Origin of the sequence: Cupriavidus taiwanensis, from assembly GCF_900250075.1 — a bacterium.
GTDB classification, from domain to species: Bacteria; Pseudomonadota; Gammaproteobacteria; order Burkholderiales; family Burkholderiaceae; genus Cupriavidus; species Cupriavidus taiwanensis_C.
In genome coordinates, this window is sequence record NZ_LT977070.1 from 2,388,787 (window position 1) to 2,584,793 (window position 196,007).

General features: G+C 67.3%; 182 protein-coding genes and 8 tRNA genes (1 of these 190 running past the window's edge). 47 read left to right on the top strand and 143 right to left on the bottom strand.

Annotated elements, in window-relative coordinates; all coding sequences use genetic code 11:
* Positions 1-470, bottom strand: partial view of a microcin C ABC transporter permease YejB gene (locus CBM2588_RS11040; protein ID WP_115680555.1) — the 5' portion only. The gene continues 580 nt to the left of window position 1, outside the view; 470 of the gene's 1,050 nt are visible here — the first part of the coding sequence; the start codon lies at positions 468-470; its stop codon lies beyond the left edge, outside the window.
* Between the two features lie 51 nt (positions 471-521).
* Entirely contained in the window at positions 522-2,423 is a 1,902-nt protein-coding gene (locus CBM2588_RS11045) for an extracellular solute-binding protein (RefSeq protein ID WP_115680556.1), read from the bottom strand.
* Positions 2,424-2,633: 210 nt separating this feature from the next.
* Between CBM2588_RS11045 and fabI the strand changes: the two genes are divergently transcribed.
* Complete coding sequence (gene fabI / locus CBM2588_RS11050; RefSeq protein ID WP_115680557.1) at positions 2,634-3,422, top strand: enoyl-ACP reductase FabI; 789 nt, start codon at positions 2,634-2,636, stop codon at positions 3,420-3,422.
* Positions 3,423-3,517: 95 nt separating this feature from the next.
* Here fabI and CBM2588_RS11055 read toward each other — a convergent pair whose 3' ends face one another.
* The 8 genes from CBM2588_RS11055 to CBM2588_RS11090 all read right to left on the bottom strand — a co-directional run bounded on the left by CBM2588_RS11055 (position 3,518) and on the right by CBM2588_RS11090 (position 11,960).
* Positions 3,518-4,759: an MFS transporter gene (locus CBM2588_RS11055; RefSeq protein ID WP_115680558.1), complete on the bottom strand. Its 1,242-nt coding sequence runs from the start codon at positions 4,757-4,759 to the stop codon at positions 3,518-3,520.
* A 189-nt stretch (positions 4,760-4,948) separates the two neighbouring features.
* On the bottom strand, positions 4,949-5,398 hold the full coding sequence (locus CBM2588_RS11060; RefSeq protein ID WP_115680559.1) for an ion channel: 450 nt from the start codon (positions 5,396-5,398) through the stop codon (positions 4,949-4,951).
* An 11-nt stretch (positions 5,399-5,409) separates the two neighbouring features.
* Positions 5,410-6,459, bottom strand: a complete 1,050-nt coding sequence (locus CBM2588_RS11065; RefSeq protein WP_115680560.1) for a DUF2955 domain-containing protein — start codon at positions 6,457-6,459, stop codon at positions 5,410-5,412.
* Positions 6,449-7,594, bottom strand: coding sequence for an HlyD family secretion protein (locus CBM2588_RS11070; protein WP_115680561.1), 1,146 nt, complete (start codon positions 7,592-7,594; stop codon positions 6,449-6,451). The genes CBM2588_RS11065 and CBM2588_RS11070 overlap by 11 nt, the downstream gene beginning before the upstream one ends.
* Positions 7,595-7,604: 10 nt before the next feature.
* Complete coding sequence (locus CBM2588_RS11075; RefSeq protein ID WP_115680562.1) at positions 7,605-9,146, bottom strand: efflux transporter outer membrane subunit; 1,542 nt, start codon at positions 9,144-9,146, stop codon at positions 7,605-7,607.
* A gap of 17 nt (positions 9,147-9,163) precedes the next feature.
* Complete coding sequence (locus tag CBM2588_RS11080; RefSeq protein ID WP_115680563.1) at positions 9,164-10,267, bottom strand: AI-2E family transporter; 1,104 nt, start codon at positions 10,265-10,267, stop codon at positions 9,164-9,166.
* Between the two features lie 299 nt (positions 10,268-10,566).
* Positions 10,567-10,643: transfer RNA gene (locus CBM2588_RS11085), tRNA-Arg, on the bottom strand.
* A gap of 51 nt (positions 10,644-10,694) precedes the next feature.
* Positions 10,695-11,960 carry a GGDEF domain-containing protein gene (locus tag CBM2588_RS11090; protein WP_115680564.1) on the bottom strand — a complete coding sequence of 422 codons (1,266 nt, stop codon included), beginning with the start codon at positions 11,958-11,960 and terminating at the stop codon, positions 10,695-10,697.
* Between the two features lie 413 nt (positions 11,961-12,373).
* Here CBM2588_RS11090 and CBM2588_RS11095 point away from each other — a divergent pair.
* Positions 12,374-12,450: transfer RNA gene (locus CBM2588_RS11095), tRNA-Pro, on the top strand.
* A gap of 103 nt (positions 12,451-12,553) precedes the next feature.
* Here CBM2588_RS11095 and CBM2588_RS11100 read toward each other — a convergent pair.
* Positions 12,554-13,294: a DNA polymerase III subunit epsilon gene (locus tag CBM2588_RS11100; RefSeq protein ID WP_115680565.1), complete on the bottom strand. Its 741-nt coding sequence runs from the start codon at positions 13,292-13,294 to the stop codon at positions 12,554-12,556.
* A 114-nt stretch (positions 13,295-13,408) separates the two neighbouring features.
* Positions 13,409-13,930: a hypothetical protein gene (locus CBM2588_RS11105; protein ID WP_115680566.1), complete on the bottom strand. Its 522-nt coding sequence runs from the start codon at positions 13,928-13,930 to the stop codon at positions 13,409-13,411.
* A gap of 595 nt (positions 13,931-14,525) precedes the next feature.
* Between CBM2588_RS11105 and infA the strand changes: the two genes are divergently transcribed.
* The 3 genes from infA to CBM2588_RS11120 all read left to right on the top strand — a co-directional run bounded on the left by infA (position 14,526) and on the right by CBM2588_RS11120 (position 16,423).
* Complete coding sequence (gene infA, locus CBM2588_RS11110; protein WP_008641674.1) at positions 14,526-14,747, top strand: translation initiation factor IF-1; 222 nt, start codon at positions 14,526-14,528, stop codon at positions 14,745-14,747.
* Between the two features lie 198 nt (positions 14,748-14,945).
* Positions 14,946-15,422 (top strand): SixA phosphatase family protein, encoded by a 477-nt coding sequence (locus CBM2588_RS11115; RefSeq protein ID WP_115680567.1) that lies wholly within the window; start codon positions 14,946-14,948, stop codon positions 15,420-15,422.
* Positions 15,423-15,580: 158 nt separating this feature from the next.
* The gene (locus CBM2588_RS11120) at positions 15,581-16,423 is read left to right on the top strand and encodes a GNAT family N-acetyltransferase (protein ID WP_112774029.1); all 843 of its coding nucleotides are present in this window, start codon (positions 15,581-15,583) and stop codon (positions 16,421-16,423) included.
* 56 nt (positions 16,424-16,479) lie between these two features.
* Here CBM2588_RS11120 and ppx read toward each other — a convergent pair whose 3' ends face one another.
* On the bottom strand, positions 16,480-18,012 hold the full coding sequence (gene ppx, locus CBM2588_RS11125) for an exopolyphosphatase (RefSeq protein ID WP_115680568.1): 1,533 nt from the start codon (positions 18,010-18,012) through the stop codon (positions 16,480-16,482).
* 154 nt (positions 18,013-18,166) lie between these two features.
* Between ppx and ppk1 the strand changes: the two genes are divergently transcribed.
* Entirely contained in the window at positions 18,167-20,293 is a 2,127-nt protein-coding gene (ppk1, locus tag CBM2588_RS11130) for a polyphosphate kinase 1 (RefSeq protein WP_115680569.1), read from the top strand.
* A 54-nt stretch (positions 20,294-20,347) separates the two neighbouring features.
* On the opposite strand, the gene phoR is transcribed toward ppk1, so the two are convergent.
* The 11 genes from phoR to CBM2588_RS11185 form a co-directional block, all read right to left on the bottom strand.
* Entirely contained in the window at positions 20,348-21,730 is a 1,383-nt protein-coding gene (phoR, locus tag CBM2588_RS11135; protein WP_115680570.1) for a phosphate regulon sensor histidine kinase PhoR, read from the bottom strand.
* 112 nt (positions 21,731-21,842) lie between these two features.
* A complete protein-coding gene (gene phoB / locus CBM2588_RS11140) occupies positions 21,843-22,550 on the bottom strand; it encodes a phosphate regulon transcriptional regulator PhoB (RefSeq protein ID WP_012353221.1) in 708 nt (235 codons plus the stop codon).
* A 28-nt stretch (positions 22,551-22,578) separates the two neighbouring features.
* On the bottom strand, positions 22,579-23,283 hold the full coding sequence (gene phoU, locus CBM2588_RS11145) for a phosphate signaling complex protein PhoU (RefSeq protein ID WP_018007821.1): 705 nt from the start codon (positions 23,281-23,283) through the stop codon (positions 22,579-22,581).
* 47 nt (positions 23,284-23,330) lie between these two features.
* The gene (pstB, locus tag CBM2588_RS11150) at positions 23,331-24,119 is read right to left on the bottom strand and encodes a phosphate ABC transporter ATP-binding protein PstB (protein WP_012353223.1); all 789 of its coding nucleotides are present in this window, start codon (positions 24,117-24,119) and stop codon (positions 23,331-23,333) included.
* Positions 24,120-24,170: 51 nt separating this feature from the next.
* Positions 24,171-25,052: a phosphate ABC transporter permease PstA gene (pstA, locus tag CBM2588_RS11155; protein ID WP_373429508.1), complete on the bottom strand. Its 882-nt coding sequence runs from the start codon at positions 25,050-25,052 to the stop codon at positions 24,171-24,173.
* 17 nt (positions 25,053-25,069) lie between these two features.
* On the bottom strand, positions 25,070-26,038 hold the full coding sequence (gene pstC, locus CBM2588_RS11160) for a phosphate ABC transporter permease PstC (protein ID WP_115680572.1): 969 nt from the start codon (positions 26,036-26,038) through the stop codon (positions 25,070-25,072).
* A gap of 117 nt (positions 26,039-26,155) precedes the next feature.
* Positions 26,156-27,187: a phosphate ABC transporter substrate-binding protein PstS gene (pstS, locus tag CBM2588_RS11165; RefSeq protein WP_092309400.1), complete on the bottom strand. Its 1,032-nt coding sequence runs from the start codon at positions 27,185-27,187 to the stop codon at positions 26,156-26,158.
* A 231-nt stretch (positions 27,188-27,418) separates the two neighbouring features.
* Complete coding sequence (gene glmM, locus CBM2588_RS11170; protein ID WP_012353227.1) at positions 27,419-28,762, bottom strand: phosphoglucosamine mutase; 1,344 nt, start codon at positions 28,760-28,762, stop codon at positions 27,419-27,421.
* Positions 28,763-28,825: 63 nt separating this feature from the next.
* A complete protein-coding gene (gene folP / locus CBM2588_RS11175; RefSeq protein ID WP_231942174.1) occupies positions 28,826-29,617 on the bottom strand; it encodes a dihydropteroate synthase in 792 nt (263 codons plus the stop codon).
* 206 nt (positions 29,618-29,823) lie between these two features.
* Positions 29,824-31,707, bottom strand: a complete 1,884-nt coding sequence (ftsH, locus tag CBM2588_RS11180) for an ATP-dependent zinc metalloprotease FtsH (protein ID WP_012353229.1) — start codon at positions 31,705-31,707, stop codon at positions 29,824-29,826.
* 157 nt (positions 31,708-31,864) lie between these two features.
* On the bottom strand, positions 31,865-32,530 hold the full coding sequence (locus CBM2588_RS11185) for an RlmE family RNA methyltransferase (protein WP_115680574.1): 666 nt from the start codon (positions 32,528-32,530) through the stop codon (positions 31,865-31,867).
* A gap of 261 nt (positions 32,531-32,791) precedes the next feature.
* Between CBM2588_RS11185 and CBM2588_RS11190 the strand changes: the two genes are divergently transcribed.
* Positions 32,792-33,295, top strand: a complete 504-nt coding sequence (locus tag CBM2588_RS11190; RefSeq protein ID WP_018007828.1) for a YhbY family RNA-binding protein — start codon at positions 32,792-32,794, stop codon at positions 33,293-33,295.
* A 149-nt stretch (positions 33,296-33,444) separates the two neighbouring features.
* Here the strand turns inward: CBM2588_RS11190 and CBM2588_RS11195 are convergent, their stop codons facing one another.
* The 15 genes from CBM2588_RS11195 to gloB all read right to left on the bottom strand — a co-directional run bounded on the left by CBM2588_RS11195 (position 33,445) and on the right by gloB (position 52,950).
* Entirely contained in the window at positions 33,445-33,948 is a 504-nt protein-coding gene (locus CBM2588_RS11195; RefSeq protein WP_115680575.1) for a DUF4149 domain-containing protein, read from the bottom strand.
* A gap of 54 nt (positions 33,949-34,002) precedes the next feature.
* Positions 34,003-34,479 (bottom strand): transcription elongation factor GreA, encoded by a 477-nt coding sequence (gene greA, locus CBM2588_RS11200; RefSeq protein WP_092309418.1) that lies wholly within the window; start codon positions 34,477-34,479, stop codon positions 34,003-34,005.
* Between the two features lie 248 nt (positions 34,480-34,727).
* Positions 34,728-37,976, bottom strand: coding sequence for a carbamoyl-phosphate synthase large subunit (gene carB / locus CBM2588_RS11205; RefSeq protein ID WP_115680576.1), 3,249 nt, complete (start codon positions 37,974-37,976; stop codon positions 34,728-34,730).
* A gap of 89 nt (positions 37,977-38,065) precedes the next feature.
* Positions 38,066-38,743: a leucine efflux protein LeuE gene (gene leuE, locus CBM2588_RS11210; protein WP_115680577.1), complete on the bottom strand. Its 678-nt coding sequence runs from the start codon at positions 38,741-38,743 to the stop codon at positions 38,066-38,068.
* A 35-nt stretch (positions 38,744-38,778) separates the two neighbouring features.
* A complete protein-coding gene (carA, locus tag CBM2588_RS11215) occupies positions 38,779-39,915 on the bottom strand; it encodes a glutamine-hydrolyzing carbamoyl-phosphate synthase small subunit (RefSeq protein WP_115680578.1) in 1,137 nt (378 codons plus the stop codon).
* A gap of 356 nt (positions 39,916-40,271) precedes the next feature.
* A complete protein-coding gene (locus CBM2588_RS11220) occupies positions 40,272-40,682 on the bottom strand; it encodes a RidA family protein (protein ID WP_115680579.1) in 411 nt (136 codons plus the stop codon).
* A gap of 46 nt (positions 40,683-40,728) precedes the next feature.
* Positions 40,729-41,154, bottom strand: coding sequence for an acyl-CoA thioesterase (locus CBM2588_RS11225; protein WP_115680580.1), 426 nt, complete (start codon positions 41,152-41,154; stop codon positions 40,729-40,731).
* Positions 41,151-42,839, bottom strand: a complete 1,689-nt coding sequence (locus CBM2588_RS11230; protein ID WP_115680581.1) for an AMP-binding protein — start codon at positions 42,837-42,839, stop codon at positions 41,151-41,153. The genes CBM2588_RS11225 and CBM2588_RS11230 overlap by 4 nt, the downstream gene beginning before the upstream one ends.
* Positions 42,840-42,908: 69 nt before the next feature.
* On the bottom strand, positions 42,909-44,078 hold the full coding sequence (locus CBM2588_RS11235; protein ID WP_115680582.1) for an acyl-CoA dehydrogenase family protein: 1,170 nt from the start codon (positions 44,076-44,078) through the stop codon (positions 42,909-42,911).
* A 6-nt stretch (positions 44,079-44,084) separates the two neighbouring features.
* Positions 44,085-44,936 (bottom strand): enoyl-CoA hydratase family protein, encoded by an 852-nt coding sequence (locus CBM2588_RS11240; protein ID WP_115680583.1) that lies wholly within the window; start codon positions 44,934-44,936, stop codon positions 44,085-44,087.
* 25 nt (positions 44,937-44,961) lie between these two features.
* A complete protein-coding gene (locus tag CBM2588_RS11245) occupies positions 44,962-45,765 on the bottom strand; it encodes an SDR family NAD(P)-dependent oxidoreductase (protein ID WP_115680584.1) in 804 nt (267 codons plus the stop codon).
* The gene (locus CBM2588_RS11250; RefSeq protein ID WP_115680585.1) at positions 45,762-48,116 is read right to left on the bottom strand and encodes a bifunctional salicylyl-CoA 5-hydroxylase/oxidoreductase; all 2,355 of its coding nucleotides are present in this window, start codon (positions 48,114-48,116) and stop codon (positions 45,762-45,764) included. Before CBM2588_RS11250 ends, CBM2588_RS11245 begins: the two co-directional genes overlap by 4 nt.
* A gap of 187 nt (positions 48,117-48,303) precedes the next feature.
* Complete coding sequence (locus CBM2588_RS11255) at positions 48,304-50,196, bottom strand: propionate--CoA ligase (protein ID WP_115680586.1); 1,893 nt, start codon at positions 50,194-50,196, stop codon at positions 48,304-48,306.
* Positions 50,197-50,376: 180 nt separating this feature from the next.
* Complete coding sequence (locus tag CBM2588_RS11260) at positions 50,377-52,044, bottom strand: transglycosylase SLT domain-containing protein (protein ID WP_115680587.1); 1,668 nt, start codon at positions 52,042-52,044, stop codon at positions 50,377-50,379.
* A 105-nt stretch (positions 52,045-52,149) separates the two neighbouring features.
* Positions 52,150-52,950 carry a hydroxyacylglutathione hydrolase gene (gloB, locus tag CBM2588_RS11265; protein WP_115680588.1) on the bottom strand — a complete coding sequence of 267 codons (801 nt, stop codon included), beginning with the start codon at positions 52,948-52,950 and terminating at the stop codon, positions 52,150-52,152.
* 12 nt (positions 52,951-52,962) lie between these two features.
* Between gloB and CBM2588_RS11270 the strand changes: the two genes are divergently transcribed.
* The 5 genes from CBM2588_RS11270 to CBM2588_RS11290 all read left to right on the top strand — a co-directional run bounded on the left by CBM2588_RS11270 (position 52,963) and on the right by CBM2588_RS11290 (position 57,462).
* On the top strand, positions 52,963-53,763 hold the full coding sequence (locus CBM2588_RS11270) for a methyltransferase domain-containing protein (RefSeq protein WP_115680589.1): 801 nt from the start codon (positions 52,963-52,965) through the stop codon (positions 53,761-53,763).
* Between the two features lie 75 nt (positions 53,764-53,838).
* The gene (gene rnhA / locus CBM2588_RS11275) at positions 53,839-54,276 is read left to right on the top strand and encodes a ribonuclease HI (RefSeq protein WP_115680590.1); all 438 of its coding nucleotides are present in this window, start codon (positions 53,839-53,841) and stop codon (positions 54,274-54,276) included.
* Positions 54,277-54,333: 57 nt separating this feature from the next.
* Positions 54,334-55,074 (top strand): DNA polymerase III subunit epsilon, encoded by a 741-nt coding sequence (gene dnaQ / locus CBM2588_RS11280; RefSeq protein ID WP_115680591.1) that lies wholly within the window; start codon positions 54,334-54,336, stop codon positions 55,072-55,074.
* An 87-nt stretch (positions 55,075-55,161) separates the two neighbouring features.
* Positions 55,162-55,236: transfer RNA gene (locus tag CBM2588_RS11285), tRNA-Val, on the top strand.
* Positions 55,237-55,461: 225 nt separating this feature from the next.
* The gene (locus CBM2588_RS11290) at positions 55,462-57,462 is read left to right on the top strand and encodes a sensor domain-containing diguanylate cyclase (protein WP_231942130.1); all 2,001 of its coding nucleotides are present in this window, start codon (positions 55,462-55,464) and stop codon (positions 57,460-57,462) included.
* Between the two features lie 105 nt (positions 57,463-57,567).
* Here CBM2588_RS11290 and CBM2588_RS11295 read toward each other — a convergent pair whose 3' ends face one another.
* From CBM2588_RS11295 to CBM2588_RS11320, 6 genes are all read right to left on the bottom strand, one after another.
* Positions 57,568-59,307 (bottom strand): ABC transporter substrate-binding protein, encoded by a 1,740-nt coding sequence (locus CBM2588_RS11295; RefSeq protein WP_373429509.1) that lies wholly within the window; start codon positions 59,305-59,307, stop codon positions 57,568-57,570.
* Between the two features lie 120 nt (positions 59,308-59,427).
* Positions 59,428-59,736, bottom strand: coding sequence for a DUF2160 domain-containing protein (locus tag CBM2588_RS11300; protein WP_111517597.1), 309 nt, complete (start codon positions 59,734-59,736; stop codon positions 59,428-59,430).
* A gap of 28 nt (positions 59,737-59,764) precedes the next feature.
* Positions 59,765-60,631 carry a carbohydrate ABC transporter permease gene (locus CBM2588_RS11305; RefSeq protein ID WP_115680593.1) on the bottom strand — a complete coding sequence of 289 codons (867 nt, stop codon included), beginning with the start codon at positions 60,629-60,631 and terminating at the stop codon, positions 59,765-59,767.
* Complete coding sequence (locus CBM2588_RS11310) at positions 60,624-61,508, bottom strand: carbohydrate ABC transporter permease (protein ID WP_115680594.1); 885 nt, start codon at positions 61,506-61,508, stop codon at positions 60,624-60,626. The genes CBM2588_RS11305 and CBM2588_RS11310 overlap by 8 nt, the downstream gene beginning before the upstream one ends.
* A complete protein-coding gene (locus CBM2588_RS11315; protein WP_115680595.1) occupies positions 61,505-62,611 on the bottom strand; it encodes an ABC transporter ATP-binding protein in 1,107 nt (368 codons plus the stop codon). The genes CBM2588_RS11310 and CBM2588_RS11315 overlap by 4 nt, the downstream gene beginning before the upstream one ends.
* Before the next feature lie 3 nt (positions 62,612-62,614).
* Positions 62,615-63,736, bottom strand: coding sequence for an ABC transporter ATP-binding protein (locus CBM2588_RS11320; protein ID WP_115681463.1), 1,122 nt, complete (start codon positions 63,734-63,736; stop codon positions 62,615-62,617).
* A gap of 173 nt (positions 63,737-63,909) precedes the next feature.
* Here CBM2588_RS11320 and CBM2588_RS11325 point away from each other — a divergent pair, with 173 nt between their 5' ends.
* A complete protein-coding gene (locus CBM2588_RS11325; RefSeq protein WP_111517593.1) occupies positions 63,910-64,680 on the top strand; it encodes a DeoR/GlpR family DNA-binding transcription regulator in 771 nt (256 codons plus the stop codon).
* Between the two features lie 154 nt (positions 64,681-64,834).
* Here the strand turns inward: CBM2588_RS11325 and purU are convergent, their stop codons facing one another.
* Together purU and CBM2588_RS11335 are read right to left on the bottom strand one after the other, a co-directional pair.
* The gene (gene purU / locus CBM2588_RS11330; RefSeq protein WP_115680596.1) at positions 64,835-65,701 is read right to left on the bottom strand and encodes a formyltetrahydrofolate deformylase; all 867 of its coding nucleotides are present in this window, start codon (positions 65,699-65,701) and stop codon (positions 64,835-64,837) included.
* A 120-nt stretch (positions 65,702-65,821) separates the two neighbouring features.
* Entirely contained in the window at positions 65,822-66,709 is an 888-nt protein-coding gene (locus CBM2588_RS11335) for an NUDIX hydrolase (RefSeq protein ID WP_115680597.1), read from the bottom strand.
* A gap of 56 nt (positions 66,710-66,765) precedes the next feature.
* On the opposite strand from CBM2588_RS11335, the gene glpK reads away from it, so the two are divergent.
* From glpK to CBM2588_RS11355, 4 genes are all read left to right on the top strand, one after another.
* Positions 66,766-68,337: a glycerol kinase GlpK gene (gene glpK / locus CBM2588_RS11340; protein WP_115680598.1), complete on the top strand. Its 1,572-nt coding sequence runs from the start codon at positions 66,766-66,768 to the stop codon at positions 68,335-68,337.
* Positions 68,338-68,413: 76 nt separating this feature from the next.
* Positions 68,414-70,018: a glycerol-3-phosphate dehydrogenase/oxidase gene (locus CBM2588_RS11345; RefSeq protein ID WP_115680599.1), complete on the top strand. Its 1,605-nt coding sequence runs from the start codon at positions 68,414-68,416 to the stop codon at positions 70,016-70,018.
* A gap of 61 nt (positions 70,019-70,079) precedes the next feature.
* Positions 70,080-70,457 carry an MliC family protein gene (locus tag CBM2588_RS11350; RefSeq protein WP_115680600.1) on the top strand — a complete coding sequence of 126 codons (378 nt, stop codon included), beginning with the start codon at positions 70,080-70,082 and terminating at the stop codon, positions 70,455-70,457.
* Between the two features lie 92 nt (positions 70,458-70,549).
* Positions 70,550-70,930: a hypothetical protein gene (locus CBM2588_RS11355; RefSeq protein ID WP_013957324.1), complete on the top strand. Its 381-nt coding sequence runs from the start codon at positions 70,550-70,552 to the stop codon at positions 70,928-70,930.
* 42 nt (positions 70,931-70,972) lie between these two features.
* Here CBM2588_RS11355 and CBM2588_RS11360 read toward each other — a convergent pair whose 3' ends face one another.
* The 6 genes from CBM2588_RS11360 to CBM2588_RS11385 form a co-directional block, all read right to left on the bottom strand.
* Entirely contained in the window at positions 70,973-71,257 is a 285-nt protein-coding gene (locus CBM2588_RS11360; protein ID WP_115680601.1) for a hypothetical protein, read from the bottom strand.
* Positions 71,258-71,358: 101 nt separating this feature from the next.
* Entirely contained in the window at positions 71,359-71,583 is a 225-nt protein-coding gene (locus CBM2588_RS11365) for a hypothetical protein (protein ID WP_012353266.1), read from the bottom strand.
* 113 nt (positions 71,584-71,696) lie between these two features.
* Entirely contained in the window at positions 71,697-72,110 is a 414-nt protein-coding gene (locus CBM2588_RS11370; RefSeq protein WP_115680602.1) for a YXWGXW repeat-containing protein, read from the bottom strand.
* Positions 72,111-72,248: 138 nt separating this feature from the next.
* Positions 72,249-72,452 carry a hypothetical protein gene (locus CBM2588_RS11375; protein ID WP_092309492.1) on the bottom strand — a complete coding sequence of 68 codons (204 nt, stop codon included), beginning with the start codon at positions 72,450-72,452 and terminating at the stop codon, positions 72,249-72,251.
* A gap of 68 nt (positions 72,453-72,520) precedes the next feature.
* Positions 72,521-72,823 carry a lysozyme inhibitor LprI family protein gene (locus tag CBM2588_RS11380; protein WP_231942131.1) on the bottom strand — a complete coding sequence of 101 codons (303 nt, stop codon included), beginning with the start codon at positions 72,821-72,823 and terminating at the stop codon, positions 72,521-72,523.
* 165 nt (positions 72,824-72,988) lie between these two features.
* Positions 72,989-73,450: a DUF4149 domain-containing protein gene (locus CBM2588_RS11385; protein ID WP_115680604.1), complete on the bottom strand. Its 462-nt coding sequence runs from the start codon at positions 73,448-73,450 to the stop codon at positions 72,989-72,991.
* Between the two features lie 311 nt (positions 73,451-73,761).
* Here CBM2588_RS11385 and CBM2588_RS11390 point away from each other — a divergent pair, with 311 nt between their 5' ends.
* From CBM2588_RS11390 to CBM2588_RS11400, 3 genes are read left to right on the top strand one after another with little or no spacing between them, the layout of a single operon-like run.
* Positions 73,762-74,364, top strand: coding sequence for a YfiR family protein (locus CBM2588_RS11390; protein ID WP_115680605.1), 603 nt, complete (start codon positions 73,762-73,764; stop codon positions 74,362-74,364).
* A complete protein-coding gene (locus CBM2588_RS11395; protein ID WP_115680606.1) occupies positions 74,361-75,626 on the top strand; it encodes a diguanylate cyclase domain-containing protein in 1,266 nt (421 codons plus the stop codon). The genes CBM2588_RS11390 and CBM2588_RS11395 overlap by 4 nt, the downstream gene beginning before the upstream one ends.
* A gap of 8 nt (positions 75,627-75,634) precedes the next feature.
* Positions 75,635-76,156, top strand: coding sequence for an OmpA family protein (locus CBM2588_RS11400; RefSeq protein WP_115680607.1), 522 nt, complete (start codon positions 75,635-75,637; stop codon positions 76,154-76,156).
* Between the two features lie 9 nt (positions 76,157-76,165).
* Here the strand turns inward: CBM2588_RS11400 and CBM2588_RS11405 are convergent, their stop codons facing one another.
* The 6 genes from CBM2588_RS11405 to acs all read right to left on the bottom strand — a co-directional run bounded on the left by CBM2588_RS11405 (position 76,166) and on the right by acs (position 82,387).
* Complete coding sequence (locus tag CBM2588_RS11405; RefSeq protein ID WP_115680608.1) at positions 76,166-76,438, bottom strand: hypothetical protein; 273 nt, start codon at positions 76,436-76,438, stop codon at positions 76,166-76,168.
* Positions 76,439-76,499: 61 nt separating this feature from the next.
* Positions 76,500-77,348, bottom strand: a complete 849-nt coding sequence (locus tag CBM2588_RS11410; protein ID WP_115680609.1) for a D-amino acid aminotransferase — start codon at positions 77,346-77,348, stop codon at positions 76,500-76,502.
* A gap of 115 nt (positions 77,349-77,463) precedes the next feature.
* Positions 77,464-77,955, bottom strand: a complete 492-nt coding sequence (locus CBM2588_RS11415; protein ID WP_115680610.1) for a GNAT family N-acetyltransferase — start codon at positions 77,953-77,955, stop codon at positions 77,464-77,466.
* A 136-nt stretch (positions 77,956-78,091) separates the two neighbouring features.
* Positions 78,092-78,182: transfer RNA gene (locus CBM2588_RS11420), tRNA-Ser, on the bottom strand.
* A 61-nt stretch (positions 78,183-78,243) separates the two neighbouring features.
* Positions 78,244-80,295 carry a VC_2705 family sodium/solute symporter gene (locus CBM2588_RS11425; RefSeq protein WP_115680611.1) on the bottom strand — a complete coding sequence of 684 codons (2,052 nt, stop codon included), beginning with the start codon at positions 80,293-80,295 and terminating at the stop codon, positions 78,244-78,246.
* Positions 80,296-80,404: 109 nt separating this feature from the next.
* On the bottom strand, positions 80,405-82,387 hold the full coding sequence (acs, locus tag CBM2588_RS11430) for an acetate--CoA ligase (protein ID WP_115680612.1): 1,983 nt from the start codon (positions 82,385-82,387) through the stop codon (positions 80,405-80,407).
* Between the two features lie 309 nt (positions 82,388-82,696).
* On the opposite strand from acs, the gene CBM2588_RS11435 reads away from it, so the two are divergent.
* The 4 genes from CBM2588_RS11435 to murI all read left to right on the top strand — a co-directional run bounded on the left by CBM2588_RS11435 (position 82,697) and on the right by murI (position 86,929).
* Positions 82,697-83,656, top strand: a complete 960-nt coding sequence (locus CBM2588_RS11435) for a DMT family transporter (protein ID WP_115680613.1) — start codon at positions 82,697-82,699, stop codon at positions 83,654-83,656.
* Positions 83,657-83,756: 100 nt separating this feature from the next.
* On the top strand, positions 83,757-84,305 hold the full coding sequence (locus tag CBM2588_RS11440; protein ID WP_115680614.1) for a TIGR00645 family protein: 549 nt from the start codon (positions 83,757-83,759) through the stop codon (positions 84,303-84,305).
* 191 nt (positions 84,306-84,496) lie between these two features.
* A complete protein-coding gene (locus tag CBM2588_RS11445; protein WP_025585671.1) occupies positions 84,497-86,020 on the top strand; it encodes a fumarate hydratase in 1,524 nt (507 codons plus the stop codon).
* Positions 86,021-86,119: 99 nt separating this feature from the next.
* Complete coding sequence (murI, locus tag CBM2588_RS11450; protein ID WP_115680615.1) at positions 86,120-86,929, top strand: glutamate racemase; 810 nt, start codon at positions 86,120-86,122, stop codon at positions 86,927-86,929.
* Between the two features lie 13 nt (positions 86,930-86,942).
* Here murI and CBM2588_RS11455 read toward each other — a convergent pair whose 3' ends face one another.
* Entirely contained in the window at positions 86,943-89,255 is a 2,313-nt protein-coding gene (locus CBM2588_RS11455) for an AAA family ATPase (protein ID WP_115681464.1), read from the bottom strand.
* A 486-nt stretch (positions 89,256-89,741) separates the two neighbouring features.
* Here CBM2588_RS11455 and CBM2588_RS11460 point away from each other — a divergent pair, with 486 nt between their 5' ends.
* The 4 genes from CBM2588_RS11460 to CBM2588_RS11475 all read left to right on the top strand — a co-directional run bounded on the left by CBM2588_RS11460 (position 89,742) and on the right by CBM2588_RS11475 (position 92,205).
* Positions 89,742-90,398: an energy transducer TonB gene (locus CBM2588_RS11460; RefSeq protein ID WP_115680616.1), complete on the top strand. Its 657-nt coding sequence runs from the start codon at positions 89,742-89,744 to the stop codon at positions 90,396-90,398.
* 63 nt (positions 90,399-90,461) lie between these two features.
* Entirely contained in the window at positions 90,462-91,190 is a 729-nt protein-coding gene (locus tag CBM2588_RS11465; protein ID WP_018005132.1) for a MotA/TolQ/ExbB proton channel family protein, read from the top strand.
* 21 nt (positions 91,191-91,211) lie between these two features.
* The gene (locus CBM2588_RS11470) at positions 91,212-91,625 is read left to right on the top strand and encodes an ExbD/TolR family protein (protein ID WP_115680617.1); all 414 of its coding nucleotides are present in this window, start codon (positions 91,212-91,214) and stop codon (positions 91,623-91,625) included.
* Between the two features lie 250 nt (positions 91,626-91,875).
* Positions 91,876-92,205 carry a hemin uptake protein HemP gene (locus CBM2588_RS11475; protein ID WP_115681465.1) on the top strand — a complete coding sequence of 110 codons (330 nt, stop codon included), beginning with the start codon at positions 91,876-91,878 and terminating at the stop codon, positions 92,203-92,205.
* A 272-nt stretch (positions 92,206-92,477) separates the two neighbouring features.
* Here the strand turns inward: CBM2588_RS11475 and CBM2588_RS11480 are convergent, their stop codons facing one another.
* From CBM2588_RS11480 to CBM2588_RS11490, 4 genes are all read right to left on the bottom strand, one after another.
* A complete protein-coding gene (locus CBM2588_RS11480; protein ID WP_115681466.1) occupies positions 92,478-92,885 on the bottom strand; it encodes a heme-binding protein in 408 nt (135 codons plus the stop codon).
* Between the two features lie 162 nt (positions 92,886-93,047).
* A complete protein-coding gene (locus tag CBM2588_RS11485; protein WP_115680618.1) occupies positions 93,048-93,305 on the bottom strand; it encodes a hypothetical protein in 258 nt (85 codons plus the stop codon).
* A gap of 266 nt (positions 93,306-93,571) precedes the next feature.
* Entirely contained in the window at positions 93,572-93,928 is a 357-nt protein-coding gene (locus tag CBM2588_RS31030; protein ID WP_115680619.1) for a hypothetical protein, read from the bottom strand.
* Between the two features lie 715 nt (positions 93,929-94,643).
* Positions 94,644-95,762: a YeiH family protein gene (locus CBM2588_RS11490; protein WP_115680620.1), complete on the bottom strand. Its 1,119-nt coding sequence runs from the start codon at positions 95,760-95,762 to the stop codon at positions 94,644-94,646.
* 99 nt (positions 95,763-95,861) lie between these two features.
* On the opposite strand from CBM2588_RS11490, the gene CBM2588_RS11495 reads away from it, so the two are divergent.
* A complete protein-coding gene (locus CBM2588_RS11495; RefSeq protein ID WP_115680621.1) occupies positions 95,862-96,803 on the top strand; it encodes a LysR family transcriptional regulator in 942 nt (313 codons plus the stop codon).
* A 22-nt stretch (positions 96,804-96,825) separates the two neighbouring features.
* Here CBM2588_RS11495 and CBM2588_RS11500 read toward each other — a convergent pair whose 3' ends face one another.
* The 6 genes from CBM2588_RS11500 to uvrC form a co-directional block, all read right to left on the bottom strand.
* Complete coding sequence (locus tag CBM2588_RS11500; protein ID WP_115680622.1) at positions 96,826-98,058, bottom strand: cation:proton antiporter domain-containing protein; 1,233 nt, start codon at positions 98,056-98,058, stop codon at positions 96,826-96,828.
* Positions 98,059-98,406: 348 nt separating this feature from the next.
* Positions 98,407-98,480: transfer RNA gene (locus tag CBM2588_RS11505), tRNA-Cys, on the bottom strand.
* A 100-nt stretch (positions 98,481-98,580) separates the two neighbouring features.
* A tRNA-Gly gene (locus tag CBM2588_RS11510) sits at positions 98,581-98,656 on the bottom strand.
* 61 nt (positions 98,657-98,717) lie between these two features.
* A tRNA-Gly gene (locus CBM2588_RS11515) sits at positions 98,718-98,793 on the bottom strand.
* Between the two features lie 171 nt (positions 98,794-98,964).
* Positions 98,965-99,564 (bottom strand): CDP-diacylglycerol--glycerol-3-phosphate 3-phosphatidyltransferase, encoded by a 600-nt coding sequence (gene pgsA, locus CBM2588_RS11520; protein WP_115680623.1) that lies wholly within the window; start codon positions 99,562-99,564, stop codon positions 98,965-98,967.
* A gap of 117 nt (positions 99,565-99,681) precedes the next feature.
* On the bottom strand, positions 99,682-101,790 hold the full coding sequence (uvrC, locus tag CBM2588_RS11525) for an excinuclease ABC subunit UvrC (protein WP_115680624.1): 2,109 nt from the start codon (positions 101,788-101,790) through the stop codon (positions 99,682-99,684).
* Between the two features lie 106 nt (positions 101,791-101,896).
* On the opposite strand from uvrC, the gene earP reads away from it, so the two are divergent.
* On the top strand, positions 101,897-103,060 hold the full coding sequence (gene earP, locus CBM2588_RS11530; protein ID WP_115680625.1) for an elongation factor P maturation arginine rhamnosyltransferase EarP: 1,164 nt from the start codon (positions 101,897-101,899) through the stop codon (positions 103,058-103,060).
* A 204-nt stretch (positions 103,061-103,264) separates the two neighbouring features.
* Positions 103,265-103,825 (top strand): elongation factor P, encoded by a 561-nt coding sequence (gene efp, locus CBM2588_RS11535; RefSeq protein WP_010814696.1) that lies wholly within the window; start codon positions 103,265-103,267, stop codon positions 103,823-103,825.
* A gap of 88 nt (positions 103,826-103,913) precedes the next feature.
* Here the strand turns inward: efp and nagZ are convergent, their stop codons facing one another.
* From nagZ to CBM2588_RS11650, 23 genes are all read right to left on the bottom strand, one after another.
* Positions 103,914-104,963 carry a beta-N-acetylhexosaminidase gene (nagZ, locus tag CBM2588_RS11540; protein ID WP_115680626.1) on the bottom strand — a complete coding sequence of 350 codons (1,050 nt, stop codon included), beginning with the start codon at positions 104,961-104,963 and terminating at the stop codon, positions 103,914-103,916.
* 14 nt (positions 104,964-104,977) lie between these two features.
* On the bottom strand, positions 104,978-105,400 hold the full coding sequence (gene acpS / locus CBM2588_RS11545) for a holo-ACP synthase (RefSeq protein ID WP_111517564.1): 423 nt from the start codon (positions 105,398-105,400) through the stop codon (positions 104,978-104,980).
* A complete protein-coding gene (gene pdxJ / locus CBM2588_RS11550) occupies positions 105,397-106,179 on the bottom strand; it encodes a pyridoxine 5'-phosphate synthase (RefSeq protein ID WP_115680627.1) in 783 nt (260 codons plus the stop codon). The genes acpS and pdxJ overlap by 4 nt, the downstream gene beginning before the upstream one ends.
* A 38-nt stretch (positions 106,180-106,217) precedes the next feature.
* Complete coding sequence (gene recO / locus CBM2588_RS11555) at positions 106,218-107,105, bottom strand: DNA repair protein RecO (RefSeq protein ID WP_115680628.1); 888 nt, start codon at positions 107,103-107,105, stop codon at positions 106,218-106,220.
* Positions 107,106-107,159: 54 nt separating this feature from the next.
* On the bottom strand, positions 107,160-108,095 hold the full coding sequence (gene era, locus CBM2588_RS11560) for a GTPase Era (RefSeq protein WP_115680629.1): 936 nt from the start codon (positions 108,093-108,095) through the stop codon (positions 107,160-107,162).
* Positions 108,092-108,862: a ribonuclease III gene (gene rnc / locus CBM2588_RS11565; RefSeq protein ID WP_012353305.1), complete on the bottom strand. Its 771-nt coding sequence runs from the start codon at positions 108,860-108,862 to the stop codon at positions 108,092-108,094. Before rnc ends, era begins: the two co-directional genes overlap by 4 nt.
* Before the next feature lies 1 nt (position 108,863).
* Positions 108,864-109,259 (bottom strand): DUF4845 domain-containing protein, encoded by a 396-nt coding sequence (locus tag CBM2588_RS11570; protein WP_115680630.1) that lies wholly within the window; start codon positions 109,257-109,259, stop codon positions 108,864-108,866.
* A gap of 47 nt (positions 109,260-109,306) precedes the next feature.
* Positions 109,307-110,206 carry a signal peptidase I gene (lepB, locus tag CBM2588_RS11575; protein WP_115680631.1) on the bottom strand — a complete coding sequence of 300 codons (900 nt, stop codon included), beginning with the start codon at positions 110,204-110,206 and terminating at the stop codon, positions 109,307-109,309.
* A 98-nt stretch (positions 110,207-110,304) separates the two neighbouring features.
* Positions 110,305-112,098 carry a translation elongation factor 4 gene (lepA, locus tag CBM2588_RS11580; protein WP_115680632.1) on the bottom strand — a complete coding sequence of 598 codons (1,794 nt, stop codon included), beginning with the start codon at positions 112,096-112,098 and terminating at the stop codon, positions 110,305-110,307.
* 197 nt (positions 112,099-112,295) lie between these two features.
* A complete protein-coding gene (locus tag CBM2588_RS11585; protein ID WP_115680633.1) occupies positions 112,296-112,601 on the bottom strand; it encodes a glutaredoxin family protein in 306 nt (101 codons plus the stop codon).
* 6 nt (positions 112,602-112,607) lie between these two features.
* Entirely contained in the window at positions 112,608-114,098 is a 1,491-nt protein-coding gene (locus tag CBM2588_RS11590; RefSeq protein WP_115680634.1) for a DegQ family serine endoprotease, read from the bottom strand.
* A gap of 129 nt (positions 114,099-114,227) precedes the next feature.
* A complete protein-coding gene (locus CBM2588_RS11595; protein ID WP_115681467.1) occupies positions 114,228-115,307 on the bottom strand; it encodes a MucB/RseB C-terminal domain-containing protein in 1,080 nt (359 codons plus the stop codon).
* An 8-nt stretch (positions 115,308-115,315) separates the two neighbouring features.
* Positions 115,316-115,945, bottom strand: coding sequence for a sigma-E factor negative regulatory protein (locus tag CBM2588_RS11600; RefSeq protein WP_115680635.1), 630 nt, complete (start codon positions 115,943-115,945; stop codon positions 115,316-115,318).
* Positions 115,946-116,065: 120 nt separating this feature from the next.
* Positions 116,066-116,665 (bottom strand): RNA polymerase sigma factor RpoE, encoded by a 600-nt coding sequence (gene rpoE, locus CBM2588_RS11605; protein ID WP_010814682.1) that lies wholly within the window; start codon positions 116,663-116,665, stop codon positions 116,066-116,068.
* Between the two features lie 56 nt (positions 116,666-116,721).
* Positions 116,722-117,330: a hypothetical protein gene (locus CBM2588_RS11610; RefSeq protein WP_231942132.1), complete on the bottom strand. Its 609-nt coding sequence runs from the start codon at positions 117,328-117,330 to the stop codon at positions 116,722-116,724.
* Entirely contained in the window at positions 117,311-118,543 is a 1,233-nt protein-coding gene (gene fabF, locus CBM2588_RS11615; RefSeq protein ID WP_115680637.1) for a beta-ketoacyl-ACP synthase II, read from the bottom strand. The genes CBM2588_RS11610 and fabF overlap by 20 nt, the downstream gene beginning before the upstream one ends.
* Positions 118,544-118,733: 190 nt before the next feature.
* The gene (acpP, locus tag CBM2588_RS11620; RefSeq protein WP_008644813.1) at positions 118,734-118,973 is read right to left on the bottom strand and encodes an acyl carrier protein; all 240 of its coding nucleotides are present in this window, start codon (positions 118,971-118,973) and stop codon (positions 118,734-118,736) included.
* 169 nt (positions 118,974-119,142) lie between these two features.
* Positions 119,143-119,892, bottom strand: coding sequence for a 3-oxoacyl-ACP reductase FabG (gene fabG / locus CBM2588_RS11625; RefSeq protein ID WP_092309615.1), 750 nt, complete (start codon positions 119,890-119,892; stop codon positions 119,143-119,145).
* Positions 119,893-119,908: 16 nt separating this feature from the next.
* Positions 119,909-120,838 carry an ACP S-malonyltransferase gene (gene fabD / locus CBM2588_RS11630; RefSeq protein ID WP_115680638.1) on the bottom strand — a complete coding sequence of 310 codons (930 nt, stop codon included), beginning with the start codon at positions 120,836-120,838 and terminating at the stop codon, positions 119,909-119,911.
* Between the two features lie 83 nt (positions 120,839-120,921).
* Positions 120,922-121,902, bottom strand: a complete 981-nt coding sequence (locus CBM2588_RS11635) for a beta-ketoacyl-ACP synthase III (RefSeq protein ID WP_012353318.1) — start codon at positions 121,900-121,902, stop codon at positions 120,922-120,924.
* Positions 121,903-121,955: 53 nt separating this feature from the next.
* Entirely contained in the window at positions 121,956-123,035 is a 1,080-nt protein-coding gene (plsX, locus tag CBM2588_RS11640) for a phosphate acyltransferase PlsX (RefSeq protein ID WP_062800881.1), read from the bottom strand.
* 165 nt (positions 123,036-123,200) lie between these two features.
* Entirely contained in the window at positions 123,201-123,380 is a 180-nt protein-coding gene (rpmF, locus tag CBM2588_RS11645; protein ID WP_010814675.1) for a 50S ribosomal protein L32, read from the bottom strand.
* Between the two features lie 119 nt (positions 123,381-123,499).
* Positions 123,500-124,090: a DUF177 domain-containing protein gene (locus CBM2588_RS11650; protein WP_115680639.1), complete on the bottom strand. Its 591-nt coding sequence runs from the start codon at positions 124,088-124,090 to the stop codon at positions 123,500-123,502.
* A 194-nt stretch (positions 124,091-124,284) separates the two neighbouring features.
* Here CBM2588_RS11650 and CBM2588_RS11655 point away from each other — a divergent pair, with 194 nt between their 5' ends.
* Positions 124,285-124,884 carry a Maf-like protein gene (locus tag CBM2588_RS11655; protein WP_115680640.1) on the top strand — a complete coding sequence of 200 codons (600 nt, stop codon included), beginning with the start codon at positions 124,285-124,287 and terminating at the stop codon, positions 124,882-124,884.
* A gap of 25 nt (positions 124,885-124,909) precedes the next feature.
* Positions 124,910-125,641 (top strand): SAM-dependent methyltransferase, encoded by a 732-nt coding sequence (locus tag CBM2588_RS11660; RefSeq protein ID WP_115680641.1) that lies wholly within the window; start codon positions 124,910-124,912, stop codon positions 125,639-125,641.
* A 73-nt stretch (positions 125,642-125,714) separates the two neighbouring features.
* Here CBM2588_RS11660 and CBM2588_RS11665 read toward each other — a convergent pair whose 3' ends face one another.
* Genes CBM2588_RS11665 through CBM2588_RS11680 form a run of 4 tightly spaced genes read right to left on the bottom strand, consistent with a single transcriptional unit; the run spans position 125,715 to position 128,999 of the window.
* On the bottom strand, positions 125,715-126,893 hold the full coding sequence (locus CBM2588_RS11665; protein WP_115680642.1) for a S49 family peptidase: 1,179 nt from the start codon (positions 126,891-126,893) through the stop codon (positions 125,715-125,717).
* Positions 126,894-126,916: 23 nt separating this feature from the next.
* The gene (locus CBM2588_RS11670; protein WP_115680643.1) at positions 126,917-127,315 is read right to left on the bottom strand and encodes a Rieske (2Fe-2S) protein; all 399 of its coding nucleotides are present in this window, start codon (positions 127,313-127,315) and stop codon (positions 126,917-126,919) included.
* Complete coding sequence (locus tag CBM2588_RS11675; RefSeq protein ID WP_115680644.1) at positions 127,308-127,967, bottom strand: HAD-IA family hydrolase; 660 nt, start codon at positions 127,965-127,967, stop codon at positions 127,308-127,310. The genes CBM2588_RS11670 and CBM2588_RS11675 overlap by 8 nt, the downstream gene beginning before the upstream one ends.
* Before the next feature lie 30 nt (positions 127,968-127,997).
* Positions 127,998-128,999: an RluA family pseudouridine synthase gene (locus CBM2588_RS11680; RefSeq protein ID WP_115680645.1), complete on the bottom strand. Its 1,002-nt coding sequence runs from the start codon at positions 128,997-128,999 to the stop codon at positions 127,998-128,000.
* Between the two features lie 795 nt (positions 129,000-129,794).
* On the opposite strand from CBM2588_RS11680, the gene CBM2588_RS11685 reads away from it, so the two are divergent.
* The 5 genes from CBM2588_RS11685 to CBM2588_RS11705 all read left to right on the top strand — a co-directional run bounded on the left by CBM2588_RS11685 (position 129,795) and on the right by CBM2588_RS11705 (position 136,682).
* Positions 129,795-132,920, top strand: a complete 3,126-nt coding sequence (locus tag CBM2588_RS11685; protein ID WP_115680646.1) for an Rne/Rng family ribonuclease — start codon at positions 129,795-129,797, stop codon at positions 132,918-132,920.
* A 225-nt stretch (positions 132,921-133,145) separates the two neighbouring features.
* Entirely contained in the window at positions 133,146-134,270 is a 1,125-nt protein-coding gene (gene moaA / locus CBM2588_RS11690) for a GTP 3',8-cyclase MoaA (RefSeq protein ID WP_115680647.1), read from the top strand.
* Positions 134,271-134,291: 21 nt separating this feature from the next.
* A complete protein-coding gene (mobA, locus tag CBM2588_RS11695; RefSeq protein ID WP_115680648.1) occupies positions 134,292-134,891 on the top strand; it encodes a molybdenum cofactor guanylyltransferase MobA in 600 nt (199 codons plus the stop codon).
* 17 nt (positions 134,892-134,908) lie between these two features.
* Positions 134,909-136,207, top strand: coding sequence for a molybdopterin molybdotransferase MoeA (moeA, locus tag CBM2588_RS11700; RefSeq protein WP_115680649.1), 1,299 nt, complete (start codon positions 134,909-134,911; stop codon positions 136,205-136,207).
* Between the two features lie 193 nt (positions 136,208-136,400).
* Positions 136,401-136,682 carry a hypothetical protein gene (locus CBM2588_RS11705; protein ID WP_115680650.1) on the top strand — a complete coding sequence of 94 codons (282 nt, stop codon included), beginning with the start codon at positions 136,401-136,403 and terminating at the stop codon, positions 136,680-136,682.
* 79 nt (positions 136,683-136,761) lie between these two features.
* Here the strand turns inward: CBM2588_RS11705 and rmuC are convergent, their stop codons facing one another.
* The 5 genes from rmuC to pncB form a co-directional block, all read right to left on the bottom strand.
* On the bottom strand, positions 136,762-138,261 hold the full coding sequence (gene rmuC, locus CBM2588_RS11710; RefSeq protein WP_115680651.1) for a DNA recombination protein RmuC: 1,500 nt from the start codon (positions 138,259-138,261) through the stop codon (positions 136,762-136,764).
* A 9-nt stretch (positions 138,262-138,270) separates the two neighbouring features.
* On the bottom strand, positions 138,271-139,266 hold the full coding sequence (locus tag CBM2588_RS11715; RefSeq protein WP_115680652.1) for a 2-hydroxyacid dehydrogenase: 996 nt from the start codon (positions 139,264-139,266) through the stop codon (positions 138,271-138,273).
* 4 nt (positions 139,267-139,270) lie between these two features.
* A complete protein-coding gene (locus CBM2588_RS11720) occupies positions 139,271-140,689 on the bottom strand; it encodes a sodium:proton antiporter (RefSeq protein WP_115680653.1) in 1,419 nt (472 codons plus the stop codon).
* A 160-nt stretch (positions 140,690-140,849) separates the two neighbouring features.
* Positions 140,850-141,536, bottom strand: a complete 687-nt coding sequence (locus tag CBM2588_RS11725) for a LutC/YkgG family protein (protein WP_115680654.1) — start codon at positions 141,534-141,536, stop codon at positions 140,850-140,852.
* A gap of 84 nt (positions 141,537-141,620) precedes the next feature.
* Positions 141,621-142,799 (bottom strand): nicotinate phosphoribosyltransferase, encoded by a 1,179-nt coding sequence (gene pncB / locus CBM2588_RS11730; RefSeq protein WP_115680655.1) that lies wholly within the window; start codon positions 142,797-142,799, stop codon positions 141,621-141,623.
* A 367-nt stretch (positions 142,800-143,166) separates the two neighbouring features.
* On the opposite strand from pncB, the gene fdxA reads away from it, so the two are divergent.
* From fdxA to CBM2588_RS11745, 3 genes are all read left to right on the top strand, one after another.
* Complete coding sequence (gene fdxA, locus CBM2588_RS11735) at positions 143,167-143,490, top strand: ferredoxin FdxA (RefSeq protein WP_012353337.1); 324 nt, start codon at positions 143,167-143,169, stop codon at positions 143,488-143,490.
* Positions 143,491-143,576: 86 nt separating this feature from the next.
* Positions 143,577-144,686, top strand: coding sequence for an NAD(P)/FAD-dependent oxidoreductase (locus CBM2588_RS11740; RefSeq protein ID WP_231942133.1), 1,110 nt, complete (start codon positions 143,577-143,579; stop codon positions 144,684-144,686).
* 240 nt (positions 144,687-144,926) lie between these two features.
* Positions 144,927-145,002 (top strand) — tRNA-Asn (locus tag CBM2588_RS11745).
* A gap of 97 nt (positions 145,003-145,099) precedes the next feature.
* Here the strand turns inward: CBM2588_RS11745 and CBM2588_RS11750 are convergent.
* The 12 genes from CBM2588_RS11750 to CBM2588_RS11805 all read right to left on the bottom strand — a co-directional run bounded on the left by CBM2588_RS11750 (position 145,100) and on the right by CBM2588_RS11805 (position 158,583).
* Entirely contained in the window at positions 145,100-145,867 is a 768-nt protein-coding gene (locus tag CBM2588_RS11750; RefSeq protein WP_115680656.1) for an IclR family transcriptional regulator, read from the bottom strand.
* A gap of 59 nt (positions 145,868-145,926) precedes the next feature.
* Complete coding sequence (locus CBM2588_RS11755) at positions 145,927-147,087, bottom strand: CaiB/BaiF CoA transferase family protein (RefSeq protein WP_115680657.1); 1,161 nt, start codon at positions 147,085-147,087, stop codon at positions 145,927-145,929.
* A 12-nt stretch (positions 147,088-147,099) separates the two neighbouring features.
* Positions 147,100-148,266 (bottom strand): acyl-CoA dehydrogenase family protein, encoded by a 1,167-nt coding sequence (locus tag CBM2588_RS11760; protein ID WP_092309676.1) that lies wholly within the window; start codon positions 148,264-148,266, stop codon positions 147,100-147,102.
* 40 nt (positions 148,267-148,306) lie between these two features.
* Positions 148,307-149,284 carry a Bug family tripartite tricarboxylate transporter substrate binding protein gene (locus CBM2588_RS11765; RefSeq protein WP_115680658.1) on the bottom strand — a complete coding sequence of 326 codons (978 nt, stop codon included), beginning with the start codon at positions 149,282-149,284 and terminating at the stop codon, positions 148,307-148,309.
* Positions 149,285-149,331: 47 nt separating this feature from the next.
* On the bottom strand, positions 149,332-149,721 hold the full coding sequence (locus CBM2588_RS11770; protein ID WP_115680659.1) for a cupin domain-containing protein: 390 nt from the start codon (positions 149,719-149,721) through the stop codon (positions 149,332-149,334).
* A 178-nt stretch (positions 149,722-149,899) separates the two neighbouring features.
* Positions 149,900-150,595: a two-component system response regulator KdpE gene (gene kdpE, locus CBM2588_RS11775; protein WP_115680660.1), complete on the bottom strand. Its 696-nt coding sequence runs from the start codon at positions 150,593-150,595 to the stop codon at positions 149,900-149,902.
* A gap of 31 nt (positions 150,596-150,626) precedes the next feature.
* On the bottom strand, positions 150,627-153,491 hold the full coding sequence (locus tag CBM2588_RS11780; protein ID WP_115680661.1) for a DUF4118 domain-containing protein: 2,865 nt from the start codon (positions 153,489-153,491) through the stop codon (positions 150,627-150,629).
* 111 nt (positions 153,492-153,602) lie between these two features.
* Positions 153,603-154,232, bottom strand: coding sequence for a potassium-transporting ATPase subunit KdpC (kdpC, locus tag CBM2588_RS11785; protein ID WP_115680662.1), 630 nt, complete (start codon positions 154,230-154,232; stop codon positions 153,603-153,605).
* Positions 154,233-154,276: 44 nt separating this feature from the next.
* Positions 154,277-156,472 (bottom strand): potassium-transporting ATPase subunit KdpB, encoded by a 2,196-nt coding sequence (kdpB, locus tag CBM2588_RS11790; protein ID WP_172583619.1) that lies wholly within the window; start codon positions 156,470-156,472, stop codon positions 154,277-154,279.
* Between the two features lie 43 nt (positions 156,473-156,515).
* Positions 156,516-158,345 (bottom strand): potassium-transporting ATPase subunit KdpA, encoded by a 1,830-nt coding sequence (kdpA, locus tag CBM2588_RS11795; protein ID WP_115680664.1) that lies wholly within the window; start codon positions 158,343-158,345, stop codon positions 156,516-156,518.
* Positions 158,345-158,434: a potassium-transporting ATPase subunit F gene (locus tag CBM2588_RS11800; protein WP_111517532.1), complete on the bottom strand. Its 90-nt coding sequence runs from the start codon at positions 158,432-158,434 to the stop codon at positions 158,345-158,347. Before CBM2588_RS11800 ends, kdpA begins: the two co-directional genes overlap by 1 nt.
* A complete protein-coding gene (locus tag CBM2588_RS11805; protein WP_172583581.1) occupies positions 158,434-158,583 on the bottom strand; it encodes a hypothetical protein in 150 nt (49 codons plus the stop codon). The genes CBM2588_RS11800 and CBM2588_RS11805 overlap by 1 nt, the downstream gene beginning before the upstream one ends.
* A 452-nt stretch (positions 158,584-159,035) precedes the next feature.
* Here CBM2588_RS11805 and rpsU point away from each other — a divergent pair, with 452 nt between their 5' ends.
* The 4 genes from rpsU to CBM2588_RS11825 all read left to right on the top strand — a co-directional run bounded on the left by rpsU (position 159,036) and on the right by CBM2588_RS11825 (position 161,577).
* A complete protein-coding gene (gene rpsU / locus CBM2588_RS11810) occupies positions 159,036-159,248 on the top strand; it encodes a 30S ribosomal protein S21 (RefSeq protein WP_010814647.1) in 213 nt (70 codons plus the stop codon).
* Between the two features lie 162 nt (positions 159,249-159,410).
* Entirely contained in the window at positions 159,411-160,322 is a 912-nt protein-coding gene (gene nodI, locus CBM2588_RS11815; protein ID WP_115680665.1) for a nodulation factor ABC transporter ATP-binding protein NodI, read from the top strand.
* Between the two features lie 13 nt (positions 160,323-160,335).
* Positions 160,336-161,187, top strand: coding sequence for an ABC transporter permease (locus CBM2588_RS11820; RefSeq protein WP_115680666.1), 852 nt, complete (start codon positions 160,336-160,338; stop codon positions 161,185-161,187).
* A gap of 39 nt (positions 161,188-161,226) precedes the next feature.
* Positions 161,227-161,577, top strand: a complete 351-nt coding sequence (locus tag CBM2588_RS11825; RefSeq protein ID WP_231942134.1) for a hypothetical protein — start codon at positions 161,227-161,229, stop codon at positions 161,575-161,577.
* Positions 161,578-161,581: 4 nt separating this feature from the next.
* Here the strand turns inward: CBM2588_RS11825 and CBM2588_RS11830 are convergent, their stop codons facing one another.
* From CBM2588_RS11830 to CBM2588_RS11965, 29 genes are all read right to left on the bottom strand, one after another.
* Positions 161,582-162,787: an O-succinylhomoserine sulfhydrylase gene (locus CBM2588_RS11830; protein WP_115681470.1), complete on the bottom strand. Its 1,206-nt coding sequence runs from the start codon at positions 162,785-162,787 to the stop codon at positions 161,582-161,584.
* Positions 162,788-163,136: 349 nt separating this feature from the next.
* Positions 163,137-164,666 (bottom strand): amidophosphoribosyltransferase, encoded by a 1,530-nt coding sequence (purF, locus tag CBM2588_RS11835; RefSeq protein WP_115680667.1) that lies wholly within the window; start codon positions 164,664-164,666, stop codon positions 163,137-163,139.
* A gap of 103 nt (positions 164,667-164,769) precedes the next feature.
* Positions 164,770-165,267, bottom strand: coding sequence for a CvpA family protein (locus CBM2588_RS11840; RefSeq protein WP_025585719.1), 498 nt, complete (start codon positions 165,265-165,267; stop codon positions 164,770-164,772).
* Between the two features lie 39 nt (positions 165,268-165,306).
* Entirely contained in the window at positions 165,307-166,044 is a 738-nt protein-coding gene (locus CBM2588_RS11845) for an SPOR domain-containing protein (protein WP_115680668.1), read from the bottom strand.
* A 117-nt stretch (positions 166,045-166,161) separates the two neighbouring features.
* A complete protein-coding gene (folC, locus tag CBM2588_RS11850; protein WP_115680669.1) occupies positions 166,162-167,472 on the bottom strand; it encodes a bifunctional tetrahydrofolate synthase/dihydrofolate synthase in 1,311 nt (436 codons plus the stop codon).
* Between the two features lie 147 nt (positions 167,473-167,619).
* Positions 167,620-168,492, bottom strand: coding sequence for an acetyl-CoA carboxylase, carboxyltransferase subunit beta (gene accD, locus CBM2588_RS11855; protein ID WP_062800953.1), 873 nt, complete (start codon positions 168,490-168,492; stop codon positions 167,620-167,622).
* A 175-nt stretch (positions 168,493-168,667) separates the two neighbouring features.
* Positions 168,668-169,468, bottom strand: coding sequence for a tryptophan synthase subunit alpha (gene trpA, locus CBM2588_RS11860; protein ID WP_115680670.1), 801 nt, complete (start codon positions 169,466-169,468; stop codon positions 168,668-168,670).
* A gap of 1 nt (position 169,469) precedes the next feature.
* Positions 169,470-170,384, bottom strand: a complete 915-nt coding sequence (locus tag CBM2588_RS11865; protein ID WP_115680671.1) for a DNA-methyltransferase — start codon at positions 170,382-170,384, stop codon at positions 169,470-169,472.
* Positions 170,384-171,577: a tryptophan synthase subunit beta gene (gene trpB, locus CBM2588_RS11870; RefSeq protein ID WP_115680672.1), complete on the bottom strand. Its 1,194-nt coding sequence runs from the start codon at positions 171,575-171,577 to the stop codon at positions 170,384-170,386. The genes CBM2588_RS11865 and trpB overlap by 1 nt, the downstream gene beginning before the upstream one ends.
* Before the next feature lie 124 nt (positions 171,578-171,701).
* On the bottom strand, positions 171,702-172,424 hold the full coding sequence (locus CBM2588_RS11875; RefSeq protein WP_115680673.1) for a phosphoribosylanthranilate isomerase: 723 nt from the start codon (positions 172,422-172,424) through the stop codon (positions 171,702-171,704).
* Entirely contained in the window at positions 172,411-173,229 is an 819-nt protein-coding gene (truA, locus tag CBM2588_RS11880; RefSeq protein WP_115680674.1) for a tRNA pseudouridine(38-40) synthase TruA, read from the bottom strand. Before truA ends, CBM2588_RS11875 begins: the two co-directional genes overlap by 14 nt.
* 129 nt (positions 173,230-173,358) lie before the next feature.
* Positions 173,359-176,175, bottom strand: a complete 2,817-nt coding sequence (locus tag CBM2588_RS11885; protein ID WP_115680675.1) for a FimV/HubP family polar landmark protein — start codon at positions 176,173-176,175, stop codon at positions 173,359-173,361.
* 309 nt (positions 176,176-176,484) lie between these two features.
* The gene (asd, locus tag CBM2588_RS11890; RefSeq protein ID WP_115680676.1) at positions 176,485-177,621 is read right to left on the bottom strand and encodes an aspartate-semialdehyde dehydrogenase; all 1,137 of its coding nucleotides are present in this window, start codon (positions 177,619-177,621) and stop codon (positions 176,485-176,487) included.
* Between the two features lie 90 nt (positions 177,622-177,711).
* Entirely contained in the window at positions 177,712-177,843 is a 132-nt protein-coding gene (locus tag CBM2588_RS31345; protein WP_012353360.1) for a hypothetical protein, read from the bottom strand.
* 172 nt (positions 177,844-178,015) lie between these two features.
* Positions 178,016-179,083, bottom strand: a complete 1,068-nt coding sequence (leuB, locus tag CBM2588_RS11895) for a 3-isopropylmalate dehydrogenase (protein WP_115680677.1) — start codon at positions 179,081-179,083, stop codon at positions 178,016-178,018.
* 22 nt (positions 179,084-179,105) lie between these two features.
* On the bottom strand, positions 179,106-179,756 hold the full coding sequence (gene leuD, locus CBM2588_RS11900; protein ID WP_115680678.1) for a 3-isopropylmalate dehydratase small subunit: 651 nt from the start codon (positions 179,754-179,756) through the stop codon (positions 179,106-179,108).
* Between the two features lie 19 nt (positions 179,757-179,775).
* Positions 179,776-181,185, bottom strand: a complete 1,410-nt coding sequence (gene leuC / locus CBM2588_RS11905; protein ID WP_115680679.1) for a 3-isopropylmalate dehydratase large subunit — start codon at positions 181,183-181,185, stop codon at positions 179,776-179,778.
* A gap of 353 nt (positions 181,186-181,538) precedes the next feature.
* A complete protein-coding gene (locus CBM2588_RS11910) occupies positions 181,539-182,240 on the bottom strand; it encodes an ABC transporter ATP-binding protein (RefSeq protein ID WP_018005201.1) in 702 nt (233 codons plus the stop codon).
* Entirely contained in the window at positions 182,240-183,013 is a 774-nt protein-coding gene (livG, locus tag CBM2588_RS11915; RefSeq protein ID WP_115681471.1) for a high-affinity branched-chain amino acid ABC transporter ATP-binding protein LivG, read from the bottom strand. The genes CBM2588_RS11910 and livG overlap by 1 nt, the downstream gene beginning before the upstream one ends.
* A gap of 23 nt (positions 183,014-183,036) precedes the next feature.
* A complete protein-coding gene (locus CBM2588_RS11920) occupies positions 183,037-184,299 on the bottom strand; it encodes a high-affinity branched-chain amino acid ABC transporter permease LivM (RefSeq protein WP_115680681.1) in 1,263 nt (420 codons plus the stop codon).
* A 35-nt stretch (positions 184,300-184,334) separates the two neighbouring features.
* The gene (gene livH / locus CBM2588_RS11925) at positions 184,335-185,261 is read right to left on the bottom strand and encodes a high-affinity branched-chain amino acid ABC transporter permease LivH (RefSeq protein WP_012353367.1); all 927 of its coding nucleotides are present in this window, start codon (positions 185,259-185,261) and stop codon (positions 184,335-184,337) included.
* Positions 185,262-185,514: 253 nt separating this feature from the next.
* Entirely contained in the window at positions 185,515-186,630 is a 1,116-nt protein-coding gene (locus CBM2588_RS11930; RefSeq protein ID WP_115680682.1) for a branched-chain amino acid ABC transporter substrate-binding protein, read from the bottom strand.
* Positions 186,631-187,163: 533 nt separating this feature from the next.
* Positions 187,164-188,465, bottom strand: a complete 1,302-nt coding sequence (gene gltA / locus CBM2588_RS11935) for a citrate synthase (protein WP_018005206.1) — start codon at positions 188,463-188,465, stop codon at positions 187,164-187,166.
* A gap of 43 nt (positions 188,466-188,508) precedes the next feature.
* On the bottom strand, positions 188,509-188,796 hold the full coding sequence (locus CBM2588_RS11940; RefSeq protein ID WP_115680683.1) for a succinate dehydrogenase assembly factor 2: 288 nt from the start codon (positions 188,794-188,796) through the stop codon (positions 188,509-188,511).
* Between the two features lie 78 nt (positions 188,797-188,874).
* A complete protein-coding gene (locus CBM2588_RS11945; protein WP_010814619.1) occupies positions 188,875-189,576 on the bottom strand; it encodes a succinate dehydrogenase iron-sulfur subunit in 702 nt (233 codons plus the stop codon).
* Between the two features lie 34 nt (positions 189,577-189,610).
* Complete coding sequence (gene sdhA, locus CBM2588_RS11950; protein WP_111517512.1) at positions 189,611-191,389, bottom strand: succinate dehydrogenase flavoprotein subunit; 1,779 nt, start codon at positions 191,387-191,389, stop codon at positions 189,611-189,613.
* A gap of 3 nt (positions 191,390-191,392) precedes the next feature.
* Positions 191,393-191,758 (bottom strand): succinate dehydrogenase, hydrophobic membrane anchor protein, encoded by a 366-nt coding sequence (sdhD, locus tag CBM2588_RS11955; RefSeq protein WP_012353372.1) that lies wholly within the window; start codon positions 191,756-191,758, stop codon positions 191,393-191,395.
* Between the two features lie 11 nt (positions 191,759-191,769).
* The gene (gene sdhC, locus CBM2588_RS11960; protein ID WP_062802218.1) at positions 191,770-192,180 is read right to left on the bottom strand and encodes a succinate dehydrogenase, cytochrome b556 subunit; all 411 of its coding nucleotides are present in this window, start codon (positions 192,178-192,180) and stop codon (positions 191,770-191,772) included.
* A 278-nt stretch (positions 192,181-192,458) separates the two neighbouring features.
* Positions 192,459-193,358 carry a GntR family transcriptional regulator gene (locus CBM2588_RS11965; RefSeq protein WP_115680684.1) on the bottom strand — a complete coding sequence of 300 codons (900 nt, stop codon included), beginning with the start codon at positions 193,356-193,358 and terminating at the stop codon, positions 192,459-192,461.
* Positions 193,359-193,769: 411 nt separating this feature from the next.
* Between CBM2588_RS11965 and CBM2588_RS11970 the strand changes: the two genes are divergently transcribed.
* Together CBM2588_RS11970 and CBM2588_RS11975 are read left to right on the top strand one after the other, a co-directional pair.
* Positions 193,770-194,753, top strand: coding sequence for a malate dehydrogenase (locus tag CBM2588_RS11970; RefSeq protein WP_012353375.1), 984 nt, complete (start codon positions 193,770-193,772; stop codon positions 194,751-194,753).
* A 127-nt stretch (positions 194,754-194,880) separates the two neighbouring features.
* Positions 194,881-195,861 carry an HpcH/HpaI aldolase/citrate lyase family protein gene (locus CBM2588_RS11975; protein ID WP_115680685.1) on the top strand — a complete coding sequence of 327 codons (981 nt, stop codon included), beginning with the start codon at positions 194,881-194,883 and terminating at the stop codon, positions 195,859-195,861.
* Positions 195,862-196,007: the final 146 nt, after the last annotated feature.

Sequence of the window (196,007 nt, forward strand, 5' to 3'; positions counted from 1 at the left end):
ACGATGACGCTGGTCACCACGTCGAAGCGGCTGCCCGCCCGGATCGCCTTGGAGATGCCGAGCGGCACCGATATCAGGTAGGTCAGGAAGAAGGTCCACAGGCCCAGGCTGACCGATACCGGCAGCTTGGACTTGACCAGCTCCCATACGCTGCGGTGCTGGAAATAGCTCTGCCCCAGGTCGAACTGGGCAAAGCGCTTGAGCATCAGGAAATAGCGCTCCAGCGGCGGCTTGTCGAAGCCATAGAGCGCCTGGATCTCCTTGATCTTGTCGGGGTCGACGCCGCGCCGCCCGCGGTATTCGGCGCCACCGCCGCTGGCTTCGCCGGCGCCGCCGCGCCCTTTCAGCTCCATCATCATCTGCTCGACCGGGCCGCCCGGCACGAACTGGATCACGACGAAGGTCAGCGTGATGACCCCGACCAGCGTCGGAATCATCAGCAGAATGCGTTTAAGCAGATAGGCAAGCATGGGGGCCGTCTTTTTCCTTGTCCGCGCTGGAGCTGCCAGCGTCTGAGCGCCTCAGCGGGCTTGCGCCTGCATGTCGGTGCGCCACCAGTGGCTGAGGATCCAGCCTTCCGCCGTGTAGAAATACGGCAGCCGCTCCGGGTACGCCAGCGTCTTGCGGTAGGCGACCCGGTGCGACGCGCTGTACCAGTTCGGCACGATGTAATAGCCATGCATCAGTACCCGGTCCAGCGCGCGGCCGGCGGTGACCAGTTCCTGCCGGGTATCGGCGCGCAGCACGTTGTCGACCAGCTTGTCGACCACCGGCGACTTCAGCCCGAACAGGTTGTCGGAGCCAGGCGTGCCGGCGGCCTCGCTGGAGAAGCGGTCGCGCAGCTCATTGCCCGGGCTTTGCGAATCGGGGAAGCGGATCGACACCATGTCGAAGTCGAAGTCTTCGAGCCGCTTCTGGTACAGCGCGAAATCCGTGGTGCGCTGGTGCACCTGGATGCCGAGCTTCTCGAGGTTGCGCACGTAGGTGGTGATCACCCGGCTCATGGCGCCGCCGTCGTCGAGGAACTCGAATACCAGCGGCTCGCCCTTGGCGTTGCGCAGCGCGCCGTCGGTATAGGTCCAGCCGGCCTGGGCCAGCAGGCGCCGCGCCAGGCGCAGGTTGTCGCGCAGCGAGCGCGGCGGCGCGGTGCTGGGCTGGACCACGTCCGGGCCGAACACCTCCGGCGGCAGCTGCGCGCGCAGCGGTTCGAGCAGCTGCAGTTCGCCGGGACCGGGACGGCCGTCGAAGGTGGCGCTGGCCGACAGTTCGCTGTTGGAGAACCAGCTGTCCAGGCGCTTGTAGGCGCCGTAGAACAGCTGCCGGTTGAGCCATTCGAAATCCAGCGCAAGGATCAGCGCCTGGCGTACGCGCACGTCCTGGAACACCGGCTTGCGCAGGTTCATGACATAGCCCTGCATGCCGGCGCCGTTGCGGTGCGGGAACTCGGTTTTGAGCAGCTCGCCGTTGCGAAAGCGCGTGCCCTGGTAGCTCTTGGCCCAGTTCTTGGCCTTGTATTCGACGATGGCGTCGAACTCGCCCGCCTTGAAGGCCTCGAGGCGGGCGGTCTCGTCCTTGTACAGGCGGTAGACCACGCGCGCGAAATTGAAGGTGCCGCGCCGCACCGCGAGGTCCTTGCCCCAGTATTTCGGGTCGCGCTGGAAGATGATGCCGCGGCCGGCGTCGAAGCGCTCGATCAGGTAGGGGCCGCTGGTCACCGGCGGCTCGAAGGTCAGCTTCTCGAACGGAACCTTGGCGGTCCACTTGCGCGAGAACACCGGCAGCGAGCCGACGATCAGCGGCAGCTCGCGGTTGCGCTGCTTGAAATCGAAGCGCACGGTGCGCTCGCCGGTCACGACCACCGCCTTCACGTCGGTGCACATGCTGCGATAGCCCGGGCTCGAGGCCTTGCTCATCAGCATGTCGTAGGAATACTTGACGTCCGAGGCCAGCACCGGATCGCCATTGGAGAAGCGCGCCTGCGGGCGGATCGTGAAGGTGACCGACAACTCGTCGGGCGCCACCGTGACGTCCTCTGCCAGCAAGCCGTAGGCGCTGGCGCTTTCGTCGGCGCTGCTGATCAGCAGCGACTCGAACATCAGCGCGTTCAGGCCCGGGGCCGAAGTGCCCTTGAGCGTGAACGGATTGAACTTGTCGAAGCTGGTGCGCCGGTCAGGATTGGCGAGCGTCAGCGTGCCGCCGACCGGCGCGTTGGGATTGGCGTATTCGAAGTGCGAGAAATTCGGCTGGTACTTCAGGTCCCCATGCAGCGCAAAGCCATGCGCCGCCCATGCCGGATCAGAAAAGAGCGAGACCCCCGCCGCCAGCGTCAGCGCCAGCTTCATTGCCGCCCAACCACGCAGTACTGCATCCCGCCGGAAGCACTGCCATGCCGCCTGAAGCGGCCAACGTGCTTGAATAGGCATCCTGTTGGATTCCTCCACTGTCACCTGTGGGGGCCCGGCGTTCTGCGGCCGGGCCAAGTATGAGACAATTTTACATGCGTCCGGGGTGGCCCCAGCCATCCGGACATTCCCTCTGCGCGGCGCAATAAAAGGGCCGCAGGACAGCCCGGCACCCGCACGGCCGCACGGCGGACGCACGAAGCGTGCCTGATACACCACCTTGGAGAATTTATGGGATTTCTGGCAGGTAAGCGGATCCTGATCACCGGCTTGCTTTCGAACCGCTCGATCGCCTACGGCATTGCCTCGGCGTGCAAGCGCGAAGGCGCCGAACTGGCCTTCACCTACGTCGGCGAACGGTTCAAGGACCGGATCAGCGACTTTGCCAAGGAATTCGGCAGCGACCTGGTTTTCGAATGCGACGTCGGCAGCGACGAGCAGATTGCCGCCACTTTCGCCGCGCTGGGCCAGCGCTGGGAAAAGTTTGACGGCCTGGTGCATTCGATCGGCTTCGCGCCGCGTGAAGCGATTGCCGGCGATTTCCTCGACGGCCTGTCGCGCGAAGGCTTCCGCATCGCCCACGATATTTCCGCGTACAGCTTCCCGGCGCTGGCCAAGGCCGCCCTGCCGCTGCTGTCGGACAAGGCCTCGCTGCTGACGCTGACCTACCTGGGCGCCGAGCGCGTGGTCCCCAACTACAACACCATGGGCCTGGCCAAGGCATCGCTCGAAGCCAGCGTGCGCTACCTGGCCTCGTCGGTCGGCCCACGCGGGATCCGTGCCAACGGCATCTCGGCCGGCCCGATCAAGACCCTGGCCGCTTCGGGCATCAAGGGCTTCGGCAAGCTGCTCGGCCATTTCGAGCAAGCCGCGCCGCTGCGCCGCAACGTCACCATCGAAGAAGTCGGCAACGTCGCCGCCTTCCTGCTGTCGGACCTGGCCAGCGGCGTGACCGGTGAGATCACCTACGTCGACGGCGGCTTCAACGTGGTCGGTGCAAGCGTGGCCGACTCGGAGTAAATCCGGCGCCGGCAACGCGCGCGATAAAAAAGGGGGTGCCGTTATGGCGCCCCCTTTTTGCTTCGGGATTCCGACCAGGCGTACACACCAGCCTGCTACGCCGCGGCGGGGACGCGCCGCTCCATGCTCAGCATCGACCAGGCATAGATCACCAGCCCGCCAAGCGCCAGCAGCAGGCCGACCCAGCCGGTCGATTCCCAGCCGAAGCCGGCGGCAATGGTCAGCCCGCCCAGCCACGCGCCCAGCGCATTGGCCAGGTTGAAGGCCGAATGGTTGAGCGCCGCCGCCAGCGTCTGCGCATCGCCGGCAACGTCCATCAGCCGGATCTGCAGCGCCGGGCCCAGCGCCACGGCGGTGCCGACCAGCAGCACATTGAAGGCCGCCAGCCAGGCGTGCGACGCGGTCAAGGTAAAGGCGCCCAGCACCAGCGCGGTCCAGACCAGCACCCCGCCCACCGTGGGCATCAGCGCCTTGTCGGCGAGCTTCGCGCCGGCCAGGTTGCCCGCCACCATGCCGATACCGAACAGCGCCAGCACCACCGGGATGCCGGCCGCCGGCATATGCGCCAGCTCCAGCATGGTCGGCTTGATATAGCTGAACACCGAGAACATGCCGCCAAACCCGATCGCGCCGATGCCCAGCGTCAGCCAGACCTGCTTGCGCCCGAGCGCGGACAACTCGCGCAGCGGACTGGCACGCCGGTCGGCCGGCACGAACGGCACCCAGCGCCATACCAGCAACGCCGTCAGCGCGCCGAGCGCGCCTACGATCACGAAGGCCGAACGCCAGCCCAGCCAGGTGCCGACCGCGGCCGCGATCGGCACGCCGACCAGCGTGGCGGTGGTCAGGCCAAGCATCACCAGCCCCACCGCCTGCGCGCGCCGCTCGCGCGGGACCAGGCTGGCCGCGACCAGCGCCGCGACGCCGAAGTACGTACCGTGCGGAAAACCCGTGAGCAGGCGCGCCACCATCATCGACAGGTACGACGGCGCCAGCGCGCTGGCGATATTGCCGGCGGCAAACACCGCCATCAGGGCAATCAGCAGGTTGCGCCGCGGCCAGCGTGCGCCCAGCACCGCCAGCAGCGGCGCGCCGACGACCACGCCGAGCGCATAGGCGCTGATCAGGTGGCCGGCTTGCGGGATCGAGATGCCGAGGTCGGTGGCGGCATCGGGCAGCAGGCCCATGATGACGAACTCGCCGGTGCCGATGGCGAAGCTGCCGACCCCCAATGCCAGCAGCGGCAGCGGGCCGGACGGGTTGTGATCGCGGGAAGACAGGGAAGCGTCGGCGCCGCGGTCGGGATCCGCGGCGGATTGTGCATGTGGGGCGGCCATGTACAGGATTTGCAGGGTTCAACGAAATGCCGCCCGCTGACGGGCGAGGTAGTCCTCGCCTCTGATCGATCCAGCGTGCTCCTGTGCGGCGCGCAGGCCGTATTGTGCGGCAAAAACGTGAATCCTGCCGGCGCTGCCCCCGCACCCGCGGGACCGCGACGCGCCCGCCCCGGGCGCGGCATCCCGGCGCTATGGCTCGACGTCCTCGCCGAGGCTGGCCAGGTTTTGCTTGATCACCTCCAGCACCGCCGCCGTCATCACGGAACTGGAGACGCCGAACATCAGGATGCCGTTGGCCGCCTCCAGCGGCCCCAGCAGGCGCCACGTGGAAGACATGACGATATCGCCATAGCCCAGCGTGGCAAAGTTGACGCCCGAGTGATACAGCGCGGTCGCGAAATCGGCGAACTCGCCCAGCAGCATGAAGAGGATGGCCCAGATCGCCATCTGGACGAAGTTGCCGCTCAGGGTCAGCACCATCACCACCGACAGCAGCAGGATCTCCTGGCCCAGCGACAAGCGCCCGTGCCGCGCATGCTTGAAGCGCGCGTAGTAGCGCAGGCAGACGGCCACGAACACCGCCTGCAACAGCAGGCAGACCAGCATCACGGGAACGCCGAGCGCCAGGTTGTGCAGCATGACCGCCCCTTTCATCCAGATAGTTGCCGCGCGTCGGGGGGCTGATCGAGCCATGCGACCATCAGCCAGGCATACAGCGTGACGCCGACAAACAGGGCCATGCGCACGGCAAAGGCGGTATAGACGTCCTTCCCGGCGGCGCTGTCCTGCACCGACTGGCCCAGCAGGATAATCAGGGTCACGAGGGTGTTGACCCAGAAGCCTGGCGGGTACCGCGACGGGCTCAGGCGATACAGCCTGCGCCCCACCAGCAGGCCAAACAGCAGCATCCACAGGAAGTACATCCACAAGTGCACGAACAGGCTGAGCGCGCCCCAGAACAGGATCGCCAGCACGCCGCCAAGCAGGGTCGACCCCAGCAGCTCCCGCCCCGCGCCGCGTGCCGAAGTAGTGCAGGTTTGCCGGCCCAGCGTGGCCGCCTTCATGATGACCGGCAGGTAGGCCGACGGATCGTTCAGCGCCAGCAGGAATGCGGGCATGACCACCAGCGCGGCACGCAGCGCGATCCGGGCGGCCTGCTCTTCCGGCAGGTCCGGGGCTGCAGGCGGCGCGCCCGCGCCTGCGGGTTCGGGAAACAGCCAGTGGCCAAGCCCCAGCGCCATCAGGGCGACCAGCAGTCCCTTGACCAGCGCTTCGATCACCGTGACCGCCAGTCCGAAATCAAAGGTGCCCGCCGCCGAGATCATGGTCAGCCCCACCACCAGGAAGGTCGAGACCAGGCCGTTGCCGCCGCGCAATCCGTAGCGAAAGGCCAGGAACAGGCACAGGCCGACCAGCAGCACGCCACTGGCGGGGTAATGGCGCAGCAGGGGGATCAGCAGCAGGCCGATGCCGGTGGTCAGCATCACCACCAGTGCCAGGCCCAGCCCCGCCCCGAGCGACATCGGCCGGTTGAGCGTCGCCAGCAGGAACACGCCGAGCACCGGCGCGATCATGGGCACCGGCAGGGCCAGTCCGAAGCTGATCGTCAGGCACAGCGCGGTGCCGCTGGCCAGGCGCAGGCAACGTCGGCTGCGTGGATCGCGCGCGGGCCATGGCGACGCCTGGCTGTCAGTAGACATAGGAAAGCCAGCTCATCAGGTACAGGAACAAGCGGCCCAGTGGGTTGAGCGGGTTGCCCTCGGTGGGAAACGCCATGACCTCGGCCTGCCCGCCCACGCGAATGCCGCGCAGGGGGGGAAACTCGCCGCGGTCGAGCTCGACAATGACCGGGAAGCGTTGCGCCGGGCGCAGCCAGTCACGACTGTTCTGCACCGTCGGCAGGCTGCCCGGCGGCGTGCTTGTCCCGGCGTTGACGCCGTAGCCGACGCTGCGCACCCGGCCTTTGAAGACCCTGCCCGGCAAGGCATCCAGCACGATGGCAACCGGCGTGCCGGGCTCGACGCGGCCGAGGTTGTTTTCGGTCATTTCGGCGTTGATCCAGACATCATGGATGGCGATCAGCGTCATGACCGGATTGCCGGCCGCGGCAAACTGGCCGACATCGGTGCGCAGGTCGGTGACCAGCCCGGCGGCGCGCGCCCGCACCTGCGTGTTGGCCAGGTCCAGCTCGGCCTTTTCCAGCGCCGCGGCGGCGCTGCGCAGCTTGGCGTTGTCTGCGTCGCTGCCGCCCTCCTGCTCGCGCGCACGCTGAACCTCGGCCCTGGCAGCGGCGACCTGGCTGACGGCCTGCTCCAGGCTGGCCCGCGCCACCTCCAGGCGCCGCAGCGAGATGGTGCCGGGGTCCTCGCGGTACAGCCGCTCGAGGCGCTCGCTATCCTGCCGCGCCTTGACTTCGTTGGCACGGGCCGCGCGCAGCGATGCCTGCGCCGACTCGATACCCGCCGTGCTGGCCCCGATCTGCCGGCGCGTCGACTCCAGATCGGCACGGGCGCGGTCCACCGCGATGCGGTATTGCTGCGGATCCACCTCGAACAGCACCGTGCCCGCCGCCACGTCCTGGTTGTTGCGCACGTGCACCTTGGTCACGCGGCCGGACACTTCCGCGGCCACCGGCACCACGAAGGCCTGCACCCGCGCCTGTTGGGTATACGGGGTCAGGCGGTCGGCCAGAAGGTACCAGGCGAGACTGATCACGATCAGCAGCAGCACCCAGCGCACGCCCTTCTTTGACGTGTCGGCGGCGGGCGGCGGCGGCGGCGGCGCGGGGGTCGGCGTAACCGTCGGCGTCGCGGAGGGCTGCGGGGTGTCGTTCATCGGCACTCGCTCAGGGATTACCGTTGCCTGACCGGGAAACCGGCGCGGACCCTGGCTCGTCGAGCAGGGTTCCCCAGTCAGTACGTTGCCGCATCTGCTCGCGCGTGGCAGGGTCGAGCAGCGGCTGCTCGCTGGACCAGCCACCGCCGAGCGCCTTGTACACCGCGATCAGGTCACTGACGGCGTTGCTGCGGTTGACCACGTAGGCATCCTGCTGGGCCGCCAGCGCGCGCTGCGCATCCAGCACGCGCTGGAAGTCCGAGTAGCCCTCGCGGTAAAGCGCGTTGGCCAGCGTCAGCGAACGCCTCGCGGCCAGCGCGCTGTCACGCAGGATCTGCTCGCGCTCCAGCGCCTTGATCAGCGCGCTCGCGGCATCGTCGGCTTCGCGCGCCGCCTGCCGCACGGCATCCTGGTAGGCGACGATCAGCTGCTGCAGCCGGGCGTCCTGCACCCGCACGGTGTTCTTGATGCGGCCATAGTCGAACACATTCCAGCGCAGGCTCGGCCCGCCGACCAGCGCCAGGCTGTTGGGCGTGCCCGCCAGTGTGCTGGCGGACCAGACAATGCTGCCCAGCAGCGTCAGCGACGGATAGAGATCGGCCTCGGCCACACCGATCAGCGCCGATTGCGCGGCGATCTGCAACTCGGCGGCGCGGATATCCGGCCGGCGCTGCAGCAGGCTGGCGGGCACGTCCTGCAGCACGGCGCGATCGATCAGCGGAATCAGGCCTTCCTTGCCGGACAGCTCCGGCAACTCCGGCAACGGCCCTGGCGGGCGGCCCACCAGCACCGCCAGGGCATTGCGGGTGCGCGTGATCTGGCTTTCGAATTCGGGGATGGTGCTCAGGGTGCCCAGGTACTGGGTCTTGGCTTGCTGCAGGTCGAGTTCGTCGGTCTCGCCGCTCTTGAACAGCCGCTCGGTGATTTCAAGGCTGCGCCGCTGCAGGGCCGCGTTGTCGCGGGCGATGCGCAGGCGTGCCTCGGCCGTGCGCAAGGCAAAGTAGGTCTCCGCGACTTGGGCGCGCAGCAGCACCAGCACATCCTCGCGGTTGGCGCGGGCCGCAAAGTAGGCGGCATCGGCGGACTCGATGGCGCGGCTGAAGCGCCCCCAGAAATCCAGCTCCCAGCCGATGTCGAAGCCCGCGCTGTATTGCCAGAAGCGATTGTTCTGAGGATTGCGGCCGCCGGCCTGCCGGCGCTCCGTGTACAGGACGTCGGCACTGGCCTGCTGCAATTGGGGGAATCGCCCGCTCTGGGCAATGCCCAGCTGGGCGCGCGCTTCCATTACGCGCAGGCCGGCAAGCTTCAGGCTGGCATTGTGGGCATCGGCTTCGGCGATCAGGCGTTCGAGTGCCGGGTCGCCGAAGACCTGCCACCACTCGCGGATGTCGGGCAGGGCTCGCTGCACCGTAGCCTGCTCGAGCGCCGGGCTGCGCCACTGCTGCGTCCACGGTTCCTGCTGCGGCTGGAAATCCGGCCCGAGGCGCGCGCAGCCCCCCACGCAGCACGCGGCGGCCAGCAATGCGCGCAGAGGACGGTGCCGGCGCGTCATGGGCGGCCCGGATGGCTTCAGGTCTGTTGCTGGCTGCCAGGCTCGGTCTGCGGCGGCGGATCTTCCACCCATTGCCAGAACAGCTGATAGCCGACCGCCAGCACCACCGGGCCGATGAACAGGCCGATCACGCCGCCGGTCACCATCCCGCCCAGCGCGCCGATCAACACCACCGGCATCGGCACGTCGACGCCCCGCCCGAGCAACAGCGGCTTGAGCACGTTATCGGCCAGCCCCGCCACGAACACATAGATGGCGAAGACGATGGTGGCCACGCTGGCCCCTTCGCTGGCAAAGACATAGATGATCACCGGCACGGTGATCAGCGTGGCCGGCAACTGCGCGATGCCCAGCAGCAGCACCACCAGGGCCAGCACGCCCGCAGCCGGGACACCCTTGACCACGAAGGCAACGCCGACCAGCAGCATCTGGATAAAGGCGATGCCGACCACGCCCTGGGCCACCGCGCGAATGGTCGCCGTGCATAGCGAGGCGATGCGCTGGCCGCGCTCGGGGCCAAAGACACGCGCGGCAATCTGCACGGCGCTGCGGTTGCCGGCCTCGCCGTAGGCCATGAAGATGCCCCCGATGATCAGGGCGAAGACGAATATCAGCAGCCCCTTGCCGATGCCGGCGGCGGCGGCGAGCACGGCCAGGCTGATTTCCCGCACCTGGGGCGCGTGGTTCTGGATCACGCCGGTGAGGTCGGAGGCGGCCTGCAGCCAGATGTCGTACAGGCGCTGGCCCACCAGCGGCCAGCTGGCGACCGACTCGGCCGGTGGCGGAATATGCAAGCCTTCTTTCCTGACCATGGCCATGGCACTGGCCACCGAGTCGACCATGGCGGCGCCCAGCAGGTATGCCGGCAGCGCGATGATGGCAATCGCGGCCAGGACGATCAGCGTGGCGGCGCGTCCGTCCTTGTTGCCCAGCTTGCCCCTGAGCCGGACCTGCAGCGGATAGATGGTCACGGCAAGGATCACCGACCAGACAATGAGGTCGAGAAAGGGCCGGAATATCTGGAAGCAGAAGATCGCCAGCACCGCGATCAGCCCCGCGCGGATCAGCACATCGAGCAGTCCGCGCGACAGCAAGCGCTCCGAAGTTGGCGTAGGCATCATCGCTTGTCTCCCTGCAGATCACCACCAAGACCCAGGACCGGCAACCTTGCCGCCGCGCATTCGGCAGGTCAGGTTAAGTACTGACCGCTTGGACGGATGAAATCCAGTCTAGATGAGGGGTGAGGCCCGGACAACCTCAAAAGGTATGCCTATCGCTACATGGCATCCATGCGTTGCGATATGGCTTGGCGACTGGCCTTGGACAACCCATGGGAAACCGCAGGATGGCGCCGGGATGATCTCGGCGAAGCGGCAGGGACTGGACCCGGGACGATTCGGCGACCCGAATCCATGGGCTTTGGCGCGTCCTAGAGGATTCGAACCTCTGACCGCTCGCTTAGAAGGCGAGTGCTCTATCCAACTGAGCTAAGGACGCGAAGGCGTGCATTCTACCGCAGCGCCCGGCCGCGGTGACAAGCGATGCGCCTCAGGACGCGGCGCGGGGCTGGCCGCGCGTGACATAGCGGCCGGCGCCGGCGGAGTCGGAGGCCGATTCACCTGCATCGCTGCCCGCCGGGTGCAGCGACACGCAGTTGCGTCCCTTCAGCTTGGCGTCATACAGCGCGCGGTCCGCGCGGCGCATCAGCGCATCGGCGCCCTCGCCGGGCTGGCGCGCGGCCACGCCGATGCTGACGGTATAGGCAATCGGATCGGGTTCCGACGGGCACGGCGTGGCGCGCACCGCCGTGGCCAGCCGCAGGCAGGCAAGCCGGCCGGTTTCCAGCGCGGTATCCGGCATCACGATGGCGAATTCCTCGCCGCCCAGGCGCCCCGCCAAGTCGCCGTGTCCGAGCGTCTTGCGTAACAGGCCGGCAAAGTGCCGCAGCACGCTGTCGCCGGCCAGGTGGCCATAGACATCGTTGATCGCCTTGAAGTGATCGAGGTCGACAAACGCGACCGTCATCGGCTTGCGCTGCCGCTCGGCCTGCAGGCAGGCGGCCTCCAGTTCCTCCCAGAAGGCGCCGCGCAGCAGCACATCGGTCAGGTCGTCGTGCCGCGCGCGCCGCTCCAGCATGCGGCGCAGCCGGTCGTGCGCCATCAGCGCAAAGCTGACCGACACCCCGACCAGGGCAAAGACGTTGAAGATGGCCAGCTCGCCGTCCCACGGCATCGGCCGCGGCCAGGCGCCGCCCTGCGCCAGCGCCGCCAGCGGCCGCAACACGGTCCAGGCATTGATGGCCGCCGCGGCGATCACGATCGCCGCCAGCGACCACGCCGCCAGCCGGCCGGTGCCGCGCGTGGCCGGCACCGCCGGCACCACGCTGCGCGCGAGATCCAGCAGCAGCACGATATGGCAGGCGCTCAGCACCGGCGCCAGATCGGGCAGCACCACCGTCGTGGCCAGGTAGCGTGGCGCCAGGTCGCCCCAGGCCACCGCTGCCGCGGCCGCCAGGTTCAGCCCCAGCAGGCCCGCGGCACGGCCCGGCCGTTGCGCAAAGTGCCGCGCGCCCACTGCCATCACCGAAAGCGCGGCAAGCAGCGCCAGGTCGGTCGACTCCGGCACCAGCCACATCGGCCGCAATGCCTGCACCGCCGCCAGCGCCGCGGCAAAGGCCGCCAGCACGCTGCCCAGCGCCCAGGATGTCAGGCCGCTGCGCTCCATGCCCGACGACCGGCGCAACACCACGCAAACCACCGCCATCTGCAAGGCAAACAGCCCCGCGATGAGCACAACCACGTGCGACTGAAACATCTTTATTCCCGTCCAAGGCAAGCAGCGGCGCTCCGCATGCCACCGCTCTTCCCTGCATGTTTTGCCGATCCTGTGCCGGATCGTTTTGATCGAATGCCGCACCTCCTGTTTCAGGCCGCCCGTGCCGCCATTTGGCGAACGCAGACAGACCGAGCCGCTCGCCCAGGGCGGGGAGCGCCGTTCTTGTTGTGGTGATCAGGTCAGTCCGGAAGGAACTACGCGAAACCGGGCGTTCCCAACAGCACGCCGGTCGGACTGGAGCGGTGTGCGGATTATCGCAGCGCGCAAACCCAAGTCAAGACAAAGCGCCCCCGCCAGAAGGGGGAGCATCGCGGCGCACCCGGCGGGCCCGAACCCACCGGCATCGACGCACATTGACCGTGGCTTGCCAACGCGGCTACAATGGCCGGCTTCGGAGCGTAGCGCAGCCTGGTAGCGCATCTGATTTGGGATCAGAGGGTCGTAGGTTCGAATCCTATCGCTCCGACCAGAAATACCCAGTGGAAACAACGGCCTGGATCGGAAGATCCAGGCCGTTTTTCTTTTCGGGCCAGTTTGCGCAAAGGCAGCCATGCAGCGCTTGCGACGCCCTGTCACCATGGGAACAAGTCCGGCCAGATTACCGCGCCGGCGCATAGCATCAGTATCACGGCCGCCATCACCAGTCCCCGCCCGAGGCCATGCTGGCTGGCTTCGACTTGAGGCATCCAGGAAGACGAGGTTTCCGGCGGCGGCGCCAGGGGCGGCGGAGCGGGCACGCTGCCGGCATGCGGGGCGGCGCTTATCGCGAAATCGGCTTCGGCCAGCAGGAAACCCATCGGCGTCGCCTGCTGGGTGGCGCCGATCGGCCGGAACAGCAGCTTGGACAGCGCCAGGCAGTCATCCAAAGCCACCTGCGGCCGGGGGCGGAAGATATGCATGTGCTCGCACAGCGTATCGAGCTTGTGGTTGGCGGCGTGAAAATACTGGGACCAGCGCACCTGCCGCACCGAGCAGCGCCAGCGCTTGTGCTGGATCCCGGGCAGCACCTTCTCCAGCATCCTGGCGTTGAAGGCGGCGCCGTGGGCCACCAGCACCTCGGCCTCGTCGACGATGGCGCGGATGGCACCGAGGTCGAAGCGGCGCCCGCGCAGCATGTCGGCGGTCAGGCCGTGGGTATCGGTGGATGCCGCGCTGATCGGCACGGTCGGCTCCTGCGAACCGTAGTACTCCGCCAACTCGCGCAGCAGGCCGCCGGCGCGCGGTGACACCTCGACCAGCAGCAAGCCGATGCTGACGGGCTCATCGGCTGGCGTGAGCCCGGTGGTTTCGGTACTGACGATTGCGACCCGCATGGGCACTCCGGTGTGACTGTGCGCGGATGTGCCAGGCGCCAGCCGCTATGGTCGTTTGCCTCTAGCGTAGTGCGAGCGCGTTAATCGTCATATCAACCAGATGGGCTAAACGGTTCAGGCGGGGGGCTGCGCCTGCGCCCCGCCGCGCCGGCGCTCCAGGTTGCAGTACACATCGGCCGCGACCAGCCCGAACAGTGCATGCGCGAACAGGGCTTCCCAGCCGCGCGCCTCGTCGAACCAGTTCATGTAGCGCCCCAGCACATAGAAGTTGACCAGGTAGACCACCACGCCGAAGATGATCCCGACCACCGAGGCCATACCCAGGCTGGTGTCGAACCGGAATGACGACAGGATCAGCGCCAGCACCGCCGCCAGGATGATCGACAAGGCAAAATGCACCGTGCCCGCGGCCAGCACGATGGTCCAGTTGAAGGCATCGGCCGACAGCGCCTCGCGGCCCAGGATGATGGCGGCGACCATTTTCACGGTGCCCCAGGCGCCCTGGTACAGCAGAAAGCGCGCGGTCAGCAACTCCAGCACCCTGTAGACCGCGCCCGCAATCAGCCCCGCCAGCACCGCTGCGCGCCAGTCGGGGCGGCAGCGGACATAGCGGTGCGATTCCAGATGGAGTTCCATGGCAGTCTCCTTGCGAGATCCGGCCCGGCACGGCCGTACGCGTTAGTTCTAGCTCATATGGCTCAAATACCAAGCGGACTGCGAGCCGGTTTGCGCCTTTATCGCCATTTTGTTGCGCCTGGCCCGAGGCCGGTGCAACCGACGCACCGGCAATGCTGCATCCGCGTACGTGATACAATGCCGCAGTAGCCCCCGGGGTGTCCGAGCATCCCTGTAACCGGGCGTTCTCACCAGCGCGCTCCTGCGAGCGAACAGCAGCCGCCGGCGCGGGCCATCCGCGACGACACCGAACTGGCGAACCACCGGGTACACCTGCCCGCCTGCTCCGCGTAGCACACGGCCTCTCCGGCTGTCAGCGACCAGGTTTTCGCCCAAGCAATCCGCGCCCGCATGGCGACACCGCTGACCCCGCCGATTGATCCGGTCATGCAGGCGCCAGCCGCCGCAGCATGCGCGCCCTGCCCCCGACCGCCTCAGGCGTGATTGGCCGTATCGGCGCAAGGTGCCGCGACTGGGCGACGTTGCGGGCGAACCGAACAGATTTTTTGAAAACGTAACCATGCAGCCTTCGCGGGCTGCCGAAAAGGAAGACAGATTGGCTAAGGAAGAACTCATTGAATTTGGCGGCGTGGTGTCGGAAGCCCTGCCTGACAACCGCTATCGTGTCACGCTGGAAAACGGCGTTGAAATCTGGGCATACGCTTCGGGCAAGATGCAGAAGCACCGCATCCGCATCCTGGCCGGCGACCGCGTGACCCTGGAAATGTCGCCCTACGACCTGACCAAGGGCCGCATCAACTTCCGCCACAAGTCCTGAGTTTCCCGACGGCGCCGATGGCAGTGCATTGCCATCGGCGCCGCCGCTGTATTGGGCCGACGCGCTGTCACGCCGCTGACACCGCGCCCGGTGACACTTGCGGGCTGCCCTGACCGGCAGCCCGCTTTTGTTCGCGCCGCGCTTGCGCCGGTCGGGCGGCTTCACCATACTCGAAGCAAGCTCATTGCCCCGTCCGACATGAACCTGATCCTGTGGCGCCATGCCGAAGCCGAAGACCTCCCCGACGCCCTCAGCCTTAGCCGCCATGCCGATCTGCAGCGCCCGCTGACGCGCCGCGGCCGCAAGCAGGCCGAGGCCTCGGCCAAATGGCTGCGGGCCCACCTGCCAGCCGATACCCGGGTCCTATGCAGCCCCGCCGTGCGCGCCCGCGAAACCGCGGCGGCGCTGACCGGCGACGCACAGATCCTCGATGCCCTGGCCCCCGGCGCCGACGTCAGCGCCGTGCTGACCGCGGTCGAATGGCCGGAGCGCCCAGAGCACGTGGTGGTGGTCGGTCATCAGCCCTGGATCGGCCGCGTCGCCAGCCTGCTGCTGGCGGGCACCGAAATGGACTGGAGCGTGCGCAAGGGCGGCCTCTGGTGGCTGACCGGCCGTACCCGCGAAAGCGAGGCCCAGACCGTGCTGCGCGCGGTCATCAACCCCGAATTCCTCTAAGTCCGGTAGGGGTGCGGCACCGCCCAAGGGTGCCCCTGAAGGCATCCCGGACAGACCCGGCTGTCGAAGTCACGCAACCGTCATCGCCGGGTCACGGCATTGTCACCGGCCCTCACTACATTGCATCGCAACAGTTTCGTCACCAAAAGGACATACTGATGCGAGATCTGCCGACGCCTACCCAGCCGCTCTTCGACTCCCTGCCCAATGGCCTCGGCGGCCAGACGGCGCGGAGGCGTCTTCATCGCCCATCGGATACACCGGCACATGAGTCGCCTGTTCTCAGCGTGGCGTGGGCGCGCCACCAGGACGAAGTAGTCGAGGCCCAGCGCCTGCGCTACAAGGTCTTTGCCGAGGAAATGGGCGCACGCCTGACGTCTTCGGTGCCTGAACTGGACATCGACATGTTCGATGCCTACTGCGACCACCTGATCGTGCGCGACATGGCCACGCTGCGCGTGGTCGGCACCTACCGCGTGCTGCCGCCGCACCAGGCCAAGCGCCTGGGCTGCCTGTACGCCGAATCGGAATTCGACCTGGTGCGCCTGTCGCACCTGCGCCCCAAGATGCTGGAACTGGGCCGCTCGTGCGTGCACCGCGACTACCGCTCCGGCAGCGTCATCATGGCGCTGTGGGGCGGGCTGGGCGAGTACCTGCAGCGCTGGGGCATCGAGTCGATGCTGGGCTGCGCGAGCGTGCCGATGAGCGATGGCGGCCACTACGCGGCCAGCCTGCACCGGCTGTTCACCGAGCGCTCGCTGGCACCGATCGAGTACCACGCCTTCCCGCGCCTGCCGCTGCCGGTGGAAGACCTGAACCAGCAGCTGGCGGTCGAGCCGCCCGCGCTGATCAAGGGCTACCTGCGCCTGGGGGCGAAGATCTGCGGCCAGCCCGCCTGGGACCCGGACTTCAACGTGGCGGACTTCCTCACGCTGCTGCGCGTGAACGACATGAACCCGCGCTACGCGCGCCACTTCCTGGGCCTGAACAACGCCGCCTGAACGGCGGCCCTTCCGGTCACGGCCGCCTTATCGGCGGCCGGTCGATCCCTTCCCTCTCAGTCGTAGACCACCTTGTAGCGCTTGCCGATGCGCTGCCATTCGTCGGCTTCCTGCGCCAGGCTGTATTCGATCAGCGGATTGGCGTCGATCCACGCCTTCGGCAGGCGCACGGTGAAGCCTTCGTCCAGCGCTTCGGCCAACTGCGTGACGCGGATGTCCGGCAGCGCCACGTCCGAGCGGCGCCGGCACAGCACGAAGGCCAGGCGCAGGCTGAACAGCATGCGCCAGTCGACGAACTTGCCGCTGCCCGAGAGCTTGCCCAGCTTGCCCGCATGGCCCAGCAGCAGCGTCGCCAGCCGCGCCTGGTCGGTCTTGGAAAAGCCCGGCATGTCCGCATGCGTGGCGATATAGGCGGAATGCTTGTGGTAGCCGCTGTGCGAGATCGACATGCCGATCTCGTGCAGGCTGGCGGCCCAGCCCAGCAGCGCCAGGTTGTCCTCGCGCCGTTCGTTGGCCGGGTCCGGGAACTGTGACAGCAGTGTCTGCGCGGTGCGCCGCACGCGGCTGGCCTGGGCGCGGTCGACACCATAGCGGCGCATGAACTGGTCCACCGTGACCGTGCGCATGTCCTCATGGTGGCTGCGTCCGAGCAGGTCGTACAGCACGCCCAGCCGCAGCGCGCCGTCGGTCACGTCCATGCGCTCGATATCGAGTTCGGCGAACACGCCCAGCATGATCGACAAGCCCCCCGGCAGCACCGGAATGCGGTCCGGCTTAAGACCGGTCAGCTTGACGCGATTGGTGTTCTCGGCCTTGATCAGCGCACGCTTCAGGCGCTCCAGCCCTTCGCGCGTGATGCCGTGCTCGGCATTGCTGTCGTTCATGCCGTTGAGTTCGATCAGCTCGGCCAGCGCGCGCGCGGTGCCCGACGAGCCCACCGCCTGCTCCCAGCCGGCGGCGCGGTACTGGCGCACCAGCACCTGGATCTCGCGGCGCGCCGCCAGCTCGGCCTGCTTCATCGCGTAGTCGTCGACATTGCCGCTGGGGAAGAACTGGCGGCTGTGCGACACGCAGCCGATATACAGGCTTTCCATCAGCTTGGACTGGTAGCCGTTGCCGATGATGAATTCGGTCGAGCCGCCGCCGATATCGACCACCAGGCGGTTGCCCTGGCAGGCCGGCGCGTCGTGCGACGCGCCCAGATAGATCAGCCGCGCCTCCTCGCGCCCGGCTATCACTTCGATCGGGAAGCCCAGCGCGCCTTCGGCCTCGATCAGGAAATCGGACGCATTCTTTGCTACCCGCAGCGTATTGGTGGCAACCGCGCGCACCTGTCCGGGCGCGAACTCGCGCAGGCGGTCGCCGAAGCGCCGCAGCGCATCGATGCCGCGCCGCCGCGCGGGCTGGTCAAGGTATTTGTCGGGGGTCAGGCCGGCCGCCAGCCGCACCGGTTCGCGCAGCGCGTCCACCTGGAAGATCTGGCTGGCCGGGCCATTGGCCGTCGGGGTCTCGTCCACCCGCCCGATCATCAGGCGGAAGCTGTTCGAGCCCATGTCGACGGCGGCCAGCAGGCGTGGAGTGTTGTTCATCGTGTGCTTGGAGGGCAGGTTCGCATTGGCGTGGCGAAGCGCGGCAGGGACCCGCTGGTGCCGGAGCCTGCCGCGATTCGGGCCCGGAGAAAATATGTCGTGGTCATGTCCGCATCATGACAAAATCAAACTGTCATGAAAGTGACACGATTCTATGAAAAAGTCGCCACATTACCAAAAGAAGGTCATGACCATGTCGACGACTCCGTCCAGTACGCTGCTCAATCGCGAACTGGGCATCCTGGAATTCAATGCCCGCGTGCTGGCGCAAGCCGCGGACCCGAAAGTCCCGCTGCTGGAACGGCTCAAGTTCATCTGCATCGTGTCCAGCAACCTGGACGAGTTCTTTGAAATCCGCATGGCGGGCCTGAAGGAACAGATGCGCGACAATGCCTCGGGCCTGACGCCGGATGGCCTTTCGTTCCAGCAGACCTACCAGCTTGTCACCGAGCGCACGCAACGGCTGGTGGCCTCGCAGTATGACATGCTGCAGAACACCATTTTTCCACTACTTGAAAAAGAAGGGGTCTTTTTCCACCTGACCACCACTTGGACCGACGCCCAGCGTGAATGGGCGCGCGAGTTCTTCCAGCGCGAACTGGCGCCGGTGCTGACCCCGATCGCGCTGGACCCGGCCCACCCCTTCCCGCGCGTGCTCAACAAGAGCCTGAACTTCGTGGTGGAACTGTCCGGCAAGGACGCGTTCGGGCGCGACGCCGATCTCGCCATCGTGCAGGCGCCGCGCGCGCTGCCGCGCGTGGTGAAGATGCCGGAGAAGCTGTCGGGCTATCCGTACGGCTTCGTCATGCTGTCGTCATTCATGCAGGGTTTCGTGCACGAGCTGTTCCCGGCCATTACCGTGCATGGCTGCTACCAGTTCCGCGTCACGCGCAACTCGGACCTGTTTGTCTCCGAGGACGACATCACCGACCTGCGCGAAGCGCTGCAGGGCGAGCTGCCCGCGCGCCATTTCGGCGACACGGTGCGGCTAGAAATCTCGTCCGATACGCCGGCCCCGCTGGCGCGCCGGCTGCTGCTGGAATCGGGACTCGCCGAACAGGACCTGTACCGCGTATCGGGCCCGGTGAACCTGGTGCGGCTGATGCAGATCCCCGACATGGTCGACCGGCCGGCGCTCAAGTTCCCGCCTTACGTGCCGGCGCCGGTCAAGGCCTTTGCCGGCGGCGCGTCGATGTTCGACGTGATGCGCCAGCAGGACGTGCTGCTGCACCATCCCTACGAGAGCTTCAGCTCCGTGCTGGACTTGCTGCAGCTCGCCGCGGCCGACCCCAACGTGGTCGCGATCAAGCAGACGGTCTACCGCACCGGCAACGAATCGCTGGTGATGGAAGCGCTGATGACCGCTGCGCGCAACGGCAAGGAAGTGACGGTGGTGGTGGAACTGCTGGCGCGCTTCGACGAGGAAACCAATATCAACTGGGCCGAGCGGCTCGAGTCCGCCGGCGCGCACGTGATCTACGGCGTGGTCGGACACAAGTGCCACGCCAAGATGCTGCTGATCGTGCGGCGCGAGCCCACCGGGCCAAAGGCCAAGCAGGTCAAGCTGCGCCGCTATGCCCACCTGGGCACCGGCAATTACCACCCGCGCACGGCCAGGCTCTATACCGACTTCGGTCTGCTGACCGCCGACGAGGCCATCTGCGAAGACGTGCACCATGTGTTCCAGCTGCTGACCGGCACGGCCGGCACGATCCGGCTGAACCACCTGTGGCAGTCGCCGTTCACCATGCAGAGCAACCTGGTCGACCATATCCGCGCCGAGGCCCGCAACGCGCGCGCGGGCAAGCCGGCGCGCATCATCGCCAAGATGAACGCCCTGCTGGAACCGTCGATCATCGATGAGCTGTACAAGGCCTCGCGCGCCGGCGTGAAGATCGACCTGATCGTGCGCGGGGTGTGCGCGCTGATGCCGGGCGTGCCCGGCATGTCCGAGAACATCACGGTGCGCTCGATCATCGGGCGTTTCCTCGAACACCACCGCGTCTATTACTTCCAGGCGGCCGGCGAAGACGTGCTTTACCTCTCCAGCGCCGACTGGATGGACCGCAACCTGTTTCGCCGCGTGGAAGTCGCGTTCCCGGTCCTGGACAAGGCGCTCAAGGCGCGCGTCATCAAGGAGAGCCTGCAGGTCCACCTGCGCGACAATGCCTCGGCGTGGCTCATGCAATCGGACGGCAATTACGTGCGCCCGCAGACCCGTTCCAAGCATCCGCATATCAGCCAGAACGATCTGCTGGTTATGTTCGGCGGTACGCCCTGAGTGCGCGTACCGGCAACGAAAAACCCCGCCATGGCGGGGTTTTTTTCTTGGTGATCAGGCGGCGCGCCGGGAACTGTCCGGCGCCTGCGGCGCGACTGTCGGGCCCACGCCCGGCACCGGGCTGTCCGCGCTTGCGGCAGCGGAGCGCACGCTGCGCTCCAGCGGGAACACCACGCGGAACACGCTGCCCCGGCCCTCCTCGCTGGTGACGCGCAGTTCGGCATGGTGGCGCGACAGCACATGCTTGACGATGGCCAGCCCAAGGCCGGTGCCCCCGGTGTCGCGCGAGCGGCTGCGGTCGACGCGGTAGAAGCGCTCGGTCAGCCGGGGAATATGCTCGGCCGCGATGCCCAGGCCGGTATCGGCCACCGAGAACACCGCGTGGCCGTCTTCCCAGGCGAGCCGCATGGTAATGCGCCCGCCCTCGGGCGTGTAGCGCACGGCGTTCGACACCAGGTTGCCCAGCGCCGACATCAGCTCGGTCTCCACGCCGCGCATGCCCACGGTGGGATCGATCTCGGCGGCGACGTGGTGCCGCCCCTGCGACAGCGCCTCGGCATCGTGCATCAGGTGCGCCACCATCGCGCGAACCGGCACTACCTCATGGCCCGGCGGCTGCGCGTCGCTTTCCAGCTTGGCCAGCGCCAGCAGGTCTTCGACGATGCTCTGCATGCGCACCGACTGCGCCAGCATCATGTCGATATAGCGGCGCCGGTCTTCCTCGGACACCGGCAGGTCGCGCACGGTTTCGAGGAAGCCGGTCATCACGGTCAGCGGGGTCTTCAGTTCATGCGAAACATTGGCGACAAAGTCGCGCCGCATCGCCTCGGTGTTTTCCAGCTTGGTGATGTCCTGCGTGATCACCAGCTTGCGGTTGTCGCCATACGGCAGGATCTGGACCGCGATCACGCTGTGCTTGTGCTCGCCCATGTCGCGCATCACCAGCGGGTCGTCGAACTGCTGCCGCGTCAGGTAGTGGACAAACTCCGGCCGGCGAATCAGGTGGGTAATGCGCTGGCGCACGTCGCGCCGCGCGTTCAGGCCGAAATGCTGCTCGGCGACGTCGTTGCACCACTCGATCTGGTCGGCGTCATCGAGCATCAGCACGCCGTTGGGCGAGGCCTGGATGGCCTGGATAAAGCGCGTGTGCTGCTGCTCCACCTGCAGCACCTGGGTGCGCCAGCGCTTGACCAGCCGGTGCAGGCGGTAATACACCTCGCCCCACAGGCCGAGCGCGCTGGGGATCTCGCCGTAGACCGGCGCGTCCAGTACCTTCCACAGCCGGTTGATCTGGTACAGGTAGTAGAACAGCAGGCCGAGCAGCGACACGCATGCCAGCGCCAGCGCCGGCACCGGGCCGGCGACCAGGTAGACGCCGGCGGACAGCACCAGCAGGCTGATCAGGATGGCCGCGGAACGGGCCCAGATGACATTCATGCGCAGGGTTCAGGCTCGCAGGCAGCCGCGAAAACGGCTGCCTGCAGGGTTGCGACGGAGTGTGCCACGATTTCGCCGCGCCCTGCCAGCGGCTTGAGACCCGTGCGGCGGCTCAGGCGCCAGGGGTGCGCGCGAGCCGGTAGCCGCTGCCACGCACGGTTTCGATCATGTTGCTGTAGCCGCCGGGCGTCAGGGCCGCACGCAGGCGCTTGATATGGACGTCGACGGTGCGTTCCTCGACAAAGACATGGTCGCCCCAGACCTGGTCAAGCAATTGCGAACGGCTGTGCACGCGCTCCGGGTGCGTCATCAGGAAGTGCAGCAGCCGGAACTCGGTCGGACCCAGGTCCAGCTTGATCGGGCCGCTCTCGTCCTGGCCGGTCACGCGGTGCGTGGCCGGGTCGAGCCGCAGGCCGTTGATGGCCACCACGTCGTCGGTCAGCTGCGGCGCGCGGCGGCGCAGCACGGCCTTGATCCGGGCCAGCAGCTCCTTGGGCGAGAACGGCTTGGTGACATAGTCGTCGGCACCGGCTTCCAGCCCCATCACCTTGTCCTGCTCCTCGCCGCGGGCGGTCAGCATGATGATGGGAATCTGGCGGGTGCGGTCATTGGCGCGCAACTCCTTGGCGAAGTTCGCCCCCGACTTGCCCGGGAGCATCCAGTCGAGCAGCACCAGGTCGGGCAGCACATCGCTCATCAGCGACAGCGCCTGCTCGGCGTTATAGGCCCGGATCGGATAATGCCCCGCGTGCTGCAGGTTCACGGCGATCAGTTCGGCGATCGCCGGTTCGTCTTCGACAACGAGAATACTGCTTGGCATGTGTATGGTTCTCCGTGGGCGGCTGACCTCAGCTCAGCGCTTCGCGCTCCATGTCCTCGCGCGAGACATGGCGGACGTCCGTCCCCTTGACAATGTAAATGATAAATTCCGCGATGTTCTTCGCGTGATCGCCAATGCGCTCGACGGCCTTGGCGATGAACAGGAAATCCAGCGCGACCGAGATGGTGCGCGGGTCTTCCATCATGTACGTGATCAGCTTGCGCACGAAGCCGCGGAATTCTTCGTCGATGGCCTTGTCGTCCTTGACGATGCGCGCCGCCGCGACGGTGTCGAGCCGGGCAAAGGCGTCGAGCGCCTGGCGCAGCAGCGAGATCGCCATCTCGCCCGACAGCTTGACCTCGGCGTAGTTGATGCTGTGCGCCGACGCGTCTTCCATGATGTGCTTGGTGCGCTTGGCGATCTTCTCGGCCTCGTCGCCGGCGCGCTCCAGGTTGGTAATGGTCTTGGAGATGGCCATCACCAGGCGCAGGTCGCGCGCGGTCGGCTGGCGCCGGGCGATGATGTTGCCGCAATCGGCATCGATCTCGACCTCCAGCGCATTGAGCTGGATTTCCCGGGCGATCACCTGGTCGGCGATCTCGGCGTCGAAGTCGGTCAGCGCGCGCATGGCCAGCTCGATCTGCGACTCCACCAGGCCGCCCATCTGCAGCAGCTTGGTGTTGATGGCGTTGAGGTCTGCGTCGAACTGGGTCGACAGGTGCTTGTCAGTCATGGGATTCTCCTGGCCGCTTATGGATATGCTAGTCCCTGCCCTGCCCGTCAGCCGAAGCGGCCGGTAATGTAGTCTTCCGTTTCCTTGCGGTGCGGCTTGATGAAGATCTTCTCGGTCTCGCCGAACTCGATCAGTTCGCCCAGGTACATATAGGCGGTGTAGTCGGAGCAGCGCGCCGCCTGCTGCATGTTGTGCGTGACGATCACGACGGTGTACTCGTCCTTCAGTTCGGCGATCAGCTCTTCGATGCGCCCGGTGGAAATCGGGTCCAGCGCGGAGCACGGCTCATCCAGCAGCAGCACTTCGGGGCGGATGGCGATGCCGCGCGCGATGCACAGGCGCTGCTGCTGGCCGCCGGACAGGCCGTAGCCCGACTGGTGCAGCTTGTCCTTGGCCTCGTTCCATAGCGCCGCCTTGGTCAGCGCCCACTCCACGCGGTCGTCCATTTCCGAGCGCGACAGCTTTTCGAACAGGCGCACGCCGAAGGCGATGTTGTCATAGATCGACATCGGGAACGGCGTCGGCTTCTGGAACACCATGCCGACCTTGGCGCGCAGCAGCGCGATATCCTGCTTGGCGGTCAGCAGGTTGTCGCCGTCCATGTTGATCTCGCCCTCGGCGCGCTGCTCGGGATAGAGCGCGTACATCTTGTTGAAAGTACGCAGCAACGTCGACTTGCCGCATCCCGACGGCCCGATGAAGGCCGTGACCTTGCGGTCCGGGATAGACATGTTGATGTTCTTCAGGGCATGGAACTGGCCGTAGTAGAAGTTCAGGTTGCGCACGTCGATCTTGGCGCGTACCGAATCGGGAATGTCGATGACGGTGGAGGTCATTGCATTTTCTCGCTTGCAGTCTTGGGGCGGTCCGGATGACGGGCGCGCCGCTTATTTCTTGAACAGGATGCGCGCCAGGATATTCAGGGCCAGCACGCCGATCGTAATCAGGAACACACCCGCCCAGGCCAGTTGCTGCCATTCGGTGAACGGGCTCATGGCGAAGCGGAAGATGGTCACCGGCAGGTTGGCCATCGGCTTGTTCAGGTCGGTGGTCCAGAACTGGTTGGACAGCGCGGTGAACAGCAGCGGCGCGGTTTCGCCGGCGATACGGGCCACGGCCAGCAATACGCCCGTCACAATGCCGGCGTACGATGACTTCACCGTGATCGACAGCACCATCTTCCACTTGGGCGTGCCCAGGGCGAAGGCGGCCTCGCGCAGTGCGTTGGGCACCAGGTTCAGCATGTTCTCGGTGGTGCGCACCACGATCGGCACCTGCAGCAGCGCCAGCGCGCAAATGCCGGCCCAGCCCGAGAAGTGGCCCATGCGGGTCACCACCAGCGCGTAGACGAACAGGCCGATCACGATCGACGGCGCCGACAGCAGGATGTCGTTGATAAAGCGGATAAAGCTGGCCAGCGGCGAGCTCTTGCCATACTCGGCCAGGTAGATGCCCGCAAGGATGCCCAGCGGCGTGCCGAACAGCGTGGCCATGCCGACCATCACGAAGCTGCCGAAGATGGCGTTGGCGAGGCCGCCGCCGGCGGTATTGGGAGCCGGCGTCATCTGCGTGAACAGGTCCAGCGACAGCCCGCCCACGCCCAGCGTGACGGTGGTCCACAGGATCCACGCCAGCCAGAACAGGCCGAAGGCCATCGCCACCAGCGACGCGGTCAGCGCGTACAGGTTGACGCGGCGGCGGCGGCCCTGCAGGCGGGCACGCACGGCATCGGCATCAGGACGGACGGCGGGCATCGATACGGAAGTCATGGCTTGGCTCGATTGGCTCATTTTGCGCCCTCATTCTTGGCGAGTCGCAGCAGCAACAGCTTGGACAGCGCCAGCACCACGAAGGTGATGAAGAACAGGATCAGGCCCAGCTCCATCAGCGCGGCGGTATGCAGGCCGGCGCCGGCTTCGGCGAACTCGTTGGCGAGCGCCGAGGTAATGCTGTTGCCCGGCGAGAACAGCGACGCGCTGTCCAGCAGGTTGGTATTGCCGATCACGAAGGTCACGGCCATGGTCTCGCCCAGCGCGCGGCCCAGGCCCAGCATCACGCCGCCGATCACGCCGGCGCGGGTGTAGGGCAGCACCACGTTCCACATCACTTCCCAGGTGGTGCAGCCCACGCCGTAGGCGGATTCCTTGAGCAGCACCGGGGTGACCTCGAACACGTCGCGCATCACCGAGGCGATGTACGGGATGATCATGATCGCCAGGATCACGCCCGCGCACAGCAGGCCGATGCCCAGCGGCGCGCCCTGGAACAGCTTGCCGATCAGCGGCAGCTGGCCCACCGTGGCGGCCAGGGGCTTCTGGAAATACTCGCCGAAGATCGGCGCGAACACGAGCAGGCCCCACATGCCGTAGACGATCGACGGCACCGCGGCGAGCAGTTCGATGGCAGTGCCGAGCGGGCGGCGCAGCCAGGCCGGCGACAGCTCGGTCAGGAACAGGGCAATGCCGAAACTCACCGGCACCGCGATGATCAGCGCGATCAGCGAGGTCACGATGGTGCCGTAGATGGGCACCAGCGCACCATAGACATCGGCGGGAGGATCCCACTCCGCGGACCACAGGAAGCGCGCGCCGAAGGCCTCGATCGAGGGCCAGGCGCTGATCGCGAGCGAGACGATGATGCCGCCCAGCAGCAGCAGCGTCACGATCGCGGCGCCCCGCGTCAGGCCGCCGAACAGGATGTCGCCCATGCGGCTCGGGGGCCGGACGTTGCGGAACTCGGAGGGGGTAGTCGCCATGTCGGGAATTCAGGGTGGATCGCCGCTCGCGCCTGGGCGCGAGCACGGTGGCCGGGCCGGTTTCGGGCTGCCCGGCTACCGCCGCCGCGCTGGCGCGCGGCCGGCGATGCCGTCAGATCAGTACAGCGCCTTGCCCGAAGCGTCCTTGACGCTGGTCTTCCAGGTCGAACGGATCTGGTTGACCACGTTCTCCGGCAGCGGCACGTAGTCGAGTTCGGCGGCCATGTTGGCGCCGCTCTTGTAGGCCCAGTCGAAGAACTTCAGCACTTCGGTGCCCTGCGCCGGCTTTTCCTGGTTCTTGTGCACCAGGATGAAGGTGGCGCCGGCGATCGGCCAGGCGTCCTTGCCGGGCTGGTTGGTCAGAATCTGGTAGTAGCTCTTGCTCCAGTCCGCGCCGGCGGCGGCGGCCTTGAAGGCGTCGTCACCCGGCTTGACCACGGCACCCGACGCGTTCTTCATGTTCACGTGGGTCATCTTGTTCTGCTTGGCGTAGGCGTACTCGACATAGCCGATCGCACCGTTCAGGCGCTGCACGAAGGCGGCCACGCCCTCGTTGCCCTTGCCGCCGGTGCCGCCGCCCGGCCAGTTGACCGTGGTGCCCTCACCGACCGTGCCCTTCCAGTCAGCGCTGACCTTGGACAGGTAGTTGGTAAAGATGAAGGTGGTGCCCGAACCGTCGGCACGGCGCACCGGCAGGATATCCTGGCTCGGCAGCTTGGCTTGCGGGTTCAGCGCCTTGATCGCGGGATCATCCCACTTCTTGATCTTGCCCAGGTAGATGTTGGCCAGCACCTCGCCGGTGATGGTCAGCTCGCCCGGCTTCACGCCTTGCAGATTGATCACCGGCACCACGCCGCCGATCACCGTCGGGAACTGGACCAGGCCCTGCTTGTTCAGTTCCTCGTCCTTCAGCGGCGCGTCCGAGGCACCGAAATCGACCGTCTTGGCACCGATCTGCTTGATGCCGCCCGACGAGCCGATGGATTGATAGTTGACCTTGTTGCCCGTTGCTTTGTTATATGCGTCGGCCCACTTGGAATACACGGGCGCCGGGAAGGAAGCGCCTGCACCGGTAATTTCCGCCGCGAACGCAGTACCCGCTACCACCATCGAAACGATGCCTGCCACGGCAGTCTTGACCAGCTTCATATGTCCTCCAGAGAACATTGGTTGGGAATGACAAATTTTTGACAAGACGAACTTTATGCTGCCTGTATGACAATTCCGTGACATCTTTAAATCTTCTTGAAACTGGCCTGCAGCAAGGTAATGACGGGAGGACCCTGCCCTGCCGTGTGGGAAAGACGACGGCGGTTAATTGCGCAAGAGGGTAAAAAAAACGCCGGGAGAGCCCGGCGTTTGCTTCTCGGATGGGAGCTGTCAGGCACCCAGCGCGTCCGCCAGCTTCCTGGCTGCGCGCTCGGCCATCTCTGCCTGCTCCGCCTCGACCATCACGCGCACCACGGGCTCGGTGCCCGAGGCCCGGATCAGCACGCGGCCGCGCCCTTCGAGTTCCGGTTCCACCGCGGCACGGGCCGCCTGCAGGCCAGCATGGGTCTGCCAGTCGAAGCCTTTCTGCACGCGCACGTTGATCAGCGTCTGCGGGAACAGCTTCACGCCGTCGAGCAGTTGCGCCAGGGTCTTGCCGCTGCGGCGCAGCGCGCCCAGCACCTGCAGCGCCGACACGATGCCGTCGCCGGTGCTGTGGCGATCCAGGCACAGCAGGTGGCCCGAACCTTCGCCGCCCAGCGTCCACTTGCGCTTGTTCAGCTCCTCCAGCACATAGCGGTCGCCCACCTTGGCGCGCACGAAGTCGACGCCCTCGCGCTTAAGCGCCAGTTCCACCGCCATATTGGTCATCAGCGTGCCGACCGCGCCGGGCACCGCCTGCCCCGCGGCCTGGCGGTCACGCACGATCAGATACAGCAGTTCGTCGCCGTTGTAGAGCCGGCCATCGGCGTCCACCACCTGCAGCCGGTCCGCGTCGCCATCGAAGGCCAGGCCCAGGTCCGCGCCGTTGGCCTTGACCGCCTCGATCAGTTTCTCCGGCGCGGTGGCGCCGTAGCCGGCGTTGATATTGCGCCCGTTGGGCTGGTTGCCGATGGCGACCACGTCGGCGCCGAGCTCATGGAACACCGGCGGCGCGATGTGGTACGCCGCGCCGTGGGCGCAGTCGACCACCAGCTTCAGGCCATGCAGGTCCTGTTCATACGGGAAGGTGCTCTTGCAGAATTCGATATAGCGGCCGGCGGCATCGTCGATGCGGCGGGCGCGCCCGAGGTCGTCGGACGGGGCGCACACCATGGGCTCGTCGAGGGCCGCCTCGATCGCCGCCTCGACCGCGTCGGGCAGCTTGTCGCCGCTGGCCGAGAAAAACTTGATGCCGTTGTCGTAGTAGGGGTTGTGGCTGGCCGAGATCACCACGCCGGCGGACAGCCGCAGCGCCCGCGTCAGGTAGGCGATGCCGGGGGTCGGCAGCGGGCCGGTCAGCAGCACATGCACGCCCGCCGAAGTAAAGCCGGCCTCCAGCGCGGCTTCCAGCATGTAGCCGGAAATGCGCGTGTCCTTGCCGATCAGCACGGTCGGCTTGCCCTGCCCGGTCCTGGCGCCGTGCGCCAGCACCTTGCCCGCGGCATGGCCCAGCCGCATCACGAAGTCCGGCGTGATCGGCGCATCGCCGACCTTGCCCCGCACGCCGTCGGTCCCGAAATACTTGCGTGTCATTCTTGGTTTCCCTTTCTCTTCTATGTTCTGTCCTGGTGGCGCCAACCGGTGTCTGCGCCTGGCTCAGCCCGCGCTGACGGATTCGTTGCGCACGGCCCACCAGGTCTTCACGGCGTCGACGGTCTGCTGCACATCATGCACGCGTACGATCCACGCACCGCGCTCCACCGCACAGACCGCCGCGGCGATGCTGGCGGCGACGCGCTGCTGCGGCGGCCGGCCGCCCAGGATGGCGCCCAGCGTGGACTTGCGCGAGATCCCCGCCAGCACTGGCAGGCCGTCGAGCGCCAGCTGCGGCAACTGCGCGAGCAGGCGCAAATTATGATCCGGTGTCTTGCCGAAGCCAAATCCCGGATCGAGGCAGATCCGGGCGTCGTCAATCCCGGCGGCGCGCAGCACGGCGACGCGCTCGGCCAGGAACTGCGCCACTTCGGCGACCACATCGTCGTAGTGCGGGTCTTCCTGCATGGTCTGCGGATCGCGCTGCATGTGCATCACGCACAGGCCCGCCTGTCCCGCCGCCACCGCCTCGACCGCACCCGGCATGCGCAAGCCCCAGATATCGTTGATGAGATCGGCTCCGGCCGCAAGCGCGGCCCGCATGACCTCGGGCTTGTAGGTGTCGATCGAGAGCGGCTTGCCGCAATCGCGCAGCGCTTCCACCACGGGGATCACGCGCGCCAGCTCGTCCGCCAGCGGCAGCGCGGCCGAACCGGGCCGGCTCGATTCCCCGCCGATGTCGATGATGTCGACGCCCTCGGCAATCATCTGCTCGGCATGGCGCAGCGCCGCGTCACGGCTGGCATGCTGGCCGCCGTCGGAAAAGGAGTCGGGCGTGACGTTGAGGATGCCCATCACCAGCGGACGCTGGTCCAGGGCAAAGCGGAAACGGCCACACTGGAAGTGCCGGGTCTGAGTCGTCTGCTGCAAGGTAGGAAGGCTTTGGCGATGCGCGCGGCCGGGGCCGCACAAAAAGGAAAAGCCGGTGCGCCAGGCACCGGCTTCAGGGACAGGCACTACACAGCCATCGCTACAGCGTCGTCAGTGGGACGAGCGCCGGGTCAGGCCGTGGCGGGCGCGTTGGTCGGCGCCACCGGCGAGCCGCCCGAAGGCGTGCTGCCGCCACCGTTCGGGCCCGACGCGCTGCGCGGCGGACGCGGCGGCTTGCCGGCCATGATGTCGTTGACCTGGTCGGCGTCGATGGTTTCCCATTCCATTAGCGCGTTGGTCATGGCTTCGACCTTGTCGCGGTTCTCTTCGAGCAGGCGCTTGGCCAGCGCGTATTGCTCGTCGATGATGCGACGGATCTCGGCGTCGACCTTCTGCTGCGTGGCTTCCGACACCGTCTTCGACGACAGCTTGCCGAACATGCCGTCCTGCTCGGTGTCGACGTAGACCATCGCCCCCAGCGAATCGCTCATGCCGAAGCGCGTCACCATGTCGCGCGCGATCTTGGTGGCGCGCTCGAAGTCATTGGAAGCGCCGGTGCTCATGGCGTTGAGGAAGACCTCTTCCGCCGCGCGGCCGCCGAACAGGATGGCGACCTCTTCCAGCATGCTGTCCTTGTACTTCGAATACTTGTCATGCTCGGGCAGCTGCCAGGTCACGCCCAGCGCCCAGCCACGCGGCATGATGGTGACCTTGTGCACCGGGTCGGCCTTGGGCAGCAGCTTGGCTACCACCGCATGGCCGGATTCGTGGTAAGCCGTGGCGCGGCGCTCTTCCTCGCGCATCACCGTCGACTTGCGCTCCGGACCCATGTAGATCTTGTCCTTGGCGTCCTCGAAGTCCTGCATGTCGACCACGCGCTTGTTGCGGCGGGCGGCAAACAGCGCGGCCTCGTTGACCAGGTTGGCCAGGTCGGCACCCGAGAAGCCCGGGGTACCGCGCGCGATCACCGAAGCGTCGACGTCGTTGCCGATCGGCACCTTGCGCATATGGACCTTGAGGATCTGCTCGCGGCCGCGGATGTCCGGCAGGCCCACGTAGACCTGGCGGTCGAAACGGCCCGGACGCAGCAGCGCCTTGTCCAGCACGTCGGCACGGTTGGTCGCGGCGATCACGATCACGCCCGAGTTGGCCTCGAAGCCGTCCATCTCGACCAGCATCTGGTTCAGGGTCTGCTCGCGCTCGTCGTTGCCGCCGCCCATGCCGGCGCCACGATGGCGGCCGACGGCGTCGATTTCATCGATGAACACGATGCAGGGCGCCTGCTTCTTGGCGTTCTCGAACATGTCGCGCACACGGGCCGCGCCCACGCCGACGAACATTTCAACGAAGTCGGAACCCGAGATGCTGAAGAACGGCACCTTGGCCTCGCCAGCGATGGCACGCGCCAGCAGCGTCTTGCCGGTACCCGGAGGGCCGACCAGCAGCACGCCGCGCGGGATACGGCCGCCCAGCTTCTGGAATTTCTGCGGATCCTTGAGGAAGTCGACCAGCTCGACGACTTCTTCCTTGGACTCGTCGCAGCCGGCCACGTCCTGGAACGTGACGGCGTTCTGGTTCTCGTCGATCAGCCGCGCACGCGACTTGCCGAATGAGAATGCGCCGCCTTTCCCGCCACCCTGCATCTGGCGCATCATGTAGAACCAGAACACGATGATCAGCAGGGTCGGCCCGAGGTAATACAGGGCCTGGACCAGCACGTTGGGTTCGTCGTCCGCCTTGCCGGTGACCTGCACGCCGTACTTCATCAGGTCGCCGACCATCCAGATGTCGCCCGGCGAGATGATGGTGTACTTGGCGCCTTCCTTCGGCGAGACCACCAGGTTGCGGCCCTGCACGTCGACACGCGACACCTTGCCGTTCTTGGCGTCATCCATGAACTGCGAATAGGTGACGCTGTCCTGCGCACGGGGCTTGTCGAACTGCTTGAAGACGGTAAACAACACCAGCGCGATCACGAGCCAGATTGCCGCCTTTTGAAACAGGTTGTTATTCAAGGCCGAACTCCTTTGCAATTGCCTTGCCAACGGATAGCTGCATTGTAATGCAGCCCCCGCCCTCGAGGGGAAACAGAGAAACTATGATGCCGATAGCACCGGGTGAGGGTATTTCCCTCTACATTTCTTATTCCGCCCTGGCTCGTATCGAGATCGGTCAATCCACTGTCTTCAGGTAGCGCCCAAGGATAAAGGTTTCGGAAGACTTGTCGCGCGACGCCTTGGGCTTGCGCTTCGCGACCACTTTGAACTGCCGTTTGAACTTTTCCACGATCTGGCTGTAGCCGCTCCCGTGGAAACACTTTACCAGCAATGCTCCCTCCGGCTTCAGGTGGGCCTGCGCGAATTCAAGCGCCAGGTCGCACAGGTACTCGATCCGGGCGGCGTCGGCGGAGGCCACACCGGACAAGTTGGGGGCCATGTCGGACAAAACAAGATCGATCTTGTTGCCGCCCGAGGCGTCCAGCACCACACTTTCAAGCTCGCGGAAGACCGATTCCTCGCGGAAATCGCCCTGGATAAATGTGACGTCGGCGACCGGCTCCATCGGCAGCAGGTCGATTGCCACGACCGCGCCGTCGATGCTGCCATCCCTGGCCCGCGGAGAGTCCGCCAGCTTGTTGCGGGCGTACTGGCTCCAGCTGCCGGGCGCCGCGCCCAGGTCGACAATGACCTGGCCCGGGCGGATCAGCTTGTCCTGCTCGTCGATTTCCTTGAGCTTGTACGCCGCGCGGGCGCGGTAGCCCTCGCGCTGCGCCATTTTTACGTACGGATCGTTGATGTGGTCGTGCAGCCACGAATGGTTGAACTTGTTCTTTGCCATGCCAGATACCAGCCTGTTCCCTGCCCGCGCGCGCCGGTCGGGCCGGCGGCGCAGGTTTTCCTACTGTTTTGATGATTTTGCTGCCCGACAGTGCCGGATTGACGGATAATACGCGCCAATCCGCATCCCGGCTTTGCCGCCAACCGGCGGCCGCCGGCAGCCTGTTCCAGCCGCCGTGTCACGACCGGCGCGGCTGCAGCGCCCGATTACCAGCGCCAAGCGCTCTATCACTATTTCAAGCGCCTTATCCAGCGCCAACCTATGCCTGCTCTACAACTAGTCCCTGCCCAGCGCTCTGACCTGCGCTCCCGTGCCCATGCCCTGAACCCGGTGGTGATGGTCGGCGCCGAAGGCCTGACCCGCGCCGTACTGGCCGAGATCGACCGCAGCCTCGCCGCCCACGACCTGATCAAGATCCGCGTGTTCGGCGACGACCGCGAAGCGCGCATCGCCATCTACGAAGAAATCTGCGACCAGCTCAGCGCCGCGCCGATCCAGCATATCGGCAAGCTGCTGGTGGTCTGGCGTCCGGGCGAAGCCCGCCTGAAGGAAAACCAGGCCGAAGACCTCGGCCGGCACACTCCCGCCCGCCGCGGCGGCGCCGCCCCGCGCACGGTAACGGTGAAGAAGCCCAGCGCCGCGCCCAACCGCCGTCCGACCCGCAAGGAAGTTACGGTGCTTGGCAACGAGCGCGTCACCGCCGGCGGCAATGTGAAGCGCTCGCGCGCCCGCCCGACCAGCCAGAAGAAGAAGGCGCTGGGCTGAAGCCCCGGCAGCCGGAAACAAGCGGGCGCCGCCAGGCGCCCCGATGCCGGCACGCCGCGCCCGCGGCCGTCCCGGCGGCCGGCCTCACTCCCCGGCCTCACTCCCCGGCCTCACTCCCCGGCCTCACTCCCCGGCCTCACTCCCCGGCCTCACTCCCCGGCCGAACGCGGCGCCGAAGCGCGCCACACCAGTGCCAGCGCCAGCAGGCTTTGCAGCAGGTAGAAGGCGCTGGAGACCCCGTGCAGCATGCCGAATTGCGCCTTGTACGGCGATTCCGACACCCCCACGCCCAGCGCCAGCGCCTTTTCCTTCAGGCTGCCCATGAACGGCTGGGTACCGAAGTAACCGACCAGCACGCAACAGAGCATGCCCAGCACCAGCCAGCGCAGGCCGCGGTAGCGCTGGGCGCCGCGCCGGATCATCACGTTGCACAGCACCAGCTGCAGCACGCCGATGGTCACGCCGACGACGGCTTCGGTATGGAACAGGTGCCCGGCGATCATGCCCGCCATCTCGCGGCTGGGCAGCACCGAAAACAGCGTCGGTGCCACCATGTAGCCGACGGTCCACAGGCTGCCGGCCCACACCACCGTCAGCAACAGGAAGATGCGGTGCGGCAGCGGCGGCAGGTTGTTATAGGAAGTGGAGAACACAAGCCGGCCTTTCCGGTGGCCAGCGCAGGCGCAAGCCCGCCGGCCGGGCCGGCATCAGATGTAGCGAACGGTAATGACTTCGTACTCGCGCTCGCCGCCCGGGGCCAGCACGGTGGCGACGTCGCCTTCGAACTTGCCGATCAGGGCGCGCGCAATGGGCGAGCTGACCGAGATCTTGCCGGCATCGAGGTCAGCCTCGTCATCGCCGACGATCTGGTAGCTGACCGGACTGCCGGACTCCAGGTCCTCCAGGTCGACGGTCGCGCCAAAGACGATGCGGCCATCGGTATCGAGCTGGGTCGGGTCGATGATCTGCGCGGCCGACAGCTTGGCCTCCACTTCCAGGATGCGGCCCTCGATAAAGGCCTGCTTTTCCTTGGCGGCGTCGTACTCGGCGTTTTCAGACAGGTCGCCCTGGGCGCGCGCTTCGGAGATGGCATTGATCACCGCCGGACGCTCGACAGCCTTCAGGCGCTGCAGCTCCTCCTTCAGGAGCTCTGCGCCACGCTTGGTAATCGGAATGGTGCTCATGTCTTCGTTCAACAAAAAAATGAGCCGCAGCGGAGCTGGAGCCAACCCCGGCAAACCTCGCCAGGGCACGTCCGCTCAACCGCGGCTTTCAGACAGGATCGAACGCGGGCACGCCGGTTCGATCGACGAATTTGACGTAGTTTAGGCCAGGAAGCCCGCCGGCAGCAACTCCGGCGGGCTTCCTGGGGCGGGGCGGCCGCGACGCGGACGCCCCTTTTGCGATGTGCTGCTTCCTTACCTTGAAGGCATCAGGCCAGCGAGGCATGCAGGCCCTGCAGGTCGTAGACCTCCAGGCTCTGCATGTGCTTCAGGCCTTCCACCGCGGCGCGCGCGCCGGCGATGGTGGTGTAGTAAGGAATGCGGTGCGCCAGTGCCGAGATACGGATCGAGCGCGAATCGGCGATCGCGCCACGGGTTTCGTCCACGGTGGTGAACACCAGCGCCAGTTCGCCGTTCTTGATCATGTCGACGATATGCGGACGGCCGTCCTTGACCTTGTTGACCACCTTGACCGGGATGCCGGCGGCCTCGATCGCCGAGGCGGTGCCGCGCGTGGCGACGATCGGGTAGCCCATGTCGTGCAGCATGCGGGCCACGGCCACGGCGCGCGGCTTGTCGCTGTCCTTCACCGTGATCAGCACGGCGCCCTTCTCCGGCAGGCGCGAACCCGCGGCCAGCTGGCTCTTGAACAGGGCCTCGCCGAAGCTCTTGCCCACGCCCATGACTTCGCCGGTCGAACGCATTTCAGGTCCGAGGACCGGATCGACGCCCGGGAACTTGTTGAACGGGAACACCGCTTCCTTGACGCTGTAGTACGGCGGGATGACCTCGTCGGCGATGCCCTGCTCGTCCAGCGACTGGCCGGCCATGCAGCGCGCGGCGATCTTGGCCAGCTGCATGCCGGTGGCCTTGGACACGTACGGTACGGTACGCGAGGCGCGCGGGTTCACTTCCAGCACGTAGACGGTGTCGACACCGTTGGCCTGCTGGATCGCGAACTGCACGTTCATCAGGCCGACCACGTTCAGAGCCTTGGCCATGGCCGCGGTCTGGCGCTTCAGCTCGGCCACGGTCTCGGCCGACAGCGAGTACGGCGGCAGCGAGCAGGCGGAGTCGCCCGAGTGCACGCCGGCCTGCTCGATGTGTTCCATCACGCCGCCGATAAAGACGCGCTTGCCGTCGCACAGGGCGTCGACATCGCACTCGATGGCGTCGTTCAGGAAGCGGTCGAGCAGCACCGGGGAATCGTTCGAGACCTTGACCGCCTCGCGCATGTAGCGCTCGAGGTCGCGCGGCTCATGCACGATTTCCATGGCGCGGCCGCCCAGCACGTACGACGGACGCACCACCAGCGGGTAGCCGATTTCCTCGGCCAGGCGCAGCGCTTCGTCCTCGGCGCGCGCGGTGCGGTTGGGCGGCTGGCGCAGGCCCAGGTCCTGCAGCAGCTTCTGGAAGCGCTCGCGGTCTTCAGCCGCGTCGATCATGTCGGGGCTGGTGCCGATGATGGGCACGCCGTTGGCTTCCAGGTCCAGCGCCAGCTTCAGCGGGGTCTGGCCGCCGTACTGCACGATCACGCCGACCGGCTTCTCGATCGCGACGATCTCGAGCACATCTTCCAGCGTCACCGGCTCGAAGTACAGGCGGTCCGAGGTGTCATAGTCGGTCGACACGGTTTCCGGGTTGCAGTTGACCATGATGGTCTCGTACCCGTCTTCGCGCAGCGCCAGTGCGGCGTGCACGCAGCAGTAGTCGAACTCGATGCCCTGGCCGATCCGGTTCGGGCCCCCGCCCAGCACCATGATCTTCTTCTTGTCGGTCGGCGCCGCCTCGCACTCGCCGTGCTCGGCCTCGTAGGTCGAGTACATGTAGGCGGTGTTGGTGGCGAACTCGGCCGCGCAGGTGTCGACGCGCTTGTAGACCGGACGCACGTTCTGAGCGATGCGCGCCGCGCGCACGGCCTTGGCGTCGGTCTTCAGCAGCCGCGCCAGGCGGCGGTCGGAGAAGCCCTTCTGCTTCAGGAAGCGCAGTTCGGCGGTCGACAGGCTGTCGAGCGTGCGCGACTTGACCAGGCCTTCGGTGCGGACGATGTCTTCGATCTGGGCCAGGAACCACGGATCGATGGCGGTCTCGTGATAGACCTCTTCCAGCGACATGCCCAGGCGGAACGCGTCACCGACGTACCAGATGCGGTCCGGGCCCGGCTCGCCGATCTCCTCGACGATCTCGTCGCGGTCGGTGGACTTCTCGTCCAGGCCGTCGACGCCCACTTCCAGCCCGCGCAGCGCCTTCTGGAACGATTCCTGGAAGGTGCGGCCCATCGCCATCACTTCGCCCACCGACTTCATCTGGGTGGTCAGGTGGCTGTCGGCCTGCGGGAATTTCTCGAAGGCGAAGCGCGGCACCTTGGTGACCACGTAGTCGATCGAGGGCTCGAACGAGGCCGGCGTGGCGCCGCCGGTGATCTCGTTCTTCAGTTCGTCGAGGGTGTAGCCAACCGCCAGCTTGGCCGCGACCTTGGCGATCGGGAAGCCGGTGGCCTTGGAGGCCAGCGCCGACGAACGCGACACGCGCGGGTTCATCTCGATGACGATCATGCGACCGTCCTTCGGGTTGATCGAGAACTGCACGTTGGAGCCACCGGTGTCGACGCCGATCTCGCGCAGCACCGCCAGCGAGGCGTTGCGCAGGATCTGGTATTCCTTGTCGGTCAGGGTCTGCGCCGGCGCGACGGTGATCGAGTCGCCGGTGTGGATGCCCATCGGGTCCAGGTTCTCGATCGAGCAGATGATGATGCAGTTGTCCTGCTTGTCGCGGACCACTTCCATTTCATACTCTTTCCAGCCCAGCAGCGATTCCTCGATCAGCAGCTCGCGCGTGGGCGACAGGTCCAGGCCGCGCTTGCAGATCTCTTCGAACTCTTCGCGGTTGTAGGCGATGCCGCCGCCGGTGCCGCCCAGCGTGAACGACGGGCGGATCACGATCGGGTAGCCGCTGGTGCCGGTGTCCTGGGCGATGCGGGCCTGCACGGCCACGGCCTCGTCCATCGAGTGGGCGATGCCGGACTTGGCCGAGCCCAGGCCGATCTTGGTCATCGCGTCCTTGAACTTCTGGCGGTCTTCGGCCTTGTCGATGGCTTCGGGCGACGCGCCGATCAGTTCCACCTTGTACTTGTCCAGCACGCCATGGCGATGCAGGTCCAGCGCGCAGTTCAGCGCGGTCTGGCCGCCCATGGTCGGCAGGATGGCATCCGGGCGCTCCTTCTCGATGATGCGCTCGACCACTTCCCAGGTGATCGGCTCGATGTAGGTGACATCGGCCGTGGCCGGGTCGGTCATGATGGTCGCCGGGTTGGAGTTGACCAGGATGACCTTGAAGCCTTCCTCGCGCAGGGCCTTGCAGGCCTGGGCGCCGGAGTAGTCGAACTCGCACGCCTGGCCGATGATGATGGGGCCCGCGCCGATGATCAGGATGCTCTTGATGTCTGTGCGTTTTGGCATTGCACGCTCTCTTTATGGGCCGGTCCGCCTTGCCTGCGGACCGCGCCGGTAATCAGGGAATCCGTCCGGATTCGAAAATGTGGTCTGGCTCAGTTCATCGTGGCGGTCGCCAGCTTGGCGCCGAAGCCGATGAACATCGCCCCTACCCCGCTGGACATGCCGGCCGACAGCCGGCGGCGGCGCCGGAACGCCTCGGCCAGCTTCGCGCCCACGAAGATGATCGTGGTCAGGTAGGCAAAGCTGCAGATCTGGCACACCAGCCCCAGCACCCCGAACGACAGCACCGGGTAGGCAAAGGCCGGGTCGACGAACTGGATGAAGAACGAGATGAAGAACAGGATCGCCTTCGGGTTCAGCAGGCTGATCAGCAGCGCCTTGCGGAACGGGTCGGACTGGTCCGTCGTGGCCGCCGGCACCGCCGCCGCGCCGGCGGCATCGCCGCGCGCGGCCCAGCTTCGCAGCGCGCCGCGCAGCATGTTGAAGCCGATCCACGCCAGGTAGGCCGCGCCGACGTACTTCACCACGTAGAACAGCGCCGGGCTGGCCTTGAGCAGCGAGGCCACGCCCGCCGCCGACAGCACCATCAGCACCGCGTCGCCCAGGAACACCCCACACGCGCCCTTGTAGCCGGCGCGCACGCCGCGCTGCGCCGCCACCGACAGCACGTACATCGAGTTCGGCCCCGGCAGCAGCACGATGAAGATCGTGCCCAGCACATAGGTCCAGAAGTCGGTGATGCCGAAAGCGGTATGCATGAAGGCGTTCATGGGATGTCCCGGTGTCTCTCGCTGTTCCCGGGCGCTTACTTGCGCGCGTCGGTCATCAGCTGGATGAAGCGGTCGAACAGGTAAGCCACGTCGTTCGGGCCGGGCGAGGCTTCCGGGTGGCCCTGGAAGCAGAACGCGGGCTTGTCGGTCAGCGCGAAACCCTGCAGCGAGCCGTCGAACAGCGACTTGTGCGTGACGCGCACGTTGGCCGGCAGCGTGTCGGCGTCGACCGCGAAGCCGTGGTTCTGCGACGTGATCACCACGCGGCCGTCGTCCAGGTCCTTGACCGGATGGTTGGCGCCGTGGTGGCCGAACTTCATCTTCAGGGTCTTGGCGCCGACCGCCAGGGCCATGATCTGGTGGCCCAGGCAGATGCCGAAGGTGGGGATGCCGCGCTCGATGAACTCGCGCGTGGCGGCGATGGCGTAGTCGCAAGGCTCGGGGTCGCCGGGGCCGTTGGACAGGAACACGCCGTCCGGATTCAGCGCCAGCGCGTCGGCCGCGCTGGCTTGCGCCGGCAGCACCGTCACCTTGCAGCCGCGCTCGGCCAGCATGCGCAGGATGTTGTACTTGACGCCGTAGTCATAGGCGACCACGTGGAACCGCGGCTGGTCCTGCTTGCCGTAGCCTTCGCCCAGCTTCCATTCGGACTGGGTCCACTCGTACGGTTCCTTGACCGAGACCACCTTGGCCAGGTCCATGCCGGCCAGGCCGGGGAACGAGCGGGCCAGGTCGATGGCCTTCTGGACGTTGTCCTCGCCGGCCAGGATGCAGCCGTTCTGGGCACCCTTTTCGCGCAGGATACGCGTCAGCTTGCGCGTATCGATGCCGGCGATGGCCACCACCTTTTCCTGCTTCAGGTAGTGGGCCAGGGTGTGTTCCTTGCGGAAGTTGGAGGCCAGGATCGGCAGATCCTTGATGATCAGGCCGGCGGCATGGACTTTCGTGGCTTCGACATCCTCAGGATTGACACCGTAGTTGCCGATATGCGGATACGTCAGCGTGACGATCTGCCGCGAGTAGCTCGGGTCGGTGAGGATTTCCTGGTAACCGGTGATGGCGGTGTTGAACACCACTTCGCCGATGGTATGGCCGGAAGCGCCAATGGAATAGCCACGAAAGACCGTGCCGTCTGCTAGCGCGAGAATGGCGGACGGGAAAGACGGTAACACGGGTAGGCTCCTGCTGGACTCACCCCGTGACCGACCAATCGACGCCTCGTGCCTCCCAGGCTGGATCCGTGATGGCGGCAGCGGCATTGCGCCGATGCGGTCGGATCCGGTCGCGGCATGCACTTTGCATCACATCAAATATGAACGGCAAAGGCGGCGCGGATGGGGGCGGCGGAAGGTGGAAAGCGGTTGGCGCTAGGGTGAAGGGTTCTGAAAGCGAAACTTTCGAATTATATCCCGAGCCACCCAATTTCTCAAGTTTTCAAGGACTTGCGCGCGGCAGGCGGCAACCTCGCCGCGCCAGCGGCGGCCGCGCTGCCCGCGCCCACGGCCCGGGTTGCACCCCGGCAGCCGGATTATCGCGGCGGCGGCACCACCGCCGTGACCTCGATTTCCACCTTGGCGCGCGGCTCGACCAGGTCGGCGACCTCGACCGCCGTCATGGCCGGGAAGTGGCGCCCGATGATGGCCCGGTAATGTTCGCCGATCGCCCCATAGGCGCCGACATACTCGGCCTTGTCCTTCACATACCAGGTCATGCGCGCGATATGCTCGGGCCGCGCCTCGCCGGCCGCCAGCACTGCGACGACGTTGCGCAGCGTCTGCGCCACCTGCAGGCCGAAGTCGTCGGTCTCGAATTCACATTGGCTGTTCCAGCCGATCTGGCCGCTGATGAACAGCAGGCGGCTGCCGGCCTGCATCTCGGTCATCATGCCGTTGGCGTAGCCGCGCGGCGGCGCCCAGTCGGGCGGCTGCAGGATCTTCATGTCGTTTCCCTGTGGTTGCTTGGTATGAGTGGATGGAAATCGGGGTTCAGGCCGCGGCGACCAGGTAACGCGCCATGGCCTCGCGCACGGATTCGGGCAGCGGCTGCGGCGCAATCGCGCCGGTATCGACGCAGACCAGCCGTTGCGTCACTTCCATGCGGGTATCGTCGTGGGGGCCGGCAAAGCGGATCGCCAGCGTGAAGCTGGACTGGCCCAGTTTCAGTACACGCAACTCGCGTGTCAGCACCTCGCCCAGCCGGCTGGGCGCCAGGAAGCGGCACTCCAGCTCGGCCGTCGGCACGCCCGCGCGGCCCTCGCCATGCATGGCATCGAATGGCCAGCCCAGCGCCTCGCCGAACCAGTCCTCGATCAGGTCGTTGAGCATCTCGAAGTAGCGCGGATAGAACACGATGCCGGCGGCGTCGCAGTGCTTGAAGCGCACCAGCACGGTATTGCGGAACACGTCGCTCATGGCTGCCCCTGGTTTGGCTTGCCGCCATTGCCTGCAGCCGGCCCCTGCTCCGCCATCTGGCGCAGCCTGAAGCGCTGCAGCTTGCCGGTCTCGGTGCGCGGCAGCGCCGGCACGAACTCGATGCGGCGCGGGTACTTGTACGGCGCGATCTGCCGCTTCACGTAGTCCTGCAGCGCGGTGCGCGTGGCGTCGTCAGCGGGCACGCCTTCGCGCAGCACCACGTAGGCCATCACCACCTGGCCGCGCCCGTCGTCCGGCGCGCCGACCACGCCGCATTCGGCCACCGCCTCGTGCTGCATCAGCGCGCTCTCCACCTCCGGCCCGGCAATGTTGTAGCCGGCCGAGATGATCATGTCGTCGGAGCGCGCCTGGTAGTAGTAATAGCCGTCCGCGTCGGCGACGAAGGTATCGCCCGGCAGGTTCCAGCCGGCCTTCACATAGTTGGCCTGGCGCGGGTCGTCCAGGTAGCGGCAGCCGGTCGGGCCCTGCACCGCCAGCTTGCCGACCTGGCCCGGCGGCAGCGGCCGCATCTCCTCGTCTACGATCTGCGCCACGTAGCCGGGCACCACCTTGCCGATCGCGCCGGGCCTGACCTCGGCGCCGGCGCTCGAGATAAAGATGTGCATCATCTCGGTGCCGCCGATGCCATCGGTCATCTCGATGCCGGTGGCGGCCTTCCAGCTTTGCCGCGTGGCGTCCGGCAGCGCCTCGCCGGCCGACACGCTATGCCGCAGGCTGGAGATATCGAAGCGCGGCGCCAGCGCCGCCATCTGCCGGTAGAAGGTGGGCGCAGTGAAGACGATGGTGGCGCGGAAGTCGTGGATCAGTTCGAGCAACGTTTCAGGGGTGAGCTTCTCCGCCAGCACGGTGCTGGCGCCGATGCGCAACGGGAAGCACAGCATGCCGCCGAGCCCGAAGGTGAAGGCGATCGGCGGGGTGCCGCAAAAGATGTCGTCCGGCCCGGAGCGCAGCACATGGCGCGGGAACAGGTCGCACATGGCCAGCACGTCGCGGTGGAAATGCATGGTGCCCTTGGGCTGTCCGGTGGTGCCGCTGGTAAAGGCGATCAGGCAGACATCGTCGCTGGCGGTGTCGCAGGCGTCGAAGGTCTGCGGCTTGCCGGCCATTGCCGCCTCCAGCGAGCCCTCGCCTTCGCCGTTGAAATACAGCGCTTGCGCGAGGCTCGGGCAATGGCATTCGCCGCCGGGCTGCTGGTTGGCGTCGAGCTCGTCGCGCAGCCGCGCATCGCACAGCGCGGCGCTGACCTGCGCCTTGTCGATGATCTGCTTGAGCTCCCTGGCGCGCAGCAGCGGCATGGTCGGCACCGCCACCAGCCCGGCCTTCAGCGTGGCCAGCCAGCTGGCCGCCATCATCAGGTTGTTGGGGCCGCGCAGCAGCACGCGGTTGCCGGGCACCAGCCGCATGTCCTCGACCAGCACTTGGGCGATGCGGTTCACCAGCGCCGCGAGTTCGGCATAGGTGACCGTCTCGATGCGGCCGTCGCGGCGATGGCGGATGGCAACGCGCTCGCCGCGGCCTTCGCGCACGTGGCGGTCGACCAGTTCCGCCGCGGCATTGATCCGCTCGGGGTAGTCGGTGTCGGCATTGAAGCGGAACACCGGCCACTGGTCCTGCGGCGGCAGGCGGTCGCGCGCGAAGGTGTCGAGGTGGGCTGTGGTCGCCATGGCTTGTCTCCTGTCTGCTCTGTATCGGTACGGCAGTTCGTGGGTGGCGCGGGGGCGCAAGGTCCGGTCTCAGGCCGTATGCCCGGCCAGCGTCTCGCGCGCGATGATCAGCTTCTGCACTTCGGTGGCGCCCTCGTAGATGCGCAGCGAGCGGATCTCGCGGTACAGGCTTTCCACGCGCGTGCCGACCTTGACGCCCAGGCCGCCGAACATCTGCACCGCGCGGTCGATCACCTGCTGCGCGTTCTCGGTGGCGACCATCTTGGCCATGGCCGCCTCGCGCGTGGTGCGCTGTCCCTTGACGTCGCGCAGCCAGGCGGCGCGGTAGGTCAGCAGCGCCGCGGCGTCGATCGCGGTGGCCATGTCGCCGATGGCGGCCTGGGTCAGCTGCAGGTCGGCCAGCACGCCGCCGAACATCGGCCGCGCGCGGGCACGTGCCAGCGCATCGTCCAGCGCCGCGCGGCCGAAGCCCAGCGCCGCCGCGGCAACCGAAGCGCGGAAGATGTCGAGCGTCATCATCGCCACCTTGAAGCCCTGCCCCGCCTCGCCCAGGCGGTTGCCCACCGGCACGCGGCACTGGTCGAAGCGCAGCGTGGCCAGCGGATGCGGCGCCATCACGTCGATGCGTTCGGCAATGGACAGGCCCGGCGTGTCGGCGTCGACCACCAGCGCCGTAATGCCGCGCGCGCCCGGGGCCTCGCCGGTGCGCACGAACACGCAGTAGAAATCCGCGATGCCGCCATTCGAGATCCAGGTCTTGGCGCCATCGATCACATAGTGGCTGCCGTCGTCCGACAGCTTCGCGCTGCATTGCATCGCGGCGACATCCGAGCCGGCCTCGGGCTCCGACAGCGCGAACGCGGCAATTGCCTCGCCGCGGGCCACGCGCGGCAGGTAGCGCGCGCGCAGCGCGTCGCTGCCCGCCAGCGTGATCGCGCCCGAGCCCAGGCCCTGCATGGCAAAGGCAAAATCGGCCAGGCCGTCATGGCGCGCGAGCGTCTCGCGCAGCAGGCACAGCGAGCGCGAGTCCAGCGCCGGCAGCGCGCCGCCATGCGCGGCCGGCACGCAGTAGCGCAGCCAGCCGGCCTCGCCCAGCTGCCGCACCACCGTGCGGCAGGCGGCGTCGGTATCGCTGTGGTCGACCCGCAGGTGTTGCCCGCACCATGCGTCGAGTTCGCGCTCCAGCGCGCGGTGGACGTCGTCGAACAGCGGCAGATCCAGGTAGGTCTTGTCGGACATGGCGGCTCAGTCCCCTTCGAACACCGGCTTGGTCTTGGCGACGAAAGCCTCGTAGGCGCGGCGGAAATCCCGCGTCTGCATGCAGATGGCCTGCGCCTCGGCCTCGGCCTCGATGGCTTCGTCCAGGCCCATGTTCCATTCCTGGTGCAGCAGCTTCTTGGTCACGCCGTGGGCGAAGGTGGGGCCGGCGGCCAGTTGCGCGGCCAGCGCCTGCGCCTGCGCCAGCACCGCTTCGGACGGGTGCAGCGCGTTGAAGAAGCCCCACTGCAGCCCTTCCTCCGCGCTCATCGAGCGGCCCGTGTACAGAAGCTCGCTGGCTCGGCCCTGCCCGATCACCCGCGGCAGCAGCGTGCACGCGCCCATGTCGGCACCGGCCAGGCCGACGCGCGTGAACAGGAAAGCGGTCCTGGCCTGCGCCGTGCCCAGGCGCATGTCGGAAGCCAGCGCCATCATCGCGCCGGCGCCGGCGCAGATGCCGTCGACCGCGCTCACCACCGGCTGCGGGCAGGCGCGCATCGCCTTGACCAGGTCGCCGGTCATGCGCGTGAAGTCGAGCAACTCGGGCATGGTCATCTGCGTCAGCGGCCCGATGATCTCGTGCACATCGCCGCCCGAGCAGAAGTTGCCGCCGGCGCCGGTGACCACCACCGCCTTGATGTCGCTGGCGTAGCACAGGCCGCGGAACAGGTCGCGCAGCTCGGCGTAGGAGTCGAAGGTCAGCGGGTTCTTGCGCTCCGGCCGGTTCAGCGTGATGGTCCCGACCTTGCCGTCGTCGGACACCGACCACAGGAAGTGCCGCGGTTCATAGCCGGCAAAGCTGCGCTTGTGGTGGCGCATGTCGAGTGCGATATCAGTCATGGTTCTCTCTCAGGTCCTTGTCTTGTCAGCCCGCCATCACTTCGCCGCCGGCCACCGGGATCGCCTGGCCGGTGATCGCGCCGGCGGACGGCTGGCACAGCCACGCCACGGCGTCGGCCACTTCCTCGGGCTTAACCAGGCGGCGCTGCGGATTGCGCGCGGCCAGTTCGGCACGCGCCTGGTCTTCGGTGCGGCCGGTCTTGCCGACGATATTGGCGACCGCGTCGCGCACGATATCGGTCTCGGTGTAGCCCGGGCAAACCGCGTTGACGGTCACGCCCTTGGCCGCGGTCTCCAGCGCCAGCGCGCGCGTCAGTCCGATCACGCCATGCTTGGCCGCGCAATAGGCGCTGACATAGCCGTAGCCGATCAGTCCGGCGGTGCTGGCCACGTTGACGATGCGGCCCCAGCCGGCTTCGAGCATCGCCGGCAGTGCGGCCTGCGTGCACAGGAAGGTGCCGGTCAGGTTGACGTCGAGCATGCGCTGCCACAGCGCGGCATCGGTCTTCATGAAGGGCGCGCTGTGCGCCTGCCCGGCGTTGTTTACCAGCATCGATACCGGACCTGCCTGCTCCGTGGCCGCGGCGAAGGCGCGCGCGACGCTGTCGACATCGGCAATATCGGCCGTGACGAACGAAACGATGGCGCCTGCCGGTGCCTGCTCGCGCAGGACTTGCACCGTCGCCTGCAGCGTGCCGGCCTCGCGCCCCAGCAGCGTGACGCTGGCGCCGTCGGCCAGCAGCCGTCGCGCGATTGCGGCGCCGATGCCGCGCCCGCCGCCGGTCACCAGCGCGTGGCGGCCGGCCAGAGTTGCCGTGCTGCCCGTCATGCCTGCTTCTCCTGCGCCGCGGCGCGTTCAAGGTTGGTTTCCAGCTGCCGCTTGCCCGCCAGGTATTGCTTGGGCCAGGCGATGTCGCGGTAGCCGATGCGCGCGGCCTCCTGCAGCGTCCAGGCCGGGTTGGCCAGGTGCGGCCGCGCGATCGCGCACAGGTCGGCGCGGCCGGCGGCGATGATCGAGTCGACATGGTCCGCCTCGAAGATCGCACCCACCGCGATGGTGGCGATGCCGGCCTCGTTGCGGATGCGGTCGGCGAACGGAGTCTGGTACATGCGGCCGTAGACCGGCGCCTGGTCGGGGCTGACCTGGCCCGACGAGCAGTCGATCATGTCGGCCCCCGCGGCCTTGAACGCGCGCGCAATCTCGACCGCGTCGTCGGGCGTGATGCCGCCCTCGACCCAGTCATGCGCGGAGATGCGCACCGACATCGGCTTGTCCTGCGGCCACACCGCGCGCACCGCGGCAAACACCTCGAGCGGATATCGCAGCCGCGCCGCCAGCGAACCGCCGTATTCGTCGTCGCGCGTATTGGTCAGCGGCGAGATAAAGCTGGAAAGCAGGTAGCCGTGCGCGCAGTGCAGCTCGAGCCAGTCGAAGCCGGCCTCGGCCGCCCGCCGCGCGCTGGCGACAAAATCATCGCGCACATGGTCCATGTCGGCGCGCGTCATCGCGCGCGGGGTCTGCGATTCCCCCGGCAGGTAAGGCAACGGCGACGCCGACATCACCGGCCAGTTGCCCTGCGGCAGCGGATGGTCCATCGCCTCCCAGCCGAGCTGGGTCGAGCCCTTGCGGCCCGCGTGGCCGATCTGCATGGCGATGCGGGCATCGCTGTTGGCGTGCACGAAATCCACGATGCGCTTCCATGCGTCGCGCTGCGCATCGTTCCACAAGCCCGGGCAGCCGGGCGTGATGCGCGCATCGGGTGACACGCAGGTCATCTCCGCCACCACCATGCCGGCGCCGCCGAGCGCGCGCGAGCCCAGGTGGACCAGATGGAAGTCGCCCGGCACGCCGTCGGTGCAGGAATACATCGCCATCGGCGACACCACCACGCGGTTCTTCAGCGTGACCCCGCGCACGCGGAACGGCGTGAACATCGGCGGCAGCGGCTGGTGCGCCTGCAGCTTCAGGCTGTCGGCCGGCACCCCGGCCTGCTGTGCCAGCCAGTGCTCGAACTGGGCGACATAGCCGGCATCGCGCACGCGCAGGTTCTCGTGCGAGATCCGTTGCGAGCGCGTCAGCAGCGAATAGGCGAACTGCTCCGGCGGCAGGCTGCCGGCATAGCGCTCGACGTTCTCGAACCACTCGGTCGAGTTGCGCGCCGCATTCTGGATCTTCAGCACTTCCACGCCGCGCGTGGCTTCATAGCGCGCCAGCGCATCGGGCAGCCCGTCGTGGCCGCTGCCCCGGATCTCTTCGGCCAGGTCGATGGCATCCTCGAGCGCCAGCTTGGTACCCGAGCCGATCGAGAAATGCGCGGTGTGCGCGGCATCGCCCATCAGCACCACCGGCACGCGGCGGCCGTCGGGCAAGGTGTTCCAGTGCACCCATTGCCGGCAGATCACGCGCGGGAAGCGGATCCAGATCGCCGAGCCGCGCAGGTGCGCCGCGTTGCTGATCAGCTTGTTGCCGTCGAGGTAGCGCGCGAACAGCTTCTCACAGTAGGCCACGCCCTCTTCCTGGCTCATCTGCTCGATGCCGGCGGCGCGCCAGACCGCTTCCGGGGTCTCGACGATAAAGGTCGAGGTGTTGTCGTCGAAGCGGTAGGCATGCGCCTGGAACCAGCCGTGCTCGGTCTTCTCAAAGGCAAAGGTGAAGGCGTCGAACAGCTTGTGCGTGCCCAGCCAGACAAAGCGGCACTGGCGCGTATCGATATCCGGCCGGAAGGTGTCGGCATAGCGGCTGCGGATGCGGCTGTTCAGGCCGTCCGAGGCGATCACCAGGTCGGCCTGGTATTGCATCGCCAGCGCCTGGTCGTCGGACACATCGGTCTCGAACACCAGCTTCACCCCGAGCGCTTCGCAGCGCGCCTGCAGGATGTTGAGCAGGCGCTTGCGGCCGATGCCGATAAAGCCATGCCCGCCCGAGCGGATGGTGCGCCCGCCGATATGGATGTCGATATCGTCCCAGTGGTTAAAGGCGGCGTTGATCTCGCTGGCGCTGGCCGGGTCGGCCTGCTTCAGGTTGTCCATGGTGGCGTCCGAGAACACCACGCCCCAGCCAAAGGTGTCGTAGGGACGGTTGCGCTCGACCACGATGACCTCGTTGGCCGGATCCTGCAATTTCATCAGCAGGCCGAAATACAGGCCGGCGGGGCCTCCGCCAATACAAAGCACGCGCATCTGTTGCCTCCTGCCGGCTGTGCCGGGCGCGCCGCCCATCGCACGCCGTCCCGGACTACACCGCCATCTAGATCAAGATTAAATATTTTATGCTTCAAATATTAGACTGCATCACGACCGATGGCAAGGCGGCGATGCGGTGTGCCGTGTGCGACACCGCCACCGCCCTTCCTTCCGCGCTGCCCCGCTAGCCCTTCAACGCGGCCTGCAGCTGTTCCAGCGCGCCCGGATCCTCGATCGTGGTCAGGTCGCCCGGGTCGCGGCCCTCGGCCACCGCTTGCATGGCGCGCCGCAGCAGCTTGCCGGAACGCGTCTTCGGCAGCGCATTGACGAACAACACGCGCGCCGGGCGGGCCACCGCGCCAAGTTGCTGCTCGACCGTCTTCATCAGCTCGCCCTCCAGCGCCAGCCGAGCCTCCGGCGTCGCCGTGCGCGCCGGATCGCGGGCGATGCAGAACGCCATTGCCACCTGCCCCTTCAGGGCGTCCTGCACGCCTACCACGGCCACCTCGGCCACGGCGGCGCTGGACGACAGGCTTTCCTCGATCTCGCGCGTGCCCAGCCGGTGCCCCGCGACGTTGATCACGTCGTCGGTGCGCCCGAGGATAAAGACATAGCCGTCGGCATCGCGCACGCCCCAGTCGAAGGTGGAATAGCACAGACGGTTCGGCACCGCCTGCCAATAGGTGCGCACGAAGCGGTCATCGTCGCCCCACACCGTGCTCATGCACCCCGGCGGCAGCGGGCCGTCGATGGCGACCACGCCCTTCTGCCCCGGCGGGCATTCCCCGCCGGTGTTCTCGTCGACGATCTTCAGGTCATAGCCGTAGGCCGGCACGCCGGGCGAGCCCAGCTTGGGCGGCAGCGCCTCGAGGCCACGCTGGATGGCAATGATGGGCCAGCCCGATTCGGTCTGCCAGTAGTTGTCGACCACGGGCTTGCCCAGGCCGTCCTGGATCCAGCGCGCGGTGGGCTCGTCCAGCGGCTCGCCGGCCAGGAACAGCAGGCGCAGGCTGGACAGGTCGTATCGTGTCAGCCACGCGGGGTCCTGCTTCTTCAGCACCCGGATCGCGGTGGGCGCGCTGAACATCAGGTTGACCCGGTATTGCTCGACCAGGCGCCACAGGATGCCGCCATCGGGGCGGACCGGCGTGCCTTCATACATCAGCGTGGCCATGCCGGCCAGCAGCGGGCCATAGACGATATAGCTGTGCCCCACCACCCAGCCGATGTCCGACGCGGTGAACATGGTGTCGCCGGCCTTGCCGCAGAAGATGTATTCCATCGACGTGGCCAGCGCCACCGCATAGCCGCCGGTATCGCGCTGCACGCCCTTGGGCTTGCCGGTGGTGCCCGAGGTATAGAGCACATAGGACGGCTCGCTTGACTCAAGCCACACGCACGGCACCTGCACGCCGGCGACGCGCTCGCGCCACGCGGCATAGTCTTCATCGCGGCCTTCGGTGCGGGGCATGTCGGCCAGTTGCCGGTCCACCAGCAGCACCTTCCCGGGCTGGTGCGACGACAGCCGGATAGCCTCGTCCAGCAGCGGCTTGTACGGCACCACCTTGCCCGCGCGCGAACCGGCGTCGGCGCTGACCACCACGCGCGGCCGGGCATCCTCGATGCGCGCGGCCAGGCTGACCGAGGCAAAGCCGCCGAACACCACCGAATGGATCGCGCCGATGCGCGCGCACGCCAGCATCGCGAAGGCGGCTTCCGGGATCATCGGCATATAGATCAGCACGCGGTCGCCCCGCTGCACGCCCAGCCCTTGCAGGATCGCCGCCATGCGGCTGACCTCGTCGTGCAGTTCGGCGTAGGTGAAGCTGCGGGCCTGGTCAGTCTCGGTCGAGACCCAGTGCAGCGCCGGCTGGCTGGCGCGGGCCGCCAGGTGGCGGTCGACCGCGTTGTGGCACAGGTTGGTGCGCCCGCCGACGAACCAGCGCGTGAAGGGAGCGCGGCTGTTGTCGAGCACCTGGCTGAACGGGGTTTCCCAGTCGATGCGTGCCGCCTGTTCGGCCCAGAACCCCTCGGGGTCGGCCAGCGAACGGGCATGCACGGCATGGCTTGCCGTCATGTCTGTCTCCTCCGCTTTTGCGGTGGTTGTTGATATGCCCGTAGTTTGCCACCGGCCCGGGCAGCCGTGGCCACGCTTTCAGCGCGCTGGCGCACGGGGCGGCACCGGCACATGAAAAAAGGGGCGTGCCGACGGCATCGCCCCTTCTTGCTGCCCCGGCGTCGCGCCGGCGCGATCCCGTCAGCGCGCCTTGACGCTTTTCGCGCTGGCCTTGGTGGTGGTCTTGGCCGACACCTTGGCGACTGCCGGCGCCTTGGCCCCGCGTCGCGGCGAGGCCTCGACCACCACGCGCTGGCGCGTCTCGCCCTTGCCCTTGGCGGAAACCCGCACCACCTTGGCGCCCTTGCCTGCCGGCTCCTTGCGGCTGGCCTGTTCGCTGCGCTCGGCCCGCTCGGCCCGGTCCGCGCGTTCGGCACGGGCCGCGCGCACGGCGCCGGCGCCGCGCACCGGCACCATCAGCACCAGGCTCTGCCCGGCCACCAGCTTGGTGCCGGACAGCTTGTTCCACGACTGCACCTGCCCGGCCGAGACGCCATAGCGCCGCGCCACCGAGGTCACGGTATCGCGCCGGCCGGCGCGCACCACCACCCGGCGGGCATCGGGCAGGTCCGGCTCCATCGCCAGCATGGCGCTGTCGGCGAGGGTGGCGCTGATGTCCTGGTCATGCCGGCCCGAGCGCGGGATCATCACGGTCGAGCCCGCCTTCAGGCGCATGCCCTTGGGGATGCTGTTGATCTCGCGCAGCGTGTCGGCGTCGACATTCAGGCGCGCCGCCAGTGACTCGACGCGCTCGCGGCTGTCCACCGTCACCGCGGCCCAGCTCGACAGCCCGCCGCGATAGGTGTTCAGGTTGTACTGGAAGCGTTCGGCGTTATCGAACGGCAGCAGGATCTGCGGGTTCGACGCGCCCAGGATCACTGGCCGGTTGAACGACGGGTTCAGTGCCTTGAACTCCTCCACCGACATGTCCGCCAGTTTGGCCGCGAGATTCACGTCGATGTCGCGCGAGGTGGTCACCGTGACGAAGTACGGATGGTCCGGGATCTCGGGCAGCTTGACGCCGTACGCGGCCGGGTTGGCGATGATGTTCTTGACCGCCTGCAGCTTGGGCACGTAGTAGCGGGTCTCGTTGGGCATCGGCAGGCTGGCGTAGTCGGTCGGCAGCCCGCGCGCCTGGTTGCGCGCGATCGCGCGCGACACCGCGCCCTCGCCCCAGTTGTAAGCCGCCAGCGCCAGGTGCCAGTCGCCGAACATGTCGTAGAGCCGCGCCAGGTAGTCGAGCGCGGCGTCGGTCGAGGCCAGCACGTCGCGGCGCTCGTCGCGGAACATGTTCTGCTTCAGGTTATAGAACTTGCCCGTGCTCGGAATGAACTGCCACATCCCGGCCGCCTTGGCGGTGGACTGCGCCTGCGGGTTGAAGGCGCTCTCGACGAACGGCAGCAGCGCCAGCTCGGTCGGCATCTTGCGCTGCTCCAGCTCCTCGACGATGTGATAGAGGTAGCGGCTCGAGCGCCCGACCATCCGTTCCATGTACTCCGGCCGCTGCGCATACCACTGGGTGCGATCGTCGACCAGCGTGCCCTCCAGGTCCGTCATGGCAAAGCCGCGCCGGATGCGGTCCCAGATATCGTTGGACGGGCCGCGCAGCCAGTCCAGGCCGCCCTGGTCGACATTGATGGTGGAAGTGGAAGAGAGCGCGGACTTGTCGCTGAGGGTGTTGAGCGGGTCCCGCTTGGCAGTCTGGGCGGTCGCGGCACCGTCGGCGCCTTCAGGCGGCGTGGGGGTGCTGGCGCACGCTGCAAGCAGCGCGGCGCACGCGACCACCGCCAGTAATCGACCAATTTTCATTAAGTTCTCAAATCGTGACGCTAAAAGGTTGCGTGATGCTAAAAAAAACCGCGTATCGCGTCAATCAGATTTTCCACATAGCCGGTATCCGGAGCCGGCCACGCCTCAGCGGAAGTTGTCCTTCCAGCCACGCAGCGCGCCGAACGCCTGCGCATCGCCCGCGGTGGCGCCCCCATGGGCCGACACCGCGGCGCGCACCGCCGGTTCGCGCGAGCGCAGAAACGGGTTGACCTGGCGCTCGTGGGCGATGGTGGTTGGCAGCGTCGGCTGGTCCGCGGCGCGCAGCGCCTCGACGCGCTGCTCCCATGCCTCGAGCGCGGCGTTGCCGGGCTCCACCGCGCGCGCGAAGCGCACGTTGCTGCGCGTGTATTCGTGCGCGCAATAGACGCGGGTGTCGCCGGGCAGCGCGGCCAGCTTGTCGAGCGACGCCAGCATCTGCGCCGGCGTGCCTTCGAACAGGCGCCCGCAGCCGCTGGCGAACAGGGTATCGCCGCAGAACACCGCCGGGCCGGCTTCGCCGAGGTCCGCGACATAGGCGATATGGCCGGCGGTGTGGCCGGGCACGTCCAGCACGCGCAGCGTCAGCGCCGGCGCCTCCAGCGTCGCCACGTCGCCCTCGCGCAGCGCCCGGGTGCGCCCGCCGATACGCTCGCCCGCCGGCCCCAGCACGGGAAGCGGTTCGCCCGAGGGTGCGCGCGGATGCGCCGCCAGCAGCTCGGCCACGCCGCCCTGGTGATCGCCGTGGTGATGGGTGATTACAATAGCGCCCAGAGCCAGACCGCTTTGCGCCAGGAAGCGCTCCACCGGCGCGGCCTCGCCAGGATCGACCACGGCGGCGCAGTGCCCGTCGTGGATGGCCCAGATATAGTTATCCTGGAACGCCGGGATCGGCTCAACCTTCAACATGCGCATGCTCCTATGTCCAATCGTCCCAATCACCCGATTGTAAGCTGGGAAGACTGGCTGGCCTCGCCGCCCGGCGAGTACATGCTGCGCTGGGAAGCGCAGCAGTACGACCGGACCGTGGCCGACATCTTCGGCTATCACGCGGTCCAGCTGGGACTGCCCTATATCGACACCCTGCGCGAGAACCGGATGCCGTTCTCGGCGCTGGCGCTGGATCCGTCCAGCGGCCCGCACGGGCCCCGTGCCGCACATCCGGACGCGCGCCAGCTGCTGTGCCGCTTCGACGAACTGCCGTTCGACACCCAGAGCATCGACCTGGTCACCCTGCCCCACATCCTGGAATTCGCCGAAGACCCGCATGAAGTGCTTCGCGAAGTCTCGCGGGTGCTGATGCCCGAGGGCCGCGTGGTGGTGACCTGCTTCAACCCGATGAGCCTGTGGGGCGCGCGCCAGGGCATGAACCGGCTCGGCGCCACGCCGTTCCTGCCGACCGACGCCCAGCAGATCGGCTTCGTTCGCATCAAGGACTGGCTCAAGCTGCTCGGCTTCGATATCATCCGCGGCCGCTTCGGCTGCTATTGCCCGCCGTACCGCACCGACCGCTGGCTGCAGCGCGCCGCCTTCATGGAAAAGGCCGGCGACCGCTGGTGGCCGATCTTCGGCGCGGTCTATATGATTTCGGCGATCAAGCGCGTGCGCAATATCCGCCTGGTCGGACCCGCCTGGAAGACCAAGCCGGCGCTGGCGCCGGTGTCGGCACCGGTGGCCACGCCCACCGGCACCCACGGCAAGACCCCGGGCAGGGAACGCTGACGCGGTGCGGCCGCGCGCGCTCCGCCCTCGCCCTCAATGCGCCGCCCGACCCGCGGGCGGCCACCACGGAATCACATGCAAGAAGTCACGATCTACTCCGACGGCGCCTGCAAGGGCAATCCCGGCCGCGGCGGCTGGGGCGCAGTGCTGGTCGCCGGCACCAGCGAAAAAGAGCTCTTCGGCGGCGAGCCGAACACCACCAACAACCGCATGGAAATGACCGCCGTGATCGAAGCGCTGCGCGCGCTCAAGCGGCCGTGCGTGGTGCGCGTCTATACCGATTCCCAGTACGTGCAGAAAGGCATCAGCGAATGGCTGCCCGGCTGGAAGGCGCGCGGCTGGAAGACCGCCGACAAGAAGCCGGTCAAGAACGCCGACCTGTGGCAGGCGCTGGATGCCCTGGCGCAGCCGCACCAGATCTCCTGGCACTGGGTGCGCGGCCACAACGGCCACCCGGGCAACGAGCGCGCCGACGCGCTGGCCAACCGCGGCGTCGAATCGATCGGCCGCTGACCGCAACCTTCAGCACCACCAACAACAAGCGCGGAACGCCCGCCCCGCTCCGCTAGAATGCCCGCCATGCGACAAATCGTTCTCGATACCGAAACCACCGGCCTGAATGCCGCCACCGGCGACCGCCTGATCGAAATCGGCTGCGTCGAGCTGATGAACCGCCGCCTGACGGGACGCCACCTGCACTTCTACGTCAATCCCGAGCGCGATATCGACGAGGGCGCGATCGCGGTCCACGGCATCACGGTCGAGTTCCTGGCCGACAAGCCCCGCTTTGCCGAGGTCGTCCACGATATCCGCGAGTTCGTGCAGGACGCCGAGCTGATCATCCACAACGCGCAGTTCGACCTGGGCTTCCTCGACATGGAATTCCAGTTGCTGGGCCTGCCGCCGTTCCGCCAGCATGTCGGCAACGTGATCGATACCTTGCGCGAAGCGCGGCAGATGTTCCCCGGCAAGCGCAACTCGCTTGATGCGCTGTGCGAGCGCCTCGGCATCAGCAACGCCCACCGCACGCTGCACGGCGCGCTGCTGGACGCCGAACTGCTGGCCGAGGTCTACCTGGCCATGACGCGCGGCCAGGATTCGCTGGTGATCGACACGCTCGACAGCGGCAGCGGCCAGGGCGGCGTGGTCACCACCGCCGACCTGTCGCGGCTGGCCCTGCCGGTGCTGCGCGCCACGGACGAGGAGCAGCAGGCCCATCTGGCCCTGCTGAAGGGATTGGACAAGGCCAGCAGCGGCAAGACGGTATGGCAGGAAGATCCTGTCGAAGCCCCGGGAACGCTGGCCGCATAAGAAATTCAAAAAAGGGCTTTACAAGATACAAGAACCTCTGCATAATCTCATTTCTCTGCTGCACGACGGCAACGACGACGCAGACAGGGGTGGTTAGCTCAGCGGTAGAGCACTGCCTTCACACGGCAGGGGTCACAGGTTCAATCCCTGTACCACCCACCAGTTTCAAAAAAGCCAGCCTCGCGCTGGCTTTTTTCATTTCCGCATCCATTCCCCGCCCTTTCCGAAAGCACCCCACTTGGGTACTGCACCCGCTGTTGCAAAGAGTTTCGAAATGTCGCTTGACTTCTGCTAATCTTCTTTCCACGTCACCGGACCGGCGATTCCACTCGCAAGCGGGTCGATGGACGGGACACCGGGTCAGTGCGCACAAGAAAGAAGTCAATCATGCAGCACTCTTTGAAGTATCGGATGGCGTTGGCCACGGCGGGGGTGGTGACGCTGATCATCGTGCTGCGCGCGCTCTACGCCCAGTATTACGCCTATGACAGCCTGAAAAACCTGCTGCAGGCGCAGCAGGACACGCTGGTCGAGATGGTCGCCGAGCAGCTCGATGAAAAGCTGCAGGGCCGCGCCGCCGTGCTGCAGCGGCTGGCGCGCCAGTTTGCCGCCACGCCCGCAGCCAGGCCGGCAGACTTGCGCCGGGCGGCGCAGGGCCTGGTGGACATTCCCGACACCTTCAACGCCGTTTTCCTGGCCGCGCCGGACGGTGAACTCACGTTCAGCACCGCCGTGCCGGATGGCGTGCACCTGCGCGTCAACGACCGCGATTATTTCCGCGACGTGATGCAGGGCCAGTCGTTCGCGGTGTCGGACCTGATCCAGGGCAAGCAGACCAACTCACCGGGCGTGGTGCTGGCGGTGCCGATGCTGGGGCCCGCCGGCGAACTGCGCGGCGTGGTCGGCGGCGTGCTGAACCTGGCGGACAGCAACTTCCTGCGCGAGCTGTCGCACAGCCGGGTCGGCACCACCGGCAGCTTCTGCCTTGTGTCTTCCGGCACCAACCCGCGCTATGCAATGCATGCCGACGTGTCGCGCGTGCTGGCGCCGGCGCGCGCCATCGACGAGGCCTGCGGCGCCGACCAGCCGCCGGCGTTGCTGGAGATCCTGACGCCGACCCAGCCGATCGTCGCGCGCTACCTGCTGGCTTCCAACGGCTGGGAGGTGGTCGCGGTGCTGCCCGCGGCCGAAGCCTATGCGCCGCTGATCACGGCGCGCCAGCGGACGCTGGTGATGGGGGCGATCACCATGGTGATCGCGGCAGCGCTGATGTGGCTTGTGATGTGGCGGCTGCTGGCGCCGCTGCAGCGGCTGCACCGCGCGGTGCGCCAGCTCGGCACCGACCCGAAGGCCGTGGCGGACCTGCCGGTCGGCCGTGCCGACGAGATCGGCGAGCTGGCGTCGAGCTTCGCCGAGGTCGTGGCCCGGCTGTCGGAGCGCGAGGCCGCGCTGCAGGCCGCCAAGGACCGCGCCGCCGCCAGCGAGAAGCGCATCGAGGCGATTGCCAACCATGTGCCGGACTTTATCTCCTTCATCGACATGCAGCAGCGCTATGTCTTCGTCAACGAGGCGTATGCACGTCGCTACGGCTTGCCGGCGCAGCAGATCGTGGGCCTGTCGCTGCGCGAGTTGTGGGGCACGCAGGAATACATGGCCTGCCAGGCCTACCTGCAGCAAGCCGGCACCGGCCAGGCCGTGACCTTTACCCGCGAAAGCGCGGACGGCACCGAGTGCATCGAAATCACCTGCCAGCCCGCGTGGAACGATGCCCAGGACACCGTGGTCGGCCTGCATATGTTCGGGCGCAACGTCACCCACGAGCGCGAAAAGCTGCGCAGCCTGGAAGCGCAGACCGTCTCCGACTACCTGACCGGCCTGCTCAACCGCAAGGGCTTCGACCGGCGCCTGGCCGAAGCCATGGCGCGCGCCGGCGCCAGCGCGTGCCCGCTGGCGCTGCTGCTGGTGGACCTGGACGACTTCAAGGCGGTCAACGACAACCACGGCCACCCCATCGGCGACCAGTTGCTGGTGGCATTCGCGCAGCGGCTGCGCGCCTGTGTGCGCAAGGGCGATGCGGTAGCGCGCATCGGCGGCGACGAATTCGCGGTGATTCTTGACGGCATTGCCGACCGCCAGGCCATGGCCTCGGTGGCCAACACCATCGTGCAGGCAGCGCGCATACCCTTCGTGATCGATGGCCATACGCTGGCGGCGTCGGCCAGCGTCGGCGCGGCCCTGCGCGATGCGCGGCACGCCATGACCGTGAGCGAACTGTTCCTGCACGCCGACATGGCGCTGTATCAAGCCAAGCGGCATGGCAAGGCGCGCTATGCCGCGCAGGCGGCCGATACGGCAGAGCCGTCCGACCTGGCATCGCAAGCAGGGTAGCTCAGGCGGAATGAATGCGGCGGCTTTGCTCCCTCTACCGCAAGCGGGAGAGGGAGCATCCAATGGGCTATTCAGGGCCCGACGTTAGCCGCAGCCTCAAACCCCTCAGCGCACCTGCCCTTCCTTCCACGCCTGCAGCAGCTTGTCGTAAGGGATGGTCTCGCCCTTGGGCTTCTCGTTGGCGAGCTTCTTCCACGGCGCGTGGTCGTTCGACAGCCACTTGCCCGGATCGCCCTTCGCATTCAGCTTGGGCGCGCAGTGGCTCATGCCGGCGCGCTGCAGCCGCGCCATGACCTGGTCCATCTCATCGGCGAGCGTGTCCATCGCGGCTTGCGGCGTCTTCTCGCCGGTCACCGCGGTGGCCACGTTCTTCCACCACAGCTGGGCCAGCTTCGGGTAGTCCGGCACGTTGGTGCCGGTCGGGGTCCACGCCACGCGCGCGGGGCTGCGGTAGAACTCGACCAGGCCGCCATACTTGGCCGCGTTCTTGGTCAGGTAGTCGTGATGGATGTCGCTGTCGCGGATAAAGGTAAGCCCGGTCAGCGACTTCTTCAGCGATACCGTCTTCGAGGTCACGAACTGCGCGTACAGCCACGCGCCGGCCAGCTTGTTGGGATCGGTGTTCTTGAAGAAGGTCCACGAGCCCACGTCCTGGTAGCCATTCTGCATGCCCTGCTTCCAGTACGGCCCATACGGCGACGGCGCCATGCGCCACTTGGGCGAGCCGTCGGCATTGACGACCGGCAGGCCCTTCTTGGTCATGTCGGCGGTAAAGGCCGTGTACCAGAAGATCTGCTGCGCCACCTGCCCTTGCGCGGGCACGGGGCCGGCCTCGGAGAAGGTCATGCCCATCGCCTGCGGCGGGGCGTACTTCTTCATCCAGTCGATGTACTTGGTCAGCGCGTAGACCGCCGCCGGACTGTTGGTGGCGCCACCACGCGCCACCGAGGCGCCGACCGGCGTGCATTTGTCCTCGGCCACGCGGATGCCCCACTCGTCCACCGGCATGCCGTTGGGCAGGCCCTTGTCGGCGGTGCCGGCCATCGACAGCCAGGCGTCGGTGAAGCGCCAGCCCAGCGAGGGGTCCTTCTTGCCGTAGTCCATGTGGCCGTAGACCTTCTTGCCGTCGATCTCCTTCACGTCGTTGGTGAAGAAATTGGCGATGTCCTCATAGGCGGACCAGTTGGTCGGCACGCCCAGGTCGTAGCCGTACTTGGCCTTGAACTTGTCCTGCAGGTCCTTGCGCGCGAACCAGTCGGCGCGGAACCAGTACAGGTTGGCGAACTGCTGGTCAGGCAACTGGTACAGCTTGCCATCCGGCGCGGTGGTGAACTTGGTGCCGATGAAGTCCTTCACATCCAGCCCGGGGTTGGTCCATTCCTTGCCGGCGCCGTTCATGTAGTCGGTCAGCGGCAGGATCGAGCCATAGCGGTAGTGCGTGCCGATCAGGTCGGAGTCGGAGATCCAGCCATCATAGATCGACTTGCCTGACTGCATCGAGGTCTGCAGTTTCTCCACCACGTCGCCTTCCTGGATCAGGTCATGGTTGACCTTGATGCCGGTGATCTCCTCGAACGCCTTGGCCAGGGTCTTGGATTCGTACTCGTGCGTGGTGATGGTCTCCGACACCACGTTGATCTGCGTGACACCCTTGGCCTTGAGCCTGGCGGCGGCATCGATGAACCACTTCATCTCCGCAGCCTGCTTGTCCTTGGACAGCGACGAGGGCTGGAATTCGTTGTCGATCCACTTCTTCGCTTCCGCTTCGCCCGCCCAGGCGGCGCCGCAAGCCAGCGCGGCCGCGCAGGCAAGGGCTGACATCCCCAACGTCACGTGCACTTTCATCGGTGTCTCCTCAAGAATCCCCTGCCCCGGTCTTGGTCTGGGTGGCGGCCCCGGGGTGGGGACAAGCCGCGTTTCCCGTTATTGCTTGCTATTGCTGGCCAATGCCGGCCGGCAGCGGCGCTAGCCCTTGCGCAGGATCAGCGCCAGCACCAGCATCGACGCCACGAAGCTGATCCACACCGAGGGCTCTTCCGGCAGCGCCAGCCAGGCGGCGACCTTTTCGCCCAGCCCGACCCACGCCAGGTTGATCCACGCCGCGCACATCAGCCCGATGAAGAGCCGGTCGCCGCGGGTGGTGGCGATCGGCAGGAAGCCCTTGCGCAGCACCGACGGCGAGCGGATTTCCAGGATCGTCATGCCGATCAGCATCACCACGATGCAGCCAAAGAACACCGCCACCGGTGTGGTCCATACCATCCAGCTCAGCATTGGCGCCGTCTCCTTGCGAAGGCCTGCGTTAAACGCGGCCCATCGCGAAGCCCTTCGCGATGTAGTGCCGCACGAACCAGATCACGATGCCGCCGGGTACGATGGTCAGCACCCCGGCCGCGGCCAGCACGCCCCAGTCCATGCCCGATGCCGACACCGTGCGCGTCATGGTGGCGACGATGGGCTTGGCGTTGACCGAGGTCAGCGTGCGCGCCAGCAGCAGCTCGACCCAGCTGAACATGAAGCAGAAGAACGCGGCCACGCCCACCCCGGCCTTGATCAGCGGCAGGAAGATAGTCAGGAAAAAGCGCGGAAACGAGTAGCCGTCGACATAGGCGGTCTCGTCGATCTCGCGCGGCACGCCGGACATGAAGCCCTCCAGGATCCACACCGCCAGCGGCACGTTGAAGACCAGGTGCGCCAGCGCCACGCCCAGGTGGGTATCCATCAGCCCGATGCTGCTGTAGAGCTGGAAGAACGGCAGCAGGAACACCGCCGGCGGCGTCATGCGGTTGGTCAGCAGCCAGAAGAACACGTGCTTGTCGCCGATGAACTGGTAGCGCGAAAAGGCGTAGGCGGCCGGCAGCGCCACGCCGATCGAGATCACGGTGTTCATCGCCACGTAGATCATCGAGTTGAGGTAGCCCGAATACCAGGACGGATCGGTGAAGATGGTCTTGTAGTGCTCGAGCGTGAACTGGCCCGGCCACAGCGACAGCGTCGAGACGATCTCCTCGTTGGTCTTGAACGACATGTTGACCATCCAGTAGATCGGCACGATCGCGAACACCAGGTAGGCCAGCAGGAAGCCGGCGCGCCACCAGGCGGCGCGGTTGGCCTGCGCCGGGATCGCGGTGGGGATCACCGCGGGCACTGCCGAAGAGATCTCAGCCATGGGGCATGTCCTCGCTGCCGGCGGTGCCCGCGCGCTGCATCCAGTTGTAGAGGATGAAACACATGAGCAGGATGATCAGGAAGTAGACGATGGAAAATGCCGCCGCGGGACCCAGGTCGAACTGGCCAACGGCCTTCTGGGTCAGGTATTGCGACAGGAACGTGGTGGCGTTGCCCGGCCCGCCGCCGGTCAGCACGAACGGCTCGGTGTAGATCATGAAGCTGTCCATGAAGCGCAGCAGCACCGCGATCATCAGCACGCCGCGCAGCTTGGGCAGCTGGATAAAGCGGAACACCGCCAGGCGCGAGGCGCCGTCGATCTGCGCGGCCTGGTAGTAGGCGTCGGGGATCGCGCGCAGGCCGGCATAGCACAGCAGCGCCACCAGCGGCGTCCAGTGCCAGACGTCCATCACCAGCACGGTGATCCAGGCATCGAAGGCGCTGCCGGTGTAGTTGTAGTCGAAGCCGAGCCCCTCCAGCGCCGCGCCCAGCAGGCCGATGTCGGTGCGGCCAAAGATCTGCCAGATGGTGCCGACCACGTTCCAGGGAATCAGCAGCGACAGCGCGATGATCACCAGCACCGCCGACGCCTTCCAGCCCCGGGCCGGCATCGACAACGCCAGCAGGATGCCCAGCGGAATCTCCACCAGCAGCACCGCCAGCGAGAAGCCGAGCTGGCGCAGCAGCGCGTCGTGCAGCTCGCCGTCGCGCAGCACCGTGCGGAACCATTCGGTGCCGACGAACACGCGCCGCTCGGGCGAGATGATGTCCTGCACCGAGTAGTTGACGATGGTCATCAGCGGCAGGATGGCGGAAAACGCCACGCACACCACCACCGGCAGCACCAGCAGCCAGGCCTTCTGGTTGACTGGTTTCATGACACCAGCTCCTCGTTGACGTAGTAGCAGGTATGCCGGTTGAACACCGACAGCCATGCCGTGTCGCCCGCGCGCAGACCGGCCGCCTCGGCGCCCAGCCGCGCGCGCAGCGTGCCGGCCTGCGCGCCCGCCTCCTGCACCGCGCCGGTCAGCAGCCAGTAGGTGCCGATGTCCTGGGCGCGCTGCACCTGCACCGGCACCGCCTGCGTGTCGCGCTCGGGCGCCAGTTGCAGGTATTCCGGGCGGACCCCGATGCGGAAGCTGCCGGCCGCGCGCAGCGCCGCTTCCACCGGCGGCGCCACCGACGGCAGATAGCGCCGCCCGGCCACGTCGATGGCGCCGTCGCGCCATTGCCCGGACAGGAAGTTCATGCCCGGCGAGCCGATAAAGTGACCGACGAAGGTATGCGCGGGCCGCTCGAACAGCGCGTCGGCCGGCCCCACCTGCACCGCCTTGCCGCGCGACATCACCACCACCTGGTCGGCAAAGGTCAGCGCCTCGGTCTGGTCGTGGGTCACGTAGATCAGCGTCAGGCGAAACTCGTGGTGGATTTCCTTCAGCTTGCGCCGCAGCTGCCATTTGAGCTGCGGGTCGATCACCGTGAGCGGCTCGTCGAACAGGATGGCCGACACGTCCTGGCGCACCAGCCCGCGCCCGAGCGAGATCTTCTGCTTGGCATCGGCGGCCAGGCCGCTGGCGCGGCGCCCGAGCGTCGCCGACAGGTCCAGCATCTCGGCAACGCGGCCGACCCGCTCGCGCACCTGGGCTTCCGGCACGCCGCGGTTGCGCAGCGGGAAGGCCAGGTTTTCGCCGACGGTCATGGTGTCGTAGATCACCGGGAACTGGAACACCTGGGCGATATTGCGCGCCTGCGGCGTGGCGCCGGTGACGTCGCGTCCGTCGAAGGCGATGGTGCCGTGCGAAGGCCGCAGCAGGCCGGAAATGCAGTTCAGCAGCGTGGTCTTGCCGCAGCCGGACGGGCCCAGCAGCGCATAGGCGCCGCCGTCTTCAAAGGTGAAGCGCAGCGGCAGCAGCGCGTAGTCATCGTCGGTGCGCGGATCGGGCACATACGAGTGCGCCAGGTCCAGGTCGATGCGCGCCATGTCTCAGCCTCCTGCCGCCGCGGTGCCGCCGGGCACCTCGGCCGCGAGGCCGCCGGGCCGGCGCGGCGCATGGATGCGGCGCCCGTCGGCGTCGAACAGGTAGAGCTGTTCGGGCAGCAGGTGCAGCGTCACCGGCGCGCCCAGCCGCAGGTCGAGCACGCCCGCGAACTGCGCCACCAGGTTGCCCACCGTGGTATCGGCGTGGACGAAGGTGTCCGACCCCGACAACTCGGCCAGCGCCACGCGGCCCGGCACGGCGACCGCGCCGGCCTCGCCCGTCAGGCGCAACGCCGAGGCGCGCACGCCAAGCGTGACCGGGCCGTCGTGCGCCGCCACGCCGGGCACCGGTACTTCGATCGCTCCCGGCAGCGTCACTTTGCCGCCCTCCAGCCGGCCCTCGACCAGGTTCATCGGCGGATCGTTGAAGGCGCGCGCCACGCGCAGCGAATCGGGATAGTGGAAGACCTGCGGCGTGGGGCCGTACTGCAGCAGCTCGCCGGCATCGAGCACCGCGGTGTGCCCGCCCAGCAGCAGGGCCTCGCCGGGCTCGGTGGTGGCGTAGATCACGGTGGCGTCGCCGTGCGCGAACAGCTGGGTCAGCTCTTCGCGCAGCTCCTCGCGCAGCTTGTAGTCCAGGTTGACCAGCGGCTCGTCCAGCAGCATCAGCGGGGCTTCCTTGGCCAGCGCGCGGGCCAGCGCCACGCGCTGCTGCTGGCCGCCGGAAAGCTCGGCCGGATAGCGCTCCAGCAGGTGGTCGATATGCAGCCGCGCGGCCAGCTCGCGCACGCGCGCGGCGATCTCGCCGGCTGCGGCCTTGCGCCGCAGCCGTAGCGGCGAAGCAATGTTGTCGAAGACCCTTAGCGACGGGTAGTTGATGAACTGCTGGTAGACCATCGATACATTGCGCTCGCGCACCGGCATGCCGGTGACGTCGTCGCCGTCGACCAGCACGCGCCCGGCGCTGGGCCGGTCCAGCCCCGCCATGACCCGCATCAGCGAAGTCTTGCCCGCCTGCGTCGCGCCCAGCAGGATGGTGACCGCGCCGGGAACCGGGGCCAGCGTCAGCGGATACAGATACGCCTGCGAACCTGCCTGCTGTGCGACGCCTTCCAAACGTAGCTGCATCCGGCCTCCATGTTCGATATGCTGCCGGCCGATGACGCTGCCGACCATACGGCTTGCGTTCGATGCAGGCGCACCAATCTTGGCTTCACGCTCGTTTTAGCAACAAAACGAACATAAAACAATAGTGCACCGCATCATTTTGTTTTCGTTTGTGTTTGAACTAGAATCCCGGCATGACCCTCAATCCCCGCCAGACGGCCCTGCTGGAAGAAGTCCGCACCCAGGGCTTTGCCTCCATCGACGAACTTGCGCGCAAGTTCGGCGTAACGCTCCAGACGGTGCGCCGCGATGTCAACATGCTGGCCGAGAACGGCATGCTGGCGCGCTTCCACGGCGGGGTGCGGGTGGAAGACTCCACCACCGAGAACATCGCCTACCGGCAGCGACAGGTGCTCAATGCCGAAGGCAAGGCGCGCATCGCGCGCGCGGTGGCGGCCGCAGTGCCCGAGGGCTGCTCGCTGATCCTGAACATCGGCACCACGGTGGAAGAGATCGCGCGCGGCCTGGTGCACCATCGCGGCCTGCGCGTGATCACCAACAACCTGCACGTGGCCAATATCCTGGCCGACAACCCCGATTGCGAAGTCATCGTCGCCGGCGGCGTGCTGCGCTCGCGCGATCGCGGCATCGTCGGCGAGGCCACGGTGGAGTTCATCCGCCAGTTCAAGGTCGATATCGGGCTGATCGGTATCTCGGGCATCGAGGCCGACGGCACGCTGCGCGACTATGACTTCCGCGAGGTCAAGGTGGCGCGGACGATCATCGAGCATTCACGCGAGGTCTGGCTGGCGGCGGACGCCAGCAAGTTCAACCGCCAGGCCATGGTCGAGCTGGCGCATGTGTCGCAGGTGGACCGGCTGTTTACCGACGCGCCGCTGGCGGCGCCGTTCGACCAGATCCTGGCCGACAGTGGGGTGAAGTGTGTGGTGGCGGAGCGGGAGTGATTGCGGGACAGGCGCTGCTGCCGCCGTGTCGGCAGTGGCGCCGCTGCGCGTGCCGGCAGTGCCTGGCGCGTGGGTTCTGGCGCAGGCCTGCCCTCTCCCCTGGCCCCTCTCCCGCAAGCGGGAGAAGGGAGCAAACCAAGGGCACAGGAAAGGATTACTTGAACACCACGGTCTTGTGGCCGTTCAGCAGGATGCGGTGTTCGGCATGCCACTTGACCGCGCGCGCCAGCGCCACGCATTCGACGTCGCGGCCGACGGCGGTGAGCTGGTCGGGGTCCATGCTGTGGTCCACGCGCTCGATCTCCTGCTCGATGATCGGACCTTCGTCGAGGTCGGCGGTGACGTAGTGCGCGGTGGCGCCGATCAGCTTCACGCCGCGGTCGTGCGCCTGGTAGTACGGCTTGGCGCCCTTGAAGCTGGGCAGGAACGAATGGTGGATATTGATCGCGCGGCCGGCCAGCTTGCGGCACAGGTCGTCGGACAGCACCTGCATGTAGCGCGCCAGCACCACCAGGTCGATCTTCTGCTCCTGCACCACGTCGAACACGCGCGCTTCCTGCGCGGCCTTCTGCTCCGCCGACGCGTTCATCAGCGGCAGGTGGAAGAACGGCACGTCGTACGACGCCGCCAGCTGGTAGAAGTCGCGGTGGTTCGAGACGATGGCCGCGATCTCCACCGGCAGCCCGCCCGCCTTGGCACGGAACAGCAGGTCGTTCAGGCAATGGCCGATCTTCGACACCATGATCATCACGCGCGGCTTCACCGTGGCATCGTTCAGCTCCCACTGCATGCCGAACTGGTCGCCCACCGGCGCGAACGCGGCCTTCAGCGTGGTCAGGTCGGGACCACCGGCGGCCGGGGTGAAATGCACGCGCATGAAGAAGCGGCCGGCGTACTCGTCCCCGTACTGGTCGGAATCGACGATATTGCAGCCGTGCTGGAACAGCAGGCCCGAGACAGCGTGGACGATGCCCGGCTGGTCAGGGCACGAGAGGGTCAGGATGAATCCGGTGGTGCTCATGGTGTGTGGTTCTGTCTGGGTGGCGCGGCGCAAGGCCGGGAAAGCCAGGGGGGCTCGGTCAGTGCAATGGTCAATACGGCGGGCAATACCGGGACAAGCGGCGATGGACCCTGCGGCGGCTCAGTCGTGATCGCCGGCATCGAGCCAGCCACGCCGTCCAAGGGCATCCAGCGTCACCAGTGTCGCATCGACCGTCATGGCGCCGGCCGACATGATAGCAAGCAATGGCGCCAGCCCGACGCGCCGGTGCTCGCTGACCTCGCCGTCCTGGTTGTGCGGAATGAAGTCCGGCGGCAGCAGCAGGTCGTAGACGTAGACCTGCTCCCACTGCACGCCTTCGGGCAGGTCGCGCAGCACCTCGATCATGCCGTGCGCCTGCACGCGCCGCGCCAGCGCGGGCGGGATGCCGGACTCTTCCTCGCACTCGCGCACCAGCGTCGCCAGCGGATCGCTGCCGTGGGGCATGCCGCCGGCGACCACGTTGTCCCACATGCCGGGGTCGACGGCCTTGGCCGGGCTGCGGCGCGAGATCCACAGGGCGGGCTGGCCGCCCGCGGCGCCGTCGACGATGCCGTTCATGTGCGAGGCAAAGGTCAGCAGCCCCAGGAAGCGCGCCGCGGCACGCTCCACCACCGCGACCGACGACGCATCCAGCGCGGCGGTGACGGCGAACAGCTCGTCGCGCCAGCCGCGCACATGGCCGGCGTCGGCCAGCTGGCGGGCCAGCGCCTGCAGCGCGGCGCTGCGCGCCTCGAAATCGTCGCGGCCGGGCAGCAAGGCCACCGCCACGGAGCCATCGGCGAGCGCCTGCTCCGGGCCCAGCACGGCGCCAGGGCCGATGTCGATGCCGCGCAGGATGCCGGCATGCGCGCGCGGCAGCCAGCCGACCTGCCGGCCGTCGGCCATCAGGCGCAGCTTGGCGGCGGCATCGAAGCCGCTGCGCGCCGCCAGCGAGGCGGCGATCCGTGCGGTGACCCCGGCCGCCGGCAAAGAGGATGTTTCAGCCATCAGGATTCCATGCACCGGCCACGCCGGCGCGCATTGTCATTGTCAGGATCGAACGCATGAACCAGCCCGCCGCGCAGGCGCAGCGCCCTGCCCCGTCCCAGCTTCCCGCCGAGCCGCAATACGTGCTGGCGCTCGACCAGGGCACCAGCAGTTCGCGCGCCATCCTGTTCGACCATGCCGGCAACGTGGTGCGGCTGGCGCAGCGCGAGTTCCGCCAATATTACCCACATCCCGGCCACGTCGAGCACGACCCTTACGAGATCTGGCAATCGCAGCTGGCGGTGGCGCACACGGTGCTGGCCGACGCCGGCATCGGCGCCTCGCAGGTGCGCGCCATCGGCATCACCAACCAGCGCGAGACCACCGTGCTGTGGGACCGCAAGACCGGCGAGCCGGTCGGCCGCGCGCTGGTCTGGCAGGACCGCCGCACCGCGCCGATGTGCGAGGCGCTGCAGGCCGCCGGCCACGGCGAGCTGTTCCGCGAGAAGACCGGCCTGGTCATCGATGCCTATTTCTCCGGCACCAAGCTGCGCTGGATGCTCGACAACATCGAAGGCGCGCGGGAGCGCGCGCAGCGCGGCGAACTGGCCTTCGGCACCGTCGACAGCTGGCTGATCTGGCAGCTGACCGACGGCGCGCGCCATGTCACCGACGTCTCCAATGCCTCGCGCACGATGCTGTTCAACATCCACAGCTTCGAGTGGGACGACGCGCTGCTGGCGCTGCTCGACATCCCGCACGCGCTGCTGCCAGAGGTGGTGCCCTCCAGCGGCGAGGTCGCGCGCACGTCGGCGCGGCTGTTCGGCATGCCGATCCCGATTGCCGGCATCGCCGGCGACCAGCAGGCCGCCACCTTCGGCCAGGCCTGCCTGGTGCCCGGCATGGCCAAGAACACCTACGGTACCGGCTGCTTCCTGCTGATGAATACCGGCGCGCAGCCGGTCACGTCGCATAACCGGCTGCTGACCACCATCGGCTGGCAGTACCGTGGCCAGACCCAGTATTGCCTGGAGGGCGGCGTGTTCATGGGCGGCGCCACCATCCAGTGGCTGCGCGACGGCCTCAAGATCATCCAGAGCGCGCCCGAGGCCGAGGCGCTGGCGCGCCAGTGCGACGACAGCGGCGGCGTGGTGCTGGTGCCGGCCTTTGCCGGGCTGGGTGCGCCGCACTGGGACGCCTTTGCGCGCGGCACGCTGGTCGGCATGACGCGCGGCACCGGCAGGCCGCAGATCGCGCGCGCGGCGCTGGAATCGATCGCGCTGCAAAGCGTGGACGTGCTCGAGGCCATGCAGAAGGACGCCGGCATCGCGCTGGCCGAGCTGCGCGTGGACGGCGGCGCGTCGCGCAGCGACCTGCTGATGCAGATGCAGGCCGACCTGCTCGGCACCCCGGTGGTACGCCCGCGCGTAACCGAGACCACCGCGCTGGGCGCGGCCTACCTGGCGGGCCTGGCCACCGGCTACTGGAGCGACCCGGTGCAGATCGCGCAGCAATGGCAGGTGGAGCGGCGCTTCGAGCCCAACCTGTCGGCCGACCAGCGCGGCCACCGGCTCGCGCGCTGGCACCGGGCGGTCGAGCGCGCACGCGACTGGGCGCGCGAGGACGACGCCGGCGCCGGCCACGGCTGAGCGTCGATCAAACCCGCCCAGCGCCAGGTCCGGACCATCCGAACATTTTAGCCAGCACCCACCACACACCAGCGTCATGCAAAGTCTTCCCACCCCGATCCAGCCGCCCAGCCGCGCCGCGCTGCTCGCCACCCTGGAGCGCGAGCCGCGCTGGGACGTGATCGTCATCGGCGGCGGCGCCACCGGCCTGGGCACGGCCGTCGATGCCGCCTCGCGCGGCTACCGCACGCTGCTGGTCGAAGCCGCCGACTTTGCCAAGGGCACCTCGAGCAAGGCCACCAAGCTGGTGCATGGCGGCGTGCGCTACCTGGCGCAGGGCAATATCGGCCTGGTACGCGAGGCCCTGCACGAGCGCGGCCTGCTGGCGCGCAACGCGCCGCACCTGGTGTGGCCGCTGGGCTTCGTGGTGCCGGCCTACCAGGTGTTCGACCAGCCCTTCTACGGCATCGGCCTCAAGCTCTACGACATGCTGGCCGGCAACCTCAACCTGTCCGGCAGCCGCTGGCTGAACCACAGCGAGGTGCTGGCCGCCGCGCCCAACCTGGCCGAGCACGTTGGCGGTCGCCCGCTGCGCGGCGGCAACCTTTATTTCGACGGCCAGTTCGACGATGCGCGGCTGGCGGTGGCGCTGATGCGGACCCTGTTCGACGTCGGCGGCACCGCGCTCAACTACATGCGCGCGACCGGGCTGAGCCAGCAAGGCGGCGTGATCAGCGGCGTGACGGTGCAGGACGTGCTCGGCGGCGCCACCTTCCGGCTGCGCGCCGATTGCGTGATCAATGCCACCGGCGTCTGGGTCGATGCCATCCGCCAGATGGAAGACGGGCATGCCCGCACCATGGTCGCGCCCAGCCAGGGCGTGCACCTGACGCTGCCGCGCAGCTTCATGCCCGGCGAGCGCGCCATCCTGATCCCCAAGACCGACGACGGACGCGTGCTGTTCGTGGTGCCGTGGAACGGCCACACCATCGTCGGCACCACCGACACGCCGCGCCGCGACCTGCCGCTGGAGCCCGATGCGGGGGCCGACGATGTCGATTTCATCCTGGAAACGGCGTCGCGCTACCTGGCCAAGGACCCCACCCGCGCCGACGTCACCAGCGTCTGGGCCGGCCTGCGGCCGCTGGTGCGGGCTACCGGCGAGGCCTCCACCGCGTCGCTGTCGCGCGAGCATACGATCCTGGTGTCCAGGGCCGGGCTGATTACCGTCACCGGCGGCAAATGGACCACCTACCGCAAGATGGCCGAAGACGTGATCGAGACCGCGATCCAGCGCCAGATGGTGCGCGCCGCGCCATGCGTGACCGCGGAGCTGCCGCTGCATGGCGCCGCCGGCTTGCCGGCCGACCTGCCGCCGCCGGATTCGGGCTCGCCGGACCGCTACTACGGCAACGAGCTGGGCCTGCTGCGCGCGCTGCCGGGACACGATCGGATGCTCGCCGGCGCCTCGGGCCTGACCGAGGCCCATGTGCGCTTTGCCGCCCGGCATGAGCTGGCGCGCCGGGTCGAGGACGTGCTGGCGCGCCGCAACCGCGCGCTGTTCCTGGACGCGCGCGCGGCCGTTGACGCGGCACCGGCGGTGGCCGCGATCCTGGCCGAAGAGCTTGCCGAGGATGCAGCCTGGCAGGCGCGCGAGGTGGAAAGCTTCCGCACGCTCGCGGCCGGCTACATGCTCGGCTGAGCGCTCGCCGGAGTGTCGCCATCCACCCGAACACAAACTTTCGACCAGACCAGACCACGCCATGCGCGATCGACCGACGCTGTCCCGCATTCATATCGTTGCCCTGCTGGCCGCGCTCTGCGCCAGCGCCACGGCCTACGCCGCCCGCGCGCCGGGCATCGACGGCGTGCGCTTTCCCGAGGTGCGCACCATGCGCTACCAGTGCGACGGCGGCAAGACGCTGACGGTGCGCTACTTCAACAGCCCCGACAACCAGGCCGCGGTGTTCCGCATCGAGGGCAAGCCGGTGCTGGCGGTCAGCACGGTGGCGGCGTCCGGCGCGCGCTATGTCGGCGGACGCTACGAATGGTGGACCAAGGGCGAGTCAGGCACGCTGCGCGACCTGATGCAGGCCGAGAACGCCCCGCCCGCGCTGGCCAACTGCCACGCCGGGAGGTAGCGGGCACGGTCGCGGCACGGCCCGGGCCACGCCATCTTTTGAAGCCGCGGCGTTCCGGGCGATAATGCGGGGATTGAATCAGGGAGAACACCATGGACGAGATTGAAGATCTGTCCGATCTGCCAATGCCCCGCTTTATCTGGGGCTTCGCCGTGATCGCGGGCAAGGGCGGCGAGGTCATGCACGACGAATTCGAGTACCTGACCCACACCCGCAGCCCGCGCTTCACCTGCCGCGTGGTCGAGCTGGAGGACATGCCGGCCGAAAGCGAAGAAGACGCCATCGACGGCCGCATCGTCCACGATGACGACCCGAGCCGCATGTTCTACATCACCGATGCCGGCATGGCGCTGGTCAATTTCCAGCTGTTCGACAAGATGCCGGACAAGCAGAAGTTCAAGCGCATCTGCGACGAAGCCATCGCCAACTGGATGCTGCGCCGCGAGTTCCTCGACGAAGAGGAAGAGGACTGATACAGCGCCCGGGCCAGTGGCGGCGCGGCCGCCGCGCGGCGCTCAGGCCTGGCCCGGCTCCGGCGGCAACGCGCCGGCCAGCACTTCATTGAGCAACCCGGTCATGCCGCCCGGGTGATCAGCGGCCAGCGCCTGCAGGCGCTTCACCAGCGCGCCGTCGAGCTTGCACGCGAACGGCACCAGACCCTGCTCCTGGTCCAGCCGGCGCTGCTCGCGCCGATCCGGGCGCTGCGCGGCGCCGGGAATGCCGCCCCGCGCTGCCGCCGCCTGCTTCAGGCTGTTGGCGATCTTCAGCCCCTTGTTTTTTTCCAGGTCCGTTTTCTTCACGGCAATATCCGAAAGTCTGTAGAGGGCGGTATTGTACGCACCCGCGGCGCCGGCCCGGCCGGCGCTATGGTGGTGGTGTCCGTTGCAGGCCTGTGCCTCGGCTATTCGTCGCTGACTTCGATCAGCTCGGCCGCCACCCGCTGGATTTCCGCATAGACCGGTATCGCGTCCATCGGGCCGGTGCAGCCCACCGCCGTGGCCTGGCTGGCATCGGCGCCGGGCGGCAGGAACACAAAGGCCATGCCCGGTTGCCAGCCGGGGTGCTTGCGCAGGCTGTCGTTGAGGATGTCGAGATACTGCGCGCGCGTGAAAACGTGCCTTGCCATCGCTACCTCCGGAATCCGCTGCCGATGCGCCGCGCGGGCGCGGGTGTCATGGCGGGGATCGTAGCATGGCCGGGGGGCCCGGCGTCACCGTGCGGCGCCGGGCGGCGGGCAGGTCAGCACTCGCCCTTCTTGGCGTGGCCGGGCGGGCAATGGCTGCCCTTGTTGCCTTTACCGTTGCCCTTGTCCTTGTACCCGCCCTGGTCCCAGCGGCCTGGCACCAGCACCCAGCCGTCGCGCGCCTGGACCCAGCGCGGCGCCTCATAGACATAGCCCGGGCGCTCGCGCTCCCAGCGGCCCTTCTTCCAGGCGTGCTTGCGGTGGTGATCGTCCCAGTCCCAGTAGCCCGGCATCCAGACATAGCCGGCGCGCGGCGCGGGCACGGCCTCGTAGATCGGCGCCGGCGGCGGCACGCCAATGGCGATATTGACCGAGACCTGGGCCAGCGCCCCCGCGCTGAGGGTCAGGCCCGAACCTAGCAACGCGGCCAGCAGCAAGGCCCTGGCCGGGCGAAGCGCGCAATCCGTCATGGGAGTCCTTTCTTGTGGAGGAACATGCCCATAGTCTAGTGCGCCGTGGGCCTCCGGCAAGTCAAGAATCGATATTGGCCCGCCATGGATGCCGGCGCGCAACAGCCCGGTGCAAGCCCCGCTTGCGCGTGGGCGATGCTAGTGATCCTCGGCCATCGCCTTGAGCTGGGCCTCGCCCGCAACGCGCGCGGCATCGGAGGTGGTGAAGGTATCGTCCGACACGATCGCGCGCCTGACCTGCTGCGCGCTGAAATCCACCAGCGCGATGACCCACACATAGCGCCCCGACTGGGGTGCGGTCTGCACGAAAGCCTTGAGGTTGTGGCGCGATTCGTTTGCCATGATCCCATCTCCGGTTGAGACGTGCCGCAGCACAGGGGTCAGGCAACTCTAGCACAAGGCCCGCCAGCTCACCGGCCGGCGGCCTCGGTGGCGAAGTCGCGCAATTCGCGCACGCGCGCGGCGGTCATCTCCAGCAGGCACGACGCGCCGGCCACGCGCGCCGCGCTGCCGCCGGCAGGATTGGAGACATAGGCGCAATTGGCCTGGCGGTACTCCAGCCAGGCCCGCTGCGCCACCCGCAACTGTCCGGTGCGCGGCGCCTCCAGCCGCCGCAGCAGCGACTGGTAAGCGCGGTTCAACGCCGTATCCTGCACGCGCGACTCCAGCGCCGCGCAGTTGAGCATGTCGGCGGTCGAAACGGCCTTGTCCATGCAGCGCTCATAGTCGGCGCTCAGGCCGCCATTCTGCGTGCCATTTTCCGCGGCGGCGACGGGGAGGGCCGCCACGGTCAGACCAGCGACGGCAACACATGCAAGCACGCGCATAGCAATTCTCCGTTTGCGTGGTTGTGACAAGACCAGCCAACGCGGAGCCGCTCAGGCAAGCCAGCGACCCAGCGTCGCCACGGCGATATTGGCCAGCCCCAGCACGAGGTTGGTCCCTACCGCCTGCCGGATGCGGTTCAGGGCGGCACCGGCGGCTGGCCAGTCCTGGGCATCGACGGCGCGGCCCAGCACCCGGTTGGGGCCGAACCAGACGTAGCAGAAGATCCCCGCCATGATGACGCCGATGCCCAGCATCAGGTGCCAGTTGCGTGGTGCGCCCGCCATGCCAGTTGCCGCCATCATCGCGCCACCGCTCAGCAGGATCGCCACCACCGACGCCCATACCCACGGGAAGAAGCGGGCAAACACCCCGCGCCACAGGCGCAGGCGCGGCGGCGGCTCCAGCAGCTTGCCGGCCACCGGCCGCAGGCACAGGTAGGCGAAGAACATGCCGCCGACCCAGACGGCGACGCCGGTCAGGTGCAGCAGGCGGAGAAGAGGATCGGCGATCATGGCGACAGGGGGCGAGTTGGACGAATTGGGGCGATGGCCACATTCTAAGTGTTGCGTCCGCCACGGCGAAGCCTTGGCATGCGCGCAGCAGCGGTCGCAGCAGGGTTCAGAAAAACAACAGCGGGGCCGATAAACATTTCGTATCACGCCGCGCCACGAGCCGGTCTCTGAAGTATCCCGCTCGTGCCGCCCGTTTTCGCCCGATCCACGGCAAAGCCGCACGCTTGACCACCCGGAACCCGGCCACAGACAATACGCGCGGCCAGACTACAACACCGCAACCGGCCGCACCGCCCCCTTCGTTCCAGACCATGGCGCCTGCCCCAGCCAGCCCCCCGCCGATCCCGCCCGCTGCCCGTGCACGGCCGCTGCTGCGCCGCGGCCTGACCGCGCTGTTGCTGGCGGTGACGCTGGCAGTGCTGCCGGCCATGCTGCCCCCGGCCGTCACCGCGCAGCCCGCGCCGCAACGGGCCGACCTGGTCGCGCGCGTCGTCATCAGCCTGCTCGGCTACGCGCGCTGGCCGGTGGAGCGCGATCCGGTGCGGCTGTGCGTCGATCACGCCAGCCGCTATGCGGCCCGGCTCAGGGAAGGCGGCACGCTCGCCAATGGCCGCACCGTGCAGACCCGCCAGGTCGACGTGCTGGCCGACATGCTGCACCCGGCGTGCGATGCGCTGTACGTGGGCACCATGAACGAACCGCGCCGCAAGCGCCTGTCGGCCGAGCTGACCGGCCGCCCGGTGCTGGTCATCGCCGAAGAAGACTTCGAGTGCGAGGTGGGCAGCATGTTCTGCCTCAACATCCGCGACAACCAGGTCTCGTTCCGCGTCAACCTCGACACCCTCGCCCGCAGCGGCGTGCATATGCACCCCGGCGTGCTGCAGCTCGGCCGCCGCAAGGGAGCGCCGTCATGAGCCAGCGCCAGCCGGTGCACGGGCAAGGCGCGCGCCCCACCCTCTACAGCGTGCTGCGCCGTATCCACCTGGGCGTGGCGCTGATCGCGGTATGCACCGCGGGCCTGGCGCTGACCGCGATCGGCGTCACCGCGCTGCGCGTCTACGCCGACCACAACGTGCGGCTGGTGGCACGCTCGATCGCCTATACGCTGGAAGCGCCGGTGGTGTTCCGCGACCAGGCGGCCACCGCCGAAACGCTGGCCGCGATCGCGGCCTCGGAAGACATCGCCCGCGCCACCGTCTATGACCGCGACCACCACGTGCTGGCGGTATGGCAGCGCCCCGGCCAGGCCCCGCTGACCGGCCTGCGCCACGCGCTGCTCGAATGGCTGGGCACCGATGCGGTAGAGCAGCCCATCGTGCACCAGGCGCAGCAAGTCGGCACGCTGCGCGTCAGCGGCGACCCGCGCAACCTGCTGCACTTCCTGCTGCAAGGCGCGCTGGGGCTGCTGGCCTGCCTGCTGCTGACCGCGGTCGGCGCCCACTACCTGGCCAGCCGGCTGCTGGTGCAGATCATCGAGCCGCTGCGCAACCTGATGCGGGTGGCGCACGCAGTGCGTTCGCAGCGCGATTTCGCGCAGCGAACGCCGCCGGCCAGCATCGCCGAGCTCAATGCCCTGAGCGATGACTTCAACGGCCTGCTCGACGAACTGCAGACCTGGCAGAACCAGATGCAGCACGAAAACCGCTCGCTCGCCCACCGCGCCAACCACGATGCCCTGACCGGGCTGCTGAACCGCGCCGCCTTCGTCGAAGCGCTGGAGCACGCGGTGCGCCACGCCGCCGCCAACGACGAATATGCCGCGGTGCTGTACCTGGACAGCGACGATTTCAAGCACGTGAACGACCGCCACGGCCATGCCGCGGGCGACGCGGTGCTGGTCGCGGTGGCCCAGCGCATCCGCGCCAGCCTGCGCGGCCGCGACACCGTGGCGCGCATCGGCGGCGACGAATTCGCGGTGCTGGCCACCGCGCTGCGCGCCCCCGCCGATGCGATCCAGATCGCCGAACATATCCTGCAGGCCATGGCCGCTCCCATCGACCTGCCCGACGGCAGCTCGGTGCAGGCCTCGCTCAGCATCGGACTTGCCGTCTTCCCGCTCCACGCGCAAGGCAGCCAGGGCCTGCTGCACGCCGCCGACGCCGCCATGTACGGCGCCAAGCGGCGCTCCGGCGGCATCTGGCAAAGCGCCGAGCCGCGCCTCGACGTCACGCAGTGAGAATCCACATGTTTGCAAGCCGTCCCCCGACAAGCCTCACATCCAGATGGAAAGCCTGGGTGGCGGCCGTCATGCTGGCCAGCCTCGCCGTGGCGGGCTGCCAGACCACGCCGCCCGCCGGCCGGCTGTCGCCGGCGCAGCTGGCGGTCTTGCAGCAGGAGGGCTTCATGCAGACCGGCGAGGGCTGGGAGCTGGGCCTCACCGACAAGGTGCTGTTCGGTTTCAACGAAGACCTGATCGAAGGGGACCGCGCCGCCAACGTGCAGCGCATCGGCCGGGCGCTGAGCGGCGTGGGCATCGAGCGCCTGCGCGTGGACGGCCATACCGATGATGCCGGCTCGGCGGACTACAACCAGTCGCTGTCGGTGCGGCGCGCCGAGGCCGTGGCCAGGCTGCTTGCCGATGCCGGCTTTGCGCGCGACAACATCGAAGTACGCGGGCTGGGCAAGAACCGCCCGGTGGCGGACAACCGCACCGCCGCGGGACGCGCCGAGAACCGGCGCGTCGCCATCATCGTTTCGGTGGATTAGACCGTCGGCTCAGTCGCCGAAGGGATTGGGCGCGCGATTCTCCAGCGCCTCGTTCAGGTCGAACTCGTCGCGCACCTTGTCGACCACCGCGCGCACACTGGCGGCATAGCCGTGCAGATTGTCGAAGGCCATGTCCCAGTTGCGGCCGCGCGCGTCGCGCGGATGGGGCTGCGGGGCCGGCACCCGGATCCGGGCACCGTCTTCGCCGATTTCATCGATCTGCTGGATACGCCGGCCGACCTCGTCCTGCAAGGCACGCCGGCCGCGCTCACGCTTGGCCATGACTGACTCCTGGCTGAATCCCAACGCATCCTAGCACGCGTCGGGAGACCCTTCCAGGCACTTACAGCGCCGCCTTGGCCGCCTGGTAAGCCGCGTACAGGCGCGCGAACACCGGCCCCGGCACGCCCTTGCCGATCGGACGGCCATCGATGCTGACCACCGGCAGCAACTCCTTGCTGGCCGACGACAGCAGCACCTCGTCGGCGGCAAATACCTCGTCCCTGGCGATCCGGCGCGACTGCAGCGCAATCCCCATCGCCTCGCAGATTTCCTCCATGAAGCCGTAGCGGATGCCTTCCAGGATCAGGTTGTCCTTGGGCGGCGCCGACACGCGGCCATCGCGCACCACCCACACATTGGACGCCGACGCCTCGGTCAGCCAGCCGTCGCGGAACTGGATCGCCTCGGTCACGCCCTGCTCCACCGCATGCTGCGCCGCCAGCACGTTGCCGAGCAGCGAGGTCGACTTGATCTGGCAATTCAGCCAGCGCCGGTCCTCCATGGTCACGCACGCGACCCCCTGCTCGACCATCTGCGCCGACGGCAGCGCCATCGGATTGGTCATGATCAGCACCGTCGGCACCACCTCCTTCGGAAAGGCATGGGTGCGCTTGGCCACGCCACGGGTCACCTGGATATAGACCAGCTGATCCGACAGGCCATTGGCCCTGACCACCTCGCCGACACGCTCCAGCCACTGCGCGGCGCTGTACGGGTCGGGAATGCCGATGCCCTCCAGGCTTCGGTGCAGCCGCGCCAGGTGCTGCGCGCCGCGGAAAGGCTTGCCGTGGTAATACGGGATCACCTCATAAATGCCGTCGCCGAAGATAAAGCCGCGGTCCAGCACCGGGATGCGGGCCTCGGAGAGCGGGGTCAGGGTGCCGTTGAGGTGGACGATCGGGTCGGACATGGTTGCAGGGGGCAGTTCGAAAGAGATGCCTGATTCTTTCACGCGCGGTCCGACAAGGTCATGCAATCTACGCATGAGCACGGCCGCGCGCCCACGCATCGGCAAAGGGGCCCGATCAGACCGGCGCCAGCGCCTTTGACAGCAGCACCGTGGTGAAGCCGCTGTCCCAACTTTCATCGGGATAGAAATCGATCTCGGCATAGCCGTGGCGCCGATAGAAAGCCCGGCTTTGCTGGTTGAACGTATCCGTCTCCAGCCGCGCCTCGCGATGTCCGGCGCGCGCCATCTCGGCTTCCGCATGCGCCAGCAGCGCCCCACCCAGCCCCATCCGCTGCCAGGCCCGGCCGACATGCAGCGCCCAGACGAAATTGTTTTCCCAATCCACCATCGCGGCCGGCACGCCGTCCACGCAGGCGACACGGAATTCCTGCAGTCGTGCTTCGACGTAGCTGCGGGTCTTGCCTTGCTGTTCGAACGCCGCCGCGGCGGCGGGAGCCAGTTGCGGCTTCCAGGTGCCGAGGTAGGTATCGATCAGGATCGCTTCCACGGCTTGCGCGTCCGAGGGCAAGGCGGGGCGGATTTCGAAATGGGAGGTGAAATTGGTCATGGGACGAGAGCATAACCGGGACGCGGAAGAATCGGCAGCCCTTGCGCGGGCTCGCTCCAAGCCAGTTGACCGGCCCGGAAAACAAAAAAAGCCGCCCGAAAAAACGGGCGGCTTTGCATGGCCTTGCTCAGTGTTCTGGCGGAGAGAGGGGGATTCGAACCCCCGATGGGCTATTAACCCATACACGCTTTCCAGGCGTGCGACTTAAACCACTCATCCATCTCTCCGGGAAGTCCGCGATTATAGCAGAGTTGCCGGTCGAATCCAGTACCTCGCCACCACCCTGCCCTACCCCTTGCGCAGGTAGGTCACCAGCCGGTCGATCACCGGCGCGTTGCGGGGCGTCAGCAGGCTGACCACGATCGCTACCGCGAAGCCCGCGGGAACCCCGAAGGCGCCGGAGGCGATGGGATCCACGCCGAACCAGCGGTTGCCGAAAATGCCGGTCATGCGGGTGAAAAAAGGATAGTTGACGAAGATGTAGTACACCGCCACGCCCAGCCCGGCGATCATGCCGGCGAAGGCGCCGGCGGCGGTGGTGCGGCGCCAGAAGATGCCGAGGATCAGGACCGGGAAAAAGCTGGAGGCCGCCAGCGAGAAGGCGGCGCCGACCAGGAACAGGATATTGCCGGGGCGCAGCGATGTGACGTACGAGGCGAACAGTGCCACGGCCAGCAGCACGATCTTGGCGGTGGTGACGCGCCGCTGGTGGCTCGCCTGGCGGTCGACCATGTGATAGAAGACATCGTGCGAGAGCGCGTTGGCGATGGTCAGCAGCAAGCCGTCCGCCGTCGATAGCGCGGCCGCCAGCGCGCCGGCGGCGATCAGCCCGGAGATGACGTACGGCAGGCCGGCAATCTCCGGGGCGGCGAGCACGATCATGTCGGGCTGCAGCAGGATTTCGGCCCATTGCACGATGCCGTCGCCGTTGACGTCGCGGATGCCGAACACCGGCGGATCGACCTTGCGCCATTGCACCACCCACTGCGGCAGGTCGGCGTACGAGGTACCGACCAGGTGCTCGAAGAACTCGTACTTCACCAGCGCCGCGAGCGTGGGTGCCGAGACATAGAGCAAGGCGATACAGAACACGGCCCAGGCCACGGAGTTGCGCGTTTCCCGAACCGAAGGCGTGGTGTAGAGCCGCGTCAGGATATGCGGCAGGCTGGCGGTGCCCACCATCAGGCAGAACACCAGCAGTACGAAATTGAGCCGCTTGGTCTTGCGCTCCTGCTCGGATGCCGCGGGATAGGGTTCGGTGGACGACATCGAATGGCGGCTGCGGGCCAGCGCTTCTTCGCGTTGCTGGTGCCATTGCTGCTGCGCGGCGGCGGCATCGCGCGGGAATTCGAGCCGTTCGCGCTCGAGCGCCTTGATTTCGCGCAGCGGCGCATTGCGCGTGCGCAGGTCCTGCAGGCGCGCATCCAGCGCGTCGCGCTCCTGCGCGAAAGACTCAGGCAAGCGCGCGATGCGCTCCTGCAGCAGGATGGCCTGCTGCCGGTAGTAGTCGCGCACCGCCCGCTCGGCCGGCTCGCGCTCCAGCTGCTGTTCACGGGCATCCAGCTGCGTCAGCAGCGTGCCGTAGCTCAGTTGCGGCAGCGGTTCCTGGTGGTGTTTCCACGCGATCATCGATACCGTGACCAGGAACGCCACGATCATCATGATGTACTGCGCCACCTGCGTCCACGTGACCGCGCGCATGCCGCCCAGGAAGGAGCAGACCAGGATGCCCGCCAGGCCGAAGAAAATGCCGACGGCAAACTCGACGCCGATGAAGCGCGTCACCACCAGTCCCACGCCCTGTATCTGCGCCACCAGGTAGACGAACGAGCAAAGCGAGGCGGCCAGCACCGCGATCGCCCGCACCGGCAGGTTGCCGCCGGGCTTGCCGTTGCCATAGCGCGCGGCGAGAAAGTCGGGGATGGTGTAGCCGCCGTACTTGCGCAGGTAGGGCGCCAGCAGGAAGGCCACCAGGCAATAGCCGCCGGTCCATCCCATCACATAGGCCAGCCCTTCGTAGCCCGAGGAAAACAGGATGCCGGCCAGGCCGATGAACGATGCCGCGCTCATCCAGTCGGCGGCAATCGCCATGCCGTTGAACATCGCCGGCACGCGCCGCGACGCGACGTAATACTCGTTGAGGTCCGAGGTGCGGCAGATCAGCCCGATGCAGGCATAGATCGCGATGGTGATGAACAGGAAGACGTAGCCCAGCCACAGCGCATCGGCGTTGGAGCGCTCCAGCAATCCCATCATCCCCACGAAGCCGAACAGCCCCAGCGTGAACAGGCCGTAATAGAGCAGCAACCGTCGGCGAAAGCGCGCCTGGGCTTCGGGCATGAGGGGACAGTCCGTGTCGGTGGGAAGCTATCGTAACAAACCCGCCGGCGCGCGGGTGCGCGGCGGCGGGTTCAGGGCTCGGCTCCGGGTTGCCGGGTCACCGGCGGGGTTACTGGGCCTGTTTCAGCTGATCGAGGATGGCCGGATTCTCCAGCGTCGAGGTGTCCTGCGTAATCTCTTCGCCCTTGGCCAGCGACCGCAGCAGGCGGCGCATGATCTTGCCCGAGCGCGTCTTGGGCAGGTTGTCGCCAAAGCGGATGTCCTTGGGCTTGGCGATCGGGCCGATCTCCTTGCCGACCCAGTTGCGCAGCTCGGTGGCGAGCTTGGCCGCTTCCTCGCCGCTCGGGCGCGAGCGCTTGAGCACGACGAAGGCGCAGATCGCTTCGCCGGTCATGTCGTCCGGGCGGCCTACCACCGCGGCTTCTGCCACCAGCGGGTTGGCCACCAGCGCCGACTCGATCTCCATCGTGCCCATGCGGTGCCCCGACACGTTCAGCACGTCGTCGATGCGGCCCATGATGGTGAAGTAGCCGGTTTCCTTGTCGCGGATCGAGCCGTCGCCGGCCAGGTAGAGCTTGCCGCCGAGCTCTTCGGGGAAGTAGCTCTTCTTGAAGCGCTCCGGATCGCCCCAGATGGTGCGGATCATCGCCGGCCACGGGCGCTTGACCACCAGGATGCCGCCGCTGCCGTTGGGCACGTCCTGTCCGGTCTCGTCGACGATGGCGGCCATGATGCCCGGCAGCGGCAGCGTGCACGAGCCCGGCACCAGCGGCGTCGCGCCCGGCAGCGGCGTGATCATGTGGCCGCCGGTCTCGGTCTGCCAGAAGGTGTCGACGATCGGGCAGCGTTCGTTGCCGACGTTCTTGTAGTACCACATCCACGCTTCCGGGTTGATCGGCTCGCCCACGGTGCCGAGCAGGCGCAGGCTCGACAGGTCGTACTGCTTCGGGTGGATCTTCTCGTCGGCCTCGGCGGCCTTGATCAGCGAGCGGATGGCAGTCGGCGCGGTGTAGAAGATGCTGACCTTGTGGCGCGCGATCATGTCCCAGAAGCGGCCGGCGTTCGGGTAGGTCGGCACGCCCTCGAACACCACCTGGGTGGCGCCGGCCGCCAGCGGGCCGTAGGCGATATAGGTGTGGCCCGTGACCCAGCCGATGTCGGCGGTACACCAGAACAGGTCGTCGGGCTTGATGTCGAACGACCACTTCATCGTCATCAGCGCCCACAGCAGGTAGCCGCCGGTGCTGTGCTGCACGCCCTTGGGCTTGCCGGTGGAACCGGAGGTGTAGAGCACGAACAGCGGATGCTCGGCGCCGACGGGCTCAGCCTCGCAGGTATCGGGCTGGTTGGCGCAGACGTCGTCGAGCCAGCGGTCGCGGCCCTCGGTCCAGCCGACGTTGCCGCCGGTGCGGCGGTACACGATCACGTTCTTCACGGCCTCGCAGCCGCCCAGCGCCAGCGCGTCGTCGGCGATGGCCTTCAGCGGCAGCGCCTTGCCGCCGCGCATCTGCTCGTCGGCGGTGATCAGCGCCACCGCGCCCACGTCGACCAGACGCTCCTGCAGCGACTTGGCGGAGAAGCCGCCGAACACCACCGAGTGCGTCGCGCCCAGGCGCGCGCAGGCCTGCATCGCCACCACGCCCTCGACCGACATCGGCATGTAGATCACCACGCGGTCGCCCTTCTTGATGCCGAGCGACTTCAGGCCGTTGGCGAAGCGGCACACCTTGGCATGCAGGTCGCGGTAGGTGACGCGGCTGACGGTGCCGTCGTCGGCCTCGAACACGATCGCGACCTTGTCGGCATTGCCATTCTGCAGGTTGCGGTCCAGGCAGTTGTACGAGGCGTTGAGCTCGCCGTCCTCGAACCACTTGTAGAAAGGCGCATTGCTCTCGTCCAGCACCTTGGTGAAGGGCTTGTTCCAGTGCAGCAACTCGCGCGCGTAGCGGGCCCAGAAGCCCTCGTAGTCGCGCTCGGCTTCCTCGCACAGCGCGCGGTAGGCGTCCATGCTGGGGATGGCGGCCTGGCTGGCAAACGCCTCGGGCGGGTTGAACACGCGATGCTCCTGCATCACCGATTCGATGGCGGACATGGACTCGTCTCCTGATTTTGGACTGGCTTTGGCTGCCACGTTACGCCCGACGGCTTACTTAAACCTGACGATAAATCCCTGCAGCCGGCAGGATCAGGTGCTGCAACGTGTTGCATTGCAGCGGGAAGAATCGGGGGGCGCGCCGCGAAAGTGCAGCCTTCTCCATTAGGCTAGCACAGCTATAATGCCGCGAGCCTGATACCTGAATGCGACGCTGGCCCTTGCCACGCGGCGCCGCACCGACCAGCACGGACGCTTGCCCGTGCACCCCGCCGGCCGGTCGACCGGAAGATCCCCGAGCAAGTACCCGTGCCCGCCAACGCTCCTGTCTTCGCTCCCGTCTACGTGCTGTTTCTGATTGCCTCAATGGCGCTGGTCGGCAGCAACGTCGGACTCGGCAAGTCGATCATCGCGCATGTGCCGGTGCTGCTGTTCGCGCTGCTTCGCTTTGTCATCGCCATCGTCTGCCTGGCGCCCTGGTACCGACCCGCGCGCATGCGTCGGGTCTCGCGCAGGGAATGGCTGAACCTGTTCCTGCAGGCGTTCTTCGGCACCTTCCTGTTTACGCTGCTGATGCTCAACGGCGTGCGCCTGACCAGCGCCATGGCCGCCGGCGTGATCACCAGCACCATCCCCGCCACGGTGGCGCTGCTGTCCTGGCTGCTGCTGCGCGAACGGCTGTCGCGGCGCACGCTGCTGTCGGTGCTGCTGGCGGTGGCCGGCATCGCCGTGCTCAACATCGCGCGCGGCGATTCCCACGGCGCCGGCGCAGGCAGCCAGGCCTGGCTGGGCAACCTGATGATCATGGGCGCGGTGGTGTGCGAGTCGATCTACGTGATCCTGTCGCGCCGGCTCACGCAGACGCTGGCCGCGATCGAGATCTGCGCCTACACCCACCTGATCGGCGGACTGCTGATGCTGCCGCTGGGACTGGTGCCGCTGCTGAACTTCGACGCCGCCGCGGTGCCGGCGCAGACCTGGCTGATGGTGCTGTGGTACGCGCTGTCGGCCAGCGTGTTCTCGTTCTGGCTGTGGATGAAAGGCATCCGCCATGTGCCGGCGCAGCTGGCCGGGGTCTTCACCTCGGTGCTGCCGGTGGCCGCGGCCACCTACGGCATCGTCTTCCTGGGCGAGCAGCCGGGCTGGCCGCACGGCGTGGCGCTGGCGTGCGTGCTGGCGGGGATCGTGCTGGCCAGCTGGCCGGGCCGGATCACGCGCGGCGCGTGGCGCGCCAAGGCGGCAGGGACCGAGCCGGGCGCGCGGGCCTGAGCGGCCTGGCGTGGCTGCGGTTACCGCTGGTAACACAGCGCTGCCATGGTCGCTTGGTACAATCCACGCCGATTTTCAACTCCGCCGACCCCGCCCCGCCATGGCTTCCAACCCGATTCCCAAGCCGCAGCCGCAGACCCTGCGGCCGATCCCGAGCATCATCTTCGCGTCGCGCTGGCTGCAACTGCCGCTGTACCTGGGCCTGATCGTGGCCCAGGGCGTCTACGTCTACCATTTCCTGATCGAAGTCTGGCATCTGCTCGCCCACGTGACCGAGTTCGACGAGAACAAGATCATGCTGGTGGTGCTGGGCCTGATCGACGTGGTGATGATCTCCAACCTGCTGATCATGGTGATCGTCGGCGGCTACGAGACCTTCGTCTCGCGGCTTGGCATCGACAACCATCCCGACGAGCCCGAATGGCTCGACCACGTCAACGCCGGCGTGCTGAAGGTCAAGCTGTCGATGGCGCTGATCGGGATCTCGTCGATCCACCTGCTCAAGACCTTTATCGACGCCGAGCAGCGCACTACCCATACCATCATGTGGCAGGTGGCGATCCACCTGGCGTTCCTGCTGTCGGCAGTGGCGATGGCGTGGGTGGACCGCATGGTGACCCACCCTGCCGGCGCGCACGCCAAGCATTGACGACGGCTTGCGGGCCCCCCTGCTGACTAACCGCGGCCATGTGCCGCGGTTTTTGCTTTTGAGCCGGCGCGTTCGCCGGCAGCGGCGTTTGCCGCACATTACCGGCTGTGGACGGCTGTATGCAGACGGGCAGAGCGGCGCCGCTCAGTGTATGATTTCGGGCTGTGTTTCACCGCTGCCCACCCCACAAAATGACAGTCATCAAGCAAGAAGACCTCATCCAGAGCGTCGCCGACTCCCTGCAGTACATCAGCTACTACCACCCGATGGACTACATCACCAGCCTGGGCCGCGCCTACGAGCTGGAGCAGAGCCCGGCGGCCAAGGACGCGATCGCGCAGATCCTGACCAACAGCCGCATGTGCGCGGAAGGCAAGCGCCCGATCTGCCAGGACACCGGCATCGTCACGGTCTTCGTCAAGGTGGGCATGGACGTGCGCTGGGACGGTGCCACCATGGGCCTGACCGACATGATCAACGAGGGTGTGCGCCGCGGCTATACGCACCCGGACAACGTGCTGCGTGCGTCGATCGTCAGCCCGCCCGAAGGCGGCCGCAAGAACACCAAGGACAACACCCCGGCCGTGATCCACTATGAAGTGGTGCCGGGCAACACCGTCGACATCCAGGTCGCGGCCAAGGGCGGCGGCTCGGAGAACAAGTCCAAGTTCGTGATGCTGAACCCGTCGGACTCGATCGTCGACTGGGTGCTGAAGACCGTGCCGACCATGGGCGCCGGCTGGTGCCCGCCGGGCATGCTGGGCATCGGCATCGGCGGCACCGCCGAGAAGGCGATGGTGATGGCCAAGGAATCGCTGATGGAATCCATCGACATCCAGGACATCATCGCGCGCGGCCCGAAGGACTGGGTCGAGGAACTGCGCGTCGAGCTGTACGAGAAGGTCAACGCGCTGGGCATCGGCGCGCAGGGCCTGGGCGGCCTGGCCACCGTGCTGGACGTCAAGATCATGGCCTGCCCGACGCACGCCGCATCCAAGCCGGTGGCGATGATCCCGAACTGCGCCGCCACCCGCCACGTGCATTTCACGCTGGACGGCAGCGGCCCCGCCAAGCTGGAGGCGCCGGACCTGTCGCAATGGCCGAAGGTCGAATGGGCACCGAACACCGAGACCTCCAAGCGCGTCGACCTGGACACGCTCACGCCGGAAGAAGTCGCCTCGTGGAAGCCGGGCCAGACCCTGCTGCTCAACGGCAAGATGCTGACGGGCCGCGACGCCGCGCACAAGCGCATCGCCGACATGCTGGCCAAGGGCGAGAAGCTACCGGTGGACTTCAAGAACCGCGTGATCTACTACGTCGGCCCGGTCGATCCGGTGCGCGACGAGGCGGTCGGCCCGGCCGGCCCCACCACCGCCACGCGCATGGACAAGTTCACCGAGATGATGCTGGCCGAGACCGGCCTGATCTCGATGATCGGCAAGGCCGAGCGCGGCCCGGTGGCAATCGAGGCCATCAAGAAGCACAAGTCGGCCTACCTGATGGCCGTGGGCGGCGCCGCCTACCTGGTGGCCAAGGCGATCAAGCAAGCCAGGGTGGTCGGCTTCGAAGACCTGGGCATGGAAGCGATCTACGAGTTCGAGGTCAAGGACATGCCGGTGACGGTGGCTGTGGACAGCGAAGGCACCTCGGTGCACAAGACCGGCCCGGCGGAATGGCAGGCCAAGATCGGCAAGATTCCGGTCGCCGCGCTGTAAGCCGCCACGCGCCGGGACGGTAGAATCTGCCGTCGCGCTCGAAAAGCCGGGTTCCGACCCGGCTTTTTTCTGCCCTATTTCCTGTCATCCCCCATCCCCGTGAACCCCGCACCCATCGGCGTCTTCGATTCCGGCCTCGGCGGCCTGTCGGTGCTGCGCGAGATCCGCGCCCTGCTGCCGCACGAGCCGCTGCTGTACCTGGCCGACTCGAAGTACGCGCCCTACGGCGAAAAGCCCGAACACTTTGTCGAAGCGCGCACGCTGCAGACCTGCGAGTGGATGATCGGCCAGGGCTGCAAGGCGCTGGTGATCGCCTGCAATACCGCCACCGGCCATGCCGTGGCGTTGCTGCGCGAGCGGCTGCCGGTGCCGATCATCGGCGTCGAGCCCGGCCTGAAGCCCGCCGCCGCGGCCAGCCGCAGCAAGGTGGTCGGCGTGCTGGCGACCGCCAATACGCTCAAGAGCGCCAAGTTCGCGCGGCTGCTGGCATCGCTGGACGGTGAAAGCCGCTTCCTGTGCCAGGCCGGGCTGGGACTGGTGACGCTGGTCGAGCAAGGCCAGATCGACGGACCCGCGGTGCGCGAGCGCCTGGACGCCTATCTCGCGCCGATGCTGGAAGCCGGCGCCGACACGCTGGTACTGGGCTGCACGCACTACCCCTTCCTGGCAGGCGCCATCCATGCCATCGCCGGCAACCGGCTGATGCTGGTCGATACCGGCAGCGCGGTGGCGCGCCAGCTGGCGCGCAAGCTGGCCGAGCACGGGCTGGCGGCGCCGCCCGATGCCGCGAGGCGTGACCGCTTTCTCTCGACCAAGGATGCCGCGCACCTGTGCGCGATGGTGGCGGCGCTGCTGCAGGCGCAGGCCGATGCGGAGACCGTGGTGATCGAGCCGGCGCCGGCGTTCTGACCGGCGCCCTGGGCTAGCGCAGGAAGCCCAGCGGCCGGTGCTCGCGCACCTCGGGCTTGATCGCATGCTCCTGGCGCAGCTGCGCCAGGAATTCGTCGGGCGTCAGCGCCTCGCCCAGCAGCACGCACTGGCGCTTGACCGTGGCAAAGTCGCCGGGCGTCAGGCAATCCATCGCATCCAGGTCCGCGCGCATGGCGTCGGTCAGGCCGGCGGCGTCGCCGTCGAGGGCCTCGTCGACGAACATGGCCACGCGTTGCGCGGGCTTCAGCGCCAGGAAACGGATCTTGAACGAGAAGCGGCGCAGCGCCGCCTCGTCGATGCGGTCGAACAGGTTGGTGGTGCAGATGAAGATGCCGTTGAAGCGCTCCATGCCCTGCAGCATCTCGTTGACCTCTGATATCTCGTAGTTGCGCACCGCCTGCTGACGGCTCTGCATGAAGCTGTCGGCCTCATCCAGCAGCAGCACCGCGCCGTCCTCTTCCGCGCGCGCGAACATCGCGGCGATCTGTTGCTCGGTCTCGCCCACGTACTTGCTCATCAGGTCCGAGGCGCGCCGGATCATCAGCGGCAGGTCCAGCTCGGCCGCGATATGCTCGGCCAGCGCGGTCTTGCCGGTGCCGGGCGGGCCATAGAAGCACAGCGTGCCGCGCTGGCGCACGCGCAGCGCGTCGACGATCTTGACCACGTCGTAGCGGGTCTCGAGATGCAGGTTCTCCAGCCGGTAGTGCGTGACCACCGGGCGTGCCTCGGCCTCGGGGCGCAGGCCCATGGCGCGGTCGGCATGTTCGAGCTGGCGCAGGATCAGCGCCTCCACCGGCTCTTCCACCGATTCTTCCAAGTTCGGCCGCGCCAGTTCGACAAAGCGCGCCGCCGACTGCACCTGCGCCGGCGTCAGGGTCTTGCGCCCGGCCAGCCCGGTGATAAAGGCGTCGCTGACGGCCAGCCCGCCCAGGTGCTTGCGGATGATGTTCTCGCGCACCAGCGGCGGCGGGATCTTCAGCTCGAGGTGGAACTGGAAGCGGCGCAGGTAGGCGGGGTCGATCTGCCGGATCGAATTGGAAATCCAGATCACCGGCACCGGGTTCTGCTCCAGCGTCTGGTTGACCCAGGCCTTGCCGTTGACCGAGGCGCGCGTGTCTTCCTGCCCGAACAGGCTCATCAGCTCGCGCGCGCTGCCCGGGAACACGTCTTCGACTTCATCGAACAGCAGCGCGGTATGGGCGCGCCCGCGCAGGAACGCCTGCGACACCTGCAGCGAGCGGTAGCGGTCCTTGCCCGACAGGCTGTTGCCGTCGCGATCGAGGCAATCGACCTCATACAGCTCGCAGCCGGCCTCGCGCGCCAGCAGCCGGGCGAATTCCGTCTTGCCGGTGCCGGGCGGGCCGTAGATCAGCACGTTGACGCCACTGGCGTGCTGGCGCGTGGCATTGGCCAGCAGCGCGCGCAGGTAGCGCGCGTCGGTCTCCACGTGCGGATAGTCGGCGGTGGTCAGCGTGGGCGGCGCGGCCGGGCGCGTGAAGACCGCCATCATCTCGGCCTCGTTGGCGTAGTTGCCGAGCAGCACGTGCAGCAGCCGGTCCGACAGCCGCATCAGGTCGCCCAGGTCGGTCACGCTGTTTTCGGGCAGCGGCTGCTCGATCAGGTTCAGCGTCTCCAGCCGCGAGCCGGGCCGCAGCGATGCCGCCACGTCGGCCGCGCCGGCGCCGGTCAGTCCGGCCAGGATCTGGAACGCCTCCTGGCTGTGCGCTACCTTGCAGTCGACCATCACCGCGCGCAGGTCGCGCTTGTACTTGGCCAGCGCGGCATACAGCAGCAGCTTGCGCTCATGGTCGGGCAGGTCCAGCACGTGGCTGAGCATGTCGATATTGCGCACCAGCAGCACGCGCTCGCCTTCAAGCCGCTGGGCAATGGCCGCGGCCGACGCGTCGAACACGGCAAACATGTCCTTGGCGTGGTGCTTGACGTACTCGTCGAGGTAATAGAACAGCGCGCTTTCGTCGAAGGCGCTGTTCCACTGGCCGTGGCGGTCGAGGAATTCTTCCGGGGTCAGGCGCGCCGCGCCCTTCCAGGCGGGCATGTCGGCGCAGCGCGCGGCCAGGAAGCGCTGCACGCGCAGCACCACGCCGTACGGCCACACCATCTCCTGCGCGCTGACGGTCAGGACATCGTTGATATTGCTGCGCAGGTTGAAGCGCGGGCCCAGCGCGCAAACCACGCGCAACGCGAACTGCGCGCACATCCAGTCCAGCGCCGAGCTGGACGATGCGCCGGGCATGGAGCGCAGCAGCGTCGATCGGTCATCTTCAGCAAAACGTGTGAAGTCCATGAACGGGTCCCCGAGCGCGCGATGCGCAATGGCGGGCCGCGACAGGCGCACCGCCACGTCTGCAGTGTCTTTCTATGCTAGCGCGCTTTCCCGCCCCGCGGGCGCGCCCGTGCGCGGCCGGCGCCGGCCAGGGTGGCCTGGGGCACCGAAGCGCGGCGCGGTGCGATGGCGTGCCAGCGCGCATGATTCAACCGTATTGCCCCCTCCCGATTTGCCGCCGGGACTTGCCGGTATAACGCGCGCGGGCCGAAAATTCCAGTTGCGACGCACAAATCACAACAAATAAGAATCATTATCGTTTATACTCAGCCGCTGACACGCTGCCCCAGAGTGGCGCTCCCACGGCAACCCAGTTGAAGGAGCGTTTATCATGGAATTGCTGCTTAGCCTGCTGGTCGGTTGCGGCATCTCGCTGATCCTGTTCTACCGCAAGTGACGGGGCACGGCCGCCGAGGTGCCCCGCCGGCAGACTTTTGTTGTTGACACATGTTCGACCAACGCTTCTTAAAGATTACGCTCGCCGTGCTGCTGTTCCACGCCGGCCTGCTTTACCTGATCCAGAGCGGCCTGGCCCGCAAGCTCACCGAGGCCGTGATCGCGCCGGAGATCATCGCGCGCATCATTCCGCTCGAGCCCCCCAAGCAGGAGGCCCCGCCCGAGCCGCCCAAGCCGAAGCCCAAGCAGGAAACCCCGCCCAAGCAGGTCAAGGTGACCACGCCCAAGCCGACGCCGCCGCAGCCCAAGCCGGCGCCGCAGCCGGTCGCCGACCTGCCGCCGACGCCTTCGGCGCCGGAAGCGCCGCCGGCCCCGCCGGCGCCTCCGGCACCGCCCGAGCCCGCCCCGGCACCGGTATCGGCCGCCCCGCGTGCCGTCGGCATTGGCGAAATCCAGTGCACGCCGCCGCAACCGAAGTATCCTTCCCAGTCGCGCCGCATGGGCGAGACCGGCAAGGCCGTGGTGCGGCTGACCACCGACGAAAGCGGCAAGGTCGTGAAGACTTCGGTGGTGTCATCGAGCGGTTCGTCGCGGCTTGACCAGGCCGCGGTCGAAGCCGTGCAGGCCATGCGCTGCAAGCCCTATATGGACAACGGCCGCGCCGTCGCCGTCACGGCGCAGCAGCCGATCGGCTTCGAGCTGAACTGACCGCCCCAGATTTCCGATCTCTGATCTGACCTAAACCAAGCGAACTCACCAGGAAACCAACACATGCAGGACCTCGGACTCACCCACCTCTGGTCGCAAGGCGACTTCGTCATGCGTGCGACCGCCATCATTCTGCTGATCATGTCGCTCGCCTCATGGATCGTGATCCTGACCAAGGCGTGGGATCTGGTGCGCCTGAAGAAGATGGCGCAAGGCGCGGAAAAGCGCTTCTGGCACTCGGACGATTTCGACCACGCGCTGGAAACCCTGGGCGCCGGCGATGCCAACCCCTTCCGCACGCTCGCCATCGCCGGCAAGGAAGCCGCCCAGCACCACCGCGCCAGCCAGCCGCAGCTGCACGACGTGATGGACATCTCCGACTGGCTGACCCGCTCGCTGAAGAGCTCCATCGATGAATCGGTGGCGCGCATGCAGTCGGGCCTGGCCGTGCTGGCCTCGGTGGGCTCGACCGCGCCGTTCGTCGGCCTGTTCGGCACCGTGTGGGGCATCTACCACGCACTGATCGGCATTGGCGCCTCGGGCGTGCCGACCATCGACAAGGTTGCCGGCCCGGTGGGCGAGGCGCTGATCATGACCGCCTTCGGCCTGGCCGTGGCAATTCCCGCCGTGCTGGGCTATAACGCCCTCACCCGCGGCAACAAGTCGGTGATCTCGAAGCTCAACCGCTTCGCCCACGACCTGCACGCCTACTTCGTCACCGGCGCGCGCGTTCGCCCCACCGGCGCCCGCGCCGAGGACGGCACCGTGCGCCTGGCCACGGCACAGCGCTAAACCGCTAGCAAGGAAGTCATCATGGCATTCGGCACTCTCGAAGGGGACGACGACGAGGTGATGAGCGAAATCAACATGACGCCGCTGGTCGACGTCATGCTGGTGCTGCTGATCATCTTCATCATCACCATCCCCGTGATCAACCACGCGGTGAAGATCGACCTGCCGCGCGCCACCAACACGCCGAACGACCCCAAGCCGCAGAACATCAACGTCTCGATCGATGCAAGCGGCAAGGTCTTCTGGAACCAGGTGGAAGTGGACCAGGCCACGCTGGAAAGCAATATCTCACTGGCCGCGCAGCAGCAGCCGCAGCCGGAACTGCACCTGCGCGCTGACCGCGAGGTGCGCTACGAGCGCGTGGCCGAGGTCATGGCCGCCGCACAGCATGGCGGCCTGGGCAAGATCGGTTTCATCACCGAACCCAAGCAGTAAGCCGGCGCCTGCGGGCGCCCGCCAACGACAAAGGGCACCTTCGGGTGCCCTTTTGTCATGGTGCCGCCAGTTCGTACAGTGCGGCCAGCGCGCGCTGCGGCACGGCCCCCGTCGTTGCCTGATTCTTAGCGAGAGACTATTGTAATGATAACAATTCTCATTTAATATCTTTCCATCGACTGCGCCCGGTCGGCATGGCCGCTCCGGGTTGCACACCCCTTACTCTCCTATCGCAGAACGGAGCCAGATGATGAGCACACTTTCCCTGCCGCTGTCGCAACCCCGTGAAGTCACCCGCCGCCGCCTGTCTTTGCGCCGCGTCGACGTGGCCGCGCAGCCGCGCCGGGACGCCAGCGCCAAGCCCACCCCGTCGGCGATCGCCTCGGTCAAGTCTGCCGTGGCCGCCCTGCCCGCGCGGCTGGAAGCGCTGGTGCGCGACAGCCTGAGTTCGGCGCCTGCCGGCGAGCCGGTAGCGCTGGAAGCTATCATGCGCGGGGCCAACACGCTGCCGATCCTGCACAACGGCGAGGTCTACACGCTGCGCGTGACGCGCTACGGCAAGCTGATCCTGACGAAATGACGCGGCCCCGCGGCGATGCGGCAGGAACGCAGCCCGGAGGAAGCGATTCGAAATCCGCGCCTGGCGCGGACGCCACGAACGTGGCAGCCAAGACTTTTGTGGGGACCACCTCGGAACGAGGTGTTGGGCAGTAGCCAGATATGCGTGCCGCGGGCGGGAGTCAGACCCCACGCCAGGCCGGCCGTACCCAGCCATGCCCTCTTTTATGCCGCCCCGCAGGCCGTGCCTGCGGGGCTTTTTCATGCACCGGCGCCGGCGCCGGCGCAATTGCCTTACAGGCCCAGCGCGGCGATGCCGGCACGCGCGACTTGCGCGTCCTCGGTCGACTTCACGCCCGACACGCCGACGGCACCCACCACCTGCTCGTTGCAGACGATGGGCACGCCGCCCTCCAGCATGCCCTGCAGCACCGGCGCCGTCATGAACGAGTAGCGGCCGTTGTTGATCATGTCTTCGTAGACCTTCGACTCACGGCGGCCCAGCGCCGAGGTACGGGCCTTCTCGCCGGCGATATAGGCCGAGATCGGCGCGGCGCCGTCCAGGCGCTGCATGCCCAGCATATGGCCGCCATCGTCGACCACGACGATCGACACGGCCCAGTGATGGTTCTTTGCCTCGGTTTCCGCTGCGGCCATGATCTTCTTCACATCGTCTGCCGTCAGAACCGTCTTTTGCTGCATGCCACTCTCCTGGTCATAGATTTGGATTGAGGCCGAAGTATAGCGCCGCACCTGCGCCACCGTCATGGCAAGCGGCTGCCCCGTGCCGCGCCCCGCCGTGCTCGCCACGGCAAAATGGCCCGCGAGCGGGCCATTGGTGATGCGACGACTGCAGCGGTGCGATCAGGCGCCGTCGGTGAACGAATCGGGCTTGCCCACGCGGGCACCGTCGGTGAACGGGTCAGTCTTGCCGACGCGCGCGCCATCCGTGAACGGATCCGGCTTGCCGACCTTGGCGCCATCGGTGTACGGATCCACGGCGCCGATCTTGGCACCATCGAGATACGGGTCGACCTTGCCGACCGCGGCGAACGAGGCGGTGGACGCAGTGCCCAGGAACGCCAGTGCGGCGGCGGCAATCACGGCTTGTTTGATCTTCATGAGATTCCCCTTGCTTCTTGGTTGGTCACGGCATCGCTGGCCAGGTGTCTCGGCGTCATCGCGATGTCACACAAGTAGTTTAGGGAAAACCCTTATCTCGATGCAGGTGATGCTTTGAGCAGTCTGTTCAAATATTTTGACCTCGATCAAATTGCGTCACGCCTTCCGGAACCAGCCCGGCATCGTTATGTCGCAATGCAGCGCCAAAAGGAAAGGGCCCGCGGTTGGGGCCCTTCCTTTCGGACAAGCTGGATCGAAGACACCGATTAATCGCGCCACCTGCCGTGGCCGTGACCATGCCCGTGGCCATGGCCGCGGTGATAGCCCGGCGGGCCATAGTAGCCGCGGTGACCGCCGTAATAGCGCGGCGGACCATAATAGCCAGGACCGTAGTAGACCGGACGCGGTCGAACCACCACGGCCGGCGGACCATAATAGACTGGAGCCGGCGCCACCACGACAGGCGGCGGGCCATAATAGGCCGGAGCGGGCGGATAATACGCCGGCGCACCGATCACCACGCCCGGAACGCCGACGGACACGCCAACGCTGACATGGGCCATGGCTGCGCCAGACGCCAACCCGGCGGCAATACCGAATGCTGCAAGCCACCAACGTTTCATATCCGCCTCTCAAAGTGGGATGTCTCGTAACTGGTATTGTAGGGGTTCGGAAATTTCCAGGTGCAACGGCGCGCACGACATTGTTACCAGCCGTAACAGTGTCGTCACTTTTCGCTCGAGGCTGGCCTGAGGCGTCGGCGCGCTAGCGTCCCGCCCTTTCGTCTTAGCCGCGGCTTGCATCCGGGATGCGGAGCCACCACAATATCGGGCTTGCCGCGCGCTGCAGCAACCGGAGCCGGTCTGGCGCAAACCGGAAACAGACGCAGCGCTCGCGCCCGAGTGGTGAAATCGGTAGACACAAGGGACTTGAAAATTTGAGCCTTCGGGGGGAAACGCCCGAAGTGACGCCCGTCAAAGTCGGCGAACGCCCTGGATGCATGGCATCCGAGCCAACGCCGAGCCAAGCCCATCCGCATGGTTGGGAAGGTGTAGAGAGCAGACGGCGGGCACCTACGGCCGCAAGGCTATGGTGAAGGCGTGCTCCAGCCCACGAACAGCGCCCGCGCTGGCGGCGAAAGCCGAAGTGGGAAGAAAATCCCTCGCCGCAAGGCGTGCCGGTTCGATTCCGGCCTCGGGCACCAAATCCACAGTTGCCATCCTTTGCTTTGGCGGCGACATCCTGCGGGCCGCTGCTTACTGCTGGCGGCCGCCAAAACTTGCAGCGAAACAAAAAGGGGGCAATCGCCCCCTTTTTGCCTGACTCCGGATTGCGCCGTCACGCCATCGCGTAGCACATCAGCGCCCCCGCGCCCATCAGGAACACGAACAGCACACCGGCCAGCGCCAGCGGCTTGCGGCCTGCGCGCACCAGGTCGCCGATGCGGGTGTGCAGGCCGATCGCGAGCATCGCGCAAGCCAGCAGCCAGTTGTCCAGCGCGATCAGCGGCGCCTTCCAGGCAGCGGGCACGGCACCGGCCGAGTTCACCGCCATCACCGCGACAAAGCCCACCGCGAACCACGGCACCGACTTCATGATGCCGCGCAGGCGGCCGGCGCCGGCGCCGGACTTGGCCGGTTGGGAGCCTCCCTGCGGCCACAGCGCCATCACCAGCAGCAGCGGGCCCAGGGCCAGCACGCGCACCATCTTGGCCACCACGGCGGCGTCGGCGGTCGGCTCGCTGATCATCTTGCCGGCGGCGATTACCTGCGCCACCTCGTGCAGCGTCGCGCCGGTGAAGATGCCGAACATGCGCTCGGTCACGGCCCAATGCCAGTGGCCGGTGGCCAGTTCGTACAGGTAGGGATAGAGCAGCATGCCGACGGTACCGAACAGCACCACCGTCGCCACCGCCACGGCAGTCTGCTTGTCATCGGTGCGCACCACCGACGACACCGCGATGGCCGCGGCCGCGCCGCAGATGGCGCTGCCGGAACTGACCAGGATCGCCTCGCGACGGCTCAGGCCGAAGAAACTTGTGCCGACCCAGGTGCCGAACAGCAGCGTGGCGACCAGCATGGTCAACGGCACGGCGATGCCCGGCAAGCCGAGCGCGACGATCGAGGCGAAGGTCAGGCGCAGCCCGTACAACGCCACGCCCAGCCGCAGCAGGTAGTGCCGCGCCACCTGCATGCCGGGAGCCAGCGGCGCCAGCCAATGGCGCGGCAGCGTATTGGCCGCGACCATGCCGGCGCACATGGCCAGCGTCAGCGCGCTGAGCCCGTAGCGCGATACCGCCGGATGCTCGGCCAGCGCGATCGCCAGCCAGGCGATGCCGCCCAGCGGGAGCAGCGTCAGCAAGCGCTGCGACCAGGGCGGCGGCAAGGCCGGCGCGGAGGCTGGCGCGGTAGCCGGCGCGGTGGCTGGAGTAGTGCGGGGGCTGGAGACGGAAGACATGGCAGGCTCGGGTTGCTGTGCTTTAGTGACTCCAGCGTAATGGCGCCCAACTAACCCGTAAAACGGGTAATATCGTTATGCATTATTGATATTTTCGATATGGACCTTCACCCCACCCCGCCGGCCGCGCCGCGGCCGGAGCAGCGCCCGCTGCGCCTGACCCTGCGCCAGTTGTCCGTCTTCGTGGCGGTGGCCCAGCATGGCAGCACCATGGCCGCGGCCCACGCGCTGGCGATGTCGCAGTCGGCGGTCAGCGCCTCCCTGGCCGAACTGGAGCGCGCGCTGGACAGCCCGCTGTTCGATCGCATCGCGCGCCGCCTCAGCATCAATGAAACCGGCCGGCAGTTCTTTCCGCGCGCGCTGTCGCTGCTGGACCAGGCCCAGGAACTGGAGCGCTTTGCCGGCCAGACCGGGGTCCAGCTGCGCATCGCCGCCAGCAACACCATCGGCAGCTATATGCTGCCGCCCCTGCTGGCGGGTTTCCGCCACTCGCGCAGCGGCCCGTGCACGCTCGACCTGCGCATCGGCAATACCCGCGAGGTGCTGCAGTCGCTGCTGCAGTTCGAAGCCGATATCGGCCTGGTCGAGGGCGCCAGCCATGAACGCGACCTGCGCAGCGTGCGCTGGTGCGACGACGAGATGGTGGTGATCGTCGGCCCCTCCCACCCGCTGGCCGCGGCGCCCCATGACCTGGTGGCACTGCGCGATGCCGAATGGATCGTGCGCGAGCCCGGCTCGGGCACGCGCGAGGTGATCGAGGAGCGGCTGGTGCCGCTGCTGGGCGAACTGCGCTTCGCGCTGGAACTGGGCAATGCCGAGGCCATCAAGCGCGCGGTGATGAGTGGCTTCGGCGTCAGCTGCCTGTCGCTGCACGTGGTGCGCGACGAACTCGAGCGCGGCACGCTGGTGGCGATCCGCGAGGGCCTGCCGCGCATCGTGCGCCCCCTGCAACTGGTGGTGCACCAGGACAAGTTCCCGACCCAGGGTCTGCTGGCGTTCACCGAATACCTGCGCACCATGGCGCCGCGCATCGGCGCCTGAAGGAAGCCGCCCAGGAAACCCCTCAGGCCGGCTGGGGATCCGCGCCGCGGCTGCGCCGCGCGGTGTACAGGTCGAGCATGTGGAACAGCACGGGATTGAGCATGATCGACAGCAGCGCGCCGGCCAGGATCAGGGCCTGGCCACGTTCGGGCAGGATGTTCAGATAGACGCCCAGGCTGGCGAGGATGAACGAGAACTCGCCGATCTGCGCCAGGCTGACGGCAATGGTCATGCCGGTCTGCCCCGAATGCCCGAAGGCACGCACGATCCCCAGCGCCGCCAGCGACTTGCCGACCACGATGATAAACACCGTCGCCAGCACGCCCCAGGGGTCGTTCACCAGCACCATCGGGTCGAACAGCATGCCCACCGAAACGAAGAACAGCACGGCGAAGGCGTCGCGCAGCGGCAGCGATTCCTCGGCCGCGCGGTGGCTGAACTCGGATTCCGCCAGCACCATGCCCGCAAAGAACGCGCCCAGCGCGAACGACACGCCGAACAGCGCATAAGCGCCATAGGCCACGCCCAGCGCCGTCGCCAGCACGCCCAGGCGGAACATCTCGCGGTTGCCGGTCCAGACGATGCGCTCGAGCATCCACGGGATAAAGCGGCGGCCGATCACCAGCATCATCGCGACGAACGCCGCCACCTTGCCCAGCGTGGCGAAGATCGCCAGCACCACCTCGCCCGTGCCAGGGGCGGCATCGCCGGAAGCCGCGCCCGCGCCCGCCAGCAGGCCCGCCATCGCCGGCAGCAGCACCAGCGCCAGCACCATCGCCAGGTCTTCCACGATCAGCCAGCCGACGGCGATGCGTCCCTGCGGCGATTCCACCAGGTCACGCTCCTGCAACGCCTTGAGCAGCACCACGGTGCTGGCCACCGACAAGGCCAGCCCGTACACCAGCCCCTGCCCCCACGACCAGCCGAAGCCCCAGGACACCAGCATGCCCATCAGCGTGGCGATGCCGATCTGCACCACCGCACCCGGAATGGCGATGCGCTTGACCGCCATCAGGTCCTTGACCGAAAAATGCAGGCCCACGCCGAACATCAGCAGGATCACGCCCAGCTCGGCCAGTTCCGGCGCCAGCGCCTGGTCGGCGGTGTAGCCGGGGGTATGCGGCCCCACCACGATGCCCGCGCACAGGTAGCCGATCAAAGGCGGCAGCCGCAGCCGGCTGGCGACCGCGCCAAGGATAAAGGCCAGGACGATACCGCCGACGATGGTACTGATAAGCGGGGTGGCGTGATGCATGCGCGCGGGATTCCTCGTGTCAGGGGCTGAACGGCTAACCCGCTCCCTTGCCCTGGCGAGTGGCACAGCGCATCCGGCGCGCACCAGCGGTCAGCGCGGGACAATCGCCGCAGCCCTCGGCAGCAGCATCGGAACGGGGAAGAACGGGAAATGCCGCAGCGGCCCCGGACACGCCGGCGGCGTGTCACGGATCGGGGATGGCGATTGACTTGCTGCCCCGCGAACCAGGCCGCGGAGCCCCCCGAAAAGCGTACGACAGGAGTAATGTAACATGCCCGCCACGTCCGGGCGGCGCAGCCGGCCCGGGAAAACAAAAACGGCGCCAAAAGGCGCCGTTCTGCTTGCAACTGGAGGCGGAGGTCGGAATCGAACCGGCGTACACGGCTTTGCAGGCCGCTGCATAACCACTCTGCCACCCCGCCAGGTGACGTGCTGCTGGATTGTATCCGCATTCAGCCGCGGCCGCCGCGGCGCGGCGATTCAACCCAAACAAAAAGGGAAGCGTGGCTTCCCTTTGGGGATTGGAGCGGGAGACGAGTCTCGAACTCGCGACCTCAACCTTGGCAAGGTTGCGCTCTACCAACTGAGCTACTCCCGCATACAACTTTGACTGCCAGCCCCGCACCGCGATGACCGCGCTGCCGGACCTTGCTTTGACCTGGAGCGGGAGACGAGTCTCGAACTCGCGACCTCAACCTTGGCAAGGTTGCGCTCTACCAACTGAGCTACTCCCGCAGGGTACTACTGAAATCGAATCAAGGTGTTTTATGCTGCAACACGCCGATATCTCACAACATCTTGCGTTAAACCCACCTTATCTCGCTGCTTTCGCTTGCGTCGTCAGCAACGAGAATGAGATTATGCAAAGAACAGCCCTCTGCGTCAACCACTTTTTCGAATTTCTTTTCATTTGGGCGCGCCCGCGCGTGCCACCACGTTGCTGCGTTCGCGGATCTGCGGCCACGCCAGCTTCATGTAATAGATCATCGACCACAGCGTCAGCACGGCCGCCACATAGATCATCCAGGTGCCAAGCAGATGGGCATCGAAGCCGAACAGGCGGTCGCTGAACAGCAGCAGCGGAATCGCCACCATCTGCACGGTGGTCTTGAGCTTGCCGAGGAAATTCACCGCGACGCTCTTGGAGGCGCCGATCTGCGCCATCCACTCGCGCAGCGCCGAAATCGTGATCTCGCGCCCGATGATAACCAGCGCGATCAGGTCGGTGACCCGGTCCAGCGCCAGCAGCGACAGCAGCGCCGCGGTCACCATCAACTTGTCGGCGACCGGATCCAGGAACGCGCCGAACGAAGAGGTCTGGTTCCAGCGTCGTGCAAGGAAGCCGTCCAGCCAGTCGGTTACCGCGGCGATGATGAAGAACGCCGCCGCGGTAACGTTCTTGGTATGCATCGGCAGCCAGGCGTCGGGCAGGTAGAAGACCCCTACGACCAGTGGAATCATGGCGACGCGAAGCCAGGTCAGCAGGATCGGGATATTGAAGGGCATGGAACTCGGACGGCGGGGGGACGGTAACCAATCCTGCGATTGTCGCCGATTTCCGGGCCAATCGAGCATTTCCGGCGATTGGCGTGCCGGCCCGCCGCCGGTCGCGGGCGGGCGCGGTCAGTGCAGCTGCCGGTAGATTTCCTCGGCAAGGCCGCGCGAAATACCCTCGACGCTGGCCAGTTCGTCGATGCTCGCGGCCATCACGCCGCGCAGGCCGCCAAAGCGGGTCAGCAGCTTCTGGCGCCGGCGCGCGCCAATGCCCTCGATCTCTTCCAGGCGCGAGGTGGTGCGCGTCTTGGCGCGGCGCGCGCGCATGCCGGTGATGGCAAAGCGGTGCGCCTCGTCGCGGATCTGCGCCACCAGCATCAGCGCGGCACTGCCCTGGCCCAGTTCGAGCGCGGGGCGGCCATCGGCGAACACCAGCGTCTCCAGGCCGACCTTGCGGCCCTCCCCCTTGGCGACGCCGACCAGCAGGCCGATATCCAGACCCAGCTCCTCGAACACCTGCCGCGCCACCTCGACCTGGCCCTTGCCGCCGTCGATCAGCACGATCTGCGGCACCAGCGCCGCGGCTTCACTGCTACCCTCGATGCCGCCGTCTTCCTGGATCTGTTCGACCAGCTTCTGGTAGCGCCGTGTCAGCACCTGCCGCATCGCCGCGTAGTCGTCACCGGGAATAATGTCCTGGATGTTATAGCGACGGTATTCGCTGTTCTGCATGTCGTGGTGGTGGTACACCACGCACGACGCCTGCGTGGCCTCGCCGGCGGTATGGCTGATATCGAAGCACTCGACGCGCAGCAGCGCCAGGTCTTCCAGGTCCAGCCCGATGGTTTCCGCCAGCGCGCGCGTGCGCGCTTCCTGGCTGCCCTGCTCGGCCAGGCGGCGCGACAGCGCCAGCGCCGCGCCCTGCTGCGCCATCTCCAGCCAGATCTTGCGCTGGCCCTGCGGCTGGCGCACCAGCGTGACCTTGCGCCCGGCGTGCAGCGCCAGGGCCTCGAGCACCGCGCCATCGTCCGGCACATGGCTGACCACGATGATGGGCGGCGCCGACTGCTCCAGGTAGTGCTGCACCATGAAGGCCGACAGCACGCGGGTGGCAATGCGGTCCACGGTCAGTGGCAGCGCAGCGGCCGCGGCGCCGGACTCGTCGGCGCTGTCTTCGGCGCGCTCGTCGGCGTCCTCGACGATCATCGCCGCCTCGTCCGCATGGGCGGGGAAGTAGGCCTTGTCACCCAGGTGGCGCCCGCCGCGCACCATGGCCAGGTTGACGCAGGCGCGGCCACCTTCGACCGCGACCGCCAGCACGTCGATGTCGCGCGCCTGGCCCCCCACCTCTTCCACCGCCTGGCGCTTGAGCACGGTCGACAGCGCCGCGATCTGGTCGCGCACCGCCGCCGCCTGCTCGAATTCCAGGCGCTCGGCGTGCTGCTCCATCTTGCCCTGCAGGCCCTCCAGCACCTCGCTCTGGCGGCCTTGCAGGAAGCGCGCCGCGTTGGCGACATCGCGCGCGTAGTCGTCCTCGCTGATGGCATTGACGCACGGCCCGGTGCAGCGGTGGATCTGGTGCAGCAGGCACGGCCGCGTGCGGTTGTTGAAGACGGTGTCCTCGCAGGTGCGCAGCTGGAACACCTTCTGCAGGATCTGCATGCTTTCGCGCACCGCATAGGCGCTCGGGAACGGGCCGAAGTACTGGTGCTTGCGGTCGGTGGCGCCGCGGTAGTACGCCATGCGCGGGAAGCGGTGCCCGGTCAGCTTCAGGAACGGGTACGACTTGTCGTCGCGGAACAGGATGTTGTAGCGCGGCGCCAGCGCCTTGATCAGGTTGTTCTCGAGCAGCAGCGCCTCGGCCTCGGTGCGCACCACCGTGGTCTCGATGCGCGCGATGCGCGACACCATCATCGCGATGCGCGGCGACAGCTGGGTCTTGTTGAAGTAGCTCGACACCCGCTTCTTCAGGTCGCGCGCCTTGCCCACGTACAGCACATTGCCGTTCGCGTCGAAATAGCGGTAGACGCCCGGCAGGCCGGGCAGGCGCGAGATCACCGGGCGCGCATCGAAGGGCTCGGCCGGAGCCTCGGCCAGGGCTTCAGCCGGCGCTTCAGCCGGCGCTTCTGCCTGCGTTTCTGCCTGCGTTTCCGCTGGCGCGGCGGAAGGCATCTCGGCGTGCGCCTCGGCCGGTACCTCGTCGGCGGGTTTCGGGGAATCGGGTTGCTGGTCTGACATGTGGGGACGGTGACCGCTGCGGACCGGCGCGCGTCAATGCCGCGCGGCCTCTAAAATCGCAAGTTTAGAGCAATTCAACCGCGCGCCCCGCCGACCACCACCTCTCATGCCTATCCGTTCCTGGGACATCTTCTGCACCGTGATCGACAACTTCGGCGACATCGGCGTCTGCTGGCGGCTGGCCCGCCAGCTGGCGCAGGAGCACGGGCACGCAGTGCGGCTGTGGGTCGACGACCTGGCCAGCTTCGCCCGGCTGGCGCCGGAGCTGGACACAGCCGCCGCGGTCCAGCACCTCGCCGGCGTGGAAATCCGCCCCTGGCATCCGTCAGCCGCGCCCGGAGAAGCGGACGGCACCGCCGGCGCAATGCCGCACGATGCTGTCATCGAAGCCTTCGCCTGCCACCTGCCGCCGGCGTTCCTCGAGCGCATGGCGGCGCGCGCGCCCAAACCCGCGTGGATCAACCTGGAATACCTGAGCGCGGAAGCCTGGGTGCGCGAACATCACGCGCTGCCCTCGCCCCATCCGCGCCTGCCGCTGGTCAAGCACTTCTTCTTCCCCGGCTTCGAACCCGGCACCGGCGGGCTGCTGCGTGAATCGATGCTGGGCGCGCAGCGTGCCGCGTTCCTCGACGGCGCGGCGGCGCAGGCATCACTGTGGCACCGGCTGGGCGTGACCCCGCTGACCGATGCGCTGCGCGTGAGCCTGTTCGCCTATCGCAACCTGGCACTGCCGGCGCTGCTGGAGCAATGGCGCGACGGCAGCGAGGCGGTCCATTGCCTGGTGCCGGCCGGTCTGGCGGCCAGCCAGGTGGCCGAGTGGCTCGGCGCCCCGCTGGCACCGGGCCGGCCGGTCGCGCGCGGCAGCCTGTGCGTGCAGGCCATTCCCTTCGTGCGGCAGGAACACTATGACGAACTGCTGTGGGCCTGCGACCTTAATTTCGTGCGCGGCGAGGACTCCTTCGTGCGCGCGCAGTGGGCGGCGCGGCCGCTGGTCTGGCACATCTATCCTCAGGACGACGAGGCCCACCGGGTCAAGCTCGATGCCTGGCTGGAACTCTTCACGAAAAGCGGCGTGGCGCCAGCAGCGGCGGCGGCACTGGCCGATTTCTGGCACGCCTGGAACGGCTACGGCAATGCGCCCGACTGGCCGCGACTGCGAGCGCAGCTGCCCGCACTTGCGGCGATCGCGCCGCGCTGGGAGCGGCGCTTGCAGCATCCCGGCGACCTTGCCGCCAACCTGGTGGCATTTTGCGAAAATCAGGTAAAATAACCGGTTGATCCAAATGGCGACCGGGCCGGAGAACCAGGGCCTTGCCGGGCGTGTACCACCACGCGGGGCAATGGCTTAAAGCAAGCTGGGCACGGGGTCGCGAGCGCGTGGATCCGGGCTCTCGCGGGCTTACCGCGGGCACGCCGGCAGCGCGCCTTCGCCATTCCAAATTCCTAGACTTTATTTTTCAGGAAATCAGTTCAGATGAAAATCGCACAGGAACTCCGCGTCGGTAACGTGTTCATGATCGGCGGCGATCCGATGGTCGTGCAGAAGGCCGAGTACAACAAGTCGGGCCGCAACGCCGCTGTGGTCAAGATGAAGTACAAGAACCTGCTGACGGACGCACCGGGCGAGTCGGTGTTCAAGGCCGACGACAAGTTCGAAGTGGTGGTGCTCGAGCGCCGCGAATGCACCTACTCGTACTTCGCTGACCCGATGTACGTGTTCATGGACGCCGACTACAACCAGTACGAAGTCGAGAAGGACAGCATGGGTGACTCGCTGAACTACCTCGAGGACGGCATGAACGTCGAAGTCGTGTTCTACAACGACAAGGCCATCTCGGTCGAAATGCCGACCACGCTGGTCCGCGAAATCGTCTACACCGAGCCGGCCGTCAAGGGCGACACCTCGTCGGGCAAGGTGCTCAAGGGCGCCAAGATCAACACCGGCTTCGAACTGCAAGTGCCGCTGTTCTGCAACATAGGCGACAAGATCGAAATCGACACCCGCACCGGCGAATACCGCAGCCGCGCCAACTGAGGCGCTGGTCTGGCCCCGCTTCAGCGCGGGGCATGCAATAAAAAATGGCAGCCTCGGCTGCCATTTTTGTTTGCGCACTTCACGCCGTTCAGGCGATCAGCTCGTGTTCCTTCAGCGAGCGCAGTGCGGCGCGGTACTCGCCCTCCTGCTGCAGCTTGTTCCAGTCCAGCGGCTTGCGGCGCGCGAACAGCTTGCGGATGCGGCGCTGCGAGGGCTTGCCGATCTCGACGTCGAGCTCGCTCAGCAGCTGGTCGGCGCGGTCGGGGTGGTTGCAGATCAGCACCATGTCGCAGCCCGCGGCCAGCGCGGCGCGCGCGGCCTCGGTGACGGTGCCGGCGACGCTGGCGCCTTCCATGCTGAGGTCGTCGCTGAAGATTACGCCCTCGAAGCCCAGCTGCGCGCGCAGCACGTCCTGCAGCCAGTAGCGCGAGAAGCCGGCCGGGCCGGGGTCGACCTTGGGGTAGATCACGTGCGCCGGCATCACCGACGACAGCGACAGGCCCAGCCATTCATACGGGCGCGCATCCTGGCCCAGGATCTGGTCCAGCGTGCGCTCGTCGACCGGGATCGCCACGTGCGAATCCGCCTCGACGTAGCCGTGGCCGGGAAAATGCTTGCCGCAGTTGCTCATGCCCGCCAGCAGCAGGCCGTGGTTCAGGTGGCCGGCCAGCATCGATACCACGCGCGGGTCGGCGTGGAAGGCGCGGTCGCCGATCACGGCACTGCGGCCGTAGTCGAGGTCGAGCACCGGGGTGAAGCTCAGGTCGATATCGCAGGCGCGCAGCTCGGCCGCCAGCACATAGCCGCAGGCGACCGCCGCCTTGGTCGCGGCCAGCACGTCGCGTTCCCACAGTTCGCCCAGGCGGTGCATCGCCGGCAGGTGGGTAAAGCCGTCGGTCTTGCAGCGCTGCACGCGTCCGCCTTCATGGTCGATGCAGATCAGCACATCGTCGCGCACGGCGCGGATCGCGCGCGTCAGTGCCTGCAGTTGCGCGCGCGACTCGAAATTGCGCGCGAACAGGATCACGCCGCCGGTGAGCGGATGCGCGATGCGGCGCGCGTCTTCCGCGTCGAGCTGCTTGCCGACGACATCGAGGACCACCGGGCCCGGCCGCTTGCCGGAATTCTTCTTGGACATGGAAGGGGTTGGGTTCACAAGGCTGTAGGTTGAGACGCCGCCGCGCCGCTGCGCTCGGCAATGGCGAAGGCGACTGCGTAATCATGTTCGTCACTGACACTGACCCGCACGACCAGCCCGCGTTCCGCCAGCCACGCAGCCAGTTCGCCATGGCACACCGCGGTGGGCTCGCCGGACGGCAGGTTCATCAGTTCCATCGCGCGCCACGTCATCGGCCAGCGCATGCCCAGGCCGATCGCCTTGGAGAACGCCTCCTTGGCCGCGAAGCGCGTCGCCAGGAACGCCAGGCCGCGCTTTTCCGAACGGGCCTTGCGGGCGTGGTATTTGGCCAGTTCGTCGGGGCCCAGCACCTTTTCGGCGAAACGGCCGTTGGTGCGCGTCATCACGCCCTGCACGCGCGCGATCTGGATGATGTCGGTGCCGATGCCGTAAATCACGCCGGGGTGCCCCCGGCAGGATATTGCGTGCCCAGGCGCGCGGCCACCATGATCGCCTTCATCTCGCGCACCGCGTTCTCCCAGCCCGCGAATACCGCGTGCGCGACGATGGCATGGCCGATGTTCAGCTCCTTGATGCCCGGCAGTGCCGCGATCGGCTGCACGTTGGTGTAGTGCAGCCCGTGGCCGGCATTGACCACCAGGCCGTGCTTCTGGCCGGCATCGGCCCCGTCGGCGATGCGGCGGAACTCGGCCGCCTGCTCCTGCGGCGTATGCGCATCGGCATAGCGCCCGGTATGCAGTTCGATCACGGGCGCGCCGCAGGCAGCGGCCGCGGCGATCTGGTCGGCATCCGGATCGATGAACAGCGACACGCGGATGCCGGCACCGGCGAGCTGCGCGCACGCGGCCTTGACCTGCTCGAAGCGTCCGGCCACGTCCAGCCCGCCCTCGGTGGTCACCTCTTCGCGGCGCTCCGGCACCAGGCACACGTCCTGCGGGCGGATCTCGCAGGCGATGTCGAGCATCTCCTGCGTGATTGCGCATTCCAGGTTCATGCGCGTGGCCAACTGCGGGCGCAGCGCGCGCACGTCGGCATCGCGGATATGGCGGCGGTCTTCGCGCAGGTGCAGCGTGATCAGGTCGGCGCCGGCCTGTTCCGCCAGCAGCGCGGCGCGAATGGGATCAGGGTACACCGTGCCGCGCGCATTGCGCAGCGTGGCCACGTGGTCGATATTGACGCCAAGGTCGATGACGCCCGGATTTGCGTGGAAGATCATGCGAACAGGTGCAGGAGTAAGTCGGAGGTTCTTGTCGGTCAGAGGTACTGCAGGTCGATCAGTATCTGGCGCGTCTTCAGCGGCGCACCTTGCAGATAATAATGCAGCAGGAACCGCATCAGCGCGCGGCTTTGCGCGGCGGTCTGCGCGCGGCTGTAGTCGTCCTGCGCCATGTCCAGCAGGGTCTGGCCCGAGACCACCGGCCACGTCGACGGATCGCTCGGCTGAGCCCGGCGCACGCCGCGCTCGGGCTGGTAGACATAGTCGAGGCCCGGCAGCACCCGCTCGCCGGTACTCAGGCACTGGTCGAACGCCACCGCGAAACCCGTTTCCTGCAGCAGCACGCGCTCGAATCTGCGCAGCACCAGGCCGGCCGGCTCACCATGCGCCAGCCGCGTCAGCGTCGACAGGTAATGGCGGAACAGCACCGGATGCGCGTCCTCGCGCGGGCAGAAGCGCATCAGCAGTTCGTTCAGGTAGAACGCCGACAGCAGCGCGTCGCCGGCCAGCGGCGGCATGCCGCCGACCCACTCGGCCTTGGTGAGGGTCTTGACCTCGCCGCGGCCGCTCCATGACACCGAGACCGGATGGAAGTGCTGCAGCACCGCGCGCAGCGCCGAGTGCGGGCGCTTGGCGCCCTTGGCCACCATCGAGATGCGGCCGTAGTCGCGCGTGAACACGTCCAGGATCAGGCTGGTCTCGCGGTAGGGCCAGGCGTGCAGCACGAAACCCGGCTGCTCGCCCACGCGCGACTCGGGCCGTGCCGGCACGATGCGCATGGCGCGGTCCATCATCGCGCGCGCGGCGGCGCCGGCCATGCCGGGCAGCGCGCCGCTGTCGAGCAGTTCGGCGGCCTCGTCGACCACGGGGTCGGCGCGCCGGGCCTTGGGCGCGGGCGCGCGCGCGATGTCAGCGGTCTTGCTCACGGGGCGCTCGCTGGGGGCTCGCTGTCGGGTTGGGCGTCGGGATCGTTGCCAGGCTCACTCGTAGCCGTATGCGCGCAGGCCGGCTTCGTTGTCGGCCCAGCCGCTCTTCACCTTGATCCACATTTCCAGGTAGACCTTGCCGTCGAACAGCTTTTCCATGTCCAGGCGCGCCTCGGTCGAGATCTGCTTGAGCTTGCTGCCCTTGTTGCCGATGATCATGGCCTTGTGCGCATCGCGCTCGACCAGGATGGTGGCAAAGACGCGGCGCAGGCGGCCTTCGGTCTCGAACTTGTCGATGATCACGGTGCTGGTGTACGGCAGCTCATCGCCGGTCCAGCGGAACACCTTCTCGCGGATGATTTCCGAGGCCAGGAAGCGCTCGCTGCGATCCGTCATCGCATCGGCGTCATACATCGGCTCGCCTTCCGGCAGGTAGGGCCGGATGATGTCGAACAGCCGCGCGATATGGTCGCGGGTCTTGGCCGACATCGGCACCACTTCGCGGAACGGGAACAGCTGCCCCATCTTTTCCAGGAAGGGCATCATCACTTCCGAGCGGTTCTCGCCGATGCGGTCGAGCTTGTTGGTCACCAGCAGCACCGGCGTGTTCTTCGGCAGCAGCGCCAGCACCTTCTCGTCGTCGGCGCCGTAGTAACCGGCCTCGACCACGAACAGGATCAAGTCAACCGACGACAGCGTCGAGGTGACCGCGCGGTTCAGCGAACGGTTCAGCGCGCTGGCGTGGCGGGTCTGGAAACCCGGCGTGTCGACGAACACATACTGCGCGTCATCCGTGGTCTGGATCCCGACGATACGATGCCGCGTGGTCTGCGCCTTGCGCGAGGTGATGCTGATCTTCTGGCCGACCAGCGCGTTCATCAGCGTGGACTTGCCCACGTTGGGGCGGCCGACGATGGCCACGGTGCCGCAGCGGAACGCCGCGGCCGGGGTATCCGCCGCGTCTTGCTGCGGATGGGTAGATTCGGTCATTCCTTCAACCTGAGAGACAGCTGCGGGTCCTGCGGCTGGGGTTGCTTGCGGGTCTTGCCGGTACGCTCGGCGCGGCTGCGCTTGAGCAGCTGCGGCACCAGCTTCTGGACTTCATCGAGCGCCAGCTTGGCGGCGGCCTGCTCGGCGGCGCGCCGCGACGCGCCGGTGCCGAACACCCGGACTTCCAGTTTAGGCACGGTGCACTCGACTTCAAACTGCTGGCTGTGCGCGGCGCCGTGTGTGGCGATTACGTTATATTGCGGCAGGGCAATCTTGTGGCCCTGCAGGTATTCCTGCAGCAGGGTCTTGGCGTCCTTGCCCAGCGTGCGCGGATCGACCTGCTCCAGGATCGGGATATAGAGCTTGCGGATCAGTGCGCGCGCGGCGTCGAAGCCGGCGTCGAGGAACACCGCGCCGACAATCGCTTCGAGCGCATCGGCCAGGATCGACGGGCGGCGGAAGCCGCCGCTCTTCAACTCGCCCTCGCCCAGTCGCAGGGTGTCGGACAGCTGCAGCATCTGGGCGATTTCGTACAGCGCCTGCTGCTTGACCAGGTTGGCCCGCACCCGCGACAGGTCGCCCTCGTCGAGCTTGCCGAACATGCCATAAAGCATGTCGGCCACGGCGCAGTTGAGCACCGAGTCGCCGAGAAATTCCAGGCGTTCGTTGTGCTGGGCGCTGTGGCTGCGGTGCGTCAGCGCCTGTTGCAGCAATTCGGGCTTGCTGAATCGGTAGCCGAGTCGTTGCTGCAAGGCGTCGAGGTTCATATCAGTGCTGCGTTCCTGAATAGGTAATCAACAGGCTCAGGGGTCCGTAGACAGGCACCTCGGTACGGTACGAGAAATCAACCGACTGGATGGTGCCGTTATCGTCTTCCCGGATCAGCAGGTCCTCGCCCTTGACCGCGGTAATGCGGTCGATGGCGGCCTGCTTCTCGAAGAATTCGACCACTTCACGTTTGTTGGCGGCGCGCTGCTTGGCATAGCCGGCGGCGCGCTTGACCGAAAAATATTCCACCAGGCTCGGGATCGCGCGCAGGGCCGGCAAGGCCACGCCGACCACGAACACCACGATCACCAGCAGCGTCCACACGGAAAACCCGCCGGCGCCAGCCCGGCGCCATGCCGGATGGTTTCCTGCCCCCACCTTCCCAAATCGACCCATCGCGCCTGCCCTCTTTTTGTTGAGTGTTCTTGCGCCGCGTCAGATGCTTACTTGAACGATCCCACGCGTCCGAAATTGCCCAGGTTCATCCAGATCACGAATGCCTTGCCGACGATGTTCTGGTCCGGCACGAAGCCCCAGTAGCGGGAATCCAGGCTGTTGTCGCGGTTGTCACCCATGACGAAATAGTGACCTGCGGGTACCTTGCAAGTCACACCCTGTTGATTGTAGGTGCAGTTGTCCCGGTACGGAAAATCCGGGTCCGCGCCGGCGATAAAGGCGGGCCGATCGGCGTCGTTCAGGATGCCATGCTCGACGCCGCCCGGCAGCTTTTCGCGGAAATGGCGCGAATAGGCCAGGCGCTCCTCGTCGAGGAAGTCCGGCAGCGCGGTGTACTCGGCCGGCTTGCCGTTGATGGTCAGGCGCTTGTTGGCGTACTGCACCACATCGCCCGGCACGCCGATGACGCGCTTGATGTAGTCGAGCGACGGGTCCTTCGGGTAGCGGAACACCATCACGTCGCCGCGCTGGGGCTCGCCCATGTCCATGATCTTCTTGTTCACCACCGGCAGGCGGATGCCGTACTCGTACTTGTTGACGAGGATGAAGTCGCCGATCAGCAGCGTCGGGATCATCGAGCCGGACGGAATCTTGAACGGCTCGACCACGAACGAGCGCAGCACGAACACCGCCAGGATCACCGGGAAGAAGCTGGCCGAATACTCCAGCCACCACGGCTGGCGCAGCTTTTCCTCGGCCAGGCGCTTGCGCGTGGCGTCGGCATCGGCCGTGCCGAAGCTGCCTTGCAGGCGGCCCTGCTGCGAATCGAACTCGGCCAGCGCGAGCCGCGCCGAAGAGCGGCGCTGCCGCTCGAACACGAGCTTGTCGGCCACCCACGCCACGCCCGTGATCACCACCAGCACAAAAAGGATCAGTGCAAAATTCATGACGGCTTCTGGTTCTTGGAAATCCTGGTACAGCCTGTTCTGTCACCACGCCGGCAAGGCTGCCGGGCATGGCCCTGCCCCTGCCCTGCGCGTGGCAATTATTTGTCGTCGACTTGCAGGATGGCCAGGAAGGCCTCCTGCGGAATCTCGACGGTGCCGACCTGCTTCATCCGCTTCTTGCCCGCCTTCTGCTTTTCCAGCAGCTTCTTCTTGCGCGAGATATCGCCGCCGTAGCACTTGGCCAGCACGTTCTTGCGCAGCGCCTTGACGTTTTCACGCGCGATGATATTGGAGCCGATGGCGGCCTGAATCGCCACGTCATACATCTGGCGCGGAATGATCTCGCGCATCTTGGCGGCGACCTCGCGCCCGCGATATTGCGAATTGGAGCGGTGCACGATCACCGACAGCGCATCGACCTTGTCGCTGTTGATCAGGATGTCGACCTTGACCACGTCGGAGGGCCGATATTCCTTGAACTCGTAATCCATCGACGCATAGCCGCGCGACACCGACTTCAGGCGATCGAAGAAATCGAGCACGATTTCCGCCATCGGGATCTCGTAGGTCAGCTGCACCTGCTTGCCGTGGTAGCTCATATTGATCTGCGTGCCGCGCTTCTGCGTGCACAGCGTGATCACCGAGCCGACATATTCCTGCGGCATGTACAGGTTGACGGTAACGATCGGCTCCAGGATGGCGTCGATCTTGCTCGGGTCCGGCATCTTGGCCGGGTTTTCCACGGTGACGGTGGAACCATCGCGCATCTGCACCTGATAGACCACCGTGGGCGCGGTGGTGATCAGGTCCATGTCGAACTCGCGCTCCAGGCGCTCCTGCACGATCTCCATGTGCAGCAGGCCAAGGAAGCCGCAGCGGAAGCCGAAGCCCAGCGCCTGCGAGACTTCAGGCTCGAACATCAGCGAGGCGTCGTTGAGCCGCAGCTTTTCCAGCGACTCGCGCAGCGCCTCGTACTGGTTGGCTTCGACCGGGTACAGGCCGGCGAACACCTGCGGCTTGACTTCCTTGAAGCCCGGCAGCGGCGCTCCGGCCTTGCGCTGCACGGTGGTGATGGTGTCGCCGACCTTGGCGGCCTTCAGTTCCTTGATGCCGGCGATGACAAAGCCCACCTGCCCCGCGGTCAGCGCGTCGCGCTGGATCGACTTGGGCGTGAACACGCCGACCTGCTCGACCAAGTGCTGCGCGCCGGTGGCCATCAGCAGCACCTTGTCCTTGGTGCGCAGCGTGCCGTTGACCACGCGCACCAGCATCACCACACCGACGTAGTTGTCGAACCACGAGTCGATGATCAGCGCCTGCAGCGGCGCGTCGGCATCGCCCTTGGGCGGTGGCACCTTGGCGATCAGCGCCTCGATCACGTCCTGCACGCCCTGGCCGGTCTTGGCCGAGCACGGCGTGGCATCCTGCGCGTCGATGCCGATGACGTCCTCGATCTCCTGGATCGCGCTGTCCGGGTCGGCCTGCGGCAGGTCAATCTTGTTCAGCACCGGCACCACTTCCACGCCCAGCTCGATTGCGGTGTAGCAGTTGGCCACGGTCTGGGCTTCGACGCCCTGCGAGGCGTCGACCACCAGCAGCGCGCCTTCGCAGGCGGACAGCGAGCGGCTGACCTCATAGCTGAAGTCGACGTGTCCGGGGGTGTCGATCAGGTTCAGGTTATAGACCTGGCCGTCGCGCGCCTTGTAGCTCAGCGCCGCGGTCTGCGCCTTGATGGTGATGCCGCGCTCTTTTTCGATATCCATCGAATCGAGAACCTGCGCTTCCATCTCCCGATCCGACAGCCCTCCGCAAAGCTGAATGATCCGGTCGGCCAGGGTGGACTTCCCATGGTCGATGTGGGCAATGATCGAGAAATTACGGATATGGTCCATCTAATGTTCAGGGAAGCGCCGGCTGAGAGCCCGGGCGGCAACAAGCAGTGGAGCGGCCCGGCGCCGCGCGCCGCAAGGCGTGCGCGGGCGTACCGCGGGTTCGGGGGGCGCAAATTTTGCGCCAATCCGCAATTTTACCGGATTTTCAATGACTTCCGGGCCGTCATCTGGTGGCGTGGCGCGGATGCCGGCGCGGCTCAGCGGGCGGTGCGCGTAGCGCCATGTGCGGCAAGCCATACCCTTGTCGCCGCTTCATCCAGGAAATAGTGGCAAAGGGGCGCGGCATGCGCCGACGAGTCCGCCGGCAAGTCCGCCGGCGTGCCGGGCATCAGCACCGGCACCAGTTCGCCAAAGCGCGCCTCCAGCGCGGCATCGGCGTCGACATCGACTTCATGCAGGATGAAAGAAAAATCGCGCCGGAGCGGCTCCAGCGCGACTTTCATGTCTTCGCAAAGATGGCAGTACGCCCGGCCGTACAGCGTCAGCGCGGGCGTGCCAGCCATGGCGTATCAGCGCACCGAGGCGGCGCCGGGTCGCAGCGTCAGCACCTGGGTGGCGTCGCCGCGCCGCACGAACACCGCGGCGATACGGCTCTTGTCCAGGCCGCGCACCAGTTCGTTGAACTGGCGCGCGTTGGTCACGTCGGTGTCGCCCAGGCGCAGGATGATATCGCCCGGACGGATGCCGGCACGCAGCGCCGGGCCGTCGGCCACGTCGACCTCGACGCCGGACTTGAGCTTGAGCTCTTTCAGGCGCGCCTCGGGCAGGTCGCTGACCACCAGGCCCAGCGCGTTGGGCTTGCCGGCCTGCGGCGCGCTGTCATCCTTCGGCGTCGCCCCGCTGCGGGCGCGGGCCTTGCCGTCCGGCTCCAGCTCGGTGACGGTGATGCTGACCTCGCGGGTCGCGCCCTTGCGCCACAGCTGCAGCGGCACGCGCGTGCCGGGCTTGGTCTCGCCGACCATGCGCGGCAGGTCCGAGGCCCGCTCGATGTCGCGGCCGTTGAACTTCAGGATGATGTCGCCCGCCTCGATGCCGGCCTTTTCGGCAGGACCGCCCGGCTCGACGCTGCCGACCAGCGCGCCGCGCGCACGGCCCAGCCCCAGCGAATCGGCGACTTCCTTCGTCACATCGCCGATCGCCACGGCGATGCGGCCGCGGGTCACACGCCCGGAGGACTTGAGCTGCTCGGACACGCGCATGGCCTCGTCGATCGGGATCGCGAACGAGATCCCCATATAGCCGCCGCTGCGGCTGTAGATCTGCGAGTTGATGCCGATCACTTCGCCGCGCAGGTTGATCAGCGGCCCGCCGGAGTTGCCGGGATTGACCGCGACGTCGGTCTGGATGAACGGCAGGTAGTCGCCGGTGTCGCGGCCCTTGGCCGAGACGATGCCGGCGGTCACGCTGTTGTCCAGCCCGAACGGCGAGCCGATCGCAAGCACCCACTCGCCGGCGCGGACCTTGTTGGAATCGCCCAGCGGCAGGCGCGGCAGGCCGCTGGCCTCGACCTTGAGCAGCGCCACGTCGGTGCGTTTGTCGGAGCCGATCAGCTTGGCCTTGAATTCACGCTTGTCCGGCAGCGTCACGTAGATGGTTTCGGCGTCGGCCACCACGTGCGCGTTGGTCATCACATAGCCATCCTGGCTGATGATGAAGCCCGAGCCCACGCCGCGGCTCTGCTCTTCCTGCTGCGGCGGCTGGCCGCGGCGCGGCGGGGTGCCCGGCGCCGGGGCGCCGGGCATCGGCACGCCGAAGAAGCGGCGGAAGAACTCGGCCATCTCGTCGTCGCCGCCCGGCACGCCGCCGCGCTGGCGCACCAGCTCGGTGGTGCGGATATTGACCACGGCCGGGCTGGCCTTCTCCACCAGGTCGGTGAAGTCGGGTAGGTTGTAATTGGAGGCAGCGGCCTGGGCGTGGCTGACTTCGGCAACGGTCGGGCCGAGCAGCATCATGGCAGCCATGACCACGGCCCGCGCCAGGGCTGGAGATCTGAACATCATCGACAACTCCCGGGATTCAGCGAAAAGAAGAAAAACCGACTGGATGTGATCCCGTGGCGGGGACCCCTGCGCCGGTTTCTTGGAGCCGGCCCCGGACGGAATCCGGGCGCCGGCCGCACCGGCTCACGCTCAGTGTACCGTCTTGGGCGGACGGTACTCTACGGCCGTCGCAAACTGGCGCACGGTGCTCGCCGGCACCTCGCCCACCACGGTAATCCAGAAATCGGCAACCCGGCGCACCACGACCTGGGTCGCACCGAGCGCGGCCACGCCTTCGCGGCGCGCACGTTGCTCGGAAACCGGCTCAATAAAGACCGACAGGCCGGTCAGCCCGTCGCTGTAGACGACCTGCAGCACTTCGAACACCTGACCGCGGGCATTGCCCGGGTTGGGCGTGCGCAGCTCGCCGAGCGGGCGGCGAACCTCGCGGATCTTCTGGAACCCCTTGAGCGGCACCGCGATCGACCAACCCTCGTCGGCGATATTGGTGGGCTGGTAGGTCACCTCATAGTGGTTCCAGTTGCTGGAATTCTTGATCGCGCCAAGGATGCGCTGCTTCTCGGACGGAACCCCGATCTGCACCTGCGAGAACGCCACCTGCTCCAGCACCTTGCCGCCGTCGCCAATGGTCTGCGCGCGCATCAGCAGGCCGGAGTTCTTTTCCGCCCACAGGCGCACCGCGTAACGCGCGGCATCGTGAGGTTCCAGCGCAAAGACCTCGCACTCCATGCCGGCCACGCGCTCGGCGGGCATCTTGCGCATGTCGTACAGGTCCAGCACATCGTTCTTGTTGGTGGCGAGCAGCGCCGGGAAGCGGTCCTTGGCTTCCTGCTTTTCCACCACCACCAGCTTGGCTTCGGGGATCAGGCTGTGCACCACGTCGTTCTGCCGCAGCACTTCACGCGGCTTGCCGTCGAGGGTTTCCAGCCGCTCGTATTCGTTGTGGACGAGGTCGCTGTAATGCTGGATGCGCGAGGCGTGCATGACGCTGCCGCGCTGGTAGATCAGCGTGCCGACATAATTCTCGCGCTGGGCGGCTTTATGGATCTTGTTGAGCCAGGCAGTGGCGTCGCGTCGGTTCAGCGTATTGTCCGAAGGCTGCGCGGTGGCCGCGGCAGCGCTCAGACACAAGGCCAGAAAAAAGGACCTGCGCAGGGCCCTAATTCTCTGCGCGCCCGCTACATAGGCGGACGAACCTCCTTTATGCATGTCCGGCATTATTCCTGCGTATTTTCCTGAGTGAAGTTCGCACCGTTGGCAACCGTGCGCATGGACGGCACGAAAGCATCCGTTGCCACTGAAGTGCGATGCGCACGCAGGTATTCGTCCAGGCGCGGGTCGCGGATCATCTGCGGCGCGTCCGCGGCAACCGTGACGATGCCGGTGGCCTGGCCGGCGGCCGGCTGCTCGGCACGGGCCACCACAGCGTCGGGCGTTCCGACCGTGGCCGGACCGCGCAACTGCGGCACCACCACCCAGCTGACCGCGGCCACGGCGGCGGCGATCGCGGTGCCCGGCATCACGCGGCGCACCCACGACGGCCTGACCAGCAGGCGATGGCGGGCGCTGGCCTGCGCCACCGCCGGCACCAGCACGTGCGGCTCGGCTTCCAGGCGCGCGGAGAAACGCGAGAGGAAATCGGCGGTGGAGCCCGCCTGCGTCAGGTCTTCGGACCGCAGCGCGTCGCCGATCAACTGGTATGTGGTCCAGTCCGAAATGCCGGCCTCGCCTTTCGCGAGATCCAGCACGGCATCGACTTCATGCGGCGCCAGTTCGCCATCCATCAATACGGAGATCTGCTCCGCTGCTTCCACTACATGAACCGACTGCTTATGAGCCTGACCCATTTCCCACCCCAAGACATTCCATTGAACACCGATAATCCCGTTACTGCTGTCGCTTATCGATGCAGGAATAGGCTGCAACGCTGGCCGCACGACATTCTTCTCTACTACCTGAACCGCCAATTACCACCGCTTGCCCTCTGCCGTTCCCAGTAGCGGGCGCAATTTCTCGGCAATCGCCTCGCGCGCGCGGAAGATCCGCGAGCGCACCGTGCCGATCGGGCATCCCATCGCTTCGGCGATTTCCTCGTAGCTGAGGCCCTCGATCTCGCGCAGCGTGATGGCGGTCCGCAATTCTTCCGGAAGTGCTTCCATCGCGCGGTTCACCGTCTCGGCGACTTGCCGCGTGTGGAGCATCGACTCCGGCGTATTGATATCCCTTAGTTGTTCACCGTCCGCAAAAGTTTCAGCCTCTTCCGCATCGATATCGCTGGACGCTTCCGGGCGGCGGCCCTGGGTGGCCAGGTAGTTCTTGGCGGTGTTGACGGCGATCCGGTACAGCCACGTGTAGAAGGCCGACTCCCCGCGGAACTGGGGCAAGGCGCGGTATGCCTTGATGAAGGCATCCTGCGCCACATCCTCGACTTCAGCGGGATCCCTGACCAGGCGCGAAATCAGGCGAATGATCTTCCGATGGTATTTGGTCACCAGAAGTTCAAAGGCCCGCTTGTCGCCCTGCTGGACGCGTTCAACTAGGAGCTGATCGGCTTCGCGTTCGCTCACGTATGGCTCACCTGCAGTGTATCTCTTGGTTTGGTCGTCACGACAAACGTTGTATTTTACCTACGATTCTCAGCCCGCCCGGTGAAGCAACGCGCATCCTGTGACCGCAAGCTAACAAAATCGTTCCCTGTCCGGGCATCAGGTTGCACCCGCAGTGCAACTCGCGCGGACCGTCGCAGCCAGCGCGCCAGCTCGGGGCCGGCGGCCTGCCAGGGGAGAAGAATGACGCCGGGCATGGCGGCGCCGCCGGGGGCAAGGCACACCACCGTAGCGCCTCCGATCTGCCAGCACTGCCGCACGATGGCCTCGCGCCGCGCACCGCCCGGTGCTTCCAGCCAGAGTCGCAGGGATCCTTCGGCATCGGCATCCTGCACGGCCGTACAGGTCCAGCGCAGGCCGCGCCACCATGCCGGCCACGCGCGCAGGGCCGCCACGGCGCCCAGTGCAAGGCCCATGGCCGCGGCGAGGTGCCACCACAGGAATCCGGCCCGGCTGCCGGCGATGGCGTCGGCCAGCGTCCGCGCCAGCAGCGCGAGCGCCAGCAATTCGCCGGCACAAAACACGAACAGGGTCCACCCCAGAGGGTGGACCCTGCCATGGCGCAGCCCCTTATGGAACTCCTTAAGGGCCCGCCTCAACCACGGATCAGGCGCGGCGGAAAACAAGCGTGCCGTTGGTGCCGCCGAAACCGAAGTTGTTCTTCACCGCCACGTCGATCTTCATCTCGCGCGCCGTGTTGGCTACGTAGTCCAGGTCGCACTCGGGATCCTGGTTGTCGAGGTTGATCGTCGGCGGCGAGACCTGGTGGTGCAGCGCCAGCACGGTGAAGACCGATTCCAGGCCACCGGCGCCGCCCAGCAGGTGGCCGGTCATCGACTTGGTCGAGTTCACCACCATCTTGTAGGCCTGGTCGCCGAATGCGGCCTTGATCGCATCGGACTCGTTCTTGTCGCCCAGCGGCGTGGAGGTGCCGTGCGCGTTCAGGTAGTGCACCTGGTCGGTGTTGATGCCGGCATCCTTGAGCGCATTGACCATGCAGCGGCGCGGGCCGTCCATGTTCGGTGCGGTCATGTGGTAGGCGTCGCCGCTCATGCCGAAGCCGATCAGCTCGGCATAGATGCGTGCGCCGCGCGCCTTCGCCGATTCGTACTCTTCCAGCATCATCACGCCCGCGCCCTCGCCCAGCACGAAGCCGTCGCGGTCCTTGTCCCACGGACGCGAGGCTGCTGCCGGATCGTCGTTGCGGGTCGACAGCGCGCGCGCGGCGGCGAAGCCACCGATGCCGAGCGGCGACACGGTCGATTCGGCGCCGCCCGCCAGCATGGCGTCGGCATCGCCGGCCTGGATCAGGCGGGCGGCCAGGCCGATGCTGTGCAGGCCAGTGGTGCATGCCGTCACCGCGGCCAGGTTCGGGCCCTTGATGCCGTGGATGATCGACAGGTGGCCGGCGATCATGTTGATGATCGAGCCAGGCACGAAGAACGGCGAAATCCGGCGCGGGCCCCGCTCGCTCAGCACGGCATGGGTATCCTCGATCATCGGCAGGCCGCCGATGCCCGAGCCGACCAGCACGCCGATGCGCTCGGCATTGGCTTCGTTCACTTCCAGGCCGCTGTCCTTGAGCGCCTGCGTCCCGGCCGCGATGCCGTAATGGATGAACGTATCCATGTTGCGGGCTTCCTTGGCCGGGATGTAGTCCTCGGCATTGAAACCCTTCACCTCGCCGGCGAAGTGCACGGACAGCGCGGAGTGATCGAATTTGGTGATGGTGGCGATGCCGGACTTGCCGGCTACCAGGTTGGCCCAGCCTTCGGCAACCGTGTTTCCGACCGGAGACACAAGGCCAAGCCCAGTGACGACGACGCGACGACGGCTCACTATGTTTTCCTACGGGTGCGTGAAACGGGAACGGAACGCGGAGTTGCCCGCCGCCGGCCCAGCGGGCCGCGCGGCGAAGCTCATTCCATTCTGCTTCTTCGAACAGACGAAAGCCACAGAAAACAGCAAGGCGCGGCCGCAACGGCCCGCCCACCTGCCTTCTGTGGCTCGGAATGCAGAGACGACGGGCTTAGGCCTTGACGTGCGCGGTGGCGTAGTCGATAGCCTGTTGCACGGTCGTGATCTTTTCGGCTTCCTCATCAGGAATTTCCATGCCGAATTCATCTTCCAACGCCATCACGAGTTCAACCGTGTCCAGCGAGTCCGCACCGAGATCGTTCACGAACGAGGATTCGTTCTTGATGTCTGCCTCGGCCACGCCAAGCTGTTCTGCAACGATTTTCTTGACGCGTTGTTCGATATTGTCCATGTAACCCTCCAGGGAAGTTCGACAAAAAGTGGGCGCATTTTAGCAGGTTTGGGACAACAGAAATGCTGCCTGCCAAGCTTTGCAAGAATCGCGCCCGATTGGTTCGGAAAACTACGACTTCCGGCAGCTTCTTCCGGCTTCTGAACCGAAAAAGAGCGCCGGAAAACCATTAATTCATGTACATCCCGCCGTTCACATGCAGGGTGGTGCCGGTGATGTAGGCGGCTTGCGGACCCGCCAGGAAGGCTACCGCATTGGCGATATCCTCGGGCTGCCCGAGGCGGCCCAGCGGGATCTGCGTCTTGAGCGAAGCATGCTGCTCTTCGGACAGCGCCTTGGTCATGTCGGTATCGATAAAGCCCGGCGCGACGCAATTGACGGTCACATTGCGGCTGCCGATTTCGGCGGCCAGCGAGCGGGTCATGCCGGCCACGCCGGCCTTGGCCGCGGAGTAGTTCATCTGGCCGGGGTTGCCGACCGAGCCCACCACCGAGGTGATATTGATGATGCGGCCCTGGCGCGCCTTCATCATCGGGCGCAGCACCGCGCGCGACAGGCGGAACACCGAGGTCAGGTTGGTCTGGATCACGGCCAGCCAGTCCTCGTCCTTCATGCGCATCGCCAGCTGGTCCTGCGTGATGCCGGCATTGTTGACCAGCACGCCGATGCCGCCGTGGCTCTTGACGATCTCGTCGATGAGCGCATCGCAGGCCGCGGCGTCGTTGACATTGAGCACGGCGCCCTTGCCCTTCAGGCCTTCGGCGCCGAGGTAGTCGGTGATGCCGGCCGCGCCGGCTTCGCTGGTCGCGGTGCCGATCACGGTGGCGCCCTGCCGCGCCAGTTCGAGCGCGATGGCGCGGCCGATGCCGCGCGAGGCGCCGGTGACCAGCGCAACCTGATTGTCGAGAAGTTTGGTCATGCGGTTGTCCTGTTGCTTACTTCAGCAGTGCCAGCGTGTCCTGCAGCGAGGCCGGATCGAAGATCGCGCCACCGCTCAGGTTGCCGTCGATGCGCTTGGTCATGCCGGCCAGCACCTTGCCCGGACCGCATTCGATCACGTGGGTGATGCCTTCGGCGCCCATCTTCTGCACGCACTCCACCCAGCGCACCGGCGCGGCGGCCTGTCGCACCAGCGCATCCTTGATCGCCTCCGGATCGCTGACGATGGCGACGTCGACGTTGTTCACCAGCGGGATCGACGGCGCAGCAAAAGCCAGGCCGGCCATGCGCTCACGCAGGCGGTCGGAGGCGGGCTTGAGCAGCGACGAGTGGAACGGCGCCGACACCGGCAGCGGCAGCGCGCGCTTGGCGCCCTTGGCCTTGGCGATCTCGCAGGCCTTCTCGACCGCGCCCTTGTGGCCGGCGATCACCACCTGCGACGGCGCGTTGAAGTTGACGGCCTCGACCACGCCCGCGGCCGACGCTTCGGCGCACGCGGCGCGCACGTCGTCATCCGACAGGCCGAGGATTGCGGCCATGCCGCCCTCGCCCACCGGCACGGCTTCCTGCATGGCCTGCGCGCGGAACCGCACCAGCGGCACGGCGTCGGCAAACGGGATCACGCCGGCGGCCACCAGCGCCGAGTACTCGCCCAGGCTGTGGCCGGCGACCAGCGCCGGCGCCGGACCGCCGGCATCGAGCCAGGCACGGTAGATCGCCACGGCGGCGGTCAGCATCACCGGTTGCGTATTGGTGGTCAGGTTCAGTTCTTCGGGAGGGCCTTCGGCGATCAGGCGGCCGAGATCCTGGCCGAGCGCGGCCGAGGCTTCTTCCACGGTGGCACGCACCACGGCGTTGTCGGCGAAGGCATTGAGCATGCCGACCGACTGCGAACCCTGGCCGGGAAATACGAAAGCGAATTTCATCGGATGGAAACCCTAACAAGAAATCGGGGGCCGGCGCCGTGGCAAGTCGTGCCTGCACGGCACGCCTGGGCACCGGCCGCGTATTACATGCGCAGCAGCACCGCGCCCCAGGTGAAGCCGCCGCCCACGCCTTCCATCAGCACGGTGTGGCCCGGGCGGATGCGGCCGTCGCGCACGGCGACGTCCAGCGCCAGCGGGATCGAGGCAGCCGAGGTGTTGCCGTGCTCGTGCACGGTGGCGACCATGCGCTCGGCGGGCAGGCCCAGTTTCTTTGCCGTGCCTTGCATGATGCGGATATTGGCCTGGTGCGGAATCAGCCAGTCGACCTGGTCGGGCGACACGCTGGCGGCTTCCATGGCTTCGCGCGCCACCTTGTCGAGCACGTTCACGGCGAGCTTGAACACCGCCTGGCCGTCCATGTGCAGGAACGGGTTGCCGGTGATGTTGCCGCCGGCGACGTTGCCCGGCACGCACAGGATGTCGACATGGCTGCCGTCCGAATGCATGGCGCTGGACAGGATGCCCGGCTCGTCGGACGCCGACAGCACCACCGCGCCGGCGCCGTCGCCGAACAGCACGCAGGTGGTGCGGTCGTTGAAGTCGAGGATGCGCGAGAACACTTCGGTACCGATCACCAGCACATTGCGGTGCGAGCCGCTGCGGATGAACTTGTCGGCGGTGGCCAGCGCGTACACAAAGCCGGAGCACACCGCCTGCAGGTCGAAGGCCGGGCAGTGGTTGGTGATGCCCAGCTTTTCCTGCACGATGCAGGCGGTGCTGGGAAACACGAAGTCCGGCGTCGAGGTGGCGACGATGATCAGGTCGATGTCCTGCCGGTCGATGCCGGCGGCCTCGATGGCCTGCTCGGCTGCCTTGACCGCCAGCGTGCTGCTGGTCACATCGGGTTCGGCCCAGTGGCGCGCCGAGATGCCGCTGCGCGAGACGATCCACTCGTCGCTGGTCTCGATGCCTTTCTCGGCAAGCTGCGCCGCCAGCTCATGGTTGGTCACGCGCCGCGGAGGCAGGTAGCTCCCGGTACCGATGATTTTTGCGTACTTGGTCATGTATTGTCGGATCGTATGGCCCGCCGGCACGCTTGACCGGCGCGCGGTGGCGCTCAGGCGACGTGGGGGCTGGGATGCGCGCCAGGCGCCTCTGTCTCCGGGGCGGGCTGGGCACCGCCTGCGGCGCTGGATTTATCGGCAAAGGCCCGGGTGATACGGGCGATCACGCCATTCTTGGCGGCATCATACCCGCGTTTGATAGCCCACTCAAAAGAATGGGCATCGGCCGAGCCGTGGCTCTTGATCACCAGCCCGCGCAGGCCCAGCAGCGACGCGCCGTTGTAGCGCGCCGGGTCGAGCCGCTTGGCCAGGCGCGACAGCACCGGCATGGCGACCGCGGCCAGCAGCTTGGTGAACCACGAGCGAGTGAATTCTTCCTTGATCATGCTGCCGATCATCTTGGCCAGGCCCTCGGTGCTCTTGAGCGCCACATTGCCGACGAAGCCGTCGCAGACCACGATGTCGGTGGTGCCCTTGAAGATGTCGTTGCCTTCCACGTTGCCGTAGAAATTCAGCTCCGAGGCGCGCAGCAGTTCGCCGGCGCGCTTGACCACCTCGTTGCCCTTGATGACTTCCTCGCCGATGTTCAGCAGGCCTACCGTGGGGTGTTCCTTGTGATCGACGACGGCCACCATGGCCTCGGCCATGCGCGCGAACTGCAGCAGGTGCTCCGGCTCGCAGTCGGCATTGGCGCCAAGGTCCAGCACCGTGGTGCCCCAGCCCTGTTCGTTGGGAATGGTGGTGGCGATGGCCGGCCGCTCGATGCCTTCGAGCGTCTTCAGCACGTAGCGCGATACCGCCATCAGCGCCCCGGTGTTGCCGGCGGAAATGCAGGCGCCGGCCAGGCCTTCCTTGACCTGGGTGACGGCAACGCGCATCGAGGAGTCGCGCTTCTTGCGCAGCGCCACCTCGACCGGGTCATCCATGGTGATGACCTCGGTGGCCTCGACGATGCTGACGCGCGGATGGTCCAGCGCGTGCAGCTTCTTCAGCTGCGCCCGGATGGCGTCGGGCAAGCCGACCAGCACCATCTCGGCATCGTCGTGGCGGGAAAGAAAACTGATCGCCGCGGGCACCGTCACGGAAACTCCGTGATCGCCGCCCATGCAGTCGATAGCGATTTTGATCGTCATTGTTCCTGGTACGGATAGCGCGGCGGCGCACGCCACGCCCGGCGGGAATTCCGAGCGCCCAACAAAAAAGCGGCAACGATCTTGCCGCTTTTTTGTGTCTGACCGATTATTGTCCGACCCACAGGCATGCGCGAGCGAGACGCAACGTCACGCCTAGCGAAGCTATCAGTCGTTCTTGGTCTTGATGACCTTGCGACCACGGTAGTAGCCGTTCGGGCTCACGTGGTGGCGCAGGTGGGTTTCGCCGGTGGTCGGCTCGACGGCCAGCGGTGCGGCCGACAGGTGGTCGTGCGAACGGTGCATGCCGCGCTTGGACGGCGACTTCTTGTTCTGTTGAACAGCCATGATGACTCCTTCGAGAATTTTTCAATATTAACACACGCATCCCGCCCAAGGCGTAGCCGGGGCCCGGCCGGATGCTTCAGATTCACCTGCAAGACCCTGCAGGCCGCGCGCTGGCGGCTTCAATGCCGGGTCTTCAGGCCGGCCAGCGCCGCGAAGGGCGAAGGCCGCTTTTCTTCCTCAGGCTCAGCTTCAGGCTGGGCCTCGCCGTCCGATCCGGTCACGAGGCTTTCGTGCACCGTCGGGCAGACGTCATGCTTGGGTGCCACCGGCAACGCCAGCAGCACTTCATCTTCTATCAGTTCCAGCAGCGAGAACCGCTTCGAGCCGGCGATCACGTCGACCTCGTCGTCGTCCATCGGCGCGGCGTCGGCCGCTTCTTCGCTTTCCACCACCTCGAAACGCGTCGCCGTATCGATCGGCTGGGCATAGGGCGCCAGGCAGCGCTGGCAATCCAGCCACATCCGGCCCTGCACCGTCACTTCGAGGAACAGCCGCTGCGCCACCGGGGCGCCGGGCTCGGCCGCCTCTTCGCGGACGAAGCCGGTTGCCGTATAGGCGAAGGTCTCATCGGGTGCCGAGGCTGGCGCTTGCGCGGCGGTCTCGGCTAAGATGCGCGGCAAATCCCGCACCGCCACCTCGCCGGCCAGGCTTTCACCCTTACGGCACATGGCGAAGAGGTCAAGCGCGCGCAGGTCAGTCGACTGGGTCATGTGCGTGGCTCCTGTCGCAAATCAATGACGGGTTCGCCACATTCATTACCTGACGGATTGCGGGCCGCGCACATTGGCGGCACTGCGCCCGGGTGCGGATGCGGCTAAACGCGCGATTATACGGTGTAAACCTTCCCGAGGTCAAAGGCCTTGCTCCGGAAGCCACACGGCTTCCTGTCCTGATTCTATTACTTATGTCTCCAGATCCTCGCCCCCGGCTGATCCTCGGCTCCGGCTCGCCCTACCGCCGCGAACTGCTGGCGCGGCTGCGCATTCCCTTCGAAGTCGCGGTGCCGGACATCGACGAAACCCCGCTGGCCGGCGAAGCGCCCGAGGCCACGGCGCTGCGGCTGTCGCAGCGCAAGGCCGAGGCCATCGCGGCGCGCCACCCCGGCGCGCTGGTGATCGGCTCGGACCAGGTGCTGACGCTGGACGGCGCCCAGATGGGCAAGCCGGGCACGCACGACAACGCCGTGGCGCAGCTGCGCCGCATGCGTGGCCGCACCGCCACCTTTCACTCGGCACTGTGCCTGCTCGATTCCCGCACGGGAAGCGCGCAGCTGACCGACGTGCAAACCCGCGTGACGATGCGCGATCTCAGCGACGCCGAAATCGAGACCTACCTGCAGCTGGAGCGCCCCTACGACGTGGCCGGCAGCGCCAAGTCCGAGGGACTCGGCATCACGCTGCTGGCGCGGGTCGAGTCCGACGATCCCACCGCGCTGGTCGGCCTGCCGCTGATCGCGCTGACCGGCATGCTGCGCCAGGCCGGCTACCCTCTCCTTACCGCATGAATCGCATCCACCTCACCCTCCCACGATGAGCGGCACCCTCTACCTGATCCCCAATACCCTGGGCAAGCGCGACGAAGCCGATCCGCTGGCCGACGTGATCCCGGCCGGCGTGCAGCAGATCGCGGCCGCGCTGGACTACCTCGTCGCCGAGAACGCCAAGACCGCGCGCGCCTTCCTGAAGAAACTGGGCGAAACCACGCCGCTGGCGCGCCCGATCCAGCAGATCGAGATCCAGGAACTGAATGTGAATACGCGCGCCGACGCCCTGGCGGCGCTGCTGGCGCCGCTGCAGGCCGGGCGCGACGGCGGCCTGCTGTCGGAAGCCGGCGTGCCGGCGGTGGCCGACCCCGGCGCCGACCTGGTGCGCCTGGCGCATGCGCGCGGCATCCGCGTGCGGCCGCTGGTGGGGCCCAGTTCGATCCTGCTGGCGGTGATGGGCTCGGGCCTGAACGGCCAGAGCTTTGCCTTCAACGGCTATCTGCCGGTCGATGCCAACGAGCGCGCGCAGCGGCTGCGCGAACTGGAACAGCGCTCGCGCAAGGCCAGCCAGACCCAGGTCTTCATCGAAACGCCGTACCGCAACGGCGCGCTGCTGGAGGCCATGCGCCAGCATTGCGCCGGCACCACGCTGCTGTCCGTGGCGGTGGACCTGACCCTGCCCGGCGAGACCATCGTCACGCTGCCGCTGTCGGACTGGCGCCCCGAGCGGATCGCGCTGCACAAGCGCCCGGCGATCTTCTCGCTGCTCGCCCTCTAGGGCAAACCACTGCACGGAAATGACAAAGGGGGCGCTTGCGCCCCCCTTTGTTCACACGCTGCCGCGCCAGGCTTCAACGCATGCCCTGCATGCCGGTGCTCCACAGCATGGTCTTCATCGCCGCGGTGCCCACGGCCGCGCCAAAGCGCTTGGCCACGCGCTCGGCGATGTTCTCCTTGACGGTGTAGTCGACGATGTCTTCGGCCTTGAACAGGTCGCGCGCCACGTACTCGGCACTGCCCAGCCCGTCGGCCAGCCCCAGCGCCACGCTGCGCTCGCCCGACCAGAACAGGCCCGAGAACAGCTCCGGGTCGTCCTTGAGCCGGTCGCCGCGGCCTTCCTTGACCACGTCGATGAACTGCTGGTGGATCTGCTTGAGCATGGCTTCGGCAAAGGCCTTCTGCTTCGGCACCTGCGGCGAGAATGGGTCGAGCATGCCCTTGTTGGCGCCCGAGGTGTAGAGCCGGCGCTCCACGCCCAGCTTGTCCATCAGCCCGGTAAAGCCGAAGCCATCCATCAGCACGCCGATCGAGCCGACGATGCTGGCCTTGTCGACATAGATCTTGTCGGCCGCCGCCGCCACGTAATAGCCGCCGGACGCACAGATTTCCTCTACCACCACGTACAGCGGCTTGGAGGGATAGAGGCCGCGCAGGCGTTGGATCTCGTCGTTGATGATGCCCGCCTGCACGGGCGAGCCGCCGGGCGAATTGATCTTCAGGATCACCCCGGCGGCGTTGTTGTCGGCAAAGGCCGCCTGCAGCGAAGCGTTGATCGCTTCGGCGCTTGCCGGCGTGCCGGCGGCGATCTCCCCTTCCAGTGTGACCATCGCGGTGTGGCGGCCGGAGGCGGTGATAGCGCCATCGCCCTTGAAGTCGAACACCGCGAACAGGATCAGCGCCAGCAGGCCGAGGGTCACCAGGCGGAAGAAAATGCGCCAGCGCCGCGCCGCGCGCTGCTCGCGCAGCGATTCGGTTAGTACTTTTTCCAGCACATCGCGCTCCCAGCCTCCGCCCACCTGTCCGCTGGCGGTGGCGCCGGCCAAGCGCGCCTTGCGCTCGCGCGCCTCCTGCCGCGCGGCGTCATCGCCCGCGCGCAGTTCGTCCTCCAGCGGGAAATCGGCGCGCTTCGCGGTCACCAGGCGCTCGGACTCCGGCTCGGGCGCCGGCCCGGCCTCGCCGGCCGGCTTGCGCGCGTCCGGCTGCCCCGGTTCGTTGGGTTCATCCGAGGGCGGCTTCTGTTGTTCTGTCATGCAAATCGCTCGTGGAAATCCATTCAGGCGCCGCCGGAAGGCTCGGGGGCGCGATACGGGGCCCGCGGCAGCCAGTAGACCTGGCCATCGTGCTCCTCGACCTCCAGCTTGGCCAGCGCGGCCCCGCGGCAGGGACCGCCAACGCACTCGCCGCTATCCGGCGCGTACACCGCGCCATGAGTGGCGCACATCAAGTATACGCCCGAGGCATCGAAGAACCGGCCCTCCTGCCAGTCCAGCTCCATCGGCACGTGCGCGCACTGGTTCAGGTAGGCATGGGCAACGCCGTCGAAACGCACCACAAAGGCGCCGATCTCGCGCCGGTCGAGCGCCACGGAGAAGCGCACGCCAAGTCCGCCCTCCTGCAATGCATCGGCGGCGCACAGCCGCACCGGCGCCTGGCCGGAGGCCGCGTCAGGCATGGGCCAGCAGCCACTCGGTCAGGTCGGAGATCGAGCTGGCGCAGTGCACCGGCGCCATCGCGCGCAGCGACTCGGCCGGATGCGCCCCGTAACAGACCCCAAGGCCCTTGGCGCCGGCGTTGACCGCCATCTGCAGATCATGGGTGGTGTCGCCGATCATCACCGTGCGCTCCACGTCCTGGCCAAGCTCGCGCGTCAGCTCATGCAGCATGGCCGGGTGCGGCTTGGAGAAGGTCTCGTCGGCACAGCGCGTGGCGTCGAACAGCGCGGTCAGGCCGGTGGCCGCCAGCGCGCGCTGCAGGCCGACGCGGGTCTTGCCGGTGGCCACGCCAAGGAAATAGTGTTCCCCGCGCAGCGTCTCGAGCATTTCGCGCACGCCTTCGAACAGCACCAGATCGGCGTCGCGGGTCAGGAAATGGTAGCGGTAGCGCTCGGCCAGCCGCGGATAGTCGGCGGGATCCAGCGTCGGCACTGCGTATGAGAGCGCGTCCTTCAGACCCAGGCCGATCACATGGCTGGCGGCGCTGTCGTCCGGCACCGGCAGGCCCAGGTCCCGGCTGGCGAGCTGGATGCACTTGGCGATGGTCGGGGTCGAGTCCATCAGCGTGCCGTCCCAGTCGAAAACGATCAGGTCAAATTGTTGCCTGGCCATGGAAATCCTTGTGACGTTTGAAGCACTACCCTACTCCGGGGCGTGCAATTCACGCAATTGTTGCAGGAATCCGACGCACTCGTCGGGCAGGGGCGCCTCCACGGACAGCGGCTCGCCGGTGCCCGGGTGGATAAACACCAGCCGGTGCGCGTGCAGGAACATGCGCTTAATGCCCGGTCGGGCGCCGGAACGCGCCAGCGACTTGTTGAGAGAGAAATCGCCGTATTTTTCGTCGCCAACGATCGGGAAACCCGAGTGCGCCAGGTGGACGCGGATCTGGTGCGTGCGGCCGGTCTTCAGTTCCGCCTCCAGCAACGTGAAACCCTGGAAGGCCTCGATCCGGTTGAACACGGTATGCGAGGCCAGCCCGTCGGCCTGTACCCGCACCCGGCGCTCGCCGTCCGGCGTGCTGTATTTATATAGCGGCAGCTTCACGTGCTGCCGGGCGTTGAGAAATTCGCCGGCGACGCAGGCGAAGTAACGCTTGTCCATGGTGTTGCCGCGAATCTGCTCATGCAGGTGGACCAGCGCCGAGCGCTTCTTCGCCAGCACCAGGATGCCTGAGGTCTCGCGGTCCAGCCGGTGCACCAGCTCCAGGAACTTGGCCTGCGGCCGCGACCGGCGCAGCTGCTCGATCACGCCGAAGGCGACGCCCGAGCCGCCATGCACGGCGACGCCGGCCGGCTTGTTGATGACCAGCAGGTGCAAGTCTTCGAACAACACCGGGAATTCCCCGGCAGGCACCGGCGCCGCGCCGGATTGCGCCGCGCTCGCCACCCGCATCGGCGGGATGCGCACCACATCGCCCGACTGGAGGCGATAAGTGGCATCGATACGCCCCTTATTCACCCGAACCTCGCCCGAACGGAGCACCCGGTAAATATGGCTCTTGGGTACCCCCTTGGCCACCTTCAACAGGAAGTTGTCGATGCGCTGGCCTTCGGAGCCTTCGTCAATCGTGACATACGCCACCTGTGGGCTGGCCGGCGCAGCTTCGGCAGCCTTTTCAATTTGATGGCGTAACTCATTCATTTTCAATATAATTTCCTCGCTGTTCCGGCTCGAGGCCGGCAGCGCAAGACCTGTGTAAGCGATGGATCTTCGAGTTTTATTCGATTTTTCGCATTCTACACTTGGGGTTGCCGTCGACCCCGCCCGTCTCCCGCAATTCGCGTTACGCCAAGCGCCAGACGGGCAAATGGCAGCAAAAAAGCAGCACGCACGGTGCCGCCGGCATGCAGGAAGTCGCCCAAAGGTGGCTTCGGCACGGGCAGGCGGTGACGTGGGAACTGAGTGTTCAGGTAAAACAGAATTTAAGGGCGGATGCCGCAGCCGGCATCCGCTTCGGTGAGAGAAGTCCCGCCCGCACCGGGAAACGGTGCCGGCCGGCAGGTTGACCTGCCGCCTGACTGAAAGTTACCGGCGCCCGGTCGCAGAACTCCAAGAAGTAGTAGGTGCGCCCGCCAGGAGAAGTCAGGCAGCAACGGCAACCTTGCCGTGTCCGAAAAATTTGCTCTTTGACGCGTCTAGGCCTTCCGCGGCCGGCCGCGATGCCGCCGGCGCTGGTTGCGCCGGCGCCCAGCATCGCCTCCGGCACGGGAATGCGCCGGATGTCTGCGCAAGAGCAGCCTCCGGTGTTCTCTCCTGCCCTGCGGTCGTTACCCCGACGTCATCGCTCTCTTTCACCCGCGCCCAGCCGCCCGCATGTCTTGCGCAGCGGCGCTTTCCGGCAATTCTCGCGCCTCGCTCGCTCCCTCGCGTGCTCCATGGATCGCCGCGGACACCGCCCAGACGGTGCCACCCGCGACACTGGAGTGAGGTATTGCGATGAAACGCATGCTGTTCAACGCGACGCAACAGGAGGAATTGCGCGTCGCCATCGTCGACGGTCAGAAGCTGATCGATATCGACATCGAGACTGCCGGGCGCGAACAGCGCAAGGGCAACATCTACAAGGGTGTCATCACCCGTATCGAACCTTCGCTGGAAGCCTGCTTCGTCAATTACGGCGAAGAGCGCCACGGCTTCCTGCCGTTCAAGGAAGTCGCGCGCGCCTTCTTCAAGGAAGGCATCGACGTGCGCAACGCGCGCATCCAGGACGCCCTGCATGAAGGCCAGGAACTGATCGTCCAGGTCGAAAAGGAAGAGCGCGGCAACAAGGGCGCGGCCCTGACCACCTTCATCTCGCTGGCCGGCCGCTATCTGGTGCTGATGCCGAACAACCCGCGCGGCGGCGGCGTGTCGCGCCGCATCGAGGGCGAAGACCGCCAGGAGCTGCGCGAGACCATGGCGCAGCTGACCGTGCCGGAAGGCATGAGCATCATCGCCCGCACTGCCGGCATCGGCCGCTCGGCCGAGGAACTGCAGTGGGACCTGAACTACCTGCTGCAACTGTGGAAGGCCATCGACGGCGCCGCCGGCGACAACAAGGCGCCGCTGCTGATCTACCTCGAATCCAGCCTGGTGATTCGCGCCATCCGCGACTACTTCCAGCCGGATATCGGCGAGATCCTGATCGACACCGACGAGATCTACGAACAGGCGCGCGCCTTCATGAGCGTGGTGATGCCTGACAACATGAACCGCGTGAAGAAGTACCGCGACGACGTACCGCTGTTCTCGCGCTTCCAGATCGAGCACCAGATCGAATCGGCCTACTCGCGCATGGTGATGCTGCCGTCTGGCGGCGCCATCGTGATCGACCACACCGAGGCACTGGTGTCCGTGGACGTGAACTCGGCGCGCGCCACCAAGGGCGCCGACATCGAGGAAACCGCGCTGCGCACCAACCTCGAGGCCGCCGACGAAATCGCCCGCCAGCTGCGCCTGCGCGACCTGGGCGGCCTGATCGTGATCGACTTCATCGACATGGAGTCGGGCAAGGCCCAGAAGGACGTGGAGACGCGTCTGAAGGACGCGCTGCGCCACGACCGCGCGCGCGTGCAGATGGGCAAGATCAGCCGCTTCGGCCTGATGGAGCTGTCGCGCCAGCGCCTGCGCCCGTCGCTGTCCGAGGGCTCGCACATCACCTGCCCGCGCTGCAACGGCACCGGCCATATCCGCGATACCGAATCGTCCGCCCTGCAGGTGCTGCGCATCATCCAGGAAGAGGCGATGAAGGAAAACACCGCTGCCATCCACTGCCAGGTGCCGGTGGAGGTCGCCGCCTTCCTGCTGAACGAGAAGCGCCAGGAAATCAACCTGATCGAGCTGCGCTTCAAGGTCAACGTGCTGCTGATTCCCAACAAGCACCTGGAAACGCCGCACTACAAGCTGGAGCGCCTGCGCCACGACGACCCGCGCCTGGAAGACAGCACCGCCAGCTACAAGATGGCCGAGGCTGCCGCCAAGGAACTGGAAGCCGACACCAGCTACAGCAGCCGCCGCAAGGAAGAAGCCAAGCCGCGCCAGGAAGCCGCGGTCAAGGGCATCACGCCCGAGCAGCCCGCCCCGGTCTCGGTGCCGCGCCCCGAGCGCGCGCCGCGCCCGGAAGCCGCGCCGGTGGCGCCGCCCGTGCCGGCCACCAAGCCGGTGGAAGCCGGCGGCTTTATCGCCTGGCTGAAGGGCCTGTTCGGTGCGCGCCCGGCCACTCCGCCGGTGGTGGAGCCGGCCAAGCCGGCAGCCGCCGCGGAAACCCGCAGCGCCGATGGCCGTCGTGAGCGCGGTCCGCGTGGCGAAGGCCGCGGCCAGCGTGGCGAGCGCGCCGAACGCGGCGAACGCACCGAACGCGCTGAGCGTGGCGACCGCCAGGGCCGCGGCCAGCGCGGTGAACGTGCCGAGCGCGGCGAACGCACCGAACGCGGCGAGCGTGGCGAACGCCAGGCCGCAGAGCGCGGCGAGCAGCGCGAGGGCCGTGGCGAACGCCAGGGCCGCCAGCCGCGCCAGCAAGGTGAAGGCCAGGCAGCGCCGGCCGTGGCGCGCCAGGCCGAGGCCGTGCCCGCCGAGCGCGCCCAGGGTGAACGCGCCGAGGCTCGCCAGGAAGGCCGCCGCGACCGCAACCAGGAACGCCGCGAGCGCCAGCGCGAACGCCAGCGCGAGCGCAGCGAACTGCGCGAAGCCGAAGCCGGCGAAGCGCCGCAGCCGGAAGCCATCGCTGCCGCCCAGGCCCTGGGCGTGCTGCCGCAGGCCCTGAACGAAGACACCCAGGCCCGCGCCGAACTGCCGGAAGGCGCCGAAGCTGTCGCCGAAGGTATCGCCGAAAGCGCGGAGACCGCCGAGGGCGAGGAACGCCGCCGCCGCAACCGCCGTGGCCGCAACCGCTATCGCCGCGAACGCGACGAGTCGGTGCAAGGCGTGGCGGGTGAAGGCGAAGGCTTCGCCCCGGCCAGCGCCGAAGCCGGCGCACCGGCCGAGCCCGCGCAGCAGCCGGCCGTGGCCGCGCAAGCCGCACCCGAAGCCGTCGAAGCAGTCCGCATCGCGGTGCCGGCAGATGTGACGCCGGCCCCGGCGGCGCAAGCCACCCCGGCGGTCCAGCCGGAGGCCGCGCCAGCTGCCGAACCTGCCGAGACTGTCACGCCGGTGGCCGTGGCGGTGACGGAGGCCGTTGCCGCCGAAGCCGGCGCCGAGCCTGCCGTCAGCGCCGCGGTGGAAACCGCTGCGCCGGTCGTGCCGGCCGCTGCCCCCGCCGCCACCCCCGCACCGGAGCCCGTGCTGGCACCGGTTGCGCAAACCGCTCCGGCGGCCGAGCCGGTAGCCCAGGCACCGGCACCGGCCCCGGTGGCCGCCGCAGCGCCGGCGTCGCTGGAAAACCTGGAGCCGATGCTGGCCACCGCCGGGCTGCAATGGGTCCATACCGACAGCGACAAGCTGCGCTCGGCCCAGGAAGCCGCCGCCCGCATCGTGCCCGCCCCGCGCGTGCCGCGCGAGCGCAAGCCGCTGCCGCCGCTGCCCCAGGGTCCGATGATCCTGGTGGAAACCGGCAGCCGCGAAGTGCAGATGGCATCGCAGCAGTAAGCGACGCCGCTGCGCGGCAGCCAAAGCATGAGGGGACGGCCTGGCCGTCCCCTTTTTTCATGGGCGGCGCGCTGGATGAATCCCCGTCATCACCGCGGGATGCGGATGCCCCGCCCCGGCCTCGGCTAGAATGGCAGCAGAAAGCATCCGGTCCCCCGAGCGCCCGCGCCACATCGCTTCCTGCGTTGCCGTCGCGCTCCCCGGACGCCGTGCCACCCACAGGCTATGACCGAATCCGTCATCCCGATTTTCGACTTGCGCGACCATCGCTACCGCTCGATGACGCCCAGCATTCCCGGCAACCTGGTTGCGCCGACCGGACTGGTGGCCGACCGCCGCGGCCGGCCGCTGCACGACCTGCGCATCTCGGTGACGGACCGCTGCAACTTTCGCTGCGTCTACTGCATGCCGAAGGAAGTGTTCGACAAGGACTACACCTTCCTGCCGCATTCCGAGCTGCTCAGCTTCGAGGAGATCGAGCGCACCGCGCGCCTGTTCGTGGCCCACGGCGTCGAGAAAATCCGCCTGACCGGCGGCGAGCCGCTGCTGCGCAAGAACATCGAGCACCTGGTCGAGATGCTGGCGAAGATCGAAACCGTGTCGGGCAAGCCGCTGGACCTGACCCTGACCACCAATGCCTCGCTGCTGGCGCGCAAGGCGCGCGCGCTGCGCGACGCGGGCCTGACACGGGTCAGCGTCAGCCTGGACGCGATCGACGATGCCACCTTCCGTCGCATGAACGACGTCGACTTCGCCGTCGCCGACGTGCTGCACGGCATCGAGACCGCGCAGGCCGTGGGCCTGGCGCCGATCAAGGTCAACATGGTGGTCAAGCGCGGCACCAACGACCAGGAAATCGTGCCGATGGCGCGCCACTTCCGCCACAGCGGCATCATCCTGCGCTTCATCGAATTCATGGACGTCGGCGCCAGCAACCACTGGCAGATGGACGAAGTGCTGCCGTCGGCCGAAGTGGTGAAGCGCATCGACGCCGAATTTCCGCTCGAACCGGTGCTGGCCAACTATGCGGGCGAGACCGCCGAACGCTGGCGCTACCGCGACGGCGCCGGCGAGATCGGCGTGATCTCCAGCGTCACCCACGCCTTCTGCGGCGACTGCAGCCGCATCCGGCTGTCCACCGAAGGCCGGCTCTACCTGTGCCTGTTCGCCACCGAGGGCTTCGATCTGCGCGCGCTGCTGCGCGGCGGCTACAGCGAACTGGAAATCTCCAACGCCATCGCGCAGGTATGGCAGGGCCGCACCGACAACTATTCCGAGCAGCGCAGCGACCCGGCAGTGCGCGCGAAACGCGCCGAGCGCAAGATCGAGATGTCCTATATCGGCGGCTGAACCCGCCGCACATCGAACTCCATGATTGCACGCGACGACATTACCGGCCTGATTCTCGCAGGCGGCAGGGGCAGCCGCATGGGCGGCACCGACAAGGGCCTGCAGCCGCTGCATGGCACGCCGATGGCGATGCACACGATGATGCGGCTCACGCCCCAGGTGGGCGGGCTGATGATCAACGCCAACCGCAACCTGGCCGCCTATGAGTCCTTCGGCGTGCCGGTCTACACCGACTCCGTGCCCGACTTCGCCGGCCCGCTGGCCGGGATGCTGGCCGGCCTGGAACAATGCGCGACCCCGTGGATGGTGACGGCGCCGTGCGATTCGCCGTTCCTGCCGACCGACCTGGTGGCGCGCCTGGCACAGGCGATCGAGGCCGAAGGCGCCGAGCTGGCGATCCCGGTCACGCTGGACCAGGATGGCCGGCGCCAGGCCCAGCCGGTGTTCTGCCTGATGCCGGTCAGTGCGCTCGACAGCCTGGTGGCTTATCTTTCCGGGGGCGGCCGCAAGATCGAGACCTGGGCCGCCTCGCAGCGGCTGGCCGAGGTGCTGTTCGACGACGCCGCGGCCTTTGCCAATATCAACACCCTGGACGAACTACGCGCGCACGAAGCGCGCTGAATCCCCGCCGAGCCGCCATGCCCTCCTTGCAATCCGTCATTTCCTGCCTGTCCGACTACGATCCCACGGCATTGCCGGTGGACCAGGCCAACCGCATCATCGGCGAGGTGGTCGAGCCGGTGCGCGGCATCGAGCAGTTGCCGATCCGCAGTGCGCTGGACCGGGTGCTGGCCGAGGACATCGTCTCGACCATCGACGTGCCGGCGCATGACAACTCGGCGATGGACGGCTATGCCTTCCACGGTGCGGCCCTGGCCGCGGCGCAGACCGCCACGGTCGAGCTCGAGGTGATCGGCAGCGCCCTGGCGGGCGGTGCCGGCGCGCTGGCACCGACCGCGGTGCAGGCGGTGCGTATCATGACCGGCGCGGTGATGCCGGCCGGCTGCGATACGGTGGTGCCGCAGGAGTTTGTCGAAACCGTCGCCAACGGCGCGCGCATCCGCTTTGCCGCGGACTGCGTCCGTATCGGCGACAACCGGCGCCTGCGCGGCGAAGACCTGGCCCGTGGCCAGGCCGCGCTGCAGGCCGGGCGCATCCTGCAGCCAGCCGACCTTGGCCTGCTGGCGTCGCTGGGCGTGGCCGAGGTGCGGGTGCGCAGGCGCCTGCGCGTGGCGTTCTTCTCCACCGGCGACGAGCTGCGCTCGATCGGCGAGCCGCTCGATCCCGGCTGCGTCTACGACTCCAACCGCTACACGCTGCACGGCATGCTGCGCCGGATGAACGTGGACCTGCTCGACATGGGCGTGGTGCGCGACGATCCCGAGTCGCTCGAAGCCGCTTTCCGCACCGCCTGCGAAAGCGCCGACGCGGTCATCACCTCGGGCGGGGTCTCGGTCGGCGAGGCCGACTACACCAAGCAGATCATGGCGCGCCTGGGCGATGTCACGTTCTGGAAGATCGCCATGCGCCCGGGCCGGCCGATGGCGTTCGGGCGGATCCAGGCCGACGGCGCGGGCGCGCACTCGGCCCTGCTGTTCGGCCTGCCTGGCAATCCGGTGGCGGTGATGGTCACCTTCTACCATTTCGTGCGGGCGGCGCTGCACCGGCTGATGGGTGCGACGGTGCCGCCGCTGCCGCTGCTGCGCGTGCGCAGCGCGCAGGCGATCCGCAAGAAGCCGGGGCGCACCGAGTACCAGCGCGGCATCCTGGCGCGCGCCGGCGACGGCGAGTGGGAAGTGCGCATCACCGGCCAGCAGGGCTCGGGCGTGCTGCGCTCGATGAGCGAGGCCAACTGCTTTATCGTGCTCGGCCACGAGCAGGATTCGGTCAAGGCCGGCGACGCGGTCGAGGTGATGCTGTTCGACGGGCTGGTTTGACCGGTACGGCGGGGGCTGCGCGCAACCATTCACTACACGATCGTAGCAATGTGTCGTTTTTGTGCCGCACATTTGCCGCCGCGGCACCGTTGCCGCCGGGCTTTCGGCTGCCCCGCGGCCGCCGGGCTATGCTTGGCATCGGCCAATCGCTACACTTGGCGCACGATTCAGAAACATTCGAGTATCCCCCGTCATGAATCAGGAGATTGCGTACCTCCACCCCGTCAAGACCGCCCGCGCGCTGGTGCTGGTCTACCTGTGCTTCTCGCTGCCGATCGTGTCGCTGGGCCTGTTTGTCACCTTCGTCCGCTATGGTGACCTGCCGGCGATCACGGTGTTCAGCGCGATCATCCTCAATGCGCTGATTGGCTTCGGTCTGCTGTGGCTGGCCTGCAAGGCCTACAACTGGGTGGCCGCCCGCTTCGGCGGGATCGAAGTCCACGTGCGCGAGCTGGCCCCCGAAGCAGACCGCTGAACGGGGCAGCGCCAGTCCCGGCCGGGACCCAGGCCGGCCGCCTCACCCGCTTCCCTCCGACACCTGCCCCGCGGCACGCTCAGGCCCGGCTGTTTTCCGCGTTCTCAGGGCTTTCCGGCATGCCGTCCGCCGGCGCATCAAGCCCGAGCCCCAGCAACTGCTGCGCGGCCTCGCCCGGCAGCGCTTCCACCGTGCGCAGCTTGCGCGCCATCTGCCGCGTGCGCACCTCCGCCTGCTCGATATTGCGCGCGGCACGTTCCAGCGTATCGCGGGTCTTGGCCAGCACGTCGCCAAACTTGCCGAATTCGGTCTTGACCGCGCCCAGCACTTCCCACACCTCGCTCGAGCGCTTTTCCAGCGCCAGCGTGCGGAACCCCATCTGCAGGCTGTTCAGCAGCGCGGTCAGCGTGGTGGGACCAGCCACGGTCACGCGATAGTCGCGCTGCAGCTGGTCGGTCAGGCCGGGACGGCGCAGCACCTCGGCATAAAGCCCTTCGGTCGGCAGGAACAGGATGGCAAAGTCGGTGGTCTGCGGCGGCGCCAGGTATTTTTCAGCGATGGTCTGGGCCTCGCGCCGCAGCGCCGTTTCCAGTTCGCGGCCGAACGCCAGTACGCCGTCCGGATCGCCGCGCTCCTGCGCGTCGACCAGGCGCTCGTACTGCTCCTTGGGAAACTTGGCGTCGACCGGCAGCCAGACCGGCGCATGGTCCCCACCCGCCGCCTTGCCGGGCAGGCGGATGGCAAACTCGACGCGCGCGCCCGAGTTGCGCACGGTCTCGACGTTCTTGCCGTACTGGTCCGGCGTCAGCATCTGCTCCAGCAGCATCTCCAGCTGCACCTCGCCCCAGGTGCCGCGCGACTTCACGTTGGTCAGCACCTTCTTCAGGTCGCCCACGCCCTGCGCCAGCACCTGCATCTCGCCCAGGCCGCGATGCACCTGCTCGAGACGGTCCGACACCAGCCGGAACGATTCGCCCAGGCGCTGCTCCAGCGTCGCGTGCAGCTTCTCGTCGACGGTGCGGCGCATTTCCTCGAGCTTGGCGGCGTTGTTGGCCTCGATGTCCTGCAGCTTCCGCTCCAGCGTGGCACGGACCTCGGCCAGGCGCCGCTCGTTGGCCTCGGACAGTTGCGCCAGCTGCTGCTGCAGGCCGTCGCCAAAGCGGCGCAGCGTGCCGGCCTGCTCGTCGCGCGCCTGCTGCGACTGCAGCATCAGGTGCTGGCGCACCTGTTCCAGTTGCTGGGTGTTGGTCTCGGTCAGCTTGGCCAGCTGCTGCGCAAAGGTGTCGATCTGGTTGTTCTGCAGCGTGGCGATGCCGGTCAGCTGCGACGACAGCGCCTGCTGGAAGCGCAGCATCTGCTGCGCCGACTCGCCGCGGCTGCCGCGCGCGGCCTCGGCCACCTCGGTGCGCACCTCGCGCTCCAGCCGCTCCATGCCGCGCGCCTGCTCCAGCCGCATCTCGTCGAGCTGCCGCGCCATGCCGGCCCCGGATGACCCGGCCTGCTGGCGCAGCAACACGATCACCAGCAGCACGACCGCGAGCAGCGCCGCGGCCAGCGTCAGGAACGGAATCAGGGTCATGCGAAAACCTCAGCGGCGATGCGCCATCACTTCAGGGTTGATTACGGTGGGCGGATGGCCGGCCTGCGGGCCCTGGTCGAGCGCCGCGATCAGGTTGTCGGCGGCGAGCATGGCCATGGCGCGGCGGGTTTTCTCGGACGCGCTGGCGATATGCGGCGTCAGCACGACGTTGGGCACCGTCAGCAAGTCTGGATGGACGGCCGGCTCGCCCTCGAACACATCTAGGCCGGCACCGAAGATGCGCTTGTCGCGCAGTGCCTGCGCCAGCGCGGCATCGTCGACGATGCCGCCGCGCGCCAGGTTCACCAGCGTCGCGGTGGGCTTCATCAGCGCCAGCTCGGCGGCACCGATGGCATGGTGGCTCTGCGGGCCGTACGGCAGCACCAGCAGCAGGTGGTCGGACTGGCGCAGCAGGTCTTCCTTGCCGACATAGCGGGCGTTGAGCGCGCGCTCGGTCTCGGCCGGCAGCTGGCTGCGGTTGTGGTACAGCACGTTCATGCCAAACCCGCCCGCACGCCGCGCCAGCGCCTGGCCGATGCGGCCCATGCCGAGGATGCCCAGCGTGCTGCCGTACAGGTCCATGCCGACCAGCATGTCGTAGCTCCAGCGCTGCCACTTGCCGGCGCGCAGGTAGTGCTCGGCCTCGGTGACGCGGCGCGCGGTCGCCATCAGCAGGGCCCAGCCGAAATCTGCGGTGGTCTCGGTCAGCACGTCCGGGGTATTGGTGGCGACGATGCCCGCGGCCGTCAGCGCCGGCAGGTCCAGGTTGTTGTAGCCGACCGCCATGTTGCACACCGCGCGCAACGCCGGCAGCCCGGCGATGACCCCGGCGTCGATGCGGTCGGCGGCGTTGGCCAGCACGCCGGCCTTGCCCGCCAGCCGCGCCTTCAGCGCGGCGGCGTCGAGCACCGCGTCCTGCTGGTTGTCATCGACTTCGAAATACTGCGCCAGGTGCGCGATGACCTCGGGATAGATGGCGCGGGTGACCAGGACGGACGGCTTCATGGCATCAGATATGGAAGAAGAGGAAGGTCATGATGACGAACAACGGCATCAGGAAAATGACCGAATACAGCATGTAGCCGAAGAAGCTCGGCATGCGCACGCCACGGTCTTCGGCAATCGCCTTGACCATCAGGTTGGGCGCATTGCCAATATAGGTGTTGGCGCCCATGAACACCGCCCCGGCCGAGATCGCGGCCAGCGTCGAGGCATCGCGCGTCATCAGCGTGGCGGGATCGCCACCGGCGGTATTGAAGAACACCAGGTAGGTCGGCGCATTGTCCAGGAAGGAAGACAGCACGCCCGTCGCCCAGAAATACATGCTGTCGACCGGCTGCCCGTTGGCGTCGCTGACCGCCCGGATCACCCCCGAGAACGCGCCGTCGGTGCCCGCCTTCAGCATGGCGATCACCGGGATGATGGTCAGGAAGATGCCAGCGAACAGCTTGCCCACCTCGAGGATGGGTTCCCAGTTGAATTCATTGCCCACGCGCGCCGAGCGCGGCGTGACCAGCATCGACACCACCGCCACCACCACCAGCATGGCGTCGCGCACCGCGGCCTGCAGCGGCACCTCGGTACCCAGGATGTCGAACGAGATGCCCGGCTTCCACAGCCCGCTCATCAGCACCAGGCTGACCACCGTCAGCAGCAGCACGAAGTTGAACTTGCCTTCGATGGTGATGCTGCCCGAATCCGGGGTGGGATCGACTGGCAGCTGTTCTTCCTTGTTGCAGTAGTAGTGCCGGTCGACCAGGTAGAACACCAGCAGCAGCACCGCGCAGATAAAGAGCGTTTCCGGGAAGATGTTGCGCAGGGTCCAGAAGAAGTCGACGCCCTTCAGGAAGCCGAGAAACAGCGGCGGGTCGCCCAACGGCGTCAGCGAGCCGCCGGCGTTGGCCACCAGGAAGATGAAGAACACCACCACGTGCGCCACGTGGCGGCGGTTGTCATTGGCGCGCAACAGCGGCCGGATCAGCAGCATGGCCGCGCCGGTGGTGCCCATGAAACTGGCCAGGAACGTGCCCAGCGCCAGGATGCCGGTATTGAGCTCAGGCGTGCCGTGCAGGTTGCCGCGCACGCAGATGCCGCCGGCAACGATATAGAGCGTGGTGATCAGCGCGATGAACGGAATGTACTCGGCCAGCAGCGCGTGCACGGTGCTGACGGCGGCGGCATGCGCGCCGAACACGAACGCGAACGGCAGCAGGAACAGCAGCCCCCAAGCCGCGGCGATCTTGCCGTAATGGTGGTGCCAGAACTTCGGTCCCAGCAGCGGCCACAGCGCGATCGACAACAGGATGCCGGCAAAGGGCAGGCCCCACAGCGGCGACAGCGACGCCCCGTCGAGGTCGGCGGCATGGACGGCGGCGGGAAAGGCGGCCAGCATGGCCAACAGTGGCAACAGCACGGGGGCACGTCGCATCAGGCAGGATCTCCTCGAACAATGCAGCGGTCAGGGGCGCGCGCGGCGCGATGCCAACGCATCGCGGGCAAGCCTGCAAGTGTAATGCAAGGCCCTGCCCGCGCTTCCCCTTGCGCAGTGCATTTTCGGATTGCGGCGCGCCGGCGTCGCGCCACGCAGCTCAGGCTGCGTCGACCAGGATCACATGCACGCGGTACGGGCCGTGGGCGCCCAGCACGATGGTTTGCTCGATATCGCCGGTGCGCGAGGGTCCGCTGATGATGTTGGTGGCGCGCGGCAGCTCGCCGCGCTCGCTGCGCACCAGGGCAAACGCATCTTCCAGGCCGGCAACGATGCGCGAGCGCGGCACCACCGCGACATGGGTCTCGGGCAGCAGCGCGGCCGAGGCGAAGGTAGCCGGGCCGGACAGCAGCATCAGCGAGCCGGTCTCGGCAATCGCGCAGAAGCAGCCGGTGATGCCGACCAGGTCGCCATGCTCGCGGTCGGCCGCGGCGTCGCGCACCGGCGGGCGGCACTCCACTGCCAGCCCTGCGTCCTGCCAGGGCAACCGGCCGAATTCATCCCACGCGACCGCGCGGCGCACCAGGCCCAGGCTGTCGAGATAGCGCACCGTGGCGGCGGGCACCTCGGCCAGGGTCGCGACGCGGTCGACGGTCGAGGCCATGCGCTGCGCCTGCGCCAGGAAGTCTTCGGCCAGGTCGGCCGCGGCGGCCGGACGCGGACCCTGCGGGTGGCGGGCCAGGTAATCGGCGACGGCGCCGCGCTCCCCCGCGCTCGGCCGGGCCGGCCTGCCCTGGGCGGCTCGGATACGGGCAAAGATGCGGTCGCGGGCGTCGTTGGTGTCCATGGGGCCTGGCTGGAGTGGCAATGCGCAAGGGCGCGATGCGGCGATTATAGGGTCGATACAGCGGCGCAGCTGTGTTGCGGCCGGCTACGCGGCAGGCTGCACCGAATACACCTGGCGCAGGTAGGCCAGGTAGCCGGGATCGTCGCACATGGTCTTTTCCGGCGTGTCCGACAGCTTGGCCACCGGCTGCCCGTTACAGCGCACCATCTTCAGCACGATCTGCAGCGGCGTGTAGCCCAGGTCGTTGGTCAGGTTGGTGCCGACGCCGAACGCCAGCCGGCAGCGGCCGTGGAAGCGCTGGTACAGCTCGATCACGCGCGGGATGTCGAGGCTGTCGCTGAAGATCAGCGTCTTGGTGCGCGGGTCGACGCGGTTGGCGGCGTAGTGGGCCACCATGCGCTCGCCCCACTGCAGCGGATCGCCGGAATCATGGCGCACGCCATCGAAGAGCTTGCAGAAATACAGGTCGAAGTCGCGCAGGAAGGCGTCGAAGCCATAGGTATCCGACAGCGCGATACCCAGGTCGCCGCGGTATTCGCGCGCCCAGCGTTCCAGCGCAAACACCTGCGAGTCGCGCAGCCGCGGCCCCAGCGCCTGGCAGGCCTGCAGGTATTCGTGCGCCATCGTGCCCAGCGGCACCATATTGTGCAGTCGCGCGAAGTGGACATTGCTGGTGCCGGCCAGCTGCGGGCCCAGCAGGCGCCGCATGGTCAGCAGCACCTCTTCCTGCCAGTCGCGCGAGAAACGCCGGCGCGTGCCGTAGTCGGCGATCACGCAATCGGCCAGCTCGGGCGTCTTCAGCAACGCCAGCTTGGTTTCCAGCCGGCGGCGGCCTTCGGCCAGGTCGGGCTCGGGCTGGCTGCGGCGGAAATAGACTTCGTTGACGATGGCCAGCACCGGCACCTCGAACAGGATGGTGTGCAGCCACGGGCCGGTGATGGCAATCTCGATCTCGCCGTTACCCTGCGGCGACGGGCGCACCGAGACATATTTCTCGTTGAGGTGGAACAGTCCGAGAAAATCGACGAAGTCGCTCTTGATAAAGCGCAGGCCGCGCAGGTAGGCCAGTTCGTCGTCAGTGAAGCGCAGCTGGCACAGGTGCGCCACCTCGGCGCGGATCTCGTCGATATACGGGGTCAGGTCGATACCCGCGTTGCGGCACTTGAAGCGGTATTCCACTTGCGCCTGCGGGAACTGATGCAGCACCACCTGCATCATCGTGAATTTGTACAGGTCGGTGTCGAGCAGGGACTGGATGATCATAACGGGCCAGACGGCGATGCCGGGGTCAGAACGCCATGCTACCTGAAGTCTGCCCGCTGCCGGCTGGCGTGGTGCTGCCGCGCGGCATGCCGGCGAACAGACAAAGCTGCCAGCCGGCCGCCCTGCGTTAAATCAAAAGTACATAAAGAAATAAGAAAACTATCTGATCCGGCTATATAGACTCGCTATCCTTGCCAGAAGGCTCGGCTACAATACCGGTTTCCGAAAGGCCTCGGCCGGCGCTCGCCCCGCCCATGCTGCCCTGCGGCACGCGGGCACTCCCATGTGATGGATGCGGCGCGTCTCGCCGGCAAGAAGCGGCCCCACAGTTTCCCATTAAAAGCCGACCCGTTTTCCTGGAACCGAAATGACTCACGTTGTCACCGAATCCTGCATCCGTTGCCGCTACACAGACTGCGTTGACGTGTGTCCGGTCGATTGTTTCCGCGAAGGCCCGAACTTCCTGGCCATCGACCCGGATGAGTGCATCGACTGCGCCGTGTGCGTGGCCGAATGCCCGGTGAACGCCATTTACGCCGAGGAAGACGTGCCGGGCGACCAGCAGCAGTTCATCGAGCTGAATGCCGAACTCGCGCGCGCCTGGCCTTCCATCACCAAGACCAAGGCCCCGCTGGCCGAGGCCGAGGAATGGAAGGACGCCACCGACAAGCTGCAGTACCTGGAGCGCTGAGCGCACAGGGCAGCATAGAAAGCCGTCCCCACGCGCTTTCCGCAATGCCGGGCACCCGCGTGCCCAACCAACGTATCAGGACGAATATGGACTTGAGCATTCCAAATCCCGTTGCCGACACGACCAGGCAGGTCGAGGGCGGCAGCCCCGCGGGCGGCCAGCCGCTGGAAATCGACGCGCTGATCGTCGGTGCCGGCCCGGTAGGCCTGTTCCAGGTGTTCGAACTGGGCCTGCTCGAAATCAAGGCCCACGTCATCGATTCCCTGAAGGTCGTTGGCGGCCAGTGCGTCGAGCTGTATCCGGACAAGCCCATCTACGATATTCCGGCCGTGCCCAGCTGCACCGGCCAGGAACTGACCGACAACCTGCTCAAGCAGATCGAGCCGTTCGAGCCCACCTTCCACCTGGGCCAGGAAGTCTCCGTGGTCGAGCGCCGTGAAGACGGCCGCTTCTTCGTCGAGACCTCGCTCGGCACGCGCTTCATCACCAAGACCATTTTCATCGCCGCCGGCGTGGGCTCGTTCCAGCCGCGCACGCTGAAGGTCGACGGCATCGACAAGTTCGACGGCAAGCAACTGTTCTACCGCGTCAAGGACCCGAGCCGCTTCCACGGCCGCAACCTGGTGATCGTCGGCGGCGGCGACTCGGCGCTGGACTGGACCCTGGACCTGGTCGGCAAGGCCGAGTCGGTGGTGATGATCCACCGCCGCGACGGCTTCCGCGCCGCGCCCGCGTCGGTCGCCAAGATGAAGGAACTGTGCGAGCAGTTGGAAATGCAGTTCGTGGTCGGACAGATCAGCGGCTACGAAGAGAAGGACGGCGTGCTCACCGAGATCAAGGTGAGCGGCGCCGACGGCGTGACCCGCCGCCTGCCGCTGGACGACCTGCTGGTGTTCTTCGGGCTGTCGCCCAAGCTGGGCCCGATCGCCGAATGGGGCCTGGACCTTGAGCGCAAGCAGATCAAGGTGGACACGGAGAAATTCCAGACCAATATCCCCGGCATCTTCGCGGTCGGCGATATCAACACCTACCCCGGCAAGAAGAAGCTGATCCTGTCGGGCTTCCACGAGGCCGCGCTGGCTGCTTTCGGTGCTGCGCCGTATATCTTCCCGGAAAAGAAGATCCACATGCAGTACACCACCACCTCGCCGAAGCTGCACAAGGTGCTGGGCGTGGAATCGCCGGTGTTCGACTGACCGGCCATGGCCCCACGGAAAAAAGCCGCCGCAAGGCGGTTTTTTTCTGGCACAAAGCCGGAACCGTCGCTATAATGCGGCCTCGCTGTTCAGCGCCACGGTCCCGGGCCGGCAACCAGCCACCCTGCACCACGCGCCAGCAAGCCAGCCTTCGCCGCGCCCCTCCCCTGACAGGAAGTTAATGTCGAAAGGGTGTTGACGAAGAAAAGAGAAACTGGCTATAATCTCTCTCTCAGCTGTTCCCCGATAGCTCAGTCGGTAGAGCGACGGACTGTTAATCCGCAGGTCCCTGGTTCGAGCCCAGGTCGGGGAGCCAACCGATACGGAAGCCCGGTGCAAACGCACCGGGCTTTTTCGTTTGTGGGTCGCAAGTGGCTTTGGTTCGGGGCTGCCGCAGCGCCCCGCCCCTTGTTTTACTCCTGCAGCGTAGCGCCGGCGGCCTTCAGCGCCACGACGATCGCCTCTGCATTGGCCTCGACCCGGTGCAGCGGCCCAGCCACCGACATCCCGTAGACAACGCCGCCGAGCGATACCGGCATCGCGATGGCCCCCAGGTCGGGGAACGACTCGCCGAAATTCGGATACCACCCCTGCGCCTGCCATTGCTGCATCGCCGCCTCGAATACCCGCAGCGAGTCCACCGTGCGGCCGGTGCGCGACGCAAAGGAAGCGCCCGCCAGCAATTCCGCGCGGCTTTCCCTGGTCATGGTGCCGAGGATGGCGCGGCCGATGGAATTCACATGCGCGTCGCGCAGTTCGCCCGGCGCGGCGATATAGCGCACCGGGTTGGGGGATTCACGCACCTCCAGATACAGCACGCGCCCGTCGTCCTGCAGCTTGCCGAACACCACGGTCTCGCCGGTGGTGTCGCGCAGCGATTCCAGCACCGGCTGCACGCGCTCCAGCAGCGGATCGTTGCGGGCGATGCGTTGCGCGATATCGAGCAGCCGGCGGGTCGGATAGTAGCCCTGGCGGCGCCCGGTCTCGTACAGATAGCCCAGCGACGCCAGCGTGCGGATCAGCCCCAGGCAGCTCGACATCGGCGCGCCCAGCAGCTTGGCCAGTTCGGTCAGTGTCAGCGAGCGCCCTTCGCGCGCATAGATTTCCATGATCTCGATCACGCGCAGCGCCGTCTTGACGCTGCCGTAACCGGACTTCTCCGCCGCTTCGTTTGCTGCCATCGTTGGCTTCCTCGACTTCAGTATCCGTTGGCCGGGATTGTACGCGGCGGCAGCGCGGGTCAGTCCTCCTGACCGGCGGCTGGCGGCAAGGCCTGCGGCCAGCTGCGGATATTGCCGGGCGTGCGAGAGAAGCGCGTGGGAATGCCCACGCCGCGCAGGCGCCCTTCGCTCGGATGGTCGTATTCGAACATCATGCCGGTGGCGCGCAGGTGCGGGTCGTCGGCGAGGCTGTCGAAATGCGGCACCTCGCTGTGCGGGATGTCGGCATCGCGCAGCAGCGCCAGCCATGCGGCGGTGGTGCGCTGCGCGACGATCTCGGCCAGCGTGGCATAGAGCGCGTCGATATTGGCGCTGCGCGCGGCCGGCGTGGCGTAGCGCGGATCGCTGGCCAGCGGCGCATGGCCGGAGACATCGAAGAAGCGCTGCCATTGCGCGCTGGTGTACGGCAGCAGCGCGATATGCCCGTCGCGGGTGCGGTACGGCTTGCGGTGCAGCGACATCACGCGCGGATAGCCGGCCGGCCCGAGCGGCGGCACGAAGGTCTGCCCGGCCAGCTGTTCCGTGGCCAGGAACGACACCAGCGTTTCGAACATCGGCACCTCGATGGCCTGGCCGCGGCCGGAGCGCTCGCGCTCGTACAGCGCCATCGGGATCGCATAGGCCACGGTCAGCCCGGCGACCTTGTCGGCGAGGATGGTGTTGACGTACTGCGGCCCTTCGTTCGAGTTGGCGCCCTGGAACTGCGCCATGCCGCTGCGCGCCTGGATGATGTCGTCGAACGCGGGCGCGCCGGCGTACGGCCCTGACTCCGAATAACCATAGGCACCGCAGTAGATCAGCCGCGGATGGTCCGCGCACAGCGAGGCATAGTCCAGCCCGAGCTTGCGCAGCGACTGCGGCCGCACGTTCGAGACAAAGACGTCGGCGCCGGCGATCAGCGCCTTCAGCGCCGCCAGGTCGTCGGGCTGCTTCACGTCCAGCACCACGAACTGCTTGTTGCGGTTCAGGTTCAGGAAGCTGGCGCCCATGGCGGCGTGCCGCGCCGGCTCGGCATGGCGGAACACATCGCCCGCCGGCGGCTCGACCTTGATCACCTCGGCGCCCATGTCGCCGAGGATCTGGGTGGCATACGGCCCCATCGCCACCGAGGTCATGTCGATCACGCGGATTCCGGCCAGCGGCCCGGTCGGCGCACTGCCCTGCACTGGCTTGTCTTGCATCGCCGCTCCCGCTCAGTACGACTTGGGCAAGCCCAGCACGCGCTCGGCGATAAAGCACAGGATCAGCTGCGGGCTGACCGGCGCGATGCGCGGGATATAGGACTCGCGCAGCAGCCGCTCGACCCGGTACTCGCGCGAGTAGCCCATGCCGCCCAGCGTCAGGATCGCGGTCTGGCAGGCATTGTGGCCGGCCTCGGCGGCGAGGTACTTGGCGGCATTGGCCTCGGCCCCGCACGACTGGCCCGCGTCGTAGCGCGCCGCGGCCTTGAGCATCATCAGGTTGGCCGACTCCAGCTGCATCCACGCCTGCGCCAGCGGATGCTGCACGCCCTGGTTCATGCCGATGGGGCGGCCGAACACCACGCGCTCCTTGGCGTATTGGGTAGCGATGGCCAGCGCCGCGCGTCCCAGCCCGATGGCCTCGGCCGCGATCAGGATGCGCTCCGGATTGAGCCCGTGCAGGATGTACTCGAAGCCCTTGCCCTCTTCGCCGATGCGGTCTTCGTCGGGAATGAACAGGTCGTCGATAAACAGCATGTTGGTGTCGACGGCGGCGCGGCCCATCTTGTCGATCTCGCGGATCTCGATCTTGCTGCGGTCGACCCTGGTGTAGAACAGCGACAGCCCTTCGGTCGACTTCTTCACCGACTCCAGCGGCGTGGTGCGCGCCAGCAGCAGCATGCGGTCGGCCACCTGCGCGGTCGAGATCCAGATCTTGCGGCCGCTCACCGAGTAGCCGCCCGGCACCTTGCGCGCAAAGGTCTTGAGCTTGGTGGTGTCCAGCCCGGCGTCGGGCTCGGTCACGCCGAAGCAGGCCTTCTCCTGGCCGGCGATCAGCGGCGGCAGGAAGCGGCCCTTCTGCGCGTCGGTGCCGAACACCACCACCGGGTTCAGGCCGAACACGTTCATGTGCACCGCCGACGCGCCGGTCATGCCCGCGCCCGACTGCGAGATGGTCTGCATCACCAGCGCCGCTTCCAGGATGCCCAGCCCCGCGCCGCCGAAGGCCTCGGGCATGGCCACGCCGAGCCAGCCGCCTTCGCACAGCGTCTTGTAAAACTCATGCGGATAGGTGCCGGACTTGTCGAGGCGGTCCCAGTATTCCATGTCGAATTGCGCGCAGACCTGCTGCACCGCCTCGACGATGGAGGCCTGTTCTTCGGAGAGATCGAAATTCATCGCGTTACCTGCTTGCTGTCGTTGTCTGTTCGACGGTGTCTTATTCCGGCTGGATGCCTGCGTCCTTCACCAGCCGCGCCCACTTCTGCAACTCGGCCACGACGAACTGGTTGAGCTCGGCCGGCGTGCTGCCGAAGGGCTCGAAGCCGAGCGCGTGGAACTGTGCCGCATGCTGCTTGCTGGTGGCGATCGCGACCAGCTCGCGGTTCAGGCGCTCGACTACCGGGGCCGGCACTCCGGCCGGGCCGAACACGCCGTTCCACGAGGTCACGTCGAAACCCTTCAGTTCCGGCACGCTCGCCAGCGGCGGCAGGTCGGGCAGCAGCGCACTGCGCTGCGCGGTGGTGACCGCCAGCGCGCGCAGCTTGCCGGCGCGCACGTTGGCGATGCCGGCGGCAAAGTCGACGAACATGGCCTGCACCTGGCCGCCCATCACGTCGGTCATCGCCGGCGGCGTGCTCTTGTACGGCACGTGCAGCATCTTCAGCCCCGCCATCTTCGACAGCGTCGCGCCCGAGACGATGCCGGTGCTGTTGCCGCTGGCATAGGTCAGGCCCGGATGCGCCTTGGCGTAGTCGACGAACTCGCGCAGCGTCTTGACCGGCAGCGCCGGGTTGACCACCAGCATGAACGGCAGATTGCCCATGCGCGAGATCGGCGTGAAATCCTTGACCGGGTCATAGCGCAGCTGCTTCATCAGCGACGGGTTGGCCGAATGCGTGGTGTTGGTGGTCATGAACAGCGTATAGCCGTCGGCGGGCGCCTTGGCCACGAACTCGGCGGCGATGGTGCCGTTGGCGCCGGGCTTGTTGTCCACCACCACCGGCTGCTGCAGCGACTCGCCCAGGTATTTGGCGGTCAGGCGCGCCACGGCATCGGTGCCGCTGCCGGCGGCAAACGGCACCACCAGGCGCAGCGGCTTGGCGGGGAATTCATCGGCGGCCAGCGCCGGGTTGGCGGCCAGCGCCGCGCTGCAACCCAGCAACAGGCCGGCAAACGCGTTCTTGAAGGACTTCACGGTGGTTGTCTCCTGTCGTTATGTGCCCTGCCCGTGAGCGCCGCCGGTCAGGCAGGCCGTATCACGCGGTCAGGGGATTCCTCGTAGGGCGGGGAATAGATCACCAGAATCTTCGCCGGCTCGTCGCTGACCACCGTGAAGACATGCATCTGGTCCGGCGGGAAGAAACAGCAGTCGCCCGGACCCAGCTCGCGGCGCTGGCCGCCGACCTCGGCAACGGCGCGTCCTTCGAGCACGTAGCAGACCTGCTCGATGCCGGGATGCGCGTGCGGCAGCGCGCCCTTGCCCTTCTCGATGGTGCCGTGGATCACTTCCAGGTGGCGCGAACCGACCGTTTCCGGCGCGATCAGCCGGCGGTTGAGCGTGCCGACATGGTTGGCGGGGTGGTAGCCCTCGACCTCCGCGGTCGAGATGAAATACACAGGTTGGTCGGGCATGCGGGTCTCCTGCATGAATTCATGTTTATGAATAACAGTTTATACACATGAATTTAACCGTCAAACGTTTTTTGGGGCGTTTGCGGGTTTACCGGGAGCGGATGGCATGGACGAGCGCCGCCCTCACGCAGCGCGTGATCGGTCGGAAACGGATGGTGTGAAGTGGGCTTCCCCGGGCTCAGCCGGCGAAGCGGTAACCCACGCCGACCTCGGTCAGCAGCCACGCCGGCTGGGCTGGGTCGGCCTCCAGCTTGTGCCGCAGGTGCCCCATGTAGACGCGCAGATAGTGGCTGCTGTCGGCATGGGACGGTCCCCACACTTCGCGCAGCAGCTCGCGGTGCGTCATGACCTTGCCGCGGTGCGCCAGCAGCACGGCAAGCAGGCGGTATTCGATCGGGGTCAGGTGCACCGCCTCGCCGCCGCGCGTGACCTGCCGGTTGGCGAGGTCGACGGCGACATCGCCGAACGCCACCTGCGCCCGCCCCTGCGCGCCGGCGCGCGCATGCCGGCGTAACAGCACACGCAGCCGCGCCACCAGTTCGCCCACGCCGAAGGGCTTGGTCAGGTAGTCGTCGGCGCCGGCGTCGAGCGCGCGGATCTTCTCGGTCTCGTCGGTGCGCGCCGACAGCACCAGCACCGGCACTTCGGTCCAGGTGCGCAACTCGCCGATCATCGACACGCCGTCGCCGTCGGGCAGGCCCAGGTCCAGGATCACCAGGTCGGGCTGGCGCGTGCCGGCCTCGATCAGGCCGCGCTGCAGCGTATCGGCCTCGTGCACGATGCAGCCCTCGTCCTGCAGCGCCGCGCGCACGAAGCGGCGGATATGGGGCTCGTCTTCCACCAGCAGCACCGTGGGCGAAAACTCGAATGGCATGACGCGTTGCTTCCTTGCAAGTTGGGCGGCTTCAGGCCGGCACGCCGGCCGCTTCGGGCTCCAGCACGGGCGGGGTGCCGCGCGGCAGCGTGACCACGAAGCGCGCCCCGGCCCCATCGACCTTCGCGGCCTGCGCCGGATGCACCGGCTCGACCCGGATGCTGCCGCCGTGCGCCTGCACGATCGCCTCGCACACGGCCAGGCCCAGGCCGACGCCGCTGGTGGCGGATTCGCGCTCGCCGCGCGTGAATTTCTCGAACACCTGGCGCGCCATCGCGGCCGGCACGCCGGGGCCGTCGTCCTCGACGATCAGATGCACCGACGCTTCGGTGACCTCGCCGCGCAGCCGGATCTCGGTGCCCGGCGCGGTGTACTTGGCGGCGTTCTCGAGCAGGTTGCACAGCACGCGCTCGATCAGCACGCCATCGCATTCCACCAGCGGCAGCGCCGACAGGTCGGCCACCACCACGCGGTGCCGCGCGAGCGCGTCGCGCAGCGACGCCAGCGCCGCGCCGGCCAGTTCCTCGAACGACTGCCAGGTCTTGCGCAGCGCCACGTCGGGGCCCTGCAGCCGCGCCATGTCGAGCAGGTTGGCCACCATCGCATGCATGCGCCGCGCCTGGTCGCGCATGGCACCGACCGTTTCGGCCACGCCCGGCGCCAGCGGCGGCGTGCCGCGCTGCAGAGTCTCGGCCATGCCGATCAGGCTGGTCAGCGGCGTGCGCAGGTCATGCGACACCGCCGCCAGCAGCGAGCTGCGCAAACGTTCGGACTCCATCGTCAGCAGGGCCTGCTGCGCGACCTCGACGTAATGCAGCCGCTCCAGCGCGATCGCGATCAGCGTGGCGAAGACATCGGCCTGGCGCCGCAGCGCCGGCTGCGCGAAGGCACGCCAGGCGCGCGGCTCGACTGCTAGCACGCCGCGCACCTGCATCGGCGCTTTCAGCGGCAGGTACAGCACCGTGCCCGCCGGCAGCGTGTCGGTGCCGGTGCCGGCCGGCTGGCCGTGGTCGAACACCCATTGCGCCAGCACATGGTCGATGGCGTCGCTCTGCGCGGCGACGCCGGCTTGCGCATTGCTCTGTGCATCGGTAGCGGCAGGCAGCAGCCGCCCTTGCGGGCCGGCCAGGAAGAATGCCGCACGAGCGTCGAACGCCGCGCGCAGGAAGCGGCTGCCGATGGCGACGATCTGCGCATCGGTCAGCGCCGCCGACAGTTCGCGCGCCAATTCGTACAGCGTGCGCGCATCGGTCTCGCGCTGGACCGACACGCGCGCCTGCTCGCGCAGCCCGGCGGTGAGCTGCCCGATCACCAGCCCCACCGCCAGCATCACCAGGAAGGTCACCAGGTATTGCACGTCGCTGACCGCGAACGACAGCTGCGGCGGCACGAAGAAGAAGTCGAACGCGCCCACCGCCACCAGCGCGGCGAAGGCGCCGGCGGTGCGTCCGTGGCGCAGCGCCACGCCCGCCACCGCCAGCAGGAACAGCATGGCGATATTGACCAGGTCGAACCATGGCCGCGCCAGCGCCGACAGCGCGGTGGCGCCGGCACACCAGGCCACCGCCCACAGCAGGCCGGGCCACTGCGCCGGACCGGCCTCTTCAACTTGTGGTTGGATGCCATGCACATTGCGGACGGCATCGGGCGCGTCATGCCGGACCCCGTCGGCGGCGACGCGGATCACGTCGACCTCCGGACACGCGGCCGCCAGCGCGTCGGCAAAGCTGCTGCGCCCGAACAGCCAGGCGCGCGCACCCAGCCACGGCGCCAGCAGCTGCGCCAGCCACGCATGCAGGCGCCCCGGCAGCGCACCGCCACGGTCACGCCAGCGCGCCGGGGTGCGGCCGATCAGGACCTTGGTCAGGTTGTGCCGGCGCACATAGCCGGCCACCGCCGCCACCATGTCGCTGCCGGCCAGGGTCTCGGTGCGCGCGCCCAGCGACTCGGCCAGCCGCGTGGCCTCGTCGAGCTGCGCGCGCAGCGGGTCAGGCACCGGCGCCAGCCGCGGCACCGACACTGTCACCACATGGCAGTCGCAATCGAGCTGCGCGGCCAGCCGGCGCGCGCTGCGCACCACCTGCGCGGCATCGCTGCCGAGGCCGATGCAGGCCAGCACGGCTTCGCGCGTGCGCCACACCGGCTCGATCGACGCCTGCTGGCGGTAGGCGCGCACATCGTCGTCGACGCGGTCGGCGGTGCGGCGCAGCGCCAGCTCGCGCAGCGCGATCAGGTTGCCCTTGCGGAAGAAGTGCTGCACCGCGTGGCGGGCCTGTTCGGGGACGTACACACGGCCTTCGCGCAGCCGGCGCAGCAGCTCGTCGGCGGGCAGGTCGACCAGCACCACTTCGTCGGCCTCGTCGAAGACCGCGTCGGGCACGGTCTCGCGCACGCGGATGCCGGTGATGCCGGCCACCGCCTGGTTCAGGCTGTCGAGGTGCTGGACGTTGACGGTGGTCCAGACGTCGATGCCGGCCGAGCGCAGCTCGGCAATGTCCTGCCAGCGCTTGGGATGGCGGCTGCCGGGCGCGTTGCTGTGGGCCAGTTCGTCCACCAGCACCAGCGCCGGCCGGCGTGCCAGCGCGGCGTCGAGGTCGAATTCCTGCAGCGCACGGCCGCGGTGCTCGAGCACGCGCCGCGGCAGTTGCTCGAGGCCTTCGGCCAGCGCCTCGGTCTCGGCGCGGCCATGGCTTTCGACCACGCCCACCACCACATCGCCGCCCTGTTCACGCAGCGCGCGTGCCGCCGCCAGCATCGCAAAGGTCTTGCCGACCCCCGCCGAGGCGCCGAAGTAGATGCGCAGGCGTCCGCGCGCGGCGCGTTCGCCGTCGGCCTGCAGGCGTTGCAGCAGGTGGTCGGGATCGGGGCGGAGGTCGTCGGCTGGGCGCGCGGGCATGGTGGGCGCGCTCACGTTGCGGCAGCGCGAGCGCAGCCAGATTGTGCCATGCAGGCCGGCGCGAGGTTCGCCGCGAAGTTCGCCGCGAAGTTCGCCGCGAGGTTCGCCGCGTCAGCGCGCCGGCAGCGCATCCAGTGCCAGGTTCAGCTGCAGCACGTTGACGCCGGCCTCGCCCAGCACCGGCAGCAGCGGCCTGTCGGTATGCGCGGCGATCAGCGCGCGCACCTGCGCAAGCGGCAAACCCCGCGCCCGCGCCACGCGCGCCGCCTGGTACTCGGCCGCGGCCACGCTGATATGCGGGTCCAGGCCGCTGCCGGAGGCGGTGACCAGGTCCACCGGCACCGGCGCGGTGTTGCCGGGATCGGCCGCGCGCAACGCCTCGATGCGCGCGCGTGCCGCATCGGCCAGCGCCGGGTTCGACGGCCCCAGGTTGGAGCCGCCGGAAGCCCCGCCGTTATAAGGCATCGGCGCGGTCGCCGAGAGCCGGCCCCAGAAGTCCCCGGGCGCGGAGAACGGCTGGCCGATCAACTCGGATCCCAGCACCTTGCCGTCGCGCACGATCAGCGAGCCGGCCGCCTCGTGCGGAAAGGCCGCGCCGGCAATCATGGTGATCGCCGCGGGGTACAGCAGGCCGGTCAGCAGCGACAGCGCCAGCAGGATGACCAGCGCCGGGCGCATCAGGCCGCCCTGCTCTTCGGTGTGCGCGGCGTGCGCGGTGTCGGCAGTGATTGGATTGGACATGGTTGCTCCGAACATTGTTTGAGGTCGGGTCGGGTCGGGTCGGATCAGGCCCAGCCCATGGCGGCCAGGCCCAGGTCGATCAGCTTGATGCCGGCAAACGGCAGCGCGATGCCGCCCAGCCCGTACACCAGCAGGTTGCGGCGCAGCAACGCGGCGGCGCCGAGCGCGCGGTAGCGCACGCCACGCAGCGCCAGCGGGATCAGCACCACGATGATCAGCGCGTTGAAGATCACCGCCGACAGGATCGCCGATGCCGGCGTGGCGAGCCCCATCACGTTGAGCAGGCCGAGCTGCGGATAGGTGGTGGCAAAGGCCGCGGGAATGATCGCGAAATACTTGGCCAGGTCGTTGGCCACGCTGAAGGTGGTGAGCGCGCCGCGGGTCATCAGCATCTGCTTGCCGATGCCGACGATCTCGATCAGCTTGGTCGGGTTGCTGTCGAGGTCGACCATGTTGCCGGCCTCGCGCGCGGCCTGGGTGCCGCTGTTCATGGCGACCGCGACGTCGGCCTGCGCCAGCGCCGGGGCGTCGTTGGTGCCGTCGCCGGTCATCGCCACCAGCCGGCCTTCGGCCTGATACTGGCGGATCAGCGCCAGCTTGGCTTCGGGCGTGGCCTCGGCAAGGAAGTCGTCGACACCCGCCTCGGCGGCGATCGCGGCGGCGGTCAGCCGGTTGTCGCCGGTGATCATCACGGTGCGGATGCCCATGCGGCGCAGTTCGCCGAAGCGCTCGCGGATGCCGCGCTTGACCGTGTCCTTCAGCTCCACCACGCCCAGCACGCGCACCTCGGCCCCGGCCAGCTCGGCCACCACCAGCGGCGTGCTGCCGGCCCGCGCCACGTCCTCGACCGCGTGCGTGACCGCATCGGGAAACTTGCCCGCATGCTCGGCCACGTAGCGGCGCACGGCATCGGCCGCGCCCTTGCGCACGCTGCGCCGCGACGCGCCGTCGTCGAGGTCGACGCCGCTCATGCGCGTCTGCGCGCTGAACGGCACGAACACCGGCCGCGCCGAGCCCATGCCCGGGGCGTCGGCGCCGGCCTGCTGGCGCGCCAGCGCCACGATGCTGCGGCCCTCCGGGGTTTCATCGGCGAGCGACGACAGCCACGCCGCGGCCGCCAGCTGGCGTTCGCTCACGCCCGGTGCCGGCAGCATCCGCGCGGCCTGGCGGTTGCCCAGCGTGATCGTGCCGGTCTTGTCGAGCAGCAGCACGTCGACGTCGCCGGCCGCTTCCACCGCGCGGCCCGAGGTCGCGATCACATTGGCCGCCATCATGCGGCTCATGCCGGCCACGCCGATCGCCGACAGCAGCCCGCCGATGGTGGTCGGGATCAGGCACACAAGCAGCGCCACCAGTACCGTCACCGTGACCGGCAGCCCCGCGCCCGTCACCAGCACGCTGTAGGCGGAGAACGGCAGCAGCGTGGCCGTGGCCAGCAGCAGCACCATCGACAGCCCGACCAGCAAGATGGTCAGCGCCAGCTCGTTGGGCGTCTTCTGGCGCCGCGCGCCTTCCACCATCGAGATCATCCGGTCGATAAAGCTCTCGCCGGGATTGGTGGTGATGCGCACCACGATCCAGTCGGACAGCACGCGGGTGCCGCCGGTGACCGACGAGAAATCGCCGCCGGATTCGCGGATCACCGGTGCCGACTCGCCCGTGATGGCGCTTTCGTCGACCGAGGCCACGCCTTCGATGACCTCGCCGTCGCCAGGGATCATGTCGCCGGCTTCGGCCAGCACCACGTCGCCGCGGCGCAGCGTGGTGGCCGGGCGCACCTGCATGGCACCGTCGCGGCGGCCCTCGGTCAGCACGCGCGCGCTTGCGGTGCGCTTGAGCCCGCGCAGCGACGCGGCCTGCTGGCGGCTGCGCCCTTCGGCCAGGGCCTCGGCAAAGTTGGCAAACAGCACCGTGACCCACAGCCAGGTCGTGACCGCGACGATAAAGCCAGCGCTTTCCGTGGCATGCGGCTGCGGCGCGACCATCGCGCGCAGCGCCAGCAGCGTGGTCAGGACGGCGCCGGCATAGACCACGAACATCACCGGGTTGCGCAGCTGCTCGCGCGGGGACAGCTTGCGCAGCGCCGCGAGCAGCGCCGGGCGCACCAGCTCGGGCGACAGCAGGCGGCGCGGCGCGCGCGCCGGGTCGTGCGCGGCATCGTGAGCCGGATTGTGGGCGGCGCCGTCCTCGGCTCGCTCCAGGGCGGCCTGGGGCCGCGTGGTCAGGGTATCGGGTTGCATCATGGATACAGGTTCGCTAGTGGCGATTCGTCAGGACTGGCGATCAGCGCGCGGCGCCCGCCAGCACGCCCTGCAGGTGCTCGGCGACCGGGCCCAGCGCCAGCGCCGGGACATAGGTCAGCGCGCCCACCATCAGCACGGCGCCGGCCAGCAGCACTACGAACAGCGCGCCGTGCGTGGGCATGGTGCCGCCGGTGGCCGGCAGCTTCGGCTTGGCCGCCAGCGAGCCCGCCAGCGCCAGCACCGGGATCACGATCCAGAAGCGGCCGAACCACATCGCCGCGGCCAGCAGCGTGTTGTAGAACGGGGTGTTGGCCGACAGGCCCGCGAACGCGCTGCCGTTGTTGTTGGCCGCCGAAGACAGCGCGTAGAGGATCTCGGAAAAGCCGTGCGTGCCCGGGTTGAACACACCCGCGCGCCCGGCGCCCGCCATCACCGCCACCGCCGTGCCCAGCAGCACCAGCAGCGGCGTGACCAGGATCACGATCACGGTCATCTTCATCTCGAAGGCCTCGATCTTCTTGCCGAGGTATTCCGGCGTGCGGCCGATCATCAGGCCGGCGATGAACACCGCCAGCACCGCATAGACCAGCATGCCGTACAGGCCGGAGCCGACCCCGCCGAACACCACCTCGCCCAGCTGCATCAGCAGCATCGGCACCATGCCGCCCAGCGCAGTGAAGGAATCGTGCATGGCATTGACCGCGCCGCACGACGCCGCCGTGGTGATCGCCGCGAACAGCGCGGAGGCGGCCACGCCGAAGCGCGTTTCCTTGCCTTCCATATTGCCGCCCGCCTGCAGCGCGGAACCCGCGTGGTCCAGCGGCAGCGCGGACAGCAGCGCGCCGGCGCGCTGCTCGGCGAGCGCGGCCAGGCACGCCATGGCCACGAACAGCAGCGTCATCGCCGCCAGCACCGCCACGCCCTGGCGCCGGTCCCGCACCATCTCGCCGAAGGTGAAACACAGCGCGGCCGGGATCAGGAAGATCGCCAGCATCTCGATCAGGTTGGACAGCGCGGTCGGGTTCTCGTACGGATGCGCCGAGTTGGCGTTGAAGAAGCCACCACCATTGGTGCCCAGCATCTTGATCGCCTCCTGCGAGGCCACCGGCCCCATCGGCAGCGTCTGCGTGTGCGCCGTGGCCGCACGGGTCAGCGCCTGACCTTGCGCATCGGCAACCGGATTGCCGGCGGCGTCCGTGACCGGCTGGCTGTAGGCCACCGGACGCAGCAGCGCGGCGTCGCGGTAGCCGCTGAAGTTCTGGATCACGCCCTGGCTCGCCAGTATCAGCGCAATGGCCGATGCCAGCGGCACCAGCACGTACAGCGTGATGCGCGTCAGGTCGACCCAGAAGTTGCCGATGCTGCCGGCGCGCTGGCGCGCGAAGCCGCGGATCAGCGCGAACACCACGGCGATGCCGGTGGCCGCCGAGACAAAGTTCTGCACCGTCAGCGCCAGCATCTGCGTCAGGTAGCTCATGGTCGATTCGCCACCATAGCCCTGCCAGTTGGTATTGGCGACGAAGCTCACCGCGGTGTTGAAGGCCGAGTCCGGCGACACCGCGCCGAAGCCCTGCGGGTTCAGCGGCAGCCAGCCCTGCAGGCGCTGCAGCGCATAGACCGCCACCGCGCCGAGCAGGTTGAAGGCGAGCACGGCCAGCGCGTAGCGCCGCCAGCCCATCTGCGCGCCGCCCCGCTCGCCGTCATGCACGCCGGCGAGCCGATACAGCGCGCGCTCGAGCGGCCGGCCCCAGCAGGTCAGGCGATAGTGGTCGTCTTCGACCGCGCGGCGCAGGTAGCGGCCCAGCAATGGGGCCAGGGCCAGCAGAAGGGTCAGGTACAGGGCCAGCAGGCCCGGGAAATCGGTCGGCATCAGAACTTCTCCGGGCGGCACAGGGCAATCAGCAGATAGAGGAAGATGGCCACGGCAAGCACGCCGGCCAGCAGTTCGGTCCAGTCCATCAGCGGTCTCCACCTGTGGTGGCGCCCGGCTGCGGCCGGTCCGCGGCAGATACCGGCCGCGCCGGGCCGCACAGCCATGCGCACAGCGCGACCAGGGCGACGCTGGCGGCGCCGAAGGCAATCAGAACGAGCAGGAACATCGCATCCATGTCGAGCAGAATCGTGAGTGGCAGACGTCACCCAGATTAGGGATGCGGGGATAAAAACGGGGTAGAAAGGCCCGCTACGGCTGTAAAAACGGTATAAAGACGGCTCGCGGTCGGGGGCCGACGCCTCGGCACGCCCGAAGTGGCCTGGCGATAACTTCCAGGCCCGGCCGCCGCGCCTGCGTTGCACTGCATTCTTGACAGCGCCGTCGTATACATGCCATAGTTACGGGCGTATAGCATTCATGGAAACCGGTACTGTCAGGCTCCAGTTATGTTCGGACCTGGCGCTATCACCCCTGACACTGGTTGCACGGACTGAAACGTCCACATCTTTCAGGTTCGCGGGGGCGCACCAGGGCATTGGCCCGGCGTGCAATACCAGTCGCTCCGGCGACCGCAGTTTCCCCCCGTGTGAACCAGCCGCCCCGGCGGCAATCCCCTAAAGGACTGAATTGACTAAGATCGTCTTGAAACCCGGTGAGCCCGTTGAAGTTGCAATGCGGCGTTTCCGTCGCGCCATTCTGCAGACTGGCCTGATCGTTGAACTCAAGAGCCGTACCGCTTACGAGAAGCCGACGACCGAGCGCAAGCGCAAGAAGAAGGCCGCCGAAGCACGCCTGCGCAAGCGCCTGCGCATGCAGATGCTGCCGAAGAAGATGTACTGATTCCGGTACGCTTCGCTGCCTGGCTAGCCAGGCAAAAAAACCGCCAGTTCGCTGGCGGTTTTTTTATTCCCGCGCCTGCTGCACCGCGCCAACCGAGGCCGGCGCGGATGACCGGCATAATGGCGGATATTGCGCCGTTGCGGCGCCACACCGGACCCTGCCTTGACTGCCATCCTCGAGTTGCGCAAGGTGCGCAAGCAATACGGCGACACGGTCGTGGTCGACGACCTCGACCTGCAGGTTTTCCGCGGCCAGTGCTTCGGCCTGCTGGGCCCCAACGGCGCCGGCAAGACCACCACGCTGCGGCTGCTGCTGGGCCTGACCACGCCGCTGGCGGGCACGCTGACGCTGTGCGGCGAGCCCATCCCCGAGCGTGCGCCGCAGGCACGCATGCGCGTGGGCGTGGTGCCGCAGTTCGACAATCTCGACCCCGACTTCTCGGTGATCGAGAACCTGCGCATCTTCGGCCGCTACTTCGGGCTGTCGTCGGCCGAGATCGAGCGGCGCGTGCCGAAGCTGCTGGAATTCGCGCGGCTGGAAAACCGCGCCGACGCGCAGGTGCGCGACCTCTCCGGCGGCATGCGCCGGCGCCTGACCGTGGCGCGCGCGCTGATCAACGACCCGGACCTGCTGGTAATGGACGAGCCCACCACCGGCCTCGACCCGCAGGCGCGCCACCTGATCTGGGAGCGGCTGAAGTCGCTGATGGCCAGCGGCAAGACCATCCTGCTGACCACGCACTTCATGGAGGAAGCCGAGCGGCTGTGCAACTACCTGTGCGTGATCGACGGCGGCCGCAAGATCGCCGAAGGCAAGCCGCACGAGCTGATCGACAGCCAGATCGGCTGCGACGTGGTCGAGGTCTATGGCGATGAACTGGAGACGCTGCGCGGCACCCTGACACCGCTGGCGCAGCGCACCGAAATGAGCGGCGAGACGCTGTTCTGCTACGTGCGCGAGCCCGCCCCGCTGCTGGCGGCGCTGCACGGCAGGAGCGGCGTGCGCTACCTGCACCGCCCGGCCAACCTCGAGGACGTGTTCCTCAAGCTGACCGGCCGCGAGATGCGGGACTGAAACAAGGGACGACATGAGCGAACAGGACCCCCGCGCGGACGCCGCCGATGCCTCCCCCGCCGCCGCCATGGCGTCGCGCCAGACCTATCCGCAGCCGCTGCTGCCGCGCAACCTGCGCAACTGGATGATGGTCTGGTACCGCAACTACATGGTGTGGAAGAAGCTGGCGATTCCGTCGATGATCGGCAACCTGGCCGACCCGATGATCTACCTGTTCGGCCTCGGCCTCGGGCTCGGGCTGATGGTGGGCCAGGTCGACGGGGTGTCGTATATCGCCTTCCTGGCGGCCGGCACCACCGCGTCCAGCGTGATGATGTCGGCCAGCTTCGAGTCGATGTATTCGGCGTTCTCGCGCATGCATGTGCAGCGCACCTGGGAAGCGATCATGCATGCGCCGCTGACGCTGGGCGACGTGGTGCTGGGCGAGATCGCCTGGGCCGCCAGCAAGGCGGTGCTGTCGGGGCTGGCCATCATGCTGGTGGCGGGCGCGCTCGGCTATGCGCAGATGCCGGGGGCGCTGCTGGCGTTGCCGGTGATCGTGCTGGCCGGGATCGCCTTCGCCGCGCTGGCGATGATCGTCACCGCGCTGGCGCCGAGCTACGACTTCTTCATGTTCTACCAGACCCTGGTGATGACGCCGATGCTGCTGCTGTCGGGCGTGTTCTTCCCGCTGGAACAGCTGCCCGAAGGTGTGCAGGCCGCCGCCAAGGCGCTGCCGCTGGCGCACGCCGTGGCGCTGATCCGGCCGCTGATGCTGGGCCGCCCGCTCGACGGCGCCAGCCTGCACCTGGCGGTGCTGGCCGCCTATGCGGTCATCGCGCTGGTGGTGTGCCTGGTGCTGCTGCGCCGCCGGCTGCTGCGCTGACTCGACCCCATGCCAGGCTCAACCAATACCAAGAGTTTTATGCCGGCTTTATTTCTGCGCCTGCGTCGCAACCTGCGCAACCATAGCGAAACCCGCGCCACCCTGCCGCGCATCGCCCCGATGCTGGCGGCCGCCTGCGCCGTCGCGTCGCTGTCCGCTTGCATGGTGGTCGGCGCCACCGTGGCGGTCGGCAGCGCCGCGGTGTCGACGGTGGCGACGGTGGGCTCGGCCGCGGTCAGCGTGGCCTCGACCGCGGTCGGCGCCACCTACGACGTCACCGCCGCCGGCGTCAAGGCGATGGCCGGCAGCGACGAGCCCGCGCCGCAAGCGCAGCCACCGCAAGGGCCAGTCCTGCAAGAACAGGCCCCGGTGGTCGCGGCGACCGAGTAGCGCCTCAGTCGCCCAGGCCGCGCAGCAGGTCGGCCTTCAGGTCCTCGACCGACTCCAGCCCCACCGCCAGGCGGATCAGCCCTTCGCCAACGCCCGCGGCCGCCTTGGCCTCGGGGCTCACGCGCGCATGCGTGGTGGTGTACGGGTGCGTGATGGTGGTGCGGGTGTCGCCCAGGTTTCCGGTGATCGAGCACAGCCGCGTGTTGTCGATCACGCGCCAGGCATTGGCGCGCTGCTGCTCGGGCGTGGCGCCCTTGAGTTCGAACGACACGATCGCGCCGCCGCCGCTTTGCTGGCGCATCGCGATCTGGTGCTGCGGGTGCGACGCCAGCGCCGGGTGGAACACGCGCGCCACCGCCGGATGCGATTCCAGGAACTGCGCCAGCGCCAGCGCGCTCGACGAATGGCGCTCCATGCGGATCGCCAGCGTCTCCATGCCCTTGAGCAACACCCAGGCATTGAACGCCGACAGCGTCGGCCCGGCGGTGCGCACGAACGGGAACACCTTGCCCATGATGAAGTCGTGCGTGCCCAGCACCGCGCCGCCCAGCACGCGGCCCTGGCCGTCGATATGCTTGGTCGCGGAATGCACCACGATGTCGGCGCCGAACTTCATCGGCTGCTGCAGCGCGGGCGAGCAGAAGCAGTTATCGACCACCAGCAGCGCCTTGGCGTCGTGGGCGATATCCGCGACTGCCGCGATGTCAGCCACTTCGGTCAGCGGGTTCGACGGCGTCTCCAGGAAAAAGAGCTTGGTGTTGGGCCGCACCGCCGCGCGCCACGCTTGCAGGTCGGTCGGATCGACGAAGGTGGTCTCGACGCCGAACTTGGCGAAGATATTGTTGAACAGCGTCATGGTCGAGCCGAAGATCGCGCGCGAGCTGACCAGGTGGTCGCCGGCCTGCATCGACGACAGCACCACCGACAGGATCGCGCTCATGCCCGAGGCCGTCGCCATGCAGGCCTGCGCCCCTTCCAGCGCGGCCAGGCGCGACTGGAACATCGACACGGTCGGGTTGGTGAAGCGCGAATAGGTGTAGCCCTCTTCCGAGTTGGCAAAGCGCTCGGCGGCCTCGGCGGCGCTGTTGAAGCAGAAGCTCGAGGTCAGGTACATGGCCTCGGAGTGCTCCATGAACTCGCTGCGCAGCGTGCCGGCGCGCACGCCGAGGGTATCGATGCCGAGCGATTCGGGATTGAGCGGTTGGTTCATGCTGGTGGCGCGGTCGTACCCGCGCGAATGCGATGGTTGCGACAAGCTGCGCAGCGCCCGGTGGACGGCGCGCGGCCATGAAAAAAGCCCGTGCGATCGGATGGTCGGATCGACGGGCTTGCTGTCCTGCGTGTGCGTATGCGTATGGCCTTGGGCTTCAGGCTGTGGCGGCCGGCTTCCGGACATTGCCGCGCCGGCAAGGCGCTGCGCAGCGGGAACGTTGCTGGCCACCATCTCTTTAGCTGTTTCGGGCTGTACCCGCGTCCGCAAGCTGACTATCAAATCGACGCCCGGCCATGTTACGGCCGGGCATCGCATTCGTCAACGCGCGCCAACGCGGTGGCGGGGCTTACTCGTTGCCGCCGGAGCGCTGCAGGTGCAGTTGCGAGCGCTCGGTGTCGCCACCGGTGCCGTCGCGGTCGGCCTGGCTGCGCGCGGTTTCCAGGCGGTCGAGGTAGGCCTCGTCGATATCGCCGGTGATGTAGCGGCCGTCGAAGCACGAGGCGTCGAAGTCCTTCAGCGCGGGGTTGATGTCGCGCACCGCCTGCTTCATCGCCTCCACGTCCTGGTACACCAGCTTGTCGGCGCCGATGATCTTCGCGATCTCTTCGTGCGTGCGGCCATGCGCCACCAGTTCGCTGCGGGTCGGCATGTCGATGCCGTACACGTTGGGGAACTTCACCGGCGGCGCGGCCGAGGCGAAGATCACCTTGTTGGCGCCGGCGTCGCGCGCCATCTGCACGATCTCGAACGAGGTGGTGCCGCGCACGATCGAGTCGTCGACGATCAGCACGTTCTTGCCCTTGAACTCCACGCCCATGGCGTTGAGCTTCTGGCGCACCGACTTCTTGCGCACCGCCTGGCCCGGCATGATGAAGGTGCGGCCGACGTAGCGGTTCTTGAAGAAGCCTTCGCGGTAATTGACGCCCAGGCGGTTGGCCACCTGCATCGCGGCCGGCCGGCTGCTGTCGGGGATCGGCATGACCACGTCGATATCGCCGGCCGACACTTCCTGGCGGATCTTCTCGGCCAGGTAGTCGCCCATGCGCAGGCGCGCGTCGTAGACCGGCACGCCGTCGATGCACGAATCCGGGCGCGCCAGGTAGACGTATTCGAAGATGCACGGCGTCAGCACCGGGTTGTCGGCGCATTGCTTGCTGTAGAGCTTGCCGTCGAGGTCGATGAAGATGGCCTCGCCCGCCCCAACGTCGCGCTCGAACTTGTAGCCGATGCCTTCCAGCGCCACCGACTCCGAGGCCACCATCCATTCCTTGCCGGTGGGGGTCTCGACGCTGCCCAGGCACAGCGGACGGATGCCGAACGGGTCGCGCACGGCCAGCATGCCGTAGCCGGCGATCTGCGCGGCGATCGCGTACGAGCCGCGCACGCGCCGGTGCATGCCCGCCACGGCCTTGAAGATCATTTCCGGATCGAGCGCCATGCCGTTGCTGGCGCGCTGCAGCTCGTCGGCCAGCACGTTCAGCAGCACTTCGGTGTCCGAATGCGTGTTGATGTGGCGGCGGTCGCGGCGGAACATTTCCTCGCGCAGCTGCTGCCAGTTGGTCAGGTTGCCGTTATGCGCCAGGATGATGCCGTAGGGGGCGTTGACGTAGAACGGCTGCGCCTCTTCCTCGCTCGAGGCCGAGCCGGCGGTCGGGTAGCGCACCTGGCCGATGCCTGCCGTGCCCGGCAGGCCGCGCATGTTGCGGGTGCGGAAGACATCGCGCACCAGGCCGTTGGCCTTGTGCATGTGGAAGGTACTGCCGTTGGCGGTGGCGATGCCGGCAGCATCCTGTCCGCGGTGTTGCAACAACAGCAGGCTGTCGTAAATCAGTTGGTTGACAGGCGTGGCTGAAACCACACCGACGATACCGCACATGCCAAGCTCCCAGGAAAGGCTTTGATTCAGGGGGCGCAGCCCGGCCCGGGATCCTCCGGGCCCGAAGGCCTGCGTTACTACCAGCCGCGCAACGTGCCCGGCCTTATGTCTTCACGTACTTCGCCAGCTCCGGCGGCAGCCATGGCTTGATCGATTCCATGGCCTGCATCACATACGGGCGGCTCACCGCATCGCGCCAGAACGGTTCTTCCGGCAATTTCGTCAGGCTGGCCAGCGTCACCATCACCATCACCAGCAGCACGCCGCGCAGCAGGCCGAACACCAGTCCCAGGCCGCGGTCGGCGGGCTTGAGGCCGGTGCTCTCGAGCAACTGCCCGACCACCATGCCGGCCAGCGACGCCCCCAGCACGGTGCCGATCAGCAGCACCACGAAGCCAAGCGCGTGGCGGGCCAGCTCGCCGCCCGGCAGGGACTCGGGCATCCAGCCCGCGGCCACCGCACCGTAGCGGAACGCCACCCAGAACGCCACCACCCAGCCGATCAGCGACAGCACCTCGCGCACCAGCCCGCGCAGCACGCCGAGCAGGCCCGAGGCCAGCAGGATGAAGACCACGGCGTAGTCGAAGAAAGTCGGCTGCATCGTTGCTGGCGGCCGGGCACGCGCGTGGCCGCGGCGCCCTTACTGTTCCACGACCTTCGAGGTCAGCCCCACGGCGCGCACGCGCTTGTCGGCGGCATCGGCGGCGTCGCGGTCGTTGAAGGGACCGGCGCGCAGCAGGATGCGCTCGCCATCGGCCAGCACTTTCTTTTCGACATAGGCCGGCACCTTGCTCGCCTTGAGCTTGGCCAGCCAGCCCTTGGCGCGCTCTTCTGAAGAAAACGCGCCGATCAGGATCAGGTACTTGCCGCTGCCGGTCTTGGCTTCGGCCCGGGTTTCAGGCTTCGCCTCGGCCTTGGCTTCGGTCCGCTGCGCGGGCTTGTCGGCAGCAGCCGCGGCGGGCTTCGGCGCGTTGACGATTTCCTCGCCGGCATCGAGTGCCGCATCGTTGCGCGACGCCGGCGCGGCCGGCGCGGGCGGCAGCGGATCGGCCTTGCGCGGCTCGACGCGCGGCTTCTGCGAGCTGGTGACGCCATTGGCGACCTTGACCGAGACATCGTCGGACACCGGCCGCGGCTTGGTCTCGAATACGATCGGCAGCACGATCACGGCGGCCACCATCAACACCACGGCGCCGATCAGCCGGCGGCGCGCGCGCTGCTTCTGCGGGAATTCAGGGTCCAGCGTGTCGTCGGCATACTCGTCGGCGAGGCGGCGCGACGAGGCGATGCCCGCACCCGTATCGGCGCGCTGGCGCCGGGCACGCTCGGGTGCCGGGTCGTTGCCCTTGCGGGAGGAAAACAGCGAAAGCAGGCCCATAGATTGGTTCGGTGATACGCGGTGATAAGGCCCCATGGGCCGCTCGTTGCGTTTGCCGCTCAGTGATCGGCCAAGGCCGCCGGGGTTGCCAGGTCAGCGCGCGCCGGGGCGCCCGCTTCAGTTTGCCTGCGTGGCACGGTAGGCCATCACGCCGGCGACGGTATAGAACGATCCGAAGACCAGAATTCTATCATTCTCGGTGGCGCGCTCGATGGCGTCGCGGAATGCCGCCTCGGGGCTGGAAAAGCAGGACGCGGTGGCATCCGGGCCGGCGCGGAAGCCCCCTGCTTCCAGCTTGCCGAGCAGGTCCGCGGCGCTGGCCGCGCGTTCGGTCGGCAGGTCGCACAGGCACCAGTGGTCGACCTTGTCGGCCACGTGCTGGAGCACGCCGGCAATATCCTTGTCCTGCATCGCGCCGAACACGGCGTAGGTGTAGCGGAAGAAGCCCATGTTCTCGAGGTTCTGACCCAGCGTTGCCGCCGCATGCGGATTGTGCGCCACGTCCAGGATCACGGCCGGGCGGCCCGGCAGCACCTGGAACCGGCCCGGCAGTTCGACGAAGGCCAGGCCGTTGCGCACTTCCTGCGCGCTCACCGGCAGGCGCTCGCGCAGCGCCTGCAGCGCCGCCAGCGCGGCGGATGCATTCAGCAGCTGGTTGGCGCCGCGCAGCGCCGGATAGCCCAGGCCGTTGAGCTTGCGCCCGCCGCCGCTCCAGTCCCATTGCTGGCGCTCCTGGCCCTTGGCGGCCTGGAAATGGTAGTCGCGCCCCACCAGCCACAATTCGGCGCCGACCGCTTCGGCGTGCGCCACCAGCGACTTGGGCGGCACCGGGTCGCCGCAGATCGCCGGCACGCCCGGACGGAAGATGCCGGCCTTCTCGAAGCCGATTTCCTCGCGGGTATTGCCCAGGTACTGGGTATGGTCGATGTCGACGCTGGTGATGATGGCGCAGTCGGTATCGATCACATTGGTCGCATCGAGGCGGCCGCCCAGCCCGACCTCGAGGATGATCGCGTCCAGGCCGGAAGCCGCGAAGAAATGGATGATCGCCAGCGTGGTGAATTCGAAGTAGGTCAGGCTGACCGGGTCGGCAAAGCTGTTGCGCGCGCGCTCGACCGCCTCGAAGTGCGGCAGCAGTTGCGCGTCGGTCGCGATCTCGCCATTGAGGCGCGCGCGCTCGTTGAACGAGATCAGGTGCGGCGAGGTATGGCAGCCTACCTTGTAGCCGGCTTCCAGCAGGATGCGCTCGAGCATGGCGCAGGTCGAGCCCTTGCCATTGGTGCCGCCCACGGTGAAGACGGTGGCGTCGATGCGCAGCCCGAGGGCCTCCTTCACGCGCGTGATGCGCGTCAGGCCCATGTCGATGCCCACGGGATGGGCGGTTTCGAGATGGGCGAGCCATTCGGGGAGCGTGTGGAAGACAGGCATTTCGGGTGTGCGAGGAAAGCGTTTGAAGCGTTTGCTACCAGATTCGGGCAGGCACGCGCAAAGTCAAGGGCGCGCGCCGGCGGGCGTCCAGAAAAGGCGAAAGGCGCGTCAACCACCCGCGCCTTCGGTACCGCGATATTGGCGGCGTTATGCCACCGCGTCGGCCGGCTGCTTCTGCAGCAGCGCCAGCAACTGGGCCAGTTCGGCGCGCATCTTGCGGCGGTCGACGATCATGTCGACGGCGCCCTTGGTCAGCAGGAACTCCGAGCGCTGGAAGCCTTCCGGCAGCTTCTCGCGCACGGTCTGCTCGATCACGCGCGGGCCGGCGAAGCCGATCAGCGCCTTGGGCTCGGCGATCACCACGTCGCCCAGGAAGGCGAACGAGGCCGACACGCCGCCCATGGTCGGGTCGGTCAGCACGCTGATGAACGGCAGCTTGGCCGCGCTCAGCTGGTTCAGCATCGCCGTGGTCTTGGCCATCTGCAGCAGCGACAGCAGGCTTTCCTGCATGCGCGCGCCGCCGGTGGCGGTAAAGCAGATGAACGGCACCTTCTGCTCGAGCGCGGCCTGCGCGCCGCGCACGAAGCGCTCGCCCACCACCGAGCCCATCGAGCCGCCCATGAACTCGAACTCGAAGCAGCTCGCCACCACCGGGATGGTGTGGATGGCACCGCCCATCACCACCATGGCATCGGTCTCGCCAGTCTCGTCCATGGCGGCCTTGATGCGGTCGGGGTACTTCTTGGAATCCTTGAACTTGAGCGCGTCGACCGGCACGATCTCCTGGCCGATCTCATAGCGGCCTTCGGCGTCGAGCAGCGCGTCCAGGCGCGCGCGCGCGCTGATGCGCATATGGTGGTCGCACTTGGGGCAGACGTGCAGGTTGGCCTCGACGTCGGTCCGGTACAGGGTGGACTCGCACGACGGGCACTTGACCCACAACCCCTCGGGGATGCCCTTGCGGGTGCTGGGGTCGGTCTGTTGAATCTTGGGGGGCAGGAGTTTATCCAACCAGCTCATGAAAGCTCCTTTCGGATAGCTGCGCACCGCCGGCAAACCCTGTGTCAGGGCGAACTTCGGCAGGTGGCAGGGAATCAACCCGCGAATTTACCACGGCGGGCCCATGACCTCGAAGCGCGGCGCGCTTATTGGGCACGCCGCGTCACTTCTTGAGCCCTTCCGGGCGAAGATCCGGTCACTTGGCGTCCAGCGCCTGGCGGATCTCCGCGATAAACGCCTGCAGCGCGGCCACCGCCCGCTCGCGCGGCGTATCCTCCAGCAACTGCACCAGCCGGCTGCCGATCACCACCGCATCGGCCACGCTGCCGATCGCGCGCGCGGTCTGCGCGTCGCGGATGCCGAAGCCCACTCCTACCGGCAGGTTGGCATGCTGCTTGATCAGCGGCAGGCGCGAGGCCACGCTGTCCAGGTCGATCGATGCGGAACCGGTCACGCCCTTGAGCGAGACATAGTAAAGATAACCACTGGCGACCTTGGCCACGGCCTCGATGCGTGCATCGGTGGAAGTGGGTGCCAGCAGGAAGATCGGGTCCATGCCGTGGTCGCGCATCAGTCCGGCGAACGACTCGCATTCCTCGGGCGGATAGTCGACCACCAGCACGCCATCGACGCCGGCCGCGCTCGCGCCCTTGGCAAAGGCCTCTTCGCCCATGCGCTCGATCGGGTTGGCGTAGCCCATCAGCACCACCGGGGTCTCGGCATTGGTCTGGCGGAACTCGCGCACCCACTGCAGCACCTGCGTGAGCGACACGCCCTGCGCCAGCGCGCGCTCGGAGGCGCGCTGGATCACCGGGCCGTCGGCCATCGGGTCGGAGAAGGGCACGCCCAGCTCGATCACATCGGCGCCGCCCGCCACCAGCGCGTGCATCAGCGCCACGGTCAGGCCGGGCTCCGGATCGCCGGCGGTGATGAACGGAATCAGGCCCTTCTTCTGCTGCGCGGCCAGCGCCGCGAACGTCTTCTGGATACGGGACATATCAGGGAATCAGGTGAGGCCGCGGCGCCGGCGAGACATCGTCGTTGGCGGCGGCCAGGGTTGGGGTCGCATCGGGCTCGAGCGCGGGCATGGCCTCTGCGGCAGCGGCCACGCGCCCGCACGCCACTTGCACGTACTCCGGGTTGATCTCGTAGCCGACAAAGCGCCGGCCGTGGCGCAGGCAGGCCACCGCGGTGGTGCCGCTGCCGGCGAACGGATCCAGCACCAGGCCGCCCGGCGGGCAGCTCGACAGCACCATGCGCTCGACGATCTCCAGCGGCTTCTGCGTCGGGTGGTTGGCACGCTCCGGGTCCTGGCGGTGGATGCGCGAGACGCTCCACAGGTCCTTCGGGTTGTAGCCCACCTCCAGCCATTTCTTGCCTTCGAAACGCGGCCGGCTGCGCGCCTTCTTGGTCTCGGCGTCGTACGGGATGCGCACGGGGTCGAGATCGAAGTAGTAGTCGCGCGCCCTGGCAAAGAAGCCGATGTTGTCGTGCACCGACGAGAACTTGCGCGTGGTGCCGCCCATGCTGGGCACGCGGCGATCCCAGATGATCTCGTTGATCATGGTCAGGCGCCGCTTCAGCATCACGAACAGCTCCGGCGAGTACTGCCAGGTGCAGAACAGGTAGAGCGTGCCCCGGGGCGCGAGCTTGGGCACGACCGCGTCCATCCAGCGCTCGGACCAGTCCAGGTAGGCCTGGCCCGACAGCAGGTCGGAATCGTTGCCGTAGTCCTTGCCCAGCCCGTACGGCGGATCGGCGACGATCAGGTCGACCGAGCCGTCCGGCAGGCGGGCAATGCCCTCGAACATGTCTTCCTGGAACAGGCGCAGCGGTGCGGAGTCGGGCGCGCCGGCGGCATCCGGCGCGCCGGCGCCGCCCACGGCAAGTCCGGTCGGAGGCAGCGCGCGCATCAGAGCTTGAGCCCCGCGCGCTCGGCCACGGTGTGCATGTCCTTGTCGCCGCGGCCGGACAGGTTCACCAGCAAGAGCTTGTCCTTGGGCAGCGTCGGCGCCAGCTTGCAGGCATAGGCGATGGCGTGGCTAGATTCCAGCGCCGGGATGATGCCCTCGATGCGGCAGCAGTCGTGGAAGGCCTTGAGCGCTTCCTCGTCGGTGACCGGCACATACTGCGCGCGGCCGCTGTCCTTGAGCCAGGCATGCTCGGGGCCGACGCCCGGGTAGTCCAGGCCGGCCGACACCGAATGGGTCTCGATGATCTGGCCGTTGTCGTCCTGCAGCAGGTAGGTGCGGTTGCCGTGCAGCACGCCGGGCGTGCCGCCGGTCAGCGAGGCCGCGTGGCGGCCGGTGTCGAGGCCGTCGCCGGCGGCTTCGACGCCGATCAGCTGCACATCCTTGTGTTCGATGTACGGGTAGAAGATGCCCATGGCATTGGAGCCGCCGCCGACGCAGGCGATCACCGCATCCGGCTGGCGCCCTGTCATTTCGGGCATCTGCACCTTGGCTTCCTCGCCGATCACGCACTGGAAGTCGCGCACCATCATCGGGTACGGATGCGGGCCGGCCACGGTGCCGATGATGTAGAAGGTGTTCTCGACGTTGGTGACCCAGTCGCGCATCGCCTCATTGAGCGCGTCCTTGAGCGTGCGCGAGCCGCTTTCCACCGGCACCACGGTGGCGCCCAGCAGCTTCATGCGGTAGACGTTGGCGGCCTGGCGCTTGACGTCCTCGGCGCCCATGTAGACCACGCACTCCATGCCGAAGCGCGCGGCGATGGTGGCCGTGGCCACGCCGTGCTGCCCGGCCCCGGTCTCGGCGATCACGCGCGGCTTGCCCATGCGCTTGGCCAGCAGCGCCTGGCCGATGACGTTGTTGATCTTGTGCGCGCCGGTGTGGTTCAGGTCCTCGCGCTTGAAGTAGATCTGCGCGCCGCCGAGCGTCTCGCTCCAGCGCTGCGCGTGGTAGATCGGCGACGGGCGGCCGACGAAGTGCTTCAGCTCGCGGCGGAATTCGGCGTCGAACTCGGGATCCTTCTGGTAGTGCGCATAGGCGTCGCGCAGCTCATCGAGCGCGTGCACCAGCGTTTCGGACACGAAGGTGCCGCCATAGGGGCCGAAATGGCCGCGGGAATCGGGCAGGTCGTACATGTCTAGGCTCTTGGGAACAGCGGCCTTGCCTCAGCCGGCAAGGGCGCGTGGTTGACTGGGTGCGCGACGGCCGCCTGAAAGCGGCGGGACACGGGTTGGGCAAGGGAGCGGGCTTCGATCCGGCTCATCCGGCCTCGGCGCTGCGGACAGCGCGCACGAACTCGGCAATGCGGGCGTGGTCCTTCACGCCCTTGGCGGCCTCTACCCCGCTGCTCACATCCACGGCGTAGGGGCGCACGCGTTCAATCGCGCCAGCGACGTTTTGCGCGTTCAACCCACCACTCAAAACGATGCGAGGAGCGCCGCTTGCGTTCGGGTTGCCGGTTGCCATGATCGGGGGATTGGGCGGAAGCCATGCCGGAGGAATCAGGGTCCAGTCGAAGACGTGGCCGCCACCGCCATAGCCTTCGACGAAGGCATCGAGCAGCAAGGCAGCGGCATCACGGTATTGATCCGCGAATTCTACCAAATCGAGCCCCGCACGGACACGGGCGGCGCGCAGGAACGGCAACGCGCAGCGCTGGGCGGCCTGGCTGCAGAACTGCGGGGTTTCGTCGCCATGCAGCTGCAGCAAGGTCAGGGGCACCCGCTCCGCGACGTGGGCGATGTCTTCCAGGTCGGCGTTGACGAACAGGCCGGTCACCGTGACGAACGGCCCGGCGGCCTCGGCCAGCGCCGCGGCTTGCGCCACGTCGACGTAGCGCGGGCTGTTCGGGTAGAACACCAGCCCGATCGCGTCGGCGCCGGCGTCGACGGCGGCGCGCACGTCGTCCTCGCGGGTCAGGCCGCAGATCTTGATGCGGGTGCGCTGCGGCAGGTGCGCCGCACTGCCCTCAGGCTGCGTCATCGAACACTCCATGGAACAGGCTCGCGGACGGGTCGGCCGCGGGGATCGGGTAAGCATCAGGATACTTGACCCCGACCAGGTAGAGGCCATCCGGCATGAAGGTCGGCGCCGCCAGCTTGCGGTCGCGCCCCGCCAGCACCTGCGCCAGCCATTGCGGCGGGTAGCGCCCGCGCCCCACCGCCACCAGGCAGCCCATCAGGTTGCGCACCATGTGATGCAGGAAGGCGCTGGCGCGGAAGCGCAGGAACACCCAGTTGCCGTGGTCGCGGATGGTGACGTCGTACATGGTCTTGACCGGCGACTTGGCTTGGCATTCGGCGGCGCGGAACGCGGAAAAGTCGTGCTCGCCGATCAGGTGCGCGGCGGCTGCGCGCATGGCGTCCACGTCGAGCCGTTGCCCCGGCGGCAGCATCTGGTAGCCGGCGCGGCCATGCACCAGCGGCACCCGGTGCGGGCCGGTGTAGAGCGCGTAGTAATACATGCGCTCGTACGCCAGGAAGCGGGCGTGGAAGCCGTCGTCCACCGGCAGCGCCCACTGCAGCGCGATCGACGGCGGCAGGAAGGCGTTGACGCCGCGCACCCAGGAAAAGGGTTCGCGCGCCAGCTCGGTATCGAGGTGGATCACCTGGCCCAGCGCGTGCACGCCGGTATCGGTGCGCCCCGCCACCGTGGTCAGCAGGCGCACGCCGGCAAAGCGCTCGATGGCGTCTTCGAGGTGGTCCTGGACGGTATTGCGGTGCGGCTGCGACTGCCACCCGGAAAAGGCGGCGCCGTCGTAGTGCAGGCCAAGGGCGATGCGGTTCATGTCAGGGGAAAAAGCATGGCGGCGCACTGGCTATGCGCGCCGAAAAAGCAAATGCGCCGGAAGGGACGCTTCCGGCGCATCGCTTCCGGCCGCGGCAGCGCCTGCCGCGGCCGGACCGCCAATGATAGCTCAGGCCACTTCCAGCAGCAGCGAGCGGGCCTCGGCCTGCAGCGGGTCCTGCGACTGGTCGACCACTTCCTGCAGCAGTTCGCGCGCCCCTTCCTTGTCGCCGATCTCGATATAGGCGCGCGCCAGGTCCAGCTTGATCTGCATGTCGCGCCCGCCGTCCATGCCGTCGGCCGACAGGGTGCTCGGCGACACGCTCTGGCCCAGGCTGCCGGCAGTATCGGGCGCCACGCGCGACAGGTCGATCGGCTCGGCCAGCTTGCCGTCGCGCAGCATGGTGGTGGCGGGAAGCGGCACCGAGGCCTCGTCCAGCGCGGCCGGGGTCGCGGCGTTGCCTTGCGGCGCGCTGCCCAGGTCCAGCGACAGTCCGGACATGTCGAACTCCAGCGGGCGGCCGCGGGTCGGCGTGTCGAGCGTCGGCACGTCGTCATCGGCGAGCGGATCGGCGCCCGGCAGGCCCATGTCGAGGCGCACCGCCTCGCCCGGCTGCGGCGTCTCGGTGCCGAACACCATCGCCGCGGAGGCCGGCGCGACGATCGGGTCGCCGGCGGCCGGTGCCGGGAAGGCATCCAGCGGCAGCGACAGGTCACCCAGCGACGGCTCCAGCCGCGCGATCGAAGCAGGATTCTGCGACGGATCCTGCGTGCGCCACTGGTCGGTTGCCGGCGATGCCGTATCGGGGCCCGCCGCCTCCGGCGTCACCACCATGTACAGCGCGTTGCCCGGCTCCAGCGCGCGCCCCATTTCCGCGGCCTTCAGCCATTCCGCTCCCTGTCCGCCGGTCTGGGCGAACATTTCCTCTGCAATCACGCGGAACCCTTCCACATCCTGTCTGTTGCTGTAAATCTCCAGGAGCTTGAGCCGTACCGGCTGCTGCTCCGGGTGTTTCTCCAGGGCTTCGCGCAGGATTTCCTCTGCCTGCACATCGCGCCCGTAGGCGATATAGACCTCGGCCTCGGCGATCGGGTCGACCTCGTTGGCTTCCGGCGTGTTGTTGCCGATGCGGAAGTCGGCGCCGAACACGCTGTGCTGCGAGGTGTCGACGCTCTGGCCGCCGGCGGTGCCGAACAGCGAGTTGGCACCTGCCATCACCGTGCTCTCCTGCGACAGGATGCTGTCGCCGAAGCCGGTGGCCTCGCTCTCCTTCTGCTTCTGGCGGCGGCGATAGATCGCGTACACGCCCAGCAGCGCCACCACCAGGCCACCGCCCGGCAGCAGCATGGGGTTGGCCAGCAGGCCATCGAGGAACGACGGTTCGGGCACCGGCTCGGGCTGCGCGACCACCGGCGGCACAGGCTTGGCCGCAGGCGTCGATGCGGCGGCCTGGGCCGCGCTGGCTGCCACGCCGGCGGCAGGCTGCGAGGCGGGGGCCGCGGCCACGGCGGAGGCTGCCGCGGGCGCCACGGCGGCCGCGGCACTGGCGCCGGCCGCATTCGCAACCGCGGCAGCGGTTGCTGCCGCCGCCGCGGTGGCCGCCACGGCGTCGGCCTTGGGCGGCTCGGCCGGCACTACGACCGGCGCTGCCGCCGCCCTGGCAGCGGCGTCGGCCTTTTCCTTGTCGGCCAGGGCGGCGTCGTTGGCCTGTTTGGCCTGGCTGAGCTTGGCGATCTCGGCGTTCTTCAGCTCGAGCAGCTTCTGCATGTCGCCGACGTTCTTTTGCAGCTGCGCCAGGCGCGCCTCGGCCTCCTTCAGCTGCCGCTCGCGCGCGACGTCGGCCTCGGCCTTGGCCGCGGCGTCGGCCTGCGCGCCACGCGCGGCCTTGCTGAGCTTCAGTTCATCGCGCGGACCGTCGGTCGGCGCCGCCTGCTCCTGCACCCGCGCGGTCACGTTGCCGGACTGCTGGCGGCCGCTGTCGGGCTCGACCGCCTTGGCCGCGGCGGCGCTGGCCAGCCGGCTGCGGTAGGCGTCGAAGCCCTGCGTGCGCGCCACCACTTCGCGGCGCGCGGCCCTGGGCGTCACCGCCTGCGCCTGCTGCTGGGTCGGCACCTGCAGCACCGCGCCGCTGCGCAGGCGGTTCATGTTGCCGCCGATGAAGGCGTTGGGATTGTTGCGATAGAGCGCCACCAGCATCTGGTCCAGCGAGACCGATTCCTGGCCCTGCACGGCTTCGCCGGCAATGCCATAGAGGGTGTCGCCGCGCTGCACGGTGTAGCCGCCGCCGGAAGCCATGTCGTTGCCGGCTGCCGGCGCGGCGGCCCGCTTGGCGCTCTGGCGCGCCGGGCGGGCTGGCGCTGCGGGCCGGGCCGGCTCGGCCTCGGCACTGGGCGCGGCCTGCTGCGCCGGCGCAGGTGGCGCGGCGGCAGGTGCGGGCGCGGCCGGTGCGTCCGGTGTGGCGGCCTGCACCACCGGTGCCGGCGAGAAAGTCTGGCTGGAAGCCCTGGCCCCGGCGGGGTCGAGCAGGAAGGTGTAGGCGCGCGAGACCTTGCCGCTGGCCCAGCTCATGTCGACCAGGATATCGACGAAGGGCTCGCTGATCGGCTGGCTGGAGCGGACCCTTGCCACGTAGCTGCCGTTGGCGCGGCGCTCAAGTTCCAGCCGCAGGTTGCCGACGCTTGGCAGATAGGTCAGCCCGGCCGCGGCATAGGCGCCCGGCGGCGCCAGCTTGACGCTGAGCCCGGCGGCCTCCTCGGCGGTGACCCCGCTGATGTCGATCTCAGCCTGCAGCGGCTGCCCCAGATTCGACTGAACCCGCAATTGCCCGAACCCCGCGGCATACGCGGCCGGCTGCGCAAGCAGCAGGCCCAGTGCCGTGACGGCCAGCGTTGACCAGCGCTGACGGGCAGTAGGCGCATCTTTCCGGCGATGTTGGCTCACACTCACCTTGTGCTCCGTTATGTTTTAGTAGCGATATGAATCGACAAACCGACCCCGACAACCGACTCCATTAACCAGGTCCGCCCGGCCGGCGGGGCATTCTGAACGGCCCCTTCGCGGCCCCTTAGCCAGCCTGCGCAGGCGCCCGTCCCTGCGGGGCGCGGGGCGCATGCCGGCGTATTGTGACGCATCGCCCAGCAAAATAGGCGCCCGGATACAACAACGCCGCGCATGGGCGCGGCGTCATAAGCAAAGCGCTGCATTCTGTTGCCTGGCTGCAACGGGCGCAACCAGGCCACAGGTGGCGGCCTGCGATCAGGACTCGATCAGGATACGCAGCATGCGGCGCAGCGGCTCGGCCGCGCCCCACAGCAACTGGTCGCCGACCGTGAAGGCCGACAGGTACTCGCCGCCCATCTGCATCGTGCGCAGGCGGCCGACCGGGATGGTCAGCGTGCCGGTCACGGCCGCGGGGGTCAGGTCGGTCATGCTGGCTTCACGCGTGTTCGGCACCACCTTGGCCCACGGGTTGTGGGCGGCCAGCATGCCTTCGATCTCGTCCAGCGGCACGTCGCGGCGCAGCTTGATGGTCAGCGCCTGCGAATGGCAGCGCATCGCGCCGATGCGCACGCACAGGCCGTCGACGGCGATCGGCGTGGCGCCGGTCGCGCCCAGGAAGCCCTCGCCGCGGCCCAGGATCTTGTTGGTCTCGGCGCCGCCCTTCCATTCTTCCTTGGACTGGCCGTTGCCCAGATCCTTGTCGATCCAGGGGATCAGGTTGCCGGCCAGCGGCACGCCGAACTGCTTGGTTTCTTCCGCCGACAGGCCGTGCTGGGTCGACAGGATCTGGCGATCGATCTCCAGGATGGCGGAGGCCGGGTTGTCCAGCAGCGGCTTGACCGACGCGTTGAGCGTGCCGAACTGGGTCAGCAGCTCGCGCATGTGCTGCGCGCCGCCGCCCGAGGCCGCCTGGTAGGTCATCGAGGTCATCCACTCGATCAGGTCGGCCTGGAACAGGCCGCCCAGGCCCATCAGCATGCAGCTGACGGTGCAGTTGCCGCCGATGAAATTCTTCACGCCCTTGGACAGCGCGTCCTTGATCACACCCTGGTTGACCGGATCCAGCACGATGATGGCATCGTCCTTCATCCGCAGCGACGACGCCGCATCGATCCAGTAGCCCTTCCAGCCCGCCGCGCGCAGCTTGGGGAAGACCTCGTTGGTGTAGTCGCCGCCCTGGGCGGTCAGCACCACGTCGCACTTCTTCAGTGCCTCGATGTCGTTGGCATCCTTGAGCGTGGTTTCGTTCTTGGCCATGGCGGGCGCCTTGCCGCCGGCATTGGACGTGCTGAAGAAGACGGGTTCGATGTGGTCGAAATCACGCTCTTCCTGCATGCGCTGCATCAGGACGCTGCCGACCATTCCCCGCCAACCGACGAGACCTACAATCATGATTTACCTCGGATGTGATTTTTACTTCCCCGCCATTTTCCTCGCCCGGCGTGGCTGCGCGGGGAAGACGGGCAGGCACGACGAACGGATCTAGGCGATCGCGGTTTTAATAATGGTTTTAATCGTCGTTGCGGTCTGGCCGAGCGAAATCGTGCCAACCGGGCCGCGGGTAGCGGTCAGGGCGACAACAGCAGTCAGGGTGGACTGGGAAAATCGGGCCATCGGCAGAGTCTACACGATTTTGCGGCGCTGCCGCAGCGTGGAATGCTTGCAATCCCAGCTAAACCACGATGCCTGACGTCGTCCCCGCAAAAGCGGGGACCCAGTGACTTTAAAGACGCTGGATTCCCGCGTTCGCGGGAATGACGCCGGGATTTGATGCGGCGTCAGTGCCTTACAGCGCTGCCAGCACGGCCTCGCCCATCTCGCGGGTGCCCACCTGCTTGCAGCCCGGCGTCAGGATGTCGCCGGTGCGGTAGCCCTGCGCCAGCACCTTCTTGACGGCGTTCTCGATGCGGTCGGCCTGCTCGGCGCGGTTCAGCGAGTAGCGCAGCATCATCGCCGCCGACAGGATGGTGGCCAGCGGGTTGGCGATGCCCTTGCCGGCGATGTCCGGCGCCGAGCCGTGCGACGGCTCGTACAGGCCCTTGTTGTTGGCATCGAGCGACGCCGACGGCAGCATGCCGATCGAGCCGGTCAGCATCGCCGCCTCGTCCGACAGGATGTCGCCAAACATATTGCCGGTGACGATCACGTCGAAGCTCTTGGGCGCCTTGACCAGCTGCATCGCTGCGTTGTCGACATACATGTGCGACAGCTCGACTTCCGGGTATTCCTTGCTGACATCGATCACGATGTCCTTCCAGAACTGGAAGGTCTCGAGCACGTTGGCCTTGTCGACGCTGCACAGCTTCTTGCCGCGCTTGGCCGCGGCCTGGAACGCCACGTGCGCGATGCGGCGGATTTCCGGCTCGCTGTAGCGCATGGTGTCGAAGGCTTCGCGCGCGCCCTGGAACAGGCCGTCCGGCGCTTCGCGCAGGCCGCGCGGCTGGCCGAAGTAGATGTCGCCGTTCAGCTCGCGCACGATCAGGATGTCGAGGCCGGCCACCAGCTCGGGCTTCAGGCTCGAGGCGCCGGTCAGTTCCGGATAGCAGATCGCCGGGCGGAAGTTGGCGAACAGCTGCAGGTGCTTGCGCAGGCCCAGGATGGCCTGCTCGGGGCGCAGCGCGCGCTCCAGGCTGTCGTACTTCCAGTCGCCGACGGCGCCGAACAGGATGGCGTCGGCTTCCTTGGCCAGCTTCAGCGTGTTCTCCGGCAGCGGATGGCCTTCGGCCTCGTAGCCGGCACCGCCCACGGGCGCGGTTTCGAGTTCGAACTTCTCGTCGAGCGCGTTCAGGACCTTGACGGCCTCCGCAACGATTTCGGGACCGATGCCGTCACCCGGCAGGACTGCGATCTTCATTGTTGTCTTCCTCGGTTGAGTCTTATCCGACCAGGCGGTTGTTCAGCCACGGCATCTTCGCCACGCGCTCGGCCTCGTAGGCCTTGATCTTGTCGGCATGGCGCAAGGTCAGGCCGATATCGTCGAAGCCATTCAGCATGCAGTACTTGCGGAACGGGGCGATGTCGAACTCGTAGCCCTGGCCAGACGGCGTGATCACGGCCTGCTTGTCCAGGTCGATGGTCAGCTGGTAGCCGTTGAACGCGTTGGTCTCGTTGAACAGGTGGTCGACCTGCTGCTCGCTCAGCACCACCGGCAGCAGGCCGTTCTTGTAGCAGTTGTTGAAGAAGATGTCGGCAAAGCTGGGCGCGATCACGGCGCGAAAGCCGTATTGCGACAGCGCCCACGGCGCGTGCTCGCGCGAGCTGCCGCAGCCGAAGTTACGGCGCGCCAGCAGGATCGACGCACCCTGGTAGCGCGGCTGGTTCAGCACGAAGTCCGGGTTCAGCGGACGCTTGCTGTTGTCCATGCCGGGCTCGCCGACATCCTTGTAGCGCCACTCGTCGAACAGGTTGGGACCGAAGCCGGTGCGCTTGATCGACTTCAGGAACTGCTTCGGGATGATGGCGTCGGTGTCGACGTTCTCGCGGTCGAGCGGCGCGACCAGGCCGCTGTGTACGGTGAACTTTTCCATGGGTTCCTTCCTTGCTTGTTCAGCCCAGCTTGCGGATATCGACGAAATGGCCCTCGATGGCGGCCGCAGCGGCCATCGCCGGGCTCACCAGGTGAGTGCGCCCGCCCGCGCCCTGGCGGCCTTCGAAGTTGCGGTTCGAGGTCGACGCGCAGCGCTCGCCCGGATCGAGGCGGTCGGCGTTCATCGCCAGGCACATCGAGCAGCCCGGCTCGCGCCATTCAAAGCCGGCGGCCTTGAAGATCTGGTCCAGGCCCTCGCGCTCGGCCTGCTCCTTGACCAGGCCGGAGCCCGGCACCACCATCGCCAGCTTCACGTTCGACGCCACCTTGCGGCCCAGCTTCTGCACCACCCAGGCGGCGGCGCGCATGTCCTCGATGCGGCTATTGGTGCAGGAACCGATGAAGACCTTGTCGATGCTGATGCTCTCGACCGGCACGTTGGGCTGCAGGCCCATGTATTCCAGCGCGCGCTCCATCGCGTTGCGCTTGTTCGGGTCCTTTTCCTTCTCCGGGTCCGGCACGCGGTCTTCGATGCTGATCACCATCTCCGGCGAGGTGCCCCAGGTCACCTGCGGGCGCACGTCTTCCGCGCGCAGCTCGACCACCTGGTCGAACTTCGCGCCGGCATCCGAATGCAGCGTGCGCCAGTAGGCCACGGCCTGCTCCCACTCCACGCCCTGCGGCGCGTACGGACGGCCCTTGACGTATTCCAGCGTGACATCGTCCACCGCCACCAGGCCGGCGCGCGCGCCCGCCTCGATCGCCATGTTGCAGACCGTCATGCGGCCTTCCATGGTCAGGTCGCGGATAGCCGAGCCGGCAAACTCGATGGTGTAGCCGGTGCCGCCGGCGGTGCCGATCTTGCCGATCACGGCCAGCACGATGTCCTTGGCGGTGCAGCCGCGCGGCAGCTTGCCTTCCACCCTGACCAGCATGTTCTTGGCCTTCTTGCCCAGCAGCGTCTGCGTGGCCAGCACGTGCTCGACTTCCGAGGTGCCGATGCCATGCGCGAGCGCGCCGAAGGCGCCGTGGGTGCTGGTATGCGAGTCGCCGCACACCACCGTCATGCCCGGCAGCGTCGCGCCCTGCTCCGGCCCGATCACGTGCACGATGCCCTGGCGGTGGTCGTTCATCTTGAACTGGGTGATGCCGTAGCTGTCGCAGTTGGCATCGAGCGTATCGACCTGCAGCTTCGACACCGGATCGGCAATGCCCTGGCTGCGGTCCGTGGTCGGCACGTTGTGGTCCGACACCGCCAGGTTGGCGCTGATGCGCCACACCGGGCGCTCCGCCATCTTCAGGCCCTCGAACGCCTGCGGGCTGGTCACTTCATGCAGCAGGTGGCGGTCGATATAGAGCAGCGTGGTGCCGTCTTCCTCGACGTGGACGGTGTGGTCATCCCAGAGTTTGTCGTAGAGCGTCTTGGCCATGATGCGATGGCGGGCCGAATGACCGGTCCCTTGCAGGAGAGGTCCGCGGTAACCGCAGTAGTTTGCAGGGGGTTTTTGTTCGCCTCGGTCGCGGTGCCGTATACGGGGGTCGATAGCGACCATCGCGAGGATCGCGCCGGAAGCCGCCTGAAGCGAGCGTTATTTCAAGCGTTGCCGCAATGCTTGACTTGGCAATCGATTATGCCACAGGGGGGTATGGGGATCAGCGCGCTGCCCGGCCGGGACGGCGCGTGGAATGTAATGTGATTGGCGAAAGGGGGCTTTCGCGGATGGCGAAAACGCCGGTGGCGCAGGTAAGCGGCCGCCGCGGCAGGCGCGGCGGCCGGCCGGCCTCAGCCGCCGAGGTAGGCGGCCTTGATCCGGTCGTTGGCGAGCAGGTTGGCGCCGGTATCGGCCAGCACCACCTTGCCGGTCTCCAGCACATAGCCCCGGTCCGCCACCTGCAGCGCCTTGTTGGCGTTCTGCTCGACCAGGAACACGGTGACGCCCTCGTCACGAATGGTGCGGATGATGTCGAAGATCTGCGCGATGATCAGCGGCGCCAGGCCGAGCGTGGGCTCGTCCAGCAGCAGCAGGCGCGGCCGGCTCATCAGCGCGCGGCCGATCGCCAGCATCTGCTGCTCGCCGCCCGACATGGTGCCGGCGCGCTGGCCGGCGCGCTGGTTCAGGCGCGGGAACAGCTTGAACACATGCTCGATGCCCGCCTCGATCTCGTCGCGCCTGGCGAAGAAGGCGCCCATCTTCAGGTTTTCCAGCACCGTCAGGCTGGGGAACACGCGCCGCCCCTCGGGCGAGATCGCCATGCCCAGGCGCATGATCTCGTGGGTCGAGCGATGGGTGATGTCCTGCCCTTCGAACAGCACGCGCCCGCTCGAGGCGCGCGGGGTGCCGCACACGGTCATCATCAGCGTCGTCTTGCCGGCGCCGTTGCTGCCGATCAGGGTGACGATCTCCCCCTTGTTGACTTCGATCGATACGCCCGACAGCGCCTCGACGGCGCCGTAGTGGGTATGGACCTGTTCCAGCTTCAGCATCAGTCCTCTCCCAGGTAGGCCTTGATCACGCGCGGGTCGTTGCGCACTTCCTCGGGCTTGCCGATCACGATGGGCTTGCCGTGCTCCATCACCAGGATGCGGTCGGACACGCCCATCACCAGGCTCATGTCGTGCTCGATCAGCAGCACGGCAATGCCGAACTCGCGCCGCAGCTGGTCGATCAGCTGCTGCAGCTCGATCTTCTCCTGCGGGTTCAGGCCGGCGGCGGGCTCGTCCAGCATCAGCAGGCGCGGCCGGGTGATCATGCAGCGCGCGATCTCGAGCCGGCGCTGGTGGCCGTAGGACAGCGTGCCCGCCTCGCGGTTGGCGACGCCGGTCAGGCCCATGCGCTCCAGCCATTGCGCGGCGCGCTGCAGCGCCTCGCGCTCGGCGCGGCGGTAGGCCGGGGTCGCAAACAGGCCGCGCAGGATGCCGGACTGCACCTGCAGGTGTTGCGCCACCATCAGGTTCTCGACCACGGTCAGGTTCTTGAACAGGCGGATGTTCTGGAACGTGCGCACCAGGCCCTTGCGCGCCACCATGTGGCTCGGCAGGCCGGCAATGGCATGGCCGTCGAGCGTCACGTTGCCCGCGGTCGGCTTGTAGAAGCCGCCGACGCAGTTGAACACCGTGGTCTTGCCGGCGCCGTTGGGGCCGATGATGGCGAAGACCTCATCCTTGCGCACATCGAAATCGATGCCGTCGACGGCCAGCAGGCCGCCAAAGCGCATCTGCAGGCCCGACACCGTGAGCAGTTCTGCCGTTGTATTCATCGGCGCATTCATCATCGGCGCATTCATCGGGGAAGCTCCACGTGCGGGCGGCTCGCGGGCAACAGGCCCTGCGGACGCCACATCATCATCAGCACCATCACCAGGCCGAAGATCAGCATGCGATATTCGGCGAAGCCGCGCGCCACCTCGGGCAGCACGGTCAGCAGGATCGCCGCCAGGATCACGCCCAGTTGCGAGCCCATGCCGCCCAGCACCACCACGGCCAGCACCAGCGCCGATTCGATGAAGGTGAACGATTCCGGGTTGACCAGGCCCTGGCGCGCGGCGAAGAACGCGCCGCCCAGGCCGGCGAAGGATGCCCCCAGCGTGAACGCCGACAGCTTGATGCGGGTCGGGTTCAGGCCCAGCGAGCGGCACGCGATCTCGTCCTCGCGCAGCGCCTCCCAGGCGCGGCCCATCGGCATGCGGATCAGGCGGCTGGTGACGAACAGCGTGAAGCCGACCAGCAGCAGCGCGATCAGGTAAAGGAAGATCACCATGTGCTGGCTGGCGTAGTCCAGTCCGATCAGCTCGTGGAAGGTGCGCGCGCCCTCGACGCTGGCGCTGCGCGCCATCTCGATGCCGAACACGCTGGGCTTGGGGATGCCCGAGACGCCGTCCGGGCCGCCGGTCAGGCTGGTCAGGTTGTTCAGCAGCAGGCGGATGATCTCGCCGAAGCCGAGCGTGACGATGGCCAGGTAGTCGCCGCGCAGGCGCAGCACCGGGAAGCCGAGCAGGAAACCGAAGCCCGCCGACATGGCCGCCGCGATCGGCAGGCATTCCCAGAAGGTCAGGCCGAAATACTGGTTCAGCAGTGCGTAGGTGTAGCCGCCCACCGCATAGAAGCCGACATAGCCCAGGTCGAGCAGGCCGGCATAGCCCACCACGATATTCAGGCCCAGGCCCAGGATCACGTAGATCAGCGCCAGCGTGGCCACGTCGACCGCGCCGCGCGAGCCGAAGAACGGCCACACCAGCCCCACCGCCAGAAGCACCCACACCGCCACGCGCTGCCGCTGCGCGCCCAGCTGCGGCAGCGCCGGCAGGCGCACCGCGCTGCCGGCGCGCGACAGCATCGGCTTGAACAACTGGAACAGGAACACCGCCGCCACGGCCAGCCACACCGGCCGCCAGTGCGGTTCCAGCACCACCTTGTAGCCTTCCAGCTTGAGCTGCAGGCCCAGGATGGGGATGGTCAGGATGGCGGTCATCACGGCCGCCGTGATCGCGTTCTTCAGCGACTGGCCCGGCGTGGCGCCGCGCGCGGCGGCCTTGGCCGCCGGCATCGCAGATACGTTATTGGTCATGGTTTCGCCCCCCCTCAGACCTTTTCGACATCAGGCTTGCCCAGCAGCCCGGTCGGACGGAACAGCAGCACCAGCACCAGCAGGCTGAATGCGACCACGTCCTTGTATTCGGCCGGCATGTAGCCCGAGGCGAAGGTTTCCGCCAGGCCCAGCAGCACGCCGCCGAGCATCGCGCCCGGGATGCTGCCGATGCCGCCCAGCACCGCCGCGGTAAAGGCCTTGATGCCGGCAATGAAGCCGATGAAGGGATTGAGCTTGCCGATGGTCAGCCCGATCAGCACGCCGCCCACCGCCGCCAGCATCGCGCCCAGCACGAAGGTGAACGAGATCACCTTGTTGGTGTCGATGCCCAGCAGGTTGGCCATGCGCATGTCCTCGGCGCAGGCGCGGCAGGCGCGGCCCATGCGCGAGCGGCCGATGAACAGCGTCAGCGCCACCATCAGCGCCAGCGTCACGCCGACGATCAGCAGGCGCGAGTACGGCACCGTCACGGTGAAGTCGCCGCCCATCTGGAACTCGATGGCGCCCGAGATCAGCACCGGCACCGAGACATCGCGCGCGCCCTGCCCGATCTGGACATAGTTCTGCAGGAAGATCGACATGCCGATGGCCGAGATCAGCGGCACCAGCCGCGGCCCGCCGCGCAAGGGGCGGTATGCCACCCGCTCGACCGCATAGCCGTAGACGCCGGTCACCATCACCGACACCAGCAAGGCGGCGCCGAGCACCAGCGGCAGGGGGTAGCCTGCCTGGGCGCCGATGGCGGTGAGCGTGACCAGGCCGACATAGGCACCGATCATGTAAATCTCGCCGTGCGCGAAATTGATCATGCCGATGATGCCGTAGACCATTGTGTAGCCGATGGCGATCAGCGCATAGATCGCACCCAGCGTCAGGCCATTGACCAGCTGCTGGGTGAACTGTGGAAGGAATTCATTCATTGGGGGAAAACCTCGAAGCCGTGGAGCTGGCCTCAGCAGGAATGCGCCAAAACCATTCGAACTTGCCAAAGCAAGGTGTTCTCCCTCTCCCCTCAGGGGAGAGGGTTGGGGAGAGGGGTGGGCTAGCAAGGAACCACATCAAGCGGGGCCAACGGTTTGAACCCCGGGCCTCAGCCTTTGACACTCCTGCCCTCTCCCCCTGCCCCTCTCCCGCAAGCGGGAGAGGGGAGCACCCCGTCGGGATACGAATGCCTCAGTTCGCCGCCGTCTTGCTGGCGTCCTTGTGCCAGGTGTAGACCACGAACTTGAAGGACTTCAGGTCGCCCTTGGCGTCGTACTCGACCTTGCCGATCGGGGTGGTGAAGGCGTTCTTGTGCATGTACGCCGCGACCTTGGTGGGATCGGTGCTCTTGGCGCCGGCGATGGCGTCGCCGATGATCTTGACGGCGGCATAGGCCGGCATCTGGAACGGGCCGTTGGCGTCACGCTTCTTGTCGGCAAAGGCCTTGACCAGGCCGGCGTTGGCCGGATCGGCCGAGAAGTCGGCCGGCAGCGTCACCAGCATGCCTTCCGACGACGGGCCGGCGATCGCGGTCACGTCCTTGTTGCCCACGCCCTCGGGGCCCATGAAGGCGGCCTTCACGCCCTGCTCGCGCGCCTGGCGCAGCAGCAGGCCCATTTCCGGGTGGTAGCCGCCGAAGTAGACGAAGTCCACGCCCTGCGACTTGAGCTTGGTGATCACGGCCGAGTAGTCCGAGTCGCCGGCGTTGATGCCTTCGAACACGGCCACCGGGATCTTGGCGGCTTCCAGGTCCTTCTTCACCGAGCTGGCGATGCCCTGGCCGTACGACTGCTTGTCGTGCAGCACCGCGACCTTCTTGGGCTTGATCTTGCCGATGATGTACTGGGCGGCGGCCGGGCCCTGCTGGTCGTCGCGGCCGATGGTGCGGAAGATGAAGTTGCGCTTCTTGGTCTCGGTCAGCTGCGGCGCGGTGGCCGACGGCGTCACCATCACGATGCCTTCGTTCTCGTAGATGTCCGAGGCCGGGATGGTCGAGCCCGAGCACACGTGGCCGATCACGTACTTGATGTTCTGGCTGACGATCTTGTTGGCCACGGCCACGGCCTGCTTCGGCTCGCAGGCGTCGTCCATCAGCACCACCTCGAACTTGTTGCCGCCGGCGCCGCCGGCTGCGTTGATCTGTTCGACCGCGGTCAGCGCACCGGCCTTGACCATGTCGCCATACTGCGCCACCGAGCCGCTCATCGGGCCGGCAATGGCGATTTTCACGGTTTCGGCGTTGGCGGCGGCGCCGAAGGTAGCCAGCATGGCAGCCAGCGAGATGGTGGAAAGGCGGGACAGCGTCATCAGGAGCTCCTCGATTTATGTTTGGGTCATCCGGGCAGAAACGGTATGACCTGCGCAATCGAACAACACCCGCGGACGACTGGGATCGGGACTTGCGACAAGCGCGGCCCGAGACGCGGAAGTCGGGCCTGCAAGGAAGAGACAGCGTATGCGGGGCCCGGCAAGTGTCAGTCCCGCTGAGGTATGGGGACCAAGGTTCGGAAAGACAACGTTTGATGCGTTCTCTATTGCGCAAGCGATTCGCCTGCCCCGCTTGCCGCACCGCATGCCGGAAGGGTGGCCCGGCTGCCGTCGGCAAAGCAGCCCGCATTATAGGGTCAAATTTCCTGCCGCACGCGACTATCGCACAATTTATGCGGAACGGATTTGGGAAAACGCGACACAATCATCCACAAATTGCGCTCCTGACCATTCAGGGTGCAATTTCCTGCCCTTCTCCGCGCCGCGCTGCACAACCGCGTCGGGCCCACAAAGACAAACGCCCCGGCGGGCCGGGGCGTCTGGAATTGCTGCAGTGCGCAGCGGCGGGCCGCTTAGCGCTTGGCCACGTCCGGCACGTCGCGGGTGGCGGCGCCAACGAACAGCTGGCGCGGACGGCCGATCTTGTATTCCGGATCGGTGATCATCTCTTCCCACTGCGAGATCCAGCCCGGGGTGCGGGCCAGCGCGAAGATGCAGGTGAACAGCGAGGTCGGGATGCCCAGCGCGCGCTGCACGATGCCCGAGTAGAAGTCGACGTTCGGGTACAGCTTGCGGCTGACGAAGTACTCGTCTTCCAGCGCGATCTTTTCCAGTTCCATGGCCAGCTTGAACAGCGGGTCGTTGTGCAGGCCCAGTTCGTTCAGCACTTCATGGCAGGTTTCGCGCATCAGCTTGGCGCGCGGATCGTAGTTCTTGTACACGCGGTGGCCGAAGCCCATCAGGCGCACGCCCGAGTTCTTGTCCTTGACCTGCTTGATGAACTCGGGGATGTTGTCGACGCTGCCGATTTCTTCCAGCATCTTCAGCGCGGCCTCGTTGGCGCCGCCGTGGGCCGGGCCCCACAGGCAGGCCACGCCGGCGGCGATGGCGGCGAACGGGTTGGTGCCCGACGAACCGGCCAGGCGCACGGTCGAGGTCGAGGCGTTCTGCTCGTGGTCGGCGTGCAGGATGAAGATGCGGTCCAGCGCGCGCTCCAGCACCGGGTTCACGGTGTACGGGGCGCACGGCGTGGCGAACAGCATGCGCAGGAAGTTGCCCGAGTAGGACAGGTCGTTCTGCGGATAGATGTAGGGCTGGCCGATGTTGTACTTGTACGCCATGGCGACCATGGTCGGCATCTTGGCGATCAGGCGGATGGCCGAGATCTCGCGCTGGTGCGGATCGTCGATATCCATGGCGTCGTGGTAGAACGCGCTCATGGCACCCACCAGGCCGGTCAGCACGGCCATCGGATGGGCATCGCGGCGGAAGCCGCGCATGAAGAACTGCAGCTGCTCGTGAACCATGGTGTGGTTCATCACGTGGCCGACGAATTCTTCCTTCTGCTTGGCGTTGGGCAGCTCGCCCTTCAGCAGCAGGTAGCAGGTCTCGAGGTGGTCGCACTTCTGCGCCAGCTGCTCGATCGGGTAGCCGCGGTACAGCAGCTCGCCCTTGTCGCCGTCGATATAGGTGATCTTGGAATTGCACGAAGCCGTCGACATGAAACCGGGGTCGTAGGTGAACTTACCGGTTTGTCCGTACAGCTTGCGAATGTCGATCACGTCCGGGCCAACCGTACCCTTGTAGATCGGCAGCTCAACGCTGGGGGAACCATCGGAGAACGATAGCGTGGCTTTCACATCGGACGGCGTCATGTCGGATCCTTCAAATGCTGTGAATAATAATGTTGACCAAAACTCAGACCGTACGCAGCAGGCCAATGACTCGCTGCATCGGGGGCGTGTCGAGCTCACCGTCCAGTTCCTTGCGCGCAAGGAGCAGGTCCATCAACTCGTTGTCGCTGAGTTCGAACAGCTGGCTCAGCGCAGCCACATCCTCGTCGGACAGGCTCTCCTCGTAACGGTTGAAGAAACGTTCGACGATGATGTCGTTCTCCAGGAGGCCGCGGCGGGCACGCCAGCGCAAGCGGGCGCGCTTGTGCGGATCGGCCTGATGGGAGAAGGTGGTGGCAGGACTCTCGGTCATGGCTTCCTACTTTCGGCGCGCCCGCCAGATATAGCCGCTCTGGCTGACGCGCCGCTTACTACTTAGACAGCCGCGGAATCACACCGCGCGGCGGACCATCAGCTCCTTGATCTTGCCGATGGCCTTGGTCGGGTTCAGACCCTTCGGGCACACGTCGACGCAGTTCATGATGCTGTGGCAGCGGAACAGGCGGTACGGGTCGTTCAGGTTGTCCAGGCGCTCATTGGTGGCCTGGTCGCGGCTGTCCGCGATAAAGCGGTAAGCCTGCAGCAGGCCGGCGGGGCCGACGAACTTGTCCGGGTTCCACCAGAACGACGGGCACGAGGTCGAGCAGCTGGCGCAGAGAATGCACTCGTACAGGCCGTCCAGCTCGTCACGCTCTTCCGGCGACTGCAGGCGCTCTTTCTCGGGCGGCGGCTCGTCGTTGATCAGGAACGGCTTGATCGAGTTGTACTGCTTGAAGAAGTTCGTCATGTCGACGATCAGGTCGCGCACCACCGGCAGGCCGGGCAGCGGACGCAGCACGATGCGGTCCGGCAGCTCGCGCATGTTGGTCAGGCAGGCCAGGCCGTTCTTGCCGTTGATGTTCATCGCGTCCGAGCCGCACACGCCTTCGCGGCACGAACGGCGGAACGAGATGGTCTCGTCCAGCTTCTTCAGCTTCACCAGCGCGTCCAGCAGCATGCGCTCGTGGCCGTCCAGCTCGACCTCGTAGGTCTGCATGCGCGGCGCCGCGTCCTTGTCCGGATCGTAGCGGTAGACTTCGAAAATACGCTTCATTTCTGTGGGTCCTGTTGTCTCTACGATGCGGTGCTCAGAAGGTACGGGCCTTCGGCGGCACGCTTTCCACCGTCAGCGGTTCCATCTTCACCGGCTTGTAGTCGAGGCGGTTGCCTTCGCTGTAGAACAGCGTGTGCTTGAGCCAGTTCTGGTCGTCGCGGTTGGGGAAGTCGCTGTGCGCATGGGCACCGCGCGATTCCTTGCGGGCCGCCGCCGAGATCATGGTGGCCTTGGCCACTTCCACCAGGTTGGCCACTTCCAGGGCTTCCACCAGCGCGGTGTTGAAGACCTTGGACTTGTCCTTCAGGTGGATGTTGGCGGCACGCTCGGTGACTTCCAGGATGCGCTCGACGCCTTCGTCCATCAGCTTCTGGGTACGGAACACGCCGGCATGCGACTGCATGTTCTTGCGGATGTCGTTGGCGACGTCCTGCGTGTACTCGCCCGACGACGAGGCCTGCAGCTTGGCCAGGCGCGACAGCGCGAGGTCGGCGGCATCGGCCGGCAGCGGCTTGTGTTCCTTCTGCTTCAGGTTCTGCGCAATGATGTGGTTGCCCGCGGCGCGGCCGAACACCACCAGGTCGAGCAGCGAGTTGGTGCCCAGGCGGTTGGCGCCGTGCACCGACACGCACGAGCATTCGCCGATCGCGTAGAAACCGTTCAGGACTTCGTTCGGGTTGCCGTTCTTCGGCACCACGACCTGGCCGTGGTAGTTGGTCGGGATGCCGCCCATCTGGTAGTGGATGGTCGGGACCACCGGGATCGGTTCCTTGATCGCGTCGACGTTGGCGAACTTCAGGCCGATCTCGCGGATCGACGGCAGGCGCTTCATGATGGTCTCGGCACCGACGTGGGTCAGGTCGAGCAGCACGTAGTCGCCGTTCGGGCCGCAGCCGCGGCCTTCCTTGATTTCCTGGTCCATCGAGCGCGAGACGAAGTCGCGCGGCGCCAGGTCCTTCAGCGTCGGCGCATAGCGCTCCATGAAGCGCTCGCCGTCCTTGTTGCGCAGGATACCGCCTTCGCCGCGCACGCCTTCGGTGATCAGCACGCCCGCGCCGGCCACGCCGGTCGGGTGGAACTGCCAGAACTCCATGTCTTCCAGCGGCACGCCAGCGCGCGCTGCCATGCCCAGGCCGTCACCGGTGTTGATGAAGGCGTTGGTGGAAGCGGCGTAGATGCGGCCGGCACCGCCGGTCGCGAACAGCGTGGTCTTGGCCTCGAGGATGTAGACCTCGCCGGTTTCCATTTCCAGCGCGGTCACGCCCAGCACGTCGCCGTCCTGGTCGCGGATCAGGTCCAGCGCCATCCATTCGACGAAGAAGTGGGTCTTGGCGCGCACGTTGCGCTGGTACAGCGTGTGCAGCAGCGCATGGCCGGTACGGTCGGCCGCGGCGCAGGCGCGCTGCACCGGCTTCTCGCCGTAGTTGGCGGTGTGGCCGCCGAACGGACGCTGGTAGATGGTGCCGTCGGGGTTGCGGTCGAACGGCATGCCGAAGTGCTCGAGCTCGTACACGACCTTCGGCGCTTCACGGCACATGAACTCGATCGCGTCCTGGTCACCCAGCCAGTCCGAGCCCTTGATGGTGTCGTAGAAGTGATAGTGCCAGTTGTCCTCGCTCATGTTGCCCAGCGAGGCACCGATGCCGCCCTGCGCCGCCACGGTGTGCGAGCGGGTCGGGAACACCTTGGACAGCACGGCCACGTTCAGGCCGGCTTCCGCGAGCTGGAGGGATGCGCGCATCCCGGCGCCGCCAGCACCGACGATGACCACGTCAAAGCGGCGACGCGGCAATCCAGTCTTGACTGCGACCATTTATTACACCCTCCAGAGAATCTGAGCAGCGTAGCCCGCGCAACCGACGAGCCACAGAATCGTAAGAACTTGCAGCACGAGGCGCACCGCCATCGGCTTGACATAGTCCATCCAGATATCGCGCACGCCGATCCAGGCGTGATACAGCAGCGACAGGATGGTCAGGAACGTGATGATCTTCATCCACTGGTTGGCGAAGAGCCCTGCCCACGCTTCATACGAAGCGCCGTTCGACAGCAGGAAGGCAATCGCCAGGATCACGGTGAAGACCACCATGACCACGGCGGTGACGCGTTGCGCGAGCCAGTCTTTCAGACCGTAGTGCGCACCGACGACAAGACGCTTGGGACCGATATTGTTATTTGCCACCTTGATTCTCCTCAGAACAGGCCGAACAGCTTCAGGCCGAAAATCAGGGTAAGCAGCAGGCTCACAACCAGCACGCTGACGGCAGACTTGGCCGAGGCGGGCTTGGAGACACCAACGTGCACGTCCAGCAGCAGGAAGCGGATCCCGGCGCAGAAGTGATGCAGATAACCCCAGATCAGGGCCAGCACAACCAGCTTGACAAAGCCGCCGGACAGAAGGGCCGAGAACTTTGCGAAGCTCAGTTCGGAGGTGATGCTCTGCTCAAACAGATACAGGACGAAGGGAAGGAGGAGGAACATCAGTGCACCGCTCACGCGATGCAGGATGGATACCTTGCCGGCCCAGGGCAACCGGTATTTCGCGATCTGCGAAATACCGATATTCCGGAACTCCGGCCTGGCTTGTTTGACGGCTTCAGCCATGCGAGACCCCATTAGCGGTAAACAAAGAAACGAAACTGCCATTGCCTGCATGCAACGGGATGCATTAGGGCAAATCCATGAGATTTTAGCGCCTTTGTTGCGCGCTGCACCAATAATTTTCTGCTATCACGGCCCGACAAGCGCCGCCCGACAATCGCACACTCCGCACATCCGGCGCGCCACTTCCCGCGACAAACAGCGCGTCGCGCAACAGCCGGCAATCCCATGGCCACACCCACCATAATCGGCGCGCACGCCCCTGGCGCGACGCCGCCATTTCAGCTCAGGTCGTTCTGGTAATAGTGCCGGGTGGTGACGTAGAGCCCACGGCGCACTTCCACGGGGCGGTCGCCATAGGTGTAGGAGACGCGCTCGACCGATAGCAGCGGCGCGCCCACCGGCACCGACAGCAGCTCGGCGGCGGTCTCGTCGGCGGGCACGGCGCGGATCTTTTCCGAGGCGCGGATCATGCGCGTACCGAATTCGGCCTCGAACAATGCATACATGGGCCCTTTCCACTCGGTCAGCTTTTCCGCGGTCAGGCCCTTGAAGTTGGCGCCGAGCAGCCAGATTTCGTCCAGCACGGTCGACTCGCCGGAGAACGTCAGCACGCGGCGGATCTGCACCACGCTGTCGCCGGTGCGGATGTCGAGCAGCCGTGCGATTTCGGCGGGGGCGCGCAGGCGCTTGCATTCGAGCACGCGACTGGCGCCATAATGGGGTTCGCCCTCGTCCGGAACGAGGCGCAGGAAACGGAACTTGACCACGTCTTCATGGTGCGTGGTCACGAAGGTGCCCTTGCCCTGGCGGCGCGCCACCAGGTTTTCGGCGGCGAGTTCGTCGATGGCCTTGCGCACCGTGCCCTGGCTGACCTTGTAGCGTGACGCCAGCTCCATCTCGCTGGGAATCATCTCGCCCGGCTTCCATTCGCCGGATTGCAGGCTGCGCGTGATCAGCGCCTTGATCTGCTGGTATAGCGGGCTGAACGTGGGCGATGGCACTGACTGCAGACCAGGAGCGGGACCGGAAGCGGAACCAGTTGGGGCGGCCTGCGGCGCGGCGGCCGGCGCGGGCGCCGGCGGCGAAAGCGGCTGCGTCCCGGCGCCAGGCGTGGCGGCGCCAGTTTCCTGCGCGCCGGGGGCGGCTGCGCCGGTCAGGGACGTAGGCAGGGAGGACATAGCGCGATTTCACCACAAAAGGGCGCGCAACGTCCAGCCTTACGTTAATTGTCTTATGTCTTATATAAGACATATGAATTGACAGACAGAGAGCCCACGCCTACACTCGCGCTGGTCCACGCCCGCGATGGCCCTCCCCCACGGCTCGCCGGCTGCCGCCCATGGCGCAAATGTACCGCGCCGGCGGCGGTCCGGTCTGGAAATGGCGCCTCGCTTCGCAGTAGACTAACGCCTTGTTGCATCACCATGACCCGTTGTGGCTCTCCCCCACCGGCCCCGCCACCTGGCTCCGGCGGACGGCCGCTCCCCGCTGTGGCGACAACCAGCACCCGGTGACACACCGCGCGCCTCTGCATGGCGCCGGCGCGCTGCCGACCGGCATTCCCCCTTCTATCGTTTGGAGATTTACTCATGGCTAAAGCCCCAATGCGCGTCGCAGTGACCGGCGCCGCTGGCCAGATCGGCTACTCCCTGCTGTTCCGCATCGCCAACGGCGACATGCTGGGCAAAGACCAGCCGGTCATCCTCCAACTGCTCGACCTGCCGCAAGCCCAGCAAGCCGTCAAGGGCGTGGTGATGGAACTGGAAGACTGCGCGTTCCCGCTGCTGGCCGGCGTGGTCATCACCGATGACCCCAAGGTTGCCTTCAAGGACGCCGACGTGGCCCTGCTGGTGGGCGCCCGTCCGCGCAGCAAGGGCATGGAGCGCAAGGACCTGCTCGAAGCCAACGCCCAGATCTTCACCGTGCAGGGCAAGGCGCTGGACGAAGTCGCCAGCCGCAATGTCAAGGTGCTGGTGGTCGGCAACCCGGCCAACACCAACGCCTACATCGCCATGAAGTCGGCCCCGAACCTGCCGCGCGAGAACTTCACCGCGATGCTGCGCCTGGACCACAACCGCGCGCTGTCGCAGATCGCCGCCAAGACCGGCAAGCCGGTGTCGTCGATCGAGAAGCTGTTCGTGTGGGGCAACCACAGCCCGACCATGTACGCCGACTACCGCTACGCCACCGTCGACGGCCAGAGCGTCAAGGACCTGATCAACGACCCGGTGTGGAACAACGACGTGTTCCTGCCGACCGTCGGCAAGCGCGGCGCCGCCATCATCGAGGCGCGTGGCCTGTCGTCGGCCGCCTCGGCCGCCAATGCCGCGATCGACCACGTGCGCGACTGGGTGCTGGGCAGCAACGGCAAGGTCGTCACCATGGGCATTCCGTCCAACGGTGAATACGGCATCCCGGCCGACACCATGTTCGGCTACCCGGTGACCACCGCCAACGGCAAGTACGAAATCGTCAAGGGTCTGGAGATCGATGCCTACAGCCAGGAAAAGATCAACATCACCCTGAAGGAACTGGAAGAAGAAAAGGCCGGCGTGCAGCATCTGCTGGGCTGATCTTCCCAAGCTCTGACAAGGACCGGGGTTCCGCAACGATTCAAGAATCGGCGCGGACCCCGGTTTTTTCATAGGCAGCGGCCGTGCGGCCCTGCCCTGTCCGCCAACTTCAACTTTCTGAATCCACGTGCATCCTTCCGAGGTCTTGTTCCAGGGCGAAGCCATCCCGGTCCAGTTGCCGGTGTGTGACCATTACGCGGGCAGCGAAAAGCTGATGCGCAAGTCGCTGGCCCTGCAACAAGAGCTTGGCCCCGTCTTCGACATCACCTTCGACTGCGAGGACGGCGCCGCCGTGGGCCACGAGCGCGAGCACGCCGAGTTGTGCGCGCAGCTGGTCAACGGTCCGCTCAATGCCCACAACCGCGTGGGCGTGCGCATCCACGACCCGGCCCACCCCAGCTGGCGCCAGGACGTCGACGTGCTGGTGCGCGCCGCCGGGGCGCGGCTGGCCTATGTGGTGGTGCCCAAGGTCACCGACGTGGTCGAGGTCGCGCGCGTGACCGACCATGTCAACCAGGTCGCGCGCAGTGCCGGCATTGCCCGCCATATCCCGATCCATGTGCTGATCGAAACCCATGCCGCGCTGGAGCAGGCCTTCGATATCGCCGCGCTGGTGCAGGTGGAATGCCTGAGCTTCGGGCTGATGGACTTTGTCTCGGCCCACCATGGCGCGATTCCCGGCGAGGCGATGCGCTCGCCGCAGCAGTTCGAGCACCCGCTGGTGCGCCGCGCCATGCTGGAAATCTCCGCCGCCTGCCACCGCCACGGCAAGGTGCCGTCGCACAACGTCAGCACCGACGTGCAGGAGCCGCAGCGCGCCGGCGATGATGCACTGCGCGCGCGCTGCGAATTCGGCTACCTGCGCAAGTGGAGCATCCATCCGGGCCAGATCGCCCCGATCGTGGCGGCATTCCGCCCCGGCGCGGAAGAGATCGGCGCGGCCAGCCAGATCCTGTTGTCCGCGCACGAGAACAACTGGGCGCCGATCCGCCATGAAGGGCAGCTGCACGACCGCGCCAGCTACCGCTACTACTGGTCGCTGCTGCAGCGCGCGCAGGCCACCGGCACGCCGCTGCCGGCGAATGTGGAAGCGCTGTTCTTCGGCTGAAGCCGGTTCCCGGACCCATCCACCCATCCCATCATCATCCGCAGTGCCCAAGGAGACACGGATGCCTGCCTCGAAGCTTGCCGCAACCGACCCCACGCTCGACCTCGCACCCGACTCCGGAGCCAGCGTGCCGGCCGCGCCGCGGG

What these genes read in the sequence shown, in the direction of transcription:
- CBM2588_RS11045 (WP_115680556.1), bottom strand. Translation starts at nt 2,423, where the DNA reads ATGCCTATTCAAGCACGTTGGCCGCTTCAGGCGGCATGGCAGTGCTTC.
- fabI (WP_115680557.1), top strand. Translation starts at nt 2,634, where the DNA reads ATGGGATTTCTGGCAGGTAAGCGGATCCTGATCACCGGCTTGCTTTCG.
- CBM2588_RS11055 (WP_115680558.1), bottom strand. Translation starts at nt 4,759, where the DNA reads ATGGCCGCCCCACATGCACAATCCGCCGCGGATCCCGACCGCGGCGCC.
- CBM2588_RS11060 (WP_115680559.1), bottom strand. Translation starts at nt 5,398, where the DNA reads ATGCTGCACAACCTGGCGCTCGGCGTTCCCGTGATGCTGGTCTGCCTG.
- CBM2588_RS11065 (WP_115680560.1), bottom strand. Translation starts at nt 6,459, where the DNA reads ATGTCTACTGACAGCCAGGCGTCGCCATGGCCCGCGCGCGATCCACGC.
- CBM2588_RS11070 (WP_115680561.1), bottom strand. Translation starts at nt 7,594, where the DNA reads ATGAACGACACCCCGCAGCCCTCCGCGACGCCGACGGTTACGCCGACC.
- CBM2588_RS11075 (WP_115680562.1), bottom strand. Translation starts at nt 9,146, where the DNA reads ATGACGCGCCGGCACCGTCCTCTGCGCGCATTGCTGGCCGCCGCGTGC.
- CBM2588_RS11080 (WP_115680563.1), bottom strand. Translation starts at nt 10,267, where the DNA reads ATGATGCCTACGCCAACTTCGGAGCGCTTGCTGTCGCGCGGACTGCTC.
- CBM2588_RS11090 (WP_115680564.1), bottom strand. Translation starts at nt 11,960, where the DNA reads ATGTTTCAGTCGCACGTGGTTGTGCTCATCGCGGGGCTGTTTGCCTTG.
- CBM2588_RS11100 (WP_115680565.1), bottom strand. Translation starts at nt 13,294, where the DNA reads ATGCGGGTCGCAATCGTCAGTACCGAAACCACCGGGCTCACGCCAGCC.
- CBM2588_RS11105 (WP_115680566.1), bottom strand. Translation starts at nt 13,930, where the DNA reads ATGGAACTCCATCTGGAATCGCACCGCTATGTCCGCTGCCGCCCCGAC.
- CBM2588_RS11115 (WP_115680567.1), top strand. Translation starts at nt 14,946, where the DNA reads ATGAACCTGATCCTGTGGCGCCATGCCGAAGCCGAAGACCTCCCCGAC.
- CBM2588_RS11120 (WP_112774029.1), top strand. Translation starts at nt 15,581, where the DNA reads ATGCGAGATCTGCCGACGCCTACCCAGCCGCTCTTCGACTCCCTGCCC.
- ppx (WP_115680568.1), bottom strand. Translation starts at nt 18,012, where the DNA reads ATGAACAACACTCCACGCCTGCTGGCCGCCGTCGACATGGGCTCGAAC.
- ppk1 (WP_115680569.1), top strand. Translation starts at nt 18,167, where the DNA reads ATGAAAAAGTCGCCACATTACCAAAAGAAGGTCATGACCATGTCGACG.
- phoR (WP_115680570.1), bottom strand. Translation starts at nt 21,730, where the DNA reads ATGAATGTCATCTGGGCCCGTTCCGCGGCCATCCTGATCAGCCTGCTG.
- phoB (WP_012353221.1), bottom strand. Translation starts at nt 22,550, where the DNA reads ATGCCAAGCAGTATTCTCGTTGTCGAAGACGAACCGGCGATCGCCGAA.
- phoU (WP_018007821.1), bottom strand. Translation starts at nt 23,283, where the DNA reads ATGACTGACAAGCACCTGTCGACCCAGTTCGACGCAGACCTCAACGCC.
- pstB (WP_012353223.1), bottom strand. Translation starts at nt 24,119, where the DNA reads ATGACCTCCACCGTCATCGACATTCCCGATTCGGTACGCGCCAAGATC.
- pstA (WP_373429508.1), bottom strand. Translation starts at nt 25,052, where the DNA reads ATGACTTCCGTATCGATGCCCGCCGTCCGTCCTGATGCCGATGCCGTG.
- pstC (WP_115680572.1), bottom strand. Translation starts at nt 26,038, where the DNA reads ATGGCGACTACCCCCTCCGAGTTCCGCAACGTCCGGCCCCCGAGCCGC.
- pstS (WP_092309400.1), bottom strand. Translation starts at nt 27,187, where the DNA reads ATGAAGCTGGTCAAGACTGCCGTGGCAGGCATCGTTTCGATGGTGGTA.
- glmM (WP_012353227.1), bottom strand. Translation starts at nt 28,762, where the DNA reads ATGACACGCAAGTATTTCGGGACCGACGGCGTGCGGGGCAAGGTCGGC.
- folP (WP_231942174.1), bottom strand. Translation starts at nt 29,617, where the DNA reads ATGGGCATCCTCAACGTCACGCCCGACTCCTTTTCCGACGGCGGCCAG.
- CBM2588_RS11185 (WP_115680574.1), bottom strand. Translation starts at nt 32,530, where the DNA reads ATGGCAAAGAACAAGTTCAACCATTCGTGGCTGCACGACCACATCAAC.
- CBM2588_RS11190 (WP_018007828.1), top strand. Translation starts at nt 32,792, where the DNA reads ATGCCTGCTCTACAACTAGTCCCTGCCCAGCGCTCTGACCTGCGCTCC.
- greA (WP_092309418.1), bottom strand. Translation starts at nt 34,479, where the DNA reads ATGAGCACCATTCCGATTACCAAGCGTGGCGCAGAGCTCCTGAAGGAG.
- carB (WP_115680576.1), bottom strand. Translation starts at nt 37,976, where the DNA reads ATGCCAAAACGCACAGACATCAAGAGCATCCTGATCATCGGCGCGGGC.
- leuE (WP_115680577.1), bottom strand. Translation starts at nt 38,743, where the DNA reads ATGAACGCCTTCATGCATACCGCTTTCGGCATCACCGACTTCTGGACC.
- CBM2588_RS11220 (WP_115680579.1), bottom strand. Translation starts at nt 40,682, where the DNA reads ATGAAGATCCTGCAGCCGCCCGACTGGGCGCCGCCGCGCGGCTACGCC.
- CBM2588_RS11225 (WP_115680580.1), bottom strand. Translation starts at nt 41,154, where the DNA reads ATGAGCGACGTGTTCCGCAATACCGTGCTGGTGCGCTTCAAGCACTGC.
- CBM2588_RS11230 (WP_115680581.1), bottom strand. Translation starts at nt 42,839, where the DNA reads ATGGCGACCACAGCCCACCTCGACACCTTCGCGCGCGACCGCCTGCCG.
- CBM2588_RS11235 (WP_115680582.1), bottom strand. Translation starts at nt 44,078, where the DNA reads ATGTCCGACAAGACCTACCTGGATCTGCCGCTGTTCGACGACGTCCAC.
- CBM2588_RS11240 (WP_115680583.1), bottom strand. Translation starts at nt 44,936, where the DNA reads ATGACTGATATCGCACTCGACATGCGCCACCACAAGCGCAGCTTTGCC.
- CBM2588_RS11245 (WP_115680584.1), bottom strand. Translation starts at nt 45,765, where the DNA reads ATGACGGGCAGCACGGCAACTCTGGCCGGCCGCCACGCGCTGGTGACC.
- CBM2588_RS11250 (WP_115680585.1), bottom strand. Translation starts at nt 48,116, where the DNA reads ATGCGCGTGCTTTGTATTGGCGGAGGCCCCGCCGGCCTGTATTTCGGC.
- CBM2588_RS11255 (WP_115680586.1), bottom strand. Translation starts at nt 50,196, where the DNA reads ATGACGGCAAGCCATGCCGTGCATGCCCGTTCGCTGGCCGACCCCGAG.
- CBM2588_RS11260 (WP_115680587.1), bottom strand. Translation starts at nt 52,044, where the DNA reads ATGAAAATTGGTCGATTACTGGCGGTGGTCGCGTGCGCCGCGCTGCTT.
- gloB (WP_115680588.1), bottom strand. Translation starts at nt 52,950, where the DNA reads ATGTTGAAGGTTGAGCCGATCCCGGCGTTCCAGGATAACTATATCTGG.
- CBM2588_RS11270 (WP_115680589.1), top strand. Translation starts at nt 52,963, where the DNA reads ATGTCCAATCGTCCCAATCACCCGATTGTAAGCTGGGAAGACTGGCTG.
- rnhA (WP_115680590.1), top strand. Translation starts at nt 53,839, where the DNA reads ATGCAAGAAGTCACGATCTACTCCGACGGCGCCTGCAAGGGCAATCCC.
- dnaQ (WP_115680591.1), top strand. Translation starts at nt 54,334, where the DNA reads ATGCCCGCCATGCGACAAATCGTTCTCGATACCGAAACCACCGGCCTG.
- CBM2588_RS11290 (WP_231942130.1), top strand. Translation starts at nt 55,462, where the DNA reads ATGCAGCACTCTTTGAAGTATCGGATGGCGTTGGCCACGGCGGGGGTG.
- CBM2588_RS11295 (WP_373429509.1), bottom strand. Translation starts at nt 59,307, where the DNA reads ATGAAAGTGCACGTGACGTTGGGGATGTCAGCCCTTGCCTGCGCGGCC.
- CBM2588_RS11300 (WP_111517597.1), bottom strand. Translation starts at nt 59,736, where the DNA reads ATGCTGAGCTGGATGGTATGGACCACACCGGTGGCGGTGTTCTTTGGC.
- CBM2588_RS11305 (WP_115680593.1), bottom strand. Translation starts at nt 60,631, where the DNA reads ATGGCTGAGATCTCTTCGGCAGTGCCCGCGGTGATCCCCACCGCGATC.
- CBM2588_RS11310 (WP_115680594.1), bottom strand. Translation starts at nt 61,508, where the DNA reads ATGAAACCAGTCAACCAGAAGGCCTGGCTGCTGGTGCTGCCGGTGGTG.
- CBM2588_RS11315 (WP_115680595.1), bottom strand. Translation starts at nt 62,611, where the DNA reads ATGGCGCGCATCGACCTGGACCTGGCGCACTCGTATGTGCCCGATCCG.
- CBM2588_RS11320 (WP_115681463.1), bottom strand. Translation starts at nt 63,736, where the DNA reads ATGCAGCTACGTTTGGAAGGCGTCGCACAGCAGGCAGGTTCGCAGGCG.
- CBM2588_RS11325 (WP_111517593.1), top strand. Translation starts at nt 63,910, where the DNA reads ATGACCCTCAATCCCCGCCAGACGGCCCTGCTGGAAGAAGTCCGCACC.
- purU (WP_115680596.1), bottom strand. Translation starts at nt 65,701, where the DNA reads ATGAGCACCACCGGATTCATCCTGACCCTCTCGTGCCCTGACCAGCCG.
- CBM2588_RS11335 (WP_115680597.1), bottom strand. Translation starts at nt 66,709, where the DNA reads ATGGCTGAAACATCCTCTTTGCCGGCGGCCGGGGTCACCGCACGGATC.
- glpK (WP_115680598.1), top strand. Translation starts at nt 66,766, where the DNA reads ATGAACCAGCCCGCCGCGCAGGCGCAGCGCCCTGCCCCGTCCCAGCTT.
- CBM2588_RS11345 (WP_115680599.1), top strand. Translation starts at nt 68,414, where the DNA reads ATGCAAAGTCTTCCCACCCCGATCCAGCCGCCCAGCCGCGCCGCGCTG.
- CBM2588_RS11350 (WP_115680600.1), top strand. Translation starts at nt 70,080, where the DNA reads ATGCGCGATCGACCGACGCTGTCCCGCATTCATATCGTTGCCCTGCTG.
- CBM2588_RS11355 (WP_013957324.1), top strand. Translation starts at nt 70,550, where the DNA reads ATGGACGAGATTGAAGATCTGTCCGATCTGCCAATGCCCCGCTTTATC.
- CBM2588_RS11365 (WP_012353266.1), bottom strand. Translation starts at nt 71,583, where the DNA reads ATGGCAAGGCACGTTTTCACGCGCGCGCAGTATCTCGACATCCTCAAC.
- CBM2588_RS11370 (WP_115680602.1), bottom strand. Translation starts at nt 72,110, where the DNA reads ATGACGGATTGCGCGCTTCGCCCGGCCAGGGCCTTGCTGCTGGCCGCG.
- CBM2588_RS11375 (WP_092309492.1), bottom strand. Translation starts at nt 72,452, where the DNA reads ATGGCAAACGAATCGCGCCACAACCTCAAGGCTTTCGTGCAGACCGCA.
- CBM2588_RS11380 (WP_231942131.1), bottom strand. Translation starts at nt 72,823, where the DNA reads ATGGACAAGGCCGTTTCGACCGCCGACATGCTCAACTGCGCGGCGCTG.
- CBM2588_RS11385 (WP_115680604.1), bottom strand. Translation starts at nt 73,450, where the DNA reads ATGATCGCCGATCCTCTTCTCCGCCTGCTGCACCTGACCGGCGTCGCC.
- CBM2588_RS11390 (WP_115680605.1), top strand. Translation starts at nt 73,762, where the DNA reads ATGGCGCCTGCCCCAGCCAGCCCCCCGCCGATCCCGCCCGCTGCCCGT.
- CBM2588_RS11395 (WP_115680606.1), top strand. Translation starts at nt 74,361, where the DNA reads ATGAGCCAGCGCCAGCCGGTGCACGGGCAAGGCGCGCGCCCCACCCTC.
- CBM2588_RS11400 (WP_115680607.1), top strand. Translation starts at nt 75,635, where the DNA reads ATGTTTGCAAGCCGTCCCCCGACAAGCCTCACATCCAGATGGAAAGCC.
- CBM2588_RS11405 (WP_115680608.1), bottom strand. Translation starts at nt 76,438, where the DNA reads ATGGCCAAGCGTGAGCGCGGCCGGCGTGCCTTGCAGGACGAGGTCGGC.
- CBM2588_RS11410 (WP_115680609.1), bottom strand. Translation starts at nt 77,348, where the DNA reads ATGTCCGACCCGATCGTCCACCTCAACGGCACCCTGACCCCGCTCTCC.
- CBM2588_RS11415 (WP_115680610.1), bottom strand. Translation starts at nt 77,955, where the DNA reads ATGACCAATTTCACCTCCCATTTCGAAATCCGCCCCGCCTTGCCCTCG.
- CBM2588_RS11425 (WP_115680611.1), bottom strand. Translation starts at nt 80,295, where the DNA reads ATGCCCGAAGCCCAGGCGCGCTTTCGCCGACGGTTGCTGCTCTATTAC.
- acs (WP_115680612.1), bottom strand. Translation starts at nt 82,387, where the DNA reads ATGTCCGCCATCGAATCGGTGATGCAGGAGCATCGCGTGTTCAACCCG.
- CBM2588_RS11440 (WP_115680614.1), top strand. Translation starts at nt 83,757, where the DNA reads ATGGCTTCCAACCCGATTCCCAAGCCGCAGCCGCAGACCCTGCGGCCG.
- CBM2588_RS11445 (WP_025585671.1), top strand. Translation starts at nt 84,497, where the DNA reads ATGACAGTCATCAAGCAAGAAGACCTCATCCAGAGCGTCGCCGACTCC.
- CBM2588_RS11455 (WP_115681464.1), bottom strand. Translation starts at nt 89,255, where the DNA reads ATGGACTTCACACGTTTTGCTGAAGATGACCGATCGACGCTGCTGCGC.
- CBM2588_RS11460 (WP_115680616.1), top strand. Translation starts at nt 89,742, where the DNA reads ATGTTCGACCAACGCTTCTTAAAGATTACGCTCGCCGTGCTGCTGTTC.
- CBM2588_RS11465 (WP_018005132.1), top strand. Translation starts at nt 90,462, where the DNA reads ATGCAGGACCTCGGACTCACCCACCTCTGGTCGCAAGGCGACTTCGTC.
- CBM2588_RS11470 (WP_115680617.1), top strand. Translation starts at nt 91,212, where the DNA reads ATGGCATTCGGCACTCTCGAAGGGGACGACGACGAGGTGATGAGCGAA.
- CBM2588_RS11475 (WP_115681465.1), top strand. Translation starts at nt 91,876, where the DNA reads ATGAGCACACTTTCCCTGCCGCTGTCGCAACCCCGTGAAGTCACCCGC.
- CBM2588_RS11480 (WP_115681466.1), bottom strand. Translation starts at nt 92,885, where the DNA reads ATGCAGCAAAAGACGGTTCTGACGGCAGACGATGTGAAGAAGATCATG.
- CBM2588_RS11485 (WP_115680618.1), bottom strand. Translation starts at nt 93,305, where the DNA reads ATGAAGATCAAACAAGCCGTGATTGCCGCCGCCGCACTGGCGTTCCTG.
- CBM2588_RS31030 (WP_115680619.1), bottom strand. Translation starts at nt 93,928, where the DNA reads ATGAAACGTTGGTGGCTTGCAGCATTCGGTATTGCCGCCGGGTTGGCG.
- CBM2588_RS11490 (WP_115680620.1), bottom strand. Translation starts at nt 95,762, where the DNA reads ATGTCTTCCGTCTCCAGCCCCCGCACTACTCCAGCCACCGCGCCGGCT.
- CBM2588_RS11495 (WP_115680621.1), top strand. Translation starts at nt 95,862, where the DNA reads ATGGACCTTCACCCCACCCCGCCGGCCGCGCCGCGGCCGGAGCAGCGC.
- CBM2588_RS11500 (WP_115680622.1), bottom strand. Translation starts at nt 98,058, where the DNA reads ATGCATCACGCCACCCCGCTTATCAGTACCATCGTCGGCGGTATCGTC.
- pgsA (WP_115680623.1), bottom strand. Translation starts at nt 99,564, where the DNA reads ATGCCCTTCAATATCCCGATCCTGCTGACCTGGCTTCGCGTCGCCATG.
- uvrC (WP_115680624.1), bottom strand. Translation starts at nt 101,790, where the DNA reads ATGTCAGACCAGCAACCCGATTCCCCGAAACCCGCCGACGAGGTACCG.
- earP (WP_115680625.1), top strand. Translation starts at nt 101,897, where the DNA reads ATGCCTATCCGTTCCTGGGACATCTTCTGCACCGTGATCGACAACTTC.
- efp (WP_010814696.1), top strand. Translation starts at nt 103,265, where the DNA reads ATGAAAATCGCACAGGAACTCCGCGTCGGTAACGTGTTCATGATCGGC.
- nagZ (WP_115680626.1), bottom strand. Translation starts at nt 104,963, where the DNA reads ATGTCCAAGAAGAATTCCGGCAAGCGGCCGGGCCCGGTGGTCCTCGAT.
- pdxJ (WP_115680627.1), bottom strand. Translation starts at nt 106,179, where the DNA reads ATGATCTTCCACGCAAATCCGGGCGTCATCGACCTTGGCGTCAATATC.
- era (WP_115680629.1), bottom strand. Translation starts at nt 108,095, where the DNA reads ATGACCGAATCTACCCATCCGCAGCAAGACGCGGCGGATACCCCGGCC.
- rnc (WP_012353305.1), bottom strand. Translation starts at nt 108,862, where the DNA reads ATGAACCTCGACGCCTTGCAGCAACGACTCGGCTACCGATTCAGCAAG.
- CBM2588_RS11570 (WP_115680630.1), bottom strand. Translation starts at nt 109,259, where the DNA reads ATGGGTCGATTTGGGAAGGTGGGGGCAGGAAACCATCCGGCATGGCGC.
- lepB (WP_115680631.1), bottom strand. Translation starts at nt 110,206, where the DNA reads ATGAATTTTGCACTGATCCTTTTTGTGCTGGTGGTGATCACGGGCGTG.
- lepA (WP_115680632.1), bottom strand. Translation starts at nt 112,098, where the DNA reads ATGGACCATATCCGTAATTTCTCGATCATTGCCCACATCGACCATGGG.
- CBM2588_RS11585 (WP_115680633.1), bottom strand. Translation starts at nt 112,601, where the DNA reads ATGGCTGGCACGCCCGCGCTGACGCTGTACGGCCGGGCGTACTGCCAT.
- CBM2588_RS11590 (WP_115680634.1), bottom strand. Translation starts at nt 114,098, where the DNA reads ATGATGTTCAGATCTCCAGCCCTGGCGCGGGCCGTGGTCATGGCTGCC.
- CBM2588_RS11595 (WP_115681467.1), bottom strand. Translation starts at nt 115,307, where the DNA reads ATGCATAAAGGAGGTTCGTCCGCCTATGTAGCGGGCGCGCAGAGAATT.
- CBM2588_RS11600 (WP_115680635.1), bottom strand. Translation starts at nt 115,945, where the DNA reads ATGGGTCAGGCTCATAAGCAGTCGGTTCATGTAGTGGAAGCAGCGGAG.
- acpP (WP_008644813.1), bottom strand. Translation starts at nt 118,973, where the DNA reads ATGGACAATATCGAACAACGCGTCAAGAAAATCGTTGCAGAACAGCTT.
- fabG (WP_092309615.1), bottom strand. Translation starts at nt 119,892, where the DNA reads ATGACCAAACTTCTCGACAATCAGGTTGCGCTGGTCACCGGCGCCTCG.
- fabD (WP_115680638.1), bottom strand. Translation starts at nt 120,838, where the DNA reads ATGAAATTCGCTTTCGTATTTCCCGGCCAGGGTTCGCAGTCGGTCGGC.
- CBM2588_RS11635 (WP_012353318.1), bottom strand. Translation starts at nt 121,902, where the DNA reads ATGACCAAGTACGCAAAAATCATCGGTACCGGGAGCTACCTGCCTCCG.
- plsX (WP_062800881.1), bottom strand. Translation starts at nt 123,035, where the DNA reads ATGACGATCAAAATCGCTATCGACTGCATGGGCGGCGATCACGGAGTT.
- rpmF (WP_010814675.1), bottom strand. Translation starts at nt 123,380, where the DNA reads ATGGCTGTTCAACAGAACAAGAAGTCGCCGTCCAAGCGCGGCATGCAC.
- CBM2588_RS11650 (WP_115680639.1), bottom strand. Translation starts at nt 124,090, where the DNA reads ATGACCCAGTCGACTGACCTGCGCGCGCTTGACCTCTTCGCCATGTGC.
- CBM2588_RS11655 (WP_115680640.1), top strand. Translation starts at nt 124,285, where the DNA reads ATGTCTCCAGATCCTCGCCCCCGGCTGATCCTCGGCTCCGGCTCGCCC.
- CBM2588_RS11660 (WP_115680641.1), top strand. Translation starts at nt 124,910, where the DNA reads ATGAGCGGCACCCTCTACCTGATCCCCAATACCCTGGGCAAGCGCGAC.
- CBM2588_RS11665 (WP_115680642.1), bottom strand. Translation starts at nt 126,893, where the DNA reads ATGACAGAACAACAGAAGCCGCCCTCGGATGAACCCAACGAACCGGGG.
- CBM2588_RS11670 (WP_115680643.1), bottom strand. Translation starts at nt 127,315, where the DNA reads ATGCCTGACGCGGCCTCCGGCCAGGCGCCGGTGCGGCTGTGCGCCGCC.
- CBM2588_RS11675 (WP_115680644.1), bottom strand. Translation starts at nt 127,967, where the DNA reads ATGGCCAGGCAACAATTTGACCTGATCGTTTTCGACTGGGACGGCACG.
- CBM2588_RS11680 (WP_115680645.1), bottom strand. Translation starts at nt 128,999, where the DNA reads ATGAATGAGTTACGCCATCAAATTGAAAAGGCTGCCGAAGCTGCGCCG.
- CBM2588_RS11685 (WP_115680646.1), top strand. Translation starts at nt 129,795, where the DNA reads ATGAAACGCATGCTGTTCAACGCGACGCAACAGGAGGAATTGCGCGTC.
- moaA (WP_115680647.1), top strand. Translation starts at nt 133,146, where the DNA reads ATGACCGAATCCGTCATCCCGATTTTCGACTTGCGCGACCATCGCTAC.
- mobA (WP_115680648.1), top strand. Translation starts at nt 134,292, where the DNA reads ATGATTGCACGCGACGACATTACCGGCCTGATTCTCGCAGGCGGCAGG.
- moeA (WP_115680649.1), top strand. Translation starts at nt 134,909, where the DNA reads ATGCCCTCCTTGCAATCCGTCATTTCCTGCCTGTCCGACTACGATCCC.
- CBM2588_RS11705 (WP_115680650.1), top strand. Translation starts at nt 136,401, where the DNA reads ATGAATCAGGAGATTGCGTACCTCCACCCCGTCAAGACCGCCCGCGCG.
- rmuC (WP_115680651.1), bottom strand. Translation starts at nt 138,261, where the DNA reads ATGACCCTGATTCCGTTCCTGACGCTGGCCGCGGCGCTGCTCGCGGTC.
- CBM2588_RS11715 (WP_115680652.1), bottom strand. Translation starts at nt 139,266, where the DNA reads ATGAAGCCGTCCGTCCTGGTCACCCGCGCCATCTATCCCGAGGTCATC.
- CBM2588_RS11720 (WP_115680653.1), bottom strand. Translation starts at nt 140,689, where the DNA reads ATGCGACGTGCCCCCGTGCTGTTGCCACTGTTGGCCATGCTGGCCGCC.
- CBM2588_RS11725 (WP_115680654.1), bottom strand. Translation starts at nt 141,536, where the DNA reads ATGGACACCAACGACGCCCGCGACCGCATCTTTGCCCGTATCCGAGCC.
- pncB (WP_115680655.1), bottom strand. Translation starts at nt 142,799, where the DNA reads ATGATCATCCAGTCCCTGCTCGACACCGACCTGTACAAATTCACGATG.
- fdxA (WP_012353337.1), top strand. Translation starts at nt 143,167, where the DNA reads ATGACTCACGTTGTCACCGAATCCTGCATCCGTTGCCGCTACACAGAC.
- CBM2588_RS11740 (WP_231942133.1), top strand. Translation starts at nt 143,577, where the DNA reads ATGGACTTGAGCATTCCAAATCCCGTTGCCGACACGACCAGGCAGGTC.
- CBM2588_RS11750 (WP_115680656.1), bottom strand. Translation starts at nt 145,867, where the DNA reads ATGGCAGCAAACGAAGCGGCGGAGAAGTCCGGTTACGGCAGCGTCAAG.
- CBM2588_RS11755 (WP_115680657.1), bottom strand. Translation starts at nt 147,087, where the DNA reads ATGCAAGACAAGCCAGTGCAGGGCAGTGCGCCGACCGGGCCGCTGGCC.
- CBM2588_RS11760 (WP_092309676.1), bottom strand. Translation starts at nt 148,266, where the DNA reads ATGAATTTCGATCTCTCCGAAGAACAGGCCTCCATCGTCGAGGCGGTG.
- CBM2588_RS11770 (WP_115680659.1), bottom strand. Translation starts at nt 149,721, where the DNA reads ATGCCCGACCAACCTGTGTATTTCATCTCGACCGCGGAGGTCGAGGGC.
- kdpE (WP_115680660.1), bottom strand. Translation starts at nt 150,595, where the DNA reads ATGCCATTCGAGTTTTCGCCCACGGTGCTGCTGGTGGAAGACGAGCCC.
- CBM2588_RS11780 (WP_115680661.1), bottom strand. Translation starts at nt 153,491, where the DNA reads ATGCCCGCGCGCCCAGCCGACGACCTCCGCCCCGATCCCGACCACCTG.
- kdpC (WP_115680662.1), bottom strand. Translation starts at nt 154,232, where the DNA reads ATGTCCAATCCAATCACTGCCGACACCGCGCACGCCGCGCACACCGAA.
- kdpB (WP_172583619.1), bottom strand. Translation starts at nt 156,472, where the DNA reads ATGCAACCCGATACCCTGACCACGCGGCCCCAGGCCGCCCTGGAGCGA.
- kdpA (WP_115680664.1), bottom strand. Translation starts at nt 158,345, where the DNA reads ATGCCGACCGATTTCCCGGGCCTGCTGGCCCTGTACCTGACCCTTCTG.
- CBM2588_RS11800 (WP_111517532.1), bottom strand. Translation starts at nt 158,434, where the DNA reads ATGGACTGGACCGAACTGCTGGCCGGCGTGCTTGCCGTGGCCATCTTC.
- CBM2588_RS11805 (WP_172583581.1), bottom strand. Translation starts at nt 158,583, where the DNA reads ATGGATGCGATGTTCCTGCTCGTTCTGATTGCCTTCGGCGCCGCCAGC.
- CBM2588_RS11820 (WP_115680666.1), top strand. Translation starts at nt 160,336, where the DNA reads ATGAGCGAACAGGACCCCCGCGCGGACGCCGCCGATGCCTCCCCCGCC.
- CBM2588_RS11825 (WP_231942134.1), top strand. Translation starts at nt 161,227, where the DNA reads ATGCCGGCTTTATTTCTGCGCCTGCGTCGCAACCTGCGCAACCATAGC.
- CBM2588_RS11830 (WP_115681470.1), bottom strand. Translation starts at nt 162,787, where the DNA reads ATGAACCAACCGCTCAATCCCGAATCGCTCGGCATCGATACCCTCGGC.
- purF (WP_115680667.1), bottom strand. Translation starts at nt 164,666, where the DNA reads ATGTGCGGTATCGTCGGTGTGGTTTCAGCCACGCCTGTCAACCAACTG.
- CBM2588_RS11840 (WP_025585719.1), bottom strand. Translation starts at nt 165,267, where the DNA reads ATGCAGCCGACTTTCTTCGACTACGCCGTGGTCTTCATCCTGCTGGCC.
- CBM2588_RS11845 (WP_115680668.1), bottom strand. Translation starts at nt 166,044, where the DNA reads ATGGGCCTGCTTTCGCTGTTTTCCTCCCGCAAGGGCAACGACCCGGCA.
- folC (WP_115680669.1), bottom strand. Translation starts at nt 167,472, where the DNA reads ATGCCTGTCTTCCACACGCTCCCCGAATGGCTCGCCCATCTCGAAACC.
- accD (WP_062800953.1), bottom strand. Translation starts at nt 168,492, where the DNA reads ATGAGCTGGTTGGATAAACTCCTGCCCCCCAAGATTCAACAGACCGAC.
- trpA (WP_115680670.1), bottom strand. Translation starts at nt 169,468, where the DNA reads ATGTCCCGTATCCAGAAGACGTTCGCGGCGCTGGCCGCGCAGCAGAAG.
- CBM2588_RS11865 (WP_115680671.1), bottom strand. Translation starts at nt 170,384, where the DNA reads ATGCGCGCGCTGCCTCCGACCGGACTTGCCGTGGGCGGCGCCGGCGCG.
- trpB (WP_115680672.1), bottom strand. Translation starts at nt 171,577, where the DNA reads ATGTACGACCTGCCCGATTCCCGCGGCCATTTCGGCCCCTATGGCGGC.
- CBM2588_RS11875 (WP_115680673.1), bottom strand. Translation starts at nt 172,424, where the DNA reads ATGACGCAGCCTGAGGGCAGTGCGGCGCACCTGCCGCAGCGCACCCGC.
- truA (WP_115680674.1), bottom strand. Translation starts at nt 173,229, where the DNA reads ATGAACCGCATCGCCCTTGGCCTGCACTACGACGGCGCCGCCTTTTCC.
- asd (WP_115680676.1), bottom strand. Translation starts at nt 177,621, where the DNA reads ATGATTGTAGGTCTCGTCGGTTGGCGGGGAATGGTCGGCAGCGTCCTG.
- CBM2588_RS31345 (WP_012353360.1), bottom strand. Translation starts at nt 177,843, where the DNA reads ATGGCCCGATTTTCCCAGTCCACCCTGACTGCTGTTGTCGCCCTGACC.
- leuB (WP_115680677.1), bottom strand. Translation starts at nt 179,083, where the DNA reads ATGAAGATCGCAGTCCTGCCGGGTGACGGCATCGGTCCCGAAATCGTT.
- leuD (WP_115680678.1), bottom strand. Translation starts at nt 179,756, where the DNA reads ATGGAAAAGTTCACCGTACACAGCGGCCTGGTCGCGCCGCTCGACCGC.
- leuC (WP_115680679.1), bottom strand. Translation starts at nt 181,185, where the DNA reads ATGGCCAAGACGCTCTACGACAAACTCTGGGATGACCACACCGTCCAC.
- CBM2588_RS11910 (WP_018005201.1), bottom strand. Translation starts at nt 182,240, where the DNA reads ATGCTGAAGCTGGAACAGGTCCATACCCACTACGGCGCCGTCGAGGCG.
- livG (WP_115681471.1), bottom strand. Translation starts at nt 183,013, where the DNA reads ATGAATACAACGGCAGAACTGCTCACGGTGTCGGGCCTGCAGATGCGC.
- CBM2588_RS11920 (WP_115680681.1), bottom strand. Translation starts at nt 184,299, where the DNA reads ATGCCGGCGGCCAAGGCCGCCGCGCGCGGCGCCACGCCGGGCCAGTCG.
- livH (WP_012353367.1), bottom strand. Translation starts at nt 185,261, where the DNA reads ATGAATGAATTCCTTCCACAGTTCACCCAGCAGCTGGTCAATGGCCTG.
- CBM2588_RS11930 (WP_115680682.1), bottom strand. Translation starts at nt 186,630, where the DNA reads ATGACGCTGTCCCGCCTTTCCACCATCTCGCTGGCTGCCATGCTGGCT.
- gltA (WP_018005206.1), bottom strand. Translation starts at nt 188,465, where the DNA reads ATGACGCCGTCCGATGTGAAAGCCACGCTATCGTTCTCCGATGGTTCC.
- CBM2588_RS11940 (WP_115680683.1), bottom strand. Translation starts at nt 188,796, where the DNA reads ATGACCGAGAGTCCTGCCACCACCTTCTCCCATCAGGCCGATCCGCAC.
- CBM2588_RS11945 (WP_010814619.1), bottom strand. Translation starts at nt 189,576, where the DNA reads ATGAAGCGTATTTTCGAAGTCTACCGCTACGATCCGGACAAGGACGCG.
- sdhA (WP_111517512.1), bottom strand. Translation starts at nt 191,389, where the DNA reads ATGGTCGCAGTCAAGACTGGATTGCCGCGTCGCCGCTTTGACGTGGTC.
- sdhC (WP_062802218.1), bottom strand. Translation starts at nt 192,180, where the DNA reads ATGGCTGAAGCCGTCAAACAAGCCAGGCCGGAGTTCCGGAATATCGGT.
- CBM2588_RS11965 (WP_115680684.1), bottom strand. Translation starts at nt 193,358, where the DNA reads ATGTCCTCCCTGCCTACGTCCCTGACCGGCGCAGCCGCCCCCGGCGCG.
- CBM2588_RS11970 (WP_012353375.1), top strand. Translation starts at nt 193,770, where the DNA reads ATGGCTAAAGCCCCAATGCGCGTCGCAGTGACCGGCGCCGCTGGCCAG.